This is a genomic window from Hymenobacter sp. YC55, assembly GCF_029433095.1.
Lineage (GTDB): Bacteria > Bacteroidota > Bacteroidia > Cytophagales > Hymenobacteraceae > Hymenobacter.
Genome location: NZ_JARNTX010000002.1, coordinates 230,687 through 461,372, shown reverse-complemented (window position 1 = coordinate 461,372; position 230,686 = coordinate 230,687). Strand labels below are relative to the sequence as shown.

The following is a 230,686-nucleotide window of genomic DNA, read 5'->3' as shown; positions in this document are numbered from 1 at the left end:
TTGGCCGCGCTGGTCGTGCATTATACGGCCATACATCGGAATGCCCACCTGACGCACCTCCTCGCCAATGCCCACGCCTTCCAAAGCCCGCCACCCACGGTCGGATAAGGCCAGATTGATGGACCGACCTTCCAGCGCCCCCGCCAACCGTGGATCAGCGCGGCGCTCAAATACATCTACCCGGTGGCCGTGTCTGGCCAAATAGAGCGCAAGCAGCGACCCCACCAAGCCCGCGCCCATAAGCGTGAGTTGTTCGGTAGAGGTTCCGGCAGGTAGGGCGGTAGGTGTGGTGGCGTCAGACATAGAGATGACCTATACGGTAAGAGCGGCGAAGCTAGTTGTTCAACATCGATTTTGGCATCTCCAGCGAAAAGCAGTTCATCGGATAAACCTAATGGTTCGACTTGATTTCGTACCGGGTCATCGTAATCCGCGGCTGCGCACGCATACGCCGTTTAGATTTGAATTATAAAACGAAGCAGTTGAACAATCCCTAAAGGCTGACCACACTCTTCTTCGTTAAGCTCAACAATCAAGCCCTTCATCTTATACTCTTGTTTCGTTGTGGCTGATTCACTCCCTCCAACTCAACCACCCACTACCATGCCTATTGTTGTATTCGACCTTCAAGATTGCAACTCGGCTTCTACCCATGCACCCGAATCAGCTGAGCAGGAATCGGGGGAAGTATTTCGCATCGGCGAATTTTTAATTGGCAACAGCGAATGCTCTAACCTAGGTGGACACCCTGATATCCGGTACTAATTCCAAAGGAAATACCCCTGCTCTTGATGCTTATTTAGCAACAACCGCCTTCAGGCGGTTTTTTATTGGCATCAATTATGCAAGAGCTCTAGAACAAGCAATTTATTGATATTATTATAAAATATATTCAGCTATTACACAATGCAATTGTTTTACCTTTTCTAATATACAACTTCCTTGCTTTTAAGCCGTAACGACTTTACTTTTACGAAATATTTGGATGCCGACCTATTATCAAACCTCACCTTTTGCTCATTTAATTAATGGCTAAATTTTACCATATTGCTGCTTTACAGGCTTTTACAGCTTTTGCAGCCACTACTGTTCAGGCACAAGACGCAGTTACTGTCAGCGGAATCGTTCAGAATGAAGCGGGCGAACCAATACCTGGCGCAACAGTATTTATCAAAGGCACTTTTATAGGAAGCAGCACAAATAACGAAGGCAAATTCATACTTAAAGCTGATTTCTCACAGCTTCCAGTGGTCCTGTCCGTTTCGTTTGTAGGCTACGAAAGCCGTGAGGTGTCTCTGTCGCAGCCAGACAACGCGGTGCAGGTGAAGCTGAAGCAAAACACCACCCTTACCAACGAAGTAATTGCTTCGGCTTCCCGGGTAGAGGAAGGCATTTTGCAAGCGCCCGTCACGGTTGAAAAACTGAATACGCAACAAGTAGAGCGTATTCCAACTGCCGATTTACAGGTGGGTCTCAACCAGTACAAGGGCATCGATGTAAACAGCAGTAGCCTGTTAATGAACTCGCTGAGCACCCGAGGCTTTAACTCGGGTAAGTCGGAGCGCTTGATTCAGTTGACAGATTATTTTGATACTCAGTCGCCTAGCCTTAACGTGAACACTGGCAACCTGACGGGTTTGTCGGAGCTAGACGTAGAAAGCATTGAAATTATCCACGGGCCAGCGTCAGCACTGTACGGAGCCAATGCCTTCAACGGCGTATTGCTACTCAACTCGAAAGACCCGTTTGTGAGTGAGGGCTTGAGCGTACGACTCCGTGGGGGCCAACGCAGTTATTTCGACGGCCAGGTACGCTACGCCAAAAAGCTAACCGAAAGACTCGCCTTCAAAGTAGTAGGGTCTTACCTGACAGCCGACGACTGGTTGGCCAGCAACTACGCTGCGACCAGCCAACTTGTGGAGCGTCGCAACAACGAACAAGGCTCTAATCTGAACTACGACGCCGTCAACCGCTACGGTGATGTGGGGGGCTTCACGTTCACCAACAACCCATCCGACCCAAGTTACGCTAGCACCCCGGCCGCATTGCGTGGTAAGACTGTGTTCATGCCCGGCTTTACCGAGCAAGAATTGCTAGGTAAAGACGATAAGGCCAAGTCATTGAAGATTCACCCCTCGCTTTCGTACCTGCTTACAAACAGCGTAAAAATGACGGTGGGCTTCAATTACAGCCGCGGCACGTCCAGCTATCAGAGCAGTAGCCGCTACCGCTTCCGTGATTTCGGCAGCAATCAGCTGCACGGCGAAATCAAAGGCACACGCTGGTTTTTGCGTGGTCAAACGGTGCAGGACTTCGGAGGCAAATCGTATGATTTAGGCTTCTTGGGCTCTTTCATCCAAACCTCTCCTACTGGCAACACGGCTCGTCCAACTGAGACGTATGCCAGCCGTTTCTATGAAACCTATATAGGCACCTTCCGTGCAACGGGCTCTTTAGACCGTGCTCAGCAGGCTGCCAACGCCACTCAGCTTAGCTCCACTGATCCTCGCTTTCAGGAGCTACGCACCCAAATCATCAACGATGCCACGCCAGGCCGTGGGGCTCGGCTCAACCCAAGCTCTTTGTTGAACGAAGGGAACGCGCAATACAACTTGCCAGTCGCCAAAAACACCGACTTGATTATGGGCGCAGCTTACCGCAAGTTCCGCCTAGGTTCAAATGGCAACCTGTATTCCGATGATAACAGGCGCATCCAAAACCACGAGCTGGGTGGCTATGCTCAACTGACGCACAAGCTGTTTGCTGAGCGCCTGAAGCTAGCCGCTGCTGGCCGCGTCGATGATTTCAAGAACTTCAAGCCTGCTTTCTCGCCGCGGGCCTCGGCCGTATATTCAGCTGGCGCCAACAAGCAGCACAACTTCCGCGCCTCCTACGGCCGCGCTTTCCGCTCCCCCACTCAGCTCGATCAGTATATCCGCCTCGACGTAGGCCAGGTAGTACTGCTCGGCAACGTAAACAATGGCTTCCAAGGCTATAGCACTACTAATGCGGCTGGTCAGCAGTTCGGTACACCTGGCGCGTCGTTGGCATCGTTTGAATTTGAGGCTGCCCCTTTAAAACTAGAGCGCCTAAGCACGTATGAAGTTGGCTACAAAGGCACTATAGGAGAGAAGCTAGCGCTTGATGTGAACTACTTCCAGTCTTACTACAATGACTTCATCGGCGCTCAGCGTTTCATTGGCAACCGCGACGGTAGCCGCCCAACAGACACACAGCTAGCCGCTGAGTTTGCCCGGCCGCGACTAACGCCAGCTGGTGTACCTTTCCAGGACCAAGGCTCCCAAACCCGCGTGCTGCAGGTTTGGACCAACGCCAGCCAGGAAGTGCGCACGAAGGGTGCTGCCGTGAGTGCAAGCTACAGCGTAATGGCGCCGCTCACGCTGACAGCAAACTACTCTCTCAACATATTAGATCGTAGCAACCTGCCCGCGAACTTTCAAACGTTCTTCAACACGCCCAAGCACAAGTACAATGTAGGTGCTAACGGTGTAGTAGCGCGGCATGTAACCTATGCGGTGAACTACCGCTGGGCGCAGGGCCACCTCTACGAGCAGCCTTTTGCAGTGGGTGAGCTGAAGGACTACAGTACTGTGGATGCGTACGTAGGCTACGAGGTACCAAAGCTGTTCACTACGTTCCAAGTAGGCGGCTCAAACCTCTTAGATAAGACGAACACGCAAGTGTATGGTGCTCCTAATATTGGACGCTTGGTATTTGCAGGTTTGCTTGTCAACCTCAAATAACTGATAAGTAGTCAGATACAAAAAGGGCCGCGCAACTTGCGCGGCCCTTTTTGTATCTAGTAATCTGCCGTAGTGCCTAATCTGATTTAGAGCATCCCTAGAATGCCTTGTGCTTGCTGGCTTAGTTGGCAAAAGTCAACCGTTCATCACTAACCGAAATGTAAGGTTTAGGCGCGGCGCGGTAGGACGAACCGTTTTGGGTACTGCATGTAGCCAATGCTGCTGAGTAGGGCCACGCATCAGCAGCAGGCTACCCGTGGGCAAATCCAAAGAAATAGGGCTATGAGAAGAATACTGCGGGTCGCGTGGCCGCAGGCGAAACCGGCGGGTGGCGCCCAAGCTTACAGACGCAATAATGGGCGCGGGTCCGAGTTCGGGTTCATTGTCGGCATGCCACCCCATACTGTCTTGACCGGTCCGGTACAGATTGAGCAGGACGCTATTGAAGTGGGCCTGCGTAGCAGCTTGTACTTGCTCCCGCAGCAGTTGCAAAGCAGGCGTCCAGGGCTGCGGATCCAGCGCTATACCAGAGTAGGAATAGCGGGCAGTTGGGTCGCCATGCCAAGCAGTTAAGCGGGGCTGCATTACTTCCTTCCCGAAAAGCTTGATCGGTTCGTGTCGCCAGGCAATGGTGTTAGTTAGCTCTTCTAGCAAGCTAGCTGCCACATCGGGGGCGAGAAAATTGGGGTCGAGCAGTACGTCGGCGTGCGGTAGTGGAATACGGGTGAGAGGCACAACTTCTAGCAGTAAGGCAAGCTACCGTTCCATCATCTTCTCCATTTTCGCCTGCACTTCCTTGGGCTGCTGCTTGACAATGTATGGCATTGCCAATTGCAGGCCCCATACAATCAAAAAGCAAATCAAAATGGGCGGTAAAATGCTCTTGCTACGGTAGTTGTCGGTATGTACATAGCGCGGCCAGAACCACAACAGGTAAGCTAGTACAGCAGGAACGTTGAAAAGCAAGCTACCCAGAAACGGGTTTAGTCCTTGCTGTAGAATAGCCCACGTCAGAATCTGAGAGCCAACCATCATGTACACGACAATGAACACGATCAAGCCCAGAAGGGCACGCATGCGCCGCAGCCGAAATAAGTTGATGCCTAACAGAACCCCGCCCCCTATCATCATCGATATGGGCAGAATTGAAAACAACACGATAGTGCCCGGTGAGTAGAGAGCTGGTGCTTCCTCTTCGTCTTGCGCCGAATCAGCATCGTCTCTTACACTTGGCTTAGCTATGACAGCTGCAGCCCTCTGCTGCCGTTGCTGCTCAACAATAGGTCCCAATTCGGACCGAAGAGTGGCCGCCTCAGCAGGATGTTCGCCGCGCCGTTCTAGTTCGTCGAGGGCCGCCAAGACAGCATCCTCGCGGTATTCAGCGCGGTTTTGCACGTAAAGCAACAGCTCAGAAAGAGGTTTGCGGGACATTTTCTCCGCGTATTCATCAGCCATGGCAGTATGCTTCAATAGAAAAACGACAGGAGTTAGGTAATAGAACGTAAAACACCACTGCTTGATGAATAATGCCCGAAATGTTGTACGCTGCCATCAATTATCTCTTGCTCTAACACTTGCGCTTGGCTACTCGTACGACTGTACAAGTAGCTGCAATGGGCATCAACGACTTGCGAATGATGCTTAACGTTGCGTTGCGGCCCATTCCGCAAGCGCGGCACCCACTCGCTGCACATCCTGAAATGAGTTGTAGAGCGGTACTGGGGCCAGCCGAATCACGTTGGGCTCACGCCAGTCGCCAATGATACCAGCCGCCATCAAGTGGTCAAATAGTTCACGCCCATTCCGATGCACCAGCAAGGAGAGCTGGCAGCCTCGCTCGGCCGGATTTGTGGGCGTGATGACTTCAAGCTGAGTTTCTGGCAATTCCAGACGCTTGATTAAGAACTCCAGATAGCCCGTAAGCAACTCACTCTTACTACGCAGGGCTGCCATTCCGCCGGCAGCATCATGCACCGCTAAAGCAGCTTCGTGTACGGCCATGGTCAAAATCGAACTGTTGGAAAGCTGCCAACCGGCCGCCCCGCGCATGGGTCGAAAGCCTTTGCGCATCTTGAATCGTTCTTCTTCGTCGTGGCCCCACCAACCGGCTAGGCGCAACAATTCTGGCTGATCCGCGAACCGCTCGTGTACAAAAGCGCCAGCTACCCCACCCGGTCCCGAATTCAAATACTTATAAGTGCACCAACAAGCAAAGTCCACGTCCCAATCGTGCAGATGCAGCGGGATGTTGCCAGCGGCGTGGGCCAAATCGAAACCAACCTTGGCCCCTACTGCGTGCCCAGCCTGCGTGATAGCTGCCATATCGTAGAATTGACCCGTGTAGTAGTTGAGCCCACCCATGATAACGGTAGCCAACGAACCACCTAACTCATTGATCTTGGCCACAACGTCTTCCGTACGCAAGGTATGCTCGCCGGGACGCGGCGCCAGTTCAACAATAGTATTGTCGGGGCTGAGGCCGTGCAGTTTCACCTGCGATTCTAGAGCGTATTGGTCAGAAGGAAACGCGCCACTTTCCATCAGCACCTTATACCGGGAGATGGTGGGCCGGTAAAAGGAAACAAGCAGCAGGTGTAAGTTGGTAGTCAGGTTATTCATCACCACCACTTCCAGCGGCTTGGCTCCCACTACACGCGCCGTAGCTTCGGCCAGCCGCGCGTGGAAGTTCATCCAGGGCGTATCGCCTCGAAAGTGGCCTTCCACGGCCATCTCCTCCCAGTTCATGAATTGACGCTCGGCAGCAGCACGAGCAGTACGTGGCTGTAATCCGAGAGAATTGCCGCACATATATACGCTTTCTTGCCCATCAGGTCCCGGCGGAATATGGAACTGGTTGCGAAATTCACGCAGCGTGTCCTGCGCATCTAGCTGAGCGGCGAAGTCGGGAGTAGGTTCAAAAGAGGTCATCAAAGGCAAAGGTACACCGATAGACTACTACCTTGCCGCCATAATTTCCATTAAATGCGAATCAGGCAGGCCTAGCCAATCAAGGGCATTTTGGCCGAGCATCCGAGCTTTTACAGCAGCCGGACAGGACATAGAATTTATCAACTCACCGGGTGTTAGTTCACCGAGCGGAAATGGGTAGTCGGTGCCAAGCACAATCTTGTCGGTTCCCAGCGTTTTTATCAGATAGGCCAGCATGAGTGGGTCATGCACCAAGGAGTCCACCCAGAAGCGCCCCAGGTAGTGGCGTGGGTTTACGTTGTTGTCGACCGCGCACAGATCGGGGCGCACTTTGAAGCCATGCTCAATGCGCCCGATGGTACTGGCAAAGGAGCCGCCTCCGTGCGCCACCGCCACCCGCAGGCGTGGCAACCGCTCTAGCACGCCTCCAAATACCAGTGAGCAAAGCGCCAACGTGCTTTCGGCAGGCATGCCCACCAGCCAAGGCAGCCAATACTTCGGCATTTTTTGCTGAGCCATCATATCCCAAGGATGCACGAATACACACGCACCCAGTTCTTCTGCCGCCGCAAACACCTCAAACAACTCCGGGGCATCCAGATTCCAATCGTTGACGTGGGTGCCAATTTGGATACCAGCCAACCCTATCTTCATACACCGCTCCAGTTCCTTTACGGCCAAATCAGGGGCCTGCATGGGCAGGGTACCAAGGCCCACAAACCGCGCTGGATAGCGCCGTACCACATCAGCAATATGATCATTGAGCAGTTGGCTCAGGTCTAGTGCATCCAGTGGTTTGGCCCAGTAGCTGAACATAACTGGTACCGTGCTGAGTACTTGCACCTGCACACCAAATCCGTCGTACTCGCGCAGACGCACGGCAGGGTCCCAGCAGTTGTCCTGAATTTCGCGGAAAAACTTGTCGTCTTGCATCATGCGGGCGCAACACGGTTTGTGATGCTCCAGCCGGATAAAGCCCCCGTAACCGTACCGCTCGCGCAGATCAGGCCACTGCTCGGGCAAAATGTGGGTGTGAATGTCGACAGTAAGCGACTTTGCAGGCAACAACGAAGGCGGGGCGGCGGAAGGAAGAGGTGAAGGCATTGCCGCGGCTACACGTAAGATAAAAGAGCAAACATCACTCAGCAGGAGCTGCTACCGGTGCAGGCGGTGCCATTACGGTACCGCACACCTGGCATGTGCGTTTGTGCTCGTCCTGCCAGAACCGATTCATGATGGGAGGCAGTTGGCTCACGATATCCGTGATTTCGGCAAATTCTTCGTAGAGCTTGTTGCCACAATTTTCGCAGTACCACTGAAAACCGTCTAGCTCACCAGCTGTGCGGTAGCGCTCTAGTACCAACCCTACCGTACCGGCTGGTCGCCGTGGTGAGTGCGGCACCCGCGGCGGTAGCAGAAACATTTCCCCGGCTTTGATTTCAATATCTACCGGTTTACCGTCTTCGATAATCTTCACCACAATGTCGCCCTCAATTTGCATAAAGAGTTCTTCGCCCTCGTCGAAGTGGTAATCTTTGCGGGCATTGGGGCCACCCACAACCATGACAATAAAATCCTGATTGTCTTTATACACCTGCTGATTGCCGACGGGCGGCTTAAGCAGGTGGCGGTGTTCATCGATCCACTTTTGGAAGTTAAAAGGCCGAGCAACAGGCATGGCATGGAATGATTAAGTAGGAAATGGTTGCTAGCGTATTTGGCTCCTGCAACATCATTGAACTTACGCAAAACTAGCTAACCAGTACGGCAGCTTCCACACAAGACAGCTAGGAAACGGCCGGACGAGTTTCACGAAAAGTGAACAGCAGCGTAACCCTTACTTCTGCACGCAACAGCTGAGCAGCAAAGCACAAACGAATTAGATGGGCTACCGCGACGCTCCCACCATAGCAAGTTAGGTCGATTCGCATTCACAAGACCCTCCTCTACCTCGTCGCGTTGTGCGCTTAAGGCAGTATTTGCCTAGTTTTAGCCCGTACTTAGGTATTCTTACCATGAATTTCGACTTTTCATCTCAACGAGCCTTAGTAGGTGGTAGCACCCAAGGCATCGGACGTGCCGTGGCCGAAGCTCTGGCAAACAATGGAGCGACAGTCACGCTGCTAGCACGCGACGAAGCTCGTCTGCGCGAGGTAGCCACCGCGCTACCCACCCCTACAGGGCAGTCTCACGACTACATAGTGGCCGATTTTTCGGAGCCTAATCTACTTGCTCAGCGGCTCGCTGAATACCTAGTCACGCACGCAGCAGGCTTCGACATACTCGTTAACAATACCGGTGGTCCGGCAGGTGGCCCCATCATAGAAGCGCCAGTCGATGCCTTTCGAGCAGCATTTGAGCAACACCTAATTTGCAATCACCTCTTAGCGCAGGCTCTAATGCCTGCTATGCGTGAGCGGAACTATGGCCGCATCGTCAACATAATCAGCACCTCTGTGAAACAGCCTCTACCGGGCTTGGGTGTGTCCAACACTATTCGCGGAGCAGTAGCTAACTGGGCGAAAACGCTGGCAAATGAAGTAGGCCCTTTTGGCATTACAGTGAACAACGTTTTGCCTGGTGCTACTGTCACACAACGCCATACTTCCCTCATCGATAAGAAGGTTGCTCAAACCGGGCAATCTGTAGAACAAGTAGAAGCAAGCATGCGCAAACTGATTCCAGCAAACCGGTTTGCACAGGCGGAAGAGGTAGCTGCTGCTGTGGTATTTCTTGCTTCAAAAGAGGCTGGCTACATCAACGGAACCAACGTTCCGGTAGATGGTGGACGAACGGGCAACTTGTGAGTTAGCAAGCGTACGAAAGGTCCAAAATAGTACTTATAAAAAGCTAACTATCAGTATTGATATTCATTATTTAATCTATTCTAATAGATATTTAAAGGATTCCTTTCTATTATTACTGCTTTCATTCTATTTTTCCTGACTTTCTTAATACTTCCTAAACACCTTGGTCACTTTCAACAAGCTATCGATCGTAATTCCAGTCTATAATGAGGGCCGTACAATCCATCAGATTTTGGATTTATTACGCGAGCTGAAACTGGTTAACAATATTCAGAAGGAGATTATTCTGGTGAATGACTGCTCCACCGACAATTCAGTGGAAGCTATCCAGAGATATGCAACCAATTACCCTGACATGGGATTGAGGCTGCTCCAACATACTGTAAACCAAGGAAAAGGCGCTGCCTTACACACTGGAATTCGCGAAGCCACTGGCGACTACATAATTATTCAGGATGCTGACCTAGAGTACGACCCTGAAGAATATAATTTGTTGCTTAAGCCTATTCTGAAAGGCTTTGCTGACGTGGTATTTGGTTCACGCTTCATGGGAGGCAAGCCCCACCGCATCCTCTTTTTCTGGCATAGCATCGGCAATGCAGTACTTACTTTCCTTTCGAACATGTTCACGGATTTGAACCTGACCGATATGGAAACCTGCTACAAACTTTTCCGACGCGACATTATCCAGGGCTTGAAGCTAGAGGAAAAACGCTTTGGCTTCGAACCCGAAGTAACGGCTAAAGTATCTCGGGTACCTGACGTGCGAATCTATGAAGTAGGCATCAGCTATTATGGTCGCACCTACGCAGAGGGGAAGAAGATAGGTTGGCGTGACGGGTTCCGTGCCATCTACTGTATCGTGAAGTACGGCTTGTTTGGCTAAGTTTACGTCGCCAGTCTCTCCTGCTACTTCTTATTAGGGAGCGTCTTTGGCGTCTCTTCACAACTGTTATATGTTGCTCCCTAAACATTATGCTACTCGTGGCCCGTTGCGCCTAGCTGTAGCAGTTATGCTCGTTTTATTGCTGTTTGCATGGCACTTTTACTTAGAACGGGCTGCCTACTCCGACCTAGCGTACCATCTGTTTTACTACTTAAAAGATAAAGCCTTATTTATCCAGAATCGGCGCTTTGTAGCCATTGCCACTCAATTGCCGACTTTGCTGGCCATTAAAGCAGGCTGGCCACTAGATGCTGTACTGCGTTTGTACTCAGTTGTTTTTATCGTCTATTATTTAACAGTATTGCTTATCTGCGCCTACTGGTTTCGCAATGAACAGGTAGCCTTGGTAGTAGCGCTGCTCTACGTGCTATTGGCTTCGCGCACGTTTTATTGGGCCCAATCTGAGCTACCGCAAGCACTTGCCGCCTTACTACTATTTTACGGAGGCGTTGCACGGCAAGCACCGCTTCAATGGCGGTTTAGTACGCTGGCGTTAGCTGCTTTAGTGCCTGTATTTGTGTTTGGGCACCCCCTTAGCATCATGCCTTTCCTTTTCATTTGGGCTTATGATTGGCTATTGAACCAGCGGTTCAGAGATTGGGGATATTATGGCCTACTACTACTGGCACTTGCCATGTATGAGCTACGGGCTATGCTGATTCCGCCGGGCTCGTACGAGGCCACCCACATGACCTTTTTGCCTAATCTAACGCAATACTTTCCACATTACTTCTCCCTAATTAGCTTCACCAATTTCTGGCGTCTTTGTAGTCAGAGCTTTATTGCGCTACCTTCTCTGCTACTTGCACTCACCGTATTTTATGCCCGGCAACGAAATGTGCTGGCGTGGTTGCGCTTGTTATTAGTATGGGTTTCAGTGATAGGCTACGCCTTTGTTATCAATGTATCCTACCCTGAATATGGCGATGACACGTATCTAGAAAACCTGTATTTGCCCCTTACGCTTTTTGTCGCTATTCCTTTTGCGCTAGAGCTATTGCCAGCCCTGGAAACTAAATGGAAGGGGCGGGGTGCAACGTGGGCAACTACTTTATTAGGGCTTGTTTTAGTTGCCCGACTCGGTTTGGTATGGCAACGGCATGTTCCACACACTGCGTACCGGGACTGGCTGATCCAACTGGTTACGTATACGCGCCAGTTTCCAGAGCACAAGTTTCTTATGTACGCCAACAATGTAGATCCGTATCAGCTGCGGACTGGCTGGCCTTCCTGGGCTTTGGCGTGCGAAACAATGATGGTCAGCGGCTGCCATGGTCCCGACTCGATACAAACGGTGCGTGCTGAACAGGATAGCAATCAATTGAGAAGGTTAGAAGCCGAGGGGGGGACAACTGTCTTACATGGTCCCTTCGAAATGCTAAGCCCGAGTAACTTTCCGACCAACTATTGTCGGTTCCCGGCGACTTCTTACCGCACCCTCAACACGCAGCCCCCTGCTGATACAGCAGCACTTGGCGCCTATATCACAGCTCATCAACGAGTTAGCCTTGCACTAGTGAATGAGTTGCCAAAGACTCTTCGAGCGAATCGGCAGCATACTGTGCAAATCAGAGTAAGCGTTCCAACGGAGCTACAACCTCTGCACTCAGGAATACAGGTAGAACACCCAACGTTGCTCCGCACAGCATTCTACAAGCCCCATGATTGGCCGACAGATGCTGCTCCTTTAGAAACCCCTTTAGAGCTCGACATATGGCAGCCCTGGATGCAAACAATTGCTTTGCAAACTCCCCAGCAACCAGGGCACTACACCTTCGAAATCTGTTTAATCAGTAAAAATTATCGGGATTGGCCAGTGCGCTTACGCATTCCCGTAGAGGTGTTGAATTAGCCTTGCATACTATTGGGCAAGAGAAATTTTCAAATCGTCTAGGTACACTGGCTGCCTAGTACTGGCCCCCCATAAGTAAACCTTCAACAAACTCGTGGGCTTGGCCGCCGCAGGCATCGTGATTGTAGACTCAACATATTGCCATTTGTTGAATGTAGTCACCGCCTTGGATAGGTCAACACCTTCCCACACCAATGGCGGACGATTATCGTTGCCTGGTTTCACCTCTATTACCATCTTCGCGCTCGTTTGCCCAGCCGACAGTATCCAGGCCCCAACGGTAATTTTGGAAGGCCAGTTAGGCGAAAGCTTACCAAGCTCATTGCTATAACCCAAACTATAGTCTTGCCCAGGCGCCACCACAGTACTGTACTTGCCAGAATGAGCTTGATCCTTTGTTAAAGCGCCAGCGGAATTCCCTAGCCAACCGTCGAAATGCTCGAAATCGCTGGATGTTAACTCATTGCTGGAAGCAGCATCTTGGCTTTGGGAACAGCCGGCCAGCATCAAGCTGGTAAGCACACAAATGGCAGAAGGGTTTCGCAACATACTATTCTGAGAGCAAAAGGTGTGGAGTAAGTCGAGAATACCAGTCTAAGCACTTTTCTTCTGCTATTGCTTGGCAAAAAGAAGTGTCTTTAATGACTGGTTCAATTAGTTGACAAGGTACTAGTGATGGTAAGAGTAGCGCTAAGCTGCCCTCTTGTTTGACTTTACAGTTGTGTGTTTGCCATGTCGGCTAAAGTCATGCAAACAATTAAAAATCCCTGTAATCTGGATTAAGCAGGCACTGATGCGCTAGACGATATGTGATAAGACAGAACACTTTCTTTACGTAGGCCAGGTTAGCCAAAAGAAACGCTCCCGATACATTTCCCAGGTGGTATCTGACCAATGCAGAATGCCTAAATGATACTGCCAAGTTTGTGTAAGGTTGAGAACGATACACAACAGCAAGATAAACGCAGCACTATGGAGCTTACCGTTAGAACGACGGCACCAATCGAAGAAGCTAGCTAACGGTAATGCCAACAGTGGGTAGATACCAATGAGTGGCCGGGCGCTGAATCCGCCTCCATACCACCACTCTTCCCAGCTGAATGTAACGTAGAGCACCAGTGGTATCATTACTAGCGCTACAGGCAATGCTTCTTTTACCTGCCGCCGCATAAAGAAAATGCCTAGGATAGCCAAAGCCATGACTGGCGTGTAAATCAACCAGCCCTTGCGGGGACTAAATAGGCCTAAGAGTATATGAGGATGACGGAAATCAAATCTTTCGCCTGGATAGGAGTCGATAAACCATGCCCCCCCTACGCTATGCCAAAACCAAGACTGCAGCGACAATACTGACAGAAACAGCAAAGCCATAACTATTACTTGGTTTCGATACTGCCACAAGTGCCGTCCACGTTCGTGCAGGGCGCTCCACGATGTAAGGCCCCATAAAGCCGGTACCAGCAACATCCATACTTCTGTAACCCGCACTAAGCCCACCAAACCTAATACAATACCTATTAGTATGGCATCGCGCCAACGGAATGTTGCCAACCATTTACGCGTGAGCAGTAGCAAGCCTGCGTTCAGCATAAATAGCGTGCCGTGCGACGTAGGTGACTCGTAGGTGGCGTAGTTGAGGAAATTGGTGGCCAAGCCAATAGCAAGAATTGTAAGCGCTACCGTAGTGTCTTCAAAGAACTGGCTTAAAACTTTTCGCAATATCCACAGCCCAAGCAAGGCATAGATTAAACAGACTATAGCAAGAGCCTCTTGGTACACAGAGGCGTAGCCATCAGCTGCCGATCCGTTGAGCAAGGCAATAGCATGTGCAACAAAGAAGCCTGGCGCGTAAAACAGCGATAAGCCCAGCGTATACTTTATTACGTTGCGGCCATTAGGCGCCGGTATCAAACCGTAGTGGCTGTCAATGGTGGGGCGATAGTATTCCCGCGTGACGGCTGTATACGATCCATCACCCATATCATCATAAATGAAATAACTAGACAGGTACTGATAGTAACCTGCCATATCCCAAATGATAACATCGTGGCCTTTCCACTTTTCGGCTTGAAAAATCGCTACTAATGCTATTGTGACAACCAGTAAATAACAAGCGAGTGACTTCATGCAGATAATTTCAGGATAAGCCAGAGGTCTGTATTGATGATAGGTGTTAGCGACTAGTAGTTGCGACTGGAGTCAATAATTCAAGTCGTAGGTCATCGACCTGTGCGGGAGAACCGTTACTGCTTAAGCCATACACTTTTAATTCATCAGCAGGGCGAACATCAGCCGGCAACGGCAAGTCAAACCACACGGCGTTCCAAGCCTTGTTTACTGAGTTTCGAGTAACGAGACTTACCCCATTCCACTGGATTACTTTGCCGTCGCGTTCCAAGGTCAGCACCAGTTTGTCGCTCCAGGCGCCCCAGTCGGAATATACTTGGCAAGAGGCTCGCACCCATTGTCCAGTTGTTAGACCAGCATCGCTCAGCTTTAAGATTAGAGCAGGGCTGTATGGATATTTTCCGCCAATATTAGCCGACTGATGGCTCTCGTACCCTCGGGCATTGGTGACGCCAGTAGTATCGGATGGTCGTTGATTTTCGAAGTCTAGCAATCCTATAGTACGGCGCTCGTAGTGCCGAGTCACTTGCTGAATGCGGGTGTCTACGTTCAGTAACGCATAATCATCTTGCGTGACTTCGGCCTTGTTGAAGATGGCCCAATAGAAGCTACGCGTCATTTCCTCGGGATGAATAATGCCCGTCATGTATTGCCAGTGCTGAAACATATTCAGGTCGATAAGCAATACCACCACGGGAGCCAACAACCAGGTTGTCAACGAACGGTGACTTGGTGCTAAAGCCCACGTTAGTGCGGCACCTAACGGTAGGCTCAACACTGCATAGGACTGTACTAAGGCACGTTGCCCTATACTACCCCCATACCACCAAATATCCCAAGCCGATACCACCCATAAATTCACTAGGAAGAAGACAACTACGGCAACAGCTACACCTCGATATTGACGCCATAACACCCAAAATCCAGCTAGTGGAATAAGCATTAAGGGCGTATAAATCAGCCAGCCCTTCCGGAAGCTGAACAGCACTTTCAACGTATGTGGCTTCAAGAAGCTAAACGTCTGCTCTTGGTAGCTGTAAAAGATAAACGAGCCAGTAGCCCACTTCCAGTACAGCAGTTGGGGCAATACGCCTACCAACAAAAATACCCCCAACAGCACTACATCGGGCCAGCGCTTAAGCAACAGTTGGATCTTCGCACGAGCAGTTTCCAAGGAACTCACTCCCCACAGTAGTGGCACCACTATCACTACAATGTCGGAGGGCCGCACAATGGCTGTCAAGCCTAGCGTAAGTCCCATAGCAGCAGCAAGCCAACGGCGGGGCTGTTCGTGCCATTTGCACGTAAGCCAAAGCAGTAGGGCAAACAACATGAAGTTGTAGGCGTGAGGCATGGCAGCGTCAAACACCCCAAACTGCAGGTAGTTGGTACCTAGCACCAAAACCACAAAAGAAAGAGCAACTACTACGTCAGAGAAAAAGCGCAGCAACACCCGACGTAGTAATCCTAGGCCTAGAAATCCGTATGTCAGCCCGCTAAACGCAATAGCTACCTGATACGGAGCCGAAAAGCCGTTTTGGAGGTAGCCTGTATAACCAGCAGCCCAGTGCCCTAACCAGAAAAAAGGAGACTCTAAAATGGCAATGCCTATCGGGTACTTCATTACCATAGTCCCGTCGGCGCCTCCCGGAACCGGAAAAGCTTGGTAAAAACTAGTGGTAGGAGCGTAATCCCGAATTATATCAGGTACAAAGCGCAGGTGCGATAAATCGTTATAGATAAATTTTGCTGGCAAGTACAGGTAATAGCCCATAGCGTCCCAGGTCAGAATAGCTAGCACATTGCGCGTATCCCAGTGCGAAGCCCATAACCGGGCCTGAACCATTAAAATACACAGTACAAGCAGAGTAACTAAAGAATAGGGATGCGTACTGCGTCGGATCATGAACCAGAAAATTTATTGTGAAAGAACTGCCAGCCTGAATTAGCAATTGAGCGGCTCTATGGTATAGCAAACACCTAACTCTAATAAGGCACTGCTTGATCCGGAACAAAAACCAGATTAGCAGTGCCTTATTATTCTAACAAGATGCGGTTAGTAAGCTACTCACAAGCGAAGCAACCTCACTACACTTCAGATGATATACTTATTTCACTTCCAAGCTTAAGTCCATTTCAGGTCTTAAAGCCGCCGTTAATTGACTTTTGCAATGCTTAAGTCGTCCAAAAATGCTGTCTCTGAGCCAGCAGGGCGCCATAAATACACTTGAATTCGGTTTGTGTACATGACGTTGGCAGGAAGCTCAATCTCTTTGTTTATCTCCACCCATTTGTTCTGAGTTTTTGCCTGCTCCGACAATTTCGTAGCATTCCACATGATGGGCGGTGTTCCAGGCTTAGCCGGATCTGTTATCTGTGTGATTAATAGCACATTTGAACCCGCAGTTGGCACGTTTACCCAAGCATGAAGCTTAAGCTTGCTTATTCTACTTGGACTGAGTTTACCTAATAGGTTGTTGTACCCCATGCTAAACTCGTTACTCGGATCTACCTTGATAGCATACAGCCCAGAATGAGCTTTTTCTCTGGTTAAAGAAGGTGGAGTATTGTCACCCATCCAACCTTCTACCGACTCGAAGTCGTTGCTTGCCAGTTGATTTGCAGGAACTTCCGTTGCTTTGTCGCCACAAGCAGTAAGAGCCAACACCAAGCTTGCGTAAAGCAGATTTTTCATGCTTAAAAATATCTAAAAGTTATTGTGTGCTCAAAACTAGCAGTTTTTTAGCACCAAGGGATTGGCTCAGCGAAGCAAATAACGCCATATTCCATCTTGGAACAGCAGGATTCTGACTTAAGCTTATCTATCAAGTGTACCCTGATTCCGAATATATTGGTACAGCTTGCTTTTTTGGAAGAATACCTTCTATGCCTTAGCTACAGCTATTGTCATCAGCAAAAAAGCATCTGGCATAGTGTTTACCACCGCCATTGAAACACAGAATGTATGCGCCGTCCATCGGCTCGGATCTGGTAAATTTCAGGGTATGGATATGGCTCAGGATGCCCGCGGTAACTGGTAATAAAGTAGTCTGCCAATTCAGGCCGATCTACTAATGTTAGTCTCTCTCTCTGACCATCAGGTAACATCATGCGGGCCAGGGGCGCTGGGGTAGGCTGTATACAAAATACAGTGATTGTCGACCTGGGATCATGCTCGGCGATGTATGCCAAATCTTGCTGATAGCCAAGGCCCCAATAGTCGAGTTCGAATCGCTCCATCACATTTGGGCCCACCAGCATGTTGAAGTATACATTCTGGAACGGGTGATCATAAATCATCTGACACGCTACGAACACCAAACTCAGGGCAGTAACGCTACGCCAAGCCCGAGACCAGAGTATTCGACGTTTCGTCCACTGCAGAACAGCCACCCATCCGCGTATGGCTAACAAAAGAAAGGTCGGGTAAACGAAATAGAGTTGACGCCAACCGTCGTAGAGAACAGAATGGAGAACAACTACCGCAACTAGAGGCCCTATGCTCAGCCCCAAAAAGAGCACATCCTGAAGTTGTTGCTCATTGCTCCAGAGTCGCCAGCGCTGGCGTACTATTTTCCAAACAACCAACAGAATGCCTAAGAGCCCAGCACCCAAATAGAGTATTGGTGTAGTAATACCAATCCATACTGGCGCATAGTGCCAAGGCAAATCGGTAGCAGGCACCATTTCACCTTGGTAGAGTACGGTGCCGGTCCAGCGAAAAGAGCTCATCTTTTCAAAGGCAGCTAGAAAATTCTCTAAAGGGCTAGGCCACAGATAAGGCCAAAACAACACCACTAAGCCGCTCAGCAACACCGCATACACAACCACAGTCTTAGCGACTTGAAACAAAGTCACTTCCTTCAGCACACCTCGCCAAACGAGCAGCGCTACCGTAGCCATAGGCAGCAACACTCCCATAATGCGGACGTCAATGGTGATTGCACAGGCCAGGGCGTGCCAACAAATGCGGCTAGTGGTGGGGCGCAGCAGCAACCGAACACCTGTGTTTGTAGCAATGGCAAACAAAGCCATAAACACCGCATCCTTATCGTTGTAAAAGGACTCGGCAAAGAGCCGTGGTGAGAGCACCAGCCAACCTGCTGCCAGCAAACCAATTCGCCAATCACGAAAGCGTCTTGTTGCCAGTTGGTATACCGCTATGATCCCCCCGAAACACACCAAAAACGTGCACAGGTGCCGAAATAAAAATTGCTGTCGAACGTCGTCAAGCTTCAGTAGGCGTTCCAGAAAAGTGACCGGAACTTCGAATGCGACGCCGTAATCACGGTCAAAATATTCAGCCAGCGGAATTGGGAAACGTTCGAATTCAGGGTTGGCCGCTACCCAATCTGGATTCAGTTGGAGGGCTAAGTGCTTGAGAGTGACCATTCCATTATTACGGCTTATCTCTTCATCCATTGAGAGACCATAATCCGGAAATATGAATAGCCCTAGTACCAGTATTACCACAAAGAACCCTGGTACCAGCCACCGCCGACTCGGGGAAGTAATAGAGAGGTCAATCATGGTAATAATGCTGCACGAAATAAAGCGGACGATTCTGGTTTTCGCGATAGATCCGGAATACGTATTCGCCTATAATTCCTAAAAAAAGCAGTTGAATAGAACCCAAGAAATACAAGCTCAACCCTAACGATGACCAGCCTAATAATGCAACTCCTGCGGCTTTACTTATCAACACATAAATACCTGCTGCCATAAACACCATCATTCCAAACAACCCGGAGTAAAGACAAACTTTGATGGGGAGGTCAGAAAAGGAAAATAGCGCGTCCAGGGCTAATGCAAACAACCGTTTGTACGACATTTTAGGCAGTGTGCCGTCTGGGCGGGCATCGCGCGAATAGGGCACGCTCACTTGCCGATAGCCAATGAATGAGCGAAGGCCAGGCAGGTACCTATTTTTTTCCTGTAACGACAAGAAAGCGGTTAGAGCCCGACGATTTAGCATCGAGAAATTACCGACGTTGTCGGCTTCTTTCAACTTTGAGAAATTCCGGAATATGCCATGAAAGCTTTTAATAAGCACTTGCCGACCCCAATCTTCCGCACGGTCGGTGCGCTGTCCGTAAGCAACATCATGGGCGTCATCGCGCAACAGATTCCACATCCGCGGCAAGAGTTCAGGCGGGTCCTGCAAGTCGCCATCCATCATAGCCACAAATTCGCCCTGGGCAGCATGTAAACCCGCCGTATAGGCTGCTTGGTGGCCAAAATTGCGGGAAAGCGAAAGTACTTTTAACCGTGGTTCTTGGATACGGGCTGCCAACAAACGGGGTAGCGTTTGGTCTCGGCTGCCGTCGTCGACGCAGATAATTTCGAAGCTAGGGCTGATAGTTGCCAAGGCAGCAACGCACCTAGCAACCAATGTATCAATCAAAGCTTCTTCGTTGTAAATCGGAATAACAACAGATACTAGCGGAGTAAGCATGACTGCAAAGGTATGATACGCTGGCTTATGGAACCTATATTGCAACCGGCAATCAATACCTTTGCCGCTCAGCCTTCATGTGTTGCGGGCGACAAGGCCAACCTTCATACATCTTATTTTATGCCTGCACCCACCAATGACGCCACTCATTACATAGGAGACGAGCTAGCCCTTTTTGAACATGCCACTCATTGGAAGGCATACTATGGAGCGCGCTTACGCCCATTCCTACGGGGCAAGGTATTGGAAGTAGGAGCGGGCATTGGAGGCACTACCCGTACCTTGTGCGACGGAAAACAGACCGATTGGCTTTGCTTAGAACCTGATGCTTCGCTCGCTAGCCGCATTGAAAGTATGATGGCGCAACGCGAACTACCAGCTTATTGCCGCTTGCATGTAGGCACGCTGGAGGATCTTCCGGCAACTGATAGTCAGTTTGACGCCATCCTCTACATTGATGTTATCGAACATATTGAAGACGATGCTGCTGAATTGCGAAGAGCTTATGAACGCCTAGCACCCGGAGGAGCCATCCTTATTATCGTGCCGGCTCATCAATGGCTTTTCAGTCCATTTGATGAGGCAATTGGTCATTTCCGCCGTTACTCACGCCCTATGTTGCGCCGTGTGCTGCCTGCTGGCAGCCAGATTCGCGAGTTGGTGTACCTAGATAGCGTAGGGCTTTTGGCCTCGGCAGCCAACAAGTTGATGCTACGGCAGAGCTACCCAACGCTAGCTCAAATAAAATTCTGGGATCGTACGATTGTGCCGGTTTCTAGGTTTGCTGATCGACTCACGGGTTTTTCTTTAGGTAAATCAGTGTTGGGGGTAGTACAAAAGCCTAAGTAGCAAAAGCCTTATAATCAGCAGTATATCATTGTTGGTTACTTAGTTCTACTCAGCGACAGGCGGAATCCACTTCCATGAATTTTCTGCGCTACTCTACTGTTTGTGCTACACAGCCGCAACTTTCTTAAAAAACCAGGGCCCTGACGTAAGAGTAGGTTTGCACCTTACCCAATTAGCGGGCAACTGCTTTCAAATTGTGGCTTTTTCTTTTAACACAACAGGTAATAGGCTAGCCTTGCCCCCCTATTGGTGTGCTTGGCAACTTGCAATGTCTCATGAACATTGAGTACGAAATAAAGTATCATCAAATCGAGGAAAACTACTGGTGGTTTCAGGCCCGGCGCGATATGGTGTTCCGGCTGGTTCAGGATTTACAGCTTCCTCGAAACGCTGCTATTCTAGAAATAGGTTGTTCTGGTGGTCCCCTGCTACAACGGTTGCGCAGTTCGGGGTATACCGATTTGACTGGTATTGATGTAAGCGAGGCTGGTATAGCCGTAGCTCAACAACGCGGGATACCAAATGTGTGGTGCATGGATGGCACCCACCTTACTTTCCCAGATGCTTCTTTTGATTTGGTAGTAGCCTCCGACGTGCTGGAGCATATCGAAGACGAAGGCCAAGCATTGCGCGAATGGGCGCGCGTATTACGTCCGGGTGGGCGGTTACTTGTCTTTGTACCTGCTTTTCAGTTCCTATGGGGGAAGCACGACGAAGTAAACCAGCATTTCCGGCGCTATACGGCAGCTCAATTAACTGCCCGAGTACGCGCTTCCGGGCTACAGATCAATCGTAGCTCTTATTGGAACGTATCCCTGTTCTTTCCAGCTACGATTGTGCGAATACTCAAGCGGCTTACTTCTACAAGCAACAGACCGGCCAAAGATGACCTTTTTGCTGCCCCCCCGTTAGTTAACACCTTGTTAACTGCTTTTCTTAAGGCTGAAAACCGTGTTTTGCAGGCTATTGATGCACCAGTAGGCGTAAGCGTATTCACGCTAGCGACCAAAGCTTAAGCTATTTTTTAACTTTTTCTTATCCTCCCCCTACCACTCAATGGGTTTTGTATCGAGGTTGGTAAATATGTCTGCAAAAGAGGACTAAGCTGCGGCCAATAGACTGTGCTCTCTAGTGTGTTACTGCTTGTTGATAGTTAGGCTATTATCGTCACTCTTGTATAAATATGCTTAGGGCGCAGTAAGATCTTTCGTTCTACGCAACCACTTTTCTTACCATGGATCTTTCCGTTGTCATTCCCATCTATAACGAGGAAGATAATATTGTAGCTCTGTATACTCGATTGCGAGAAGTCATTGATCCAATGGCTTTACGGTATGAGTTGCTATTCGTCAATGATGGCTCGTTGGATCGGTCACTGGCACTAATTCAGGAATTAGCAGTGCGCGACGAGCGGGTGCGCTACATCGATTTCAGTCGCAATTTTGGGCATCAGATAGCTGTAACAGCCGGACTAGACTTATCGGCCGGTGATGCGGTAGTTATTATTGATGCCGACCTACAAGATCCGCCAGAACTGATCGTACCGCTTTATCAGAAGCTACACCAAGGCTACGAAGTGGTATATGCAAAACGCCGTAGCCGCCAAGGCGAGAGTGCTGCTAAGAAGTTTACTGCTAAGCTATTCTACCGCATCCTAGCCAAAATCACGAACATTTCCATCCCGGTAGACACGGGTGACTTCCGCATTATTTCGCGCAAGGTAGTGGATGCCTTGAAGCTTATGCCCGAGCAGAGCAAGTTCATTCGGGGACAAATTTCCTGGATTGGTTACCGCCAAACGTACGTCGAATACGACCGGGCCGAACGGGCTGGCGGCGAAACCGGGTATACCTATAGCAAGATGATACGACTGGCGTTGGATGGCATCACCGCCTTTTCTGATGCGCCCCTTAAAGCTGCTACCATTAGTGGCTTTATCGTTTCAGGGGTGGCATTTGCAGTGCTGATTTATACACTTTACGCCCGCTTCGTAACCGGCGAATACGAGCCAGGCTGGCCATCCTTAATGACCAGCATCCTGTTCTTGGGTGGAGTTCAGTTGATTGCCGTTGGCATTATTGGCGAGTACATTTCCCGGCTGTCTGCCAATGTGCGGCAGCGCCCTCTGTATATCATTTCCGACACCAACATCACTAGGAAAGAACCGCACTCTACCCAGGAATTACGCTAGCAGTATGCTATTACTCTACTTAGTGGAAGGGGTAATTAGCACGTAGTCGCCCACCAGCTGCTCACGGTAGCCATAGGGCTGTAAGAGCTGCCGTAGATAAAGATGTACTGGCTTATCACGATAGATAGGGTCGATGACAAAGGCTGCAGGCTGGTATCTGCGCAAAAAGGCAGAAGCTTGGGTTGGGGTTGCTGGGGCCGGCGGTATTGTATCGGGGTGAGTTTGCAGCGTAATAAGCCGCTTGATTACTGTATCCTGCTGAAAGGCGGCGAAAATCTCGGGTTTAACGCGGGCGAAGTAGCCTATGGGCATCTTTTTGCGATGCCGCGCCTGATAAAAGAATTGCTCGGTCTGCACTTGCCCAATCATACGGTATCCGTCGCTGACACCAAAGGGAATCGGAAAAAGCGTAGTTCCAGGCAGCTTGGCCACCTCGTCGTACACAATTGGCACATCGGTCGTTGTGAAGTGCATGGTCTTCGGCCAGTACTCGAAGAGCATCAGACCCAGCAAAACTACACTCACCATGGCTTGCCGTGCGGGTGGCAGACGAAATTGCCATAGTGTTTCTAAGGCACTAAAAACGATTAGTGGCAGAAATAACCCGATCATCATTACCCAGCGCGTTGGGCAACGGATGTTGTTGAAGAAAGGAATGTAATGCAGCACACTAGTAGGCAGATTGAGGGTTTCATGGCCATTGATGCGTAGCGTAGGTAAGGTTAGCATCACGAAGAAGATTAACACCCAAACCAAAGGCCGCCCAGTAGGGTCGAGATGCCGCGCCGATGCTGGGCGATGTGGCCATACCATCATCAGCAATCCTAGTGCTGGCAGCAAGAAGCCTATAAACAGGATCATTTCCACTGACCCCGGCATATTGAATACCTGCTGATTCAGGTGTAGCTGCTGTGCCCACTCGAAATCCAGAAACCGGCTGGTGGGCGGCGGCATGAAATAGCTTACTGCATCGCCGGCCCACCACAGCCCGTCCATATCAGGCACTTGAAAGATGCGTAGTAACTTGATGAAGACGTGGCTAAGCAGCAACATTGATACTACGCGGACCCACGTTTGCCAACGGCGCCACTTCAATTCGCCTAGCCGTAGCTTATACCACAAGGCGTAAGCCACTGAAAAATAAAGCAACCCGAACGTAACATAATAGTCGCTGAGCAAGGTGACCAGGCCCAAAACGAGACACCAAACCACGGCTCGACGGCTACGCACTTGTGGTAATAGCTTTCCTAATCGAAAAGTGAAAGCGTCAAGAAAGGCCATGACGTAAAATGGCACGGTGGCCGTCAACACCAGCGTATAGTGTTCGGGTAGGCGGATTAGCTTGTAGGGTGAGTAGGCAAAAATAACTCCAGCCAGCAGGCACAATACCGGATTTCGTACCCAGCGGCGGCACAGCAGATAAGCACCGGTACCAGAAAGCGCGTAACTCAGCAGCAGCCCGATATTAATCGTGAGCGGAACATTGTTGAGCACTAAATTCAGTACCCCAAGCAACGGCATGTAGGCATGCATGATCAGCGACGCGCCCCACGGATATAGCAGCCAGTCGGTGTAAAACGGATTGTGGCCACTGACTACGGCTTCGCGGAAATACCAGAAATTCCAGGCGTAGAGAAGTGAGTCATGTCCTGCTACGGTAGGAAAAGCCGTGGTGAAATGGGTAGCGAGCGGCCAAGTAAACAGCACGAACAGTAGCGCGTAGAAGCCTGTGACCAGCATCAGGCGCAACCAATTTTTCATAGAAGACAATCGAAATCAAGCAAAAAGCAATTATACAAGGGGGTAGCTCTCAGCAAAAGTAACTATTCAATCAAGCCAGCTTTTCTACCTTGCCGTGGTCTCGCCTTCACTCCCGCCATGTTGCAACTCCAAAACTACATCAACGGTCAGCTTGTAGCACCAGTCGCTGGCACATACTTGCCTACTATTGAGCCAGCAACAGGCCAGGTTTACGCTGAAATTCCGGATTCTTCGCCCGCCGATGTAGCGCGGGCAGTTACCGCCGCAGAGGCTGCCTTGCCTACCTGGCGCATGTTGCCAGCTGAAGAGCGTGGCCGCCTGCTGGTACGAATAGCGGAACTGCTGGAACGAGACCTGGAACTATTGGCGCAGGCTGAAAGCCTGGACAATGGCAAACCCGTAAGCTTGGCGCGCACCGTTGATATTCCACGGGCTGCCAGCAACTTTGCCTTCTTTGGCACGGCAGCGCAACACTTTGCTTCCGAAACGCATTTTCAGGAAGGGGTAGCGCTTAACTACACTGTACGCCATCCGCTGGGTGTAGTAGGCTGCATTTCCCCCTGGAATCTGCCGCTCTACTTATTCACTTGGAAGATAGCCCCGGCTTTGGCTGCTGGCTGCTGCGTAGTAGCGAAACCTTCCGAGCTTACGCCGTACACTGCTTTTCTGCTGAGTAACTTATGCATAGAAGCCGGGCTGCCGGCAGGTGTGCTCAACATTGTGCATGGTACGGGACCAAGCGCGGGCCAGGCCATTGTCGAGCACCCTGCCATCAAGGCTATCAGCTTTACAGGGGGCACAGCTACCGGGGCGCATATTGCCCGCACGGCCGCGCCGTTGTTCAAGAAACTCTCCTTGGAGCTGGGCGGCAAAAACCCGAACATCATCTTTGCCGATTGCAACCTGGCCGAAGCCGTGCGTACCAGTTTGCGCAGTAGCTTTTCCAATCAAGGCCAAATTTGCTTGTGTGGCTCTCGTATTTTCATTGAGCGTCCAGTATATGAAGTATTCAAAACCGAATTTCTGCAAGGAGTAGCTGGCCTCACTATCGGCGACCCTCAGGAGGAAGGCACCCAGCAAGGAGCAGTAGTCAGTGAAGCGCACTTACGAAAAGTACTGGGCTATATAGAGCTGGCGCACCAAGAAGGCGGCACCTTATTAGCTGGCGGCCAACGCATAGAATTAAAAGGTCGCTGCGCTGGTGGCTACTTTCTGCAACCCACTGTATTTGAAGGCTTGCGGCCCGACTGTCGGGTAAACCAGGAAGAAATATTCGGTCCTGTCGTCACACTTACGCCATTTGACACCGAAGAGGAAGTGCTTGCTTGGGCGAATAGTACCGAATACGGCTTAGCCGCCACCGTCTGGACCAGCAATTTAACCCGAGCCCACCGCGTAGCGCACGCGCTGCACAGCGGCATCGTGTGGATAAATACGTGGATGCACCGCGACTTACGCACGCCTTTTGGCGGCATGAAGAACTCTGGTGTTGGACGCGAAGGCGGCTTGGAAGCCCTGCGCTTCTTCACGGAACCGCAGAGTATCACGCTGAAATTGTAAGCCCTTAGTGTTGCCTTGTTTATCTGGCACTTTCTGGCCTTAGAGCCGTTCTAGCCGCCGTTCCAGCTCTTCCAAAGTGGTTTCGCGGAACTCTAGGGGCGAACTAACTTCTTGCCCAGTAGTGGTTTCTTGCCAAGCCATGTATGGTACCCCTCCCTGATAACGCAGGCCAACTACTATGGCCCGGCGTCCAGCTGGCAGCTTACCGAACTGGTACCCTCCTTCCACTTCTTCGCCCGCCACCACAGTAGGAGTTGTGCCAAGCACTACTAAGCGCACTGTAGTAGCTTCGTCAGGAGCAGGAGCAGCCACGAGTGTGGTACTGCTGCCGCTCAAAGGACGGTCTACATTAAACCAACCCAGCTGCGAGCAGTGAAATACATACCGGTCGGTGGGAGTTGCTTCGGCGGGTTCCTCAGCGGTGGTTACTGGCTCAGAAGGCGCTGTACTGGCCGTTAGGCTAAGGCGGGTGGTATCGGTAGTGAGTTGGCCGGGCTGGAACGAGAATCGAATCGGCAGTACCATCTTCACTTTCACAAATTCGCCATTGCGCTGGCCAGGAGTCCAGTGGCCCGACGTTTGGCGCAGCACCCGCAGTACCTCTTCGTCGCAGCCATGCCCGAGGCCCCGCAAAATATGCGGCTTTTGCACCCGGCCGCTTTCGTCGACCACAAATGACGCAAATACCACTCCCTGCGTCTGACTGACCAGTGCTTCGTGCGGATACCGCACCAAGCGGTTGATGTCGGCTGGACCGCTGCCGTACGCGGGCATTGGCCGAGCATCGGTGTAAATGGTTTCGAGAGAAGCGGGAACTGCAGATTCGGGAGCCTCAATCCAACGTACAGGCGTAGCACCTTGGCCATAGTAGAGGCGCATGCCCGGGAGCGGTTGGCCTTGAGGCGCAGGCATTTCCAAGCGCATCGTGCGGCCAGTGGCTACCTGTAAGGGTTGTCCGGCGGCAGTGGCCCTCACCAGTACCATACCGGCAGTTTGCAGTGGTTCGGCATCAGTGGTAAGGGTGGTAAGATTAGTGAGTACCATCTCGGCGGGCGTATAGCACTCTTTTAGCTCCACCCACACTGGCCCCGTAGCCGGGTGCTGATTGGCATCTACCAGCGTGCCAGCCGCTAGCCGCAATACCGTGCCGGTACGCCCACGCACTTCCGCGGCTTTGGTGGGGTCTATCTGAAAATATTCGCTGGCTTTGCGCGTCAGGTCTAGCAACGTGGCTTCCCCAGGCGCGGGCGCAGTATTTAGTCCTGCCGGTGCTTGGCGCACGCTTCGGTACACAATAAGCGGAGCCTGTGGGCTGGTTCGCTTGTCGAGGCGGTGCCAATCGCGCCGAATAGGAGTGGTATCGACAGCCCCGACCGGATTTGCCAGCGAATCCAGATTAAGCGTGTCAGCAAGGGCAGGAGCAGCTTGCTCGGTGCGAGCGGGCTTATCGGGCTGGCAACCACTGACTGCGGCCAGCATATACGTACCTAAAAGATATAGACAAGGTGTCCGAAACGTGGGCATACCGCGAACTACGGGAAATTTTTACAAGAGCTGCTTACTTTTTGCATCTTTCTTATACCCATATGTAAAAAATAATTTCACCAACATATTTCAGTTAGGATTTCTACCGTTAGGATCTAGACCTATTGCTGCTTCACAATAAGCATTTGTTAGCCCTATACTTTGTTGTTGCTCTGTATTCAACGCTTGTAGCTCACTTTGTTGCAAGCAACAAAGTGAGCGTCACCCGCAAATTCCGACCTTTGCCGATACTATGCGTTTTCACCTGCTTCTGTTCCTGTGTGCTTCTGCCCTGCTAACGTCCTGTAGTCTCGATGATGAGTCGGGTCCGCGTGTTGACTTAGTTGGCGGGACCCGCTTTCTGTCCGCCAGCCGGACCGTTACCACTGCTGCTAACACGTCTGCCCTTGCCGATACATTCACGACCCGTGTTTTTGCCGAGAAACGAGATGATGGTGCCGAGCTAGATCGGCTAGTCATTACAGTAGAATACTCACCTAGCCCTTTTCCCTTTGTTTATCCGTCAACTGCTTTTAATTTAGATAGTCTATATAAGATTAAGTATCCAGTTGTATACCTCGATACGATGCTGACAGGGAAACAGCGTCAGTCTATAGCATTTCAATTTAAAGCAAACACCCGCACTACTTCTGGACGAGAGAAGTGGATTTTTGATGCTTATGATGCTGACAATAATAAAAACAGCCGCAGCTTCACCTTATCTTTACGCAACAGCGATTCACTCCGCGCTGCGACTTATCATAATTACACAGTCATATTGCCTGCCCCTACCACTCCTTATGCGCGCAACAGTATATCCTTATTGTCTGGCTTAACCCTACCACCCAATGCCTTGCGCAGGCGTATTGAAAATCAAGACCTTATTGATTTAGCGTATTTGCCGCTAGCTAATGGAGAGAGAGCCTTGGCATCTCCCAACGATCCTGAACTCATCCGCACCAACCGTCTGTTCAATCCAACCAACTGGTTGAGTCGCCGGACTACTTCAATGCGCAGCACCGACTTGGACTCCGCTCGCTTCGCTAGCACTGCTGACACCGCAGCATTCCGCTCTCTTTTTAGCAGCGGCGTAGTTCCAACAATTTCTACTCGCACTAATGCTTTAAGAGCTAGAGGTACTGGAAGAGTTTTAGCATTTCGAACTAGTGATAGTCCAGCTAGGTACGGACTCATCTTTATTCAATCCTTTCTCACTGCACCAACACCCGCCATCAAGATGCAGGTGCGCATCACGAAATAAAGAGGAAGCATCAGCACTTGACGCCTCCATAAGATAAAAGCCGACTTTCGTTTGAAAGTCGGCTTTTATCTTATGGAGGCAGTTATTGTCCCAAACTATTAGAACAGGAAGCCAGCCGTGATAGTGGTAGTGAAACGGTTAGCATCAACTACAACTTCGGGAGTATCCGCTAGGTTCGGCATAACATAGGGGTTGTAATAGCGCTTGGTTGTGTTATAAACTCCAGCTAGGTCCAAGAAGAAATTCTTCTGCCGTAAGCCTACTCCGCCGGTGTAGTAGTTCTGCGAACGGTCGCGGGTACTTGCTTTGTAAGGGTCACCGTAGCGCGCAAAGCCTGCTCGGAAACGGAATATATCGTAACGCAGTTCACCTCCTACCCGCAGGTTCACTGCCGATTGATACAAGTCCCTGACATCGTCGTTATCGGAGCTAAAGTCATAGACATTGTTTGCACCTTGGTCGCTGGTGTTGTCGTTGTTCAAGCGCGCTTGGCTATAATTCACGTACTCGACGTCGCCACTCAGAAAGCCATGCTTACCGATAACTACGGCAGCACCCCCTGATGCTCGGAAAGGAGAAGTCAACCTGTAGTCGAAGGCACCAGGGTCGGTAGCGGCATTACCAGAGGAATAGGTTTTGCCTTCTACTGTGATGGGGGTATCGTAAACCACATTCAAAGAAGAGGAATACGTTTCCGACAAGCTATGCAAGGTTGGTGTTTGCACCGAAGCCCCTACCCGCACAGCATCGTTGACCCGGTAAATAGCGCCGATTCGAGCATTGATTCCGCTTCCCCGAGTTTCCAATGCTTCGCGGTAAGTGAGGCTACCAAAGCTAGAGCCTCGTACGCTGGCATCAACCGGCGACGGATCAGTTGCCGTTAGTGTGCTTGTTGAGTTGAAGCGGGTACTTACAACACCAATAGCTCCTCCGATATAAAGCCGGTCGCGGTAGCTAGCACCGTACCCAATATCAAATTGAGTTTGAGAACCGGTAGTCAATACGGTTTCCTCCTGATTGAGCGCTCCATCCAGAGACCGGCCAAAATCAGTGCCTGGTACGTAACGTCCTTCTTGATCTTCATCGGTCAGAAACGCCTCATAAGCCAAGTCGTCAAAATCTGTAGACTGTCCCGCAGTTATTCCCCGATCGTAGTAGTTCAGAATATTGCTGCCGGCACCTGATGGCCCACCCGCAAAAGAACCCCGATATCGGAAGCTCTGATTGAAATCATTGATACGGTTCAGTCCTAAAGCGAGTGTACCACCTCTCCAAGGGTTACTATCACTGTCGGGGCGGCGGTTAGCGAAAGCAACGCCAAAGTTGGCGACGTGCACACTATTGCGACCATCAGAAGTAGTGGTACCAAACACTTGGCTATTGGCGTTTCCAATGCCAACTCCAGGCGTAAAGCTGACCTCGGAGCGTTGGAAAAGACCTAGGCCAGCAGGGTTCGTAACGAGGTTGCCTAAATCAGAACCGACGGCCACGTTAGCACCTCCGACTCCCAAAGAGCGAGCAGTACCAGAGGGTTGAGTTTGTGAAAAACGTAGTGCGTCCGTTGCGTATTGGGCAAAGCTGTGGCTAGCCGGGCTCAATAGAGCCACGGCAAGCCAATATTTCAAGTTTTTCATTTGAGGGAAGAGAAGGGGGCCGCTGTGGACCCATCACAAATCAGGTTCCGAACAAGGACTTATTAGTCGCGCCCACGGCCACGGCCACCACCGCCGCCGCCACTGTTACCGCCACCGCTATTGCTTCCGCCGCCACTCGAAGGGAATGACGAAGAACTGCGCGATGGTTCGGAGTAAGAACGCTGAGGCGCCTCATACGTGCGGGTAGGCTGCTGATAGGTTTGTTGAGGAGCCTCATACGTCCGCTGACGACGAACTGGCTGCTCAGCAGTCTGGCCACCACTGCTCTGGTTGGTATTCAGTTCGCTGAATCGAGTCCGGCGTGGCTGCGAGTACTGTGGCTGCGTGGACTGCTGGATAGAGCCGTCGTTCACGTTGCCAATAGCTTCGGTTGCCCGACGACGCCCCCGGCTCTCGTACGAAGGCTGCGCAATAGTGCCTCCGTTGTTGATCTGCTCGTTGGTATTTACGCTCTGATTGTATCTGCCAGCACGACCAGTGACTTGCGGATCCGTCGTAGTGCCAGCCGAACGCCCACCAGTAGTTACTTCCGATGGCACACCGCCTAGAGTACCAGCGTCAGCTGAGCGCGAACGGCCCCGACCTGATGGTTGAACCGTACCCCCGTTGTCTGGAACACCGCCCATAGAACTACGTCCGCCTGTAGGGGCAGCGACACCACCTTCGCTAATTGCGCGGCTGCGCGAGCCAGTAACATTGCCGGTTCCTACGCTAGTGCGGCCAGCGGTGCCTGCTTCTGCGCTACGACCATTGCGGGCCCCATAGCGCACATTACGCGACGAGCCTACACCAGTACCATAGTAGTTGTTAACGTTATAGTAGTTGTTGTACCCGCCGTAGCCACCGTAGCCATACCCATAACCGCCGCCATATCCATACCCGTAATAGTTGTCGAAGAGGCTGTAGCCACGGCCGTAGCGCCAGGGGTTGTAGCCCCAGCCCCATGGCCTGCCGAAGCCAATATTAATATTGACGTAGCTGCCAAGTCCACCATACCCATAACCATAGGGGCTATAGAAGGGGTCGTAAAAAGCACTGCCGTAGTAGGGTGAGCCGCCGTACCAGAAGGGGTCAGCGTACACGAAGTCGTTGTAGCCGTAGCCGAAGCCGCGGTAGTAAGGCTGGTGGAAACGACGGATGCGCGAGGAATACGCATAGTCGTCATCGTAGTATTCTGTCGACTCGGTTACAGTAGAACTTTGCCTACCGTCGGCGGCATAGTCCGGATTAGAAATTTCGTCGCCCGACTCGGCTTCTGTAGCAGGCGCGGTGTTAGCCACCGACGCCGTAGCATTTTGCGTAGTACGATCCTGAGACGAATAATAAACGCCATCGTTCTCCGTAGTGGAGAGGGCGCTAGTACCAGCACATCCACCCAACGTAAGCAGGGCCAAGGCGGGCAATAAAGATGGGAGGAGATTTTTCATGGCTGCTTGCTTGAATAGGAAGGCGGGCGAAGGAAAGAGCAAGTGAAGCGACGAAAGGTTGTTTGGGGTAGCAAACATTCCATCAGGTCAGGCTTCAGTTTATTTATTAACGTAATTTGGCAGCGAAACGGTGCCGTTTTGGATATGACAAATTTTAGGCCAAATCGGAACTTTTCTACTTGACCAAAGATACCCTAAAACATGAGCAAAGGTTTGCCCAAACGGAGTGAAGATTACTCGCTGTGGTACAATGAGTTGGTAAAGCGTGCAGGCCTTGCCGAAAACTCCGCAGTGCGAGGCTGCATGGTCATCAAACCCTATGGCTACGCCATCTGGGAAAAGATGCAGCGCACCCTCGACGATATGTTTAAGCGCACCGGCCATCAGAACGCATATTTTCCGCTTTTTGTCCCCAAAAGCTTATTTGAAGCGGAAGAGAAAAACGCCGAAGGATTTGCCAAAGAATGCGCCGTCGTAACGCACTACCGCCTCCAAACCGACCCCGACAATCCGGGTAAGCTGCGCGTCGACCCCAATGCCCGCCTAGAGGAAGAACTGATTGTGCGCCCTACCTCGGAAGCCATCATTTGGAGCACCTACAAAAACTGGATTCAAAGCTACCGCGACCTGCCGCTGCTCATCAATCAGTGGGCCAACGTGGTGCGCTGGGAAATGCGCACCCGCCTGTTCTTGCGTACCGCCGAGTTTTTGTGGCAGGAAGGCCATACAGCCCATGCCACCGCTGAGGAAGCCGTAGCCGAAACCCGCCAGATGCTGGAGGTGTATGCTCAGTTTGCCGAGGAGTGGATGGCGCTGCCCGTAGTAAAGGGGGTAAAAACCGAAAACGAACGATTTGCTGGCGCCTTGGACACCTACTGCATTGAAGGCTTGATGCAAGACGGCAAGGCCCTCCAGGCAGGCACTTCTCACTTCCTAGGACAGAACTTTGCTAAGGCATTTGATGTGCAGTTCACTAACAAGGAAGGCGCATTAGAGCACGTGTGGGGCACGAGCTGGGGCGTAAGTACCCGCCTGATGGGCGCCTTGGTTATGGCCCATTCCGATGACGAAGGTTTGGTGCTCCCGCCCAAGTTGGCTCCTATTCAGGTGGTGATTGTGCCCATCTATAAAACGGGCCAGCTTGATGAACTGCTCGAGCGCATTCGGCCCATGCAAATGGGCTTGATTGACCGTGGCATATCGGTGAAGGTAGATGACCGGGATACCGAACGCCCTGGCTTTAAATTCGCGGAGTGGGAATTGAAAGGTGTGCCGGTGCGCCTCGCCGTGGGCATGCGCGACTTAGAGAACGGTACGGTAGAGGTAGCTCGCCGCGACACCAAGGAAAAAATGAATATGCCGCTGGCCGACATCGTGAACAATGTGGCCTCGTTGCTCGATGATATTCAAACGAGCATCTACCAAAAGGCCTTGAAGTTCCGCGAAACGCATACCCACCGCGTCGATACATACGAGGAATTCAAGCAGGCTCTAGAAGGAGAAGGCGGCTTTGTGGTAGCGCATTGGGATGGCACCTCCGAAACCGAGGAACGCATCAAAGAGGAAACCAAAGCTACTATTCGTTGCGTGGCTCTCGCCGAACCCGACGAAGACGGGGTAGACATGCTAACGGGCAAACCTTCGAAGCGCCGCGTACACTTTGCACGCGCCTACTAAGCTTCTGCTGCTTGCAACTGTATCAGAAAGCCCCGCTACACCGTTTGTAGCGGGGCTTTCTACTGGTAGCTAGCCCAACACTATTGTGCAGCGGTTATGGCCGTAGCTAGCTCTTCATCCGATAAGTTGTCGAACCAGTCTTTCCCTAACTCAAGGCGCACCGTTTGGGCTCCTCCACTAGGTGTGCATACGACTGGCACGCCACCAGCATCTGTTTCGCTGAGTTTGGTGGCTTCTGCGGCCACACTACTATCTACTCCAGCATAGGCTTGCACGCAGGTCCAGGTGGTATTGTGTTGGTCGGTTACTTCGCGTTGGTTCATCATAGGCTTCCCTACGCACCGCGAGAGCGAAAGTCAGCAAGGCTGCTAGAATATTTCTCTCAGCAATAGCGACCCGCTTCGGTTCTTGCCATCCATTGTTGCCTGTGGCATAAGTCGTGAAGGCCAAAGCGTTTTGCCTCTGCTTACCAATACGTTCTGCGCAATCTTTCTGCGTATCTTTTCACCTCCAACCACTTACTGCTATGGAACTGCTTATGTGGACCCGCTTGCCATTGCCTATGGACTGGCTTACTATTGCCTTGCTGCTGCTGTTCGGCCTGCTGTTTCTGGTGGCTGAGGTTATCTTTATTCCGGGCACTACAGTGGTCGGCCTGATCGGTTTTGCACTGCTAGCGGCCGGTGTTTGGTTCGGCTACAGAGACTTAGGTTCGGACACCGGCCATATCCTGCTTATATCCTCGTTGGCTGCCACGGGTGTGCTCGTATACATTGGCTTGCGACCGAGAAACATAAGCCGCGTTGCCCTCAACGATGTTAACAATTCTCATGTGCGAGATGTGCGGCTACCAGATGTACTACCCGGAACCGTTGGTCGAGCGCTGTCGGCGTTGCGGCCAGCAGGCACGGTATTGTTTGAAGATAACCGGCGGGAGGTAACCACCCGCGGCGAATTTGTACCAGCAGGAACAGAGGTTCGTGTGCTGCGCATCGAGCAAAATCGAATTGTGGTGGAAAGTGTAGCATAAGCTTTAGCTTAGCCTCACTACACTTCAGCTGTAACGTCATAAAGGGTTTACCCCACTTAGGGAGCATACTCCAAAGCTTGCCAAACATCTTTCTTGCTCGGAACTAGCTGAGCAAGGCTACTCTATACCAGATGAACTTTCCCATTTTCCCGCTCATCATTGGGGCCATCGTTCTGTTGGTTTTCCTCTACTTCTTCCCCATCAGCCTCTGGATTACGGCGCTGTTTTCGGGGGTGAACGTAAGCTTATTTCAGCTGGCGTTCATGCGGGTTCGGAAAGTGCCGCCCTCCCTCATTGTCAATTCCATGATAACGAGCACCAAGGCGGGCTTGGCGCTGACGGCCAATGAACTAGAAACGCACTACCTGGCCGGCGGCAATGTACCTAGTGTTATAAAAGCGTTGATTTCAGCTGACAAAGCCAACATTCCGCTGACTTTCAAACAAGCCACGGCTATTGATTTGGCCGGGCGCGACGTATTCGAGGCCGTCACGACGAGCGTTAATCCTAAGGTGATAAATACGCCCAACGTGGCCGCTGTGGCGCAGGATGGCATCCAGCTCATTGCCAAAGCGCGCGTAACGGTGCGCGCCAACATCACGCAACTGGTAGGCGGCGCTGGCGAAGAAACCATCTTGGCCAGGGTAGGCGAAGGCATTGTGACCAGCATTGGCTCGTCGAAGTCGCACAAGGAGGTACTCGAAAACCCCGACAAGATTTCGAAGCTCGTACTCAGCAAAGGCCTTGATGCTGGCACTGCCTTCGAAATCCTCTCTATTGACATTGCCGATATCGACATCGGAGAAAACATTGGGGCCAAGCTCCAAATAGACCAAGCCACCGCCGACTTGAAGGTGGCCGAAGCGAAAGCCGAAGAACGCCGCGCCATGGCTGTGGCCATAGAGCAAGAGAACCGCGCCAAAACGCAGGATGCCAAAGCCCGTGTAGTAGAGGCCGAAGCTGAGATTCCGAAGGCCATGGCCGAAGCTTTCCGTTCCGGCAACCTCGGCATCATGGACTACTACAAGATGCGCAACATCCAGTCCGATACCGACATGCGCGACTCTATTGCCAACCCCGGCAACCAGAGTGGCAGCAGCAAGCCCGGCCGCGACGAGACGCGGCTGTCGTAACGTAGCTCAAGTTGCTAGCAGCACGACCCATTACAAAAACCAACACGAGGTAGCGCCGCAAAGCGGTATACAAGGCCGATTTATATTCGTCTCCAATAAGAAAAAGCCTCCTGAGCAATGCACAGGAGGCTTTTTCTTTTGAATTGCAACACCGAGGGGTGCCTTACTTCTTGGTAATTCGGAACTCAACGCGTCGGTTAAGCTTGCGGGTTTCCTCTTGCTCGTTGCTGGCAATTGGCTTGGTATCGCCGAAGCCTTCGGTTGTGATACGGCTGCTAGAAATGCCCTTTGAAACAAGATACTTCTTTACCTCATTTACACGGTCCTGGCTTAGCTTAAGATTGAGGGCCGGGTCGCCTTGGTTGTCGGTGTGGCCTTCAATCTTGATTTCGACAGTGGTATATTCCTTTAGCGTACGGATCAAGCGCTGCAGCTCCGGGTAAGAGTTCTCGCGCAGATAGTACTTGCTCTGAGAGAAGAAAATATTGTTCAGCTTGATGGTCTGGCCCACAGCAAAGGGCACCAGATACAAATCCTGCTTCACCTCGGAGTAGTTCTGGCGGTCCGTCACGTCGAGGTTGTCGGATTCGGCAAGGTAGTTCGGCGATTCGGCGCGGTAACCGTAGTGCACTCCCGAAGGCAGCACAATGGTATAGGAGCCATCGACGGGGCTAGTTTCGGCCACGCCTATTTCCTCGCCCGTAAGCAGGTTTTCGTAGCGAATAGTAGCAGTTACGGGCTTTTTGGTTGCCGCGTCAAGCACCTGCCCCCGCACCAGCGTTACCACCTCGGGCTTGAACTGAGGCGTCAGGTTGATGCGGAAGATGTCCTTGGAATTGCCGGTTCCGTTGCGCGCCGACACCAGGTAAGCCTCCTCCCCTGCTGCCGACACCACATAGTAAGCATCGAAGTCTGGTGAGTTTACGCTGGGGCCCAGGTTGCGAGGCTTGGTCCAATTGGTCCAGCTGTCGTCAAGGCGCTTGGAGTAGAAGATGTCACTCTTGCCGTAGCCGCCGTGGCCTTCCGACGCAAAATAAAGCGTCTTGCCATCGGCCGCCAGAAAAGGAGCAAACTCCGGTTTTTTGGTATTGATGCTGGCTCCAAGGTTGATGGGGCGGCCCCAGGTTTTGCCGTCGGGCTTACGGAGCGTCACGTAGATATCTTGCTCGCCTTGGCCATCCTTGCGTTGCACGGCCATGAGCAACACTTTGCCAGAAGTACCCAGGAAATAATCTACGTTTTCGGGGTCGTCGTTATAGAAGTCGTCGATTAATATCTTCTGTGGCTTGCTCCAGCCCGTTTTGGTTCGTCTAGACAAACTCAACCCTTTGGGGTCCAAAGAGCCATCCTCGTTGTAGACATTGATGAGCACGGCCGAATTTCCATCCGACGACACCGAAGCCAGACCGTTGGGGCCAGGGGTATTGATGGGGGCACCAATGTTTTTGGCTGGGTTCCAGGAATTGTTTTTGGAGTTAACCTGCGTCGAGTACCACACGTCCTGCACGTCGTTGGCGCCGCCTACGTTTTGCGGGCTTTCCTGCCGGGCAAAGAACAGTGTGCGACCATCGGGCGAAATTACGGGGTGCGTATCAACGTACTTGGAGTTAACGTTGGGGCCCAGGTTCACCATGGCCGAATCAAACTTCACGCTTTCGGCTTCTCCCTTAAACTCCTTTTTCACCATGGTTTCCGCCACGTCGGCAATGCCGATGGCGTCGATTTGGTTTACCCCATTCACGGCCTTGGTGTTCATGGTCACCACCACCCCGATAGTACGATAAGTACCCGGCGAAAATGTGATTTGCAAAGAACGGAACTGCTCCGGAATCGGGCCGGGGCTTTCGTTTTGGTAGACCTCGTGCTTCATGCCTCGGGTATCAACCAACTCGATTTTGGATACCGACCCCGGATTGAAGTTTTCCACTACCGTGACCTGCTTGGCAACAAGCGACTTACCGAAGCGCACCTCAATGAATTCGTTGTTACTTTCCTTTCTCGGAATCCAAGCTTCGTTGCTGACCTGACCTAATGGCTGCGCATTGGGCTCGCCCAATACTTTCTCTGGTGAGAAGTCTTCTTTCCCTTCTGCTTTCTGCGATGATACGGCTACCACTTTGCCCGCCCAAACAGCGTGCTGTGCCTGTACGCCCCCAGAAACTCCTCCTATTATCCCCACCAACAGCAATACATTCTTTATTCTCATAAGCTGACTGGCAAAACAATAGCCCGTGTCCACGTCTAGATCCTGAAGATAATTGGAGCTAAAAAGACGTTGGAGAGAGCCGCGAAGTTTCTATTATAAATTTAAGCGAGGACAAAGGTAGTGATAGAGGATGCTACACCATGTAAATTTTGACTAATATCCGATTCTACTCGACGGTTGCTGTACTAAGGGGGCTGAAGTAACTTGCTTGTCTTCACCTGATAGATATCTTCTGCACCGCACTGGCATTGATTTGCTATGCTAAGTTGGCAATTGTACCTTATGAAGGTAAACTCCACTGATGTAAGTGCACCTGCTGAAGCAGCAAAAGGGAGCAGACCATCTCGCGCTCTGCAAGTCTGTACCATGCTCGGCATCTCCCTAATTTTATACGTTTGCCGCCAGTAGCGTACGGGCGCAGCACCTTACGGATATTGGTAGTATGCAGCTGCTGGCGCACACCGCTATTACCCCTTTCGGCTTGCTATTACGGCTCTCGTTTCAGCTGGCTGGGTCGGGTGGGCGTAAGCAGCCGAACAACGCGCTTGGCTACCTGCCTCTATCCAACCAGCAACTCCGCTACCCGCTCCAGAGCAAGTATATAGTAGATGTAAGCAATACACGAGCGGAGCAGGTAACTTGGCTATAGCGCCTTTCGGGAAAGTCTCGCTTTGCTGCGACACTTATTGGTGTTGCCAGGCTAGGGTTTTCATTGCTAGCAGCTAAGCCCCGAAGCCGATACGCTTCCCAACTTAGGCTACCGCCAGCGCGAATAGACACTCGCCAAGAACTGCAGTTTGGTGGCAGGTAAGTGTAAGCGGTGCAATTATTCGAGTATTAGGAGTGTAGCTGTGCCTACGCTCCTAATTGTTTAGTTGCTAGGCAGCTGTGAATTGAAATGAGTGCGCATAATACCATCTACCTTCTCCTTGGTCAGAGGCTTATTGAGGAGGCCGGCAATAGGAAGCTTTTCCAGACGACTAACATCCTGCGGGTGCAAGGAGGTGGTTAGCATCACGATAATTATAGCTTGCTTCTGAAGCCGCGGCAATTGGTCGAAAGCTTCTAGAAACTCGAAGCCGTTCATGACGGGCATCTTGACATCCAGCAAGACCAATATGGGTTGCTCTTCGCTTGCATTTTCGCTGTGGAGCTGCAACTGTTGCAAGGCTTCCGCACCGTTGAGCGCTACTACTAGCTTATCCGTCACGTTTAGGCGCTTCAGGAGCAGTTGATTTAAATAGTTGGTCGTCTGGTCGTCGTCGACTAACAAGACACAGCTAAGTTTCGGCATGAGTGGATTTTCTCTATAAAATGATTCGCCTCGTTGCTAGTAGGGGCTATATGGGTGCTCTTGAATTCTTTGGCCAGAGCAGCGCAACCTCGAGAACAGCAAATCTCAGAGCTCCGCTTTTTAACTATTATGCTTCGTTCGCCTTCGTATCAACTGGTTTCCACTTCTTCTTGTTGCTCGTTTACCTTCGTAAGTAGACTTTGAATGTGGAGCCCACATCCACTTGGCTTTCTACCTCAATCCGGCCCCCGGCGTTTTCCACTATCTTCTTGACGATATAAAGCCCCATGCCGCTGCCCTCTACATGGTCGTGCAGCCGCTCGAACATGGCAAATAGCTTCTCTTTGTTGGTTAGCCGCATACCAAGGCCGTTGTCTTGTACTTGCAGGATGGCATACTCGCCGTCTGGCCGACACTGAATCCGCACGTTCGGCACCCGCTCCGGCGAGCGGTACTTTACCGCGTTGCTGAGCAAGTTGTAGATAATGCTGCGCAGGTTTTTTTCTGTAAAAGACAGCACAGGCAATTCTCGCACATCCACATGAAAATCAGCACCGGCATCGTTGATTTGTGGCAGCAAATCCAGGCGAACTTCCTCTATAAGTCGGTCTAGATTAACAGAATCCGCAGGTAAGCCGCTTTCCTTCTGTAGCTTGGTAATGGTTGTTAGGTGCTCAATGGTGCGCTTGAACCGATCCACCGATTCTTGCATCATATTCATGATGGGGCGCACCTCTTGCCCTTTGTCCGGCAGCTCCTGCAGCAACGCTTGCAGGAGCCCTTCGATATTTGTGATAGGCGCCTTCAAATCATGAGAGGCGGTATAGATGAAGTTGTCTAGGTCGGCGTTGGCGCGGGTGAGCTGCGTATTGTTTTCCTGCAACTGCCGCTGAGCCAAGTCGATACGTTCCAGATCCATCTTGTGCTGATGGATATCGGTACATGTACCAATCCACTCGATAATTTGGCCTTGCGGGTTAAGAGAAGGCAATGCTCGACTAAGCATCCAGCGGTAGGCACCATCACTGCCTCGCAGACGAAACTCTGCTTCAAACACTTCCCCGGTGCGTAAGCAGTGCTGCCAACGTTCATCGGCTATTACAGCATCGTGGGGGTGCTGGTATGGTTTCCACTGGTATTGCTCGGTATGGCTAGCTGCTTGCCCCGTGTAGTCAAACCAACGGCGGTTGAAATAAGTGGTTATTCCATCTGTATTAGCCGTCCAGGCAATCTGAGGAATACCTTCCAACATTCGGTTGGCCTCAGCCGCCGATTGCTCGACTATCAAGCGGGCGGCCTCTTGTAGCTTCAGCTCCTTGTTCTTACGGTCGATTACCGCATTCTGCTCGGTAACAAGCGCCTGAATAATTCGGATTTCTCGCTCCGCAGAAAGGTCGGTCAAGATAACGGCTACCACCGAGGCCTCGTTGAAAGTCAACACTTTCAACGACAACGAAAGGGGACGTAATGCGCCATCTTTGATTTGCAACGGCAGTTCGCCCTTACCATGACCCGTCCAGCTCTGTGCCAGCAGCGCACTCCAATAGGCTTGAAAGCTTGCCGGCACGAAGTTCGCAAACGAAGCTCCCATCACTTCTTCTAACCCGCGTTGCAGCCAACCCGCTAAGCAGGCATTACAGTACAAGATGGTACCGTCGTGGTTAAGCAGCATGGCTCCCTCATTCATCTGCTCGATGAGGGTGCGGTAGCCTTCGTCGGCGCCTTGCAGCGTGAAAATACGCGGACCGTCAGGGCTTTGAATAGCCAAGGCGTCGACAGCGCCCGTACGCACGGCATAGATAAGATCTTCGGCTTCTTGCAGCCGATGACGCAGGTCCTCGTTTTCACGAGCCAGGTCCAGCGAAGAAGACGAAGTAGAATCAGCCATTGGTAGGGTCAGGGTCGCTAGGCGGAAGCGGGGGCAGCCCCAAGGCCGTTAGTACCCGCGCCCGGTCCGACAGGTCGCCGACCAACCGCCGGACAAGGCCAGGACGTTTTTTTATGAGGGTTGGAATACCAATAAGCTGTTCTCCCTGTGCCAACTCGGGCTGCTGGTAGATGTCTACAATCAGCAGTTCGTGCCGGCCTTTCAGGTATAACTCGCAAATTTCTTTGATGTTGCGAACGGCTCGCGTTGAGTTGGGTGTAGCACCGGTAATGTAGAGATGCAGCACGTATTCAGCCCCACTTTCCGGTGGCTTTTCATTTTCCTCCATACTAATGCGCAACCTTGTCTCCCGCAGGCCTTATGTCAAGCCCTACCAGCACCCGTTCTTCGTTCGAGAGGTCACCAATAATTTTGCGAATAGGCACGGGGACTTTCCGCACCAGTGTTGGGATGGCCAAAATCTGGTCGCCTTCGGCCAACTGTGGGTTTACGAGCAAGTCGATTACCTCTAGTTGATAGCGACCTTGCAAGTGTTGTGCGCAGTACTTTTTCAGGTTGGCTATGGCCGCTACCGATTTCGCGGTTTGGCCGGCTACGTACAGGCGCAGTTGCCAATACTCTTCGTTTTGACCTTGCTCGGGGGTGGCTGATTCAGTATCCATAAGAAGGTCTAGGTAATAGGTTGTTGGCTAGCCGGCTTCTGCTCGCCAGCAGCGGATGAGGCAGAAGATGGCTTCGCTTTGGCAGTCGATTGCTGGCGGTCTTGCTCTTGACTGTTGATCTGCCGAAATTCTTCTTCTACCGATTCAAACTCGGTGCGCAGGTTGGCAATAGTGGCCTCCAGCACCCGCCGACGGCGCTCCAACTCACGGTCTTTGCGCTCCAGCTCCTGCTGCGCGGCCACAGCCTGTGCTTGCTCTTGCAATTGCCGCGCTAGGCGGCTGGCTCCCGTCACGATGCCGGTTGGCCCCACCACTACATCCAACAACTGAATGCCTTGGTCGGTGATGATGAACTCCCGCACTTGGTTGGAATGCGCCATTCCCCGCGACTTCAAAATGCTTAGCCCGCGGTTCCGTTCGCCTACCCCTTCCAAGTCCCGTACACTAATCCAGGTGTCTACCAACGAAGAAACTCCTTCCTCAGTGGTGTCCATTTGCAGGCTACCGCTAATCAGAGAAGTGAACAAGGCCGTAATTCCGTTGACTTTCAGAAAATCGATGAGGCGCGTGAGCATGCTCCGTACCTCTCCCACGTTGCCTACATTGATGAGGTTGCTGATCGGGTCGATGACGACGGCGGTGGGTTTGAACTCGGCCACCAACTTATGAATTGTGACCAGGTGCCGCTCCAACCCATTAAGCGTAGGCCGGGAAGCTTCGATTAGCAATCGGCCGGCCTCGATGTGCGACCACAGATCAATACTAACCGAGTGCATATTGCGCACCAGCTGCTGCGGCGACTCCTCGAAAGCAAAGTAGAGGCAACGCCCGTCATGACGGCAGATTTCCTGTGCAAATGCCGCCGCCAAAGTAGTTTTGGCGGTGCCAGCCGTACCCGTCAGCAGAATGCTGCTGCCTTCGTAGAACCCTTTGCGCCCGAACATCTCATCGAGTGCGGGAATGCCCGTTGATACAATTCGGTCGGAAACCGCGTGCTCGAGCTTGAGCGACGTGACCGGCAAAACAGAAATGCCACTCTCGGTAATTAAGTACGGATACTCGTTGGTGCCATGGGTGCTACCACGGTACTTCACGATGCGCAACCGGCGCGTAGTGATTTGGTCGATAACCCGGTTATCGAGTAGAATAACGCAGTCTGATACGTATTCTTCCAATCCTTGCCGGGTGAGAGAGCCTTCGCCGCGCTCAGCCGTAATGATGGTTGTCACGCCTTTGTCTTTCAGCCAACGAAACAACCGCCGAATCTCGGAACGCAGTATTGCTTGGTTGGGAAAGCCAGAGAAGAGCGACTCGATGGTATCGAGTACTACGCGCTTGGCGCCGATAGTGTCAATAGCATAGCCCAAACGGATAAACAACCCATCCAAGTCGTACTCGCCCGTTTCCTCTATCTCCGAGCGGTCGACGTGAACGTGGTCAACGCGCAATAGTTTTTGCGCTTGCAAAGCAGGCAAATCGAAGCCGAGCGAGGTTACGTTGGCGGCCAGTTCTTCGGCCGTCTCTTCGAACGCCATCAGCACGCCAGGCTCATTATAGTTGAGCGCACCGCGCACCAAAAACTCGATTCCCATAAGAGTTTTGCCGCAGCCAGCACTACCACAAATCAGAGTGGGGCGTCCTTTAGGCAGTCCTCCTTCTGTAATCTCATCAAGCCCTATAATACCCGTTGGGGCCTTCGGAAGCGTGACAATCGTAGAGGAAACAGCAGGATTTTCTTGCATAAAGAGAAAATATAGCGGCCCACAACAAGCGCTGTGAGTAACGGTAGTACGTAAGTTGGCGGGGTTCAGACAAGTTGTTCAACTCCCATTAGCATTATACCGCTCGTCTGGTACGCGAAGGTACAACCTTGTTGCGTACCTGTCCCCAGCCCATGCCTATCAGGCTAAGACAAAATAAGAACTAGCATCTGGCCCTCGGAGCCACCTACAGATAAAGAACTGGTATTAAGGCTGAAGTGAAAAACTACGCGTAACCGAGTTGTAAGGACCAGGAATCAGTTTGCCGCTGCTATCTACTAGCTCGAGCTTCACCGTGTTTTCACCCATGGGCAAACCTTCCATCATGTAAGGTGCCCATTGATCGAGCATAAACTCGTTGCCATTGATAGTAGCGCGCACTTGAGTGCCGCCTGGCTCTATGGTAGTATTAACGAGGTAGAAATCCAGCATCACCTTTTGGGTGTCTTTGCCGGTGTACACGTCTTTAGGACGGCTATAGAAAAGGTGCGGCGCTTTCAGGTCGAAGGCCGGGGTGCCAGGAGCAACATTGCCGACCGTAACGAGGCGCAAGTCGTACGCGCCGCGGTGCTTGAGGCTCTCGTGGTACGAGCGCGAGAGGAAGGACAGTACCACATGCTGCCCATCCACTATGTTTTTGGTGAAGCCCGTTTCGTAGTGGGCTGTATAAGGCTCGTTGTCAACGATGTTGTGGATGTGCTGTCCCTTCATGGAGTTAGCCATTTCCTCGGAGTGCATCCCGCCACTCATTTTGGTTAGGAGGAAGTTGGTTATCTCGTATTTGAAAGGTACTGCCCCGCTTGGTACTGTAGAGCCGGCAGCTGGTGTGCTCAGGCGCAGTTGCGCCGTTGGAAATTTAGGTGAGTCGAAGAAAGGCGTTAGGCGCAGCCCGTTTTTCTCGATGCTCCCGGTAGCACTAGAAGGCACCGAATTGGTGGTAGTAACCGAAGTCGCTTCGGTTACTTGCTTGGCCGCGTCGCAAGCAGCTAGTCCCAATAAAAGAAGAGAACTTACAAGTCGAGTAGAAATTTGCATAGAAAAGAATTTAAGAGAAGAATCAAGAATTGGCTTGTTAGGGTAAAGCTTGAAGAACTGACGGCATCCAAACGACGTTCGTTTTTTGAGTACCTTGCGCAACACGCATTCATTGTTCAAAAGTATAGTGATTTTCCAAGATGGCAGACAAATTGCTGGAAGAAATTCCCTCCCTCGACCTCGCGGACTTTCGCTCCGGTGACCCGGAGCGTAAAGCTCGCTTTGTACAGCAACTCGGCGAAGCCTACCAAAACATCGGCTTTGTGGCGCTCAAGAACCACGGCCTATCCGAAGAGCAGACCCAAGCGCTTTATGCTGACGTAAAAGCCTTTTTCTCACTACCTGACGAGCGTAAGCAGCGCTACGAGTACCCAGAACTGGCGGGCCAGCGTGGCTACATCAGCAAAGGCAAAGAGCACGCCAAAGGTCGCAATACCGGCGACCTGAAGGAGTTTTATCACGTCGGCCAGGAAGTGGAAGACACCGACGACCCCATCGGGAAAGAGTACCCGGCCAATATTTGGCCCGAGGAAGTGCCAACTTTCCAAAAAAGCACTTTTACCACTTACCGCACGCTGGAAGCAGCCGGTAAAGATGTGCTTCGTGCCATTGCCCTGTACCTGAACCTGCCCGAAAATTACTTCGACGACAAGGTGCGCAACGGCAACAGCATTCTGCGTCCGATTCACTACTTCCCCATCGAAAACCCGGATGCGGTACCGGCCGATGCCGTTCGGGCCGCCGAGCACGGCGACATCAACCTGATTACGCTGCTGATGGGTGCCAGCGCCGACGGCCTCCAAGTGAAGCGCCGCGACGACAAGTGGATTCCTATTACTGCTCTCCCCGACCAGATTGTGGTGAACGTGGGCGACATGTTGCAGCGCCTCACCAATGGCGTGTTGAAAAGCACCATTCACCGCGTAGTGAACCCACCTCGCGAGAAGATGAATTCTTCGCGCTTCTCGGTGCCGTTCTTCATGCACCCTCGCTCGGAGATGAGCCTTGCCGCTCTCGAAAGCTGCGTTACTCCCGATAACCCGAAAAAGGAAGCCGACATTACAGCTGGCGAATTCCTGAATGAGCGTTTGATTGAACTAGGCCTGAAGAAAAAGTAATCTTCAGCATTAAATCACTTGTTTGCTTTTAAAGCAGACTCGTACTGAAAAGAGTACCCGCTGACGTTATGCCGGCGGGTATTTCTTTTCAAGAGCAAATATGGCTTCAGCGGCTACTGTTTGGGAGGAATAGCCTAGGTGCTATTCAGCTTTATAACCTGGGAGTATGCATAGCTAACCCTTGCTCCCACATAGGCTAACTAAGCGCATTGGCTATGTCTTTTTAGACCTTGTTCTACCCTTGAGGTTAGATAAATAAGTGGATCTACTGTTGCTAGAAAACAAGTAGATCTTGGAAATAGACAGCACTTTTTTCGCGTACTTACCAATACTAACCCGGCTAAGCAACTCGAAACGACCACCCGAAACCGCCATTCCACTAGTGCTTTCCACGCCGCCCGCGCCGCCACCTGCCGAAGTAAAGCTTAGTCCGCCACCAGGACGTAAGCTACGCACTCGTCGGGTACGCGGCATTATTTTCCTGAAGGACGTCGCTGCCTTGGCCTGTACTGCTTTCGGTGGGCCACAGGCTCACACCGCCATGATGCTCCGCCTGCTCGTAGACAAGCGCCGGTACCTGACTTCGGCCGAGCTACTAGAAATTATGGCGCTTTGCCAACTTCTACCTGGCCCTACTTCCACCCAGACCATTACGGCCATTGGCTTCCGCTTGGGTGGCCCCAACCTGGCGTACCTCACGCTATTCGTCTGGATGCTGCCCGCCGTCACCATTATGACGGCGGCAGGCATGGCCATGAGCTACCTCGACAAAGAGCAGGTGGCCGGGCTAGTGCAGTACATTCAGCCTATTGCGGTGGGGTTTGTCGCTTACTCGGCTTATAAGATTGCCGAGAAGGTTATTCATACGAAGACCTCCGTGGCCTTGATGGTAGCTGCGGCCTTGCTGGCCTACCGTTTTCAACTCCCAACGGTGCTTCCCCTGCTGCTGTTAGGTGGTGGGTTAGTTACTACCTTCCGCTACCGCAAGCTCACGCCAGTGGTTGATAAACAGCCACTGCGTATTGAATGGGCCAATTTTATCTTGTGGATAGGCGTTTTGATCGGCGCAGCCGTACTGGGTCACTACACACGAGAGTTGCCAGTATTGCTCTTCGAAAACTTCTACCGCAACGGCTCCTTGGTGTTTGGAGGCGGACAAGTACTAGCGCCCTTGCTGTTTGCCGAATTTGTGGAGTTCAAGCATTACCTCACGCCACCCGAGTTTCTTTCTGGATACGGTTTAACCCAAGCATTGCCTGGGCCTAATTTTGCTTTTGCTTCCTATATCGGGGCGCTGTCCATGCGTGAATATGGGCTCGGCGGCCAAATACTCGGGGGGCTGGTAGCGGCGGCTGGCATCTTTATGCCGGGCACTCTTCTTATCTTCTTCCTGATTCGTTTCTGGGACCAGCTCAAGCAGTACCGCGTCGTGAAGGCGTCTTTGGAAGGCGTGAATGCCGTATCAGCTGGTTTGGTATGCGCAGCTGTATTTCTTCTCTACCATCCCCTTCCCGATACCCCTATCAATTTAGGGCTGATTGGTGCTACGTTTATGGTACTGCTTTGGGAAAAAGTACCTTCCTATTTGATAGTAGTAGCAGGTTTGCTGGCGGGCGCGGTATTCAATTAGCAAGAACCACGTAAAGCAAAGGCCCTCGCTGCAATTTTGTAGCGAGGGCCTTTGCTTTACGTGGTTTAGAAACCTACTCTTGCACCACCAGATGTTCTGGCAGCTGCATCAGGTAGTCGCCATAGCCGCTCTTACGTAGCGGCTCTGCTATCTTGCGAAGTTGCGCGGCATCAATAAACCCTTGACGGTAAGCAGCTTCCTCTATGGAGCCCACTTTTAGTCCTTGGCGCTGCTCTAGTACCCGCACAAATTCACCGGCTTGCATAAGGCTTTCAAACGTGCCCGTGTCGAGCCAAGCAGTGCCCCGGCCGAGAATACCTACTTTCAGTTTGCCACGGCGCAGATACTCTTGGTTCACGTCCGTGATTTCGTATTCACCGCGTGGGCTTGGCTTCAAGTCGCGGGCTATCTGAATAACGTCGTTGTCGTAGAAATAAAGGCCCGGAACCGCATAGTTGCTTTTGGGCTCCTTAGGCTTTTCTTCGATGCTAAGCGCTTTTCTGTCGGCGTCGAATTCTACTACGCCATACCGCTCAGGGTCGTGCACGTGGTAAGCGTACACAACACCTCCTTCTGGGTCGTTATTGGCTTTCAACAGTTCTTCCATGCCTTCGCCGTGAAAGATGTTGTCGCCAAGCACCAATGCTACCTTGTCGTCACCGATAAAATCAGCACCCAACACAAAGGCTTGCGCTAACCCATTAGGTACTTCTTGAATGGTGTATTGGAAATTGCACCCTAGATTCTTACCATCGCCAAGCAGCTTTTGGAACTGCGCCTGATCGTGGGGCGTGGTGATAATAAGAATGTCTTTGATGCCAGCCATCATCAGAATCGAAAGCGGATAATAAATCATCGGCTTATCGTACACGGGCATAAGTTGCTTGCTGACAGCAAGGGTAAGCGGGTGCAAACGAGTGCCGGAACCGCCGGCGAGGATGATACCTTTCATGTGGAATGGTTGAATTACCAACTAGTTTCTAACTGCAATAAACTCCTCATTGGCCTTGAACCACGCCAGCGTTTGCTGCAGCCCTTCCCGGATGCGGATTTGCGGATCGTAGCCAAGCAGCGTTTGGGCTTTGCTAATGTCAGCCAATGAATCCCGAATGTCGCCAGGCCGGTCGGGACCGTACTCGGGGTTGATAGTAGAACCAGCTTCTTCTTTCAGGATGTTAAACAGGTCGTTGAGGGAAGTACGGTCGGCTACCGCAATGTTGTAGACCTGGTTTACTGCTTCCGGATTCTGTACTAATGCGGCCTTGATGTTGGCTTGCACACAGTTTTCAACGAATGTGAAGTCGCGGGTTTGGCCGCCGTCACCGTTCATGCGTGGGGGCTTGCCTTCTAGTACCGCATCAATGAAAAGCGGAATAACTGCCGCGTAGGCCCCATTAGGGTCTTGGCGGGGGCCGAAGATATTGAAGTAGCGCAGCCCAATAATCTCCATACCATACGTTTTGCCAAATACGTCAGCGTATAATTCGTTGGCATACTTGGTCACGGCGTAGGGCGACAAGGGCTTGCCAATCCGGTCTTCTACTTTGGGCAGCGCTTTATGGTCGCCGTAAGTAGAGGAAGAAGCCGCGTATACAAACCGCTTAATTCCCGCTTCTTTAGCTCCGACCAGCATATTTACAAAACCACCCACGTTCACGTCGTTGGTAGTGATGGGGTCGTTGATGGAGCGCGGGACCGAGCCTAAGGCGGCCTGGTGCAAGACGATGTCAATGCCTTGGCATGCATCCACGCAGGTCTGCCGGTCCCGAATGTCGCCTTCAATAACCCGTAGCGCCGGGTTACCTTCAAACAGCGCCACGTTCTTGCGGAAGCCGTTGGAATAGTTGTCGAGCACGCGTACCTCTTTGGCACCGTACTTCAACAGATACTCAACCAGATTAGAACCGATAAACCCGGCTCCGCCCGTCACAAGAAAAGCTAGGTTGTCGAGCGGCTGGTCGTGAAAAGGAATGTCGTACACTAGGGTAACAGGCTAGTTAATGATGAGTAGATGTGCTGATGAGAAGTTTGACATATACTTGGAAGGCATCACATCAACTTACCATCAATCAGCACATTAACGGCTGGCGTATTGTGTGCGGTAATAGTCTTGGTAGGCACCGCTGGTCACGTTTTGTAGCCAAGCTTCGTTTTCCAAGTACCAATCAACCGTTTGAGATAAGCCTTCTTCGAACGTCACCGAGGGCTTCCAGCCTAGCTCGTTCATGATCTTGCTGCTGTCAATTGCGTAGCGCAAATCGTGGCCGGCACGGTCGGTTACGAAGGTAATGAGCTTGCGTGAGGTGCCTTTTTCTTTACCGGTTTTCTCGTCGAGCGTATCGCAGAGCAAGTGAATGAGTTCGATGTTGGCCCATTCGTTTACTCCTCCAATGTTGTAGGTCTCGCCCACTTTGCCTTTATGGAAAACGGCGTCGATGGCGGTAGCGTGGTCTTTCACAAACAGCCAGTCGCGGACGTTTTCGCCTTTACCGTACACTGGTACCGGCTGGCCGTGCTGTATGCGGTGGATAGCCAGCGGAATTAGCTTTTCAGGGAAATGGTTCGGGCCGTAGTTGTTGGAGCAGTTGCTTAGTTTGATGGGCAAGCCATAGGTATGATGCCAAGCCCGGACGAAGTGGTCAGAAGCAGCCTTTGAAGCCGAGTACGGAGAGCGTGGATCGTAGGAGGTTTCTTCGGTGAACATCTCGGGACCGAAGTCCAAAGAACCGTATACTTCATCGGTGCTGACGTGATAGAAGGTCTTGCCTTCATAACCTAGCGGCTTCCACAAGTTCTTGGCGGCCTGCAATAGGTTCACAGTGCCCAGAACGTTGGTTTTTACGAAGGCCAGCGGGTCGGTGATGCTCCGGTCGACGTGGCTTTCGGCAGCCAGATGAATAACCGCATCCGGCTCTTCGTTGGCAAAAAGCTGATCCACGAAGGCTTGGTCGGTGATGTCGCCTTTCACCAACCGGTAGTTGGGAGCATCTTCAATATCACGCAGGTTTTCCAGGTTGCCAGCATACGTGAGGGCGTCCAAGTTCAGAATTTGATACTCTGGATACTTGGTTACGAACAAGCGCACCACGTGCGACCCAATGAAGCCGGCCCCGCCGGTGATAATGATTTTCATTCTTTCAGGAGTAACTAAAGTAATTAAGTAACTGAGTAGAGCGCAGCAAAGTAGCTGAGCGAACATGTGCTGTACGCCTTTACCTGACTGCTTCTTGGCTTAGCTATTTTTCAACGACTGCTGCCACTTCCATGCGCTAGCTAATGCATCTTCCAGAGAAGAAGTGGTTTGGAAACCTAGCACCTCAGTAGCCTTCGTGACGTCAGCATAAATGGCTGGTACATCACCAGAGCGGGCTGGTCCAATAGTGTAATTCAGCTTAACCCCCGTAGCGCGCTCGAATGCGTGTACCACCTCCAGCACGCTGTTGCCGCGGCCGGTACCTACGTTGAACACTTCGAGCGTGTCGCCCTTTTGGTCGATCAGGCGCTGAACGGCTACTACGTGCGCTTTGGCAAGGTCAACCACATGCAGATAGTCTCGAATATTCGTGCCGTCGGGCGTATCATAAGTATCGCCGAAAATGGTAAGCTTCTCGCGGATACCAGCTGCGGTTTGCGTGATGAACGGCACCAGGTTTTGGGGAACCCCAAGTGGCAACTCTCCAATCTTGGCAGATGCGTGAGCCCCAATTGGGTTGAAATAGCGCAGCAGGATGGTGCGGAGCTTGTTGGTAGGCGCAGCGGCAATATCGGTAAGGATATCCTCGCACATTTGCTTGGTAGCGCCGTAGGGCGAATTGGCCTTTTTGGTAGGCGTCTGCTCGGTAACGGGCAAGGCATCTGGTACACCATATACGGTGCACGACGAGGAAAACACCAAGGCTTCTACCCCAAACTCGCGCATCACCGACACCAGCGTTAGCAACGAAACTAGGTTGTTGCGGTAGTATTCCAGTGGCTTCTGCACCGACTCGCCTACTGCTTTGTAAGCGGCAAAGTGAATCACCCCACGCAGGTTACCTTCTTCGGCAAACACGGCTCGTAGCGCTTCTTCATCGTTGCAGTCGATGTTGTGGCTTGGCACCCGCACGCCTAGAATAGACTCGATACCAGCCAGCACTGACTCCTGCGAATTGCTGAAGTTATCGACTATGACGGGCTGAAAACCAGCTTCATATAGTTCTACTACAGCATGAGAGCCAATGTACCCCGCTCCCCCTGTGACAAGTATCTTTGTGCGCTCCATTTTCTGAGGTGAAATAGTGAATGTCAAAACAGTGAATTGATGCGCTAGTGGCTTGACACAGTATCAAGCATACCAGCTCACTAAGTCACCTACAAACTCCAGTACTGCATTTGCTTGATCTTACCACGGAACAAACCTTTGATATCCACCAAAACGGCGTTGTCCGAGGTAATGGATTTAAAGTACGCTTCGTCCTTGGTGGTGTACGGCTGGTGACTAACAGCCACAATCACCCCATCGTAGTCATCACGAACTTCAGTAGCAGGCGTGAGACGGAAACCGTACTCGTGGTGCAACTCGTCGGAGCTGGCATGTGGGTCTACGATGTCGACATTCACGGAGAAGTTCCTAAGCTCCTGGATGACGTCGGCCACTTTCGAGTTCCGAATGTCTTCCACGTTTTCCTTGAAGGTCGCGCCCATCACTAACACGCGGCTGCGGGCTACGTCTTTGCCCTGCCGGATCATCATCTGCACCGTTTTGCGGGCTATGTAGGCGCCCATATTATCGTTGGTGGTGCGGCCGCTCAGTATTACCTTGGCGTCGTAGCCTAGCTCTTTCGCCTTGTAAGTGAGGTAGTAAGGGTCGACGCCGATGCAGTGCCCGCCCACCAAGCCAGGCGAAAACTTCAGGAAATTCCACTTGGTGCCGGCGGCTTCCAGCACCTCGTAGGTGTTGATGCTCATCCGGTCGAAAATCATCGACAGCTCATTCATCAGCGCAATGTTGACGTCGCGCTGGGTGTTTTCGATGATCTTGGCTGCCTCGGCCACTTTGATGCTGCTGGCGCGGTGTACACCGGCTTTCACCACCATTTCGTAGGTTTTGGCAATGTTGTCTAACGACTCGTCGTCGCAGCCTGCTACCACTTTCACAATGGTGGAGAGCGTGTGCTCTTTGTCGCCGGGGTTAATGCGCTCGGGCGAGTAGCCTACTTTGAAGTCCTCGTGAAATTTCAGGCCCGACAGCTTTTCCATCACGGGTATGCAGTCATCCTCGGTGCAGCCGGGGTACACAGTGCTTTCAAACACTACATAGTCGCCTTTCTTGAGCACCTTGCCCACAGAAGTGGAAGCACCAAGCAGAGGCTTGAGGTCGGGCTGCGCGTGCTCGTCGATGGGAGTAGGCACGGCTACAATGTAGAAAGTAGCTTCCCGCAGTACATCCAGCGAATCGGTGAAGGTGATGTCGCATCCCTCGAAGTCTTCAGACTCTAGCTCACCGCTTGGGTCGATGTGGTTGCGCATCATTTCCACGCGCTTGGCATTGATATCGAAACCAATTACCTGCACTTTACGGGCAAATTCGAGGGCAATGGGTAAGCCCACATACCCAAGACCAATAACGGCCAGTTTCGCTTGTTTCTGAATAAGTTGCTCGTACACAGAGTAGGGTCTTAGGATCTTAACTAATATTCTTTACCAGAAACTTCACGAATCGGAGCCGACACGACAAACCTGCCCGTCGGCTAGTACATACTGCTCCCCACTTTCAGGGCAAGTGGCCTGGCCAGCATCATTGAAGGTAAGTTGATGGCCATACGCACTCATCCATCCGCGCCGACGAGCGGGGTTGCCATACACCAAGGCGTAGGGCAGGACATCTTTTGTTACCACGGAGCCGGCACCTACAAAAGCATATTCGCCTAACTGCACCCCGCACACAATGGTGGCATTGGCGCCGATGCTTACTCCGCGCCCAAGTACCGTCCGCTGGTACTCGTGCCGACGCACCACAGCAGCGCGAGGGTTGAGGACGTTGGTAAACACAGCAGAAGGCCCAATAAACACATCATCGGCACATTCCACCCCACTGTATAAGCTCACGTTGTTTTGCACCTTCACATTACGCCCCAATCGTACGCCATCCGCCACAAATACATTCTGGCCTAAGCTGCACTCCTCGCCCACTTCAGCTCCAGGACTGAGGTGGCAAAAGTGCCAGATGCGGCTACCTGCCCCAATGCGGCATCCGTCGTCGAGGACGGCGGTGGGATGCGCAAAGTAGGACAACGTATCGGGCATAGATGGGCGTTGGTTTTCAGCCCGCAAAGGTAGGGCTTTTAGGAGTTTGCCACGGAAAACCAGTGAAACTCTTTCGGTTTTACCCTAATTTCTAGGCCTAGCCCCATTAAATTTTCGGCCTTCCAGTAAGCCACCTTTTTTAGAGGCAATTGGCCCTAGCTTAGATACCATTTCAATCAGGGCAGGTCTTGCCTCTGAACTACTTAGCCGAGCCAAGTGGCGCGCACCATCCGCTGCTTACCAAACATATCGGGGTGGGCCGCTACGGCAGTGTAGCCTAGCCCGGTCAGCAAGCTCACGGTTTGGGTAGCATACTGCTCGTTGATTTCGAAGTACACACCACCGCCAGGTTTCAGAAGAGTAGTGCCTAACGTAGCAATGCGGCGGTAAAACAGGAGCGGGTCATTGTCGGGCACGAATAGGGCGGTAGCTGGCTCGAAATCCAACACGTTAGGGCGCATTAAGGGCCGTTCGTTTTCCAGTACGTAAGGTGGGTTGCTGACCAGTATATCCAAAGTATGAGGGGCTATGCCCCGCGGACATTCGCTTAGAATATCGACTTGCTGAAAGTCGATTTCACACCCATAGCGCACGGCGTTGCGGCGCGCTACGGCTAGGGCCTCCGCCGAAATATCCACGGCCGTAACCTGAGTGGGCTGCAAGGCGCGGCAAAGTGCCAGGGGAATGCAGCCACTGCCCGTGCCTATGTCCAGCACCGATTGCACCTGCTTGCACTCCTGAATAATGAGTTGTACCAGTTCTTCGGTTTCGGGCCGCGGTATGAGCGTGGCAGGCGTCACTTCCAGGGCCATATCCATAAACCAGGCCTCTCCTAGCACATACTGAAGCGGCTCGTGGCGCAGCAGGCGAGCTTCTAGTGCGGGCAACTGCTCCTTTACATCTTCGGGCACCACCTCCTGTGCCTGCATCCGGCGCTGCAACGGCGTGATGCCAAGCAAATGCTCCAGCACCAAGCCAGCAATGCTGTCTGCTTCCGGCGCGGGATAGATGGCTTCCAGCGACGAAGCAAGAGCAAGAGAGAGTTGGCGGAGCGTAGACATCGGGCGAAAATAAGGCGGAAATAGGTTCTGCCTTGAGGAGTGGCAAGTTTCAACCTGGTAGCATCAGCTTAGGCAGCACCGGAAACTTCTGGAAACTAAAGGAATCCACGGGATACTCGCTTCGCTCGTACGCCAAGCCAACGCTTAGCGTTACTTTCGCTTGTCCTATCCCCGCCCTTGCCATGCCTACTTCTGCTTTTGATTCCCTGATGATGCGCCGCGCCCTCGACCTAGCTCGGCTCGGCACCGGCTACACCCGACCCAACCCGTTAGTAGGCTGCGTGGTAACGCACGAAGGCCGCATCATTGGGGAGGGCTGGCACCGGCAGTACGGCGGCCCTCATGCCGAAGTAAATGCGCTGGCCGCCGTGACCGATGAAAGTCTGTTAGCTCAGAGCCGTGTTTATGTAACGCTTGAGCCCTGCGCGCATCATGGCAAGACGCCACCCTGCGCCGACTTGCTGGTGGCTAAAGGCGTGGCCGAAGTAGTGGTGTGCAACCTCGACCCCAACCCGCTGGTATCTGGCCGCGGCCTCGAAAAACTGCGTGCTGCCGGTATTCGGGTTGAAACGGGCCTGCTGGAAACGGAAGGCCGGTGGCTGAACCGGCGCTTTTTCACTTCACAGGAGAAGAAGCGGCCTTACGTGGTGCTAAAGTGGGCCGAAACTGCGGATGGCTACCTGGCTGGCCCGTACTTCCAGCCGGTGCCTATCAGCGGAGAGCTAGCCCGGGTGGCAGTGCACCAGTGGCGGGCTGAAGAGCAAGCCATTCTGGTAGGCACCCGCACCGCTCTCCACGACAATCCCCACCTGAACGTGCGCGAATGGCCTGGCCCCAATCCTATCCGCGTCGTTATCGACAAAAACTTGAGCTTGCCGCCCACGCATCACCTCTTCGATGGCAAGCAGCCTACCGTGGTGTACACCTACCGCGAAAAAGCCAACAAAAACCACGTAGACTACGTGATGCTGTCGGAGGCCGAGGACTTGTTTCCGCAGATTCTAGGCAGTCTGCACCAGCGCAATGTACAGTCGGTACTAGTCGAAGGCGGGCCAACAGTGCTGAATTCGTTGTTGAAGGATGGATTGTGGGACGAAATACGGGTGCTGCGGAGCCCCCGCCGGCTAGGTGGCGGTGTAACGGCTCCAAAGCCCGGCCTAAGCGGTTTGCGCGAACACCGCAAGCTAGGCGACGACGAACTGTTTGTGTATGTGAATGGCAGCACTCGGTGAGGACCTGCTTAGCAATTCAAAACGGTAGCAGTGCACAAGCAAGAGAAGTACATTTGCGCGCACCTACTCCGCTTCTGTTAGGCAGGAAATCCTTCTTGCTGGTTGGCTGTTACTAGTCACTTCATCCCTACTTGCCACTTTACTTTCTGAATTATCATGGCCGAAGAACTCACGCTCGATACCACTTTAACCAAAGCCGAGCAGTATCGCCAGCTTTTGCCGCAGATTGAAGCCCTCACCACGGGTGAGCCCGACTTAGTTGCCAACCTAGCCAATACCGTAGCGGCGCTACGGCAAGCCTTCGGTTTTTTTTGGGTAGGCTTTTATTTGGTGAAAGACAATGAACTAGTGCTCGGTCCATTCCAGGGGCCTATTGCCTGCACCCGCATCCGGCATGGCAAAGGGGTGTGTGGCAGCAGCTGGGCACAGGCGCAAACACTATTGGTACCCGATGTAGAGCAGTTCCCCGGCCATATTGCGTGCAGTTCCGAATCGAAGTCGGAAATTGTGGTGCCCGTATTTAAAGACGGCACCGTGGTAGCCGTACTCGATGTAGACAGCGACCAACTAGACGACTTCGACCAGGACGACCAGCAGGCGCTAGAGCAATTGATGGTTCTAGCAGCGCGCTGGTTTTAACCTACACTGTCGGTGGCATGCGCAAAGTCGTGTTCTACATTGCGGCCAGCCTCGACGGCTATATTGCCTCGCCCGATGGCTCGGTAGATTGGTTGCCGGCTCCGCCTGCCGGCGAAGATTACGGTTACGCTGAGCTGTTAGCTACCGTTGATGCTACGCTTCTAGGCCGCACATCTTACGAACAGGTTCTCACTTTTGGCGAGTGGCCTTACCCGACGCTCACCAACTACGTCTTCACCCGCAACCCACCAACAGAAGCCGCGCATCCGTCCGTTGCGTTTGTGACAGAGGAGCCCGCTGAATTTGTTGGAAGGCTGCGGCAGGAAGCAGGTAAGACTATCTGGTTGATTGGCGGCAGCACACTGGCAGCTCCACTAATAGCCGCTGGCCTAGTAGATGAGTTAATGCTTTTTGTGGTGCCTCAGCTACTAGGCGCTGGCATACCGCTGTGGCGCCAGCAAACCCACTCGCAGCCTCTACGCCTACTCCGCAGCCATACGTGGCCCGATAGAATGACGCTACTTCATTACAGCCTCAATGGCCTAACGTGATGACGTGAGGCTGATGCGCAGACAGTAACTCACCTTTGCCTTCGGTTACTTACACAACACAGTTTCCAACGAAAAAGCGGAGTTGCTGCCCGAAATATTCGGCACAGCAACTCCGCTTTTTGGCGCTACTTACTACTATCCTTTGCAGTAGATTAAAGCGTTACCAACCTGAATTTTGCGTGATGCTAGGATTGGTATTCAGCTCGTTTTGTGGGATGGGGAAGTAGGCGTGCTTCGCCGTGAAAAACTGGCGGCCGACTTTGTCACTGTTCTTGATTTCCTGCTCCAATATTCCCCACCGCTTCAGGTCATAGAAGCGCTGACCTTCGCGGAAGAACTCTAGCATGCGTTGGTGACGAATTTCTTCCATCATCTGCGTGCTCGACAACCCAGCGGCCAGTGGTACCAGCTTAGCGCGCGTCCGAATGCGGTTCAACAACGGATATGCCTCTATCTGACGGTTTTGCATGGTCAATGCTTCAGCGTAGAGCAACAGAATGTCGGCGTAGCGTAAGGCTTTCTCGTTGATTTCCGAGATGTAGATGCCTTCGTTGTTTTCGCGCCAGTTCTGGTACTTCCTAACCATGGAACTGTAACCAAACACGAGCTTGAATTCTTTGAAAGGCTTGTTGTAATACATTGCGCCCGGGTAATCCCACACCAGCGTGGCATACATTCGGTCGTCGAAGTCTCCCCCAACCGCTTTTTCCTTCTGGAACTCGTTGAAAATCTTGTCGGTAGGCGAAACCTCGAACCAACCCGCCACTTCGGTTGGTGCAAATTCTTGAGCTGTTGTCACGCCGAGCGCTTCGTTGGCATTCTCGCCCGACCAGGGCTGTGAGCCTCCCACGTTTTGGTTCTGAATCTCAAATAAGGACTCCACATTATTGTCGGTTGCCTTGTTGAAGTTGTCTTCGAACTTGGGCACCAGATCATACGTGAACGGCGCTTTGGCCGTGCCATCGGGTTGGGCTAGCTGCCTGAACGCGGCTTCCGCATCAGCCCATTTCTTCTGATACACATACACTTTGCCTAAGTATCCTAAGGCAGCGCCCTTGGTGGCGCGACCTACCGAAGCAGCCGGATACGAAACAGGCAAGCCCGCAGCGGCCGCTTGCAAGTCGCTTACGGCTTGCGCCCACACATCAGCTTCCGGCGACTTCGTAACGAAGTACTCGCTCCGCGACACCGGCACCTTCGTGACGATAGGCGCCTCCCCGAAGTTGCTGGCGAGCAGGAAGTAATTGACGCCGCGGATGAACTGCGCTTCGGCCACGTACTGCTTTTTGGCCTCTTCGGAAAGCCCTGCGGACAGCGGTGCCTGCTCGATAATCTGATTGGCCCGGAAGATGCCCGTATAAAAACCCGTGAAAATCGACGAAGGCGTGCCCGTGGTTGGGTCGTTGGTGAAGGTAGAAAGCTGATACAAGTCCTTCACGTCGTTGCGAATAAAGAAATCGTCGCCCCGGCCATTGCTCAGCTCGATACCCCGCACGCCGTAGTAGCCGTTGTTCACATCGTGAAAAACCTTGTAAGTAGCCGCAAGACCCGACATAAAGTCGGCATCGGTTTTCCAGAAATTAGTTAATACAACCGAATTGGGGTTTACTTGATCTAGCTCTTCCGTGCAGGCGGTTAAACTCAACGCCACGAAGCAGGTATATAAAATTCTTTTCATTGTCGTAGGAGTTTAGTTTTTAGAAGGATAGCTGCACACCGAGCAAAGAAGTGCGCGACAGTGGGTAGGCGACGTGCGGGAAATCCACGCCCCGGTCCAGGATGCCGCCGCCCGCTACCTGCCGGCCATCTCGGTCGGTACCGTTGTAGCGGCCTAAGTCGGGGCTGAAGCCCGAATAGTTGGTGATGGTGAACAAGTTGTCGAAGCTGACATAAAAGCGGCAGCTATTAATTTTGGCCACCGACAGCACGCCTTTTGGCAGCGTATAGCCGAGCTGCAACGTCCGTAGGCGCAAGTAGGATCCGCTTTCCAGAAACCGATTGGAAGTGCGGCTATTCAGGTTGGGGTCGTTGATGACAGCGCGCGGGAAATCGGTGGGATTGTCCGGAGTCCAGGCGTTCAGGGTAGCTGGCGAATAGTTGAACTCCAGGTTCATGCCCTCCAGGTCCTCACGTAGACCATTGTAGATCTTGTTGCCGTAGGTGCCTTGGAAGAAGAAGCTAAAGTCGAAGTTCTTCCACGACGAATTAGACCCGAAACCGTAGCTAAACTTCGGGTTAGGACTACCGCAGTATTGCCGGTCGTCTTGGCTGATGGTACCGTCGCCGTTATAATCCACAAACCGAATGTCGCCAGGTTTGGCCGCGGGCTGAATGAGCCGACCTTCCACGCTGTGGGCATCAATTTCCTCCTGCGAGTTGAAGATGCCAGCCGTCTTGATCAGGTAAAACGCCCCCACCGGCCCGCCGGCTTTCGTGATGGTAGCTGACTGGCCGTGGTGCGTAGGCTGGCCGCCAGAAATTTGCTGTGTACCGGTTCCCAGGAAGTCGACATTGTTGTCGATGGCCGTAAACGTACCCGTCACTTGATAAGTGAACTCGCCCACCTTGTTGTTGTACGACAAAGCGGCCTCTACCCCCTTGTTGGTGATTTGCCCGGCATTAATGTAAGGAGCATTGGCACTAGCACCTGTGGTCAGTGGAATAGGCACCCGCAGTAGAATGTCCGAATTGCGCCGGATAAAGTAATCAGCCGATACTCCCAGCTTGTTCTCGAAGAAGCCTAAGTCGGTCCCAATGTTGAAGGTTTTCGATGTTTCCCACTTGATATTCGGCGTTGCGAAAGCCGTTTGAATGGCTCCAGGCCATAGTAGCTGGGTTTGCCCAATCACGTAGTTGGCATTCGACGTAATCGTCGGATCGAACTGGTAGTTATCAAACTCCTGATTACCTAGCACCCCGTAGCTAGACCGCAGCTTCAAGTTGCTCACCACGCCTTGCAGCGGCTGAAAGAAGGACTCGTTGACTACGTTCCAGGCTAGTGCCACGGCAGGAAAGTTACCGTAACGGTAGTCGGGGCTAAAGCGAGAAGAACCGTCGCGGCGGAACGTGCCCGTCAGTACGTACCGGTTGTCGTAGGAATAAACCAACCGCCCCAGGTAGGAAACGAGGGCACTTTCGTACGCATACCCGCCGCTGGCAATATTGGCGGTACCAGCGTCCAACACCTGAATGCCGGCGGGCATGCCGCTTTTCGAACCACTTTGCACATCAAACCGAGTGTTCTGGTACGTGAAGCCGACCAGCCCATTGAAGTTGTGCTTACCCAACTCTTTGTTGTAGCTCAACGTGTGCTCTTGCAGAAAGTATTCTTTCTGGCTTTTGCTCTGGTAAAGGTCCGCATCTGCGTTGTTGAACAACGCGCCTACTTTGTAAGGAAAGGTGTAGTCGTTGTGAGCACCAAACGTATTGGTATAGCCTAAGTTGAGCCGATATTTGAGGGCATCCACTAGTGAAACTTCGGCGTAGCCATTCAGAATAGCCGAAGTAGTTCTCGTCTCTGGCACCTCCAGATTCAGCTGTGCCACCGGGCTGGCAATATTCACTACCTGCCCATACGCGCCACCATAGCCACCCACTGCGGTCGGGTCGTACACCTGGAAAACCGGAATCATTTTCAGGGCCGACCCGACCGGGTTGCCACCCTGGCCGCCCCAACCACCAGCCATAGTGCGCCAGTATTCTCGAGTCAGAATTATCGTTTCTCCAATCCGAACCCGCCCCTTAGTAAAATCGGTTTTCAGACGCAGGTTGTAACGGTCATAATCAGTTTTCTTAACAATACCCTGCTGGTCTAAATAGCCGCCCGACAAGTTGTAGGTGAAGTTTTCGCTGCCCCCACTGGCTCCGAGCGTATAGTTTTGCATGGGCGCAGTCTGATAGATTTCCTTCTGCCAATCGGTACCTGCACCCAAAGACTCCGGGTTTTTGGCAATGTCGAGCCGGGGTAGGCCAGCGGCATCGTGTGCCGTGTTGCTGACGGTAGCCCATTCCGAAGCATTGAGCACGTCTATCTTTTTAGCTATCTGCTGCACGCCGTAGTAGGCGTTGAAGTCGATTCGGTTTTCGCCCTTCTTACCGCCCTTCGTAGTAATGAGTACCACTCCGTTGGCGGCGCGCGACCCATAGATAGCTGCCGCCGAAGCATCCTTCAATACATCAAACGAAGCAATATCAGTGGGCTGCAAGTTGTTGATGTTATCTACCTGCACCCCGTCCACGATGTAGAGTGGGTCGTTGTTGTTGAGCGAACCTGCTCCCCGAACTATCACCCGCACACCCGAACCCGGGTTTCCTCCCGACGATTCAATCTGCACCCCCGCCACGCGGCCCTGCAAAGACTTCTGCACCGTATTCGTTCCTTGGGTGCGTATGTCCTCTGCCTTCACGGTGGCAATAGCTCCTGTCACGTCTTGTCGGCGTTGCGTACCATACCCGACTACGACCACTTCATCGAGTGCTTTCGTATCGTTTTGGAGCGTGATGGAAATGTCGGTGCGGCCGTTGACGGCAACCTCTTGATTAGCAAATCCAATAGAGGAAATAACTAGCGTTGCGTTGCCATCGGGCAGGGTCAAGCTGAAGTTGCCGTCAGCATCGGTTGCAGTACCAACAGTGCTTCCTTTCACCACCACCGTAGCCCCCAGAATAGGTTCTTTGTTTGGGCCCGTCACGCGGCCACGTACAGGCAAAGGTGCTACCACCAAAGAACTGCTAGCCAACGAGGCTTCCCACGGCGCAAACGATTGCGCATAAGCGCAAAAGCTGTGTTCTGCTCTCAACCGGTCGGCATGGTTGCGGGCAAAAGCATTGGGCACGCTTCCGGCAGTCACCAAATCAGGTTTGGGAATGCAAGCTAGCGACAGCAAAATCAACTTAGAGAAAGTAGAGTTGGCCATAAAAAGATAGTTAAGCGTTAGGAATGAAAAAGCACTACACTGATTGACAGAACCTTATCTAGCAAGGCGCCTGGTTAAACGATTAAGCAGACTGACAGTAGTTTCAACATCAAGCTTCCCTTGAATGACTGTGTTTGTGCTTGCCGTTACACAGCAAGCAGACATGCCTGTTCCTTGTATCTACTTCTTTTATTCGCAACAAAAGTGAATCCGCTGCCTCTTTTTTCTAAGATGACTACCCTGTATGCAGCATCATACATGGATACAGGTTGCAATAATGTGCAAACGATTGATTAACCCTCAGGAGCTTTATGTTCCTGTTAGTTACCTACTTTCTTATTTGCCAGATATTAATCCTAAGCAATACCCGCCCACACAATGACAGCACGCTGCTACGGATACGCCAATGAAATAGCTTACTATAACAATATCCAAGCTCTTCAGTTAAAGATGCTATTTGTTGCGCTGTTTTTTCATTTAGCGTAAATCTGTTGGTTCAAGTAACTATACACAGGATCAGTATTTTCTACGAAAACCTATTACGCTGATTACATCTTTCTGAGTGCTATACAGATATAGCCAGTTGGTATGCTTGATTTACATCTACCAAGCGCACAACGACATAAAATCAATAAGGCCTAACAATTCATCATGTGATGAACAGTTAGGCCCTGAAGCATTATCTAAACGCTTGAAATAAGACTACACACAAAATGGATGTAGCCCTACTTTACTTTCCTTAAAACAGGCTTGGCGATTCGGTTTTCAGTTGTGCAATGACAGTTTGGCCGCCTTTCACCTTCTCGCCAAGTTGCACCTTCACCTCTGTGTCGACGGGCACGAAAATGTCAACGCGTGAGCCAAATTTGATGAAGCCGAATTCCTCGCCCTGGCTTACTTCGTCGCCTTCGTTCACGTACCACACGATGCGCCGGGCCATAGCTCCAGCAATCTGGCGGAACAATACCAAGGGTCCAGCTTCACTTTCCACTACTACCGTGGTCCGCTCGTTTTTAGTGCTGCTTTTGGGGTGCCAGGCCACTAAGTAGTTGCCAGGATGATACTTGAAGTAGCGTACGATGCCCGATATTGGGTTGCGCGTGATGTGCACATTGATCGGCGACATGAAAATGCTGATCTGCTTGCGCTCATCGTCGAAATACTCCGACTCGTGCACATTCTCTATCACCACTACTTTGCCATCAGCAGGAGCCGTAATCAGGTCTTCGTGGGTGAAAAGCCGGCGGGCCGGACTCCGGAAAAACTGCAGCAGCGTCAGGAATACTACCACCGAGATACCAGCAAAAATCTGGTTGAAGGTAGCATGACGGGCATTCACGCGAAACAAAACTAGATTAACAGCTAGCAGTCCTAGCAGCGTAAAGAGCAGGATACGTCGGCCTTCTTTGTGGATCTTCATAAATCACTGATTTGCGCTGGTTTTATTGACTTCGCTGATACAGACGCTCTTTTCAATCACTGATTTGCGCTGATTGGACTGATGTAGCTGATACAGCAGCTTTGTTGGAAACATGAACTAGCAAGCCTTAATTCCTTGGTTATCGAGCTCGGGCACACCACCTGCTAAACTATACAAAGATAGCCCGAGCCACCGGCCCGGGCTATCGGCAAGCAAATATAGTGGGTTCGCAGAAACGCTTGAGGTTAACTGCCAACAACACTGCAATTGAGGGAAACCGCCCGATTAGAAACCGCCGCGGAACTTATACGTCTGCGCCACTTTATCGATGGCCACCACATAGGCAGCAATACGCATAGGCACTTTATACTTCTGCGAAGTAGCGTACACTTTCTCGAAAGCATCCGACATAATCCGGTCGGCGCGCTCGGTTACCATTTCTTCGGTCCACTTGAAGCCCTGGCGGTTTTGTACCCATTCGAAGTAAGAAACCGTTACGCCACCGGAATTGGCCAAGATGTCGGGCACCACCATAATTCCCTTCTCGTTGATGATGGGGTCGGCCGAAGCAGCGGTTGGGCCGTTAGCACCTTCCACAATCAGCTTGGCTTTGATGTCGTGGGCATTGTGCTCGGTGATGACGTCTTCAACGGCAGCGGGCACCAACACATCTACGTCGGTGGTGAGCAGGTCGTCGGCATTTTCCATCAAGACGGCACCAGTGAAGCCATCGAGGCGGCCTTTGTGGGCATTCTTGTACGCTACAGCATCGTCGATGTTGATACCGGCTTCATTCCAGTAGGCACCACTCACGTCGGATATGCACTTGATGCGCAAACCCTGCTCGCTGAGCAGTTTAGCAGCCCAAGAGCCCACGTTGCCGAAGCCTTGTACGGCGGCCGACGCCTGCTTGGGGTCCATGCCGAGCTTCTTCATGGCAGCCAGCGCCGATACCATTACGCCACGGCCCGTAGCCTCGGTGCGGCCCAAGGAGCCCCCCATTACTAGTGGCTTACCTGTCACAACGGCTGGCGATGTAGCGCCTACCGTCTTCGAGAATTCGTCCATCAGCCACGCCATTTCGCGCGGGCCGGTACCCATATCAGGAGCTGGAATGTCTCTGTCGGGACCAAACACGTCTTTCATGGCCATGGTATAGCCGCGGGTCAGACGCTCGATTTCACCGGCGCTCATGGTAGTAGGGTCGCAAATGATGCCGCCCTTAGCGCCACCATAAGGCAAGTCTACTACGGCGCACTTCCAAGTCATCCAGGCGGCCAGGGCCTTTACCTCGTCGAGGTGTACGTTTTTGTCGTAGCGGATACCGCCTTTCGAGGGGCCCAAGATAGTGTTGTGTACGACGCGGTAGCCTTCAAAAACGCGCACTTTGCCGTTGTCCATTGTAACGGGAATGTGCACGATTACCTGCTTGTCGGGTGCTTTCAGCACTTCGTAGGTTTCATCATCAAGCCCTAGAATCTCGGTGGCCACGTTGAAGCGTGACATCATGGATTCGAGGGGGTTTTCGCGGTCCACTAAGGGAGCCGGTTCTTTGTACACCGTGGTGGCAGCCATACGTGTAAGGGTAAGGGGGTTGGGGGTGGGGAAGAAATAAAAAACGGCAGCTGTAAGCGGTGGGATGCAACAGCCGCGCGCGAGATTTAACGGGTCAAAGGTAACGGGATTAGCACATACGAGAGGAAGCCCGACGAGGTGCAAAAAACCCTTGTTAAGGTCCTATGAACTACGCTTGAAACGCAATAGCATGTCTGCATCTGTACGCTAACAGAAAGTAATTCAGCTGGCTGCGGCTACCAATAACCGTGCTGAAACTTCCTTGAGGCGCATTTTTATTTTGTTACCAGCTGCAGCAGCGCGAGTACTGGCAGGATAAAAAGGAAGGCATCGAACCGGTCGAGCAAACCGCCGTGCCCGGGCATGATGCGGCCCGAATCCTTCACATTGACGCTGCGCTTGAGCATGGACTCGGCCAAGTCGCCGAGGGGGCCAAAGACAGCTACTACACCGGCCACTACCAGGCGGTAGGTAATCGACAATTCGGGCAGTAAGTAGCCGAGCGCCCAGCCCATTCCGAGCGTAAGCAGAAATCCGCCAAGGGCGCCTTCCCAGGTTTTGCCAGGCGAAATCTTGGGGGCCAGCTTGTGTTTGCCGAACGTCTTGCCGGCCGCATAGGCGCCAATATCCGATGACCAAACGAGTAGCAGCAATGCCAAGATACGACGGTAGTCGTAGCTGGTAGGGCCGTAGGCAATCAAGCTTAGAAAGCTCATGGGTAAGCTTACGTATAGCAAACCGAGCAGATTGATACCGACGTTGGCAAACGGATTGATTTGCTGGTTGATACGCGGCCATGCATACATCTCGCGCGCAAGCAGCAGCACTGGTAGCAGAATAATGATGCCGATGAGTATAGAGCCCGCCAAGTGAAAATCGGCGGCGGCCACTGGAACAGCCTCTTCAGCTAAACGGGCAAACACAGTAAGTCCCAACACACCAGCAAAAATCAGGACGCTGATCCCCCCGCCTAGCAACGCTGCCGGCTTGTAGCCAGCAACCCGCATCATGCGGTAAAACTCCCACAGCATGCGCATCTGCACCAGCCCAAAAAATACCGCAAACGTCCAGACGCTGTACCACACGCAGAACAGCAGCATGGCGGCCCCAATCACCCCAAAGATTATGCGTTGGGCAAGGTTGGACATGGGCTTTTTGCCTGGCACGGTGGGTTCGGGAGAGGCAGTAGGGGCGGCAGTTTCGGACAAGGGAAGCAAGGTTGCTGGGTGAGTGAAATAACTCGTGAGGGGCCGCTAACTCGGTGCTAACGGCCAGATGAAGAGGGTTGGAAATCGGTGGCGGGGCAGCCGCCCCGATGAGCTAGCTCCTCACTAGCAAAAAACAGCCCGAAGCTAGCTTTTCGTTACGTCCACCCCCTCGTGGTTGATGGTACGGCCCATGATGGGAGTGGTATGAACAGCATGCGTAGCCACTCCTCCCCCACTGAGGGTGCGCAGTTGAGTGGGCAGCGGATCGGCGGTAGGGCGCAGAGTGTGCCGGTAGAGCTGCCAGAGCAAAGCCCCCGTCAGGAGCAGCGACAACAGTTGCAACCACCACGGCAAAGCTTCGTTGGAATCGGGGTCGAAGGTGTCGGTACTGAGGAGTTGGCGCTGCTGCATGTAGAGCAGCACAATCTGGAAGGCGTTTTGCGTGAAGTGGGCCGCCATGGGTACTAAGATGTTACCACTCCACTCATATAAGTACCCGAGCACCAAGCCCAACACAAACCGGGGCACAAAGCCAAAGAACTGGAAGTGAATAGCACTGAAAATGGCCGCCGCCAGCCATACGCCCACGTGCCGGGAGTTGAACCACTGCACAAGGTTACGCTGAATCACTCCCCGAAAAACTAGCTCCTCGCTGATGGCGGGCACTACCGCAATAACCACCAAGCCCACGATAAATCGGCCGAAGGTGGTGAACTGCGTTAGGTATTTGGTGAGCACCTGCGCCCGATCTTCCAGCTCGCGGGCATCTTTCTCAAAGCCCTGCAAGAAGCCGGGGAAATGCGCCTTCGAGTTCCACTCCACTATGCCCGACATAAACGGTATACTCAGCAAGATGATACCCGCGGCCAGCAGCAGCCACTGGGAAGGCACCGGACGGCGCGGCGCAAAATAATCTTGCCAGGAATAGCCAGTTATGAGTGGCAGCGCTAAGGCCGCCCCGCCAAAGCCAACAAACAGAAATACGCCCTGCGTGAGCATCGAAACGCCCCAGCCGTTGGCGTAGGTATCCGGCTTGTTGGTTACGTTTCCGATTTCCAGCAGCCCCACGCCGAACAGCAAATTGCTTAATACGGCCATCAGAAAGCCAGCCACGCACGCGGCCAGGATCATGAGCCCAACCAGCAGCAATAAGTTGGCAAAAGGGTGCAAACGGCTGGACACGAAACCTTTCATCTTTTTTAGTGCTTAGTGCGTTGTGTTCGGTACCTAACCGAATGTGCGTGGTGCGTAAGTCTGCTCTGGATACTGCTTGTGGAACGACCTAAGCGCTGCGCATTGTATATGTCGTAAATTTGCGCAAAATCCGCTAACCTTCTTTATCCGTGGTACACATCCGCGACCTTGCTCTGCCCGATTTCCCGCTGCTGCTCGCGCCCATGGAGGACGTGTCGGACCCGCCGTTCCGGGCCGTGTGCAAAGCCAACGGGGCCGATTTGATGTACACCGAGTTTATTTCCTCGGAAGGCCTGATCCGCGACGCCGCCAAGAGCCGCAAAAAGCTCGACGTGTTTGACTATGAGCGGCCAATTGGCATCCAACTGTTCGGCTCCGACGTGGCAACCATGGGCGAGTGCGCCCGCATCAGCACCTTGGCTGGCCCCGACCTTATCGACATCAACTACGGCTGCCCCGTGAAGCAAGTCGCCTGCCGCGGTGCTGGCGCTGCCTTGCTGCGCGACATTCCGAAGATGGTGGAAATGACTTCGGCCGTGGTGAAAGCCACCCACTTGCCCGTAACCGTGAAAACCCGCCTCGGCTGGGACGACTCGACCAAGAACGTGGAGGACGTAGCGGAGCGGCTGCAGGACATTGGCATCGAAGCGCTTACCGTACACGGCCGTACCCGCGTGCAGATGTACAAGGGCGACGCCGACTGGCGCTTGATCGCTAAAATCAAGGAAAACCCGCGCATCCGCATTCCTATTTTCGGCAACGGCGACATCGACTCGCCCCAAAAGGCGGTGGAGTATAAAAACCGCTACGGCGTGGACGGCGTCATGATTGGGCGGGCCAGCATTGGCTACCCCTGGATATTCCGGGAAGTAAAGCACTACGTGGCCACCGGCGAGCTGCTGGCGCCGCCCACGGTGGAGGAACGCGTAAACATGTGCCGCATGCACTTCGACAAGAGCATCGAGTGGAAAGGCCAGCGTGTGGGCATCTTCGAGATGCGCCGCCACTACGCTCAGTACTTCCGCGGCCTCGAAGGCGCCAAAAGCTGGCGCATGCGCCTCGTCGAAACCGATTCGGTGGAAGAAGTGCATGCCATTTTAGATGAAATTATTGCCGCCGAGCCCGTACTAGTAGGGTAATTTCATTTCGAGCACCTTTTTTGTCTGTCATCCCGAGGCGGTAGCCGAAGAACCTTTTACGGTAGCACAAGTCGCCGTTGTGGCGTTGTTGTTGCGCGCCAAGGTCGTTCGGTCACCGCCTTCGGATGACAGAGTTTTATTTTGCCCGCGCTATGCCCACCTCCCCCGCCCCGGCCGTTACCACGGCGCCTGCTTCGCCACCCGTTTCCCCTCCCCCACCCCACAAGATTCCTGCTTCGGCTTGGGGGCTGCTGGTGGTACTGGCTAGCATTTGGGGAACGTCCTTCATCCTGATGAAAAAGGGCTTGGTGGTGTTTTCGGCACTGGAACTAGGAGCGGCGCGCGTGAGTGTGGCGGCACTGCTGTTGCTACCCTTCGCGCTGAAGCACCTAAGCAAGGTAGACCGAAGCCGAATTAAGTGGCTATTGTTCAGCGGTGTAGTAGGCACACTCATTCCCGCTTTTCTATTTGCCTACGCCGAAACTCGGCTGGCCTCAGGGCTAGCGGGCGTGCTCAATGCCCTGACGGTGGTGTTTACGCTGGTGGTAGGCGCCGCCTTTTTCGGACAGAAACTAACGGGGCTGCGGGTGCTTGGTATTGTGCTCGGCTTGGTAGGCACAGTGGTGCTGATGCTGCTAGGCGGCAGCGGTGGGGAAGCCACGCCCACGGGGGAAGGCAACGCCTGGTACGGCCTCTACATCGTGCTGGCCACGTTCGGCTACGGGGTGAGCGTGAACATCATAAAAAACCATTTGCACAGCATTCCGGCAGTGGCCGTCACCAGTTTGTTGCTGCTCTTTATTGGCGGCCCGGCGCTGGCCTTCCTGCTGCTCGGCACCGACTTCCTGCCCAAGTTGGCTTCCGTACCGGGTGCATGGCCAGCTTTCGGCTACATTGCCCTGCTAGCCACCATGAGCACAGCCGTGGCGATGGTGCTCTTCAACAAACTCATCCAAAGCTCCACTGCTCTGTTTGCGTCTTCCAATACCTACCTGATTCCGATAGTAGCCCTGGGCTGGGGCCTGCTTGATGGCGAAGATTTCAACCTCTGGCACCTGCTCGGCATGGTAATTATCCTGGCAAGCGTAGCCATCATTCACCGGGCAAAGTGAGTTACACTCATCGATTATCAAAAAAGGGTCGTCATGCTGAGCATGACGACCCCTTTTTCATCTTTTACTGGTAGCTAGGCCGTTAAAGCAGTGCCATTTTTCTTGTGCAGGTAAGCATTTTGGTTGTGGTCCATAGCGCCTTTCGGTAGCCACTCCCACCAAATGCCCAAGTCGTTCTGAATGATCTGCTTGTAGAAGGCTGGCAACTCCTGCGACTCTCCCTCGAAGTACTGCCGGAAGCTTCGGTCGTGCAGCAGGTTCTGGCGCACCTGCTTGAAGAACCGCAGCCGGCCGTAGCCTTCCGACGAGATGGCCCGCATGGTGTTCATCCACTTGGAAGCACGAGAGGGCGAAGCCATGTAGCGGCGGTAGATGGCTTTCTTCGAGAATGTGTAGGCCGTGAGGTCGATGACTTTGTCGTAGAAGTCCACCCACTCGTAGTTGGCGGGCTTCACGTTCATGGCCAAGTGGTTGTTGAGGAAGTGGAAGGGGAAAGGCAGCACCCGATTGTTTTTCTGGTAATCGAGGTTGAGTGGGGCCGCCTCGCCGAAAGCACTGAGCAACGAGTAGCCCGGGAAAGCCGCTGGTGCTAGATCCACGAACCGCTTTGTTAGCTCGAACGGCTCGTCGCCAGAGTCGCTGTCGAGGCCGAGCACGAAATTGGTTTGCACGTACGGCACGTACTTGAACATTAGGTTGACGTGCTCGGCAATGCGCTTTACTTTCTCTTCGCCCGCCATGCGCGAAGTGCGCGACTTGTTGCCCAACTCGTACCACGATTCGATGCCCGGCAGCAGGGCCTCGAAGCCGTGGTTGTTCAGCACTTTCAAGTGGTCTTCGGTGAGAATAGATAAGCTGCTTTCCGCCAGGAAGCGGAAGCTCTTGAGTGGGGCAGCGGCCTCAATGGCGTCCATAGTTTCGTGGAACCGGACACCAAAGTTGGGGTCGTGCCAGCCCACCACGGGCTTCTTGAATTTGGTGAGCAGAAAGCGTAAATCTTCCTTGATTATGTCCACGCTCATGGGCTGGTAGTCCACGGTAGCATCAATGCAGAAGGCACAGGTGTAGGGGCAGCCAACGCTGCCAATCATGGGCACCATTTTTAGCACCGGTGCTTTCTTCAACGTTGGCTCGATGAACTTCCACCGCTCCCGCACACCCGGCAAGTGGCTCGGCTGCTTGCCCGCCGACAGGTGCTTACCCTCGGGGCGCTGCGGCTGGCAGTTGTGCAGCACTTCCTGGATGGTGCCTTGGTTGGTAAAGCCGAGCACAAAATCAAAGTACTGCACCGCGTCATCCGGGTAGCACCGGGCGTGGGGGCCACCGAGTACCGTTACGGCGCCTTGGCTGCGGAAGTAGTTGCTGAGCGCATATGCCAGCAAGGCCGATTCGGTGAAGGCGCTGATGAACACTAAGTCCACACCTTTGGGCAACTCCTTGCGCAAATCTTCGAGGCCGGTGTAGCAAATCAGCTTCACATCGTGGCCTTCTTCTTCGCACCACGTCGCCACCACCTGCGGCATAATGCTGGCTAGGTTCGCGTGCATGGCGCGGGCCCACAGGGTGGTGGTTGGTCCTTTACAAACTAAGTCGATAACTCCAATCTTCAGTCGTGCCATGTACCTAGGATGCAAACAGTATTTATTGAGATACAGCAAGCTAGGGTTTTAATTTAAAGTCGATAAGTATATATAAATTCTAATATAAAGTATGGGGTAGGCTCTCCAAGACAACATTCCCTAGCTACAAGCTATAATCAGGTTAAAAGGTGGCCTGCAGCCCTGCTATAGCCATTCGGACGGATGGCCGTCAGAGAAATTTGGTAACACGCATGCCGAAATTTTTCCTTTTAATTCAGTAGCCCTACGTCGCCGAAAGAGTGGCTGCAAGGTCAAAAGAGCACAGATGCTAGTTGCTACCCAACTGGCTTCAGCACTCCGTGCACGTCTTCTATCTCACTGCGTTCTATCAAGTCAGCCAGCACGGTGTCGAGTTGTTGGCGCATGTCGTCGCTGAGCCGGCTAAAGCCAAGCAGGCGCACAGTAGACAAGTAGGCCGCCTCGCGCGGCAGCGCGAAGCTTTGCTCCACCATAGTACGTAGGGCCCGGGCCAACTCTTCGGGAGATACAAAGGCAAGTTTGCGCGAAATGGCAGGCAGGTTGCTTCGGTCGCGGAGGGGCGGTTGCTGCATGGTATTTTCCCATAGGAAGTCGCCCTGTCGGCGTAAATGGCGCAGATTCAGGGCCAGCAGCGCCGCATCCTGACCAACCTTACGGATCCGGGCCCCTACTTGCGTGGCGCCGCTGGCCTGCGCCAACCGGCGGGTTGCCTCTTCGATATGGATAGGGCTTTCGATGCGCACGACGGAGGCCAACCAATTGGCTACCTGGCCTAGATTATGCTGGTGCAACTCCCGATGCCCTACCGCGGCCGGCAGCTGGGCCACCTGATAAGGCTCCGCCACGAGCATAGACTTGACCGGTGCTTCTTCCCGCACGATACCAATAGGTTTCGCATCCTTTTCCACTATTTCATCTTTCTCTGCACCAGCATCTTCACTTGCAGAAGCCTGCCGGGCCTCTTCAATGGCTTGCACGGTTCGTTCCAATTCGCGCGCCGGATCACGAAACCAGTCGGTGCTCCAGATGCGGTGCAGGCGCCAGCCTACGGCTTCTAGCACCTCTTGGCGCAGCCGGTCCCGGTCGCGGGCCGAGCGGGCAGCATGATACATGGCCCCATCGCACTCTATACCAAGCAGGTAGTGCGCAGGATGGGCAGGATCTACCACCGCCAAGTCGATGTAGAAACCTTGCGAGCCGACCTGTGGGCGGATAGTATAGCCGCGGGCGGTGAGGGCACGGTACACCACTTCCTCGAACGGCGACTCCACTTCACGGCTAAGTTCTTGAGGCTGGCTTAGGTGACCGTGCTGCGCGAACTCAAGGAATGTTTGCAGTGCCGCCACGCCCTTGGCAGTGGTGCGGGTCAGGTCGAGGTCGGCAGCGGTTAGGTTAGTGAAAATTTCGCAGCGCTGCTTGGCGCGGGTTATCAGCACGTTGAGACGCCGCTCACCTCCTTCCCCGTTGAGCGGTCCGAAACTCATGGTGAGGGAGCCCTCCATAGTGCGGCCGTAGCCGATGCTGACAAGGATAACGTCCCGCTCATCGCCCTGCACGTTTTCCAGATTTTTGATAAAGAACGGCTCGTGAGCATGGCGGTTGAAAAACACTTCGGTTTCGGGGTGCTGCTTGCGGCGAATTTCGAGCGCATCCTGAATGGCTTGGCGCTGCGGGGTACTGAAGGCTACTACCCCCAGCGTCAGATTGGGTGTGCTGCGGGCGTGCTGCAGCACGGCTTCGGCCACGGCCACGGCTTCCTGCGGGTTGGTGCGAGTGGTACCCCGCTCGTAGTAGGTGTCGGGCAAATGATGGTAAATTAACCCCAACCGCTCGTTGCCCTCCGGACTAGGAAAGACGACCAGCTTATCGTCATAGAACAGATGATTGGAGGCAGCAATCAAGGACTGGTGCCGGCTGCGGTAGTGCCAGCGCAGCATGCGCTCGGGCATTTGGCGGGCTTTGCACAGCTCCAAAATGCTCTGAATATCAGCCGTTACGTTTTCCTCATCCAGCGCTTTACCGAGGCCCGTCAGCGAATCAAAGAATGAGGTGGGTGGCAACTGTTTGGAGTCGCCGACCACGACTAGCTGCTTGCCTCTGGCAATGGCGCCTAGCGCATCCACGGGTTTCACTTGGCTAGCTTCGTCGAACACCACCAAGTCGAACCCTACGGCGCCGGGTGGCAGAAAACTGGCCACCGACAGCGGCGACATCATAAACACCGGCTTGATGGCTTGAATGGCCCGCCCAGCTTCCTGCATCAGGCGACGCAAGGGCTTATGCCTACTCTTTTTGGCAAACTCGTTTTTGAGAATCAGCATCTGCCCACCGGCCTGCTGATTCGGAAGACCTTCGTAGTGCTGGCGCATGGCCCGTACCCGGTTGTAGTGCAGCGAGTCCCGGTCGGCCTGGCGAAAACGAGTGGCCAATTCTTCGTGTCCCGCCCGCTCGAATTGGCGTAAGGCAGGATACTGCTCGTAGGCTTGTCTTTGCAAAAACTCCAGCCACGTTTGACGCACCGCGGCCACCAAAAATTCAGTTGCGGGCACCCAGCGCTCGGCTAGCAAGAGCAATTCCGGCAGACCCTCCGCCTGCACGGTGGCGGCCACATTATTCCACTCGATAACTAGTTGCAATGACGATAAGCTAGTAGCCCAAGCAGCCAAGATTTCGCGCTGCTGGGCAAAGCGCTGAAACTGCAACCGTCCATCGGGACCAAACCGGCGCACTTCGTTCAGCCGCAACCTGTCAACCAACGTCTGCACAGCAGCCCGCTGACGAGTTAGAGCAGTTTCGAGAGCCGCCAGAAGCTGCGGCAAAGCCTCCGGGATATGGTAGCCAGACGTAGCGTCTGTTTCATAGCTATCTGACTCTAAGGCGCTTGAAGGTAATGGAGCTAAGAATTCGGCGCCGGTATGATTGGTATCGCCTAGGGCCAGGGCTACTCCACGAGTGCGCGAATGGCTTGCAGCGCCGACGCGCGCCAAGTATTCTAGTAAGGCAGCGGGCAGTTCGCCCCAGCTGATGCGTTGGTGGGTTAGAGTGAGATACTCCTGCGCCTTGACCAGTGTTGGCCATTCGGAGCGCGTGCCCTGCCAAGCGGATCTAAACAATTGCTGGCCCAATGGCCCGGCGTCGGCTACTGTGGCCGCATGGCGCGCGGCCTCGTGAATGGCGTCGATAACTGGCACTATGTCCGTAGCCTCTTTGGGTAGAGCAGGGCGCCACAAGCGTTGCAGGCGCTTGCGGGCCTGGCGGTAGTCACCACTAAGAAAATTCCACCATTTGTCGCCGTAGGAAAGCAGGGCGGTACGCTCCGAGAGCAGCTGTTGGGTCCAGGCTTCGGGCAGTAGGGTGGCTTCGTATTGTTGGTAAAGGGCAGTGTAAGCCGCTCCGGCGCGCAAGGTTTCGGCAAGAGAACTGGCTTGCTGCAACCAAGCACCATCGGCCACGGCCATACCCACCAAGGGTGGAGCAAGTAGCGCATGACGAGCAGCCGGCACCAGCTTTTCGGCGGCGGCGCGGTCAACCGGGAGGGGAAGGCCCAGGTGGCGAGCCAAAGTCTCGGCGGCGGTTTGCAGCGCTGCCACGGCCTCTTGTGCCTCGCTTAGGCTCGTTGCCAGTGCTTGCTGGTCGGCGGGGAGCAGTACCGTCAGTTCGCTGCCCCAGAAGAGCAACTTTTCGGGCACCCCCGTTTTTTGCAGTACAGCTTGCAGACGGGCAGCTAGTTCCTGGGCGCGGGCGGCATCGGCATCCGTCCAGGCGGCCTGGTTTGAAAACGCGATGCGCGGCAGCTCCACCGTGCCCCGTTCTTCGGTCAGGCGCAATAGCTCGCCAGTTACTTGCTGGGCTGTGCGCCGGCTGCGCCCGAGTGGGGCATTTACGGCCAGCGCGTAGTCGTTGAGCGTCTGCCGGTAGCGGGGCAACTGCGCCATTTGGTCTTCTACCGCCCCCGCCGTGGCTGGGCGGCCCAAGCTCAACGTGGCTTTTAGCTCGTCGTGGAGGGCTTTTTTGTTGGCTTTGTGGCTGTGCAGCTCCAAGCAAGCCGCTCCTAAACCCAGGGTATCGAGGCGGCGCTTTACCACTTCAAGCGCCGCCATTTTCTCGGCCACAAACAACACCTTCTTCCCTGCTCCAATAGCCTCAGCCAGCAGGTTGGCAATGATCTGCGACTTGCCCGTACCGGGCGGCCCCTGCACCACTAGGTTGCGCCCCTCGTGCACTGCCAGCAGCGCCAGCAGCTGCGACGAATCGGCATCGAGCACTTGGTGCAGCTCAGCCGCCGGACTTTCGGTGTCCAGAAACGCGGTGTCGCCTATGGTTGGGGCAGCATCTTGAAACCCGGTATCGGTGCCGAGCAGGGCGGCAATGGCCGGATGGCCGAGCAGCGTAGCTTGGGTTGGCCAGGTAGCAGGGTCAAGGTCGCGGTAGAGCATGAACTTCCCGAAAGAGAAGAAGCTCAGCGCGATACTGTTGATTTCCACTCGCCAGCGTGGCTTACTGGCTACTGCTTCCCGCACGGCTGCGTAGTAATCGGCCAGAGGGCTTTCTTCGTCCAGTTCGGGTAGTGCCAACCCAAAGCTCGCCTTTAGCTTGGCCTCCAACGACAAATTGCCTTCCACTTCGGCGCCCGTGTGGCGCAGCTTGAACCGTTCGGCCGCCGTACCCCGCTCTAGCAGCACGGGCACCAGCACCAGCGGTGCCTGGCGAGCCTCTTCACTGCTGTCGGTTTCGTACCAGGTGAGGGTGCCCAACGCCAGATATAAGATGTTCACGCCTTGCTCTTCCAGGCTGGTACGCGCTGTGTAATAAGTATTTAGCAGACGGCTTTCCAGCTTGACTAGTGGCTCGGCAGTTTGCAGCTTGTTGTCGGCCAGCAAGGCTTGGCGCTCGGCTTCGGTGGGAAGCAGCGGTGGGGCTTCGGCCATGTAGGAAACCAATTCCGGCAACTCATGGCTAGATTCAGACCATTCGTTCGGTGTTGAATTCGCCTTTTTAACTGGTTCGGGCACCGCCTGAAAGTACATGGCTTTCCCTTGGCGGACCAGTACCTCATACACCGCCGCCGCTTCCTCTTGCACCACGGCCACACCTTGCGCTTTGGAGAGGCGAAAGTTGAGCAGCGGGTTGCGCATTCCTAAGTCCAGCAGCTCTTGGCGAGAGGCTTCGAGGCGAATAGCAAGCGTGGAATCAACGGGCATAGCAACTGGAATAGAGGCAATAAACTGAAATAGTGAAGCGGAAATACACAACAAACCCGCCACCTGAATCAGGCAGCGGGTTTGGCAATAAGGCAGCAACCATCAGGTAATTTAGCGGCCGGCCGGCATGTGCTTTAGCCCGAGCTTGCTGTGCTTGAAGCCGTAGTTGAAGTACAAGGCTAGCCCAATAATCAGCCAGCCGAAGAACAGCAGCCAGTTGTTCACACCGAGCTGCGTCATGAGGTACAGATTAGTCAGCAGGCCAAGGGTAGGTAGCAACGAGAGGCGCTTGCGAAACGAAAGCCAAGCTAGTGCCACGCAAAACAGCAGGAACACCAGCATCGGAATATAGTGGCGGGCTTCGTCGTAACCACTGCTCAAGGCTTTCTGAAATTCCTGCAAGCCGGCCTGATTGTAGGTGAATACCAGCACGATACCCACCAACATCAGGAGCGGCACCAGGAACTGTCCGTTGATGTAGGGCACCTTGAAACGAGCATCCGACTTGCCATACGGGTCGATAATGAGGATGCCGCCGCACACTAGCGCAAAGGCGAATAGCGTACCGATGCTGGTCAGGTCGATAACGAGGTCCATGTTGAGCAGCATAGCCGGCACGCCCACGAAGAAGCCCGTAACAATGGTGCTGAACGAGGGCGTGTGAAACTTGGGGTGCACCCGAGCAAATACCGGGGGCAGCAGTCCGTCGCGGCTCATGGTCATCCAGATGCGGGGTTGGCCAATCTGAAACACGAGCAGCACCGAAGCCATGGCAAAAATGGCACTCACCGCCACCACGCCGGCCAGCCAGTTCAGGCCTACTTTCTGAAACACAAACGCCAGCGGGTCGCCCACGCCTAGTTCGGTGTAGCTCACCATGCCTGTCAGCACCAGCGTGATAATCACGTAGAGCACCGTGCAGATAATGAGGGCATAAATCATGGCTCGGGGCAAGTCGCGCTGCGGATTGTTGCACTCCTCAGCCGTAGTGGAAATGGCATCGAAGCCGATGTAAGCAAAGAACACAGCCGACACACCTTTTAGCACCCCACCAATCCCGTTCGGGGCGAAGGGGCTCCAGTTGCTAGGATTCACATAGAACACGCCCACGCCAATAACTACGGCCACCACCGTCAGCTTGAGCAGCACCAGCAGGTTGGAAGCATTCTTCGACTCCTTGATGCCAACGTATACCACTGTTGTGATGAGCAGCGTAATGAGTCCGGCCGGCAAATCAATGACCAGCCGCAAACCGCCTGGCAATTGTGGAGCCGAGGCCCAAGCCTGATAGCCTGCTAGTTGCGTGGGCGTAGCATCAGCCAAGGGCTTGCCTGCCTGCATCAATTCCAGCACCTCGTTGTAGTGCTTATGGGCGCTCTGCAGGCCCATAGTCAGCCAGATGGGAATATGCACCCCAATGCCATCCATGAGGCCCGTGAAGTAGTCCGACCAGGATATAGCCACCACGATGTTGCCGACGGCATATTCCATGATCAGCGCCCAGCCGATTATCCAGGCGGCCAGCTCCCCGAACGAAGCGTAGGCGTAGGTGTAAGCCGAGCCGCTAACTGGGATGGTAGCCGCAAACTGCGCATAGCACAGCGCCGAAAACGCGCAGGCCACGGCCGTAAACACGAACAGCAACGACACGGCCGGCCCCCCGTCGTGGGAGGCATTGCCAATGGTGCTGAAGATACCCGCCCCGATAACGGCGGCAATACCCAACGCCGTCAGGTCGCGGACGGTGAGGTGCCGGGCCAGGCCACCACCGGGAGAGTGGCCGTCGGCGTCGGCGGGCGGGCTGAGCAATAGGTCGTCGAGATTTTTGCGGCGGAACAGGCCGGTCAGGCGACTAGGAGGAAGCGGTGTAGACAAAGCAGGATAATGGTTGAGAGGGCAAAAGATACAGAATAATGCGGCGGAGCTGCATATCAAGTCCTCGGATGACTAGTCTAGCGTGAGTTGGGTAAGAAGCGGCAGTAGCCCCGTGCCTTCCGATTCCGGCCTGATTTTTAGATAGATTCTTCTTACACTGGTGTGAATTTTAACCTGAGCTAGCATCTATCAGGTAATTCCATTTCCTAATTCTATACGCATGGCCATTTCTGTTCCGTTGCCCTGCCCGAAATCTTGGGCCGCCATGACGCCCACCACCGCCGGCCGCTTCTGCGGCAGTTGCCAGCATGAAGTTGTGGACTTCTCCCAAATGAGCGAGGCGGAAGTTATAGCTTGGCTAGCGCAGCCCACGGCCGGCAGTGTCTGCGGTTACTTTCGGGCTGGGCAATTTGCGGCACCACCTGCACCATGCTGGCGCCGCTGGCTGGTAGCCACCGTGGCATTGCTGGGCCTAAAGCCGCTATTAGCCGCCGACGAAGTGGCGGCCTTTTCACCGCTACGTCCCATACCGCGCCCCACCGAACAGGCCGACACGCACGCCACTGCTCCCAAAGGCCAAGTTGCCATCCGAGGCCGCGTCCTCGACGACTCCACTGGCCTGGGTGTGCCCGGTGCCGAGATATTCATCGGCGACACCAAATACGGCGCCGTCACGGATGAACAAGGCAACTTTAGCTTCACGATGCTGCAAAAATGGGCACCTGTGCAGAAGAACCGTGTGCAGTTGCGGGTCCAAGGCAGTCCTTTCGTGCACAAGCAGCAACTGGTATCCGTGAAAACTTCTCCTGCTGCTGCCCCACTCTTGGTGCGGCTAAAGTCGGTACCCGGCCGAGGACAAATTATGGGTAAGATTATGCGCCACAATCCGCCGGCAAAACCGCTATTAAAGTAGGCGTGGTCTTCTGATGGTGGAGCCATCAAAAATATTCTGTGGCCACGTGTGGAATCTAGTGTGGTCTGGCATCAACTAGTTGAACCCAATGACTAACCAATGCGCACCCGCACTACACTCACCGTCCCAACGCCCTGCCACGAGAACTGGGCCACCATGACTGCCACCACGCAGGGCCGCCATTGCGCCGCTTGCAACAAAGTAGTGGTGGACTTTACAGAGAAAACCGACGCCGAAATTCTAGCTCTGCTTAGCCAAGTCAGCTCAACCTGCGGCCGGTTTCGGGAAGACCAGTTGCAGCGGCCGTTGCTTCCACCACCGATGCCCACTCCCCGCTGGCGGACATGGGTGGCGGCTACGGCGGCAGTGCTAGGGCTGCGGGAGGTGGCTGCTGACACCAGTGTAGCGCAACATGCTCCCGACCAAGTTCATATTAGTACGGCTATCACCGAGCCGCTGGCGTCTCCACTTCCACCGCTTGGCACCAATGTAAGAGGTTGGATACGGCTACCAAACGGCATGGCGCTGCCCAGTGCTACAGTTAATGTTGAGGGCAGCACCATCCAAACTGTCACAGCAGTCGATGGCAGTTTTTCATTGTTACTACCATCAACAAATGAAAGTCAGCTACTCTTGACGCTAATTATTCAGGCGCAAGGCTATGCGCAGCAAAGGGTTACCGTCGCACTTGAACGCAACTCACTGGAGTCGTTGAATATCTACTTAGAACTATTAACTCCCACAGTACCAATGCCTATAATAATGGGTGGTCTTTCGGCAACATCCCGGCCAGTTCGGCGCCGTTAGTCACAGCTTCCGACCACCTATTTAATAGAATGCGACACTCCTGCCCAAGCTGAAATCCATACCTAGCAGGTGCACAATGCTGCTCGAATTCACAGCTCGACCAAACCTTTCCGCCCCTGAAATCCTTATTGCGGGGTATGAAGAACCTGCTCCTTACTATTTCCATCCTGCTATTCACCGCCACCGGTTGCTCCCTCAAACCCACTAATAAGTACGACGTTCAGGCCGAGCGAGCACAGTTGCCGCAGGAAGAAGCCGTGCACAAACAAAACTCCTTGGAGTGGTGGTACTTCACCGGCCACCTGCGCGACAAAGCCACCGGCGAGACGTTCGGGGTGGAATACGTGTTTTTCCACTTCAACGTCACGGGCAAGAAGGACTGGCAAATGGTCAACTTCGCCCTCACTGATCCGCAGCAGAAGCAGTTCCGCTACGACTACAAGGTGGAGCGCCTACCCCAGTTGCTGGCTGCCAACCTACCCCTCAACCTGGCCACCCAGAAAAAAGACCAACGCTGGACCCTAACCGGTCAGGAAGGCCGCTACCACTTGCAGGCCCGCATGGCCGCCCACCCCGACCAGGCCATCAACCTGACTACCACTCCCGCCAAACCGGTTCTGCTGCACAGCGGCACTGGCTACGAGAAGTACGGTCCCACTGCCACTGCGGGCTACTACAGCTACCCCCGCCTCGCGGCTAGTGGCACCTTAGAAATAGCCGGCAAAACGCGCCAAGTGGAAGGCGAACTATGGTACGACCGGCAGTGGAACTGCAACAGCGTCACGACCAAGGATTTGGGTTGGGACTGGTTCAGTATTCAGCTAAACGAGCCCCAAGAAGAAATCATGGCTTACCAGCTCTACAACAGAGGCACTGGCCAGCACATCGGGGGTGGTTCGCACTACGGCACGCAAGCCCAGAACACTCACCTCAACGAAGAGGATTTTCAGCTGGAAACCACCGATTACTGGACGAGTCCCCACTCGCGGCTGCGCTACCCCAGCAAGTGGCGTCTGCGCATCCCAAGCAAAGGCTACGACCTCACCATCACGCCCGTCATGCCCGACCAGGAGCTAACCCTAAAGCTGTTTGCGGGCATCAAGATGCACTATTGGGAAGGAATGTGCCGCGTGGAAGGCACGCACAACGGCAAGCCCGTCACCGGCAACAGCTACGTGGAAATCACCAATCGCAGCGAAGCCAAGAAAGCCCGCGAAGCTTCCGAGACGATAACCGCCAAGGAATAGTAGCAACGTCGGTATTATACTTTAAACAAACAGCCCGCTTCCCTTTGTGAAGAAGCGGGCTGTTTGCTTGTAATAATGAGCTATTGCACTACTAAGCGGCCACCGTATTGCAGACCCTTTGGGTCAGTAGCACGCAACAAGTATGTACCGGGGGCAAGACCAGCTATTGAAACCTGTGTGCTTGCAACGGAAGCAATAGTGACGCTTTTCCGAATGGAACGACCAAGAGCATCTGTTATCATCACTTGTGTTCCGACGGGCAACGAGGGCAGAAAAACAATTTCAGTGGCCGGATTCGGGTTGAAAGTCAAGCTCCGCAAGGTAGTAGCTGCGGCTGTGGCCAATGGCTGCATGCCAAGCTTGGCTACAAATGGCATCAGCGGACCACTGAGTATGTGGGTACCAAAAGTAACTGGCCCAGCAATCATACCACTCACATACACCTGTCCAGTTGCATCTACGCCCACGGATGTGCCTATATCAGAACTAGGTCCACCCGCCTGCTGAGCCCAACGCAAGTTCCCTTGTGTATTATAGCTAGCCACAAGAATATCCGAATTGCCTTGGCTATTCAGGGTGGTAGCCGCATCTAGCAGGGCAGAACCTGCAAATTGTCCGGTTACGTAGGTGTCTCCGGAAGGTGTTAGTGCCAACCCATTAATAGCGGTATATTGACTGCTACCAACGGTACGCGCCCACTGTGCTGATCCACTCGGGTCAAACTTTACCAAGTAGCCGTTGGTCTGTCCAGATGTTGTGAGGGCTAGCGAGCCAAATGCAGTAGCTCCCTCATACACTCCTGCCACATACGTATTACCTGCCGCATCTATGCCCACCGCATTAGGTTGAACTTTTGTGGAGCCAATGCTCTCCCGGGCCCATTGCAGGTTACCGGTTGCATCAAAGCGCGCTACAAACATCTGGCTTTGGGTACTAACAGTTTGCAGCGATACGCCCTCCAAGTTTAAACTTCCATTAAAAGATCCACAAAGGACAGCATTGCCTGTGGCATCAACAGCCACTGCGGAAGCACCACCGTATGGTGAAGTTAAAGCATTACCGACTAGCTGGCCTTGACGAACCCAGGCTACATTACCATCAGAAGTTAGCTTTAGCAGCACTGGCACGTGCTCTAGCGCAGTGTTATTCAAAGTAGTGGTGCCCACTGTAGCTTCACCTTTCAGGCCACCTGCTACATATACGTTGCCTGCCGCATCTACAGCAATTCCGTTACCTATCATAGAATCCACGTCGTCGGTAGGCCCACCGAAGCTACGGGCCCACAGCACAGTTCCATTTGCATCGTAACGCGCTACAAATAAGTCCCTACTAACAACGGATGCTCCTTGCAACATAGTCACGTCATCGAAAATAGCATCATGCTGCAGCGTACCGGCTATGCTTACATTACCAGCAGCATCCACTGCCACGCCGTTCACAGACTCCGAGCGGAAGCCTGTAATTTGTCGTGCCCATAGCACGGCACCTTGCGCATCTAGCTTTGCCAAGAAAGCGTCACCCTCGCTGCTATTTGCAGAAGGGCTAGTGAATGTCGAACTCCCAAATTGTGCTGTACCCAAAAAACCACCAACCACATACGTGTTGCCGTCAGCATCAGTAGCGGCAGCACGCGCACCTGCTGTTGCTAAACCCAAGCGTTGCACTCGCTGCCACGCTAGAGGTGCTTGTTGAGCAAAAGATGATGTACTAATTGTTAACAACCCCGCTAATACCGCCCCACTGAGAGTGGAATATACCTTCATAGGTAAAAGTGAAAATGATAGATAGAAACACGCAGAATAGCTCAACAATCGGACCGAATGAGCTTCGTCAGCCGATCTGAATTAAATGATGATTTCCACTTCGGAAATCTTTACTGTCCTGCTTTATTCCAAAGAGGGTAACACAGCTAGTTATGGTTGTATAAGACGTATAAAATATTTTTAAAGCTTAATAATATAGCTGCTATCTAAGTAGGCTTATCCCTTCAGTATCAAACGAAACGTAGTGCCGCGGCCTACTTCACTCCACTTCACAAAAAGCTTGCCTTGGTGATAATTCTCGATGATGCGCTTGGCCAAAGCAAGCCCGAGTCCCCAACCACGTTTTTTGGTAGTATAGCCCGGTAAGAACACTCGGTCGATTCGGCTTTTTGGGATGCCTTTGCCGGTGTCGGTGATGTCAATGGCAATGGATTTTTTGTCGCGCACGGGGCGGCGCAGATGCAGTGTGATACTGCCTCGGCCATCCATAGCATCCACTGCATTCTTGCAGATGTTCTCTATTACCCAATCAAAAAGCGGGATGTTGAGTAGCGCGGGGGTGTCGGTCGGCAGGTCGGTCTTTATTTCGAAGACCACCTTTTTTGATACGCGGCTTTGCAAGTAGGAAATAGCGTTTTGGGTGGTGCGCAAGATGTTTTCGGGTTTGAGCACTGGCACCGAGCCAATATTGGAGAAACGCTCCGTGATAATCTGCAACCGCCGGATGTCTTTCCCTAGCTCTTCTACAATCGGCTCATCCTTAAACCTTTCGCTTTCGCTCAAATACGTTTGCCAAGCCATCAAACTGCTAAGCGGGGTACCGAGTTGGTGTGCTGTTTCCTTAGCCAAGCCCACCCATACCCGGTTTTGCTCGGAGCGGCGTGAGTAACTAAACGCGAAGTAGGCAATAACCCCAAGGCAGGCAATAACGGCCAGCTGCACCAGCGGATACGTTCGGAGCTGGGCCAGTAGTGCCGAGTCCTTGTAGTAGATATAACTGCGCTTTGAAGCGCCCAACTCGATGATGATAGGCGGGTGGGCTAGCTGCATTGCCGAAATTTCCCGCTGCAAAAGAGCAGTAGTGGCCTGCTGGCTCAATCCCTTCGGAATAGCAACATTCTTAGCATCCACGATATTACCAGCATCGTCGGCCACAATAACCGGAATGGTCTTGTTGGCTTGGATAATCTCGTCCATCAGAAACGACACGTTGGACTGCTCCTCGGTGTTGGTGATGTAACGCAAGGTCTTGGAAAAGAGGGCAATTTGCTGTTGTTCCCGCTCTGATACGCGCTGCACCAGCACGTTGGTATAGATGACGGTGGCGGCCGCAATGAGCAGTGCTACTGCTATGATGAGCAGCTTAATGCGGGTTTTTTGGTCGTAAATGGCTATCAAGGACGTAAGGAAGGCAACGAAAGATGAGGCAGCTCGCAACGAAAGACCTAAGCAACCATTTGGTGTGCCAGTACGAGTAGTCTACCAGAACGGGTGCTTACACGAAGGTACAACTCCTGCTATTGCGGGATGCGGCACCGCATAAAGTAGCCTTACTGAGGAGTTTGGAGCGGCCAAAAACGTCGTTGCTGCGCGTCAAGCTGACGTTGCTTGCAACTATTTTCAGTGGCCTGATAACGCAAAATGTCGCTTACAAGTGTCTTACTGGTAATTTAAACTTTCGCTGAACCACACGGTCCTCCTCGCTGTTTTCATCATATCGATTTGTGCCGTAATTTTGCCGCCTGCAATTGCAGTTGCCATTCGCTATGCCTCACCCCTTCAAGGCCGTCAGCCTGTCCTTCAAGAAAGCTCCCCTGGAAATCCGGGAGTTGATTGCGCTGGACGAAGCCGCCTGCCGCCGCTTTCTGCATACTCTTCACCACGAGTTAGCCCTCACCGATTTGCTGGTGCTTAGCACATGCAACCGGACCGAGGTGTACTACGCTGCCGACCGTGACCAGAGCCCGGCCATCATTGAGGCCCTAGGTGAACTCAAGAACTTGGCCAACGTTAGCCAGTACTTCCCTTACTTCGATATCCTCGACTCTGCTGACGAGGCCGTGCAGCACCTCTTCGACGTGGCCATGGGCCTCGATGCGCAGGTGGTAGGCGACCTGCAAATCAGCAACCAAGTGAAGCAGGCCTACCAATGGTCGGCCGATGAAGATGCGGCCGGCCCGTTTTTGCACCGGTTGTTGCACACGGTGTTCTTCACCAACAAGCGCGTGCAGCAGGAAACCTCTTTCCGCGACGGTGCCGCCTCCACTTCCTACGCCGCACTGGAGCTGGTAGAAGAGCTAACTGCCGATGTAGCCAACCCCCGGGTGCTGATTGTAGGCTTAGGAGAAATCGGCGAAGACGTTTGCCGCCACTTCGGCGACAGCAAGTTCTTCACCGACGTCACGATCTGCAACCGTACCCGTTCGAAAGCTGCCATCTTGGCCGCCGAGTGTGGCCTCAAGATTCTGGATTTCGAAGACTTGGCGCAGGGCCTCAAGGAGGCCGACGTGATTATCTCGTCTATCAATGCGCCCACGCCTTTCTTCACCCGCGAGTTGGTAGCTAACCTAGACGTGCTGAGCTACAAGTTCTTCATCGACCTCTCGGTGCCGCGCAGCATAGAGAGTGATGTTGAAACCGTACCGGGCGTGCTGGTTTACAATATCGATTCCATCCAGAGCAAAGCTTCGGCCGCGCTTGAGCGGCGCTTGGCCGCCGTGCCGCAGGTACGCGCCATCATTGCTGAAAGCATTACGGGCCTTAACGACTGGAGCAAGGAAATGCTGGTGTCGCCAACCATCCAAAAGCTGAAGAATGCGCTAGAGCAAATTCGGCAGGAAGAGATGGACCGCTTCCAGAAGAAGATGAGCCCCGAGGAAGCTCGCCGCATGGATGAGGTAACGAAGTCGCTGATGCAGAAGATCCTCAAGCACCCGGTCATTCAGCTGAAAGCCGCCTGCAAGCGTGGCGAAGCCGACCAGCTCATCGACGTCCTCACCGACCTGTTCGACCTGGAAAATCAGCCAACAGTAGCTTAATTGCCCTTACCAATACAACAAGCCCCTGCCGCTAAGCTAGCGGCAGGGGCTTGTTGCTTTACTGGATCTACATTTGGCCCAATACGAAGTTGTCATTCCGACGCAGGAAGAATCTGAGTTCAAGTACTGAACTGCATATTCCTCCTACGTCGGAGTGACAGGCGCGTGTAGCGTGCTACAAGACAGAAAATGCTTGTAAGATCAATGAACCTACCACCAATGAAAAAAGACCGTCAAATGGCGGTCTTTTTCAGGTTTGCGCAAGCTTAACGCTTGTACTACATCGTGTCGCAGCACTCCTCGAGCGAGTCGATAACGTCGAGCAGCTTCGGAATGGAAAGCGAGTAATAGATTTTAGTGCCCACTTTGAACGAAGACAGAATGCCACGGTCTTTGAGGGTAATCAAGTGCTGAGAAGCAATTGCTTGAGGCAAATCGAGCGTACGGTAGATTTCCGTTACGGTCATTTTATCCTCTTTGCCAAGCAAATCTACTATGGCCAACCGCTTTGGGTGAGCCAGTACTTTAAGCATGGCAGCGGCCTTATCTACTTTTTTGGATTCTACGCGTGAGAGCAAGGGTTTCATACTGATGGACAACGGTGGCTGAAAAACGAAAAAGAGCAGTTCCGTCAGGAATATAACTAATACGATATTTCTGATGGAAAGAGTTCCTGTGAATGAAAATCCCCCACAAAAAATTTGGGCACCTCTTTAGTCTAACGCGCGAGGTTCCAAAATAAGTGCATTAGAGGCTCCGAGACCGGAGGCTCTACGTGAGCTACGTACCTTTGTTCCACTGAAACATACTTTTTCCTACCCCACCCCAAAATTTTTTACATGAAAGACCTACTAGCTAAATTCGAAAATAAGCGTCCGGAAATCGTTTTTGAGTGGAAGGATGCCGAAACCGAAGCAGAAGGCTGGGTGGTAATCAATTCGTTACGAGGTGGCGCGGCTGGCGGCGGCACCCGCATGCGCAAAGGCCTTGACAAGCGTGAAGTAGAAAGCCTGGCCAAAACGATGGAAGTGAAGTTCACGGTATCTGGACCGGCCATTGGCGGCGCTAAATCGGGAATCAACTTCGACCCGCAGGACCCGCGCAAACGGGGCGTACTGGAGCGGTGGTACCGCGCCGTTATTCCTCTACTCAAGGCGTACTATGGCACCGGCGGCGACCTGAACGTAGACGAAATTCACGACGTAATTCCCATCACCGAAGACTACGGCCTCTGGCACCCGCAGGAAGGCATCGTGAACGGGCACTACCGCGCCACCGAGCCCCAAAAGATTCAGAAGCTAGGCCAACTGCGCCAAGGCGTGGTGAAAGTGCTAGAAGACGCCAGCTTCACGCCTGACCTGCGCCGCAAGTACACCGTGGCCGACCTGATTACGGGCTACGGCGTAGCCGAAGCCGTACGGCACTACTACGAGCTTTGGGGTAGCCGGTCGGTGGTCGGTAAGCGCGCCATTGTGCAAGGCTGGGGCAACGTGGGCGCTGCCGCGGCTTACTACCTTGCCAGCCAAGGCGTGCGTATTACTGGCATCATCGACCGGGCCGGTGGCCTGTTGCGGCCCGAAGGCTTCACACTAGAAGAAATCCGGGCATTGTTTCTTAACCGCATCGGCAATGCCCTCACGGCCGATAACCTCTTATCGTTCGAGCAAATCAATCAGCAGATCTGGCAGTCCGGAGCGGAAATTTTTATTCCGGCCGCCTCGTCCCGACTGGTTTCGCGGGCGCAGGTAGAGCAGCTGATTGCGGGCGGACTGGAAGTTATTTCGTGCGGAGCCAACGTGCCATTTCAGGATTCGGAAATATTCTTCGGTCCGACTGGTGAGTTTGCCGACCAGCACACCTCCGTCATTCCCGACTTCATTGCCAACTGCGGCATGGCCCGCGTGTTTGCTTACTTGATGGAAACCAACGCCGAAATTACCGACCAGGCTATTTTCGGCGACACTTCCCGCGTAATCCGCCAAGCCTTGGCCCGTACTCGTCAGCAAGGCGATGCTACGACGGGTTTGGCGCAGAAGTCCTTTGAAATGGCTTTGCGGCAGCTTGTATAGCTTTAATGCAAGTGGTACGATTTTGGTAACGGGCAGCAGCTTGATAATTAAGGAAATTCAACTGTTAGCCTATTCGTTTTGTACTACTATTTGTTATTCATCAACTACTTTAAGATGACTTTGCACGAATTTCTGGACTATCGTTTCCTTGGCAACGATGTACGGTCTTATTTGTGGTGCGTAGGTATTCTGTTGTTTGGCTTCGCTTTCAAAACCTTGCTGTCGAGGCTACTGTCGAGGCTGTTGTTTCGCTTCATCCGCACCAAAACCGAGGGCGTAGCTGAGCACCACTTTCAGGCACTGCTTATTCAACCCTTATCGGTAGTTATCTTTTTGGTGACCACCTACTTTGCGTTCCAGGTGCTTGATTATCCAGTGCGTAGCAACGAAATAACGCACAACGAACCGGCCGTGAAGGTGTTCTTCTTCCGCCTGTTTCAATTGGCCGTTTTTTCGGGTATCGGCTGGATTATGCTCAGAGTCATCGACTTTGCCGTTATGGTGTTTCAGCGCCGTGCCGAAGCTACCCCGTCGCACCTCAACAACCAGCTAATTCCTTTCGCCAAAGACTTGTTGAAAGTGCTGGTTATCACCTTCACGTTCTTGGTGATGCTAAGCCGGGTGTTCGGCGTGAACGTGACGGCCCTGATTGGGGGCTTGGGTATCGGGGGCCTAGCCGTGGCCTTTGCTGCCAAAGAAAGCTTAGAGAACCTGATTGCCTCGTTCACCATCTTCCTCGACCGGCCGTTTGCAGTGGGCGAGTTGGTGACGGTTGGGGGCATCACGGGCACCGTAGAGAAAGTAGGCTTCCGCAGTACCCGGTTGCGCACGGCCGAGAAAAGCTACGTAACCGTACCCAACAAGAGCATGATCGACAAACCGCTCGACAACCTCTCGTTGCGCACCGCCCGGCGCGTAAGCTTCACGCTGAATCTGAGCCAGAGCACAACCAGCGAGCAGCTCCGAGCCATTGTGGAAAGCGCCCGTGCTGTTATCGAAGCTCACCCGTTAGTGGAGGACCCGGCCGAAGTGAAGTTCGCCGCCCTCACACCTACCGCCCGGGAAGTGACCGTACAGTACTTCGTGCACACGGATAGCTACATTGAATACCTCGACGTGAAAGAAGCGCTTAACTACAGTCTAATTGAGGTAGTAGAGCAGCACGGCGGGCAGTTTGCCAACGCAGGCACCACCATCGTGCAGTTAACTAACCCAGCGGATAGTCTCAATCCAGCCACTCCTACTCTATCCAGCTAGATGGTCTCCCTCACGGCAGAGCACATACTCTCGTCGTAAGAAATGCCAATTCATAAAACGGCAGGCGCACTTACTACGCAAGCTTCCAGACCACCAAAAAGCCGGCTGCTCCATCAGGAACAGCCGGCGTTTTGGTGTTGAATTGAATTGCTAAGCGTTATTAGCGGCCACCGAGTAGGCCGCCAAGTAGGCTGCCCATACCGCCACCGCCGCCAAGCAAGCTGCCGAGCCCTCCGCCGCCAGCACTACGCGGAGCAGAGTTTGGCTGGCCGCCAAGGCCCCCAAGAATAGACATCAGGGAACCAAGACCACCGCTGCCTACGTGCGAGCCTTGCTGCGGTATATTGCCATACGAGCTTTGGGCACCGCCTCCACCGAGTACCCCACTCAGCAAGCCACCGCCCAACAAGCCACCGAGCATGCCACCCATCGAGCTGCCGCCCATGGCGCTACCCATAGCACCACTGAGCAAGCCACCCATCGAGCCGCTGCCGCCGAGCATGCCACCGCCCATAGCACCACCACGGCCGCCCATCACCCGCGAAAGGACCATGGGAGCGGCAACGCCAAGCAGGCCCGCCATCAGGGCACCTTTGGGAATGCCTACATTGGAAAGTTTATCGGTAATGCCGCTCAGGAAGCCTTGCTTGGCCGGGTCGTTGGCATCGTGCGGTACGCTGGCCGCTTGGTCGACCACTTGCTCCAGAGCTTGGGTTTGCTGCTGATTAACGCCGAGGTAGCTGGCAATTTTATTTACCATAGCTTCCTCATCGTTGGCATACGCCCCATCGGCGCGAGCAAAACTAATCAGGTCCGTTATCAGAGAGAAGCGCAACTCACTGCCTCTCAGGGCATCTAAGTTGGCTTGTACGCTTTGATTGGTAGAGTCTTTGGCTGCTGCCAACACTTGCTGCGTGGCACCGCCCGAAAGACCCGCTTGGTGTGCTAGCTGTTGCAGAAACTCGATTTCGGCGGCGGAAGCCTCGCGGTCAGCAGAAGCTAGGCTGGCAATAACACTCAGATAGGCCGCTTTTTCTTGGTCGGAATAGTTCTGCAGGAGTTGGTTGTCATCCATGGTGTTTAAGAAGGAAAGGGTGGACATATAATTTGTGTCCTTAACGCACCCGCTCTGATTAGGTTGATTTTAGCGCTCTGCATTCAGGTAGTAGCACTCACTACCTCTTGCTGCTAGTACACGCTCATCCTTCTTAACTACTTGAAAACGCACAGCCACAGCGGGCTCGTTCATACCCTCGGCCTACTTACCGGCTTCACATGCCTTCTAATCTGTTGGGCTTCAGCTAACCAGTACTCGTGCTTGTTTTGCAAGACTGTATTCTCCCTTCGCTAGCCGAGGTTAGAACTCGAAATACTCGCCGGTTTGCGGTTGGGCTGGCTTCTTCTTTTCGGGCTTTTTCAACTCGAACGGCTTACGCGGCTCCGTGGGCGGCGCAGGCGCGGCTGTTGCAGCCGGCTTGGTAGCGGTGGGCTTCAACAACCCATCAAGCAAGCCAGGCTTGCGCGCAGCTGCCGGACTGCTGGCCGGGGTACGCCCTGCCTGGGCCCGCGCCCGGTCGTAGGTTACGCGGAAGTTGTTTTCGTCGCCCTGAATGGCCAAAAGCAAGCTCGGGCCCGCGGTGCTTCCATTTGGCACCACCTTCGACAGCAAGCCCGGCAAAATAGGAATACTCAGGTGGTAGTCCATCTGCTGATCGAAGGTGTGAGTGCCCGTAACCCGCACCAACGAAGCGGCTTTCACGTTGGAGCGAATTTCCATTTCCGGCAAATACACCGTTCGGCTTTGGATGTAGACGGGAGTCGTCAGTTGGGCAAAGCGCAGGTGCCGCAGCCGTTCGCGCCCGGCAATCATCGACAGCTTTTGCAGCGGCATGAAATTGTTAAGTTCTCCGTTGCGCACGGTCACTTTCACTTCGGCTTGCAGCTTGTCGGTGAGTGGGTCTAGGTTGCTGCTGAAGTACATATCCGATTCGGCGGAGGCAGTGAGCGTACCCCGCAGGTGACGCGCCGTAATAAACTGCTGCCCAAAGTCTTCGAACACATAAAACAAACTATCGAGAGGCAGCTGCTGACAACTGGTGCTTGAACTCAGGCGCAGCAAGTCGGGGTTGCGGGCATCGAGCGTCCCGCGGAAGCTAGCTCGGCCGCCAGCTGCCGCCACTGACAGAGAAGGCGCACTCAGCACTTGGTTTTGCAGTCGAATAGCACCCTGCAAATCCTGCCCCCGAAAGCGCCGAAACCGAGTTCGTTGCGCATACATGTTCACATCGAGCGCGAGATTAGCAGGGAACCGAAACCCGTAGCCATTCTTGGCTGAAGCTGCTGCAGCAGCTTTACCGGCTGAAGAGCGCAAGCTCAGCAGCTGATCGAAATTCAGTTGCTTGGATTTCAGATCAGCTTCTACCAGCAACCGCTGCCGCGGCAGCAGCAGCCAGCCAAGGCCATTTTTAAACACACCACTCATCTGAAAATCCGATGCTCCCACGCGCCCAGTGAAGCTGTTGATTGCTACATCGTTGCGGCGCAGCAGGAAAACCCCGCTCAGGCCCGTAAATGGCTGCGTGAAATCGCGCAGGCGCAGTTGCACCCCGCGCAGCGTAAGCTCCCCCGCCGACTGAACGGCTGCCGTAGCCGGATTGGCTTTGAACTCGCGCATACTGCCCGCAAACGACACCTTTAGTTGCGCCGTACCGCTGCCGCTTCGTACGGCCGCTACCGGATAAAACTGCAGAACCCGCGCCACATCCAAATCGGCACTCAGGTCCAGGACCACCCGCGGGTCCTGGAAATCACTGTAGCGCAAACTGCCATTGAACGGCCGCCCCTGCAAGGTGCCGCGCACACCACGCAAGTCTAGCTCCGAAGTACGCGCCGACCGTGACATGCCGTTGCTGAAAGTACCCGTCAGGAACACATGCTCCACGGCTTGCTTGTACTCGGGGTGGTAAAACGATGCATCGCGGCAGCCAAACCGGAAATCGAGGCGTGGATTGTCTTTGCCGGCCAGCGTGCCACGTACCGTTCCCCCAAAATATACGTCGCCCCGGCTGCGGTAGGCACTTAGGCGGTTGGCTATTCGGGGCGGCAGCAGCGCCAACACCGACTGCACATCCGTGTTGCGCCCATCGAGCTGCACGTCCAAATCAGTGGCCTGTTGGTAGCTTACGCGGCCCGCCACTCCGTACGCAGCGCGACCTATTTTCAGCTCCGAGGGCTGGATGGTAACAAGCCGCGCCGCCCGGTCGACCCGCAAGCGGGTAGTAACCCGTAACGCTTTATCGCGGAAATACGCATCCGAGCCTAGCTGCAGGGCTTCTACATGGGTGTCACCCTGCGCCGTTACGTCCACCAGCATGTCGTTCACGTCTAGCTCGGCTTGCATATTTTCAACGCGCACCGTGTAACGCTGCTGCCGCAGTTGGTCGTCATACGTAGTATGGATACGCTCTAAGTGCACATTCTCCAACCCAAAAGCCAGCGGCTTATCGGATGGAGCTGCGGTGGTGTCGTAGCGAATCACGTCGTAGTTGGGACGTCCCTGCGCATCATGCCCGACATAAACGCGGCCATCGGTGAGCGTGACGGCCCGAATCCGGTAGTGCCCTCGCCACAGATCCCAAGCATCGAAGGCACAGTACAGGCGCTGAGCCCGAGCTAGCGGTACCGTGTCCTGGGTAAGCGAACCACTGACGCGCACCTCATGCAGCGTAATAGACACCCGAGGAAACTGATCGAGCAACGACACCTCCATCTTCCCCACTTGCACGGGCGTGCGCAGGTAGCGGTTCGCCTCTTGCACAAACAGCGCAATGATATGATCTTGCCCTAGCCACACGCCCGCTACGGCCCCGCCAAGCAGCAACGCCAGAGTTAACAGAAAATAAAAAATGTATCGCCGCAGTTTTTTCAATCCTTTACTATTTCTTGACTCTAAAAGAGTTGGACGTTTTTCTCTGCTGTGCAAAGGAATTTCTGGACTCAAAGTTCGCACAAAGAGTTGCGTAATCGAAAATGGTCCTGCATATTTGCAATCCCAAACGGGAAACGCCCCTTGGGAGATTAGCTCAGCTGGTTCAGAGCATCTGCCTTACAAGCAGAGGGTCACTGGTTCGAACCCAGTATCTCCCACTTTCATAGTACGCTTACCTTTGGGAGATTAGCTCAGCTGGTTCAGAGCATCTGCCTTACAAGCAGAGGGTCACTGGTTCGAACCCAGTATCTCCCACATTTACAAAGGACAGCCGCATGCGGCTGTCCTTTTTTGTTTTTAAGCCTGCTTAGCTCGTCAAGAACGAGTTTTTCTTGTTTCTTCCCTGCAAACGCAGTCATACAGCAGGTTATCAGGGTCGTTCACCTTTTGGTACGAAGACCCACTCCAAGGTGGAAGCTATATACCTTGCGCGTTGAAACTTCACGCTTCCGACTATATACATGAGCTCCACGTGGCAATCTTGGTTAACACGGATTTTCTTTGGAGCGCTGATTGTATTGGGCTGCCTTTTAGTTGGCGACTACGGCGTTTCAATCGATGAACCAACCGACCACTACAATGGCGCCGTGAGTGGGAAGTATGTAGCTGAAGTCTTGTTTCCTACCTTCGGCCAGCACGATTCTACGGTAGCGCGGATCAGGTCTTTAGCTAGCCATAACAACAATGACCACGGGGTAGTATTCGAACTGCCGGTAGCAGGCTTGGGCCGACTCTTCACGCATGGGCAACCAGCCCGCTATTACTTGCTGCGCCATCTGCTTATCTTTTTAGTTTTTGTGCTGGGCACCTGGGCGTTGTACCGGCTGAGTTGGCTACGGTTTAACAGTCAGGTGGCTGGAATACTGACTGCGGCGCTGCTGGTACTTTCGCCGCGCATGTTTGGCGAAGCTTTCTTCAACGGCAAGGATATAGTGTTTCTGGCCTGCTTTACCCTGGCTATGTATACGCTGGCGTGTCTACTCCAACAGCCCACCTTTGGAAGGACAATCCTACATGGTGCAGCTACTGGCCTTGCTATTGCGATGCGCCTACCAGCCCTTATCCTAGTGTTTTTCACTGTTGGTGGCTTTGTTGTACTGGCCTTGTATCCGAGCTCTGCCGATTCTGTAGCTCGGCGACGCTACTCAGGCATTTTAGCCGTGTACTTGCTCGTGGCGACGCTTGGTGTAATTGGATGTTGGCCTTACTTGTGGGAAGCTCCACTTACTCGTTTCGCGCTGGCCTACCGCAGCCTAAGCCATTACAGTTGGCCATTCACTACGCTCTACCTAGGTCAATTTCATCTAGCCACGCAATTGCCGTGGCACTATATTCCAGTGTGGTTGCTTATCACTACGCCGCTGCCCTATGTACTGGCTGCCTTCGTAGGCCTAATAAGCAGTTTGTGGCAACTACTAGGTAGTCGAGGCCATCATCTGCGCACGTTCGCAGGGCGCCTTGATCTATTGCTAATCGGGTGGCTACTGTGTCCTGTTGTGTCAGTGATTGTCTTGAAGTCGACGCTTTACGATGGCTGGCGGCACCTATACTTTGTTTACCCGGCGTTGCTACTACTAGCTGTCCGAGGACTACTGCTAGTAGTAAAATCCTTGAAGCGGCCAACCGTACGTTGGCTGGGTGCTGGACTACTGGCTTTATTCGGTCTCGAAACCCTCCGGACTGCTGTCCGCATGATGCAGCTACATCCCTACGAGCATTTATATTTCAATCATTTATCAGCACCAGTAGTGGAACAGCAGTTTGAACGCGACTATTGGGGGCTGGCATTTCGGCAAGGGCTAGAATGGGTGCTAGCCCACGACCCTGCGGCCCCAGTTACGGTTAGCAGCGACGTGCAGGATATGCTATATGCCAACACCTTGCTGCTGCCTTCAACTGAACAAGCTCGGCTTCGTTTAGTACCGAAAGGGTCGCCTTTACCACCAGCGCGCTACTTTATAGCTAATTACCGCTGGCACCCGCAGCCCTACCCCGACAGCTTAGGCCCTGAAGTCTACGCAATACGAGCGGAAGGCATCCGAATTCTATCAGTGTTCCGGCGCTCCGGTAGCGTGCCTCCGAAATAAGAGGTTGCCTTCAGTATACCTTACAGGCGAATTTGAAGCCAGCTTAAGCAGGTAAAGGCCGCGCTGAATACCTTGTTGTTCGGTTACTAAACACTCCAGCCACCTAGCAAGCGGTTCACCTAATACTTGTTTGTTCTTCCTTCTGCGTGCCCTACTCCTGATGCCCGTTTCAACTAAAGCTTCTCGACTTATTGTGGGAGCATTTTTCGGGTTGTTGATTGCCTTGGGGCTTGTGCTAGTGCGCGACTATGGCGTGTCTTGGGATGAGCCTAACAACCACCTCAACGGGCTAGTCAACCTCAAATACATTGCTAGCTTGGTGCTACCGGCCGAGCAGATACAGCAAAATCCCACCTTCGCTACCACGCCCGACATCCGAAACTTCCCGGATGCGCACCATGGCCCGGTCTTCGAGATTTCAGCTATTGTACTAAGCTACCTCCTCACCGATCATGACTCCCGTTCTTATTACTTGGTGCGTCACGCGCTGGTTTTCAGCGTTTTTGTGGTTGGCGTTTGGGCGCTGTATCAGATAGGAAAGCACCGATTTCAAGACTGGCGCTGGGGATTGCTAGGAGCTGTGTTGCTGGTGCTCTCACCCCGATTTTTTGCCGAGGCTTTCTACAATGGCAAGGACATCGTGTATATGTCGTTTTTTGCGCTGGCTATGTTTACGCTGCTGCGCTTACTGGCCCAGCCCAGTGTGAGCCGGGCCATGCTGCATGGGCTGGCTACTGCACTGGTTGTGGATGTGCGCATTCATGGGGTACAATTGCTGCTGTTCACGGCAGTAGGTATGCTTTTAGAATCTCTCTTCAATGCCACCCGAACAGCTGCCATATCCAGCATTTGGAAAATAGCCGGTACTTATGTGGGCAGTGTAGCCGTAGGTGTCATAGCGGGGTGGCCTTATCTGTGGGCGTGGAGCGTACCTGAACTGCTTTCGGTGGCCTCTCACGCGGTGCGTTACCCTTGGGGCTTTACCAACTTCTATTTAGGCGAGCAAGTCCTTGCCAAGGACTTGCCGTGGCACTATATACCCGTGTGGATGCTCGTCACGATTCCACTGCCCTACTCGCTGGCGGCAAGTGGTGGACTGCTAAGCTGGTTGCGCCGCCTCTGGCAGCAAGGTATTGCCTCCGGCCTAAGCACCTTCGAAGGCCGTACCGACTTGCTATTGGCCCTGTGGTTACTCGCGCCGATAGTGGTTGTTATCAGCACGCACACTGTGGTGTATGAAGGTTGGCGGCATCTTTACTATATCTACCCGGCACTGCTATTGTGGGCTGTGCAAGGCTTTATGACGCTTGCCAGGCTGGCTTGGCAGCGTAGTAGCGTCCAGTTGGCTGCTCGCACAGCCTTGGGTCTAGCAACCCTCGAAACAGTGCATACCTCGGTGCGCATGGTGCAAATGCACCCGCATGCTAATGTGTACTTCAGCTTCCTGACTGGCCCAACTGCGGAAAAGCTTTTCGAACGTGACTACTGGTGTCTGGCTTACCGCCAAGGGTTGGAGTGGGTAGCCACCCATGACACAGCCTCTACCCTCACCGTCAATGCATTCTGGCACTACCCGCTCTACAACAACTCCTTGATTCTAAAGCCAGAGCAGCGACGGCGCCTGCGGTACACGCCCGGCAACACGGCACGCTACTACTTGGCTGGCTACCGTTGGCACCCCCAGTCCTACCTCGATTCGCTTGGGGCAGAAGTCTACGTTATCCGGGCTGGTGGTATCAAGGTGTTATCGGTTTTCAAACGGTTACCGCAAACCCCTAACTGGAAGATGAATCCACCCGCCAATAGTGTTGGTTCCCAACGCCTTCCGTCATCAGCTTACGACAGCCGTTAACTAGCCTAGTGCTGGCTAACGGCGTCTTTCTTGGAATTTGTTGATCATCGAAGGGCAGATAAGCTGCTTATCCGTAATCTTTGGGGCGCCTTTGCTTTTTGCTCGCCTGTTTTTCCGCTGCTTTTCATGCCTCTGCTCGAAGTCACGACCCCGGCGCAGATCCGTCAGTTTCTGGCGCTGCCCACCCGCATCTATCAAGCCCATCCCAACTGGATTTCGCCTCTCGACCACGAGATTGAAGCCGTTTTTGATGCCAAGCGCAACCCCAATTTAGCGCAAGGTGCCGTTATCCGCTGGATACTGACCGACACCACTGGCGAAACCATCGGACGAGTGGCGGCTTTCGTGAACCCCGCTACAGCTCACACCGATGCTACCTTACCCACTGGCGGCATGGGCTTCTTCGAGTGTATTGACGACCAAGCTGCTGCCAACGTTTTGTTTGATGCTTGTCGTACCTGGCTCGTTAGTCGGGGGATGCAGGCCATGGACGGCCCCATCAACTTTGGAGAGCGGGACCGGTTTTGGGGCTTACTGGTGTCAGGCTTCACCGAGCCGAACTACGGCATGTTCTATCACCCGCCGTACTATCAGCAACTGTTCGAGTCGTACGGTTTCCAAGTGTACTTCAAGCAATATACCTGCTACCGCGAGGTGGCCATGCAGCTGCATCAGAGTTTCAGCAATGCCGCGGTGCGCTACGCGCAGCAATATCCAACCTTCCAATTCCGGCACGCCAGCAAGCGCGACCCCGAAAAACTGGCGCGTGACTTTCACCATGTGTACAACTTGGCGTGGGCCAACCACAGTGGCGTAGCCGCTATGTCGTTGGAGAAAGCGCGCGATTTGGTGAAGCAGATGAAGCCTGTGCTAGATGAGCGCCTACTTTGGTTTGCTTACCACAACGAGGAGCCTGTTGCCTTTTTTGTGAGCTTACCCGAACTGAATCAGGTGTTCAAGCACGTGGGCCGCAATTTCAACCTATGGGGTAAGCTTCGCTTTCTGTGGGAAAAGCGCCGCTACGACCAACGTACTGATAAAAAACTGTTTGGGGTCATCTTCGGCGTGGTGCCGGAGTGGCAGGGCAAAGGAGTGGAAAGCGCCCTGATGGTACACGCCCGCGCAGAATTTATGCGGGCCGGCTACACCGATATCGAAATGAACTGGATTGGCGACTTCAACCCTCGTATGTTGGCCATAACCCGTTCTATTGGAGCCCGCATCTACAAAACGCACGTCACTTACCGCTACCTATTCGACCGGGAGAGGCCATTCGAGCGCAGCCCTATCATCCGGTGACGATAGAATAAGTAGCGCAGCCCAACAGCTAACTTACTTGCTAAACGCCTCGTGTAGAGCGAGTACCTGCGGAATCAGGAGTTGCTCGTCGTCGTTGTATACGACGTGCTCGGCGCGCTGCACTTTCTCTTCTTCGCTCATCTGCTTTCCGATGATAGCTAGTACATCATCGAGAGTTCGGTGCGGGTCGCGGCGCAGCACGCGGGCTTGGCGTACAGGCTGCGGCGCAAAAACCGTGATAATCTGGTCAAGTTGCTGGTAAGCCCCCGACTCGTATAGCAAGGCGGCTTCTTTGAGCAGATACCGGTAGCCTTCTACCTGGCGAGCATTCGACCAGGCTTCAAAATCGCGCCCAACGGCAGGATGAACCAGCGCATTGAGGCGGGCCAGCTGAGCGGGGTCGGCAAAGGCTACCCGCGCCAGATACACCCGGTCGAGTTGCCCGGTGGCATCGAAGGTAGCGGGTCCAAAGGCCGCCGTTAGCTCGTCGCGCAGCAGGGTGTCGTGCCCCATGAGCCACTTCGCCCGCGCATCCGAATCATAAACAGGTGCCCCCAATACCTGGAATAAGCGGCAAACGATGCTTTTTCCAGACCCAATTCCACCTGTTATTCCTATGCGCAGCATGTAGTTAAAAGAAAGAATGGTGGTTTCTAATTGGTTGGCTTGTACGCCATAAGCCAAGCAACCAGAAACTTATTTAAGGCTCACCCGGACGGCACGGGTAATGACCCGACTGCCCCGCGTAACGGCGGGGGTGCCAGTAAGCAAGGGCTGCAAGCTGGAATCGGGACCGGTGAATGAACTGAAGTGCAACTGCACATGCACTTGGCTTCGATCGAGGCGGGCAGTGTCTTCGGCAAAGCACTGCAGCTGCACCCGCACGGTAGCCGGTTGTAGCTCATACTCGCGGCCCGCCGGGAAGCCTGCCAGTTCGGGCACCACCTGCACGGGCACACTCACCAATGGACGCGCCTGCAAGCGTACCCGCACCTCGGGCACGCTGGTTTTAACTAATTCCGGTCCTCCAATGGGCACCCGCAATGTGCCATTGGTGCTGCTAGCGGGGGCACGTGGCAAGTGTACCGGATACGGATTGGCTAGCGCCTCCACTTGGCTGGCTGGCCCCTGAAACACAATAGCTTTCGGTTCGAAGCGCGCCGCGTAGGGCAGTGCCGAGCCATCGGCGGCCGGGCTAAGCGTAAGTGGTATTTCCCGGCTCACCAACCGGTCGAAGCTAACCCACAGCGTGTCGCTGACCAAGTAGTTGAATTGCAAGCCTTCCATAGCAGCTTGCAAGGCGGGGCGCACTGCGGCTCCCGTTACGTAGCGCGTAGCTGGCAACCCCCGTAGCAACGAAATTTCGGCCGGCTTTACGTCCAGCATCAACTCCTTACGCAGCAGCTTCCAGCCTCTGCCGGTCACGTTTACGGCTACTTCGGTGGGCAGCGGCTGTACTGGAATGTAGCGCGTAGCGTCGTAGCGCCAAGCCAGCGGATACACGATGCGCGTCGTGTAGGTTTTGCCTAAGGCATTGAGTAGCCAGAAGGTACTAGCGGCCAAGAAACATGCCGTCACCACCCGCCAGTAACTGCGGCGCTCTTTGTGGAGCGGGCTGACAAACCAGCGCAGTAAACTGACAGAGCGAATGAACGGCATAGTAGAACTTCATTTCCTGAATAAGAGACAAAGGAAAGCTAAGAGCAAGAACCTGAAATCAAAACCAACTTTCGTCTTGGCGTATTGTCTGTTCTGTACTCTAGCCTTTTACTTCACTACTCCTTTACTACTTCTTTTGCGGGCCTCACTTCCCGAGCTATGGCTGAGCGGTCGAACTTAAGCCGCGTACCACGGTCAACCTCAATGGTCACCGAGTCTTCGTTTAGGTCAACAACTTTACCGTGTAAGCCCCCAATAGTAACCACAGTGGAGCCCTTAGCAATAGACTCGCGAAACTTCTTGGCTTCGGCAGCTTTACGCTGCTGTGGTCGGATCATGAAGAAATACATGACCACGGCAATGCCAATCAGCGGCAGAAAAGAAGCCCAGCTCTCCCCGGCGGGGCGGGCTTGTAACAAAAGCGTAAGCAGCATAGGGTGTAGTGGTGAGATGGTGGGGTTTGAAGATGGAAGCTAATGAAACAAGGAGTTTGATGCCCTAGCTACGCCAAAGGCGCCAACTGAACATCAAACTCACTTATTTCACCAACTTATCGATTCACTTACTGCGCCAGCGGGCCTTGGGAACCGTCGGAGAGGATGTTGGCTTTGATACTAACCTTAGTGATGCTAGGGGCCGTGTTGGCCCGTACTGCTACCTCTTTGTTTTGGATGCCCGATTTGCCGTGGCTGTCGAACTGCACTTCTATAGTGCCTTTTGAACCGGGAGCAATAGGCTCCTTGGTCCAGTTAGGCGTGGTGCAACCGCAAGAGGCAGTAGCATTTTCGATAAGCAGCGGCGACTTGCCGGTGTTAGTAAACTCGAAGGTGTGCTTTACTACGTCGCCGGGTTTGATGTCACCGAAGTCGTGCTCGGCTTGGGCGAAGGTCATCACCGGCGCATTCGGGTTAGGCACTTCCGTATCCGACACCACATTGGGATTATCGACGGTAGGGTTGGCGGCGGCTTCGCTGGCATCAGTGGCAGCAGCGTTCATGCCTTCAGCGCCTACTTCAGTGGTTTTGTCTGTGTTGCAGGCACTTACTAGTAGGATGCCCGAAAGCAGTAAAGAGGAAAAAAAGGTGCGTTTCATATCAATTTCAGAAGCCACCAGCCCGGCGGCACGACGTAAAAGTTTCAGTAAAATTACAGTTTATTCGCGTCTGGTTAGCGCATTTATAAGCAAAGAAGGATTCCTCTATAGTAGAACGAGTGGTAGCTACCTCGTCGTTCCACGGTAGAAGAATCCTTTACGCTAGAGCTTACTGCTGCTGGTTAGCCTACTTGCCCAGGTTGCTGATAATGGCCTGCGCAAACTCGCTGGTCGAGGCCTTGCCGCCCAGGTCACCAGTGCATTTTTCTTTGTCTTTTAGAGTGGTTTCCAGTGCCTTCTCTATAGTATCGGCATACTGGTGCTCACCGAGGTGGTGCAGCATCATCAGGGCCGAACGGAGCAGTGCCGTTGGGTTGGCTTTGCCTTGGCCGGCAATATCCGGAGCCGAGCCGTGGACGGCCTCAAAAATGGCCATGTTGTCGCCGATGTTGGCGCCGGCTACGACGCCCAAGCCGCCCACCAAGCCCGCGCACAGGTCGGAGAGAAGGTCGCCAAACAGATTGGTGGTCACAATCACATCAAACTGTTCGGGCTTGTTCACGAGCTGCATGCACATGTTGTCGATGATTTTATCCTCGAACACAATTTGTGGAAACTCGGTAGCGGCTTCCTTGCAGGCGTTCAGCATGATGGTGCCGGCCATCTTAATGATATTGGCCTTATGGGCCAGGGTTACTTTTTTGCGGCCATGCTTGGCGGCGTAAGCAAAGGCGGCGCGGCATATTTTGCGGGAGCCCGCCACCGTGATGCGGGCAATGGAATCAGCAATGCCTAGGCGTTCGTCCCACACTTCCAACCCTGAGTATAGCCCCTCGGTGTTTTCACGGAACAGCACCAAATCAATGCCATCGTAGCGGGTTTCAATGCCTTCGGTGGTTTTAGAAGGCCGCACATTCTGGTACAGGTCGTACTTCTGGCGCAGCGTTACGTTGATGCTGCGGAAGCCTTTGCCCACGGGCGTGGTAATCGGGCCTTTCAGGGCCACCCGGTTTTTCTCCAGCGACGTGAGCAAGGCCTGCGGAATCAGTTCCCCCGACTGGTCGAAGGTGGTCTGGCCGGCGTTCTGCTCTTCCCACTGCACGGGCACCTGCGCCGCCGTGAAAATATCAGTTACCGCTTTCGTGATTTCGGGGCCAATGCCGTCGCCGGGTATGAGGGTGATAAGGTGCATCAAGTAGTGAGTGAAGTGAGGGGATGGGGAAGCGAGCCTGCTTGCCAAGCAACTCGCTCGCAAAGGTACCACACCAGGATGTGCTAATAATGAAAAAAGTGCTGATGAACTGATTTGCGACGGTGAAGCAACACCTCTGCAAATCAGTTCATCAGCACTTCTCGGCTACCGCGCGGATACCTAGATGGTCTTGCGCGAGTTGATTTGATTGATAAGCTGATCCACGTCGCCTAAGAGTTGCTCGGCTTTGCTCTTGGCATCCTGAATGACGCGTTGGCCTTCACTTTTAGCCGAAGACGGACCTATGTCCGAACGGCTCGTCACGAGGTTTTCGGTGAGGTCGGCGAGGTTTTCGCGGTACTTTTCCAGCTTGTAACTCAGCCAGCTACGGGTTTCGCGGCCCTTTTCGGGGGCGTACAATAGTCCGACGAGGGCACCGGTAAGGGCGCCGCCCGTGAAGCAGATAAGACCAGTTATGGTTTTGCTACCCATGGGATTAGGAGTGAGTATAAGGGATGGAGGGTGAGACAGGGAAAGTGAACCTTAGTACGCAGAAGTGACGGTTGAGTATAAACAGTTGGTAATCAGTAGTGGAAAAGAACACTTATGCCTTGCCACTCACAACTGGTTGCTTGCTACTCAGCGCCGGCTACTGGTTATCGAGCAACCCGCGGCCCGACTTGCGAATAGCACCGCTAGCCGTCAGATCCTGCGCCAATTTATCTAGAATCCCGTTCACAAACTGCTTGCTCTTGGGTGTGCTGTAGATCTTACTGATTTCAATGTACTCGTTGATGGTCACTTTCACCGGAATACCACGGAAGAGGTGCATCTCGCAAAGCGCCATCTTCAGCAGAATTTTGTCGGTTAGCGCGACGCGCTCCACATCCCAGTTCTGAGTTGATTCGGCAATCAGCTTCTCGTACTTTTCGTCTTCGGCCAAGGTCTGCTTATAGAGGCTCTCAGCAAATTCCTTGTCTTCCTGCCAGTTCGCTGACAACGACATGAGCTCCAGCGTTTCGTTGGCGGCTTCATCGAGCATCTTCACCGTTTTGAGTACGAGGTTCTTGACGATGGGCCGGTTTTCTTCCCAGTTCAAGTCGTCTTGCTCGAGGTAGCGGGGCAGACTTTCGCCCTTGAAGACGTAGGTTTTATAAAGATGCTTCAGCATCTCCTGGTCCTCAGTGTAATTGCCAACTGGCGCCGCCAGATAGCTCAGTAGCTCCGGGTCTTGCCGCATTTCGTTGCGCCACGCTAGGCGCAGCGCTTCCCGCTCGTCCTCCCCCTGCCACCGCTGCGAGCGGCGGATAGTAAGGTCGATGAGTTGCTGGTTGCTTATTAGCTTCGCAATAGCTTGGTTTTGCTCTAGCCGGGTGGTATCAAGCAGCGGCTCCTTAGACGCCAAGTGCTTACGGGCTTCCCGGCCTTTTTCCTCCTCAATAATTTGAAGAAGGGATTCCGGGATGTTGAGCAGGTGCAAGTACTGGTCGTGGATGCTTTCGGCGGCGTGTACCATCTGACCCGCGTAGAACGAAGCGTCCTTGGCGACGGCCTTTTGGTAGTACTTGATGGCATCCTCCACGGCGTCCTGCACGTCAGCGTCGTCGCTTTTCTCTGGCTCTTGGCCAGATTTGTGCCACTCCTTGAACGTGAGTTCGGCCATTTTCTGCTGCCCTTTCAGCAACCGGCGGTCCTGCGGTTCGGGCGAGGTAAGGTCGGGCGCGAAGGCATCCGCAATCCGGTCATTAGCCAGTAAAAAATCAGACCCTATGGCCTGATGGTAGGCGTACAGGGCCTGCATGACCTTGATGCGAAGCGTGCGACGATTGAGCATGAGTTGGTTATCGATTGTTGATTGCCAATTGTTAGTTGATGATTAGTAGGCATTTGACTTGAGCGCCGGATACGCTAACAAGCAACAACTAACAATCAGCAATCAACAACCAGCTATTAATAAGTTGACTTGACTTTGCCGATAGCGGCAATTCGCTCTTCGGCCTGCCGAATGGCGGCAGCTTGGGGGTGGGTGTGTTCTTGCTCGGCTTTGGTGAGCACTTGGGTGGTGTAGTCGTAGATCTTCTCGGTTTGCACGAGCGCCGATTGGCGGCTACCTCCAATTACCTCGGAGTAGACGTTGATCAGGCCACCGGCATTGATAAGGAAATCGGGTGCGTACACAATGCCACGTTCCACAAGGGCCGGGCCGTGTACATTCTCATCTTCCAACTGGTTGTTGGCGCAGCCAGCTATGACGCGGCACTTCAGCCGGTCAATGGTATCGTCGTTGATGGTGGCACCTAGTGCGCAAGGCGAATAAATGTCCACCTCTTGGTCGTAGATTTCGTCGAGGCTCACGGCCAGCGCGCCAAAACGAGCGGCAGCCTCCAACGCGCGGTCTTCGTAGTAGTCGGTCAGCACGAGTTTGGCGCCTTCCTTCTGTAGGTATTCAAGCAGGTAAGTGCCTACGTGGCCCACGCCTTGTACGGCAATGCGTTTGCCGGTCAGGCTGTCGGAGCCATAAGCCTTCTTAGCAGCAGCTTTCATGCCCATATAAGTTCCGTAAGCCGTCACCGGCGACGGGTCGCCGGAGCCCCCCATGCTTTCGGGCAGACCCGCCACGTGCTTGGTTTCCATCCGGATGTATTCCATGTCCTTGGTGGTCATGTTCACATCTTCAGCCGTGATGTACTTGCCGTTGAGGTTCTGTACGAAGCGGCCAAACTTGCGCAGCAAGCCTTCGGTCTTCATGGTGCGGGCATCGCCGATAATCACGGCTTTGCCACCGCCTAAGTTCAAGCCCGAAATAGCGGCTTTGTAGCTCATGCCGCGAGAGAGGCGCAGCACGTCGTGCAGTGCTTCGGCATCGGAGGCATAATGCCACATACGCGTGCCGCCGAGTGCCGGCCCGAGCACCGTGTTGTGAATGCCGATAATAGCACGCAGACCCGTTTCGTGGTCGTGGCAAAATACCACTTGCTCGTGCTGATGTTCGGCAATCTGACCGAAGACCGACGTATCGGTCGTTTCGTGAAATTCAACCATTGGGATGGGGATAGATTGGGTGGGAGTTTGGGAAGGAAAGAGCGGAACTTGGTTGTTGTATCTTTGAGGGCGGTAACGCGAAGCTATGTTGCTTATTAGTTGGCGTCTTTCGACTGATTGACGTTTAATAGGCGCAGCACTTCGTGGTGCCTCCCTCAATTCGGGTGCAAAAGTAACTCAATTTCCGGTTCCGGCCATTGGTTATGCTATCTACGCGGCCGGCCGGGTCGCTGTTTTCCTGCCTCTACTTACTACACTCGTGCGCGCACTTTCCGCTACCAACAAATACCTGTTTCGCTACAAATGGCACTTCCTTGGTGGGGTCTTATTTGTGGCACTGAGCACTCTGCTGGCTATTTTTCCGGCCCAGATTGTTCGCTACGCTTTCGACTTGGTAGGCGAAGGCATCGACTTGTACCACCTCTTTGCGGGCACTTCTTCGCAGGGCGAAGTGTACACGCTGTTCGGCCGCAACGTGCTGCTCTACGGCATTCTGATTATCGTGCTGGCTTTGCTGCGCGGGGTGTTCCTGTTCTTCATGCGCCAAACCCTCATTGTGATGAGCCGGCACGTGGAAAACGACCAGAAAAACGAAATCTACCAGCACTACCAGTCGCTGCCGCTGGCCTTCTACCGGCGCCACAGTACCGGCGACTTGATGTCGCGCATCTCGGAGGACGTAGGGCGGGTGCGCATGTACATCGGGCCGGCGCTGATGTACTTCATGCAGCTCGTTATTCTGTTTGTGCTCATCGTGCCGCTCATGTTTATGGTGAACGTGAAGCTAACCATCTACACGCTGTTGCCGCTACCCGTACTGAGTGTCAGCATCTTCTACGTCAACAACCTGATTGAAAAGAAGAGCGACGAAATCCAGCGCAGCTTGTCGGGCATGACGACGTTTGTGCAGGAGGCCTTTTCGGGCATTCGGGTGCTGAAGTCGTTTGTGCGGGAAGAAGATTCGCACCAGCAATTTAAGGTAGCCTCCAATGAATATAAGGAGAAGTCGCTGAGCTTAAACTTCGTGAACTCGCTGTTCTTCCCCCTAATCTTGTTTCTGGTGGGCTTGAGCACCATCGTCACGGTGTACGTTGGTGGTCAAGAGGTTATTCGGGGCACTATCACCACAGGTAGCATCGCAGAGTTCTTGATTTATGTGAACCTGCTTACCTGGCCCGTAACAGCGCTCGGCTGGACTAGTAGCCTTGTGCAGCGCGCCGAAGCTTCCCAAGCCCGCATCAACGAATTCATGGACCAGAAAACCGACATTATCTCGCAGAAGAATATCGAGCAGGAAATCGTCGGCGACATTGTTTTCGACCACGTCTCGTTCACCTATCCCGATACTGGCATTCAAGCCCTACACGACGTATCGTTCCGCATTCGACCGGGCCAGACCTTGGCTATTATTGGTAACACGGGCTCCGGTAAAAGCACGGTAGCTGTGCTGCTCTGCCGCCTCTTCGACGTCACATCGGGCACCATCCGGGTCGATGGTATTGATGTGCGTGACTTTTCATTGAACTCGTTGCGCGAGCAAATCGGCTACGTACCGCAGGATGTGTTTCTGTTTTCGGATTCCATCCGCAACAACATCAACTTCGGCCTCAGCAACCCCACCGAAGAACGGATGCAGCAAGCCGCCAAAGACGCCAACGTGTACGACAACATCATCAACTTCCCCGAGGGTTTCGAAACCAAGCTTGGCGAGCGGGGCATTACCCTTTCCGGTGGCCAGAAGCAGCGCGTCAGCATTGCCCGCGCCCTGGTAAAAGAACCTAAGATTTTGATCCTCGACGACTCTCTATCCGCCGTCGATACCAACACTGAAAACGCCATCCTCGATGCCCTCCAGCGCATCATGCATAATCGCACCAGCCTTATCATTTCGCACCGCGTAAGCTCGGTGAAGCTAGCCGATGAGATTCTAGTCCTCGATGACGGCGTTATTGTGCAGCACGGCACCCACGAGGCGCTAATGCAAGACGCAGATGGGTTGTATCGGGCGCTGTACGAGCGGCAGTTGCAAAGCGAGGATGCCGCGTAGGAAGCCAGTGAAAAGTGATAAGCAAGAATACTAAGTACCACTAAGCTGCCCTATGTCACTTTTCACCTATCCAGCCATCAGCTCTGCTACCCGTTTTCCGACGCCTGCGCCGAGGGCTACTCCCATGCCATTGCAGCGCAACGCACCAAACACGCCAGGGGCAAGCGCCTCTACTAGTGGTTCTAGCTCTGCGCCAAAAGCCATGACGCCGCTCCACCGATAGTCGATGCGTACAGAACGCCCGGGCAAAATCACTTCTCGTAGAAGCTGCTCTAAGTGCTGTTGCACCAGTGGAGTCAGTCCAGGTTCAGTGGTAGCTTCGGCAGCAAAATCAAGATTCCGCCCGCCGCCTAGCAGGATACGGTTGTCTACTTGGCGGAAATAATAGTATCCCTTGTCGTAGTGAAAAGTACCGGGCAAGTTCAGGCCTGCTATCGGCTTGGTGACGAGCACTTGGCCGCGGCCGGGCTGTAGGTCTAATTCAGGGAAGAACTGTTGGCTGAAAGCATTGGTAGCCAGCAGTACCTGAGCTGCTTCCAGCGGCCCTAATGGGGTTTGCACACAAACTGTAGCAGGGCCGGACTCTAGTGCTAGCGCGGGGCAGCCGTGCAATACAGTTACGCCCTCTTTCCACGCCTGCCGCAACAAAGCATCCATCATCTGTCCGGTATTCAGGGCACCTTCCGCCACGTTTTCCAACATCGCATCAACGCCCTGGAAACCTAATTTTGGCAGTAGGCTAGTAGCATCTCGGAATACCTCATCCCTGCCGATGATAGGGCCCAACAACTTGTTGTAGTAAGGAACAGCAGCGCGACAACGTGCGGCCAGTGCAGCCTCACCAGGCCGAAACAGTTCATACCATCCTACGGGCTGATACTGCAATACCTCGTCCGGCACCAAGCAGCGGAGTTCTGCCAGCCCCTCCCACCGGGCTTGCACCACCCGAAGTAACCTGGCGGTACCTCCACGCGCCTCCTGCTCCAGCAACTCCGAGATACTGCCAAAGCAGGCAAAGCCCGCATTCTTGGTACTAGCGCCGTTGGGCAGCACGTCGCGCTCCAGCACCAGCACCCGCGCTGTAGGCCGCAGCCGCCGAGTATGCAGTGCGGCGGTTAGTCCCACTAGGCCAGCCCTAACAATCACGACGTCATAGTCCCGTAGGAAGGTCTGGTGCTCCCAATAAGAAAGTAGTGCTGCCATGTACTTAGGTGATTGGAATGGTAGCATCGCTTGAACCTGCTTGCTACTGCTCGTAAGATAAGCGCCAGAAACCGACAACGTGGGCAGGACGCAAAAACGCCCACCCGGCGCGTGCCAGATGGGCGTTTGCAATTTGTAAAGGCGAACTATTGGCCGACCACGATGCGCTTCATGCCACGACGCTCACCCGAGGTGCATTGTACAATGTAGGCTCCGGGAGGCAGGTTGCTTACGTCCAGAACGGCTACATCATTGCTGCTGATCAAGTCGCGGGTGATAAGTGGCCGACCATCAGGGCCATTTATCTCGACGCGCGTGGGATTAGGCGAATTGGTGCGTACCGTGAGGCGCCGCGTTACGGGATTCGCATTGGCCAGCACCTTCAGCATCGTGGTATTGGCAACCGGCTCCGCCATCTTATCGGTGACTAAGGCTGGCGGCTCTACCTCGGCAACTGCGGGCTTGGCAGGAGCGGCAGCTGGCTTGGGTGTTGCAGCAGCCACAGGCTTAGTGGCTGGCGCAGGGGCAGCAGGTTTCTTTGCTGCTACGGGCACGGGGGTTTTAGCGGCCGTAACGGCGGCTTTCACCGGCGGCTTGGCAACTGGCTTTGGCGGAACCTTTGTTTGCGCCTCAGCCGATGTGAAGGATAGCAAGGCTGCTATCAAGCAAACAAGAGTAGAAGGAAGTCTCATATGCGCACTAAGGGTGAAATGAGCTTAACTGATTTCTTGTAAAATTAACTAAATACAAGGTGTTATCAGCCTATTTCCTCAGAATATTATAATAATGAAGATTTTCCTAATCTCTATTATAAATGGGTTCAAGCCGTAGGAATCTTCTGCCTAACTAGGCACGCTACCTGCATAGCAGCATGCGGTAGTAATACGAGTTGAAAACGATCTGCCTTTCAAGTAGCGCTGCTCTTACCAACCGGTTCTGAGAAAAGCGCCAGTGTATGTAGTGCGTGATGGTCTTTATTTCCGCTGCCAGCAGGACTAAACCCAACAAAGCGGCTTGCGGCTATAGCCCAAATGGATTTCTAGAGCATAATGGAAGACGGCGCACAGTCAGTTAGCAACAGTAAAAGGACACTGATACTAAGAACAATAAGCCTCAGGGAGGTACTGTTTATAGAATTTTATTGAGCAGAAGTTGCGCAGCTTCCGGATTCTAGCTTACCTTTGCATCATAATTCCTTCGGGGTGTAGCGTAGCCTGGTATCGCGCCAGCATGGGGTGCTGGAGGTCGTAGGTTCGAATCCTGCCACTCCGACTGAAGATTATTTTGCTCGAAAAGCCTCTGGGAACCCCACCCGGAGGCTTTTTTCGGCCATTTCCGTTCGATTGTTCCTGGTGCGCTCGGTGCGCAAGAGTACTCTCGGGGTGTAGCGCAGCCCGGTAGCGCGCGTCGTTCGGGACGACGAGGCCGTAGGTTCGAATCCTGCCACCCCGACTCTAGTATGTCACACAAAAAGCCCGCTGAGCTACTGTTCAGCGGGCTTTTCTTTTAGGAACCTAAAACTGCTCTTAACTTATCTGTAATAACCGCGGCGCTTTGGTTTGTACGATTTTTTGTTGCCAGAAGAGAGTAGAAACACAGTACCAATCGTCACGGCGGCAATAGTCGCCATTTTGGTAACGAAGGCGGAGCGGTTGTGCTTCCATTCCGCGGCGTAGCCTTTCTCGGCGAAAATGTTGGGCACTTTGCCGTGAGCAAGATCTTCAACAATGCCTTCAACTACATTCACCCGGTCGGCTAGCAATAGGGGTAGCCAGTGGCCGTAGTGTGATTCGCTGTACTTAAAGGCAAAACGCCGGATCATGCCACTCAACCCCACTGGGGGTGACGACTCACCGAAAACAGCTGATACATTCGGGCGCTCAATGGACTGTAGCACCTCAATATCTACTGGCTGTAGGGAGGCCGGACGGTGCTTGCTATCGGAGTCCTGCGACACGTTCAGGCGAGGGTCCCGCATGGGGTACGTTGGGTCGTTTTCGGGGTTTGCATCAATGCCCCAACCTGGTAGCTTCTGTGGATCTTTCAGAGTATTTTCCATCGGTAGGTAGTTGGCGTTAGATGTTGTCGGAGGGGAAAACGATCAAAGGCTTGATGCAGTTGTCGAGCTTAGCGGAGAACATGCGGTAGCCTTCAGCAACTTCTTCCAGCGGAATCCGGTGCGTAATCAATGCTTTCGGATTGATGACCCCATTCTGTACGTGTTCTATCAGGCGCGGCAGCAAGCGCTTTACGGAAGCTTGATTACCTCTGATTGTCAGGCCCTTGTTCAATACATTGCCCATTGGCACAAGGTTGTCGGTTGGGCCATATACGCCCACTATAGATACTACCCCTCCTTTTTTTACGGAGTTGACGGCCCAGTGCAGCGCCGTAGCCGAGCCAGCCTGCAACAGCAGCTTACGACCCGTGATGGTCTGCATAGCATTGCCAGCAGCCTCGGCGCCTACGGCGTCAATTACACAATCGGCCCCCATGAAATCGGTGGTTTTCTTGATAAACACCACCGGGTCATCCATGTCTTTCTCGAAGTTATAAGCTTCGCAATTGGCGTAGTTGCGGGCAAATTCCAGGCGGTAGTCTTCCTTATCAATGATGATCACACGACCTGCTCCAAACAGCCAGCTGCAGCGCGCCGCCATAATGCCTACTGGGCCAGCACCGAATACTACTACCGTATCGCCGGTCTGGATGCCAGCCATTTCGGCTGCTTGATAACCAGTGGGAACAACGTCGGTCAGTAGCACGGCGTCGTCGGGGTCCATGCCTTCGGGAATTACCGTAGGACCTACGTTAGCATAAGGCACACGCGCGTACTCGGCTTGGCCACCGTTGTAGCCACCTGCCGTGTGAGAGTAGCCAAAAATGCCACCTACGGCACTTGCCTGCGTGTTCGACTCGTGGCAGTTGCCGAACATACCTTGCTTACAGAAGTGGCATTCGCCGCAGGCAACGTTGAACGGCACCAACACATGATCACCAACTTTGATTTTGGTTACTTCCGGCCCCACTTCCTCTACTATGCCCGTAAACTCGTGTCCGAAGGTCATGCCTACGCGGGTATCGGGCACGTTGCCGTTGTATAGGTGCAGGTCGGAACCACAAATACAGGAGCGCGTTACCCGGACAATAGCATCCTGCGGGTGCTTAATCTCCGGCATTGGTTTTTGCGTGGCACGGACCCTTTTCGGGCCCCGATAATCCATTGCTAGCATAGGAATGAGGTTTTGGAGGTGGAAGTGAGGCGGCGGCAGCTCAGCGCTTTTTGAGAATGGTGGCAAACCTTACTGCCATGAAAAGCGCTTTTTAGAAGCTGATAAGCTGTACTTACCTCTGTGCTTAAGGTTCTTATAACGAGCCCAATCAGCTAGAAATACGCGTTAATACGGATAGGTTTCTCAACCCCACTTGTATTAATACTGATGAAGGAATTGCTCGAACCAAGCCGTTATTCTAAGTAGTCCCAACCAAAATCAGCTTTAGGTAATGACTACAGCTTGGCTATGGAGGTGCACAGCTTGATGCTTCTAAGCAAGCTGCGCTTCTCTACTAATGGGTGCATTCAGCAAGGGTAGAATAAGCTCAAGCCCTTAAGCCAGATGTAGGATTGGGATTGAATCGACGCAACTCCTAAGCCCTTATATTATTATACTTAGTTATAAAAATATTATTATCTAATAGCTACTAATAATACCATACTATATACCGTTGAGGGCATGTCTTCAACAATTTATTCAATTCTCTCCTCAATGAAAATTCAAAAATTAGCAATGAGTGCTTTGCTGATAGGAACGACTATAGGTGTGGCGCAAGCACAGACAGAAGCCGGCAAGATGTTAATCAGCGCTACTGTGAACTACTCTCGTTCTAACAATGAATCTAACTCAACTGGCTCTATTGATTATCCAGGCTATATAAATGCTACATATAGAGGATATAGCTTCAACTTCAGTCCTCAAGCTGGCCTTTTTGTGGCTGACAATCTAGCTCTTGGCTTTGATTTTGGGGTTGGCACGGGCAACCAGAAAGACAAAAGGACTGAATATAATAGTAGTAGTGATACTTTCTTATACTACAACTCTGAGGCGACTAACAAAAGAATAAATGTTGGAACTTTTGTGCGCTATTATAAAATGTTAGGCGAGAAAGCGGGGTTTTATGGCCAGTTGTCTGGAGGCTATCAGCGACAAACAGGAAAGCAAAACTTCGAATACACTGGCAATACTAATCGTAATGACAGCTATAATACAAAAACAAGAGGCGGTTACGCCATGCTTATGCCGGGCTTTGTTTACTTCCCAAGTCAAAAAGTTTGGGATAGACCTCGCCATGGGTGGCTTGTCTTACAATAACAGTAAAAGCAAATCCTATAGTGATTCTGCTGGACAAGGAAGCTCTAGAAGCACTATCAGCAGCCTTGGTGCGAGCTTTGGCATTCAATATTTAAGCGTAGGTGCCTCTCTTTATTTAGGCAACTAACAAGGAAGCAACAAGTGTTTGCTAAACGAGCCACTTCACGCATGCGCGAAGTGGCTCGTTTGCTTTATACCTACTTCACTACCGCCCAAACCTCTACCGGACCAGTATTCGGGAATCGCTCTAAGTACACATTCTGCAACGTCAGATTATTTTGCTTGGCCTGGCTTTTCACACCTGAATAAAGCTTGTCGGGGGCTACGAGGTAGCTAGCTTCAATAGTAGCGTGCAAGACCCGCTGCCCGGCCGGGAACGCCCGGTACCGGTAGCCGGCTGGTAGTTGTTGCGACAGGGTATCATCAACCACAAGACCGACAAACACTTTGGCTGCTTCGCTAGACGAAGCTGGGTCATTGTAGAAGATGTTGCCGAAAGTGCCACGCAACTTGCCGGAACTACGAATTTCATATGCCTTGCGCGTCAGGTCGCCGAAGGCTTCACTGTTGCCCGGTCCTTCATAATAGCTGCCGGCCAAGAAAATAGGTTGGGCTGTGGTTTCCAGCTTTACTTCCGCCTGCTTGAACCCACCAAGCACATAATACCCCACTCCAACCGCGACAATAAGAAGTAAGGAGAGAATCAGGAAAACGCGGTTCATCTAGTCGAGTTAAATTTGAAACGAAGGTTGGCTGACGGACCAATCATTGGCCTCTTCCGTCAGCAAAGAGTCGGTTTAGCTTTCGTCTTTTACCACCCCAAGCACGTCGCGGTACTGCATCTGGTAGAGCTGGGCATAGTAGCCGCTTTGGCGTAACAACTCCTCGTGGCGGCCCGACTCCTTGATTTCGCCGCGGTCCATGACGATGATGCGGTCGGCCTTTTGGATGGTGCTCAGGCGGTGGGCAATAACCAACGAGGTCCGGCCCTGCATCAGCTTCTCGATGGCGGATTGAATCAGTTCTTCGGTCTCGGAGTCAACCGACGAAGTGGCTTCGTCGAGTACGATAACGGCTGGTTGATACACCATAGCCCGCACGAAGCTGATGAGCTGGCGCTGACCCACCGACAGCGTGGCACCTCGTTCCATTACGGGGTAGTCGAGAGAGCCGGGCAGGCGCTCGATAAAACGGCGGGCACCTACCAGGTCGGCGGCTTCCCATATTTGCTCGTCGGTGATGTCTTTGCTGCCTAGCGTGATGTTGTCGCGGATGGTGCCCGCAAACAAGAATACGTCTTGCAGTACTACCCCAATCCGGCGACGTAAGGCGCTAAGGTCGTACTCCTGTAAGTCGTGGCCATCGACGCGGATGTGGCCGCGGTTGATGTCGTAGAAACGGCTGAGCAGGTTGATGATACTGGTTTTGCCGGCGCCAGTGGCTCCCACAAAGGCTACGGTTTGGCCGGGTTCCACCTTGAAGCTGATGTCGCGTAGCACCCACTCCTCGTCGTTGTAGGCAAACCAAACCTTATCGAACTCCACTTCGCCGCGCAGCGTGGCTGGAGCCAGCGTGCCGTTGTTGGGAATATACTCTTGGCTGTCGAGCAGCTTCAACAACCGCTCGGTGCTCACGAGACCTAGCTGCAGGGTGTTGAATCGGTCGGCAATCTGGCGTATCGGGCGGAAGAACAGAGCGTTGTACATGATGAAGGCAATGAGGGCTCCCTTGGAAATTGTGCCTTCAATCTGGCCTTGTGCCGCGTACCACACCAGCAACCCCACCCCGACGGCACCTAGCACCTCGGCTACTGGGAAGTAGATGGAATAGTAAAGCACCGACCGAATGTTGGCGCGGGTGTGCTCCTGGTTCAGCGCCTCGAACTTGCGGTATTCGCGCTGCTCGTTGTTGAAAATCTGCACCACGTTCATGCCCGTCAGGTGCTCTTGCACAAAGGCGTTCAGGTTGGCCACAGCCGTGCGCACTTCCTGAAACGACTTTTTCACCTTCTCCTTGAACACGTAGGTGCTAAAGAGCAGCGGCGGAATCACCGACAAGCTCACCAAAGTTAGGCGCCAGTCGATGTAGAACATGAAGGCCATGATGAAGACCAGCTGCAGGATGTCGCCGAGCATGGCCGCTAGTCCTTCGCTGAACACATCCGACAAGGTTTCCACGTCGGAGATGTTGCGGGTGGTCAGCACCCCGATAGGCGTCCGGTCGAAGAACTTAAGCCGCAGATTCAGAATGTGCTTGTATAAGTCCACCCGAATGTCGCGCACAATGTACTGCCCGAGCCAGCCGCCGAAATAGGTTTGCAAATAGCTCACCAGAGCATGCGCCACGAGCAGCACAAGCAGCAACGCAAACATCTTGTTCAGGCCGAGCCAGTCGTTGCTTTCGATGGTTACATCGACCATGCGCTGAATCAGGAAGGGGCGCAAGGTGCCGAGCACGGCCGAGGCCAGCGTCAGGAATACCAGTAAGTAGAAGATGCGCTGATAAGGCCGCACATACACCATGAGCCGGCGCAGCACCTGCCAGTCGAAGATGTTGCCGGATTTGGTTGCGGGAGTAGTCGGGTCCAAAGTAGATGGGTTTGAGAAGCTGTAACCAGCAGCGAAGGCACGAAGTTGCAGCCCTTATGTATTAAACCGTCATACTACACTTACTGAAGCATGGCCGTTAGGTTGGCAACTTCGCTCATGTACACAGGTAGCGCAACGAAGGATGCTCTTATCGCCCCACAAAGTACGGCAAACCGGGTGGCACAAGTTCTACCGGTACTACGTCGGGCATGTATTCCACGCGACTTAGGTAGAGTCCTTGCGCGGGCGCGGCGCCGCTGGCATCTACCCGATTTTGAGCATAAAGGATTTGCTTGAATTGCGCGGGCGAGCTTTTGCCGCGGCCCACGGTCAGGAGCGTACCCACTACCAGCCGGACCATGCCCCGCACAAACCGGTTAGCCCGAATCCGAAACACCAAGCCGCCAGGCATAGCGTGCCAGCCGGCCTCGTACACCACACAGACGTAATGGTTTTCGCCGCCTTTCACTTTCGAGAAAGCCGTGAAGTCGCGCGAGCCGAGTAGAAAAGCGGCGGCTTCGTTCATGGCTGCCACATCCGGCGCCCGGTCGAGGTAGAGCGCCCGCCCCACGCTGAACGGGTCGGGCACGAGGCGCACGTAATACTCGTAGGTGCGGGCATCAGCCGAAAAACGAGCATGCGCCTGGTCGGGCACGGGGTGCACGGCATAGGCTGCAATATCCGGCGGCAACGCCCGATTGAGGCGGTACAAAGCGGTGTCCAGGTCCAGCGTTTCCGGCAAGTCGGCCTCGAAGTGCGCTACTTGGTGGCTGGCGTGTACACCTGTATCGGTGCGGCCACTACCGAGCGAGTACACTGGCTGCCGCAACACCTGCGACAAGCAGCGGTCCAGTTCCTGCTGCACCGTGAGGGTGTTGGGTTGCACCTGCCAGCCGTGGTAGCGGGTACCGTCGTAGGCAAGGTGAAGAAAATAGCGCATAGCTGGAATGGAAAATTAAGAGGTGGGGCTACAGATTCGGTTGCTAGCCTTCTGATGCAAACTGCTTCAGCGGCCGACGCCTCACTCTTCCTTGATCTTTGCGTACAGCAAAGAATTGAGGGTTCGTCCGTCCTTCACCACGCTCTTGCGCATGACGGCCTCCAACTCGTACCCTGCTTTTTCCAGTACCCGCGCCGACGCCGGATTGGTTTCGAATACCACCGCGTAGAGGCGGCATACGTCGAAGTGCGCAAATACATAGTCTGACACCAACTGCAATGCGGCTGTGATTATTCCGCGGCCCCAATACGGCTGCCCCAGCCAATACCCCACTTCGGCAGACCGGCGGCGTACGTCTGTTTTGAAGTGTACTCCAACACTGCCAACTGCCTTGCCGTCGGCTTCAATCGCCAAGTGCAAGTCGCGCTGCTGATCGGCCATCAGGCTGAGGTAGAACTCGGCGTCCTGCATGGTGTACGGGTACGGAAACGTGTCGCGCAGATTCTGCGCAACGCGCTGATCGTTGGCATACTCCACCAAGGCTGGCGCATCGGCAAAAGACCACGGCCGCAGCCGCGCCTGCACTTGCGGCAGTTCTAAAGTGGGAGCAAGAAGTGGGTCGATCATGAGTAGGGGCGTATCTTATAACCAGAAAGCCCTCCAAAGCCGCAAGCACACTGTTCGTGGGAAACAGGTTGCCTACTACCTCGGAGGGCTTTCAAGTTATATCTTCTCGTAAATAGCAGCGGCTCCCTGGCCTACGCCCACGCACATCGTCACGAGGCCGTAGCGCACATCTTGGCGGCGCTGCATTTCGTGTAGCAGGGTGGCCGTGAGGCGCGAACCGCTGGTTCCGAGTGGGTGACCAATGGCAATGGCGCCCCCGTTCACGTTCACGATATCAGGGTTCAGTTCTAGGTCGCGGATACAAGCAATGCTTTGCGCCGCAAATGCTTCGTTCAACTCAATCAGCCCAATGTCGCTCAACGACAGGCCAGCCCGCTGCAGTACTTTGCGCGTTGCGGGTACTGGCCCCAAGCCCATGTAGGCCGGATCGACGCCTGCTACGGCCGAGGCAACTACCCGTGCCATTGGCTTAAGGTTGTAGCGCTTCACGGCTTCTTCGCTCACCACCATTACGGCGGCGGCACCATCGTTGATACCTGCTGAGTTGCCAGCCGTTACGGTACCGTCAACGGGCTGGAAGGCTGGCTTCAGCGTGCCTAGTTTTTCTAGGGTACTCAAGCGCGGGGGCTCATCGGTGTCGAACAAAGCGGCATCGCCTTTCGGAATAGCCACGAATACCGGCACTATCTCCTTGCGGAAACGTCCCTTTTCGGCGGCCCGGTGGTAGCGGCGTTGCGACTCGAAAGCAAACTCATCTTGCTCGCGGCGAGTGATGCCATATTTGCGCGCCACGTTTTCGGCCGTTTCGCCCATGGCGTACGGGTGGTGCATCTTGCTCAACTTGGGATTGGTGAAGCGCCAGCCCAACGTGGTGTCGTGGGCCGTTAGCTCCCGCCCGAAAGCCGTTTCCGACTTGGCCATCACGAAGGGGGCTCGGGTCATGCTTTCGGCGCCACCCGCCAAATACACGTCGCCTTCGCCGGCCATAATAGCGCGCGAGGCATCCATGATACTCTGTAGGCCGGAGGCGCACAAGCGGTTCACCGTTACGCCGGGCACCGTGACAGGCAGTCCGGCGAGCAAGGCAGCCATGCGGGCTACGTTGCGGTTGTCTTCGCCGGCCTGGTTGGCGGCGCCCATTATTACGTCTTCAATGGCCGCTTTATCCACACTTGGATTGCGGCGCAGCAGCTCGCGCAGGACGTGCGCGGCCAAATCATCGGGGCGGACGCTGCTCAGCGCACCCCCAAATTTGCCGATCGGGGTGCGGACGGCGTCAACTATATAAGCAGTGGGCATTGTCTATTTGAATGCAGTTATTCCAATTGTTGTTGGCTACTTTTGCCGGCCAACCCGCATAGGGTGGCTTAAACAGTCAAAACACAAAGATGATACAAAGAATCCAAAGCGTATTCCTGCTGCTGCTGGCGCTCTGCATGATTGCCGTACTTTTCCTTCCTCTTTGGCATAAAGCCGACCCTAATACAGGGCAAGAGTTGGTATTAACGGCTACCAGCTTCGCTTACAACAAGCCCGGCGCAGGCTTGGCAGCACCCGCAAACGTATGGCTTATTGCCGTGTTTGCCGTGGTATCCGCCGCAGTAGCATTGTTTGAAATTTTCCAATTCCGCAACCGCTTCCTGCAACTCAAGCTCGGCATGCTGAACCTGCTGCTCATCTTATGCACAATTGGGGCGGGTTTTTACTTCTCGAACTTAGGCGAGCAGATGCTGAACATTAAGATGCTCGGCACCTACCAAGCAGGTTTTTACCTCCCTACTTTGGCCTTGATGCTCAACCTGCTGGCCAACCGCTTCATTCGCCGCGACGAGCAACTGGTGCGCAGCATGGACCGTTTGCGGTAAGCGGCTGTTTCACCTTCCCCTTAACACACAAAAAAGGCTTCCGTTCGCACGGAAGCCTTTTTTATTGTAGCTGCTTGCTATTTAGTATTGCTGTTGTTGCTGAGCCAGAAACTCCTGTAGTCTGCTAACCGACGACGAGAACGTGAAGCTGTCGTTGAGGCGGTACAGGTTCTGGCGGTCCGTTACGCGACTGGCTCCGTATTTGGCTAGCTCTAGTTTAGAGTCTTCGAAGCTTAGCTCCTTCATCAACCGAGCCAAGTCTTCGGCCCGGATAGAGCTTTCGCTGAGGGCTTGCTGAGCTATGGGCATCCGGTCTTTGTCGAACGACTGCCGGTGCAAGGCATTCACCAAGCCGTCCACGTCTTGCGGACTGAGGGTGCGGTTGTAGCCACCGTGGCCGTTGCCATACCCTCCACCGTTGTTGCCATTAGAGTAGCCTCCGTTGCCGCCATTGCTATACCCACCATTATTATATCCCCCGTTGTTGTACCCGCCGTTGCCAGGGTTTGCTGGTGGCTGGTTGTCGTAGTCGTCTTGGTCGTACCTGTCGTTTTGGTGTTGGTAGCCGCCTTGGTTGCCACGGGGCCCGTTGTTGTTGGGGTAGCCGCCGTAGCCGGGGCCATAGCCACCGCGCATAGGCACTGCCGCCACTTTACGCAGCTCAGGAGCAAAGCCTGGGCGGGTCAGCAGGACGTAGCTGGTTTCCAAACCGGGGTCAAGGAAGACGCGGGTGCGGTAGTTGATTGAGCGGCCATAGCCGACCGGAATAGCGAATTCAGCCCAATGCACGCCAGGCGCAATCCGGTCGATGTGCACTTGGCGGGCGCCACCCCGGGTAAGGGCGCGGCCATCGAAGCGTAGGTTGAAGGGTACGCCGCGCTCAGAGGTAAAAGTCACGTTGGCCGGAGCGGCCTGGAGTTGCGCCGCAGCTAGCAGAACTAAGCTGAGGCAAAAAAGTAACGCCTTTTTCATGGCAGTAGTACGTTGCACGAGAGCAGTCCATTTGCCCTCGCGCTTACCATAAATTCAAGGATTGTGCCACATCTTGAACCAAGCCTTTGCCAGCACACAGGCACCCTTTTCAGCGAATAGCAAAGCGGAACCATGCGCTACTTTTCCCTTGTAAACTGCCGTAGCATAACTGCAACAAAAAGCCCCCGCACCATCTGGCTGCGGAGGCTTTTCAAAATGTGCTAGCCGTTGTTACTCGGCAATCTTGGTGACTTTAAATTCTGTGCGACGGTTGCGCTGGTAATCTTCTTCTGTTTTGGCATTCTTAAGCACCGGCTGCGTTTCGCCATACCCTCTGGCCGTGATGCGGCTCTTATCGATGCCCTTGGAAATGATGTAATCCACGGCCGACTGTGCCCGCTTCTGCGACAAGGCTTGGTTGTAGGCATCCTTACCGCGCGAGTCGGTGTGGGAGCTTAACTCGATGGTGATTTTGGGGTTGTCGTTCAGGGTCGACACCAGCTTATCGAGTTCAACGGCGGCATCGGGACGGATGTCCGCTTTGTCGTAATCGTAGAAGATGTTGTCGACGACAATGGCCTTGTTCTTCACAATCTTGGTCAGCGTCAGCGTTACGGGCACGGCAATTTCGTTTATCGGGTCCCGTAGCTGGTCTTGTGCTGGCTTGCGGCCAATGGTGCTAACCGAATTGCGCGCGGCGAAATAGCCTGGCCGATCAGCAATCAGCGAATAACTAGCCGCTGCCGAATCGAGCTTCATCGTGAATTTACCGTTGGGGTCGGTGGTTACCTCTTGCAGCTTCTGTCCATTCTTACCGAACAGCGTCACGGCCTCGCTGCTTACGGGCAGAGTCTCGCCGGTTTTATCGTTGCGCTCTACCAGCGTACCGTCCACAATGAAGGTAACAAGCTTGAGCGGCTTCTTGCGGAACATGTACAGGTCGTCGGAGCCTTTGCCACCGGCCCGGTTCGACGAGAACACGCCAATGTCCTTGCCCGTGAAATAAGGAGCAAAATCGTCGCCGGAGCTATTCACCGGCGCTCCTAGGTTGACAACTTTGCCTTTGTCCACCATGAAGATATCGAGCTTGCCAAGGCCCGGCTGCCCATCCGAAGAGAAGTACAGCGTGTTGTCGGGGGCTACGGCGGGGAAGTTGTCGTTGCCGGGCGTGTTTATTTGGTCGCCAAGGTTTTCGGCGGGCGAGAAGCGGCCATTTGGGCCGAGCGTTGCTTTGTAGAGGTCATTACCGCCCAAGCCACCGCGGCGGCTAGACGTGAAGTACAGCGTTTGTCCATCGGGGGCGAAAGCCGGGGCAAAGTCGTCGGTGGTACGGTCGTTGATGTTAGCCAGCACGGGCTCCGACCAAGCACCATTCTTGAAATACGAAATCCACAGGTCCACGCTCAGCAGGCCCTTTTTCGAGCCATCGTTGGAGCGGGCAAACACCATCACCTTACCATCGGGGGTATACGTGGCGCTGGCTTCGTGCTTGTTTTCGGTGTTGAAGATTGGATCTAGCTTGCGAACCGTACCGCCGGTCATTTTATCGGCGTCGTCGAACTTGACGGCGTACAGGTCGTTGAAGTTCTCGCCGTTGCCAAGGTACTTCTTGCCTTCGCGGCCGGAAGCAAAAACCAACTCCTTGGTATCGGGAATGAGCGTAGAGCCAAACTCGGCCGCAGGCGTATTCACCTGGTCGAGCGCCATTACCTCATTGTTAGTCTGCATGGCCACGATGGTGTTGGCCATCTTGGCGTTTTTCGATTCTATTTCGGCTAGCGGGGCTAGTTTGCGGCCGGCGCTATTCTGCATGTAGGCATCGAACTGCGCCGCTGCTTCGTCGAACTTCCCGTTGGCTTTCAGGGCCTGACCATAATAGAACACTACGTCGGGGGCCTTCACCTTGCCGTCGATGGCCGCTTTATAGAAACTCTCGGCTTGCTCTACCCGGTTGGAAAGGCGGTAGGATTCCCCGATACGATAATTGCTTAGGGGCGCGTTTTTACCGCGCGCAACATCCGCCTTGTAAAGCTGTATTGCCGTTTCGTACTCGCCACGGGCAAAGCGCTTGTCGGCCTTGCTTAGGCTGTCGGTGGTTGCGCAACCGCTCAGCAGACTGGCGGAGCTAGCGGCGGCACAGACTAGTAGAAATTTCCTCATTGGGGATGAAGGATGGAAGTGAAGACGAGCCATGATAACCAGAGGCTTCGTAAGCCTAATAATACTACGTTTAAAAAGGATTATAGTCGTAAAGCAAAACTTTTCCCCTTCTTAGTTAAAGTACCGGGAAAGCCAGGTTTGGTTGGCCGCTGCCGGGAAAGACGTTTGCAATTCTGCCTTCCGAGCCACCGTAGCATCGAAGTAAGGCGTACTCGACACTAAGCGGCCATCCGCCACAGCAGCTTTCAGCTCCCGCCGGTCAAGCAATTGCACTTGCCCATTCACCAAAAAAGCCATTCGCGACTTTTCCAGCAACGAAACGCCGAGAGCGTCTTCCACCCCACGCACAAACCGCACGGAAGCGTCGATTGAGCAGCCACTAGCGTCGGCCACGGCTTCATCGAGCCCGATGATAAGAAACTGTTGATGGAAAATTTCAGCCGAAGCCTGCAAGGTGCGGCCGTGGCTGGTCCATTCGTCGGCGAAGCGGTGTAGTGCAGGCTGCACTGCGGCCACCTCGGCAGCAGTCAGAGGCCGGTCGGCCTGGTAGATCCAAATGCGGGCCGAATCGGGTAAAAGGCTGAAAGGAACGTACATGGGAAAGAGTCGATGTCAGGTGGCCTGACGTTCTTATTAAACGACAAACTTCACTGATTTATTTTCTATAAAAGAACAACCCCGCCGGTAAGTTCCAGCGGGGTTGTTTTGAGTTGCTAGTGCCAACTATCAAGTCGTTGATCTGGCATTTGGTAAGCTCCAGCTAGCAACGGAATTATGCGTTCAGGCCTTCGGCGGAAGCCACTAGCTCGGCCAAGTCGAATACCTGGACGTTGTTTTCGCGCTCCTTGTTTTTCACACCGTCGCTCATCATGGTCATGCAGAAGGGGCAGCCTACCGCAATGATGCTGCCCTGGCCATTAGTCTTGGGCGCGGGCGTCGCACCAGCATTACCGCTTTCCACACCGTAGAGGTTATCGAGGGCCGCGGCATTGCCATCAAGAGTAGCTAAGGCTTCCTCGGTGCGCTCGATGTTGACGTCTTTTTTGCCGGGCTCTGGCTCTTTCCACATTTGGGCGCCGCCAGCACCGCAGCAGAGGCCGTTGGCTTTGCTGCGCTTCATTTCCACCAAGTCGGCATCCAGAGCTTCGAGCACCGCGCGGGGCGCTTCGTAGATGTTGTTGGCGCGGCCTAGGTAGCAAGAGTCGTGGAACGTGATGCGGCGGCCTTTGTACGACTCGCCCCCCTCCACTTTCACGCGGCCCTCGTTGATGAGTTGCTGCAGGAAGGTGCTGTGGTGTATCACTTCGTACTCGCCGCCGAGCGCCGGGTACTCGTTTTTGATGGTGTTGAAGCAGTGCGGGCAAGCCGTTACTACTTTCTTGATGCCGTAGCCATTGAGCGTAGTGATGTTCTGCATGGCCTGCATCTGAAACAGGAACTCGTTGCCAGCCCGTTTGGCGGGGTCACCGGTGCAGGACTCTTCCATGCCTAGCACAGCGTACTTCACCCCAACGTGTTCCAGAATACGCACAAAGGCCCGGGTTACGCGCTTGTATCGGTCGTCGAAAGCACCGGCACAGCCCACCCAAAACAGAATTTCGGGCGTTTCGCCTTGGGCGGCGAGGTCGGCCATGAGAGGCACATTTATTTGTCGTTTGGCAGTTAGTTCAGCCATTATAATCAGTGGTTTATATCGTGTCCTTATGATTCTGAACGTCATGCTGAGCTTGTCGAAGCATCTCGCGTGCTGACGTTGAGATTACTACACGAGCGAGATGCTTCGACAAGCTCAGCATGACGAACTGGTTTTAAGCCGTTACAGCTTCCTTTTCGGCCACGTACAGGTCATCGGCCCAGTTGAAACGGTCGGAAGGCGAGAAGGCCCACGGGGCACCGTTGTTCTCGATGTTGCTGAACATCACATTCAGCGAGTTCGGAGCTGCCGATTCTTCCAGCACCAGGAACCGCCGCATTTCCACGATGCTTTCCAGTGGGTTGATGTTCACGGGGCAGGCTTCCACACAAGCGTTGCAGGTGGTACAGGCCCACAGTTCTTCGGGTGTTACGTAGCCGCGCAGCAGCGTGTGGTTGTCTTTGTCCAGCACCTCTTGCGAGTCGTGTTTGGCTTCCTGCCCGTAGAGGTTGGGGCTGAAAATTAGCGGCGAGTTGTACTTCTCTTCCATCCGGTCGCGCGTATCCATGATGATTTTGCGCGGGGAGAGCAGCTTGCCGGTGATGTTAGCCGGGCATACCGAGGTGCAACGGCCGCACTCAGTGCAAGAATAGGCGTTCAGCAAGTTGGTCCAAGCCAAGTCGTTCACGTCCTTGGCACCAAACGGCGTAGGCGCCAGCGCCGAACCGTCGGGGGCCGTGGCAGGAGCCGGCACTTCGTAGCTTGGGTCCATCATGGCTTTCACCTCGTGGGTGATGCTTTCCACGTTCGAGAACTGCCCCTGCGGCACTAGCCGTGAGTAGTACACGTTCGGGAAGGCCATGATGATGTGGAAGTGCTTGGAACTAGGCAGGTAGTTGAGAAAGCACAGAATACCAACGATGTGCGCCCACCAGCCTACACGCTCTAGGACGTGTAGCGCTGCCTCGTTGCTCGGAAACAGCCCAACCAGCAGGCTGCTAATCGGGAAAGTGCCGGGCATCTCGGCCCCGCGTAGTTGGTGCAACTTGAGGTCGGCGGTGTTCATCGTGAACAAGGCCACCATCAGAATTACTTCTATGTACAGAATGATATTGGCATCGAGCTTGGGCCAAGCGCGCAGCTCAGGGCCTTGAAAGCGGCGCACGGGCGGCTTGCGGTTGCGGCGCCACCAAAAGGCTGCCACAGCAAGAATAACTAGCGCACCTAGTATCTCGTTGGTGGCCATGAGCACATCGTAGACGGGGCCGAGGAACTGCAGGAAACGGTGGGTACCGAAAATGCCGTCCACCATGATTTCAAGCACCTCGATGTTGATTACCAGAAAACCTACGTACACAATCAAGTGTAAGAAGGCTGGTGTGAGGCGCTTAAACATTTTAGACTGACCGAAAGCAACCAACAGCGTTTTGTTGAGCCGCTCGCTTACATTGCCGCTCATGTCCCGGTCGCGCCCTACCAAGATGTTGGCGCGGATTTTCCGGGCCTGCCACGCAAACAGGCCGAAGCCCGCTATTGCGACTAGCAGGAAGAGGAAGTTTTGAATGGAGAAATGCACGGGAGGGGAAATTGGGTTGGAATTCAGGTGGAAATATACTCGTTATGCATAACAATTTACGGCTTTTCCGCCGGAAAGATTTTTTTATGATAAGTGTTGCAGGTTCATTTTGGTTTACTACTTTTGTGCTCCCCAACGGCGAAAAGGGCCTCGGGGACACCAAGAGCTGGTAATGTAGCTCAGTTGGTAGAGCACAGCACTGAAAATGCTGGTGTCGTTGGTTCGATTCCAACCATTACCACTAAGACCCCGTTTCTCCACAGAGACGGGGTTTTTTGTTTGCGGTAAGCGAAGCAGAATAAGACGCAGGACAACCGGAAGTAGAGGCCAGAGCTTGTAATCAGGGACATAGCAACAACGATAGAACACACAGCCTCAACAAAACGATATATCGTCCGTGAACATGGGTAGGCGTGCCTCTAGCAAGTCACTAGCTGCTGAGTATTCGGGCTCCTAGCCTGTCTTCAATGGATTCGAGAAACAGAGGCTATCAGCCGTAGCACGAGTGTGGGCTATTTTAGACGAGTGCGCAAGTTCATAACGGGCACCTCAAAGTGTTTGTACATCAGGGTGGCCAGCGGCAAAGAAACCACCCACAGAATGCCAAGCCCCAACAGCGGCCTCAGCCCATGAGGTAGCGGCAGCGTGGTAGCGAGTGGTAAGGCGATATTGAAATTCACCACGGTGCCGTGCAGCAGATAGAGGCTATAAGAAATCAGGCTTATATGCGTCAGCGTATTGGCTACTAGCCCATTGGCTTGCTTCCACTCGCTGAGTACGGGGAGCATACAGGCAACGCCTAATGAAGCGCAGGAAAAAGAAAACACGCAAGTAAACAGCGTCAGATCGGTTGGGCTGACGGGGTTGGCAATCAAGCTTAGCCCTATGAAACCGACCATGAAAAGCGGCCACTTTGTGCGTAACCAAGCGGCTCGATGGTAATAGGCTACCCAAGCCGCCAGTACGCCATACATAAGTGAATCGAGGCGCAGCAACACGATTTTGCGGAAGTGGGCATCCCAATCTTGCCACGTGGTGGGCTGGTAGCCTTGCAAGTAATGGTAGCGGTAGGCCGTAGAGCCGACTAGAAACAGGCCAGCCGCCAGGAGCACCCCAAAACGGGGCTTGAGCAGGCTGGTAAGCAGGAAAGACATGGGAGCCGACAACAGGTAAAACCATTCCTCCACTGCTAACGACCACGCCTCTAAGAATGCCGGCGGATGCGTCCAATTGAAATTTTGCAGGAACACAAAGTAAGGCTCGTACGTGCTGGCGGAGAAGTCGCTATGGCGCAATTCCAAGGGCATCACCACAAGCAGCGCCAAGAAGTAGGGCGGTATGGTCCGAATCCAGCGCCGCACCCAAAAGTCCCACAGCTTGCTTGGTTTAGCGCCGTTAGTTTCTAGCGTCCGGATAAGAATGCCACCAATTAGAAAGCCCGATAGCACGAAGAAAATAGCTACGCCGTCGTAATGGCGCACAAACTCGTGAAAGAACGTGAAGCGCGGGGAAACCCACATGGAGCTGTGCTGAACCATCACCATCAGGATGGCGAAGGCGCGCAGCGCATCCAAGCCAAAAACTCTTTTACCTACAGTTAGGCGGAAAATAGCAGGTAGTGTCATACACTACAAATTTACCACATACCCTAAAAAAAGACCCAAACTAATCTTGGCAAGAACCCCTCTTAAGGTCTTCTCAGGAGCCTTTCACTTTTCTTGCTCGGTGGCCACTTATTACTTAACAGTCCACTTAAAGGCGTAAAGCTGGACTACAAGCCTTGGCGATAATCCCCTGTTTATCAAGTAAAAACGGAGCTTTTAGTTCTAGAAGTTGTGATTAATGCATGCTTCAGCTTGAGACATAAATTCCTTTACTGACTTGATTATCAACAACCCTAGCGACTTGCCCCGCGTTTGTTTATCTACATCACCATTGGTACTGACGTGAAGTATGTAGTAGTGGCAATACTTGGCGGCGGTTTGCTGCTACTGGCCTCACGCCTAGTGAGAGATGCAGGCCGCTTAACCTTACAATCCCAACCCTCTCCTACTCCTATGAACGACTCTTCAACTCCCGATAACTCGCAGCAAAGCGACGACACACAAGCCACCAACGCGCAACAGGCAGTGGAAGCCACAAACGAGCAATCCGGTGAAAACAATCCGCTCAAGCGGTTTCAAGACCTCGTGAACTCGCCTACCACACCCGACGGCCACAAAGTAGTAGCCGCCGTAGCGGCAGCGAGTACCGTGACCGTGGCTGCCGTAGCGAACTGGATCATGAAAGCCACCAAGAAATAAAGACTCTACTGGCTTGCCCAACGTGGTATCAGCAGCTTAAGCTGAGCACTCCGGCGAGACCATCTGTTTGTATTGCATCCTTATAGCAAAGGCGGACCGCAGAAATGCAGCCCGCCTTTCTTGTGTATTTACCCCTAATCGTAGACTAGCTACTCTTCCTCCTCGGAATTTTTCATTTTGGCGAGCAAGGAATAGGCGCCTTCTATCACCAAGCGTGCGGAGTCGGATGCAGTGGTGGCAGGGAGTTGAACGGCGGTGTAGCCGTCTTCGCTAAGGCCGGGCTGCACTTCCACCATGCGGTAGTGCCCGGCTTGCGGCATGGCTGTGTACACGTAATGTCGGCCTTCAAACTGCACCACTGCCTTCTCGGGTACAGCCGGCACGGTGGCGCGGTTGGTTTCGATGACGGCGCGCACAAAGGTGCCTGGCAACAGGGCATGATCTTCCTGGTCGAGGTGGGCATGAACGCGCACGGTACGTTCGTCGCTAATGGCGCGGCTGATTAGGTAGACACGGGCGGTGCGTTCAGTGCTCGGACGGTCGTTGCTGAGGCTGAAGCGTACCAGTTGGCCTTTGTGGACCTGGGGCACGTCTTTCTCGAAAACCGTTAGCTCAACGTGCAAATGCTCGGGGTCCACGATTTCAAACAGCACATCAGTGGGCGTTACGCTCTGCCCTACGGTGACATTGACCGTTTTCACGAAGCCACTCACGGGCGCGCGTAATGCCGCCGTCGTGACGATGGTACCGCCTACGGGTAGGCCGGAGGCGCGAAGGCGGGCGGCCTGTGCAGCGGCTTTGGCTTGCAGACCCTGGTATTCGGCTTGGGCCTTCTGAAAGTTTTTCTGGGGGGCTACTTCTTGGCGGTACAACTCGGCTTGGCGCTCGTACTCGGCTTTGGCATACGTGAGTTGACTCCGGGTTTCGAGGTAGTCCTGCTGAAGCTGCGCGAAGTCGGGGTTGCGGATGGTAGCCAGCACCTCCCCTTTGCGGACGCGCGTGCCTTGGAGCAGGGCGGTCCGGTCGACGAAGCCGCCGAGCGGGGCGCTGACGGAAGCTAGCTGATCGGGCGGCACGTCTAACACGCCGTTTACTTTCAGGCCCTGACCCAATGCCCGCCGGCTGATGCTACCTACCTGTATGCCGCCTAACTTTTGCTCTTCAGCCGACAAAACCACTTCATTGGGTGCGGCTTCGGGACCCTCCTGCTTTTTCGTTGTTTCTGCCAAAGCTTCCGGCGAATCTTTCGCCTCGGTTGCTGCTTCTTGCTTTTTTCCGCAACTGCCCACTGCCAGAAGCAGCAGGAGCATGGTTAAGTATTTCATGGATGACGTTTCAACGAATTGATGGGTACATAATGGGCCTAATAGGCGGGGTGCTACTTCCCTAGCAGATACTCCAGCTCCACTACAGTTTGGTTGTGCTGAAGCAGGAGGTCTAGGTGGTCGGTGCGCACGCGCTGGGCGCGCTCCAGGTTGAGAAGGTAATCGGAGTAGGTGGTTTCGCCGGCTTTGTAGGCGCGAGTAGCCAAGCGGGTAATGACGGCGGCCTGCGGCAAGCCAACCTGCTCGAAGAAAGCTAGTTGGCGCTGCTGCTCTGTTCGGCGGATTTGTAGCTCGTCGAGGCGGGCGGCTACTTCGGCGCGGTAGCGCTGATAGGTGACGGAGGCAGTTTGTGCTTGCAGGCGGGCAGCTTGCACCCGGGCCTTTTGGGGGCCGCGCAAGATGGGTACTGCCACGCCGGCGTGTACGCTATGAAACCGGTCGGCGGGGCCATAGGTGCGGGGAGTGCTGCTTTCGGTGTAAGTGCCTCGCAACGATTGGTTGGTGTAGCCTACCACTATATCGGGCAGGCCGCGCGCTTGCTCTACCCTCGTTTCTGCTTGGCGCTCTGCCACTTGCTGTTGTAGCACCCGACCTTCCGGCGTAGCGGCTAGGGCGGCAGTGTCGGCGGGGGGCGTTGTTAGGGGCAGAGGTTGTAAAACACTGTCGGCAATGACGATAGACTGAGTTGTTTGCAGCAGGGCCTGAAGCTGGCGTTTGGCTATGCGGAAGTCGGCGCGGGCTTGGGCGAGCTGGTTTTGGGTTTCGCCTTGCTGGATAAGGGCAGTAGCGGGCTCGATGCGGGCCGTTTCGCCGGTTTTGAACCGCAGCTGAGCGGCGCGCAGAAACTCGGTGTAAACGCTGTCTTGGCTGCGCAGTACCCGGAGGCGGTGCCGGGCGTGCAGAGCCGCTTGGTAGCTGAGGCGCACTTGCCGCCGCAGTTCGGCCTGCACTTGCGCAAGTTGCAGCTCCCGGTTTACAATCTGGGTTTCGGCGAGCTGCGCCTGGGAACGGTAGTAGCTCGGCAGCGCAACCGACTGGCTGACGCTGAACACATTGTCGCGGAGGGGCGAGTTGACTTGGCCGTAGCCAGCTTGGAAGGTGGTGCGTCCTATGTCGTAGGCGGTACGGCGCACGGCGCGTTGGGCTTCTAGGGCTCGTTCGGCGGCTTGCACGGTGCCGTTGGCTTGCAGCGCCTGCTGTACTGCCTGCCCCGCCGACAACCCCGGATTCTGCTGCGCCTGACTGATGGGAGCCAGTAGTACCACAAGCAGTAGGCTAGCGCCCAAGGTAGCTACTCGGCCGGGCGCTGGCAGGGTAGGCTTGACACGTTGCAGCCGTTTTTCGAGCAGATAGTACAGCACCGGCAGCACCAGCAGGGTGAGCAGCGTGGCCGATACCAGCCCGCCAATAACCACCGTGGCCAAAGGCCGCTGCACTTCCGCCCCGGCCGAGGTAGCCAAGGCCATTGGCAGGAAGCCTAACGACGCTACAGTAGCCGTCATCAGCACTGGCCGCAGCCGGGCTTCGGTGCCCAACTTGATTCGCTCCAGCAGGTCGATGACGCCATCGGCTTTGAGCTGGTTGAACTGGCCGAGCAGCACGATGCCGTTGAGCACAGCCACGCCAAACAAAGCAATGAACCCCACTCCGGCCGAAATACTAAACGGCATGCCGCGCAGCCACAGCGCTACCACCCCACCGATAGCCGATAACGGAATAGCCGTAAAAATGAGCAGCGCCTCGCTCACCGACCGGAACGTGAAATAGAGCAGCACCAAAATTAGGAGTAAGGCTACCGGCACCGCAATACCAAGGCGTTCAGTGGCTTGGCGCAGGTTTTCGAATTGGCCGCCGTAGGTGAGGTGGTAGCCAGGTGCCAGCTTCAATTGTTGGCCAAGCGTGTTTTGCAGCTCGCCCACTACCGTTTCCACGTCGCGGCCGCGCACGTTGAAGGCCACGGTGATGTAGCGCTTGGCATCGTCGCGCTGGATTTGATTGGGACCTTCACGTAGCTCCACAGTGGCTACTTGCTCCAGGGGCACCTGTTGCCCGCCGGGCGCAGCTATAAACAACCGGCGCACGCTGTTGATGTCGGCGCGTAGGTCGGCGCGTAGGCGCAGCACCAAGTCGAAGCGCCGCTCCTGCTCGAATACTTGCCCGGCCGTTTGGCCGGCGAAGGCCGTTTGCACGGTGCGGTTCACATCATCCACGTTGAGGCCAAACTGCGCGAGGCGGTTGCGGTTTAGCTCCACCACAATTTGGGGCAGCCCCGTTACCCGCTCCACGTACACATCTTCGGCTCCGGTCACGCGGCGCGCCAAGCGGCCGGCCTGTTGGGCATAGTCGGCCAGCAAGTCCAGGTCTTCGCCGTAAATCTTGACTACCACATCTTGCTTGGCGCCGCTGATTAACTCATTGAAACGCATCTGAATAGGCTGCTGAAAGCTAAACGACATGCCAGGAATATGGCTAACGGCCGTGGCCATCTTCTCGGCTAGCTCCTCCTGGTTGTCGGCGCTGGTCCATTCCGCTTTGTCTTTCAGGATTACCATTAGGTCGGCGCCTTCCACGGGCATGGGGTCGGTGGGAATTTCGGCGGCGCCAATCTTGGTTACCACTTCCTTCACCTCTGGAAACTGTTGCCGCAAAATGCCCGCCGCTTGCTGTACCTTCTCGATGGTGTAGCTCAGGGAACTGCCAGTAAGCGTGCGGGTTTCAACGGCAAAGTCGCCTTCCCAAAGCTGCGGAATAAACTCGCCGCCCAAGGTGCGAAACAGCAGCCCCGCCCCCACCAGCAGCGCCACCGCGGCCAGCAGCACCACGGCCCGGGCCCGCAAGGCCCACGCCAGCACTGGCTGGTAGAGGCGCTGGAAAAACGTCATCATGCGGTCGGAAAAAGTTGGGCGAGAATCAGTGTGCCGACTCAACATGAGGGCCGACATCATGGGCACGTAGGTTAAGGACAGGATGAAGGCGCCGAGGATGGCAAAGGCCACCGTTTCGGCCATGGGCCGGAACATTTTGCCCTCGATACCGCCAAGCGCCAGCAAGGGCAGGTACACAATCAGGATGATGATTTCGCCGAAGGCGGCCGACGAGCGAATACGCGAGGCAGCCTGGTACGTTTCTTCGTCCATGGCTTCGGCGGGCAGTTTGTCGGTGTCGGTGGCTAGCTTGTGCAAGGCCAGCCGGTGCACAATGGCTTCCACGATGATAACGGCCCCGTCTACAATCAGCCCGAAGTCGATGGCGCCCAAACTCATCAGGTTGCCCGTTACGCCAAACAGGCACATCATGCTGATGGCAAACAACATAGCAAGCGGAATAACCGACGCTACTACCAGGCCAGCCCGCCAGTTGCCGAGAAACAGCACCAATACAAACACCACAATAAGCGCCCCCTCGGCTAGGTTGCGGCTGACGGTGGCAATGGCCCGATTGACCAGCGTGGAGCGGTCCAGAAACGGCTCTACGGTGACGCCGGCGGGCAAGCTTTTTTCGATGGTCACCATGCGCTCTTTCACGGCCTTGATGACTTCGTTGGCGTTGGCCCCTTTTAGCATCAGCACCAACCCGCCAGTTACCTCACCTTCGTCGTTGCGGGTCATGGCGCCGTAGCGCACCGCCGACCCAAAGCCCACCTGCGCCACATCGCGCACCAATACCGGCAGGCCATTGCTGGTGCTACGCACCACGATGTTACCGATGTCGGTTGGATTGGTGACTAGGCCTTCCGTGCGAATGAAGTAAGAGGTGGGGTTACGGTCGAGGTAGGCGCCGCCGGTGTTTTGGTTGTTGCGGGCCACGGCCTGGTACACTTCCTCCACCGTGACGTTGAGCGAGCGGAGCCGCTCGGGGTCCAGGGCTACTTCGTACTGTTTGAGTTGGCCGCCGAAGCTACTGACGTCGGCCACGCCGGGTGTGCCGAGCAGTTGGCGCCGCACAATCCAGTCTTGGATGGTGCGCAGGTCACTGGCCGAGTACTTGTTCTGGTAGCCCGGCTTCACGTGCACGATGTACTGGTAGATTTCGCCGAGGCCAGTGCTGACGGGCGCCATTTCGGGGCGGCCGACGCCAGGAGGTATCTGGCTTTCTGCCTCGCGCAGCCGTTCGGTTACTTGCTGCCGGGCCCAATACACGTCCACATCATCGGCGAATACGATGGTGACCACCGAGAGGCCAAAGCGAGAGAACGAACGGACTTGCTCCCGCCCCGGAATAGTAGCCACGCTTTGTTCCACCGGAAACGACACCAGCCGCTCGATGTCGTTGGCGGCCAACGAAGGCGCCACCGTGTAAACGACTACTTGGTTGGTGGTAATGTCAGGCACAGCATCAATGGGCAGCCGCAGCAGCGAGTAGCCGCCCCAGACCACCAAGACCAGGGTTAGCAGCCCGATAACCAACTTGTTGTGAATGGAAAAATAAATCAGCCGGTCGAACATAAAGGCTGGAAGTTTAGAGTCTGGATAGTGGAAACAAGCTTCGCCATACTTCTCTTAGCCGCTTCCCATGCGGGCAAGCGGAAATACGTAAGCCTCGCCGCCGGCGAAGCTTGTCAAGAAGTATAGTACACTTCTGCCCCGCCGCACCTCAGGCGCAATTCCTTCAACAAAAGGAAGCCAAGCAGCTACAGCGCACTAGTTGGAGCGCGGCACTCTTAGCAGGGTGGGTAAGAATAGTTTAGCAGGTTGCCTGCGGGGGCTGCCAGGGGGAAGTTGGCAGGTGGGCCACTAAGCCAGGCACAGGCGCGGCCGCATAGGCACGCGCCATAACGGCAACCCGACTCTTAGTGGGTAGCAGCGGCGGTACAACAGGCAGCGCAAAGCCCGGACAGCAGTGGCACTGGCACAAGGGAGGGCACCAGTCGCCCACCGAATCGGTGGGACAATGCCCCGACTGGCTAGCTGAAATACAGGTTTGCTCGGTGCCCGGACGCACTGCTTCGTCAGCACAGGCTCGACACGAGAGTACCAGAAAGTAGAGCGAGAAAAACAGAGCCAACAACCGCATCGGGGCAAAAATACGCAGCAGTTTGCATACGGGTTGGGAGCACCTACAAGATCAGGCTGACGGGCAAGCGGCAATCAAAGCCAAGGCCCTAGCATGCCCTGCTTGAGAAGGGAGGTATATAGGGCGCTTGTTGCTCGGCTATAGGGGCCGGTTTGCGTGTGCCCTACACGCCCCACATCTGCAAACTCATCCAGCCGTAGGTGGCAAATGCGGTGGCCAGCCAGCCCAAGGCGCCGTAGGTGCACAGCAGGTACCAAGCCACCACGCGGCTCCGAAATTGGCGGAAATAACGAATAGTAAGGATCAGACCCGCGAGGGTGAACACGCAGAACGCCAGCGGACTAACGCCGAGTAGCACGGTCGCTACGTTGACGCTGCCGGCCCCGGTGATGTTGCTAGCCACGCCGACAAAAGCAACCACGGTGGTGATAAGAGCCGCGGTTGCCAGTAGGGGCAGCAGCCGGGGCAGCACCTGGACGCGGGGCAGTTTGCGGCGCAAGGCGAAGATTAGCCACACCAGCCCCGCCAGAATACCCGTGATAAGCAGCAGCAAGCTAACGGCAAACAGCGCCGGCCGCAGCCACCACAAAGAGCCTGCTTCCAGCGAAAAACCATCCGAGGAAATCAGCGCACGACGGCCGTCGTGGTCGTGGGTAAGCACGATGCTGGGCACTAGGTCCTTGGGGCGGCGAAACGTGAGCGGCCCCGTGGGCAGCAGCGTATCGGCCGCACCGGCAAGGGGCTGGAGCAGCAACAGCGACCCGCGCTGCACCAACTGCTTGTCACTGAGCAGATAGTCGCCGAGGCCGGCGAGTTGGTTGCGGGGCGCTACGTTTTGGTAATGGCCTAGGTAAGGTGCCACGGCGGCCACATCGAGCGGTACGGGGCGCGGAGTAGGCGGCGTGGGTAAGTGGCGCAGCAGAAACGTGCGCACCAGTTTGTCGATGGCGCCGGTGTCTTGTTCGCCGTTGTTGGAAAGAGCATAGCCCAAGCCTAGCTCTCGGTTGTAGGCAAAAGTGGAACGGAACCCGTAGATGCCCCCACCGTGCCCCCGGAACGAAGCATTGCCTCGCCGGTTCATCAGCTGGTTAGCCAGCCCGTAGCCGGTGGGCAAACCCGCCCGCGCTCCGAGGGGGCTATGCGAAGTTTCCATCTCGCGCAGGGAAGCAGGCTGAAGCAGGGCGGTTCCGTTGGGGGCGCGGAAGTCGTGCAGGAAGAACTGCACCCAGCGCGTCATGTCCGCGGCGGAAGCACTCATGGAGCCTGCCGGGCCAGCGTAGATGGGCAGGGGCTGCAGGCGATTGTAGTGGCCGTTGTCGTAGGAGTAGCCGCGGGCCAGTTTGGGGTTGGCGGCGGGGCGCAGCTCGGCGGTGGCGTCGGGCATGCCCAGGGGGCGCAGCAGGTGCTGGGCAAGGTACTGGTCGTAGGGTTGGCCACTCAGCTTTTCGAGCAGGTAGCCCGCCACTTCGTAGCCGGGGTTGGAGTACGACATCCGCTCGCCGGGCCGCCAACGGCAGCGCAGCTCGGGCTTGAATACTTGCACAGCCGCCGCGCCACGCGGGTCGGTATCTGTGGAATTATACACGTGATTGAGGCCCATGTCGTTGAAGCCGGCGGTGTGCTCCAGCACGTGCACCACCCGCACCGGGTCGGTAGCTTCCCAGGGGTTGTCGATGGGAATTTCGGGGGCTAGCTTGCGCACTTCATCGTTGAGGCTGAGCTTGCCTTGCTCCACGAGTTGGAGCAGCCCCACCGCCACAAAGGTTTTGGTAACGGAGCCTATCCGAAACAGCGTGTGCGCCGTGACCGGCTTTTTGTTTTCTAGATCGGCGTAGCCTAGTCCTCCTTCAAACAGCACCGTGTCGTGGGCGACGAGCGTGAGCAACAGACCCGGCATGTGCTCCCGGCGCATAATGCGCTGAATGGAATCGGTGAGTTGGGCTACGGTGGTAACAGGCTGAGACACCCGCTGGGCTTGCACAGAGAAATTAGCCAGAGCCGATAGCAGCGGCAGAAGCAGAAGTAGCTTTTTCACGATAAGCAACCGAAGTATAAACCAGTATGGACGCTGGAATATAGAGGTTTACTTATTGACAAACATAGACCCTAATCGATATAAGCTCTCTAGGCTGAAAGGTGGCTCGGCTGTAATAGGCCAACTTCAGGCGTTGTTTTATGTTTGCTGCCTATGGAAAACAACCTGGTTGACTTACAGTATCCTATCGGCCGGCCGGTGCTGCCCGAAGGCCCGTTGACACCCGCTGAGCGCGCCGTTTATATCGAGCAACTGGCGGCGCTGCCGGGGCAGCTAACCGTAGCGGCTCGCAAAGCCGGAGGTGTGCGCCTGGAAAACTCCTACCGTCCCGGCGGCTGGACGGGCCGGCAAGTGCTGCACCACGTAGCCGACGTGCACATGAACTTCGACATCCGCTTCCGGCTGGCCCTCACCGAAGACAATCCCACCATCCGGCCGTTCGACATGAACGCCTGGGCTGCTCTCCCCGACATCAACGCCTCGCCCGTTACGGTGTCGTTGATGCTGCTGGAGGCTTTGCACTCGCGCTGGGTAACGCTGCTCTGGCACCTCACTGACGAGCAATGGCAGCGCACTTTCTACCACCCGCTCTATCAGCAAACCTATACGCTCGACCAAGCCCTGGTGCAGTACAGCTGGCACGGGCGCCACCACTTGGCGCATATCGAGCTGCTAAGCCGGTAGCAAGTAAATTGCTTGAGGACAGAATTTTATGTGCCTGCAAATACTATAGCACGCTATATTGAAGTTAGTTATTATTTCCACTCACTACCAACGCCTTATGAAAAAGCATTTATTCGGTTTACTGCTGTTTGCGCCGTGCCTGGCCTACGCCCAAGCGCCTCTATCCTATACCATCAAAGGCACTATGGGCAAACAGAGTGCCCCCGCTAAAATCTATCTAACGAGTGCCGGCTTGCTAATGGACTCTACCGCGCTAAAAAACGGCGCTTTCGAGTTTAAAGGAACAACCGACTTTCCGAAACAGGCGACTTTGATTGTACATCGGAATGGGAAGCCAACACTTGATTTTTTCAATTCTTCGAACCGAACTGACCTCTTTCTGGAACCGGGGCCCATTGTAGTGACCAGCCCCGATTCGCTGCCCAATGCCAAACTTACGGGCACCCAGCTGACGGCAGATTACAACAAGCTACAAGCTTCGCTGAAGCCTATTACTGATAAGATGAACGCTTTAGGAGCCGAGTACGGGAAGGCTTCGGAAGCAGAGCGAAAAACCCCGGCGTTTCAGGAGCGCATACGCACAGCAGGTCAGAATGCCTTCAAAGACGTCGTCTTACGACAAAAGGAGTTCATTAAAGCCAATCCTACTTCCTGGGTAAGCCTAAGCCTGTTGCCACAGCTAGGAATGATGGAGCCACCTCAATACGCAGAGGTCGCACCACTTTATAATGCCTTGAGTCCAACGCTCAAAAACAGCGCGCCCGGCATTCAATACGGCAAGCTGGTTCAAAACCTCAAAGACGTGGCCATTGGGGTGCAGGCACCCAACTTCAGCCAGAAAACGCCCGAGGGCAAAGTGGTTTCCCTTGCCGACTACCGTGGCAAGTATGTGCTGGTCGACTTCTGGGCTTCTTGGTGCGGCCCCTGCCGTCAGGAAAACCCCGCCGTTACGAAAGTCTACAATGCCTTTAAGAGTAAGAACTTCGATGTACTAGGAGTGTCGCTCGACGACGAAAAGGGCCGAGCCAAATGGTTGAAAGCCATTCAGGACGACAAGTTGGCTTGGACGCAGGTATCGGACTTGCGTGGTTGGGAGAACGAGGTTGCTAGGAGCTACCACGTGCAAGCCATTCCGCAAAACTTTCTGATTGACCCTACCGGTAAAATCGTGGCCGCTAACCTGAAAGGCGAAGAGCTGCAAGCAACCCTGGCCCGGCTCATCAAGTGAAGCTGACTGAAAAATGTCATCCTGAGCGGAGCGAAAGACACGGTCACGTAAGAACGGCTTGCTCTGGCGTGACAAGGTCCTTCGCTCCGCTCAGGATGACAGGCGAACAACCGAAGTGGGTTTTCTTAAGCAGCTCCACTAGCTGAAGGAATAGCTCACCAGGGTTATAACAAGTAAAGCGCAAGGCCCCGGGAATTTCAGAATTTCCGGGGCCTTGCGCTTTACTGATCAAGCTTAACGGTTTTGTGAGTTTTGGCGCTCTTGCGGGCGGCTTCCAGAATTTCTACTACCACCATGTTGTTTTCCAACGACGACAAGTCATACGGCTTGAGGGTTATTTCCTGCCTGATTACGGCCGCTAGTAAGGCAAACGGGTCGTCGTAGGGGGCTTTGCGTTCTTCAAGCCGGTGCGCTTCTTCCCGGAACTGGTCGTAGCCCTCGGCGTGGCGCACGCGCAGATCATACTTGTTGTCGGCGTAGATGGCGCCAGTTTGGCCGTAAATTTCTAGGTCTTTTCTACCGATGGGCCAGTTCCAGGAAGCTTGAATGGTGGCTTTGGCGTGGTCGTAGGTGAGCAGGATGGTGGCTTCGTCGTCTACTTTGGGGTTGTTTTCGGGTTGGAACTGTTGCGTAACGGCCGTTACGCTGGTGGGCTTCTTGCCATCTTGCAGCCAAGTCATCAGGTTGGCGCCGTAGCAGCCGAAATCTATCAGGGCCCCGCCCCCATTCTGCACCGGGTCAGTCAGCCAGTCCAGAAACTCGGCGTTGACGCCTATCTTCTTCGGGCCCCGGTGCCCGTCCCGAATTACCACTTGGCTTAGCTGGCCCACGGCACCTTTTTTCAACAGCTCGTAGGCTTGGTGATTGGTGGGGTACCAAGTGGTTTCGTAGTTGGTAAGCAATTGAATGTGGTGCTTTTTGGCTAGGGCTTCCATCTTGCGGGCGTGGTCGAGGCTAACGGCCAAGGGTTTTTCCACCATCACATGAATACCCTTGGGGGCGCAGGTTTGCACCACCGCCAGATGCTCGTAAATGGTGCCAAACGCTGTAACGGCCTCGGGCTTGGTGGCCGCAATCATTTCGTCCATGGTATTGAACACGATGCTCATGGAGTAGCCGTGCTGCTGCGCGTAGCGCTGCGCCAAGTCGCGGTTCGGCTCCACTATCCCGACCACCTGGATGTCGTTGCGGTTTTTCAGGCTCAATATTCCGTGTACGTGGGTGTGGGTCAGGCCGACCACTCCCACACGCAAGGGAGCTTTTTGCGCGAAAGAGACAACTGAGCTTAGCAGCATCAGGCAGATAGACAGCAGGGATGTAAACGTCATGCTACCGGGAGTTGGGACGGGTTTCTAGAATCAACATTACGGGTTTTTATGGTCCCGCACCCGCGGAAGAACCAGCCGCCGCTCTGGGCAGTGGTGCTAAGACCAAATGGCTGCGAGCTATGGTTGTTCGGTCACTTACGCAGGACAGAAAATTGGGCTCTGGGCTTTTCTTGACAAAGGCCAATAAAGAAAGTCAGGAGAGTATACGATATGCTTAACCTAGTCTGGCATACGTCAAGCTTGCTCAGCTATACAGTTCAATTGCCTGAAAGTTAAAGTCCTACCACTAGCTGAACCGTCGTGCAATCCTCCTATAGAGTTAGGCTAACTAAAACGCAAAGGCCTCGTTTCATAAAAACTGAAACGCCCTTTACAACCCATGAAAGACGAAACCACACTTAGCCGCCGCCAAATAATTAGTGGCTTAGGAGCCAGCTTAGCAGTTGCCGCCGTAAGCCCCGTACTATCCGTCGATGCCGCCACTAACGCCGCTGATGCGGCCGCCGAACCTTTGAAAGACCCCAACACCGCCTACCCCAAGCCTCCGTTCAAAAGTCAGTCGCAGCCTTGGCCGGGGCTCGCCAGCAAAATGGAGCCTCTGCCCGACCACGGCGAGAAAAGCTACAAAGGCTCGGGCCGCCTGAAAGGCCGCAAAGCCCTCATTACGGGTGGCGACTCCGGCATGGGCCGCGCCGCCGCCATTGCCTACGCCCGCGAAGGCGCCGACGTGGCCATCAACTACCTGCCCGCCGAGGAAGCCGATGCCAAAGAAGTGGTAGCCCTCATCAAGGCCGCCGGCCAAAAAGCCGTAGCCATTCCCGGCGACCTGCGCGACGAAGCCTTCTGCAAGAAACTAGTCGACGAGGCCGTGCGCCAGCTCGGCGGCCTAGACATCCTGGTCAGCAACGCGGCGCGGCAACAGCAGCACCAGTCCATCATGGACCTGTCCAGCGAAGACTTCGACGCGACGATGAAAACCAACATCTACGCCCCGTTTTGGATTATCAAGGCGGCACTGCCCCACCTCCAGCCCGGCTCCACCATCATCGGTACCACTTCCGAGCAGGCCACCGACCCCTCCGCCGACCTCTACGACTACGCCCAAACCAAGGCAGCCACCACCAGTTACGTCCGCTCCCTGGCCAAGCAGCTTGCCCCAAAAGGCATCCGCGTGAACGGTGTAGCGCCCGGCCCCATCTGGACGCCTCTGCAAGTGAGCGGCGGCGCTACGCAAGAAAAGCTGCAGAAATTCGGTGGCGATACCCCCATGAAGCGGCCAGGACAGCCAGCCGAGCTAGCCTCTATCTACGTGCAGCTAGCCGACCCAATGGCGAGCTACGCTACCGGTCAGGTCTACGGAGCCACTGGCGGCGGCGGCCAGCCGTAATGATATCAACTCTGCCGTAGAAACGGCAAAGAGTAAGTATGCAAAACGCCCCAGCAGTTGCCGGGGCGTTTTTCTTGTTAGTCAGCTCCTAACACAAGCAAGGTACATCAGAACACTGCTTACAACCCCAGCGGCACTAAGCATCATCCCAGTGACAAACCAATCCTCGATAGGCAGAAAAAGCAGTATGTCCCGGCGGCGACACCGAAAGTCAGATAGATTTCGTGCTCACCCATAGGTAGAAGCTTGGGTATTCACTTACTCTCGGTAGCACGCGGCTGGCGCCTAGCTTGCGCAAGTTGTCGCGGAAGGCTTGCTTATTGCGCAGCCTGTATTGGTTGCGGGGAACAAGGTTCGTTTGCGCTGGGGTTATTGGCTTGTTTACTTATTGGCTACCGTCAGAATAGAGTTGATATTTCCTTTGCCGTCGTCTTGAGTGTTGGGATTGGCGGGGTCGGTTTGCCAGTTGCCATCCACCACAATCTTGTAGTGGTAGGTGCCTTTGGGCAATTGCAAAGTGCAGCGCCACTCGTTGCCTTCTTTTAGAAACAAGGTGTGCAGGGGCTGCCAGTTGTTGAAGTTGCCAGCCAGTGTAATCAGGCGGGCCGTTGGGAAGCCAGGCAGCCGGAGCGTTACGTTGCCTTTGGTGGGTTCGGTAAGTTGGGTAAGAATATGTTGGGCAGCTTGGTCGTCGGGTTTCATGGCTACATAGCGGCTTAAAGCAGTTTTGGCCTTAAGACGGTCGTTCTGTTTTAGGCGTGCGAAGGCATTAGCTTTCACCATATCAGCCGACTGCGGGTAGTACGTGCTACCTAGTTCCAGCAGTTCAACTGCCTGGGCAATTTGCGGGGTATTGCTTAGCTCATCGGCCATTCGAAGCAGATCTTCTTCCGACAATTGGGCCGTGCCGAGTCGGGTACTGCCACTGGCCTTGGTATCTAGAAAAGGCTTCGCTGAGGCTATAACGCCTTGTTTCAGAAGAGTGCGGCTAACCTGAACGAACGGACTCCGATAGGGCTCGTAGTAGAGGAAATCTGCTATATCGCGCACTGGCAGCCCCAACGCCCGGCTTGGCACGTCTGATACGATGCTTAGGCCATTGCGGCTGTTGGTGAAGTACACCACGCCCTCTTTGCGGGCCCGCGATACGTAGACGAAACAACGAAAGTCGCCGTTGTCGCCCCAGTGCCAGAACCCTTCGTTGCCGGCTTGTTGCGCCAGCCCAATACCTAGTCCCCACCGGATGGTGGGCGAGGCCTGAAGGGTGTCGTCGAGAGTGCGTTTGGGAGTAGATAGAGGGCGGAAGATAGCCTGCGCAGTGGCGGGTTTCAGGCCTTGGCCGGTAAGCAGGGCCACCATAAACCGTCCGTAGTCGGCGGCCGTAGTCATAAGCGAAAAGGCCGCGTTGGATTCGCTGTATCGACTGAGGGCGGTTGGTTGACCAAAGCGGTTGTGCGGCGTAGCGTGGTTGGCCTCAAATGCCGGTTGCCAGCGGTAGCTGCTGCGGCTCATACCCAAGGGGCGAAACACGTATTGTTGCGCCAGTTCGTCCAGCTCTTTGCCTGTGATGGTTGTCACCACGCCTTGCAAGTACACAAAGCCTTCGCCCGAGTAGCCAAACCGGGTGCCAGGGTCGAAGAGAAAATTAAGTTGTCCGCTGCGCCAATTGGGCAGGCCGGTTTGGTGGCTCAACACCATTCGCGCCGTAATGCGTTTGTGCCGTTCGTCGTGCTCGATGGCCCGAAATGGTACGTACTGATACAGGGGCTTGTCAAGGTTGATTTTGCCTTCGTCAGCCAGCTTCAGCACCAGATAAGCAAACAGGCACTTGCTGAGCGAGGCCGCCGAGAAAACAGTATTCTCATCAACGCGCTCCGGCTTTCCAGCTTCCCGCACCCCGACGCCCTTGGACCAGACCACGCCTTTTTGGTTGATAACGGCCACCGACAAGCCCGGTATCCCAGCACTATCGATAAGAGTTGTCAGTTCTGAATCGGGCAACGCCGCTTTTTGTGCTTGCAGGAGTTGAGGCAGGAAAAGCAGCAGGAAGGCAAGGAATTTCAGTTTCATTGCGGTTGGGTCGGCTTGTCGACAATTTCGAATTTAATTCGTGTAAGATGTCACTTAGCTCACCCGCATTAAAACCTCTGGTTTCGTGAGCACCTGGCCGGAGTATTCCTGAACTCTTCGCTTTCTTACAACAAGAAATCTAAGCCGGTAACAACAATAAAGGCTTCAGGAGCAGCTGGCAAAAACCGTACTTCCACTTTTTGTCCCTTCCTAAAACCGGGTCCTTTAGTATACTCCTGGCAGCGCAAAGTCACCTGACGCCCCTGCGGTGTCTTGAAGCGTACTATTGGATACTCATGGAAGAAGCTGGGCCATGCTGTTTCCACCGCTACAATAGTACCTTCTGCTACTACCCCGCGCTTCAATATGGTTATCCTGTTTTGAAAGGTAATTCGTGTGTCTTTTGTGTAATACAGATTTACCGAAACAACAATAACGCCTATAGCAATAATAAGCAGTAGGATAACAGTGAAGAGGATAGCAACCAAGTTGTCAAACATTTCATAAAGCCTACTCCCGCCTCAATACCTCCCGAATCCCGCTTAACCCACCGGCGATGCTTTCGAGCTTATCGAGCATCTGCAGGAGATGGCCGGCGCCAGAGTTGCACAGGTTGTCGCGGAAGATAGGTTTTCAGTTAGAGTATCGCATAGAGTAAGATTGTCACCAAACCAAGCAAGCCTGCGCCAAAGCCTAGCACTCGGTAGATCCATATTTCCGTTTCAGTAAATAGTGGAACCAGAAATTTTGTTGGATCAACAGGATCGTAAAGTATTTGCATCTGCTCGCCTACTCTATAGCCGTTTCGCCTTTTGCTATGGTAGTAGCAAGCCGTAATTGTTTCTTGCTTCCGCGTTTGAAAGCGAAAGACAGGATAATAGGTGCGCCTATCGGAGTGCGGGTTGTCTTCTAGCCAAACGATGGTAGCAGTGGCTTCAGTACCATTGATAAGTAGGGTTTGTCGTTTCTGACTCAGGCTGCCAGACCTGAATAGAAACAACCCGCCTATTAGCAACAAACACAACGCGGCTTGCAGGTCAGAAGGTATAGTTGGAATAGTCACAGAAGTGGATCATGGTGCTCTTTGAAGCTTTTGTGGGCTTCTTGCCTGCCGCAATACTGATAATTTCAAGACTGGAAGATTCCACCTACTATGAATACTACGCCCATAGTCATAAAGAGAAAGGGCAAGGTGCTGTGTTCATTAGTGTCAAGCACAAAATCCTGCGGATTATTAGGATTGTAGTACACAGCCGCTGACGTTTCCACCATAGCCTCAGTCCCAAAAGAGTACTAAGCAGCCGATAATAATTATGGGATACGCGCTCTACTGGTGCTTGCATAAGCAGACATAATTTCAGTTACTCCCGTTTCAGCACCTCCCGAACTCCCCTCAAGCCCCCTGCAATACACTCCAGCTTGTCAAGCCTCAAGAAGAACTGGCCGACAGCGGAGTTGCGGAAGTTAGAGAGCTAAGTAGATAGCTTAAGCATTGATGTACTGAACAACTCCATAGGCAGTGAGCCCAGTACCAATTAATGCGAATAGCCAAAGCAGGAAACTAGAACTATCGGAATTGATAATGAAGCAGGTAGGATTGGAGGGGTCAAACCGGAGTTGAACAGTATCACCTTCATTGAAGCTAGCTGGGTTAGTGCCTATATCATAACGAGCTGTTATCCATTCCTACTGCGGCGTTAGAAAGCGAACTACTGGGTAATAGCAGGGCTTGCGGTGACCTTCACGCTCTACCCGAATAACCACGCCCTCGGTGGCAACACCGCTTTTGTTGAGCCTAACTCTCTGCTGAAGCTTGGTTAGAGCAACAAACAAAAAGCTTAGTCCCACTACCATTACTGTAAGAAATTCATTGTCGGTATGATCTAGCCCAAACATAGTTACTCTCGTTTCAGCACTTCCCGAATACCACTCAAGCCCCCAGCAATGTTTTCCAGCTTATCCAGCATCTGCAGGAGCTGGCCGGCGCCGGAGTTGCGCAGGTTGTCGCGGAAGGTGGCCTTGATTTCCTGCCAGCGGGTGTCTTCGGCGGGGGTGAGCCAGCCGAGCAGCTCGCGTAGCTTGAGCAAGTTGGCTTCGGTGGCGCTGGTTAGGGTTTGGGCTTCGCTCTCGTAGTGGGCGGCTAGCAGGTCGGTTATTTCCTGGTCGTTCATGACGGGGCGCACTTTCTCGGCCAGCTTGTTCATGTTGCGGTACGAGCCCTGCAGCTTGAACGGCGGCTCGGTGCGGTAGGCGTCGGCTTGGGCGGCGCTGGCAATGTAGGCGGCATTCACGCGGGCCACCACGTCGCGCAGGCGCAGCAGCTTCTGGAGCACCGCCACGTACTCGTTCAGTTCCTCGGGCGTATGGTTACCCTCGAACGAGACGCCCTCCGACTGGCCGGTTTCGGCGAGGCGAATGAGGGCGGGCACGTCCTGCGGGCTCTGGGTGGCGAGGCGAGCCAGGGCAGTATTGCTGGTGAGGGCATTTTCGAGGTACGAGAGGCGGAAAGCTTCTTCGGAGCCGGCCGTGAGAATGTCGCCGAGGTTGTAGATGTCGGCGCGGTTGGCTAGCATGTCGGGCAGCTGGAATACGTCGCCGCTTTCGGTGTAGGGGTTGCCGGCCATTACCACGGCTACCTTGCGGCCGCGGAAGTCGTAGGTGCGGGTGCGGCCCTGGTACACACCCTCGATCTTGCGCTGCGCGTCGCAGAGCGAAATGAATTTCTGCAAAAACTCGGGGTGGCAGTGCTGGATGTCGTCGACGTAAATCATCACGTTGTCGCCCATTTCGAAGGCCAGGTTCAGCTTTTCCAGCTCCTGCCGCGCCCCGGCGTTCGGCGCCTGCGCTGGGTCCACGCTGGTTACGGCGTGCCCGATGGCCGGACCGTTGATCTTCATAAAGATGAGGCCGAGGCGGTTAGCCACGTACTCCATGAGGGTAGTTTTGCCGTAGCCGGGCGGCGAAATCAGCAGCAGCAAGCCCATCAGGTCGGTGCGCTTGCCTTCCCCGGCCGCGCCAATCTGTTTGGCTAGGTTGGCACCGATAAGAGGCAAGTACACCTTGTCGATGAGCTGGTTGCGCACAAACGAAGTCAGCACGCGAGGGCGGAAGTCTTCGAGCCGCAGTTCGTGGGTGGCCTGCGCGAGCAACTGCTTCTTGGTTTCCTGGAACGCCTCGAACTGCGGCACCGTGGTGCGGTCGTAGTGCAGCAGGCGGCGGCGGAAATTGGGGAAGTCGAGGTAGTAGGTGGGCGCGGCGGCCTTACCGTCTGGGATGTTGGGCGTGTCAGGGGTGATGATACGCGGGTGGGCGCCCTGGAAGCCAGCCAACGTTTCGCGCAGGGGTGTGCACCACGCGGGCCGGGTCGTAGGTGTCGGTGACCAGCAGTACGGCGGTTTCGGGGCAGAAATCGGTGAGCGAACCAGCCGCGGGTACCTGACGCAAATACGCCTGTAGCCACTGCCGAACCAAAGCCAGCTGCGCCGCCGGCTGGTCGCGCAAGCCCGTCGCCGACTGCTGAAACAGCTCGGTAGCCTGCCGCTCCTGCAACGACTTCTGGAACTGCTGGTACAGCTCGGCGGCTTCAGCGGCAATGATGAAGCTGCCGGTGTGCGTCAGCTCATGAAACAGGTAGTCGCCGGCTTCGGCCACTTGGTCGGGCGTGAAGAGGCTAGTTTGCTGGGCAAAGGCCTCGACGGCGGTTTGCAGCTCGGTTTTGAGCGTATCGAACTCTTGCGAATCGGGGAAGACTTGCAGCAGCACCCCAATGCCCTGTAACTGCCGCTCCCAATGGGCGCGCTGGTCGGGGTGGCAGAAGCGGAGCCAGAACAGGCTGGCTGCGGCGCGAGTCTCGGCCGGATAGCGCAGCAAGTCGGCGGTGCGGGTGAGGCGCACCAGGGCCGTGAGCAGCAGGGCGGCGTCGTGGTCATGCACGCCTTTGAGGTAGCCTTCGGCGTAGCGCGAGGCCATGAACTGTTGCACATAGGCTAGCAACTCCGGCTGGCTGAGGTGCGAGAGTTCGGCTACGGACAGCACGGCGGCACGGCCTGCTTCGGGGTTGGCTGGCGTGGGGTGCTGCGCGGCTTGCAGCAGGCGCCAGGCCAGAAACTCGGCCCGGTACACATCCTCATTTTCTGATACCACGGTTTGCTCCCACACCGGGCGGGCCGAGAGCAGCGCCGAGTCGGTTATCTTCTGGAAGAAGTTGGTGCCGGTAAGGTGGTAGTGCAGGTCGCCGTCGCGAAGCACCACTGTCAGGTCAAGCGGTTGGTTGTTCACGGTGAAGGCGTGGGAACCGAACTTCAAGGTCTGGCCGCCGTCGGCGTAGAGGTCGGCCCGGTCGCGGAGCTGGCGCACGGCATCTTCGCGCAGCGTTTTCAGGCGCGACTGCACATCGTCGGCCTTCACGGCGTCGCCGAGTTTACGCAGCTCTTCCATGGTGCCGCGCACTTTCTCCACCATCAAGTCGGCGGCGAAATAGCCATTGATGTCAGCCACCGATTCTAGACGACCGAGGCGAGTTTGCACGGCTTTCAATAGCCGCTCGGCGCTTTGCAGCAAAGCCGTAGCGCGCTGGTTGCGGGCTGCCACCAAGGCCACTTTCTTGCTCTCGAAGGCCTCGTACACTTGTTCGCGCTTGGTGGCGAGCTGGCTCAGGAACTGGTCGAAATCCGGGAATTTGCCTTCCAGCTCTTCTAGCTGCACCATGAGCTTGGTTAGGTACTCATCGCACTTGGTGGGGACGTCGGCTAGGTCGAGGTAGTTGGTGAGGGCTTGGTCGAGCAGCTTGAGCTGCGCCGTGAATTCGGCCTGTGCCTCGGTGCCCGCCAGCGCCTGCCGCCGCCGTTTCAGCGCCGCCCGAATCTGGTTGAAGCGCGCATATACCACCGAGATGTTGTCGATGATGGCCGTGGTCTGGGTCGGGTCCGGAATAGGCAGGTTGCCGACCACCTCAATCAGCAACTCTAGCTCCTGGGCAATGGCGGCCGTTTCCTGCTCGCGCTGGTCGGCCTCCACGGTTTTCTGCACCTGCGCCACGCCTTCTTCTATGGCCTGCACGCGGGTGGCATAGGGCGCCAGCGCGTCGGGCTTCAGCAGGAATTCTACGGTGTGGGTGGCTACCTCTTTGCTCAGCGTTTCGAGGGTGGCGGCGTGAGCTTCCACGGCGGGCAGCTCCACGTAGCGCAGCTCTTTCAAGGAAATCACCTCGCCGCGCACGGCCCGCAGCTCACCAAGCAGCTGTACAAACTCCGTTACGGTGTCGGGTGCGGCGCGGCGGATACGGCCGGCCAGGTCGTCGGCTTTTTGAAAGACGGTTTGGGTTTGCTGGCTGGTGTTTTTGCGGATGCTCTGCACCTTCTCGAACTCGGCCACCGCCGCCGAAGCCGTCTGCCGGATTTCCGTCAGCGGCTCGGCCAGGGCTTGGGCAGCGGTTTCGCGCAGCCAGTGGTAGGAGTCGGTGAGGGCCGTGGTCTGGCGGATTAGGTCGAGGTAGAGACCGGCGTAGCTGTCGTCTTTGCCGGTGAGGGTCAAGACTTCCTGCACCTCACTCATGGCCCGCACTATCTCCTTGTTACCGAGCTTGTAGAGGTATGAATCGGAGGTGACGGGTAGTTGGAAGTCGGGACCGGTGTAGGGCGTCTGCCAGATTTGTACGGCGTGGTGCTTCTTAGGCTCATCGTCGGCGCGGAAGTAGCACAGTTCCCCGTTCTCGAACAGCGCGTAGCCGTGGCACACAATCGGGTTGTCGACGCGCTGGGCAATGCGGTTGTAGCTGAGTAGCAAGTAGGCGCCACTCTCCCGGTTGTAGAACACGTACAGGAAATCCTCTCCGTTGGGTGAGGCCAGCCGCTTCTCGAACAGCATGTCGCGCAAGCCGTTGTCGAACAGCTTGTTGTCGCCGGTTTGCAGGTAGAAGCCGTGCGGAAAAATCAGCCCTTGCCCGTCAGGCAGCAGCACGCAGGCATCGGCCAAGGCATCGAGCCGCTGCGCCTGTTGCAGCCGGTGGTTGAAAATGAAGTAGCGGTACTGCTGCTCCTGGTACGGTCGAATCTTGAGCAGGATCAGGTTGCCAATTACCGCATAGTAGATTTCCGAGTCATCTAGCGTCTGGTCTTTGTTGTCGACTGGCTCGCTCAGGATGCCCTGCCCGGTGGCGGTATTGTCTTCCACCTTGATGGTCAGGTCGCCGCCGATGGTTTCCACAAACACCTTATCCTCGATGCTGACGTGCGGGTGTTTGCCGCCGCGCTGCATGTCCCGGGTGGCGCGCTTCCACTGAAACTCGTGTTGCGGCGGGAAGGTGTACTCGTGGTCGGAGCGGTTGTCGAGGTAGGTAAGCGTGTCGCCCTGCAGCAGCCACTTAAACGTCTTCACGTCGGTGGCACTCTTGCCGATGCGGAACACCATGAATAGGTGGGTCCCGATCTGCGCAAACTTTACGAACTGCGTGTTCTTGTAGTAGCGGTACAGGTTGCGAAACTCCTCTAGAAACTGCGGGGTCTGCAACAGCTCCAGCCCCTGCGGCCGGAAGTCGTGTTCGGCATACTCGTACACCCCAAACACATCAGCCAAATCCGGCTCCGCCTTCAGCCCCAACACCACGTTATACCCAAACAGGAAGCGGCGCCCCACCGGTACCATGTCCCACGGCACGCAATTGTTGTCGGTGGTGATGCGGCCCGTACCAAGCAAGCGCGTATCCACGGCCCCAAACACCTGCTTGCGCTCGGTGTTCAGCGCGTCCAGCCGCTGGCGCAGGTCCGCACTACTTTTCTGCAAGCGGTTGCGCAGGATTTCGTAGGTGCCGGTTTCGAGTTGGGTAGCTTGAGCTTCCATAGGAGGGCAAGGCACAAACCCTTGCCAGGAGAAAAGAACTGCTTATTACTTGGTTGAGGGCCGCAACGTGGCCTTCAGGATAGCACTGGACGGATCGGCTCTAGAATAGATGACAGCGGTAGTATCGCCTTTGGCGTGGGTGCGCAGAAAGCTTCTGGTCACCCTGGCTCTGAGAGAATATTCGGCGCTGCCAACGGTATACTGCACGGTTACGCGCCGGCCCTTGTGGGTTCTCACCCGGGTAATGATGCCCGTGACATACCCCGGGTTTTTCAGAATTAACGCCCGCTTTTCGGCCCTATCCTTTTTAACGAAGTAGACGACCCCCGCAAAGAAGGCAATACCGAGAACCAGCCCGAGGACGAGGCTTATTATTTGCCGGGTTGTAGTTGGCGGAGTGCTAGAATTGGGTGCTTGCATGAACGTACAACAAGGAGTGAAGCCTGGCTTTCCTTCTGAGCTGAGGCGGAGCTAGGGTGGTTGAATAGAGTAGAACTGAGGTAGGCGGTAAGACAGCTGTGGCTACTCAGTGGTATGCACGCTGTCGATGACGCAGCGGCCTTTTTCTTGTTTGACGTAGAAGATCCAGCTGAAATTTTCTTCTCCAAGTGAGGATAATTGCAGGCGGTAGGCTTGGGTGCCGGGTTTGAGGCCAGCAGGCTGGTACGCCGTCAGCTTACTGATGTCTTCGCGTTGATAGATGTCTTGCGTATGGATCACCTCGTCGGAGTCAAAGCCTTCGAGCAACCCTTCCGTCACTTTCTCGGCTTCCAGCTCCTGCCCGCGTTTCAGGATGGAGGCCTGTTTAGCAGCCAGGTAGCTGGCAGAGAAATAGCCGGAGCGCCGAAGCGTATCGATGTATACAGCCAACTTAGAGTGGTTTAGCTGCATGTAGTTCGTGGAACTGATATTACTGCGGGGAATTTTGGCCAACGTAGCGGCATCTTCGTCGCCGGTGAGCGGTATGTTGATGAAATCCGTGGTAGTGTCGAACTCTGCGGTATACCGTCGATGATACCAGCGCAGGAACCCTTGCATACGCTCCAAGCAAGGCGGCGCAGCGGCAGGAGCAGGTGGTTGGTCGGCCGCGCCTGGGCTAGTAGCCGCTTCCTCTTGGTGTGACTTGCTGGAATCAGGTGAGTTGCAGCTAGCCAACAGCACAGCTAATGGTATGTGCAGTAAGGAAAGTGTCGTAGGGCGTAAAAGCATGTAGAGTGACTCTGTTAGAACTGAAAACTAGCTCCCCTCCTCATCTGAGGGGAGCTAGTTACTAATCCTTGCTTGAAGGGTAGTCACCCCTTACTTCAGCTCCAACATCTTTACTGGCTTGTCGCCGATACCTAAAGCCTGCGCGGTGCTGGATAGTTGCGTGATGGTGCTGCGGGTGGCATCGTCGCCGGCTTTGTTCATCAGCTTCAGGAGCAGGGCCGAGACACTGAGGTTTTTCATATCCTCGGAGCTGAGGCCGAACTGGTCGATGAAGCGGCGGAGGTTGGACTTGAAGTCGCCGCCCCCGTCGAGGGAGAAGAAGGCGTCTTTCACGGTGCCGAGTACCTCGGAGTTGTGCACGGCGCGGTCCACCATCTTGCCTTTGGTTATCGAGCCGATAATCTGGTCGAAGAACATCGTCTCGCCACCCACGATGTCGATTTTGGCGGCTTTGAGGGCTTCGCCAATAACATCGGCCTGCGAGGCGGCAATGTCTTTCTGGATGCTGATTTGGGCCAGCTCCACCGACTTCTCTTTGTCGAGGCGCAGCTTGAATTCCTCGTGGTCTTTGCCCACCCCGTCGAGCTTCTTCATAGCGTCGGCCTTGGCTTCGATGCCTTTGGCTTCCACCGCAAACTTCTGCTCCGAAACGGCCGCTTCGGCGAGGCCTTTCTTCTGGTCGGCATCGGCGCGGGCCTGGATGATGTCGGCGTCGGCGAGGCCTTTTTCGCGGTTCACTTTGGCCGCTACCAGGCCAAGCTTTTCGTCGGCTTCGGCTTGAGCACCGGCTTTGGCCTGGATGGCTTGGGCTTCGGCGGAGGCAGTGAGTTGAAGCACGTTGGCTTCGGTTTCGCCTTCTTTCTGGCGGGCAGTGGCTTTGGCTTGCATCACCTGCGCTTCAGCCAGACCAACGGCCGTAGCCTTGCTGGCTTCGGCTTCGGCCAGTGTGCGAATGGCTTGGCCCTTGAACTCAGCGGCGGCTTTCTCGGCTTCGGCATCAATGAGGGCCTGCTTGGCGCGGAACTCAGCGGCCTGGCGCTCCATGTCGGCGTTGCCCACAAGGGCCACGGTAGCGGCTTCGGCTTGCTGCTTGGCGGCCGTAACGGCTACCAGTTTTTCACGGTCGGCTTGGGCTTGGGCGCGGGTGTCTTTGATTTTCTCTTCTTCCTGAACGGTGGCTTTTTCCACTACTATACGCTCGCGGATAATGGTCTGAATGTTCTTCTTCTCTTCTTCCAGCGCCTTTTCTTTTTCGATTTGGGCTAGGGCTACAATCCGTTCCCGCTCGTTGGCTTCCAGCGCTTTGGCTTGGGCTACTCGCTCGGTTTCCACAGCGTCGGTGCGCTGCTTGTTGCGCTCGGCTACCAGCACCTGCCGGTCGCGGTTCTGCTGCGCAATGCCCACCTCCTCTTCGGTAGCAATGCGGGCCTTTTCCGACTTCAGCTTTTCTTCCTGCTGCACTTTCTCGGTTTCGGCCAGCTCGCGGGCTTTGATGTTGGCTATTTCGCGCTTCTGCTTTTCCTGGTTTTCGATAAGCTGCTTGTCGAGCTGCAGGATGGTTTCTTGAGCCTCCACGTCCTGCTTCTTGATGGTTTTCTGCATCTCGCGAGCAATGGAATTGGCCTGAATCTTCTGCTCCGAGGTCAGGGCCACAATCTTCTTGATGCCTTCGGCGTCCAGAATGTTGTCTTGGTTGAGCGAGGACAGCGGGGTTTGTTCTAAGTAGTCGATGGCGCAGTCGTCGAGCACGTAGCCGTTGAGGTCGGTGCCGATGATGCGCAGGATTTCCTGTTTGAACTGCTCACGCGAGTTGTAGAGCTCGATAAAGTCGAACTGCTTGCCCACCGTTTTCAGAGCTTCCGAGAATTTGGCGTCGAAGAGGTTTTCCAGGGCCATAGGGTCGGAGGCGCGGCGGCAACCGATACTTTGGGCTACTTGCACCACGTCGTCGTGGGTTTTGTTGACGCGCACGAAGAAGTTCACTTTCACGTCGGCCCGCAGGTTGTCTTTGCAAACGAGGCCTTCGGAACCGGCCCGCGAAATAACCATGTTTTTGAGGGTGATGTCCATCACCTCTAGCTTGTGCAGCACCGGCACCACAAAGATGCCGCTAAACGACACCTTGGTATCACCAAGACCAGTGCGTACCATCGCCTCACCTTGCACAGCTTTCTGGTACATTTTCACCACAATGGCAATCAAGCCAAGCAGCAGCACGGCGACAATGACAATCACCGCCAGGGATAGTTGTTCTAACATGGAAGTAAGAAGTAAGAGTAAATTCAAACAGGAGAAAGTATAAAGCAAAAAAGAACAGGCCTAGAAAAGATACTATTTCGCATCCTACTACAAAGGAAGCTGAATAGTCGGGTTAAGTTGATGCAAGGCCTGTAAAAAGTTGAGCTTGTTGGCAAGACGAATTTCAAGTGAAAGCCGGTGAACAGAGTGGCGCTCTTATAGCAGCTTAGATGTAGAGACGCAACACTTCGTGTCTTGGCATTGAATAGTCAGCACGGTTACGTGTGAACCATACATAATTGCAGCTCAACTTAATCCAGGTCGTCATGCTGAGCTTGCCGAAGCATCTCGCGTGCTGATGTAGGAGTGGTATATACCACACTAGCGAGATGCTTCGACTGCGCTCAGCATGACGGTTTTCTTGGTTGTACTCATACAAAGTAGTCCCGCCTAACAACCTCAGCAACGAGCAGACGCGAAGTGTCGTGCCTCTACATCCGTGCTGCTGTTAGTTAGAACAGTTGCCTACTTTCATCGTCAAACCTGGCAGCTATACCGCGTCGTAGGGCTCAATCAGGTAGCAGCGGCGCTCTTTGTCGTAGTCGATGACCAGGGCGGAGTCGCCTTTGCACAGCTCGGATGTGATGGAAGCGGCGCGGACGTTGAGTACCAGCGGCGCGCCATTGAGCAACCGGACGCTGGCTTGACCGAGCCGCTCGTGGCTGGTAGGCAGCAGTACTAGGCAGACTTTACCCAGGGGCTGCGCACCGCTGTCGTGGCTTTTCTCGAGAGCGGCAAACAGATGCACGAAAGGCAGCGTGAGCACCTTGGCCAGCAGCAAGCTGCCGATGAACAACGGCACCAGCAGCAACAGTCCCGGCAGTAAGGCCTCATTGCCGAGATAGTAGTTGAGTAGGATGCTCGCCACCCACAGCGGTAAGGCCACGAAGCTTAGGAACACCATCAGCGGCACGCGTCCTAAGTTAAAGAAAGCTAGTGCGTTGTTCAGCCAGCTTACACCAACTCCCGCATGGTCGGCCGATACGTGGTCGCCGTGGGTGCCGTCGAAATCGTGGTTGGTGGAAATATCAAGGGTCTTAAAATCCAGCAAACCAACAATTACGGTTAGCCAATAGAGAAGCACAAACACCAGCAGCGCGGTGGGCAATAGGTTGGGCGGCGAAACGGCCGCATGCAGCAGCTCAGTCATATTAATAAGGGATAGTGCCGCGCAAGTAAAATTTCAGAAAACAGAAGCTTATTGCTTTACATGGGCTTCTGTCGTCCTGGCCGAGGCTAGTCGGGCTTTCGGTCTTCTAGTTGGCGCTCCAGTTCCTCGTTGTGGCGCCGGAGCCGCCGGGAGTAGCTACTATAAGAAAGCAGACCAAGCAGCAAGCCAAATGTCAGCATGGCATGTGCATCACTCACGCCCACGACGTGGGGAAGGCGTAGCGCTAGGCTACAAAGCACCAAGACCAAGGAGCAAATCCGCAATATCTTCTCCGTTAGGTTCATGCTGTTGTTCATGGCGCAGGGGGTAGGTTATTCGAGTCCGAGCTTTGCCTTCAAGGCCTTCAGGTCCTGGCTGGCTTGGCCAGACTGCGTAGAACCCAACGCCTTATCGATTTCTTGGTCGATGCTGCGGCTTTCCTGCGCAATCTGACCATACGATTCGGCTAGAGCTTCTTCGGTGGCTACTTTCTCCTTCATACGCTCCAGCAACGCCACCGTTCCCGACGAATCAAGTTGGGCTAGCTGTTGGTTGATGGTTTTGGTGGCCGTGCTTACCGTCACGCGGGCCTTGAGGGTTCTTAGCTCGTTGTCCCATTGGCTGATGGTGCTTTTGAGCTGTTGCACGTTTTGGTCGAGCTGTGCAGCAGAAGCCTCGAACTTCTGCTGGTCTTGCGTGGCGCGGGTGCCTTGCGCCTCGTGCTGCGTTTTCTTGAGCAACGCTTCCGTGGCTAGGCGGTCGGCTTCGCCGGCATCCATTTCCTGCCGGTGCGCTTTTTGGAGCAGAAGCACCGCCTTGTTTTCGTAATCGAGGGCGCGGCTGCGCTCTACCTCCACCTCGTTGCGGGCCCGTATGGCTAGGGCTTTCACTTCGGCCAGGGCGTGCAAGGCCTTGTCGAGGTCTTGGCGCAGGTCGCGTAGCCCCTGCTCGGTCATTTTGATAGGGTCTTCGAGCTGGTTGACAGCAGAGTGAGCTTCGGCCTGTCCGATTTTGAAGATGCGGTTAAATAAATTCATGGCTTCTAGAGATATAGCGCGAAGCTCCAGCTTCAGGCCTCGTTGAACGTTAGTCGCTGCAACGAGGAAGTGGGTCGTGCAACGAGGGGCGAAGCTGGAGCTTCGCGCAACTTACTGTCCTTTCGAAAACGCAATCAACTCGTCGCTGAACTCGCTCAGCAAGAGTGCCAGGGAATTGAACACGGCCTCTAGTTCTGGCCGGTCGAGGTGCTCTAGTTGGAGGGTGTCGCGGAAGATGACCTTGCGGCCCGACTCGTCGAGCACGAAGGCGCCGTGGATGATGTCGCGGTTTTTCTGAAGTAACCGCTGGTACACGTCGCAGTTGGGACCGGGCAGGTCGAGCAGATACTGCTCCATAATCAGCAGCAGCTCGCCACAGCCAAGCACCAGATGCTCGATACCCAACTCCGGCTTGCTTACCACCAGCAGGTTGTTGGCCTCGTCCAGATGGTGAATGTCGAAGCCAAGCTCCAACAGGTAAGTCTGGATTTTAGAGAAGTAGGAGTTGACCATGCCAGTGGAAACTAGGTACTGAGAAAGGAGTGCTACTGGATAAGTGAAGTTAGCTTACAAGTGGGTTGCTAGCATAATATACTAATGGCTCAAAAAAGTAGCCTCTTTGAAAGCCATCTATCAGATATGTGCTAGCTTTACCACACAAGAGTACTCAAAGTTTTAGATACGCTCAAGCTTTGAGCAAAATATATTTTCGCTAATGTCTTACGTTGGAAAGAACATCCGCAAGATAAGAACCGTCAAAAAGCTTAGTCAGGCGGCTTTTGCAGAGCTTTTTGGTTTAGCTCGACCTAGTGTGGGGGCTTACGAAGAAGGCCGCTCGGAGCCAAAAATGGAGACGCTAATCCAGATTGCTCAGTATTTTGGCTTATCGGTAGACTTGCTACTAACGAAAGAACTGACGGTAAATGAGCTTTATCATTTCGACATCTTTAAGCAGCAAGCTCCCCCCGCTCAAGCGCCCGTCGCCCCTACCACTGCCGCTGCCGACCTGCAGAAATCCATAACACCGTTCGTACCCGCCGACCGGCTGCTGGAGTATATTGTGCAGCATCATAATTCCAGCTTTCTGGATTCGCTGCCCCCGCTCACGTTCCCACACCAACTCGGGCCAGCTACGCGCGCGTTCGAAATAGTGGGCGCCGAAATGCAGCATCAGCAACAAGGACTGCGGCACCAAGATGTGGTGCTGTGCCGCCGGGTTGATTTGGCCGAGCCCAACTTGCGGGTGCATTGCATCTACGCTTTTGTCACGCAGAGCCGCTTGCTGGTACGACGCCTATCCGAGCGGCTGCCCAACAATGCGGTCAAGCTCCGGGCCGACAACCCCGACTACGGCGCCGAGGAATTTGCCTTAGACCAAGCGCTGGAAATCTGGGAAGTCAAGGCCGTATTCACCACCCACCTGCGGCCACCATCCACTATGGAAGAACGCGTAACGCGGCTGGAACGGCAAGTGGAAGAATTGCTGGCGCGGCTGGGGTAAGCTCGGCTACGTGCCGCTGCTTGTTTTGGTAGTACGCCTCTAGCCTGCGTGGGCAACCGTCTACAGTCAATCAAATTAGAAAAGGTGCTCGTGCTTCGGCAAACTCAGCATGAGCACCTTTTTACTTGCTGCCCACTGCCTGAAATTGCCTGTGAGTGCATGAAACCATGTTAGCTCTTCGTACTGACGAGTTGCTTACATGCACAAAACTTAATATTTTAAATGTATTCCTGATTATCAGGCAACTGTTGCTGGATATGCGGTATCTATTCGAGCGTTATCACCAACTAAAGGTCATGCAGGTAGGCTGTTTTAAAAATATATTCCTTTACAGTTGGATTTAAAACCGCTAAGCATCTACTTTGCATTACCTACTACCTGGCAAAACACACAAAGTAAAACCGCCCGCCGCCGCTCATGATTCAGCTGCAGAATATTCGGAAAAGCTATGAAGTTGGCACCAATCGGCTGGAGGTGCTCAAGGGCATAGACTTGCACATCCGGGAAGGCGAGTTAGTAAGCATCATGGGCTCGTCGGGGTCGGGGAAAAGTACGCTGCTCAACATCCTCGGCATCCTCGACGACTTCGACCAGGGCGACTACACCCTCGCTGGTACTCGCATCGACCGCAACCTCTCGCAGACGCGGGCCGCGCACTACCGCAATAAGTTTTTGGGCTTCGTTTTTCAGTCGTTCAACCTACTGAGCTTCAAGAACGCCCTCGAAAACGTAGCCTTGCCCCTCTACTACCAAAAGGTGAGCCGCCGTGAGCGAAACCGCATGGCCTTGGAATATCTCGACCGGGTAGGCCTCGCCGACCGCGCCGACCACTTGCCCAGCGAACTGTCGGGCGGTCAAAAGCAACGGGTGGCCATTGCTCGCGCCCTAATCAGCCAACCCAAACTAATTCTGGCCGACGAACCAACCGGCGCCCTCGATACCCAAACCACGCAGGAGGTGATGGACATCTTCAAGCAGGTACACCGCGAGGGCATGACGGTGGTCATAGTGACCCACGAAAACGACATTGCCGACCAAACTCAGCGCATGATTCGGGTGCGCGACGGCTTGATAGTGAACGAGTAAGCGGCCTTGCGGCCGTTGCCTATTTTTATACAGTTGCTTCCATTTCCTATGAAAACGCTCCTCACCACCCTTGCGCTGTTTGCAGCCGTTTGCGCTAGCACCACGGCCAGTGCCCAAGTGTCGTCCACCGAAACCCAGGCCCTGAGCAAGCAGCTAGCCCAGCTGATGCGCAACCCCAAGAAACCCAAGCAGGACGTGCATCTCAACTTAATCGGTTGCCGCGCCGAGCAGGTTATCCGCGACCGGGACGCCGATGTGCAAATGACCAAGCCTTTGGCCGTGAGCTACGGCGGTAATTCGGGTTGGGCGGTGAAGGTAGATAACGGCGTTTTCGAGATGAAAATGAACCTCCAGTGGGCAGACGTAACCTCCCTGACTTACGAACGCAGCTCCGACTCTGACGGCCAGAAGTACTTTGAAGTGAAAATTGTCAAAGCCAAGAAGGGCGACAACTCTAGCTTCGAGTTCCCACTGTACACCACCGACGAAGCCACGGTGAAAGATGTAGTGCGCCGCCTGGATAAGGTCCGGCGAAGCTGCGGCGGCAACTAACCCGCATCGACTCTACTTGCAGCACATCATCTGTTAAACCGGCCTATTCGCTTTACCCTAAAAGCTGACTTTTCATGTTCGACCTCGATAAATGGCAGGAAATCCTGGGGACCATGCGCCGCAATAAGCTGCGCACGTTTCTGACGGCTTTCGGCGTGTTTTGGGGCATCTTCATGCTGGTGCTCTTGCTGGGGGCGGGCAAGGGTATGGAGAACGGTATTTGGAAAGAGTTTGGGGGCGGGGCCATGAACAGCTTGTTTGTAGGCACCGGCAAAACGTCGTTGCCGTGGCAGGGCATGAAACCAGGCCGCGAAATCAAATTCGCTAACGACGACCTAGCCGCCATTCGCCAGCAGGTAGACGGCGTGGAGATATTGGCCTCGCGCAATCGGCTTTACGGCGAGTACACCATCGTCAATGGCACCAAAAACGGTTCCTATCAGGTATTTGGGGCCAATTCCGAATTCTTTCAGCTCAACGGCGAGAAGCTGGGGCGGGGCCGTTTGCTTAATCCCCTCGACGGCATAGAGCGCCGCAAGGTGATAATGCTGGGCGAGAAGGTGCACAAGGTGCTGTTCGGCGACAGCAGCGGGATTGGGAAGTTCGTGCAGGTGAAGGGCGTGTTTTTTAAGGTGGTGGGCACATTCACGAGCACCGGCAATAATGGGCGGAATGAAGAACGTGCCTACGTCCCGTTTACCACCTTTCAAACCACTTTCAACCAGTACAACCAAGTTCAGAACATCGTGATGAGCAGCCGCAAGGGCACGCCGGTGAAAGAACTAGAAGAACAAGTGCGGCTGCTGATGTCTGCCCGGCACAAGTTCGACCCCGCCGACAAGCAAGCTATTTATCTTGAAAACAACGAGGAAGAAGTGGCGCGCTTCGAGGGTCTTTTCACGGGTATCAAGCTGTTTGTGAGCGTGATTGGCGTGTTGACGCTGGTGGCTGGCGTAGTAGGTGTGAGCAACATCATGCTCATTATTGTGCAGGAACGAACCCGCGAAATTGGCGTCCGCAAAGCCCTCGGGGCCACTCCCCTGAGCATTATCAGCATGATTGTGCAGGAGTCGGTGGTCATTACCAGCGTCTCGGGCTACCTGGGGCTACTTGGCGGGGTAGCATTGCTCGATGCCATTCGCTACGCCCTCGAGCAAGCCGGCGGCACTAGCTCCTACTTCGACCACCCGGAAGTGAATATTGGGGTGGCGCTCAGCGCTACTGCCCTGCTGGTGGTGGCCGGCGCCATAGCCGGCCTAATCCCGGCCATGAAAGCAGCCAACGTGAAACCTATAGAAGCCCTACGAGCAGAATAAAGTCAGTCTCGCTACACCTAAGACCACAATTAGAGCACAAATCAACCTGATACCCTTAGTACCCTCGGCACCATGTTCGACATAGACAAATGGCAGGAAATCCTAGGCACCGTGCGGCGGCACAAGCTGCGCACGGCGCTTACGGCATTCGGGGTGTTTTGGGGCATTTTCATGCTGGTGGTGCTGCTAGGCGCGGGCAAGGGCTTCCGCAATGGTGTTGAAAACGAGTTTGATGTAGCCAAAAACGCAGTGTTTGTGTGGAGCCAACGGACCAGCGTACCCTATGCCGGACTCAAAGTAGGCCGCTTTATCCCGTTCAACAACGACGACGTAGCGGCCCTAAAGCGGGAGGTACCCGAAGCCGCCGTCATTCTGCCGCGCAGCTCCCTCGACGGTACGTTCACCGTGCAGTACGGCACCAAAAGCTCGTCGTTCTCGGTGAACGGGGAATACCCCGGCTATCCGGCCGTGCAAGCTGTAAACCTAACCGGTGGCCGCTTCATCAACGACATCGACATTGCAGAACGGCGCAAGGTGGCCGTCATCGGCGACCGGGTGGCAGAAGTCTTGTTTGGTACCGATGAGCCGCTGGGGCAGGAAATTCGCATCAAAGGCATTTACTTCCGGGTAGTGGGCAAATTCAAGGCCGAGGGCAAGCCCGAAAATGCGCAGGAAGAAGCGCAGAAGATTATTATCCCGCTCACGGCGCTGCAAGTCACCTTCAACCAAGTGAATCGGGTCGGTTACTTTGCTTTTATTCCGAGGGCCGGCATTCCGGCGGCCGTGGTGGAGACCAAAGCGAAGCAAGTGCTGGCCCGGCAACACAAAATAGCCCCTACCGACGACCGGGCGCTCGGCTCGGCCAACGTGGAAGAGGAATACGCGCGGGTGCAGGGCTTATTCACGGGTATTTCGGGGTTTAGCTGGCTGGTAAGCATCGGCACCATTATGGCCGGCATCATTGGGGTGAGCAACATCATGCTGATTGTGGTGAAAGAGCGAACCAAGGAAATTGGTATCCGCAAGGCGCTGGGCGCTACTCCCTGGAGCATTGTGAGCTTGATCGTACAGGAGAGCATTGTTATTACGGCGGTGGCGGGCATGCTTGGCTTGCTGTTCGGTACGGCCCTCATGGCGGGCATTAACTCCATGATTGCCGGCCAGGACGTGGGCTTTTTTGCCAACCCCCAGGTTGACGTTGGCGTGGCCGCTACGGCAGTAGCCCTACTGGTGGTGGCTGGTGCCGTGGCCGGGCTAGTGCCTGCCCTGAAAGCCGCGCAAGTGCAGCCCGTCGTCGCGCTGAAAGATGAATAGGCATATTGAAAAACACCAGCAATGGCTTTATCGAAAGTCTATTAGCCCATAGCGAACCGCCCGCCACCATTTCTAGCTGAATTTAACCTCGTCTGTGCTTCCAAGTAACGCAGTCACTTATTGCATCGACAAAACGCACCCCGTTGCGTCGTAACCACTCAAGCAAATTCTACGAAGCCACCTTTACTCTCTTATGAAACGCGTGTTCCTTTCGCTGCTCCTGTTGCTACTGCTTGCCGGATTTGGCTGGCTGGGTTATTACTTCTGGAAGCAGGCCCACACCGACCCTATCGTTTATAAGACCGAAACGCCCTTCGTGGCCGACATCGTGAAGAAGACCGTGGCAACGGGCAGCATTGTGCCGCGCCGCGAGGTGCTAATCAAGCCCCAGGTTTCGGGCATTGTGGAGGAACTGTACGTGGAAGCGGGCCAACCCGTAAAGGAAGGTCAGTTGCTGGCTCGTATCCGCACCGTAGCCAACGCCGGCAACGTCAACAACGCTCAGAACAACATTCAGGCGGCGCGGGTAGCCCTCGAAACCAGCCAGATAGAACTTGAGCGCCAACGGCCCCTATTCGAACAAAAAGTTATTGCCGCCCAGGAGTTCAACCGCCTACTCGCCGACTACAAAGCCAAGAAGCAAGCCCTCAACGCCGCCGAAAACGACTTGCAGATTGCCCAGCGGGGAGCTTCCCGCAACACCGGCGGCGCTTCCAACTTAGTGCGCTCCACTATTACCGGCCTGCTGCTCGACGTGCCCATCAAAGTAGGTTCGTCGGTGGTAGAGCGCAACAACTTCAACGAGGGTACCACTATTGCCACCATTGCCGACATGCAAAGCCTCGTGTTTGAGGGCAAGATTGATGAGAGCGAAGTAGGCAAAGTGCGCGAAGGCATGGACCTGAACCTGACCATTGGGGCCCTCGAAAACGAGTCGTTTCCGGCCACCCTCGAATACATTGCGCCCAAGGGCATTGCCGAGGAAGGCGCCATTAAGTTTCAGGTACGAGCCAAGCTAAAGCTCAAGCCGGGTCAGTTTCTGCGCGCCAACTATTCCGCCAACGGCGACATTGTGCTAGGCCGCCGCAGCCAGGTGCTGGCCATTCGGGAGAGCTTGCTTCAATTTGGCAAGAAGAACAAAGACAGCGTATTCGTGGAAGTGGAAACCGGCCCACAACAGTTCCAGAAACGCCTGGTCAAAACCGGCCTTTCCGACGGCATCAATGTGGAGGTAAGCTCCGGCCTAACCAAGTCAGACAAGGTGAAAGTGCTCGGACCACCAGCCGAGGGCGAGAAGAAAAGCTAGCACCAGCTCCTAAAGTAACGACAACAGCCCCGACACCATAACCATTGGTGTCGGGGCTGTTGTGTACACAGGCCTCCTACTTAGCTTGACTTAACTAGCTCAACGCTGCCATCCGAAGAAAGATAAACTGCCCGGTTAAGAGGCTGTGACGCTGCCCTATTATCTATTGCTACCCCTGTGTTGACGAGAGTACCAATTCTTTTCTTCAATAAGGTCAAGGAAAAAAGAATTCTACAAAACTATTTTGTACTTAATAAGTACATTATTTTATTAGTATATTGACACACTCTCAACCCCTACGCTTATGTCTACGCACCTGCTTTTCAACTCGCAAGAGGCTTCCTCCTTGGTCGAGAATTTTCAAAACCAAAACTATCATCAGTACTCTTACGCCATCATTCGTAAAGTACTGGAAACTAAGAGCTACCACGAGCATGAAGCTATTGTGGTAAATGGCTTAATGGAGGTGATGAGCAATGTGCTGGATAGATTTAAGCACGTAGAAGCCGATGAAGACGGTATTCTCCAGCTTTCAGATGGCTTGTACAACCTATTGCTCCGCGTAGAGTGTGTGGAAGCCGCTTAGTTACTACCGCTTCAGCTTGCAGCAACAAGTATCTTGTAATCTGGAAAAACAAAAGGCCGTTATCCACATTGGATAACGGCCTTTCTTAGGTAGCGGGGACTGGACTCGAACCAGTGACCTTTGGGTTATGAGCCCAACGAGCTACCAACTGCTCCACCCCGCACTGTTTGGTTCTGCAAATGTACGAGGCTTTTCGAGAAAAGTAACGTTTGCTCGTAAAATAGGCCTGTTTATAAGCTCCAGCCCTGATAATCAGGGGTATTAATTTTTTCTATCCGAGCACATAGCTCATTCGGTAGCCCTTGCTCTAGAACCGGCTGGTGATGCCAAAGTGAATTTTGCCGGAATTCAGAGCCAACTTTTGCTGGTTGTCTCGACCTAGAGCGTACACAAACTGAAACTGGCCAGCGCCAGTCCGGAAGCTTAGGCCCACTCCCATGCCGGTTGGTGCGTTGGTACTCGTTTCGGTTTCGATGTCGCGGCGCAGGTACCCTTGGTCAACGAAGGCGAATAGGTAGGCGTCGGCGCTGGTGAATTGGCGGTATTCGGCCGTGCCAACCAGGTATTGACTGGCGTAGAAGTTCAGTTCGTTGAAGCCCCGCAGGGTTGAGAGGCCACCCACCCGAAACAGGTCGTTGAGAAACAGGCGCTGGTTGAAGAGAGCTTCGCCGCGCAGGCGCGTCAGTAGCACGCCGCCCCGCCCGATACGCGTGTAGCGTTCTAGCCGGGTGCCCGCACTTACCTGGGTGCTACGGAGCGGCAGGCTGTCGTAAAGCGTTTCATTTAGCTTGGTGTTTTTGCTGATGATCTTGCTGCCTACAGAGGCCTGCCCACTAGCCAGCACGCCGCTTCGCGGGAAGTATGGGTCGTCGAGGGAGGTCCAGGTATAGTCGAGGCCGTAGGAGGTGAAGCGAGAGTCAACGTTTTCGGGCAGAGCCGTGAGGTTGGCATAGGCAGTATCGCCTAGCAAGCGGGAACTGCGCCACTCCGTGAAAAAGCCGATGCGCCCGGACCGCGCCGTGGGGTAAGTAATTTGTAAGCGGGGCCGCAGCGTCTGAAATCCGTTTTGGGGCGTAGACTGGCGGTACAGGTTGAACGTGCCACCGAGTTCGAGGGGAGTGCCAAAAAACGTAGGATGGGCATACTGCGCATCGAGCTGCTGAGAGTTGACATCGGTCTTGCGCCATTGCAGACCAAGCCCTTTGCCCCCACCCTTGATGTTGCGTAGCGCAATCGTGACGTCGCCGGTGAGCTGCACGCGTTTCTGGCCGAAGCCAGGCGTCGGATTGGGGAGGATGCCGACGATGGCGTCGAACTGGTTGGCCGTGCGGTCTTCGAGCAGCAAGTACACGCGGGCCCGGCCCCGCGCGAAGCGCACTTCGGGCTCGGCCTTGAGTTGCAGATACGGTAGCTGCCGCAAGCGGCGCGCGGCCTCTTCCACCCGCTGCTGACTGAAGGGCTGCTCAGGGTATATCTGCAGGTATTTGGTCAGAAACCGCTTGCGGATGTTGGTACTCCCAATAATCTGCAAAGAATCGAAGACGATAACCGGGCCGCGCTCCAGTAGCACGCGGCCTTCGATATCGGCACCGTGTAGCTGTGCCGAGTCCAGCCGTACCGTCGCGAATGGGTAACCCTGGTTTTCAGCTTCCCGCAGAATTCGCTCTTGCAAGCGGCTCCACTCCTGCGGCTGAAAAGGCTGGTTGCGGTAAAGCTTTTCGCGGTAGCCCGCCCGCGTGAGCAGACCGTCGCCGAGGTTGCCGTTGCGCAGCCGGGCCCACCGAAACTTCTCGCCCACATACAGCTTTACCCGCACGGTGTCGCGGCGCCAGCGCAGTTCGTCGGCCGAAGCCGTCAAGTATGATTCGCTCTGCAAGGCCAGTACCAGCTCCCGGACTTCGCGCAGAACGGCCAAGGAATCAGGCAAGCTATTTTTAAGGCGATAATGCCGGAGTGCGGCGCGGTCGGCTGCTTCGGCTTCCAACACCAGCACCCGGGGGCGCCGAACGGGCAATGGCTTACTTGGCGCGGGCGCTGGAGCCTGCGGGCGCGCGGGGGCCGCCACTCGCCTCGAATCAGGTGCCGACAGCCGCACCCGGCTAGTATCGGGCGGGGGCTGCGGGGTCAGTTGCGGCGGCGCATTCAGGTTCAGCGGCGGCGACGTTTGAGCCCGCACGGTGCCTGTGCTACCGCAGAGCAGCCCGAGCAACAACCACAAAACAACAAGGCGGGCGTACATTTGGGAACACAAACGCGGAAACACGCATTTAATTTCCTAAAGATACTTTCTGACTGGGCTCTTGCCTTTTCTACCGTCAGAAAGCTTCCGCACTTCTATTCGTTGTTACCGCATCATTGCACTACTTACTTGGCTGGCCTTTACCTCCATATTCCTTTCTGTAAGCAAGCCTGCCACTACTGCGACTTCCACTTCAGCACCTCTATGGCCCTGAAAAGCCGCTTGGTAGAGGCCTTAACGCAGGAGCTAGCCCTCCGGGCCGACTACCTGGGCCCGCAGCCGACTCTGGAAACCATCTACTTTGGTGGGGGAACTCCGTCGTTGCTGACTGCCACTGAACTCGACCAGATTTTCAGTGCCATTCACCGCCACTTCCGCGTGGCAGCAGACGCGGAAATCACGCTGGAAGCCAACCCCGACGACCTGACGGCGGCCAAGGTGCGCGAACTAGCAGCCTCGCCTGTCAACCGGCTAAGTATCGGGCTTCAAAGTTTCCACGAGCCCCATTTGCGCCTAATGAACCGGGCCCACTCCGCCACCGAATCGACGGCGGCCGTCCGGCTGGCGCAGGAAGCAGGCTTCGAGAATATTTCGGTGGATCTGATTTACGGCGTGCCAGCTCCCGACCACAGCATCTGGGCGCAGGATCTGGCGCAGGTATTTGCGTTGGGAGTACCTCATCTTTCTTGCTACGCCCTTACGGTAGAACCCGACACGGTATTTGGGCGGCAGCTCAAGAAGGGCGCGTTCCGTCCGCCACCCGACGAGTTTGTGGCCCGGCAGTTCGAGATGCTGCTTGAAGAACTTGCGCGGCACGGCTACCAGCAATACGAAATCAGCAACTTCTGCCAGCCGGGCCGAGAGTCGCGCCACAATTCGGCGTATTGGCGCGGCGTGCCGTACTTGGGGTTAGGGCCTAGCGCGCACTCGTTCAACGGGGTCAGCCGGCAGTACACCCTTGCCAACAATCCGCAGTACGTGACGTCGGTGCTGGAGCGCCACGAAGTACCTGCTACCGTGGAGCTGCTTTCCCCTATCGACCGGGCCAACGAATACCTGATGACCAGCTTGCGCACAGCTCGGGGCACCGACCTGCGTCATATGCACACCAGCTTAGGAGTGAATTTGCTGGCTGACCGGGCCGATTATTTACAGTATCTACAAGCAAACGGCTGGGCCACCCTCAGCACTGATGAAGTGCTGACTCTCACCGACAAAGGCAAGCTGCTGGCCGATCAGATAACCTTAGAACTGTTTCAGGAAGGTGAATAAATCGAGGTATTCGCTGCCACAAAGCAGATGCCCCTGATTTAAATCCGTTAAATTCCCTTTCCCATCCTGCTTGCTACGCCGAGCCACTTTTTAGGCACGGCATAGCGGGCTTGCTGACTGCTGCCGAAGCACCAGCACTTACTTAGTGAAATCTGTGATATGAGAAGACTGATTGATGCTCTGGCCGATGACACCGACTTTTTCATCGAGCAGGTTCAGATAACGGCCATCGTGTTCGACAACTCCGATGACGTAACCATCTGGGCGACTACGTTTTTCGACCAAGAGCTGCACTTCTTTCATTTGGGCCTGCAATTTCAAAGCCTCGACCTCATCCTGCGCCTGACCGACACCCGTGCTGCGGCTTTGCAGGAAGAAGTGGCCGAGGCACTGGCCACCGTCACGGAATGGCCTTGCCTGCTGGAGTATACCAGCGAAGAGAAACCACCTGTTCAGCTGCCCAATGTAGCCCTCAAACTCTCCTGCACTTACCCTGCTGATGAGGATTTTGAAGGCGAAGAAGACGAGGCCGACGAAACCTTTACCATCGGCATGGAAGCCGATAAAGAAGACGAGGAGGAGTATGAACCAGGCGCCCCACACAACATTTTCTATTTGGAAGGCGTCTTTCTGCGAGTAGAACCCTAAGTATGAGCTGGCAGACTAAGGACAGGCAACCTTAGCTTGCCATTTTTCTTGCTGCTAGCGTTTCGCAGAAGAATCTCTAAATACACCTTCTCACTATCTCACAGATTTACCGCATGATCTACCTCATTCCGGGTTTGGGGGCCGACGAGCGGGTATTTCAGAATTTGCGGCCGTTGTTGCAAGACGAGACGCAGATTCTATTGTGGCTTACCCCGGAGCCCGACGAGTCGTTGCCTGCTTACGCTGCCCGCATGGCCGCCACTATTCCCTTAGAGCAAGTGGGGTTGTTGGTGGGTGTTTCGTTTGGAGGCGTGGTAGGTCTGGAAATCAACCGAATACGCCCACGGCTGCGGACCGTACTTGTTTCCAGTATTCCAGATGCTAGCTGCATGCCGCCGCTACTGCGCCTGATCCGTTCTACGGGGGTGTATCGGCTGTTTCCGCCGCAATGGTTGAAACTGTTTCCGCGGGCAGGGCAGGTGTATTTCGGCGTGCATAACGGCGAAGAGTACCGCATGTTCAAGCGGATTTTGCGCGACATGGAGCCGACTTACACCCGTTGGGCTATTCATCGGCTTCTCCATTGGGACAGCACCAACGTCGGGCGTAGCATCCAAATCCTTGGCACCGCCGACCGGGTCTTCCCACCCGGTCCTACTCCTGTGGACTATCTTATTGAGGGCGGTGGGCACTTTATGGTGTTCAGCCATGCCCCACAAGTCAGCAAAATCCTGAACAAGCTAGCCGCCGAGGAAAAGGACAAGGTAAGTGATACCTCGGCTAGTGACGCTAGCCTATCCTCTTAAGCACACTTGAAGTCGTTAGTTCAGTAGAATTATAGTTCTACCTGCCATGCTAGTCCGGAGCCAAAGCCTCTAACTTACTCTTATCGTTTTTGCCCAAGCAACGGTCATGCTGAGCGCAGTCGAAGCATCTCGCCAGTGTGGTAAAATAAATAGCATCACAACGATTCGAGCGAGATGCTTCGGCTCCGCTCAGCATGACGTTGTTTGTAGGTTGTATTATTTAATTACTGCTCATCACTCCTTTCTTTCCACTTCATGCTTGCCACTTACCCGTATCAAGGCCGTGTGTTTTCTTTCAACCCCACTGTTCCACTTGATATTTCGCTGCCGTTAGCGCCTGGCAATAATCAAGTGAATTGCTTTTGGGCCGAACCGGTACAGTTTGATGTTATTCGGGTGGGCAACTTTGTGGGCAGCGTGGCCGAAGGCGGCAGTACCAACTACAAGCGGGTGCACGTTACGCCTCACGGCAATGGCACGCACACCGAGTGCTACGGCCATATAGCGCCCGAGCCAACGGCAACGCTCAACCGATGCTTGCGCCGTTTCCTGTTCGTGGCCCGGTTGGTATCGGTGCAGCCCCGCCCCCAACCCAACGGCGACCAGGTAGTACTGCTTGCCGATGTGCAACGTGAACTAGAAGGTGGCCCTGATGCCGCAATTCAACCCGAGGCCATTGTGCTCCGCACCTTACCCAACCACAAGGCAAAACGCACCCGCCAGTACTCTGGCACCAACCCAATCTACCTGGAGCCGGCTTTAGCGCAGTACCTAGCGTCAGCCCATATAGAACACCTGCTCCTCGACCTACCAAGCGTGGACCGGGAGGAAGATGGTGGCGCCTTGCTGGCGCATCACGCATTTTGGCAGTACCCGCATGCCACGCGTGAGCAGGCGACCATCACCGAATTAATTTTTGTGCCCGATGAATTGGAAGACGGCCTGTACCTGCTCAACCTGCAAATCACCAGCCTAGAGCTAGACGCTAGTCCAAGCAAGCCCGTGCTTTATCAGCTGCACCTTACTTCTTAGTAGCCAGCATACTCTTACTAGAAGCGGCAGCCGCTACTGTTCCTACATGCAGCAGTTAGAACCAACGCAAAAAGGCCATCCGTACGGATGGCCTTTTTCTCTGGAGTACCAGTTAGTTGTTTTGCGCTCAGTTACGCAGCAACGGTAGTAGTCTCAGTAGCAGTAGCTTCTACAGCATTAGGAACTACAGTCACGAACGAGCGGTCCTGACGGCCCTTGCGGAACTGTACGGTACCATCGACCATAGCGAACAAGGTGTGGTCTTTACCGATACCTACGTTCTGGCCGGGGTGGTGCTTGGTGCCACGCTGACGCACGATGATGTTGCCAGCAATGATGGACTGGCCACCGAAAATTTTCACGCCGAGACGCTTGGAATGCGATTCACGACCGTTGTTAGAGCTACCTACGCCTTTCTTGTGTGCCATGGTATTGTTTAGTTGAGAGTTATCAGTTGCCGGCTGCCAGTTAGTTGTTGCCGAATCCTACACAGACTGGCAATTGGCAACACAAAACAGGCAACTCAATTACCCGATGCTGTTGATCATTACTTTGGTAAACTGCTGACGGTGACCGTTCAGCTTTCTGTAGCCCTTGCGGCGCTTCTTCTTGAATACAAGAACTTTGTCGCCCTTTACGTGAGCGAGGATGGTACCCGTCACGGCTACGTCCAGCAGGGGCGAGCCAATGTTCAGGGTTCCGTTATCATCGGTGAGGAGGGCCTTGCCCAATTCCACCGTATCGCCGACGTTGCCAGCCAAGCGGTGGGCGTATACAAATTTATTGGCTTCGACTTTCGTCTGCTTCCCGGCTATATTGACAATTGCGTACATCGGCGTCTTCGCGGTTTCTGAAAAATGGAAGGCAAAAGTACAGGTATGATTTTATAAATCCAAACCCTAACTCATTAAACCTCATTGCTCCCAACTTTTTGTACGCTGAAAAAGTGAGCAAGAACCACCAGATAATAAACGCGCGAATACACATTTTGTGGACAACTACAATTATCCACACGCGAAATGTGGATAACATTCGCAAAAACTGTCTTTTCCTATGTTTTGACAGCCATTTTCCGTGATTTTACTCAAGGCCTTAGTCTAGGTACATGCAGAAAAATTAACAGAGAAAAAATGGTTTGGGTGGGGTAACCTTGCCGTAAGTCGGGTTTATATTTGGTGCACCAACACTTTTGGCCGCAAGGCCAAACAGCCTGAACAATCTGGTTTGCTGTCGGGTTTGCACAATGCTCGCCTGTTCGGCGGCCTGCCTTTTCATAGAAGTCAACCTACCTTTTTGCCCTCCCCTATGGAACCTCTGCTCATTGAGAATCCCAACCGCTTCGTCCTTTTTCCCATCCAGAACAATGACGTGTGGCAGATGTACAAGAAAGCCGAAGCCTCGTTCTGGACGGCCGAGGAAATTGATTTAGGTCAGGACCAGAAAGACTGGGACAACCTCAACGACAACGAGCGCCACTTCATCAGCCACGTACTAGCCTTCTTTGCGGCCTCCGACGGTATCGTGAACGAGAACTTGGCTGTCAACTTCATGCAGGAAGTACAGATGCCCGAAGCGCGCTGCTTCTATGGCTTCCAAATCATGATGGAAAACATTCACAGCGAAACCTATTCGCTGCTGATTGACACGTACATCAAGAACCCGCAGGAGAAAGACCGCCTCTTCAACGCTCTTGAAACGGTGCCGTGCGTGAAGAAGAAAGGTGAGTGGGCATTGCGCTGGATCAACTCCGAGGACTTTGCTGAGCGCATCATTGCGTTTGCGGCCGTTGAGGGTATCTTCTTCTCTGGTTCGTTCTGCTCGATTTTCTGGCTGAAAAAGCGTGGCCTGATGCCCGGCCTGACTTTCTCCAACGAACTCATCAGCCGCGACGAAGGTCTGCACTGCGACTTCGCCTGCCTGCTCTACAGCTACCTGCAAAACAAGCTGCCCGAGGAGCGGGTGCACAGCATCATCCGCGACGCGGTGACCATCGAACAGGAATTTGTGACTGATGCGCTGCCCGTGAACCTGATCGGTATGAACGCCACCAGCATGAGCCAGTACATCGAGTTTGTGGCCGACCGCCTGCTCGACTCGCTCGGCTACAGCAAGATCTACAATGCCACCAACCCCTTCGACTTCATGGAAATGATTTCGCTGCAAGGCAAAACCAACTTCTTCGAGAAGCGGGTGGCCGAGTACCAGAAGGCTGGCGTGATGAGCGAGCGGACCGAAAACGCCTTCTCACTGGACGAAGATTTTTAAGCTCACCCCTCGCACTTCTGGTCTTTCCAAGAGTACGTGCTGTTAAACTTCAAGCAAAACGGAGCAGCTTTGTAGCTGCTCCGTTTTCATTTACTCAAGGTCGAGTTGCCCAGCATCCTCTTTAGCAAAGCATTTATGTGTACTTGTTGTAGTGGCTGGTTGAGCTGCGCTAGCTGAACAGAATTACTATCTCCGTTACATTTGCGGCTTTTCTTGCCTATCTAGTTGCCACTAGCTACCTGATTCTGCGTATTCGCAAGCTCTACCCTCTGCTATGACTCCTGCAGTTTCGCTCGCTTGCGTCATCATCGACGACAACGAAATCAACCGCTTCACTCTAGAGCGTGCCGTGCAGCGCCACGACCAATTGACACTCGCGGCCTCGTTTCCCGACGCGGTGGAGGCATTGTCTTACCTGCGCGGCGGGGGCCAAGTTGATTTGCTGCTGCTCGACATCGAAATGCCGCACATCAGCGGGCTGGAACTGGTGAAGCTGCTACCTAACCCCAAGCCGGCCGTGATTCTGGTGACCACCCACGCCAGTTTCGCAGTGGATGCCTTCGAGTTGCGCGTGGTCGATTATTTGGTGAAACCTGTGAGCTATGCGCGGTTTTGCCAGGCTATTGCCCACGTCACGGAGCAGCATCAAGCCACAGCAGCCCCACCACCACCTGCACCGGTGGCGGCACCTAGCGCGGCCGTCCCAAACGATATTTCGGCCACCGGCACCGACTTGTTTGTGAAAACCAACGGCAAGCTGCTGCGGATCAATTTCGAATCGGTGCTTTTCATTGAGGCGCTATCCACCTACGTGGTGCTGGTTACCGACAAGCAAAAGCACGTGGTGGGGGGCACGCTCAAAAGCATCGAGGATCGGTTGCCCTTCCGCCATTTCGTGCGGGTACACCGCTCATATATAGTGAACCTGCACCGGGTGGAGGCTCTGGAAGACAACATGTTGAAGCTCGGCCAGCACGAAGTACCGGTGAGCCGGCCCTACCAGGAAGAGCTTACCCTGCGTCTGCGGGCACTGTAAGTCCGGGCTACGAGGCGGCCGAAAACTCCTCGGGCAGCACCCGCAGCACCCGCTCTACCTGCCGCACCAATTGCTGCACGGCGGCCGCTCTAACCTTGCTGGCCTTAGTACCTGGCCGCGGCTGATCCATCAGCAGTTGTAAGGGCTGCGTTATACCCGCCACGCCAAACTGTATGAGATTGGGCTTGATGTGGTGCACTAGCTTGGCCACCTGCGCCCACTGCCCGGCAGCGGCGGCCACTTGAATCTGCTGCAAAGTGGGCGGTATATGCAGTAAAAACGAACGTACGATGCGCTCAACAAAGGTGATTTCGCCGTCGGCTAGCTCGTGCACCTGCTGTAAGTTGTAGAGGGGTACCTCGGGGGCTTGCACCAACGCCACCAGCTTGCTGTAGAACTCTTCTTCCTTGAAAGGCTTGGTCAGGCAGTCGTTGATGCCGGCTTTCAGGTAGCGGTCCAGGTCGGAGCGGAAGGCGTTGGCGGTGAGGGCCAGCACGGGTACTAGGGCCCGTTCTAAGTCGGGGTGCAGGCGCATTTGTATCGTGGCCTCCACGCCGCTCATGCCCGGCATCTGAATATCCATCAGCACGGCGTCGTAGCGGTGCTCGGCGTGCAGCGCCAGCGCGGCCGGGCCGCTTTCGGCTTCGTCTACCAGCGCACCCCAGCTTTGCAGCAGCAAGCGCACCACCTCCCGGTTTATGCCGTTGTCTTCCACGACGAGCACCCGGCGGTTGCGTAATGCCCCCGTATCCAGCAGCACTGGGCGGGGTGCGATTTCACCTCCCTCAGCCCGGGGCAGCGTGACGGTAAACTGAAACGTGCTGCCGCTACTAAGTTGGCTTTCAACCACGATAGTACCACCCATCTGCTCGACCAGGGCGCGGGCAATACCTAGCCCCAGGCCAGTACCACCAAAGCGGCGGGCCGTGTCGGGGCTGGCTTGCACAAAGTCTTCGAAGATATGGTCGAGCTTATCGGCCGGAATGCCGATGCCGGTATCGGTAATCCGGAAGCCAGCTGTGAGGTGAGTTTCGGTTTGGCTGATTAAGTAGCCGCCTATGGAAATACTGCCTTCGGCGGCCGTGAACTTGATGGAATTGGATACCAGGTTGATTAGCACCTGATTGAGACGATACGCGTCCCCCATCACGCGCGGCAGCGGCTCGGCCTGCATGAACAGGGCTACGTGAAAAGACACGCCTTTTTCGGCAGCCTGCACGGCCAAGGGTTGCAGGGCTTCCTCCATCGACTCCCGCAGGTCGAACGACATCTGCTCTAGCTCTAGCCGGGCTGAGCTGATTTTGGTCATGTCCAGCACCTCGTTGAGCACCGACAGCAGATGCTCGCCCGAGGTTTGGATAATACGCAGCAACTCCCGCTGGTCTTGGTCGAGCTCGGTTTTGGTGAGCTGGCGGGCCATGCCGAGCACCCCGTTCATGGGCGTCCGGATTTCGTGACTGAGGTTGGCCAGGAATCCTTCTTTGGCTAGCGCCGAGGCTTCGGCTCTTTCTTTACCGCGCTTGAGTTCTGTTTCTGCCTGCACACGCTCCGTAATATCGAGGGCGCAGAGCAGCACGCAGGGCGCTTGCCCAGGCTGGTTGATGCAGTGCGCGTGGTAGAGTAGCTGCCGGGGCTGCCCGTTGCGGGGTAGCACGGGCAGCTGCCCCACGCTGGTTTCGACAGTTGAGTTGAACTGTGTTAGATACGCGGGCCAGCTCTGGGAATGGTCGGTGCTGGGCATCAGCTCACTCAGGTGAGTGCCTAGCAGTTGCGAAGCGGGCAGTTGCAGTAGCAGCGCGAAAGCTTGGTTGCAGGCCAGCACTACTCCGTTCAAATCGTGCACGGCCACTGGCGCCGGCAGATGGTAAAGTAAGTGGTCTGGCTGAAACTCCTTGGCTACGTTAGGAGCAGCCATTTCCGCCACGAGGCGGTAACTAAACAGCTCGGAACGAGCCGCGCTTCCAAATGGCAACACGTAATCCAGGGCCAGCACCCGACCGTCGCGCAGCGCTAGCTCATCGCTCAACACAGGCTCTTGAGCAGCCCGCAACTCACTGAGGCGCAAAGCATACTGAGCGGGCTGCATAGCCAAGCTTTGTAAACGCTCAAACACCAGATCGGCGGGCTGTCCTATCCAGGAGGCTGGGGCTTCGGCGCCGCCCAGCAACAAGCACATCGTTTCGTTGATACGCTCGATGGTTCCTTCGGGGCCGACCAAAAGCATGCCGGGGCCCGACTGCTCCAGCATGCCGGCTAGCCGACGTTCGGCAGCCGCGGCACGCTCGTTGGCTTGGTGCAAGGCCAGCTCCAACTCTGCTATACGCGTCTCAGCGCTGGAGCTATTAAGAGAACGAGCCGCGTTGGAAGACATGCAAAAGCAGTGGGAAAGTAACTCTAGTGCGGGGTGTACCGCCTAGCTAATACCAGCTGGGCGGCCCAAACGGGATGTTGCCTGTTAAAAACTACCGCCTCAGAATTATCCAGTCGCTGTAAAAATACGACCGGTCACATCAAAAAAGGACCAAACCAGCAAAAATTCCAGTAGCCCCCGCCGGGGCGCCCTAACATTGTATCATCAACGGCGCAGCAAGACGGGCTTAGCCAGGCAACTCAACTTCTTGGTTCCTCTCTTGAGTCGTTATTCCCTTTAACTACATCTCTTTCAAACTCTTCCCAACCACAATTACCTCTTACCACTATGGCTTACTCTACTTCTTCTCCTGCCGGTCAAGCTGTTCAAGAAATCATCAACCAGCTGCCAAGCCTCGTGGCCGTAGCCATTGTAGATGTTAATTCGGGCATGGCTCTGGCTTCGCACTCCAACAACCCCAACCTGAACCCTGAGACGGCTGCCGCTTACAACACCGAGGTGGTAAAGCAAAAGCAAAAGGCAATGGCCGCTCTGAAGCTCACCGGCGAAGTAATCGACGACATTCTGATCAGCCTCACCAACCAACTGCACCTGATCAACCTGACGCCCGACGGCAAGAAGTTCATCTACCTGGTAGTGAACACTCGCGACACCAACCTGGCTATTGCCCGCGAAGTGCTCCGTCAGTGCTCGGAGTTGCTGAAATAGTCTTTCTATATTAGTGACTATCAGCTATCTGACTTATTCCGGTGATTCAGAATTAGAAAAAGCCACCCCGCATTGGGGTGGCTTTTTCACGTTTGTACTATCTGCTGCCGCTAGGTAAGCCAGCGTATTACTATCAAAGGTTGGCTGTGGAAGTCCATGTACTAATAGCGGGCACCCTCCACGGTTACTAAACGGGAGGCCGGGCATTAAGCTTCACCCACCATTTTTCGCCCATGCTGTATGGAGCCTTCTTTTGTGTCGCCTTGCTTTGCGTGCCGCCGGCGTTTCCGCTGGAACGGCCAGCCGCTGTTCACCGACTGCTCTTGCGTTAACTATGGCCGCGGCACCACAGCAGTAGCGCTAGTAGCCGCCGCGACGCTGGTAGTAAGCGGGCTGTTGTACTTGAAGTTGAATAAGTAAGGCTGATACTTATTCATAGACTGTCTGTCATCCTGAGGCGGTAGCCGAAGGACCTTCTGGCCGTAGAACGAGCCGTTGGTATACTAGCCGTTCAAGTGGGAAAAGGTCCTTCGGCTACCGCCTCAGGATGACAGACCAAGTTAAAGCTACATACAATACATACTTCTGTTATGCCTTACTACGTCTACATTACTACCAATCCTGCTCGCACCGTCCTATATATCGGCATCACAAACAACCTCGTTGACCGGATAGCTCAACACTACGAAAACCGCGGCACCCCGCAGACTTTCGCCGGCTGCTACTTCTGCTATAATCTTATCCACTTCGAAGAATACACCGACAGCTTAGCTGCCATAGCCCGCGAGAAGGAGCTGAAAGGATGGACACGAGCGAAAAAGGAGAATCTAATAGCTATACAGAACCCTGGATGGGAGTTTCTAATAATAGGCTGAGGGCCACACACTATACACCCCGCCTGTCATTCTGAGCTGGCGAAGGACCTTATGCCTGCAGAACGAACCGTTTTATCCTAGCCGTTCAGGCGTTAAAAGGTCCTTCGCAAGCTCAGGATGACAGATGATGTGTTACCTAGCGGTGCTTAGTCGGTGGACTGATTGTTCTGCTACTTGCTGCTGGAACCGAAGACGCTTACTGTTCAGCTCTACCGCTCACAAGCAATACGATTTCCGCTGCAATTTGCCAACCTGAAATTCGGGCTGTTTACTAATTTATATAGCATTGCTTACATTTATAAAACCCGCTGAACAGCACTGTTTTGCGGCTATGTGGAAAACTTCTAAACTTTAGGTTTGTCCTACCCACTGGAAGGGAATATATTCCGCTATTCAACCGGCGCATGCGGACTGCGTGCTGGCGTCCGGAATCCTCTTCTGAACCCCCTGTTGCCTGCTCCTGCCCGGGGCGGGTGAACCCATACACCAACCCATCAACCGCAACGTCTATGCTGGTATTAAAACGCGACGGCCGCCGCGAATCCGTGAAATTCGACAAAGTCACGGCGCGTATTGAGAAGCTCTGCTACGGGCTCAATATGATGTATGTCTCCCCTATTGAAGTGGCCAAGAAGGTCATCGACGGGATTTACGACGGCGTCACGACCGTGGAGCTCGACAACCTGGCGGCCGAAACCGCTGCATCCCTCACCACCAAGCACCCCGACTACGCCATTCTGGCGGCTCGGATTGCGGTGAGCAATCTGCACAAGGTCACGGCGAAGTCGTTTAGCAGCACCATGAAGCGGCTCTACACCTACCAGGACCCCAAGACCGGCGAAAATGCTTCGTTGATAGCCAAGGACGTGTGGGAAACCATTCATAAGCACGCGGCTACCCTGGACTCGGCCATCATCTACGATCGGGACTACAACTACGACTACTTCGGCTTCAAGACGCTGGAGCGCAGCTACTTGCTTCGCCTCGACGGCAAAGTAGTGGAGCGTCCGCAGCACATGATTATGCGCGTGGCTATCGGTATTCACAAAGAGGATATCGACGCGGCTATTGCTACCTATGAGCTGATGAGCGAGCGGTGGTTTACGCACGCTACGCCTACCCTCTTCAACGCGGGCACCCCGAAGCCACAGCTCAGCTCGTGCTTCCTGCTCACAATGAAGGACGACTCCATCGAGGGTATCTACGACACGCTGAAGAACTGCGCTCTGATTTCGCAGTCGGCGGGCGGTATTGGCTTGGCTGTGCACAACGTGCGGGCTACGGGCTCTTACATCAAGGGTACCAATGGCACTTCCAACGGCTTGGTGCCGATGCTGAAGGTGTTCAACGACACGGCCCGCTACGTGGACCAAGGTGGTGGCAAGCGCAAAGGCGCCTTCGCCATCTACTTGGAGCCTTGGCACGCCGACATCATGGACTTCTTGGACCTCAAGAAAAACCACGGCAAAGAAGAGATGCGCGCCCGCGACCTGTTCTTCGCCCTCTGGACGCCCGACCTGTTCATGAAGCGTGTGGAAGCCAACGGCGACTGGACGCTGATGTGCCCCCACGAGTGCCCCGGCCTCGACACCACGCACGGCGAGGAGTTCGAGCGCCTCTACCACAAGTATGAGCGCGAAGGCAAAGGCCGCAAAACCATCAAGGCGCAGGAGCTGTGGTTTGCTATTCTGGAAAGCCAGACCGAGACCGGCACGCCCTACATGCTGTTTAAGGACGCCGCCAACGGCAAAAGCAACCAGCAAAACCTTGGCACCATCAAGAGCTCCAACCTCTGCACCGAGATTCTGGAGTACACCGACGAAAACGAAATTGCGGTCTGCAACCTGGCCTCGCTGGCGCTGCCCCGCTACGTCCGTCCTGATGCCAACGGCAACCTCATCTTCGACCACCAGAAGCTGTACGAGGTAACCTACCACGCCACGCTGAACCTGAACAAGGTTATCGACATCAACTACTACCCGGTAGTGGAAGCAGAGCGCAGCAACCGCCGTCACCGCCCCATCGGGTTGGGCGTGCAGGGCCTAGCCGATACGTTTATTGCGCTGCGCATGCCGTTCGAGAGCGACGAAGCCAGCGGCTTAAACAAGGACATCTTCGAGACCATCTACTTCGCGGCCATGACGGCCTCCAAGGACTTGGCCAAGAAGGATGGCGCCTATGAGACCTTCAAAGGTTCGCCGCTCAGCCAGGGCAAATTCCAGTTCGATCTGTGGGGCGTAACGCCCGAGTCGGGCCGGTGGGATTGGGAAAGCCTGCGCACCGAAGTGGTCGAGCACGGCGTGCGTAACTCGCTGCTAGTGGCGCCTATGCCAACGGCCAGCACCGCCCAGATTCTCGGCAACAACGAGTCGTTTGAGCCTTACACCTCCAACATCTACGTGCGGCGCGTGCTGAGCGGCGAGTTCATGGTGGTGAACAAGCACTTGCTGAAAGACCTCATCAAGCTCGGCATCTGGAACGAGCAGATGAAAAACGAAATCATTGCCGCCAACGGCTCGGTGCAGAACATCGACCGGATTCCGCAGCACATCAAGGACCTGTACAAGACGGTGTGGGAGATTTCGCAGCGCCGCATCATCGACATGTCGGCCGACCGGGGCGCGTACATCTGCCAGAGCCAGAGCCTGAACCTACACGTATTGAACGTGAATTTCGGCAAGCTCACCAGCATGCACTTCCACAGCTGGAAGAAAGGCTTGAAAACCGGCATGTACTACCTGCGCACCAAAGCCGCCGCCGACGCCATCAAGTTCACGGTGCAGAAGCAAGCCGCCGAGACCTTAGAGCCGCTAAACGTAGCCGCCCAAAATGCTTCGGACATGGCCTGCTCCCTGGATAACCCGGACGCTTGCGAGGCCTGCGGATCATAAGAAATATTCGATTTTCAAAAAAAGCCTAGAGAATTCTCTAGGCTTTTTTGCTTTTTCTTAACTCGGGAGACTTAATCTTCTAGTTGCATCCAAATGCTAGAGAGCTGCTCCGCGCTTCTTACCCTCGCGTTATGCTTCGCCCTTCTTGTTACTGGCTGCTGACTAGGTTGAGTATGACGGCCTTGCTCGGCAGTTGCCAGGGTAATGGCAATACGTCCGCTCAAGCTACCGAGCCGGGGCTGAGCATGCCGTCTGATACCACACAGTGGGTAGGCAAGGGGGAACAGCGCCTGCACGTGCAAGCGTATCACAGTTCTACGCGCACGGCCCGGCCCACGCTGGTTGTCGTGCTACACGGCGATGCGCCTTTTCGTCCGCCCGAATACCAGTACACCCTAGCGCGACAGGTGGCGGCCGCTTACCCGAATGTGGTGGCCGTGGGCTTGCTGCGACCGGGCTACACCGATCCGCAAGGCTACCGCTCGGCGGGCCTGCGTGGCGAAGCTACCGGCGACAACTACACACCAGAAGTAGTGGATGCGGTGGCCGCAGCGCTAACTGAGCTGCGGCAACGTTACCACGCGGGCCGGCTGGTAGTAGCCGGGCATTCGGGCGGGGCCGCCATAACGGCCAACGTGCTGGCCCGCTACCCCAACCACATAGATGCTGCTCTACTCGCTTCCTGCCCTTGTGATGTACCTCGCTGGCGCCAGCACATGCAGCAGCTAGATGACGGCGGGGCCATTTGGGAGACATCCGTACGCAGCCTTTCGCCCCTGGCCTTAGCTGACTCCGTAGACGTGACCCGGCCCATCACGCTGCTAGTTGGAACCGCTGACTCGGTAGCGCCGCCCCGCTTTAGTCGCGCTTACTGGCAAGCGCTGCACCAGCGTCGCAGCCCCGCCCGGCTGGTGCAACTTCCAGGTGAGGGGCACGAGATATTCCTGTCAGCAACGGTGCGCCGGGAAATCGGGGTGCTGCTGACGGGGCGGTAAACACTTTCGCCTGCTAACTCTGGCTTTTTCTTGTTGCCACCGCGCCGAGTCCGGGCTGAGCGTAGTTGTGATTATTAGTTAAGGTTGATGTGCATACATTTTCGTAACTCTATAGGTGCCACGGTGGCAGACGGGGTTAGGCCTACTAGCTTACAGTCAGTATAGTGCATAAAAAAGGCTTCCCATTAGGAGGAAGCCTTTCTTGTTGCTGCTTGCCGCTTCTTAGTGGCGCCCCCGGCCTCGGCCACGGCCGTTGTTGCCGCGAGGAGCGTAGTAGGCGGGGCCGGCCGGCACGAGCATAACCGCGCCGCTCTTGTACTTAGGGTGCCGATGCTTCACGGGATGAGCCTTTTCCACCACTACGTAGCGGGGCGCTGGCGTGCCAATGTTGATAGTGACCTGAGCGTGCGCCGAGGTACTGCCCAGGGCCAGAGCAGCTACCGTTAGAGCAGCCGTTGCGAGTAAAGATTTAATCATAAAAAGAAATGGGTAGAAGGTAAGTAGTAAGCCTATGGGCTGCTAGCAGGGGGACACTTAGCTTTCACAACGCAGCAGTGCTAGGTAAATGAAGCAGGCACCAGCACAAGAGCAAATAAATTAAGTGCAATAGAAACAGCCATTAGCAGACTAAAATAATGGAATTATCTTATACACTAGCAACCGGCAGGCGTTTTTCACCGAAACTCTACTTCGGCTTGACTTAAAGGCCGTATAGACAGGTACTACCGGGCCGTGAAGCCCGGCCATCAGCTTAGCAACCTTCCTATATGAAACCGCGCGTAATCTGCCACATGATGAGCTCCCTCGACGGGCGCATTATCCTTAGCCGCTGGGGCCAGAAGCCTAACACCAAAGAATACGAAACCACCGCCGCCACTTTCGAGGCGCAAGCTTGGCTGTGCGGCCGCGTAACCATGGAAAAAGACTTCACTGAGGGCCTGGCTCCCGACTTGCAACCCGTAGCCGAGCCCCTGCCCCGCACCGACTTTGTGGCCGAGCACGGCGCCGAGTCGTTTGCGGTGGCAGTAGATGCGCACGGCAAGCTCGGTTGGGAATCGGCCTTCATCGACGAAGATCATGTGGTGGCCGTGCTCACCGAGCAAGTCAGCGACGAGTACCTAGCGTATCTGCGGCGGCAGGGTGTGTCGTACATCTTTGGCGGCGCGCAGGAACTGGACTTTGCGCTGGTACTCGACAAGTTAGGCGAGCTATTTCCCATCCAGACGCTGTTGCTGGAAGGCGGCGGGCACTTAAACGGCTCGTTGCTCAAGGCCGGGCTAGTAGACGAGCTAAGCTTGCTGCACTACCCCGTGGTAGATGGCGCAGCCACCTCCCCTACCATTTTCGAGCAGGGCGAAGCGCCAGGTCCGCCTGTAGCGTTTAAGCTGCAAAGCGTGGAGCAGCGGCCAGAGGGTATTCTGTGGCTGCGGTATGAGGTAAGCGCAAGCTAGCCGCCAGGGGCAGCCATAACTGGCGCAGGGAAAACAACCGGGGAGACTATTGCACTAATAGCCAAACGCATATATTCGCCGCCTACACCTCTACTCTGTATGCGTCGACTACTATTCTCAGGTATTATTTCTCTGGTTAGCCTGTTTGGCTGCACCACCACCAAAACCCAATCTACAGGCAGCACGGCCAGCAACCAGGCTCCTATTGCCGTTATGATGGTGGGCGGCCCTCACTTAAACCAAGTCTACAAGCCCAACAACCCTAATACCGACGTTCTCACGCCCAAGCGCCAAGCAGAACTAGCCGCCGTCTGCGACCAACTCCAGCGGTACAAGCCCGATGCCATTATGGTGGAGGAACTACCCGCGCGGCAAGGCCGCATCGATAGTCTGTATGCCCTCTACCGGCAAGGTAAGCTCGACTTTGCTGCAATGCCTGACGGGCGCTCCGAAACCTATCAGCTAGGCTTTGTGCTTGGCAAGCGCCTCGGGTTGGAGCGTATTTATTGCGTGAATTCAGAGGGTGGTACTTCCCAAAGCATTCTGCACGAAGGCACCAACATCAAGCTCTACCAGGATGCCACAGCTGAGCACCGGGCGTACTATGCGCCCACCTTTCGGCGGTGGGAAAAAGACAGCGTGACCATGGCTGGCCTATTGAGTTTCGCCAACAGCCGCACGTTTCTTGAGCAGCTGCACACGCTTGTATACCGCACTGCCGCCCGCGTAACCAACGGCACCCTGAAGTCTGACCCGATGGTAGACTCCACCTTTATCAAGCCGCATTACGTGGGCGCCGAGTTCATTTCGGTTATCTACAACCGCGACCTGAAGATTTACTCGAACATGGTCACGACGCAGATGGCCACCGGCAGCAAGCGCATACTCACCATCATTGGGGCCCGCCACATTGGTTCGCTGCAAGGTATGTTCCGCACCGACCCGGCCTATCAGGTAGTAGAGGCTTCCAAGTACCTGAAGCCGTAAGCCCGCGGCACTGTACTACCGTAGCTCCTTACCGGCTATGTGCCAGCATCGCCGATTTGGGGGTGCGTCCTGCACGGCGGAGTTAGAACATCTAGCTTAGTTGACAAAATCACTATCAGCAATCTAGATGCTCTACTTTCGCTTCGCACGCAGAGGCTATCCTATTATCAGCTTATAGGTTTTAGCTTAGAACTGTTCGTAGCAAGGATAGCGCCGCTGCCGATAGATCTTACCGTCTTTGAACTCAAAAATCAGACAGAGCTGAGAACTTAAGCGCTGCCCCCGGACAACGGACCGTACGTCGCTTACAGTGGTGGCCTGCCACTCGCCTTCTACCAACACAGTACCGTCGGCGCTGATGTGGGTATGCTGTACTTCAAACGATGGGTCGCGCAGCAACTCCCGGCCTACCCGGAGGTTATCGAGAATGTCGTTGAAAGAACGACGCTGAATAGTTCGGTTAAGGAGATTAGGAAACTCGATCTGCTCTACCTCCGGATGCAACACCGCAGCGTAAGCAGCCGGGTCTACATTCAGCGACTGGACCAGATCAAAGTAAGCGTTGATAACGTCAAGCTGTTGGTTCATAACTCGGGAGTGGGATCAAATAGGTCGCAAGATACTAGAAAGAACAAGCGTTTACCGCTTGACTAACAGCTCGCAAATTAACTTTTCAGCCTTACTGTTCTCACCTATCGGCTAGCATGGTTGTGCAGGCTTGCTTGCAGAAATAGCACCCCTGCTACTTAGGGCTTTCCTCCTTGCGCGCTAAACCTGCATCAAGCCTATCAACTTACGGCGGCCTACGCCCCAACGACAGTATGCCAGCATTTATTTGAAGGCCACTAAACCCGTCAGCCCCGACGCCATAGCACCCAGAACGGGGCGTTGGTGTCGGGGCTGACGGGTTTAGTTGGCTGCTGGCCGCCACCTATCAGGGACGTCTGGTTTGCGGCCGGGCAGGCGTAGCGGGGTTGCGCTTGGCGGGCTGCACTTGGCCCGAATCGACGGGGCCAGCGGTTACGTCGCCCCGCGGAATGACCGGCTGGGGCAGCACACCATTGGGCCGTACTTGTGTAGGCGCGGGCACTGGTTCAATCTTGTTCTGGTTTACGCCTGCCGGGAGCGTAACTCCGGGCAAAGGGCTTACTCGCTCACCAACGTTGCGCTGGGTGGGCGTAAGGGGCGCACCACCACCTTGGGCTTGCGCCGAAGCAGAGGCCAAGCCAATCAACAATAAGGAAAAGAAGGGAAGGCGACACATAAGGCAGAAGACAAAACGAGTGAGAAAGTAGACAAGCATTACTTCGGGGTCGCGCGGTGTCTACCGGCGTGGTAGTGCGAAGGGCGGCTGCGAGCAAGCGTGCTACTAGCCCTACGACTACTCTTGCACGCAAGTTTAGGCCGCACGCAGGCCGTGCTAGCCAGCAGCTGGACCCTTGGTACTTGTTGAGCTCATTGCAGCTTAGGGCATACAGCAGAGAAGACTTAAAGACGCGCCCTTGCGTCCAACTATTCTCGGATTTCGGTTACCTTGAATGCGTGAAAACAATCGATAAAATTGCGTGGCTGCACCTACACGAAGGCAAACTTCTGAGCACCCGCAGCCGGGGCAAAGACCGGTTCTATCTGCCTGGAGGCAAGCGCGAAGCCGGCGAGACAGACGCCGAGGCCTTACGGCGCGAAATCAAAGAAGAGCTAACCGTTGACCTGGATGCAGCGAGCCTGCAGCACGTGGGCACGTTTGAAGCGCAGGCCCACGGGCACCCGGCCGGAGTATCGGTGGTGATGATCTGCTACAGTGGCCGCTACACGGGCACGCTACAACCCGCGGCCGAGATAGAGGAAATGGCCTGGCTTAGCTACCAGGACCGCCCCCGGGTGTCAGCCGTCGACCAAAAGATTTTCGATTGGCTCCGAGGCCAACAGCTACTAGCAGACTAGCCGTACCAGTTCCCGGCAACTCCATGATCAGGTATCGTGCTTAACCTGTAGCTTTTGTGTTTCAATCAAGAAGCCTAGCTAATCGCCTATTCTGCCGCCATGCCGCCGACCGGAAAGAAAGCCGCTGCCCCGTCTCCGGCCTTGCTAGCCTTCTACAACGCTGTGCCCAACGTATTCTGGTCGGTGCTGAGCTTGGTGCCCATTTGCATTTTCTGCTACCAGCACATGGCGCGGCCGTGGCTGTATGGGCTGCTGGCTGCTAGCCTACTGGCGTATGCGCTGCCCACGGCTTGGTTTCCATACTGGCAGCTTAGCAGTAGCTCCGCTGCTTACCGGAAGCTAGGTGTCCCTATCGTCAACCGCTTCACGCAGCACGGCGACCTTATCAATGGGCTGGTCCGGCGCCAGCATCCCAACTATCGGCACGTGCGCCACCGGGCTTCCGCTGCCGCGTTGCGGCGCACCAGCTACCACCAGGAGCGTTTCCATCTGGTGCTATTGCTGTTCTTTTTGTTCAGCAGTGTTTATGCCGCAGCGTACGGCCATTGGAAGTGGGCAGCAGCGCTTACGCTCATTAACGTGCTGTATAACCTCTACCCGATGTGGCTGCAACAGTACCTACGGGTGCGCCTGCGTTTGCACGCACCTACTTCCTAGGTTTGAGGCCCTTACTCCCAACTAATAGTAGTGGCGTGGCAGCTACGGGCTTGTAGCTGCTGGCTAGCGGTGCGGGCTTTGGCGGGTAGCGGCAACCTCCGCGAATCTCTGCCGGCCACAGACTGTAAACCCACATCCAAAAAGCTGGTTGTGTACGTAAGCTTTTCTACATTCATGACTATGCAAACATCCGACACCCACGCCCAAGTACAGGAGTATTATGGCTCGCAGCTAGAAACCAACCAGGACCTGCTCACCAATGCCTGCTGCACCGACGATATTCCGCTGGCTCACCGCCGCATTCTTTCTCAGCTAGCCCCCGAGGTTCTAGAAAAATACTACGGTTGCGGCGTGTGCGTACCCGATGCCATTGACGGCTGCACGGTGCTCGACCTGGGCAGCGGCTCGGGCCGCGACGTGTATTTGCTTTCCAAGCTGGTAGGCGAAACGGGGCGGGTTATTGGCGTAGACATGACGGAAGAGCAGCTCGACGTAGCCCGCCGCCACATCGACTATCATACCACGCAGTTCGGCTACCGCCAACCCAACGTGGAATTCCGCCACGGCTACATCGAAGACCTACGCACTGCCGACTTGCCCGACAACAGCGTGGACCTGGTGGTAAGCAACTGCGTGCTCAACCTTAGCACCGACAAAGAAGCCACCTACCGCGAAATATTCCGGGTGCTAAAGCCTGGCGGCGAACTGTTTATTGCCGACGTATTTGCTGACCGTCGCGTGCCCGAAGCGCTGCGCCAGGACCCGGTGCTGTACGGCGAATGCCTGAGTGGCGCCCTCTACACCGAGGACTTCCGCCGGCTGCTTATGCGCCTGGGCGTGTCGGATTATCGCCTTTTCGCCAGCCGCCGCCTTACCATCAACAACCCCGAAATCGAGGCCAAAGTCGGCAACATCGGGTTCTACTCGTTTACGGTCCGTGCCTTCAAGCTCGACTTGGAAGACCGTTGCGAAGATTACGGCCAAGTAGCCACTTACCTAGGCACGGTGCCCGGCCAGCCGCATCAGTTTGTGCTCGACGACCACCATACCTTTGAGACCGGCCGCCCCATGCTGGTGTGCGGCAACACAGCCGCTATGGTAGGCGAAACTCGTTACGCACCTTACTTCCAGGTAGTAGGCAACAAAAATCGCCATTTCGGTTTGTTCGACTGTGGACCAGCCCCAGCCACGGCCGCTGCGTCAGGCGAGGCAGCAGCGGGCTGTGGTTGCTAACATGTAGTTGAGCACCTTTTTTAGGCGCTAAAACACGGGGCCAGCGACGCGTATCCTGCGTCGCTGGCCCCGTGTTTTATTGTTTGAAGCCCCTACGTATGAAGTTTGTCCTTCGAGGTTGTTACTGGAAGCTGCGTTGCGACGGTGGCGAGCTAGGCTGTTGCAACAGCCACTTCAGCGCCTCAGCCTCGGTTTCGAAAGAACGATAAATCAGCGGCATGTTATTTACCTGCGTGGTGATGGAAGCCGTAGCCAGACGCACCATCACCTCCCCCGATACTATTACCGCTCCGTGACGGTAACCAGCCTGCACGGCCAAGGGCAGCCATTCCTTCGACACCCATTGCTGCTCTTCCTGCGAGAAAGGCCGCATTCCTACTTGATTAATCAGGATGCGGCTCCAGTTATAGCGCTGTAGCGCATATACCATGTGGGTGAACAATGCCCGTACTTCTTCGGGCCGGTAGGGGTTGCTGCTCCAATTGACCCGCAGAAATCCTGCGGCATCCTCCAACAACTGACCGGCAGCATTCCTAAAATATATAGCTGGCAGTAAGTTTCTCTTCATGGCATACAAAGGTATTGGGTACGTACACACAAACCGAAAATTGATAGCAGGCTTTTCGGTGTGGAAGGCAGTATAGCAGGGGTCAGTTCCAGTGGATTGCGAGTAGTTGTATAGCTATTAGCGCCCTAACTCCGTAGAAGGCGATACGCCTGCTTGACAGCTATTCGTCTCACTACACCTCTCGTGCCATGCATCGCTTCTTGTTTCTTCTGTTGCTGCTCTTATCAACTGAGCTGAGTGCGCCCGCAACTGTTGCTGCCCAATCCGAGTCGGCAACTTCAACGGCGGTGGAGGGACTGCCGGCTCGGCCTTCCCCCTTCCGCTTCGTGACCGATGAGGCCAAACTGCTGAGCGCCGCCGACGCCAAAACCTTGGAAAGCGGCTTGCGCCGCTACGCCGACAACACCGGTACTCAGATTGTAGTCGTGACGGTGCCTACGCTAGGCGGCCGCACCGTAGCCGATTATGGTCGGGCCCTTGGCCAAGCCTGGGGCGTAGGCCAACGCGAAAAAAACAACGGGATTGTGGTACTGCTATCCGGGCAAGAGCGCAAAGTCACGATTCAGGCCGGTTCGGGGCTGCAAAGCGCCATTACGCCCGAGCTAACGGCCCGCGTCATCAACGACCAGATGACGCCTAGCTTTAAACAAGGCAACTATTTTGCGGGCATACGCACCGGCTTGAATACGCTGATGCTAGCAGCTAACCCCGAGTCGAACCCCAATAAGAATCAGCCGGCTACGGCCAACAGCCCTGCCACTGCTTCTGGAGCAGCCGGTACGGGAGCAGCAGCGGGAAGTAGCTCCAACTTAAACTCCGACGGTTTAGCGTCTACCGATAATACCCCGGCTACCGAACCTTTCACGCCGCAGTCAACGGTACCGGCGCCGCAGCCTTCGGGCCTCGGTATCGGGACGCTAGCTATTGGCGCCTTGCTGATTGGCGGAGTGATATGGGGGCTGCTAAAGCTGTTTCGGCGCAAGTCGCAGCCCACGGCAGTTCCTGGCAATGCCCCCGACTTTTACGGTAACGGCAACCGCCCCACTGGTCCCACCGGCAACTACAACCGCGGCAATATGCCCCCGCAACAACCGGGTCCCGACTTCTATGGTAACCGCGGCCCGGGTATGGGTGGCAATGGCTACGGTGGCGGCATGGGCAGTGGTATGGGCGGCGGCATAGGTAGCGGAATGGGTGGTATTCTGGCAACGGGTGCTGCTGCTGCGGCCGGTGCTTACCTAGGCAACCGCATGGCCTCCGGAGGCCACGATGAATCCGGCAACGGCCTGACGGGCCATGATGCTACACCTTCGTCGCTCGACCCGGGGGCAGCAGGCTTGGCGGGGGCGGCTGGGGCAGCAGGTGGCACTTCGTCGGCCGATGAGTTTCCAGCATTTGGCGGGTCCAGTACCAATGAGGCAGCTCCTGATTATTTCTCGCAAGACGACTCCAGCTTCGACAATTCGTCGCCCGACTACTTCTCGTCCGATGATAATTCCTCGTATGACGATATGTCGTCGGATGATACGGGTGGCGGCGGCTTCGACAGCGACGATGATAACAGCGGCTCGTGGTAAACAGCCGCCCGCTTTACTGACAGCCGCCCCAAGAGGGCGGCTGTTTTTTTGTAAAACAGGTAGCTAATTAGCTTCCAGAAACGGCGCTGCTGATAGTGCCCTCTTACTGGCTTAAAAGCATTTGCCACCTATTGACCAAAGAAAGTTTTCAGTCCGGTGCACTCCATCGTGTTGGTGTATCCGTATGTGCACTGCATTGCCCTCCTCGCTGTTCCTATCCTACTTTTCCAGTCTATGCAAACTCTCTTAACTACATCTTCACCGCAACCCAAGGTTATCTTTTTTGACGTCAACGAGACCTTGCTCGATATGAGCAAGTTGAAGCGAGCTGTTGGCAAAGCTTTCGGCAACAAATTCGCGTTTCAGCAGTGGTTTGGCTTGCTGCTGCAGTACTCATTGGTTGATACCGTTACGGGCTCTTACCACCCGTTCAGTGTTATTGCCGAAGCAGCCCTCGATATGGCCGCCGACAAGCTGGAGGAGAAGCATTTGAAGCCTGCCAAAAAGCGCGAAATAGTACAGCTGTTAACCGAATTACCAGCTCATAAAGACGTTCCGAAAGGATTGGCAATGCTACTGGACATGGGTATCCGGCTGGTCGCCTTCACCAACTCCACGCGCGAGGTGCTCGACGAGCAATTGCGCTACGCAGGCATCATTCATTATTTCGAGCAAGGCCTGAGCATCGACATCGGTCAGCGCTACAAGCCCCACCTTGATACTTATCTAGCAGCCGTTCAAACGGCGGGTGTACAACCCGCTGAAGCCGCATTGATAGCCGCGCACGGCTGGGACGTGGCTGGTGCCCTCCAAGCTGGTTTGGCCGCCGGTTTCATTGCCCGGCCCGGGCAGGAACTGTACCCGCTAGCCCCGGCTCCTACTTACCAAGGCAAGACGCTAGTGGAGGTAGCCAAGCAGATTGCAAAGGCAACGCCTAGCGTATGATGAAAGCCGGAAAGCCCACTGCTAAAGCACTTGCAAGCAGAGCTTTATAGAACTAGAAGAGCCTTTTCAAAAAATTTTTGAAGCTCGAAAAAAATGTCGGTTTTAAGTGAAACCTACGTTTTTTTCGAATCGTACACGGCAGCGTTGTTGGTTACACCTAAACTCTCAACGCCATGTCTATTCAAAAATTTCAAGATTCCTTCTCTGATATGGCATCGTCGAACTTCAGCACGATGCTCGACCGGTTCTTCAACGATTCGCTGGCTTCGCGGGGGCGCGTCAACAGCTTTTCGCCTCACGTTGATGCCTACGAAACCGAGAAGAGTTATGAAATAGAAGCCGCTCTGCCTGGCATGAAGCGGGAAGACATTAAGGTGGACTTTCACCAAGGTCGCCTGACTATTGCCGGGGAGCGGCAGTTCCGCAACGAGCAGAATCAGCGGCGCTACCACATGGTGGAAAGTTCGTTTGGCTCGTTCCAACGCTCGTTCCAGCTACCCGACACGGTAGATGCTAGCGGCATCCAAGCCTCGTTCGAGGACGGGATGCTGCGGGTAAGCGTGCCGAAAGACGAACAGAAAACAATGCGCCACCAGATCCAAATCAAAGGCGGCCAGAGCTCTACCATTGGCAATGGCCAGCTTTCGGAGCGCACGGAGCAGCAAGCCACCGATGTAACTGTGCAGCAGCTTACCAACGAGCAAAGCAGCAACGGCAGCAATGGCAATGGCATTCGAAAGAAAAGCAACACCATGGAGCGTGTTGCTGAAATGAATGGCCGGCCCCAAAGCTCTGGTGTTGGCTCGTAAGCCACTGGCCTGCGTTCTAGCCATTACAAAAGCCTTTCCGCCTGCGGGAAGGCTTTTGTTTTGCAGCGCTGCTGTTTACTCGTGCGGACGGCGTCATGGTATTCACTGTATTGGAGGCAGCCGTGCAACGGAGTAAACAATTTCTTTATCTGCACTAGAGCCTCGTGTCAGGGCCATTGTTGCTGACACCTGTTACTTTAGCTCATCCGGAATCATCTACAGCCTCCTCCGGCTCTCTTGCACGTCCATGCTTAGCCAATCTGTACTTCAAGTTCCGGTCCTGGAAACCACCCGTCTGCTGTTGCGCGGTTACAAGCCCACCGACTTCCCCGAATACGTAACTATGTGGGCCGACCCCAAGGTGTACCGCTATTTAAGCCCCCGGCCCATGTTGGAAGAAGAAGTCTGGGCCACGTTGCTCCGCAGCGTTGGGCACTGGACCTTGATGGGCTATGGTTTCTGGGCCGTGGAAGACAAAGCGTCTGGCCGTTTTATTGGGGTAGTGGGCTTTGCTGACCCTAAGCGCAACATCGTGCCGGCCAGCAACGGCGCCCCCGAAATTGGGTGGGTGCTGGCATCAGCTGCGCACGGCAAAGGCTACGCTACCGAAGCCGTGGAAGCCGCCATTGCTTGGGCCGACGCGCATTTCGGACCGGTTCGTACCGTATGCGTTATTCACCCCAGAAACGAAGCATCCTTGCGAGTGGCCCGCAAATTTGGTTACCAAGAATACCACCGCACCACCTACCACGACCAGCCAACGGTTATGCTAGAGCGGGTGCAGTTGTAAAAGATGAAATGGGGAGGTAGTGGACTATCCGCCAACCATTTCACCTTTCACAACTGCACTCTTATTGAATGAAGTGAGGACGAATCAGGTTTTCAAACGTGAATATCTCGTCCCACTTGGCTTGTGAAAGCAGCTGACGCTCCGTTACGGCTATATCGTACACGTTCTTGCCTGTACGCAAGGCTTCCCTGGCAATTTCTGCGGCCGTCTCGTAGCCAAGCACCGGATTAAGTTGCGTAACAATACCAATGCTGTTGCGGACCAGCTTTTCCGCGTGTTGGGCATTGGCCGTGATGCCTACTACGCACTTTTCCCGCAGTGTATGGCACGCCCGCGTCAGGTAAGAAATGCTGGTGAACAAGGCGAATGAAATAACTGGCTCCATTACGTTGAGCTGCAATTGCCCGGCTTCGGCGGCCATGGTTACGGTCAGGTCGGCGCCTATCACGTAGAAAGCCGTTTGGTTGACCACCTCCGGTACTACCGGATTCACTTTACCCGGCATGATGCTGGAGCCCGGCTGCAACGGCGGCAGATTGATTTCAAACAAGCCCGCCCGAGGTCCGGAAGACAAGAGCCGTAAGTCGTTGCAAATCTTGGAGAGCTTCACAGCCGTGCGCTTTAGCACACCCGAGAGTTGCACGTAGGCTCCCGTATCGTAGGTAGCCTCTATCAGGTCGCCGGCTAGCACCAAGTCCAGCCCGGTGATGTCGCGCAGGTGCTCGGTAACTTTTTCGCCGTAGCCAGCGGGGGCATTGACGCGGGTGCCAATGGCAGTGGCCCCCATGTTGATTTCGCTGATTAGGTTGCGACTGTCTTTGATACGCAGCAGTTCCTCGCGCAAGTTGGTGGCAAAGGCATGAAACTCGTCGCCCATGCTCATAGGCACGGCATCTTGGAGCTGAGTGCGCCCCATTTTCAACACGTTCCGAAATTCTTCGCCCTTCTGGGCAAACGCATCGGCCAATTCGCCTAGGGCTTGGCTGTAACTTTCTAGCTTATTGTTGAGGGCGATGCGAAAAGCCGTCGGGTAGGCATCGTTGGTGGACTGCGAGCAGTTGACGTGGTTGTTGGGATGGCAGTACTCGTACTGGCCTTTGGCTTTGTCCATCAGTTCCAACGCTACGTTGGCAATTACCTCGTTGGCGTTCATATTCACGGAGGTACCGGCGCCGCCCTGAATCATGTCGGTCAGAAATTGCTCGTCCATTTCGCCAGCAATAACCCGGTCGCAGGCCCGAACAATGCAGTTAGCAATGTTAGGGTCCAGTACGCCCATATCACGGTTGGCCATGGCGGCCGCTTTCTTCACGTAGCCTAATGCCTGCACAAAGAGCGGCTCCGACTTCAGTGGAATGCCCGTAATGTTGAAATTTTCCAGCGCTCGTAGGGTCTGGATACCATAGTAGGCATTGGCCGGAATGGCTCGTTCGCCTAAGAAATCATGTTCAAGTCGGGAGGTATGCATGGGTGGGGGTTGGGGTGGTGGCTCTTCTACGCAAACTGTGGAGCTGGGATAAGCTTCTTGCATACAAGAAACCTACCTACTCTGTTTGTTTTGCTTGGCGTAGAAGCCACTCTCTCCTAGTAGGGTGTTGCGGCCCGGCTACAGCCCCAACAACAAGACCGGCAGGCATAACTAGCATCATGCCTAGTCCTGCCTGCCGGTTTCTATATTCTGCCTCTGCTTTAGCAGTGCATTCTACTTTTTGGGTGCTTCGGCTTTCTGGTCATTAAGTCTCCAATCGTACGCGTAATAGTCCATAGCAAACCAGGTGGGAACCCGCTTGTCGGCGCGGAATTGGTTGACATACGCCACGCCAGTTTTACCGCTGGTGCCAAAATCTGCCTCGTACCACTTGAAAATCTCGGGTAGCATCACGGTCTTGCCTTCAGCATCTACCTTCACGAAAGCAGGGTCTTGCAACACGCGGCGGGTCTGGTCGTTGAGTTGCGTGAACAGATCTTTACCCATGTAGGCCTCACGGCTTAAGCGAGGGCAGCTGGCAGTGCCGCACACCAAAGCAAAGTGCAGACGCGGGTCGTCGTAGAGTTTGCGCAGCTTGTTGTGCTCTAACTCGTCGAGCGTCATTTTTTCGCCGCCTACCAGCATTTGCTTCTTGTCGAAGAAGCCCGGCATCTCCCGTACCGACGTTAAGGGGTAATTGCTAACTATTTCCCCAATTACAAGCACGTTGTAGGCGTTCAAATAGAAGGCATACAAGTCGGCTTGCGAAGCTCCGCTCATGCTAAAGGAAGCAATGTCTTCAAGCAACGCATCGAGTTGCTTTGGGTCGCGCTGAATAGCTTTGTAGTTAACTTCTCCATCCTTGTTCACAAACCTTTTCAAAAAAGCTGTGGTCGAGGCCGTTATCTGGGCTGAGGAAGGAGGTGCCGCTTGCACCGAAAGACAACCAAATAATAGAACAAAAAACAGTGCCGCACGTACCCAAATCGCCAGAGAGTTGTAGGTGTGTTTCATGGATGAAAGTAAGCTAGTCGTATTATGGCACTGGTAATACAATTAAGTTGCCAATATTAAATAACCCGTTTTTTGCATTATAAAGGCCTGTAATTCAGCAGTTTTAATAAATATATAATATTATATATTTATCTTAATTCAGGAATCAGGGTTCATTATGAGATTATCTGTTTTTTATAACTTTACCAGTGTTACACATCCTTTATCTATTAAATAATAACGCTTACGTATTCTTGAACTCCGCCAGCAGGCAAGCACAACAGTAACAACGAATCGGGCAATGAACAAAAGCCCTGACAATCAACACTATATAATTTGCTGCTATTCTCACTTGGCACCTCTCCTGATTTAGGAAATCAAATGCCAAGCGAATCAATTTTGGAATAGGAGATTGAGCAATTTCACTGCTCCATTTGATATGGTATTAACACAGAGGTAAAGCTGAAACCCCTAAAAACACATCAGCCGCACTTGCTTTTTCAAGACAAATACGGCTGATGTTTTAGGCAGGATAGCAGGCTTTTGCCTGTCTGAGAAGCAATTAGTTTTTCGGCATTACACCTTTAGGTTCGTCTACCGAAATTACGCCTTTCCGTGGTGCTGGCTTAGCAACGCGGTTGCGGCGAGCTTTACGGCGAGCTGCTCGACGACGGAAGAAACCTAAGCGTTTGCGTCTGGTGCGGCTGTTGCCCCGGTAGCGCTTGTAGTTGGGGCGTGGCACTTTGGGGTAAGCGCTACTTTCCGTCTCGGTAGCAGCACTACTTGCCTCCCTCGCTTGACTAGGCTCTACATCCAACAAAAGGAAAAGAGCACAAAAAAACAGTAAGACTATTTTGTACATAAGCAATTTATAAGAAGATTTTTACCACTTTACTAGTTCACACGCAAGGCCGCATCATCCAAAGTCTCCTGCTTTCGAGAGCAAATTACTGATTATCATAAAGAAAAAGTATAAAATATTTCGATACAGCCGAAATAATACTGGATATCACATAAACATTTTTCGTTTGCTGTTGCAACTAGCATGCCATTCAAGAAATGTTCATGCCTTTTGCACTTCATGTTAGCTGAGGCCTGAACCCACTAGCTATTTCTTTCTGGCTCGATTAACGGCCTTCTTCAACCTCGTTTGCGAGTTAAGTTCATCTATTGGCAGACAATACCGCCTGCGCCAATTAAGCTTTTGTTGAAACAAAGCCAACTTGATGGCGTTCGTATGGCCGGGCGCAGCTAGCAAGCGCGCTATTTGGCATCAACAGTTTTCTTTATGACGCAGCGCTTTGATAGTGTGATTTTTGATCTTGATGGCACTCTTTGGAACGCCACAGAATCGGTGACTAAAGGTTTTCAAGCCGCCAGAAAGAGCGTCGATTACATAGAAAACGATATTACCGTAGCGGATGTACAGGCCGTAACAGGTCAGCCTTTTGAAATGGTGTACGACCGGCTTTTCCCGACTTTGCCAGTTGAGCGGCGGCAGGAGTTTAAAGCCCTTTGTGCTAAGCACGAACTAGGTGGGGTCGAGCAATACGGTGGTGATCTGTATACGGGCCTAGAAGACGCACTGCGCTACCTTACCCACAAAGGCTACCGGCTCTTCATTGTCAGCAATTGCCAACGGGGCTACATCGAGGCGTTCTTTCAGCACAGTCAGCTAGCACAGTATTTTGAAGGGCATCAGTGCTTCGGCACCAAAAGCCTGCCTAAGTTCCAGAACATACTAGAGGTTATTGAGCAGTACCAACTGCAGGCACCCGTGTACGTCGGCGACACCCGCAGCGACTTCGAGGCCAGCCAGAAGAGTGGTATTCCATTCATCTTTGCTACGTATGGCTTCGGGGAAGTACCAGCAGATGAGGCCCCCATGCGCATCGACTCGTTGGCTGATTTACAGAAATTACTGTAGTTGCGGGCGTCTTCCGTACTTCCTTTCTATTTCGCTACGCCATGGCAGCACGTCCTTATATTCTAGCTGAAACCAACTGGCAGCTTGTCAAAGACACTGGTTTTGACGTTGTGGTCTTGCCTTGGGGCGCAACAGAGGCGCATAACTACCACCTCCCCTACGCCACCGACAACTATCAGTGCGACTATGTAGCCGCTGAAGCGGCGCGCGTAGCGTGGGAGCAGGGAGCCAAGGTGGTTGTGCTGCCCACTATCCCGTTTGGCGTCAACACCGGTCAGTTGGATATCACGCTCGACATGAACCTGAATCCGAGCACGCAGCTGGCTATCCTGCGCGACTTAGTGCAGGTGTTGGCCCGGCAGGGCATTCCGAAGCTGGTGGTGCTCAACGGCCACGGCGGCAACGATTTCCGGCAGATTTTACGAGAACTGCAAGCAGAATTCCCGAGTGTGTTTCTCTGCACCCTGAACTGGTTTAAAGCAGCAGACCGCAGTCAGTTTTTCAGTGCTTCCGGCGACCACGCCGACGAGTTAGAAACCAGCGCCATGCTGCACATTGCCCCCGACCTAGTACGTCCGCTGGCGGAAGCCGGCAATGGCGCTGCCCGGCAGTTCCGCATCAAGGCGCTACGGGAATGGGCTTGGGCCCAACGGGAGTGGAGCAAAGTAACGGCCGACACCGGCGTAGGCGACCCAGCAGCAGCTACCGCCGAAAAAGGGGCTGCCTTTTTAGCTACTGTCACGGCCAACATTGGGCAATTTTTGGTGGAGCTAGCCGCCGCCGACCCACAGGATCTGTACGAGTAACCAGTACGCTGCACCCTATGCCACTTCCTGCACGGCGGGTCGGGCGCCCTGCGCCAACAGCCAATGCACAGCAGCGCCCTCATCCGTGAATTGACATAAAGAGCAATTATCGCCTTGATTACGAGGCAAGGGTGGCACGGGTGCGTCCTGGATGGGATAAAGCTGATAGGGCGCTGCTAAGAAAGCAAGGAAGACCACGTCGTGCATGTGCCGCCGTAATGTTGGGTAAAACACATCAGTAAGCCAGTGCACGTCACGGGCGTCCACTTCCAACCGTCGGCGTGAGTCAATTAGCCAGTAGCGACAGTCGCTGCAGTTGGCAGCGTAATGCAGGATGGATTGGTAGCCGGCCCGTAACTCGGGCGAAGAAACCGGACGCGTCCAACGGGCAGTTACGATGCCCAAATCGGAGCGGTAGTTCAGGTCTAAATAATCGAGAGGAGGAAAAGTAGCCATATGGAAACAGAACCGCCTAACGCGGAATGGGTGCCTCCCACTTACGCGTCAACGCCAGTTAACGTTCTGTTACAGACACATTTATATATAAATTCTAATTTATTGAAATGCTACAACTCGCTTCTTAACTGCTCGAATAGCGCGTATGCTTGAGCTTCATCCAGTATGTGGCCTCCTCGTGAAGCTCATCCGCACGCAGCACACAAGCCATTGATTAACAAACAGGTATCTAGCACCTTGTTTACTGACGGGTAACCCTTAGGCAAAGCAGTTTAACTCAGCGACTACGCTCCAGCTCCAGCCACGCTAAGGCTTCGCCTTCATTACCGAAAAACGCAATTACATACGGTTCATTCGCGTAAGCACTAGGCTCCTTATAGCCGGGCCCGTTCACGATGAGCTCCATAAGCATCGGGCTAGTAAGATAGGCTACTGCTAGGCGGCCTCTCAGTTGCTGAGCCATCTGTGGAAAATAGTCGCGTAGCAGCCACTGCGTGATTTGGGGGTCGTTGAGCGTACGGCTGCGAATATCCTGAAGCCACAGCCGACAGCCGCAGGCCAGCGCTTCTCGCGTGAGCAGCAAATACGCTTCAGGCAGTTCGGCTGGCTCTGGCTGATAGCCCCAACGTCCTACCAAGATGTCGAGGTCAGAACGGTGCGTTACGGAGAGAAGTACTTCGGGTAAAGCAGCAGAAGGCATAGTGCAAAGTAAACCGACAAGATAGCCAGACGAGAATATTTTTCCTTTACTTTTTTCGCCTTGCCCGCTGCTCTTTACAAGAAGTGCGCAACTGAGTCCAAAGAAATTTGGGCGCTGTAAACGAGTGAATTGCCTCATTGCCGCTTCCTGACCGGCATCTGCTTTCTTATTGGGAAGCCTATGGCACGGGTGGCGAGTGCAGTTGAGATGATAGTGCAGCCGCACCATGCAAGCCACTCGTTTGGACGCCGCCAGTTATTGGCTGGAATATGCGTAACTAGCAGAATGACAGAAAATTATTTGCAAAGCCTAGGCTTCGAGCCCTTTGCACGCGCCGAAGGAGGCAGCCGCGCTACTGCTGCCCATAGCACTGCCTGGCGCTACCGCCATGCTCACGCCGCACAAGATGGCACCCACCTCTATGCCGAGCACCCGCTGGGCGTAGCCCGTTGCCGCCTCAGCACCTTGCCGGCCCCCCTCGACCAGCACGACGTCCTTCTCGACACCGGTCTTGACGACCGTGCTGCCCTCGAAACAGCTATCAGCGGTTTCTTCACTACCCACGGCGGCATCGGCACACTTATCGCGCCAGCATCCGCCAACGCCTACCGCCCCTACCGCCGCCAGGAGTAGAGTGTCTGTTCCATAACCACTCAATAAAACGCCGCCCCTTGATAAGTCAAGGGGCGGCGTTTTGCTTTAGGTGTTGAGACTTAGCACCCTTTCTTCGTGATACCCATCACGCCATTGTGGTCATAGAGTTGATTAAGCATTCCGGTCCCTGCAGCGCCAGTGGTAATCTCTATCACCCCATTGCGACCTCGGATGCCATATTGCTTCTCTATTGCACCGCTTCCTGTCATCATACTCATTGACTTAACGTCAGATCCAGATAATTGCCTGAACTCTGCTTCTGTAGCTTCTTTGCCGTTAATCAAAATCAAGAACTCTGACAGCTTCATAGTTGTACCAGCATCCTTTTTGGAGTTTTCAAAAAATTCCGCTGGAGATTCCGGGCCATGATCGGACATTCTCACAGATGTATTGAACAGCTTATTAAAGGCTTTTACCCCCGGTGAATTTGCATTGGCTTTGGTGGTGACTACAATAGCGCCTGCGGCGGCCGCCTCTCCAAATAGTTTAAGCGCCTGTTCGTCTTTTATAACACTTACTGCAGCAATAGCCTTGACATCTTGCTCTAACTGCTCCATAGCCTCTCTCGTAGATTTTTCACCATCTATAAAGTAGAGGGCATTTTGCATGGTGTTCTGCGTTGTTTTGGCAGCCGGCTGCACGGCATCTTCCTGATCGGCTTTCGAGCAACTGCCCAAAAGCAAGGCGGCAACCAATGGCGCGACGAGTACATAGCGGGCCATATGGACAGCGGAGGTTTTCTGACTGTTCATCATCTTAATGCGACTTTTGAGGGTGTGAAATGTGAACGGGGTAACAAGCGCCGGGCCCAACGCCAGGGTGCTAAGCCGCACCAAGCTGTATTGATACACTTTGCTATCTACCTGACCAGCGCGCAGAACTGCTTGGTCGGCAATAAATTCCAGGTTTTCCTGCACGGCCCGCAGCAGTAGCCACGCCGCCGGATTGAACCAGCAGAACACGCGTTGCACTTGGCCGAGCAACACATCAATGGTATGCCACTGCTGCACATGCACCTGCTCGTGTTGCAGGATGGCCGGCAACTCAGCGGCTTGGTGCTGCTGGGGGTTGACGTAAATGGTTCGCCAAAAAGAGAACGGCGTGACAGCCTCCGAAATCTGGCGGAAAAGCAGGCTCTCGGTGGGCGTTGAAGCACGGTGCAGCCGTCCCAACGACAGGCCCTGCACCAGCAGCCGCGCACCTAACGCTACCACACCAGCCCAGTACACAATCAATACCCAGCTATAGTAATCGGGGGAGTTGGCTGCGGTGGCAGCCGGGCTTTGCCAACTTGACTGCCAGACGATTAACTCGCTGCTTAGGTCCACGGGGCGGGGCCATAGGGCTGCTACATCTACTAGGGGGTAGAGCGCCGAGAACAGAATGGCACCGAGCAGGTACCAGCGGTTCAGGGTATGGAAAGTGAGGCGGCGCAGCAGCGCGTAGTACACGGCCACGAAGAGCAGCAACGCCCCGTTCACCTTCAGCAAATACACGAGCAGGTCCGGCATCATGGCTTAGGCTTTTGGTTTTCTATCATGTCGAGGATTTCCTTCAACTCTTCGGCGCTGATGTTCTGCTCCTGCGCGAAAAACGAGACCAGGTCTTTGTAGGAGTTGCGGAAGTAGTTGCCCACCAAAGACTGCATGGACTGTTTGCGGTACTCCTCGGCGGCAATAGCAGGCGTGAAGCGGTAGGTGTTACCGAGCTTTTCGCTGTGGAGGTAGTTTTTACGCTCTAGGTTGCGGATGGTGGAGGCCAAGGTGGTGTAAGGCGGCCGCGGTTCGGGCAGTTGCTCTAGCACCTCCTTGATAAAGCCGCCGTTGAGTTGCCACAACACCTGCATGGCTTCTTCTTCGGGTCCGGTGAGTCGTTCCATGGTTTCTACGATGTTTTCGTAATACTACGAATATTTCGTAGAAAAGGATTAAACTCTTTGAATTTATTTTACACACCACCTCGTCGTAGCGTTTGTTGACCGCCACAGCTGTTTGCTAGCGCCACGCCGGAACCCATCCGCAATCGACAATAGGCAGCCTGATGCGGTTGTTATCCGTAGGAAAGGCTATACCCAGATCCATATGACCAAGACTGTCTTTATTGCATCCGCTGAACCCCATAGCGGCAAGTCATTGATTGCGTTAGGCTTAGTGGATATGCTCCTCGGCAAGGCCCAGAAGATCGGCTACTTCAAGCCCATCATCAACGCCACGGAGAGCAAGAAGAAGGACGTGCACATCGACACAGTGCTCAGCTACTTCAACCTCCCGATAACCTACGAGGAAACCTACGCTTACACCCGGCCCCAGGCCATGCGCCTGATGGAAGCCGACCGCCAGGGCGACATCATTGATACCGTTATCCACAAGTTCAAGACGCAAGAAGACCGCTACGACTTCACGGTGGTAGAAGGCAGCGACTTTGTGGGCGAAGGCACGGCATTCGAATTCGACGCTAACCTTTCCATTGCCAAAAACCTCGGCGCGCCGGTTATCATGGTGATATCGGGAGCCGGCAAAACCACGGCGCAGTTAGTGAACACAGCCCTTACGGTGTGGCGCAACGTGGAAGCCCGCGAGGTGCAGATGCTCGCCCTGATTGCCAATAAAATAAACCCGGAGCAGGTGGAAGACGTGCGCGGCTTGCTACGCGCGCAGCTACCCGAGGAAATCATTCTGACGGTAATTCCGGCCGATAAAGACTTGCAAAACCCGTCGATGAAGGAGATTCAGGAGCAGTTGGGTGGCAAGCTCTTGTTTGGGGAGCAGCACCTAACCAACCAGGTCGACCACTTCATTACGGGGGCCATGCAGGTGCCCAATTTCCTGACCCGCATTGCCGAAAACGTGCTGATTGTAACGCCCGGCGACCGGGCCGACATCTTGCTGATTGCGCTGCAAGCCAATGCCTCGGCCAACTACCCGCGGGTGGCCGGACTGGTGCTCACGGGTGGCCTGGAGCCCGACCCGCCCATTCTGCGGCTCATCGAGGGTCTGCAAACGGTGGTACCTGTTCTGGCCGTGCAAACCGGTACCTTCCTGACTACCACCACCATCGGGGCCATTCAGTCGCGCATCACGCCCGACAACCCCAAGAAGATTCGGCTAGCCATCGACACGTTTAATCGGTACGTGGACGTGGCGGCGTTGCAGGAGCGCATTGTGACCTTCGAGCCGGAGGGCCTTACGCCGCACATGTTCCAATACCGGCTGCTGCAATGGGCCAAAAGCCAGCGCAAGCACATTGTACTACCCGAAGGCGACGACGACCGGATTCTGCGGGCGGCGGCCCGGCTGCTCAGCGAAGATGTAGTGGACCTGACCATCCTTGGTGACCCTACCGCTATTGCGGCCTCTGTGAAGCGCCTCGGCCTGAACCTGGATCTGAACCGCGTGCAGCTTATCGACCCAGCCCACGCCGAGCACTACGACAACTACGTGGAGACGCTCTATGAGCTGCGCAAAACCAAGAACGTGAACTACGACATGGCCCGCGACATGATGCGCGACGTGTCGTACTTCGGGAGCATGATGGTGTACAAGGGCCACGCCGACGGCATGGTGTCAGGGGCGGTGCACACCACGCAGCACACCATTCGGCCGGCCTTGCAATTCATCAAAACCAAGCCGGGCGTGTCGGTGGTGTCGTCGGTGTTCTTTATGTGCTTGCCCGACCGGGTGGCGGTGTTCGGCGACTGCGCCGTGAACCCCAACCCAACGGCCGAGCAGCTCGCTGAAATTGCGGCTTCGTCGGCGGAAAGCAGCCAGCGGTTTGGCATCGAACCGCGCATTGCCATGCTCTCGTACTCGTCGGGCACGTCGGGCGAAGGCGCTGACGTAGAGAAGGTTAGACAGGCCACACAAATCGTGAAGCAGAGCCACCCTGAACTCAAAGTGGAAGGCCCAATTCAGTACGATGCCGCTGTTGACCCCATGGTAGGCCGGCAGAAACTACCCGGTTCGGAAGTGGCCGGCCAAGCCAGTGTGCTCATCTTCCCCGACCTGAACACCGGCAACAATACCTACAAAGCCGTGCAGCGCGAAACTGGCGCACTGGCAATTGGCCCGGTCTTGCAAGGCCTCAACAAACCTGTCAACGACCTAAGCCGCGGCTGCACCGTGGAAGATATCTTCAACACCGTCATCATCACCGCTATTCAAAGCCAGGGCTAGACTGACGCCCAACAAAGACCGTCATGCCAAGCCGAAGCACTTCACATATTGGTTTGCCAAAGTAACTGTCTTGCTGAGCGCAGCCGAAGCATCTTGGCAGTGTGGTAAATCCTAACGCTTGCCCTACGATTCGAGCGAGATGCTTCGACAAGCTCAGCATGACAGTAGTATTACAACGTCAGCACACCCAATACTTTGGCCCACTCAAACAGGACAGCCACACAGTTGAATAGTAGTCTTACTCTCTCCTCATGAATCTACTCGTCCTCAATTCCGGTAGCAGTTCTATCAAGTATCAGTTCTTTCGGTGGCCTACGGAAACGCCGGCTTGCAGCGGCTTAGTGGAGCGCATCGGGCTCGACAATGCCGTGGTGACGCACAAGGTGCTGACCGGCGAGCAGGAAACCACTACCGTGCTGAGCGTGGAGCTACCCGACCACGAGGCGGGTTTGCGCGAAGTGGCCCGGCTACTGGCCGATCCGCAGCTTGGTGTGCTACAAGACCCCGGCGAGGTAGAAGCGGTGGGGCACCGCGTGGTACACGGCGGGGAGGAGTTTGCCGCTACGGTGCTTATCATCCCGGCCGTGAAAGAAGCTATCCGTCAATTGTTTCCGCTGGCCCCGCTGCACAATCCGGCCAACTACCGGGGCATAGAAGTAGCCGAGAAGACGTTTCCGCACGCTAAACAAGTGGCAGTGTTCGACACGGCGTTTCACCAGACCATGCCCGAGCAAGCCTACCGCTACGCCATCCCGACAGAGCTGTATGCCGAGCAAGGCATTCGGGTGTACGGGTTTCACGGCACCAGCCACAAGTACGTAACCGAACAAGCGGCGCAATACCTCGGCAGCCCCAATGCGCGCTTAGTAAGCGTGCACTTAGGCAACGGCTGTAGCATTACGGCCGTGCGCGGCGGCGAATCGGTGGATACGAGTATGGGCTTCGGGCCGCTGGCAGGCCTGGTAATGGGCACCCGCTCCGGCGACATCGACCCGTCGGTGGTGTTTCACCTTATCAGCCAACTAAGCTACACGCCCGAGCAAGTAAGCGCCCTGCTCAACAAGCAAAGCGGCATGCTAGCCCTCACCGGCCTGAGTGACATGCGCGACATAACCGCCGCCATAGAAGCTGGCGACGCCAACGCCCGCCTCGCTTACAACCTCTACGCCTACCGCATCAAGAAGTACATCGGTGCCTACGCCGCTGCTCTCAACGGCCTCGACGCCATCATCTTCACGGCCGGCGTCGGCGAAAACGATGCCCTTGTGCGCAAGCTAGTCTGCCAGAACATGGACTACTTAGGAGTCCGCCTTGACGAGGAGAAGAACGCTGAGCGGGCGAAAGGGCTCCGAGAAATCAGCCAGCACAACAGCCCCGTGAAAGTGCTGATAGTGCCTACGAATGAGGAGCTGGAAATTGCCCGCCAGTGCGTGGAGTTGCTGGAGGCTAGTTGAGTGATTTACTGTCTTAATCCAGTCGAGAAAATCAGTCAGCCTCACTGCTAAAGACCTCCGGGAAAGCTGTTCCTATACTCTGTCATCCTGAGCTTGCGAAGGACCTTATTACGTCAGCGCAGGTCAAGTTCTAGCAACTTGTTCAAGTGTTATAAGGTCCTTCGCAAGCTCAGGATGACAGAGGTATGGAATTTATAGCTAGCTTCTTATCATACTAAAAAGGCGACCCGCGCAATGCAGGTCGCCTTTTTAGTAATTCAATAATCAGCAGTTCAGAAATCAGCTTCTACCAAATCTTGGCCCGCTGGTTTTCAGCGCGGACCATCTTGGCGTCTTCCTTGCAGCCGAAGGCTTCGTAGAACTCGGGCATGTTCATGAGCGGGCCGTTGGTACGGTACTGCGAGGGAGAGTGAGGGTCGGTTAGCACTTGCTGGCGCAGCGCCTCAGGACGGGCGCTAGTGCGCCAGATCTGCGCCCAACCGAGGAAGAAGCGCTGCTCGGGCTTGAGGCCGTCGTAGTTAGGGCGCGGGCCAGTGCCGTACTTTTTGGTGAGCTGCTTTTGCAGCGCCGAGTAAGCCAGGGCCAAACCACCGAAGTCGGCCAGGTTTTCACCCATGGTCAGCTTCCCGTTTACAAACACCGAATCAAGCGGCTGGAATGCGGAATACTGGGCCCCGACCATGTCGGCGCGCTTCGTGAACTCCGTGGCATCTTCCTTGGTCCACCAGTCGCGCAAGTTGCCTTCGGCGTCCGACTGCCGGCCTTGGTCGTCGAAGCCGTGGGTGATTTCGTGGCCAATTACGGCACCCATGCCGCCGTAGTTCACGGCATCGTCGGCCTTAGGGTCGAAGAACGGGGGCTGCATGATACCCGCCGGGAACACAATTTCGTTGAGCGAAGAGTTGTAGTAGGCGTTTACTGTGGGCGGCGTCATGCCCCACACCGTCCGGTCGACGGGCTTGCCGTAGCGGCTTAGCCGGTCGTTAGACTCCCATTCCCGCGCTGCAATTACGTTTTTCAGGTACGATTCGCGCGTGATAGTCAGTGCCGAATAGTCTTTCCACTTGTCGGGATACCCGATTTTGACGTTGAACGAATTCAGCTTTTTAAGGGCTTCTTTCTTGGTAACGTCACTCATCCAGGAAAGCTGCTGGATATGCTCCCCCATGGCTTCCTTGATATTGCCCACCATCTCCAGGGCTTTGGCCTTGGTTTCGGGGGTAAAAGCTTTTTCCACGTACAGTTGGCCGAAGGCTTCGCCCAACGCCGCATCAGTAGCCAGGTTCATGCGCTTCCAGCGGGGCTGCTGCTGCTTGGCGCCGCTCAGCACCTGCGTGAAACGAAACTCCTCATCGACGTAGGCCTTCGGTAGGGCCGACGCCATGGAGCCAACGAGGTGGGCACGCAGGTAAGTCTTCCAATCGGCAATGGGCTCTTGCTTGAGCGCGGCGTTAGCTTCCTTGAAGAAATCAGGCTGGCCCACAATCACTTCCTTGGCCGACGCCAGTCCCAGCTGCGGAAGCATGGCCGTAAGACCGAGGTTAGGGAACTGCGTATTGGCCTCCGCCACGGTCATTTTGTTGTAGTTGGCGTACGGGTCGCGGAGGGCAACCCGTTCTTTGCTGGCTTTCGCCAGCCGAGTTTCTAGGCGTACTACCGTTTCGGCGCCTTTCTTGGCCGTGGCCTCGTTGTCGCCGAGCAGCTTGAAGAGGTTGGTCAGGTAGGTGACGTAGGCCGCCCGAACGGCCTTAGAGCGGGCGTCATCCTTGAGGTAATAGTCCCGGTCGGGCATGGTGATGCCGCCTTGCGAGATGTAGAGTGCGTACTCCGTGCTCTTCTTGCGGTCTTGGTTGACGCCCAAGCCAAACACCGAGCGAGTTTGCAGCTTTTGCTGGCGCACCAAGGCGTTTTGCAAGCTTTTCAAATCTTTCACGGCCTGAATACGAGCCAGCTCGGGCTGCAAGTATTTCAAACCAGCCTTTTCAATGGCTACCGAGTCCATGGCGGACGCATAGAAGTCGCCGACCTTTTGGACGTTGGAGCCTTTAGGGGCTGACGTGTTGGCCGCGGCTTCTTGCAGAATGCTGCGCAGGGCGGCGTTGTTCTGGTCGCGGAGGATGTTGAACGAGCCCCACGACGTTTGGGCAGCCGGAATAGGCGTGTTCTTCAACCACGTGCCGCCTGCATAATGGAAAAAGTCGTCGCAGGGAGAAACCGATAGGTCCCGACCGGCTAGGTCGAGCCCAACCCCGGGCACGGCGGGTGCGGCGGCAGCGGTTTCGGTGGTGGCGGTGGCAGAGGCCGGCGCAGCATCAGCGCGGTCTGGAGCGGTAGTGGAGGTGGAAGAGGCGCAACCAGCTAATGCAAAGCCAGCGGCTGTGCCGAGCATGAGAAGTAAGTTTCTGTTCGAAATCATAGAGTGGAAAAAGGGTTTGGGAATTTGTTACTGTTACTAGGGAGCTGCCCCTCTTGCTGTAGCGTTTGCTGGCAAGAGGTTTCACTAGATCAAAATTAAGCTGGGTTAGGTTCCTTCTTTAGATGACAGGCATCCTGCGCAAGTATCTGTAAAACCACAGCTTACAAGTAGAATCATCTACCAAATCTTGGCCCGGTCGCTTTCTGTGCGGACCATCTTCTGGCCTTCTTTGCAGCCAAAGGCTTCGTAGAACTGGGGCATGTTCATGAGTGGCCCAATGGTGCGGTACTGGCCGGGCGAGTGCGGGTCGGTGAGGATTTGCTGGCGCAGGGCTTCGGGCCGAATGTTCTGGCGGCGCAGCTGGGCCCAGCTCAAAAAGAAGCGCTGCTCGGGTGTAAAACCGTCGATGACGGGGCGGGGCTTGTCGCCGTACTGTTTCTGGAGCTGCTTCTGGAGCGCGCCGTACACGATGGTGAGGCCCGCGAAGTCGGCCAGGTTTTCGCCCATCGTGAGCTTACCGTTGACGTGGACGGAGTCGAGGGGCGAGAAGGCATCATACTGGCGGCCCACCACGGCGGCACGCTTCGTGAATTCGGTGGCGTCGGTAGGCGTCCACCAGTCGCGGAGGTTGCCTTGCGAATCGTATTGGCGGCCTTGGTCGTCGAAGCCGTGCGTCATTTCGTGGCCCATCACGCCGCCAATGGCACCGTAGTTCACGGCGTCGTCGGCATTGGGGTCGAAGAACGGGGGTTGCAAGTAGCCAGCCGGAAACACGATTTCGTTCATCGGCGGGCTGTAGTAGGCATTGATGGTGGGCGGCGTCATGCTCCACTCGTTGCGGTCAATGGGGCCGCCGTACTTCTTCACGTTTTGGGTGTAGTTCCACTGCCGGGCCGCCAACACGTTTTTCAGGTACGATTCACGCGAAATGGTGAGTGCCGAATAGTCTTTCCACACATCAGGGTAACCGATTTTTACGCGCAGGGCGTTCAGCTTTTTTAGGGCTTCCGCTTTGGTGGCGTCGCTCATCCAGGTGTTGGTTTGGATGTGCTCGGTCATGGAGGCCCGAACGTTGGCTACCATTTCCAGTGCCTTCTGCTTGGCCGCTGGCGGAAACGCCTTGTCTACGTAGAGTTGCCCGAACGCCTCGCCGAGCGTAGCATCAGTGGCGGCCAGCATGCGCTTCCAACGCACCGGCTGCTGCTTGGTGCCGCTTTGTACCTGCTGGAACCGGAACGCTTCGTCGCTGTAGGCCTTGGGCAGTGCCGACGGCACCGAGCTAACCAGTTGCCAGGTTAGGTAGGTTTTGCTGTCAGCCAGCGGCGTGGCTTTCATCACGGTGCTTAGTTCTTGGAAGAAGGCCGGCTGCCCTACAATTACTTCCTTGGCCGCGCCTAACCCGTTGGCCGCCAGCAACACCGACAGCCCCACGTTGGGATACTGGCGCTGGAAGTCGGCCACGGTCATCTTGTTGTAGTTGGCTTGCGGGTCGCGCAGTTCCACGCGGGTTTTGCTGGCTTCGGCCAACTTCTTTTCCAGCGCCAACACCGCTTGGGCTTTCTGCTTGGCGGTGGCCTCCGAGTCGCCCATCAACCGGAAGGTATTGGTCATGTAGGTGACGTAGGCCGTCCGGATGGCGGTGGAGCGGGCATCGTCCTTGAGGTAGTAGTCCCGGTCAGGCATGCCGAGGCCCCCCTGGTTGAGGTTGACGGCGTACACGGAGCTGTTCTTCCGGTCGGGGCTGACGCCGGCCCGGAAGAAGGCACCAGTCCCGAGCATCTGCTGGCGGGCCAAGCTGGCGTGCAGGCTCTTCTGGTCGTTGATGGCCGCAATGCGCTTCAGCTCTGGCTGCAAAAAGGTTAGGCCAGCCTTTTCTAAAGCTACTGAATCCATACCGGACGCATAGAAGTCACCGACCTTTTGGAGGTTGGAGCCCTTGGTAGCCGACGTGTTGGCCGCGGCTTCTTCCAGGATCTGACGCAGCAGGGCCTGAGTCCGGTCGCCGAGCAGGTTGCGGGGTCCCCAACTAGAGGCGTAGGACGGCACAGGGTTGGCCTTCAACCAATTGCCACCCGAATACTGAAAAAAATCGTCGCAGGGCGATACAGAGGAGTCGATGTCGGCGGGATTGATGCCAACTCCTTTTATAGAGGGAACAGCAGTTGCCGTAGCGGTGGTGGAAGTAGTGGCCGGGGCCGTGGATGCCGTGGGAGCCGTGGGAGCCGTGGTTTTGCCGGTGGCACAGCCCGCCAAGGCAATAACGGAGGCGGCCGTCAGGGTACGTAGGTAGTACTGGTTTCGCATCAAGAAGTGAATCGGTGGAGAAGAAGGGAGCGGCTTAAGAGGGCAGTTTGGCAGCAAGATAAAGCGTGCAGAAAACCTGTTCTTCATCTTGCCTTAACGGCAAGGACACACGGTAGGAGCGTAGCGTTGCGGCGCTAGTGCTATTTCAGGTGCTAATCTTTATTGGAAACAGATAAACATCTTTGTGCCAAGTAGGCAGTCGCGCTTCCTGCTCTCATTGCCATCCTCCTTACCCTACCCTTATGAACAAAGCTCTTCTCTTGCTACTGCTGTGGTGCGGTGTCGTGAGTTGCTTCGCCCAATCGGCGCAGTCGCCGCAACGCTTCTTCCCCAAGGAAAAGCTCACGCAGATTGGCGTGTACTACTACCCCGAGCACTGGGACGAAAGCCAGTGGGACCGGGACATCAAAAAGATAGCCGACTTGGGGTTCGAGTACATCCACGTGGGTGAATTTGCCTGGGCGTTTATGGAGCCCAAAGAAGGCAAATACGATTTTCGGTGGCTCGATAAGGTGGTGGACCTGGCCGACAAAAACAAGATGCGCGTCATCATGTGCACCCCCACGCCCACGCCCCCGGTCTGGCTCACGCAGAAGCACCCCGAGATATTTCAGCGCAACAGCGAAGGCCAAGCGGCTGAGCACGGCTCGCGCAACAACTACTCCACTTCCAGCGACATATACCGCAAGTACACCGAGCAAATTGTGACGGAGCTCGGCAAGCGCTACGGCAAAGACAAGCGCATCATGGGCTGGCAGCTCGACAACGAACCCGCCCGCGGCGTAGACTTTAGTCCGGCCGCCCAACAGAAATTTCGGGAGTGGCTCAAGAAAAAGTACGGCACCATTGAGGCACTGAACAAAGCGTGGGGCGCGGCCTTCTGGAGCGTGATGTACAACGACTTCGACCAAATCAACATCCCGAACCAGCGCCTACTCTACGGCCCGAGCCCCCACGCGGTGCTGGATTCCAAGCGCTTCGTAGCCGACCAGATGGCGGGCTTCCTGGACTTCCAGGCGGCTACGCTACGCAAGCACCTGTCGCCGGATCAGTGGATTATGACCAACTACATGGTGATGGAAAACGCGCCCGGCTTCGACCCCACCCGCACCAAGAACTTGGACTTCACCTGCTACACCAAGTACCCCGTGCACGGCGCCGACGAAATGCTTGGCGACAAAGGGTTTCGGGTCGGCTCGATGTCGGGCTTAGCCTTTCTCAACGACTACCACCACGCCCTCAACAAAGGGGTATTTGGGGTGATGGAATTGCAGCCAGGCCAAGTGAACTGGGGCGCCATCAACCCGCAGCCCGAGCCGGGTTCGGTGCGCATGTGGCTGTGGCACACCTTTGCCGGCGGCACCGCCCTCAACTGCACCTACCGCTTCCGCCAGCCCCTCTACGGCTCCGAGATGTACCACTACGGCATTGTGGGTTCCGACGGCGTGACGACTACACCCGGCGGGCTGGAATTTGCCAAGTACATCACGGAAGTGAAAGCGCTGCGCAAGCAGTACAAGCCCGCCGCTACCCCACCCGCCGAGTTTACTACCCGACGCACGGCCATTCTGACCAGCATGGACAACCTCTGGGACCAGGATATCCAGAAGCAAACCACGCAGTGGGACCCGTTCGGGCACCAGATGAAGTACTTCCTAGCCGCCAAAGCCCTCGGCGCACCCGTTGATTTCGTGTCGGAGCAGATGGATTGGAGTGCTTATAAAATGCTGGTGGTGCCGGCGTATCAGTTGGTTGATGAAGCCCTGATTGCCAAGCTGCAAGCCTACGCCAACAACGGCGGCCAACTGGTAGTAACGTGCCGCACCGGCCAGAAAGACCGGGACAGCCACCTGTGGCAGGCCACCTGGGCGGCCCCCATCTACAAGCTAATCGGGGCCCAAGTACAATTCTTTGATATGATGATGCCCGACACCGACGGGCAAGTGAGCTTCGCGGGCAAAAACTACCGCTGGAACAATTGGGGCGACGTACTCAAGCCCCTGGCGGGCACCCAAACCCTGGGTACCTACGCCAACCAGTACTACGCCGGTCAAGCGGCCGTCACGCAGGTTAAGCAAGGCAAAGGCACCGTCACCTACATCGGCGTCGATACCGATGGTGGGGAGCTGGAAAAGAATGTTCTGCGCTCGGTGTACCAGCAAGCTGGTATCAAGACGGCCGACTACCCGGCTGGTGTAAACGTGGAGTATCGCGACGGTTTCTGGGTGGCTGTCAACTATTCCTCGAAGCCGTATACGCTGCCCCTGCCGGCTAGCAGCAAAATCGTGATAGGCGAGAAAGTATTGCCTTGCCCCGGCGTCACAGTCTGGACCGACAAGTAGATGCACACCGGCCCTCTGTAAGCACCGGGCATATAACAGTAGCGCCCTACAGTGAATCACGCTAAGCAGAAGGCATGACCATCGTAGGGCGCTACTGCGTTACTAGGACTTGCAAGCCCTAACCCTGCATCAGGTTTTGGAGTTTACCAACCTACTGAACTAGCCACCTCAACCCGCTTTCATGCGCACCATCAAGCAGCAGCACCAAGCCGTCAGCTCGCCCATAGCCGACTTGGTTACGTACCGGGCGTTGCCCACCAATTCGGTGGACCACCTCGACCCGTTCTTGTTTTTGAACCACCACGGCCCGCAGGTGTACCGGCCCAACAACCGGGGTCTTCCTTTCGGGCCGCACCCCCACCGCGGCTTCGAGACGGTGACCTTTATCCTGGAGGGCGACATCATGCACCAGGACACGGGCGGACACCAAAGCATCATCGGGGCGGGCGGCATCCAGTGGATGACGGCTGGCAGCGGCCTGATTCATGCGGAAGTATCGTCGCCGGAGTTTAAGCGCACCGGTGGGCCGCTGGAGATTTTGCAGCTCTGGGTGAACCTACCCGCCAAAGATAAGATGACGGCACCCGCGTACACCGGCTTGCAAGAACCTGAAATCCCGACCGTTACGCTAGACGAAGGCCGCGTAAACATCCATGCCGTATCGGGAGAGTGGGCTGGCACTGCGGGCGCCATGCAGCCGCTCACCGACATTCAGCTCGCCACCATCAACTTCCAGGCGGGCGGTAAATTGCAGCTACCCATTCCCGCCGAACGCACCATCTTCTTCTACACCATTCGGGGCAAGCTGCGCGTGAACGGACAGGAAACCGAAGCCCTTCGCCTCACCGAGTTCAACTACGACGGCGACGAACTGCACATCGAAGCACTATCCGACGCGGTGCTGCTGCTCGGCCACGCGTTGCCGTTCCAGGAGCCTATTGTGGCGGCTGGTCCCTTCGTGATGAACAGCGAAAATGAAATCCGCCAAGCCTACCAGGATTACCAGGCCGGCAAGTTCGGCCGCTGGCAATAGGTGAAGTAGCGAAGATATAAATCAACAAAAAGGGTTGTCATCCTGAGCTTGCGAAGGACCTTACGACAGTAGCACGAGCCGTTGTTACGGCTATCGTTCAAGTGTTATAAAGTCCTTCGCAAGCTCAGGATGACAACCCTTTTGTGGCATTCACCACCTTAATAATCTATTACTTATCTTCTTGGTTGGGCGCGCTCGTATTGAACGGGCCACGTCACCTCGGCCCCCAACTCATGAGCGGCGTGCAACGGGAAATACGGGTCACGCAGCAGTTCGCGGGCAAGCAGCACCAAATCAGCTTGGCCTTTGGCAACAATTTCCTCGGCTTGCGCGGCGGTGGTAATCATGCCCACGGCGCCGGTGGGCACGCCGGTTTCCTCCCGAACGCGGGTAGCAAAGGGCACTTGGTAGCCCGGGCCAACGGGGATGTCGGCTTTGGGTACGTTGCCACCAGTGGAGCAGTCGATTAAGTCAACACCCCGCTCTTTGAGTTGGTGGGCCAGGGCAATAGAATCGTCGATGGTCCAGCCGCCTTCGGTCCAGTCGGTAGCCGAGATGCGCACCAAGAGCGGCAGATGGTCGGGCAGAGCGGCGCGGGTGTCTTCGGTTACTTCCAGCAACAAGCGGCAGCGGTTCTCGAACGAGCCGCCGTATTCGTCGGTGCGGTGGTTGCTAAGCGGCGACAGGAACTCGTGAAACAAGTAGCCGTGGGCAGCGTGCAGCTCAATTACTTGGAAACCAGCTTGCAACGACCGTTGCGTGGCGGCCCGAAAATCAGCTCGCACCTTCTCGATGCCCGCTTTATCAAGCTCTAGCGGAGCTGGCTCGGCGCTCGTAAAGGGTTCGGCGCTAGGCGCTACCGTCAGCCAGCCACCGTCAGACTCGGGCACTACCGTACCTCCTTTCCAGGGACTAGCATGGCTGGCTTTGCGGCCCGCGTGGGCAAGTTGGATGCCAGCTACAGAACCCTGGCTAGCAATAAAATCGGTGATGCGGCGCAGGCCGGCAATGTGGTCGTCCTTCCAGATGCCAAGGTCGTCGGGGGTGATGCGGCCCTCGGGCGAAACGGCCGCGGCTTCACTTATTATCAGGCCGGCGCCACCCACGGCGCGGCTGCCGAGGTGCACAAGGTGCCAGTCGTTGGCGAAGCCGTCCTGGCTGCTGTATTCGCACATCGGCGACACAGTAATGCGGTTGCGAAACGTAACGCCACGCAACGTAAAAGGCGTAAAAAGAGCGGAAACAGACATATGTGCAGACTGAAAATGCGAATGAAATAGTCTGCATTAACTGTTCCGAACGCGCAAGGTTTTGCTTATTTCAAGCCTAACATAGCTTGATGCCGAGCTCTCTGACACCAACACAACTGATACTTAACGGGCTACTACCCGTTTGCGCGCCCCGTTCCGGTGCCCCCTGTGGGCTTCGATTTTTTCTGCTCGGTCTTGGGCTTGCTGGTCTTTAACTCAGGTTTCTGCTTGGTGGCTTTTCGAGAAGAAGCCTCTACATCCAACGTTACGGGGCGCACAGGGGTGCGCGGTTGCATGTCGGCCGGTAGAGGAGGCGTGGCCGGGGGAGGCATAACGGGGGTTCCTTGCGCCTGCGCAGCAGAGGCAATACCTAACCAACAACCGAGTACAACCAAGGAAAACAGCAGCTTTTTCATGGACGGGGAATTTAATTAAGTGTAGCGCCTACCCTTCCACTAACAGCAAGAAAGGCAACTCAGCTAAGAGCATAGCAAAGACTCTATAGCTGCTAGCCTGTTGCATCAATTGCTCGATTTTATATTATCTCAATCCTGATTATCAAGTAAATAAAGGAGCCGTAAGGTCAATTGCCAGTACTGCCTGCACAGCAACTTACAGCTGACCTTTGCTACCTCAACACTTACAAGTTGGTAGTGCACCGAACTGGGTACATTAGAGAATTCCCACATTAAATATTTTTAATTCTATGTATCTCTGTTGCTATCTTACTCCCGGTTCGTGCCTGACTCTGCTCCTCATGTTTGCTTTTTCCAGCGAAGTGCATCACATCATGACGGAAGCTGGCTGGTTTCCGGGGCGCAACGTCGATACGCAGTTGTATCGGCAGCAGGCTAGCCGATTGCAGTTACCCTGGCTGCCGGCCGCCGACAAGTTTCTGCGGGAATTCGGTGGCCTTTCATGCTATTTCACTCGCCACGACCATAGCACTAGTCAGGCTTTTTTCGAGGTAGAAAGAGGCGCCGCATTTCCTGATTTGCCACACCTGCTGCACGAGTACAGTCCGCGCGTCCCGCACCAGGCGTTGAGTGTAGTGGGCTTAGCTTATTCGGACCCGTTGTGCTTGCTTATGGACCAGCAAGGTGCCCTTTACGGTGCCTTCGCCGGCGGATTTTACTTCATTGCTCAAGAAGGTGCAGCTGGTATAGAATCTATTCTGTTGGATTGGCCTTTCAGAGAGATTCCGCCCTTGTTCGCCAACGAAAGGTAGTGGCGCTTGTTGTTGGCTGTATGCTAGCTGGCTGAGCGCCTTGCGTGGGCCGTTTAGTCGTAATTCCGTCAGTGGGTTAGCTAGTAACGGCACGCCTTACCTGCTACCTAGCCGGCTAGTACGCGTATATTCCGGCATGATTCCGCTCATTCATCAAACACCCCGGCTCACGCTGCTAGCGGCCAGCCGGGCTCTTCTTACCGCTGAACTACACAAACCGCGCTATTTCCCCGTCCTGCTCGGCGCGGCCCTACCTACCGACTGGCCACCCGGCGAGTACGACGAGGACGCCATGCGCTTTTTCCTCGACCAACTCACGGCCGGGGGCCGCACCGCCGCTGGCTGGTACGGCTGGTACGCCATCCGCAAAGCCACCCCTACCTCACCCAAAACGCTTGTTGGTGCCGGTGGCTTCATGGGCCCACCTGATGCCAGCGGAACTGCCGAAATCGGCTACTCCATAGCCGCCGATTGGCGCGGCCAAGGCCTAGCCACCGAACTGGTAACCGGCCTGATCGAGCAGGCGGAGCGTACGGGCATGGTGCGCCGTCTAGTAGCCCACACCCTCCCCGACAATCCGGCTTCGCAGCAGGTGTTACTCGGCAACGGTTTCCAGGCCATGGGACTTGATGCAGAAGGCCGTATGCGCTTCGAGCGAATCGTGGAGCCCGTCGTATTACCACTGTTATAGCCTATTAGCTTACCCTAAAATTCTGAGTAGGAGTGCAAGTAGAATCTGAACATGGTGATGCCAGCTTCTCAATTGCCTTCCGTTACAGTAGTTTCCTGTGCTCCACTCGTAATGCTCTCTGATGTACTTATCCGGGTGTGCTCCATCATCATATCCACAGCATTACTTCCCTCTATTAATTTAGCCTGCTGACGCGCTAGTTCTGTTACTAGTGCCACTTGAGCAGGCTCTTGGGATTTGCTAGGATCAAGTTGATCTAGCGCCTGTTGAATAGCTTCACTCTGCTGTATCAGTCGCTGTAGTCCCATTCTGGCAATATTGCCTTGCTCTCCAGATTTAGCAATCTGTTGCTGTTTAGCGAGTAATTGTTGGTGTTCTTGCCGAATATATGCAATCCGTGGATCTACCTTGGTGGCAAAGCCACACGATTCTAAACAAAGCAGGACAGCAAGAAAGAGAACAGGTTTCATAAAAAGACAGCAAAGTGTAAATAAAATAAGTTTGGGATCGATGCGCAGACAAAAAGTCAAATAAGTATTTGATTACAAGACAACAACTCTGTTACCAGTTATCCTACTGATTTGACAGACAGGTAGCATCTTGATGAAACTATAGCGTCACGCAATCATAGTGGGATATAAGATCTAGTAAGTGAAGCTTAAGGTAAGACATACTTAGTAGATTAATATTTAACAAGGTATTATTGAACAGTACACTTACTACCTATTTTTCACCTAGTGGCTTTGGCTTTTGGGCGCTCTTCCTTCGAGGATGGGTATTGCGGATCAAGCTGTACGAGGGTGTCGTGCAGTGTTTTGGCCACGGCGTAGGCTTTGTACCAGTTTTGGTCGGCAGGTATTAGTTGCCAAGGGCAGCTGCTTGGATTGCAGTGCTCGAATACGTCTTCATACACGGCTCGGTATTCAGGCCACTGCTTGGCTTTGTCTTCGTCACCAGCTTCGTATTTCCAGCGTTTTTCGGGGTCGGTCACACGTTCAAGCAGCCGTTCCCGCTGCTCCTTCTCCGATACATGCAGGTAAAACTTAAGTATTGTGGTGCCGGCTTGCTGTAAAAGCTTCTCGAAGTTATTGATGGCTACAAACCGACGCCGCGCATCTTCGGGGGTTATTAAACCCTGCACCCTGGTCACTAGCACATCTTCGTAGTGGGAGCGGTTGAACACATGAATCATGCCTTTAGGCGGCACTTGCTGATGCACGCGCCACAGGAAGTCATGGGACAGTTCTAGTTCGGTGGGTTCCTTAAACGAATGCACCCGTACACCTTGCGGATTGAGGCCACTAAATACCCGCCGGATCAGGCCGTCTTTGCCGCTGGCATCCATTCCCTGCAACACGACCAAAACGCTGCGTGTGTTCTCGGCATATAGGCGGTCCTGCAATGCAATCAATTCTTGCTTGATGCTCTTCATCTGCCGGAGGGTGGCAGTTTTGTGGAATTCGGCGGGGGCGTGGCTGGGCAGTTTGGCTAGGTTGAAGGCGTCAGCAGTTTTCATGGACAAAGGCAGAGGATATGAGCGAGATTACCTTTCAACGTAGCTTGACGCACGAAAGGTGGCTATAACTCAACTACTGCTTCTGCATACAACGTGAAATAGGCCGCTTAATCGTACCTGAGCGTCCTTAAAAGACCTTTACGAATGGCCTGACAAACCCGCCTAAGGTGTCTGCTCGCTCGCGAAAACACTTCTTTTTATCCGACACAATGGCCGATATACCCTAATTATCGGGCTTTAACACCTGCCTTTCTGTCCGAAACAGGTGCCTTACCTTACCCCCTCATTGTTGGTACACAGTTTGTATAATCCCTCGTGTAACTACGAAAGGAGACACAACCAATGAACCTGATAAGCAGAGAATTCATCCGCAACATGGCCCCGCAACTCGACCTGCTCAACACGTTGGGCGGTGGTATTGCACAAGCCCAGATGCGCGTTGATAAGCTAAAGAAAGGCGTGGTTATTCGGGTAGCAGCTCCCTCTGTTAGCCCCGAGAATATCCACGTCGTACTCAACAACAACCGGATGACGGTGTACGGCGAATTTCGCCACCAGCCAGAAGACCAGTTGGGCGCGCCGCTCTTCACGCGCATCCTCGACTTGCCCGCCAATTTGGACTTGTCGCGTATCGATGCCATTCACGAGAACAACGAATTGCAAGTGCGCATTCCCTACCTGGATCCTAGCAGCCAACAGCGCGAAATCGAAATCAAGCAGCGTTAATCTTTATTAACGCTTGCCTATAACGCCGGGACCGACCGGCACCTTTTCTCAACAGCCACTGCCTCCCGCGGTGGCTTTTTTTTGCCCCTTACTTTTCGAGCTAACCAGCCGTGCTGTACTGATGCCCACCAATCGGGGCTCTGCCTCAAGCTCTTTTAACTATCCTCGGTTAATCGAACAGCGGAATCAGCAGCAGAAACCCCATTACCAGCGACAAATAAAACCAGCCCATTACTTGTCCCCGATACCGCCGCGGCAATTGGTTGCTGAGCGTTAGCACGGCTACCACTACCAGGGCCAAGTGCAGCAGTAGAAATACCACCGTTTTCACCCAATTGGGTACAATGGTGTTTTCGGGCTGGAGCTGGTTGGACATTCCAAGCGGCGATGTTGCCCACCGGAGCAAGTAGTAAGCTGCCGTTTCAAAAACGACGAACAGCACGAAGCCTACCAGCAGCGCCAGCGGACCAGATTTCTCAGTAACATCGGCCATAGGTGGCGAACAAATAAATGAACGTGTATAGGCTTGGAATAAGCTGCGGGCTAAGCACTTGCATCTAGCAATTACTTCTGTCTGGCGTTTACTTCGGCAGTACGGGTATCAATGTACAACGCCTCCACTTTGGCGCGAGCCCAAGGCGTGCGGCGCAGAAAAGTGAGGGTTGATTTCACACTCGGGTTTTCCACAAAACAGTTCATGCGCAGCCGCTGATCCAAGCCCGACCAGCCGTAGTGCGCTTGCAAATACTCGACAATAGCTGCCAGCGTAACGCCGTGCAGCTCACGGATGAGGTGCCCGTTTTCGTCGCGGGCATCAGAAGCAGAAGAGGCAGGTACCGACATAGCAAACAAGGAAATAAAACGTGGGACAAGGTCGTAAAAAAGCAGGCACTAACTGGTAGTTTACGCTACGAAGACACTAGTTCAACGCGCGCCGTCGTTACTTTTGCCATGACCACTCTCATGAAACGCCGCCCTGCTCCTCCTGCGTCTCCCGCCCCGTGGCGTCCGGTGCTCCGCTGGATGGGCCTGCTACTGCTGGTGGCGTCGTTGGTGTTCTACGGGTACTATCGGCGCCAGCTGCACCGCCACGCGCGCCGGGCGTGGGCATCTTTCGTGAGTGGGCACCTAACTGGGCGCGAGAAAACGCCGTTGCTAGCCGGCTATGCCGTGCATGGCATTGATGTGTCGGCCTACCAGGGCCGCATCGATTGGAAAGAAGTATCGCGCAACCATGTAAAGTTCGCTTTCATCAAAGCCACGGAAGGTGTTACGATGCGCGACTCTCGCTTCCAGCGCAACTGGAACGCCGCTCACAAAGCCGGTATCTACCGCGGTGCCTACCATTACTTCCAACCCACTTACGATGGCGCACGGCAAGCCAACCTTTTCACCCGCACCGTGCCGCTAGCCCCCGGCGACCTGCCCCCGGTGCTCGATGTCGAGCACGCCGAGTTTCATGATGTGTCCGTCATGCGCCGCAACGTGGCGGTATGGCTGCGGCTAGTTGAGCGTCACTACGGGGTGCGCCCCATCCTGTACTCCAACTACAGCTTCTACAAGCGCTACCTCGCCGGCCACTTCGACAAGTACCCGCTCTGGCTGGCCCATTATGAGGTCGACCAACCCCGCTTGCCACGCGAAAAGTGGATCATCTGGCAGCACTCCGACGAATCCTACATTCCAGGTATTCGCGGCACCGTAGACTTCAACGTGTTTCAAGGCAGCTTCGAAAGCTTACTAGCCCTGCGCATTCCCAATAAGGCCGTTACCACGCAACCCGCCAAGTAAGCTACCTGCTTTGCTATTCCGGCCGGAGGTGATACTGGCAAAGCCGCACTATGTAGCTGGACTGTATATCTTTGGGCTACTACCTTATGAAGATTTTTCCCGTCTCTGCTCACCTACTGCGCCCGCAACGCCCCCGTGCCCGGCGCTTTTCTGCCTGCTCGTGGCTAGTCCTGTTTGTGCTAACCTGTTTGCTAGGAGCTTGCTCCGGCGGCAAATCCGCTTTTACGCAAAGCGGACAGGGCTCCTACTACGCCGACAAGTTTGAAGGACGCAAAACGGCTAGCGGCACCACTTACCGGGGCAGCAAGCGCACGGCAGCGCACAACACGCTGCCATTCGGCACTGTGATTCGCGTTACGAATCCTCGCAACCACCGCTCCGTAAAAGTTACCGTCACCGACCGGGGCCCGCACGCCAAGGGCCGCATAGTGGACCTCTCCCGAAAAGCCGCTCGTAAAATCGGTATTATCGACGCTGGCGTGGCGCCGGTGCAACTGCAAGTGGTGAAAAAGAAAAGGTAGCCTGCTTCGGCAAGTACCTGCTGACCGGCAATAACGCGTACGACATTCAGCCATCATTCAACAAACCCCCATGCGCATCCGCAAAAAAGTAGCTTGGCAGGTGCCGGTGAAGCCGGGCCGCTTCCTTGCGCTTGAAGCTTTTATAAAAGCTGCCGAGGCCCAAAGCTGGACCGAGGCCGAAGTACAATTCGTAATCAACGAGGTAGTGGAAGCCAAGGACGATGCCGAGGCTCTAGAAATTTTGCAGGACTATTCGCAACGCTAAAACGTTGGTAGCTACCCAGCAAAAGCGGCCCAGATTGTATAGTCCGGGCCGCTTTTGCTTGCGTGAAATAACAACGGGCTTACCGGCCCTTTTTCTTTTTTGATTTCGACTTGCTGTTGTCTCGGGTAGCCTGGATCAGGCTGTCTTGCTGCGCTTTGGCGGCGGCCGTAGTCAAACGCCCTGATAAAGACAGATAGTCGCCTTCCTTTAGGGTAGCCGTAGTGCCATCGGCCATGGTTACGGTGCCATCCGGCTTGATCTTGGTGCCGTTGACGAGAGCCGCTTCCTGGGTAACGGGGTTGGTGATGCCGCTCTGGGTCATCAGCAACTTGCCGTCTTTCATCGTCACCCCGTCCTTGATGCTAGCGCCTGTGCTAACAACTTTGGCCTTGGGCTGCACCGGCTTGCGGGGCGGTATCTTGGTTTGGGCCTGCGCGGCTACGCTGCCCAATCCGAGCAGCAAAGCCAAAGCGAAAGTGGAAGTTTTATTCATAGAAGCAGGGAAAGAAAACGAGATGGGGAAATAATAACAGCGTAACATACAAAAGAAGGGCCAGTTCCATTTCAGCAACCCAGCTCCACACTACTTCGTTTGCCTATCTACCACGGCTTGTTTGCTGGAGGATATTTCCCACTATTACAGCTTACTACGTATGAGTTCAGCACCCAAAACAGACGATACTATTTACGCTCAATTTAAAGCGGATGTCAACATGACGGCCAGCGAGCTAGAGAAATGGCTGAAAACCGAAGAGTCGAACTCGGTAGGTCAGGACAGCGGCGACGGCCAGAGCATCGGGCACAAATCCGGCGAGCATATCATCCGCATCCTACAGAAAAAGCAGGCCGACCTCACCCCCGATGACGAAGCCCACATGCACAAGGTGCACAGCTACGTTAGCCGCCACTCCGCCCAGAAGCCTGACTCCGATATCGAGCACTCCCGCTGGCGTTATTCGCTTATGAATTGGGGCCACGACCCAACAAAGAAGTAATACGCCTTACTACCATAAGATTGCTACGGCCCCGGTTTGTCTAACCCAGACGAGCTGGGGCCGTGTGTTTATTGGGATCAAGAAAGCTTTTTCACGGGTTGAAATGGCGCGGCGTAACATAAATCCGTAAAGTTGTCGTAGGCGGCATATCGTTTTTCGCTTCTGTCTTTACTGCCGCTATTTTGCCGCATGGAATACAAGGATTATTACAAGGCGCTGGGCGTAGATAAAAACGCCACCACCGACCAAATTAAGAAAGCCTACCGCAAGCTGGCCCGCCAATATCACCCCGACGTGAACCCCAACAATCCGGATGCGGAGCGTAAGTTCAAGGAAGTGAACGAGGCCAACGAAGTGCTTTCGGACGAAGAAAAGCGGCGTAAGTACGATGAACTAGGGGCCGATTGGCAACGGTATCAGCAGGCCGGCGCGGGCCGAGGCCAAGCACAAGGCGGCTTCGACTGGTCGCAGTACGCGCAGCAAGGCGGGTTCAGCAGCGCCGATTTCGGCGACGGAGCCGATTTCTCGGACTTCTTCGGCTCTATCTTCGGCAACATGGGCGGCCGCGCTGGCGGCTCCAAAGCGGGTGCTGGCTCCGACTATCAAGCCGAACTAGAACTGACGCTGGAAGACGCCTACCGCGGCGGCCCGCGCACACTCAACGTGAACGGCAAAAGCCTGCGCATCACTATTCATCCGGGCGTGGAAGACGGCCAAACCATCCGGCTGCGCGACCAAGGGGCTCCGGGCCGCAACGGCGGACCCAACGGCTCGCTCTACATCACGCTACGCGTGCTGCCCGACCCACGCTTTGCTCGCAACGGCAACGACCTCACGCAGGAAGTACAAGTACCGCTCTACCGCGCCTTGCTAGGCGGCGAGCAAGTGGTAGATACTTTATCGGGGCCAGTGAAAATCAACATCAAGCCCGAAACGCAAAACGGAACCCGCCTGCGGCTGCGGGGCAAAGGCTTTCCGGTGTACCGCAAAGAAGGCCAGTTTGGCGACTTGTACCTCCGCCTCACAGTACAGCTTCCGCAGCAGCTCACCGACAAAGAGAAAGAGCTGATTCGGCAGCTAGCCGCCCTGCGCAACGACTAACCCCGCGACCTAAACGCTATGAAAACCCACATCATCAGCATCACCTACCACGACTGTGCTCTGCGCTACGGTCTAAGTGAGAACGACTTGCGAGAATTCGCCGATCTAGGGCTGCTTGACACCGACTCCGCTACCGGCACCATCCACGACGAGCCGGAGCATCTGGCCCGGTTGGCCCGCTTGCGGCATGAGTTAGGCTTAAGCAAAGAAGGCATCGACATTGTGCTGGCTATGCGGCAGCGGCTGCTTTCCCTACAGCACGAGCTCATGCTCCAGCGCGCCCGCGCCCGACAGTTCGAGCACCTACTAGGCAGCACCGGCCCCACCCTCGACGCCGACGATTGGCTATAGAGTAGCGGAGTAAATAGGTAAGTCGTTCGCCTTATCAAACGGCATTACTCAACTACTCCGCTATTCCGTTGCCTTACAGGAGTTCCACCCCTAGCGCTAAAGCAGTGCCAGCCAGGGTAGCAACCAGTTTGGGCAAATTGAGGCGATGCTCAGGGCTGGTTTCGAAGAGGATAGTGGTGGAAACGTGAAGGAAGTTGCCGGCTACAAAGCCAAGTAGTGCCGCATACAAGCCCCCGGTTAAAAGCTGGTCCAATACCACGTAATTACTGACTACAATGCCCACGGGAGCTGCCAGCGCAAAAAGCACCAGAAACGGCAGTGCCCGCCGGAAGCTACCGAGCCGCAATACCAGGGCCGCTACCAGCGCAAAAGCCGCCGGGATATGGTGTAAGGCTACACCGGTCAGGATAGCGTAGAAGTTGTCACTTACGGTGCCTACTACGGGCGCTTTCACCAAGATGCTGCCCTCCAAGAAGGAGTGAATCAGCAGCGAAAACAACAACAGAAACGGTACGTGTCCGGCATGTGAGGTATGATGGTGAACATGCCCGTGCTCCACGCCTTGCGAAAATACTTCCAGTACCAACTGGCCGAAAAAGCCTGCTAACACAAAGTAGCCAATGCGGTGCATGTCGCCGGGCACCAGCAGCAGGGCCTCAGGCAGCAAATGGGTGATAGTAAGCGTAAACAGATAAGCGCCGCTAAAAGCTAGCAGTGGCTTCATCCAGGTAGTACTGGCCGTTGGTACCAATTGGGTGGCCCAACCGGCTCCCAACACAGTACAGAACAACAGCAGAACGGCAAACCACATAGAGGGACAGGAAACTTGATGTAAAATTTAGTGGCCGCTTCTGGTTCTTTACCTTATTAATCAGCCGTTTATTATCTCAGTCGTCTGCTTTATTTTGGCAGTGGGTTGCGCATGTCAGGCACACGAAAGTAAAGCCGTATGTACTGCGGCACCGCCGCAATGCTTCCTGCCGATAACTCCAACCTTCTTACTTGATAGTTTCGCTCACCTGATTGCAGCGCATGCTGCCCTTCGCTGCCCGCCAAGTCCAGTATGTGTGCGTCGGGCTTAGAGTGCAAGTGGTCTTGCAGCGCATCAATGAATATGCTGGCCTTGGTGAAGCTCCGGCTGTGGTACAGCGAATTAGACCAAGTGCTAAACCACTCGGGCTCAGGCGCGGCAATTTGTGACATAAGCAAACAGAAGCAGGCGCAGCACCCACAAGGCTAGCCTACATAACTCGTAGAGGTTCCTTGGTTATGAGCGCCAAAGAAGCGCTTATTCCAAATAGCTAAAGCTTTATATCACCACAAAGGCTAATAGGCTCCAGCTCGCTGTACGAACTTATTATGCAACAATGTTACAAAATAGTTGCAACATAGGTGCACTTGTGAAAGATGAAGAGGAACCCAGGTAGCGTATTCGCCACTCAGGTTCCTCTTTATCTTTCAGTTAATCAGCTACCTATTGCGCAGCGGGCTTATGGTCGGGATTAGGCTCCAAAGCCATATCGCACACGGGGCATTTGCCGGGCTCGTTGCTAGCACTGCCTTCACAGCCCATTGGGCAGATGTAAGCAGCCGCCAAAGCCGGCGCTTTTTCGGCGCTGTCTACTGCTGGCGCGGTAGTAGAGGTAGCAGGTTTGCTCTCACAGCCCACCGACAAGCCAATACCAGTTGTTAGCAGCACGGCCACGGCAGTACGCCTCAACGAGAATCCTCTCATGCTTTGCAACACTTATTCGTGGGGCTGAGCCTTGTTGACAGCCGGAGCTGGCTCGTCTTCAGGCTTCACTGGTTTGCCGCCCGCCTCGGCGCGGTCTTCGGCGCGCTTAGTTACTTCTGCCTTCTTAGCATCAGCCGATACGTTGGCGTCAGCGCTGGGCCGTTCCCGGCCTTCTAAGTCTACGTGCGAGCTAATTGGACGCTCAATGGCCCCGCCTTTGCTTTGGTCGGCGGCAGCCGCCGTATGCTGGTCGAAGTTGTCGGAAGAGCGGGAGCCGGGCTCTACCATATCCACCGACACTTTATTCTCGGGCCGCCAATCGGAAGGTTCGCTGCTGCAAGCGGCTAGGGAAAGTGTGGCTACGGCCAGGGCGGAAAGCACAAGTTGCTTGGTCATATTGTTGGGTTGTTGATTGTTAAGTAGTTGGCCTACGACGCTTTTTCTTCAACTGGCAGCAAGTTCTTGCGGCGCAACATCGATTCGAACAGCTTCTGGTCGTTAGGCGAGTTGAATACTTTAAACGGAACGTGCAGGAACATGGGGGTCTCGAAGGTACGGGCTACCCAGCCGCGCCAGCCAGTTATGTCGGCCGGTGGATCTTGGTTGCGGAACCAGAGCAAATAGCCGTCGGGCTCGCGCTTCACGCGCCCAATCATTTCCCAGTTCACGCCCATTCCGCGACCTTCTTTCTCGTTTTGCATCAAGCCGATTTGCCGCTGGTCGATAACGTAGCTCATCCGCTCGAACAGCGGTTTGGTCTGCTCCATCTGCGTGACGGCCGTAATCTGAGAAGAGCGCAGCAGCACGTAGAGCAGCGCCAGTACCAAGCCAGCCACCAGCCACCACCACGAGGGCCAGATAGCAGCAGGCAATACGCCCACCGCAAACGGGATTAAGGCAAACCACCACTCCTTGCGCCACACGTGGCCCATAGCCACACGGGTGTAAAGGTTGGAGTCGAGTTGATGCTTTTTAGTGCGAATGGCCAACGGCGAGCCGGCTTGCACCTGCTGTTGCTGCCGATAGCCTCCGCGTTGATTAGGTTGTTGCATTTTCTTGGCTGGTTGAATTGCTGTATAACAAATGGTTGGATGTTGTAATGGCTCGATGAACGGTCAACCATTTAACCATTCAGCAATTCAACCACTTAGTAAGCTTTTAAACTCAGGTCGAGACTTTTAGTTGAGTGGGTGAGGGCTCCCACGGAAATAAAATCGACCCCCGAGGCGGCTACCTCGGCAATGGTATGCTCGGTGATGCCGCCGCTGGCTTCGGTCGGGAAGCGGCCATTAATGAGTTGCACCGCCTCGCGCAGTTCGGTAGGTGACATATTGTCGAGCATAATGCGGGAAACGCCGCCAGTATCGAGTGCCTGCTGCACTTCTGCCAAGCTGCGCGTTTCGATTTCAATAGGCAACTGTCGGCCGGTTTGGCGGAGATACGCCTGGGTGGCCTCAATAGCCTGCCGAATACCACCTGCGTAATCGACGTGGTTGTCCTTGAGGATAATCATGTCGAAGAGGCCATAGCGGTGGTTGACGCCGCCCCCGATAAGTACCGCCCATTTCTCGCATAGCCGAAAGTTAGGCGTGGTTTTGCGGGTGTCGAGCAAGCGGGCTTTGGTTCCGGCCAGCAGCGTAGATATGTGCGCCGTCTTGGTAGCAATGCCGCTCATGCGCTGCATGCAGTTGAGTACCAGCCGCTCTGCCGTCAGGATGCTCTGGGCGCGGCCTTCCACCGTCAGTACCACGTCACCGTGCTTTACGCGGGCGCCGTCGGCAAGCAGTTGTTCTACCTGCAGAGTTGGATCTACTTCCCGGAATATTAAATGTGCTAGCTCTACTCCGGCCAGTACGCCCTCATCTTTCACCAGCAGCCGGGCCCGCTTCTGCGCGTCAGCCGGAATTGAGGCTAGAGAAGAATGGTCACCGTCGCCCACGTCTTCAGCAAGAGCTGTGCGGATGAAAGTAGATAACGCTTCGGGGGTGAGGTAGGAGGGTTTTTGCACGGCGCAAAAATAGTGAAAAGGGCTCATTACGCGGTTATCATACGCAAGTCCACCCCATAAGCTATTCCCTACCTATGCCGTATTCCTTTTACGCAAAGTCTCTAAACGCAATAAACCCCTGACAACTATAGCAGTTCCAGGGGCTTATTGAAAAGAAAATCTAATTGCGAGGTAAATCGACAAGCTGACTTGTCGATGTAGAGAAAGGGCTATTTAAATGAGCCTACCTATCATTCTTTGGTGAAGGCCATGTTTTCGATTTTCAAGGCACCACTGGCGTTTTGCATCTTCACAATCACACGATACATGGCGTCTTTGCTCTTATACTTCCCTACTGCATAAGGAATTCCGCCATCACTGCCACCTTGGTGAACTATCTCGAAGCTGGCAGGTGCCGTTTTGGCGAAAAAGTCTTTCATGACAAATTCGGCCTGCGTGGCACTATAGCTTTGCCGGTCGCCGTCGATGCTGATTTCAACTGTAGCGCCGAAGTATTGCGATAGTTCCTTGGAGGAAGCATTGCGCAAAGCTCCACTAATAGAGCCAAATACGTCGCCTTGCGCTTGCCCTACCGCCGACAGCAACAAGAGCCATCCGCACACGAGAGCCTGAAAAAGAATGCGTTTCATTTTAGAGTATAGAATGCATCATGCGGTACGCGAAAATTATGCCAACCCCTGCCTACGTACCTCTAACCCCTCAGGTTATTTCCACTAAGCGTAGGTTAAACAATAAAATACCGTTGGTACGGCGCTGACAGCCTATCTTTGTGCCATGAACAAGCAGGTATTGTTGGTGATTCTCGATGGCTGGGGTCTGGCCAAGAACAAAGAGGTTTCGGCAGTTGATAAAGCGCAAACCCCTTTTGTTGATTCGCTGTTTCAGCGGTTTCCGCACAGCAAGTTGCAAGCATCCGGCGAAGCCGTGGGCCTCCCTGATGGCCAAATGGGTAATTCCGAGGTCGGGCACATGAATATTGGCGCCGGCCGCGTGGTGTACCAAGAGCTGGTTCGCATCAACAAGGCTATCCGGGAGCGGAAGCTAGGCTCTATTCCAGCCCTAGAAAAAGCGTTTGAATATGCCCGTACCAGCGGCAAGACCCTGCACTTTATGGGCTTGCTTTCTGATGGCGGCGTGCACTCGCACATCGAACACCTGAAGGCCCTCTGCACCCTGGCCCATGATGCCGAAGTACACAAGGTCTTCATCCATGCCTTCACCGACGGCCGCGACACCGACCCCAAGGGCGGCGTAGGCTACGTCAACGACTTGGAGCAGCACTTGCAACACGGCGCTAGTGGCAAGATTGCCTCGATTGTGGGCCGCTACTACGCCATGGACCGCGACAACCGCTGGGAACGGGTGAAAGTAGCGTATGATCTGCTGGTGAACGGCAAAGGCACGCCTTCGCAGAACCTGATTCAGAGCATGCAGGATTCTTACAAGGAGGGCGTTACCGACGAGTTCCTGAAGCCGATTGTGAAGGTAGGCGCCGACGGGACCCCGCTGGCTACCATCCAGGAAGGCGACGTGGTCATCTGCTTCAACTTCCGCACCGACCGGGGCCGCGAAATCACGCAGGCGCTAACGCAGCAGGACTTCAATGCCTTCCAGATGCACCGGCTGAACCTGCACTACCTCACCATGACCAACTACGACGCCACGTTTACGGGCGTCACCCCTATTTTCGAGAAAGACAACCTCGAAAATACCTTGGGCGCGGTGCTCGAAGCCAACGGTAAAAAGCAGATCCGCATTGCCGAAACCGAGAAGTACCCGCACGTTACGTTCTTCTTTTCAGGAGGCCGCGAAACCGAATTTGTTGGCGAAAGCCGCCTTCTGCGCCCTTCGCCCAAAGTAGCTACGTACGACCTGCAACCCGAAATGAGTGCCGCCGACCTGCGCGACGCACTGGTGCCGGAGCTGCAAGCCAAGTCGGCTGACTTTGTGGTGCTCAACTTCGCCAACCCCGACATGGTGGGCCACACCGGCGTGTTTGATGCCGTGGTACGCGCCGTAGAAACGGTAGATGCTTGCGCCAAAGCAGTAATAGAAGCGGCCTTAGCTAGCAACTACGCCTGCATCGTTATTGCCGACCACGGCAATGCCGAATTCATGATTAACCCTGACGGCTCGCCTAACACGGCTCACACCACTAATCTGGTACCCTGCATCTTGGCCGACACCGACTACCACGGCACCCTCGCCGACGGCAAGCTCGGTGATATTGCCCCCACTGTATTGGCGTTGATGGGCTTACCCCAACCTGCCGACATGACCGGTGTGAGCTTGTTGCAGCCCCAAGGAACCGCAACTCGTGCGTAAAGGCAACTGGTTAGGCGTATTGTTACTACTCGCCACCTGTGGGCCGGGCGAGGATGCAACTGTGCGTCCTACCCCCGCCAACCGCAAGCCCAATTACTTCGATGTCAAAGGGTTTCTGGATAGCCAGGTGGCAATGCTCAACCGCCAGCAGCCAGTTGTGGAGAAGCAGGTGCGCCTGCGCGACGGAAAACTGGAAACCACGCGGGTCACCAAGACGGACTGGAGCAAGGAGCTGCAAATCTTCTATCAAGCTGACATCAACAAGCCGGCGCTGCGCGGCGCGTATGAGGTAGTGCCCGTTAATCAAGCCAATAGCTCAAGCACTACTTACAAGAAAAAGCCAGCTGTAGAGGCTTCGGTGCGAGAATTGGTTGTTGGTAAGGCCACGGACCATCCCGAAGCTATTACGGCCACTATAATTCAGGATAACCCGCTGTTCTACTCGGAAAAGAAGCTACAGCTTCAGGCAGATAGCAATGGCCTACGGAGCTACAGCGTAGAAGGTATCCAAAAGCTGGTAATGTTCGACACTGTGCGGTACACAGTGCGGACACGGGTAGTGCAGTAAGACAACTGTCATGGCGAGGCAGGAGGAATCTGAGACACCACTAGATTCCTCCTGCCTCGCCATGACAAGCTTAATCCAAGTACGGCTGCACGCGGGCTTGGCTGGGCTGCCCGGCAGTGAAGGTGGCAGAAACCATGTTGGCGTGGTCGGTGTCGCGGAGGCGGAGTTGCCCGCAAGGTCCGCCACTCTGCCGCGCCGACTCATTAAGCGTGAGGCGCAAACGCTGCCCATATGCGGGCTTGAAGTTGGTAATGACAGCCTGCCGTAGCAGGTCCTTTTCTGGCGAGTGGTAGAACTCGAAGGAGTTGCCTTGGTGCTGCAGCGTAAGAATAGTATCGGTCTGTCCGGCTTCGTGCAGGTTAGCAAAGGCTTTGCGGCTCACAATTTTAGCGCCGGAGCGCAGCAATTCCTCTACAGTTGGTTCCGCCCCAAAAGGCTGTCCCGCTAACGTGTCGTTGGTAAGAGTGCAGGATGCTTTAGGCGCCGCAGGTGGCGGCGGAGTAGTCGGCTGGCGACGCTCTTGTTTGGGCTTAGAGGCAACGGTTGCAGGCGGGTCCTTGGCCTCGCAGCTTGATAGCCCTAGCACCACATACAGTAGTAGAACCGGGTAATTGAGCTTACGGAAGGACAGCAGAGCAGACTCCATGGGATGCGAAAAGCAAGTGCATTTTCACTTCATACGAGAAACATCGACGGCCGGGCTTGATAATCGAAAAATTATACCGCCCAGCTAGAAGAATAATTTGCTTTCTGCACACTATTCAGTGCCCATCAAGGTAGCTACCACCCAGCGCCGACCGCCCTGGTTGCGGTGCTCTCCCAGGTATACCCCCTGCCAAGTACCTAGTGCCAATTCCCCGTTCGTGATTGGCATACTCACGGCATGACCCAGCATAGCTGCCTTCAGGTGGGCTGGCATATCGTCGGGGCCTTCTAGAGTATGACGGAAGTATGGGGCGTTTTCGGGTACCGCTTGGTTGAAGTAAGACTCGAAATCAACGCGCACAGTAGGATCAGCGTTTTCGTTGATGCTCAAGCTGGCGGAGGTGTGCTGAATGAAAAAATGAGCCGTACCCATGCGGATACGCTCCAACTCTGGCAGTTCCGCAACCAGCAAGTCCGTGACGAGATGAAAGCCGCGGCGCAGAGCCGGCAAGCGCAGACGCTTTTGAATGTAAATCATCAGCTTTAAGGGTTCACCCGTTCATACGCTCCTAGGTCGGGTGCTGTTATGCTGCGAGGCTTGTTGAGCAGGTCGCGGGGTATTGCCGAGTTGAATACGCCTTTGTTACTGGCAGGTGAAAGGGTGTCGAGGCGGTAGTCGAACTTGTTGCCGAAGCTCCGAAATGGAGTGCTTTTGAACTTAGGGAAG

General features: G+C 54.6%; 199 protein-coding genes and 6 tRNA genes (2 of these 205 cut by a window edge). 87 read left to right on the top strand and 118 right to left on the bottom strand.

Annotated features, from left to right (window positions below; translation table 11 throughout):
• Nucleotides 1-303, bottom strand: the start of a protein-coding gene (locus tag P1X16_RS15215; RefSeq protein ID WP_277230660.1) for an NAD(P)/FAD-dependent oxidoreductase. The gene continues 1,089 nt to the left of window position 1, outside the view; only the first 303 of its 1,392 coding nucleotides appear in the window; the start codon lies at nucleotides 301-303; its stop codon lies off the left edge, out of view.
• A gap of 300 nt (nucleotides 304-603) precedes the next feature.
• On the opposite strand from P1X16_RS15215, the gene P1X16_RS15210 reads away from it, so the two are divergent.
• Together P1X16_RS15210 and P1X16_RS15205 are read left to right on the top strand one after the other, a co-directional pair.
• A complete protein-coding gene (locus tag P1X16_RS15210; RefSeq protein ID WP_277230657.1) occupies nucleotides 604-765 on the top strand; it encodes a hypothetical protein in 162 nt (53 codons plus the stop codon).
• Between the two features lie 263 nt (nucleotides 766-1,028).
• Entirely contained in the window at nucleotides 1,029-3,764 is a 2,736-nt protein-coding gene (locus tag P1X16_RS15205; protein WP_277230654.1) for a carboxypeptidase-like regulatory domain-containing protein, read from the top strand.
• A gap of 135 nt (nucleotides 3,765-3,899) precedes the next feature.
• Here P1X16_RS15205 and P1X16_RS15200 read toward each other — a convergent pair whose 3' ends face one another.
• From P1X16_RS15200 to P1X16_RS15180, 5 genes are all read right to left on the bottom strand, one after another.
• A complete protein-coding gene (locus tag P1X16_RS15200; RefSeq protein ID WP_277230652.1) occupies nucleotides 3,900-4,499 on the bottom strand; it encodes an alpha-ketoglutarate-dependent dioxygenase AlkB in 600 nt (199 codons plus the stop codon).
• A 21-nt stretch (nucleotides 4,500-4,520) separates the two neighbouring features.
• Nucleotides 4,521-5,219 carry a hypothetical protein gene (locus P1X16_RS15195; protein WP_277230649.1) on the bottom strand — a complete coding sequence of 233 codons (699 nt, stop codon included), beginning with the start codon at nucleotides 5,217-5,219 and terminating at the stop codon, nucleotides 4,521-4,523.
• Between the two features lie 186 nt (nucleotides 5,220-5,405).
• Nucleotides 5,406-6,692: a kynureninase gene (kynU, locus tag P1X16_RS15190; RefSeq protein ID WP_277230646.1), complete on the bottom strand. Its 1,287-nt coding sequence runs from the start codon at nucleotides 6,690-6,692 to the stop codon at nucleotides 5,406-5,408.
• Nucleotides 6,693-6,719: 27 nt separating this feature from the next.
• Nucleotides 6,720-7,796: an amidohydrolase family protein gene (locus P1X16_RS15185; RefSeq protein WP_277230643.1), complete on the bottom strand. Its 1,077-nt coding sequence runs from the start codon at nucleotides 7,794-7,796 to the stop codon at nucleotides 6,720-6,722.
• Between the two features lie 34 nt (nucleotides 7,797-7,830).
• Nucleotides 7,831-8,370 carry a 3-hydroxyanthranilate 3,4-dioxygenase gene (locus P1X16_RS15180; RefSeq protein WP_277230640.1) on the bottom strand — a complete coding sequence of 180 codons (540 nt, stop codon included), beginning with the start codon at nucleotides 8,368-8,370 and terminating at the stop codon, nucleotides 7,831-7,833.
• A gap of 337 nt (nucleotides 8,371-8,707) precedes the next feature.
• On the opposite strand from P1X16_RS15180, the gene P1X16_RS15175 reads away from it, so the two are divergent.
• From P1X16_RS15175 to P1X16_RS15165, 3 genes are all read left to right on the top strand, one after another.
• Nucleotides 8,708-9,499, top strand: a complete 792-nt coding sequence (locus tag P1X16_RS15175; RefSeq protein WP_277230638.1) for an SDR family oxidoreductase — start codon at nucleotides 8,708-8,710, stop codon at nucleotides 9,497-9,499.
• Between the two features lie 163 nt (nucleotides 9,500-9,662).
• Entirely contained in the window at nucleotides 9,663-10,385 is a 723-nt protein-coding gene (locus tag P1X16_RS15170) for a glycosyltransferase family 2 protein (protein ID WP_277230635.1), read from the top strand.
• A 127-nt stretch (nucleotides 10,386-10,512) separates the two neighbouring features.
• Nucleotides 10,513-12,297 carry a hypothetical protein gene (locus P1X16_RS15165; protein ID WP_277230632.1) on the top strand — a complete coding sequence of 595 codons (1,785 nt, stop codon included), beginning with the start codon at nucleotides 10,513-10,515 and terminating at the stop codon, nucleotides 12,295-12,297.
• A 9-nt stretch (nucleotides 12,298-12,306) separates the two neighbouring features.
• On the opposite strand, the gene P1X16_RS15160 is transcribed toward P1X16_RS15165, so the two are convergent.
• From P1X16_RS15160 to P1X16_RS15135, 6 genes are all read right to left on the bottom strand, one after another.
• A complete protein-coding gene (locus P1X16_RS15160) occupies nucleotides 12,307-12,819 on the bottom strand; it encodes a hypothetical protein (RefSeq protein WP_277230629.1) in 513 nt (170 codons plus the stop codon).
• 309 nt (nucleotides 12,820-13,128) lie between these two features.
• On the bottom strand, nucleotides 13,129-14,424 hold the full coding sequence (locus P1X16_RS15155; protein ID WP_277230627.1) for a hypothetical protein: 1,296 nt from the start codon (nucleotides 14,422-14,424) through the stop codon (nucleotides 13,129-13,131).
• 46 nt (nucleotides 14,425-14,470) lie between these two features.
• A complete protein-coding gene (locus P1X16_RS15150; RefSeq protein ID WP_277230624.1) occupies nucleotides 14,471-16,270 on the bottom strand; it encodes a hypothetical protein in 1,800 nt (599 codons plus the stop codon).
• A gap of 309 nt (nucleotides 16,271-16,579) precedes the next feature.
• A complete protein-coding gene (locus P1X16_RS15145; protein WP_277230622.1) occupies nucleotides 16,580-17,119 on the bottom strand; it encodes a hypothetical protein in 540 nt (179 codons plus the stop codon).
• 242 nt (nucleotides 17,120-17,361) lie between these two features.
• A complete protein-coding gene (locus P1X16_RS15140; RefSeq protein WP_277230619.1) occupies nucleotides 17,362-18,954 on the bottom strand; it encodes a hypothetical protein in 1,593 nt (530 codons plus the stop codon).
• A complete protein-coding gene (locus P1X16_RS15135; protein ID WP_277230616.1) occupies nucleotides 18,947-19,879 on the bottom strand; it encodes a glycosyltransferase family 2 protein in 933 nt (310 codons plus the stop codon). The genes P1X16_RS15140 and P1X16_RS15135 overlap by 8 nt, the downstream gene beginning before the upstream one ends.
• A gap of 27 nt (nucleotides 19,880-19,906) precedes the next feature.
• On the opposite strand from P1X16_RS15135, the gene P1X16_RS15130 reads away from it, so the two are divergent.
• The 3 genes from P1X16_RS15130 to P1X16_RS15120 all read left to right on the top strand — a co-directional run bounded on the left by P1X16_RS15130 (nucleotide 19,907) and on the right by P1X16_RS15120 (nucleotide 22,919).
• Nucleotides 19,907-20,728, top strand: a complete 822-nt coding sequence (locus tag P1X16_RS15130) for a class I SAM-dependent methyltransferase (protein WP_277230613.1) — start codon at nucleotides 19,907-19,909, stop codon at nucleotides 20,726-20,728.
• 275 nt (nucleotides 20,729-21,003) lie between these two features.
• The gene (locus P1X16_RS15125) at nucleotides 21,004-21,744 is read left to right on the top strand and encodes a class I SAM-dependent methyltransferase (RefSeq protein WP_277230610.1); all 741 of its coding nucleotides are present in this window, start codon (nucleotides 21,004-21,006) and stop codon (nucleotides 21,742-21,744) included.
• A 218-nt stretch (nucleotides 21,745-21,962) separates the two neighbouring features.
• Nucleotides 21,963-22,919 (top strand): glycosyltransferase family 2 protein, encoded by a 957-nt coding sequence (locus tag P1X16_RS15120; protein WP_277230607.1) that lies wholly within the window; start codon nucleotides 21,963-21,965, stop codon nucleotides 22,917-22,919.
• Between the two features lie 15 nt (nucleotides 22,920-22,934).
• Here P1X16_RS15120 and P1X16_RS15115 read toward each other — a convergent pair whose 3' ends face one another.
• Nucleotides 22,935-24,680, bottom strand: coding sequence for a hypothetical protein (locus tag P1X16_RS15115; protein WP_277230604.1), 1,746 nt, complete (start codon nucleotides 24,678-24,680; stop codon nucleotides 22,935-22,937).
• A gap of 117 nt (nucleotides 24,681-24,797) precedes the next feature.
• Between P1X16_RS15115 and P1X16_RS15110 the strand changes: the two genes are divergently transcribed.
• Nucleotides 24,798-26,240, top strand: coding sequence for an aldehyde dehydrogenase (locus tag P1X16_RS15110; RefSeq protein WP_277230601.1), 1,443 nt, complete (start codon nucleotides 24,798-24,800; stop codon nucleotides 26,238-26,240).
• Nucleotides 26,241-26,279: 39 nt separating this feature from the next.
• Here the strand turns inward: P1X16_RS15110 and P1X16_RS15105 are convergent, their stop codons facing one another.
• Nucleotides 26,280-27,719 carry an energy transducer TonB gene (locus P1X16_RS15105; protein WP_277230598.1) on the bottom strand — a complete coding sequence of 480 codons (1,440 nt, stop codon included), beginning with the start codon at nucleotides 27,717-27,719 and terminating at the stop codon, nucleotides 26,280-26,282.
• A gap of 298 nt (nucleotides 27,720-28,017) precedes the next feature.
• Here P1X16_RS15105 and P1X16_RS15100 point away from each other — a divergent pair, with 298 nt between their 5' ends.
• Nucleotides 28,018-29,025, top strand: coding sequence for a hypothetical protein (locus P1X16_RS15100; RefSeq protein WP_277230596.1), 1,008 nt, complete (start codon nucleotides 28,018-28,020; stop codon nucleotides 29,023-29,025).
• A 98-nt stretch (nucleotides 29,026-29,123) separates the two neighbouring features.
• Here the strand turns inward: P1X16_RS15100 and P1X16_RS15095 are convergent, their stop codons facing one another.
• Together P1X16_RS15095 and P1X16_RS15090 are read right to left on the bottom strand one after the other, a co-directional pair.
• Nucleotides 29,124-30,659, bottom strand: a complete 1,536-nt coding sequence (locus tag P1X16_RS15095; protein WP_277230592.1) for a hypothetical protein — start codon at nucleotides 30,657-30,659, stop codon at nucleotides 29,124-29,126.
• Nucleotides 30,660-30,721: 62 nt separating this feature from the next.
• Nucleotides 30,722-32,107 carry a hypothetical protein gene (locus P1X16_RS15090; RefSeq protein ID WP_277230589.1) on the bottom strand — a complete coding sequence of 462 codons (1,386 nt, stop codon included), beginning with the start codon at nucleotides 32,105-32,107 and terminating at the stop codon, nucleotides 30,722-30,724.
• A gap of 201 nt (nucleotides 32,108-32,308) precedes the next feature.
• On the opposite strand from P1X16_RS15090, the gene proS reads away from it, so the two are divergent.
• Nucleotides 32,309-33,784, top strand: a complete 1,476-nt coding sequence (gene proS / locus P1X16_RS15085) for a proline--tRNA ligase (RefSeq protein WP_277230586.1) — start codon at nucleotides 32,309-32,311, stop codon at nucleotides 33,782-33,784.
• Nucleotides 33,785-33,864: 80 nt separating this feature from the next.
• Here the strand turns inward: proS and P1X16_RS15080 are convergent, their stop codons facing one another.
• Nucleotides 33,865-34,110, bottom strand: a complete 246-nt coding sequence (locus P1X16_RS15080) for a hypothetical protein (protein ID WP_277230584.1) — start codon at nucleotides 34,108-34,110, stop codon at nucleotides 33,865-33,867.
• 200 nt (nucleotides 34,111-34,310) lie between these two features.
• Here P1X16_RS15080 and P1X16_RS15075 point away from each other — a divergent pair, with 200 nt between their 5' ends.
• Nucleotides 34,311-34,814 (top strand): NfeD family protein, encoded by a 504-nt coding sequence (locus tag P1X16_RS15075; RefSeq protein WP_277230582.1) that lies wholly within the window; start codon nucleotides 34,311-34,313, stop codon nucleotides 34,812-34,814.
• A 131-nt stretch (nucleotides 34,815-34,945) separates the two neighbouring features.
• Nucleotides 34,946-35,947: a flotillin-like protein FloA gene (floA, locus tag P1X16_RS15070; RefSeq protein WP_277230578.1), complete on the top strand. Its 1,002-nt coding sequence runs from the start codon at nucleotides 34,946-34,948 to the stop codon at nucleotides 35,945-35,947.
• Between the two features lie 163 nt (nucleotides 35,948-36,110).
• Here the strand turns inward: floA and P1X16_RS15065 are convergent, their stop codons facing one another.
• A complete protein-coding gene (locus tag P1X16_RS15065; RefSeq protein WP_277230575.1) occupies nucleotides 36,111-38,153 on the bottom strand; it encodes an OmpA family protein in 2,043 nt (680 codons plus the stop codon).
• Nucleotides 38,154-38,595: 442 nt separating this feature from the next.
• Here P1X16_RS15065 and P1X16_RS15060 point away from each other — a divergent pair, with 442 nt between their 5' ends.
• Entirely contained in the window at nucleotides 38,596-38,802 is a 207-nt protein-coding gene (locus P1X16_RS15060; RefSeq protein ID WP_277230572.1) for a hypothetical protein, read from the top strand.
• 222 nt (nucleotides 38,803-39,024) lie between these two features.
• Here the strand turns inward: P1X16_RS15060 and P1X16_RS15055 are convergent, their stop codons facing one another.
• From P1X16_RS15055 to P1X16_RS15030, 6 genes are all read right to left on the bottom strand, one after another.
• Nucleotides 39,025-39,426, bottom strand: coding sequence for a response regulator (locus P1X16_RS15055; protein WP_277230569.1), 402 nt, complete (start codon nucleotides 39,424-39,426; stop codon nucleotides 39,025-39,027).
• Between the two features lie 202 nt (nucleotides 39,427-39,628).
• A complete protein-coding gene (locus P1X16_RS15050; RefSeq protein ID WP_277230566.1) occupies nucleotides 39,629-41,335 on the bottom strand; it encodes an ATP-binding protein in 1,707 nt (568 codons plus the stop codon).
• On the bottom strand, nucleotides 41,328-41,663 hold the full coding sequence (locus tag P1X16_RS15045; protein WP_277230563.1) for a circadian clock KaiB family protein: 336 nt from the start codon (nucleotides 41,661-41,663) through the stop codon (nucleotides 41,328-41,330). The genes P1X16_RS15050 and P1X16_RS15045 overlap by 8 nt, the downstream gene beginning before the upstream one ends.
• A 1-nt stretch (nucleotide 41,664) precedes the next feature.
• Nucleotides 41,665-41,997 carry a circadian clock KaiB family protein gene (locus P1X16_RS15040; RefSeq protein WP_277230561.1) on the bottom strand — a complete coding sequence of 111 codons (333 nt, stop codon included), beginning with the start codon at nucleotides 41,995-41,997 and terminating at the stop codon, nucleotides 41,665-41,667.
• An 8-nt stretch (nucleotides 41,998-42,005) separates the two neighbouring features.
• Nucleotides 42,006-43,739 (bottom strand): circadian clock protein KaiC, encoded by a 1,734-nt coding sequence (kaiC, locus tag P1X16_RS15035; RefSeq protein ID WP_277230559.1) that lies wholly within the window; start codon nucleotides 43,737-43,739, stop codon nucleotides 42,006-42,008.
• 225 nt (nucleotides 43,740-43,964) lie between these two features.
• Entirely contained in the window at nucleotides 43,965-44,792 is an 828-nt protein-coding gene (locus P1X16_RS15030) for a hypothetical protein (RefSeq protein ID WP_277230555.1), read from the bottom strand.
• Nucleotides 44,793-44,932: 140 nt separating this feature from the next.
• Here P1X16_RS15030 and P1X16_RS15025 point away from each other — a divergent pair, with 140 nt between their 5' ends.
• Nucleotides 44,933-45,910, top strand: a complete 978-nt coding sequence (locus P1X16_RS15025; RefSeq protein ID WP_277230552.1) for a 2-oxoglutarate and iron-dependent oxygenase domain-containing protein — start codon at nucleotides 44,933-44,935, stop codon at nucleotides 45,908-45,910.
• Nucleotides 45,911-46,382: 472 nt separating this feature from the next.
• The gene (chrA, locus tag P1X16_RS15020) at nucleotides 46,383-47,540 is read left to right on the top strand and encodes a chromate efflux transporter (protein WP_277232956.1); all 1,158 of its coding nucleotides are present in this window, start codon (nucleotides 46,383-46,385) and stop codon (nucleotides 47,538-47,540) included.
• Nucleotides 47,541-47,613: 73 nt separating this feature from the next.
• Here chrA and rfbA read toward each other — a convergent pair whose 3' ends face one another.
• From rfbA to prmC, 7 genes are all read right to left on the bottom strand, one after another.
• A complete protein-coding gene (gene rfbA, locus P1X16_RS15015; RefSeq protein WP_277230550.1) occupies nucleotides 47,614-48,492 on the bottom strand; it encodes a glucose-1-phosphate thymidylyltransferase RfbA in 879 nt (292 codons plus the stop codon).
• Nucleotides 48,493-48,513: 21 nt separating this feature from the next.
• Complete coding sequence (locus P1X16_RS15010; protein ID WP_277230547.1) at nucleotides 48,514-49,521, bottom strand: SDR family oxidoreductase; 1,008 nt, start codon at nucleotides 49,519-49,521, stop codon at nucleotides 48,514-48,516.
• A 96-nt stretch (nucleotides 49,522-49,617) separates the two neighbouring features.
• Nucleotides 49,618-50,673, bottom strand: coding sequence for a dTDP-glucose 4,6-dehydratase (rfbB, locus tag P1X16_RS15005; protein ID WP_277230545.1), 1,056 nt, complete (start codon nucleotides 50,671-50,673; stop codon nucleotides 49,618-49,620).
• Nucleotides 50,674-50,772: 99 nt separating this feature from the next.
• Nucleotides 50,773-51,801: a UDP-glucose 4-epimerase GalE gene (galE, locus tag P1X16_RS15000; protein WP_277230542.1), complete on the bottom strand. Its 1,029-nt coding sequence runs from the start codon at nucleotides 51,799-51,801 to the stop codon at nucleotides 50,773-50,775.
• Between the two features lie 89 nt (nucleotides 51,802-51,890).
• A complete protein-coding gene (locus P1X16_RS14995; RefSeq protein WP_277230539.1) occupies nucleotides 51,891-53,186 on the bottom strand; it encodes a nucleotide sugar dehydrogenase in 1,296 nt (431 codons plus the stop codon).
• Nucleotides 53,187-53,231: 45 nt separating this feature from the next.
• Nucleotides 53,232-53,825 (bottom strand): acyltransferase, encoded by a 594-nt coding sequence (locus P1X16_RS14990; protein WP_277230536.1) that lies wholly within the window; start codon nucleotides 53,823-53,825, stop codon nucleotides 53,232-53,234.
• Nucleotides 53,826-54,028: 203 nt separating this feature from the next.
• Nucleotides 54,029-54,886, bottom strand: a complete 858-nt coding sequence (gene prmC, locus P1X16_RS14985) for a peptide chain release factor N(5)-glutamine methyltransferase (RefSeq protein WP_277230533.1) — start codon at nucleotides 54,884-54,886, stop codon at nucleotides 54,029-54,031.
• A 182-nt stretch (nucleotides 54,887-55,068) separates the two neighbouring features.
• On the opposite strand from prmC, the gene ribD reads away from it, so the two are divergent.
• The 3 genes from ribD (at nucleotide 55,069) to P1X16_RS14970 (ending at nucleotide 57,308) form a co-directional block, all read left to right on the top strand.
• On the top strand, nucleotides 55,069-56,118 hold the full coding sequence (ribD, locus tag P1X16_RS14980; RefSeq protein WP_277230530.1) for a bifunctional diaminohydroxyphosphoribosylaminopyrimidine deaminase/5-amino-6-(5-phosphoribosylamino)uracil reductase RibD: 1,050 nt from the start codon (nucleotides 55,069-55,071) through the stop codon (nucleotides 56,116-56,118).
• Nucleotides 56,119-56,274: 156 nt separating this feature from the next.
• Nucleotides 56,275-56,757, top strand: a complete 483-nt coding sequence (locus P1X16_RS14975; protein ID WP_277230528.1) for a GAF domain-containing protein — start codon at nucleotides 56,275-56,277, stop codon at nucleotides 56,755-56,757.
• Between the two features lie 17 nt (nucleotides 56,758-56,774).
• Nucleotides 56,775-57,308: a dihydrofolate reductase family protein gene (locus P1X16_RS14970; protein WP_277230525.1), complete on the top strand. Its 534-nt coding sequence runs from the start codon at nucleotides 56,775-56,777 to the stop codon at nucleotides 57,306-57,308.
• A 160-nt stretch (nucleotides 57,309-57,468) separates the two neighbouring features.
• On the opposite strand, the gene P1X16_RS14965 is transcribed toward P1X16_RS14970, so the two are convergent.
• The 6 genes from P1X16_RS14965 to P1X16_RS14940 form a co-directional block, all read right to left on the bottom strand.
• Nucleotides 57,469-58,986 carry a RagB/SusD family nutrient uptake outer membrane protein gene (locus P1X16_RS14965; RefSeq protein ID WP_277230521.1) on the bottom strand — a complete coding sequence of 506 codons (1,518 nt, stop codon included), beginning with the start codon at nucleotides 58,984-58,986 and terminating at the stop codon, nucleotides 57,469-57,471.
• A 19-nt stretch (nucleotides 58,987-59,005) separates the two neighbouring features.
• Nucleotides 59,006-62,224 (bottom strand): TonB-dependent receptor, encoded by a 3,219-nt coding sequence (locus P1X16_RS14960; RefSeq protein WP_277230518.1) that lies wholly within the window; start codon nucleotides 62,222-62,224, stop codon nucleotides 59,006-59,008.
• 739 nt (nucleotides 62,225-62,963) lie between these two features.
• Nucleotides 62,964-63,644 carry a phosphatidylserine decarboxylase family protein gene (locus tag P1X16_RS14955; protein ID WP_277230515.1) on the bottom strand — a complete coding sequence of 227 codons (681 nt, stop codon included), beginning with the start codon at nucleotides 63,642-63,644 and terminating at the stop codon, nucleotides 62,964-62,966.
• A gap of 285 nt (nucleotides 63,645-63,929) precedes the next feature.
• Complete coding sequence (locus P1X16_RS14950) at nucleotides 63,930-65,219, bottom strand: Glu/Leu/Phe/Val dehydrogenase (RefSeq protein ID WP_277230513.1); 1,290 nt, start codon at nucleotides 65,217-65,219, stop codon at nucleotides 63,930-63,932.
• Between the two features lie 275 nt (nucleotides 65,220-65,494).
• Nucleotides 65,495-66,427, bottom strand: coding sequence for a phosphatidate cytidylyltransferase (locus P1X16_RS14945; protein ID WP_277230510.1), 933 nt, complete (start codon nucleotides 66,425-66,427; stop codon nucleotides 65,495-65,497).
• A gap of 144 nt (nucleotides 66,428-66,571) precedes the next feature.
• Nucleotides 66,572-67,621: a CPBP family intramembrane glutamic endopeptidase gene (locus P1X16_RS14940; protein WP_277230507.1), complete on the bottom strand. Its 1,050-nt coding sequence runs from the start codon at nucleotides 67,619-67,621 to the stop codon at nucleotides 66,572-66,574.
• Nucleotides 67,622-67,770: 149 nt separating this feature from the next.
• Between P1X16_RS14940 and dusB the strand changes: the two genes are divergently transcribed.
• Both dusB and P1X16_RS14930 read left to right on the top strand, forming a co-directional pair.
• Complete coding sequence (gene dusB, locus P1X16_RS14935; protein ID WP_277230503.1) at nucleotides 67,771-68,760, top strand: tRNA dihydrouridine synthase DusB; 990 nt, start codon at nucleotides 67,771-67,773, stop codon at nucleotides 68,758-68,760.
• 152 nt (nucleotides 68,761-68,912) lie between these two features.
• Nucleotides 68,913-69,872 carry a DMT family transporter gene (locus P1X16_RS14930; RefSeq protein WP_277230500.1) on the top strand — a complete coding sequence of 320 codons (960 nt, stop codon included), beginning with the start codon at nucleotides 68,913-68,915 and terminating at the stop codon, nucleotides 69,870-69,872.
• Between the two features lie 74 nt (nucleotides 69,873-69,946).
• Here the strand turns inward: P1X16_RS14930 and P1X16_RS14925 are convergent, their stop codons facing one another.
• From P1X16_RS14925 to P1X16_RS14915, 3 genes are all read right to left on the bottom strand, one after another.
• A complete protein-coding gene (locus P1X16_RS14925; RefSeq protein WP_277230497.1) occupies nucleotides 69,947-71,491 on the bottom strand; it encodes a radical SAM protein in 1,545 nt (514 codons plus the stop codon).
• A 296-nt stretch (nucleotides 71,492-71,787) separates the two neighbouring features.
• Complete coding sequence (locus tag P1X16_RS14920) at nucleotides 71,788-76,692, bottom strand: DUF3320 domain-containing protein (protein WP_277230494.1); 4,905 nt, start codon at nucleotides 76,690-76,692, stop codon at nucleotides 71,788-71,790.
• A 111-nt stretch (nucleotides 76,693-76,803) separates the two neighbouring features.
• Entirely contained in the window at nucleotides 76,804-78,567 is a 1,764-nt protein-coding gene (locus P1X16_RS14915) for an amino acid permease (RefSeq protein ID WP_277230491.1), read from the bottom strand.
• A 220-nt stretch (nucleotides 78,568-78,787) separates the two neighbouring features.
• Here P1X16_RS14915 and P1X16_RS14910 point away from each other — a divergent pair, with 220 nt between their 5' ends.
• The 3 genes from P1X16_RS14910 to P1X16_RS14900 all read left to right on the top strand — a co-directional run bounded on the left by P1X16_RS14910 (nucleotide 78,788) and on the right by P1X16_RS14900 (nucleotide 81,534).
• Complete coding sequence (locus P1X16_RS14910; RefSeq protein WP_277230489.1) at nucleotides 78,788-79,480, top strand: carboxypeptidase-like regulatory domain-containing protein; 693 nt, start codon at nucleotides 78,788-78,790, stop codon at nucleotides 79,478-79,480.
• Nucleotides 79,481-79,579: 99 nt separating this feature from the next.
• Entirely contained in the window at nucleotides 79,580-80,287 is a 708-nt protein-coding gene (locus P1X16_RS14905; RefSeq protein WP_277230486.1) for a carboxypeptidase-like regulatory domain-containing protein, read from the top strand.
• Nucleotides 80,288-80,424: 137 nt separating this feature from the next.
• Nucleotides 80,425-81,534 (top strand): lipocalin family protein, encoded by a 1,110-nt coding sequence (locus P1X16_RS14900; RefSeq protein WP_277230484.1) that lies wholly within the window; start codon nucleotides 80,425-80,427, stop codon nucleotides 81,532-81,534.
• An 80-nt stretch (nucleotides 81,535-81,614) separates the two neighbouring features.
• Here the strand turns inward: P1X16_RS14900 and P1X16_RS14895 are convergent, their stop codons facing one another.
• Nucleotides 81,615-83,042 carry an SBBP repeat-containing protein gene (locus tag P1X16_RS14895; RefSeq protein WP_277230481.1) on the bottom strand — a complete coding sequence of 476 codons (1,428 nt, stop codon included), beginning with the start codon at nucleotides 83,040-83,042 and terminating at the stop codon, nucleotides 81,615-81,617.
• A gap of 471 nt (nucleotides 83,043-83,513) precedes the next feature.
• Nucleotides 83,514-84,695 (bottom strand): HAMP domain-containing sensor histidine kinase, encoded by a 1,182-nt coding sequence (locus tag P1X16_RS14890; protein WP_277230478.1) that lies wholly within the window; start codon nucleotides 84,693-84,695, stop codon nucleotides 83,514-83,516.
• 368 nt (nucleotides 84,696-85,063) lie between these two features.
• Here P1X16_RS14890 and hemA point away from each other — a divergent pair, with 368 nt between their 5' ends.
• Nucleotides 85,064-86,335 carry a glutamyl-tRNA reductase gene (hemA, locus tag P1X16_RS14885; RefSeq protein WP_277230476.1) on the top strand — a complete coding sequence of 424 codons (1,272 nt, stop codon included), beginning with the start codon at nucleotides 85,064-85,066 and terminating at the stop codon, nucleotides 86,333-86,335.
• A gap of 278 nt (nucleotides 86,336-86,613) precedes the next feature.
• Here the strand turns inward: hemA and P1X16_RS14880 are convergent, their stop codons facing one another.
• The gene (locus P1X16_RS14880; RefSeq protein WP_243798306.1) at nucleotides 86,614-86,922 is read right to left on the bottom strand and encodes a metalloregulator ArsR/SmtB family transcription factor; all 309 of its coding nucleotides are present in this window, start codon (nucleotides 86,920-86,922) and stop codon (nucleotides 86,614-86,616) included.
• A gap of 252 nt (nucleotides 86,923-87,174) precedes the next feature.
• Between P1X16_RS14880 and P1X16_RS14875 the strand changes: the two genes are divergently transcribed.
• Together P1X16_RS14875 and P1X16_RS14870 are read left to right on the top strand one after the other, a co-directional pair.
• The gene (locus P1X16_RS14875) at nucleotides 87,175-88,404 is read left to right on the top strand and encodes a Glu/Leu/Phe/Val dehydrogenase dimerization domain-containing protein (RefSeq protein ID WP_277230471.1); all 1,230 of its coding nucleotides are present in this window, start codon (nucleotides 87,175-87,177) and stop codon (nucleotides 88,402-88,404) included.
• A gap of 114 nt (nucleotides 88,405-88,518) precedes the next feature.
• Nucleotides 88,519-89,661 (top strand): mechanosensitive ion channel family protein, encoded by a 1,143-nt coding sequence (locus tag P1X16_RS14870; RefSeq protein ID WP_277230468.1) that lies wholly within the window; start codon nucleotides 88,519-88,521, stop codon nucleotides 89,659-89,661.
• A gap of 160 nt (nucleotides 89,662-89,821) precedes the next feature.
• Here P1X16_RS14870 and P1X16_RS14865 read toward each other — a convergent pair whose 3' ends face one another.
• On the bottom strand, nucleotides 89,822-90,763 hold the full coding sequence (locus P1X16_RS14865; protein WP_277230465.1) for a TerB family tellurite resistance protein: 942 nt from the start codon (nucleotides 90,761-90,763) through the stop codon (nucleotides 89,822-89,824).
• A 255-nt stretch (nucleotides 90,764-91,018) separates the two neighbouring features.
• Nucleotides 91,019-93,589 carry an AsmA-like C-terminal region-containing protein gene (locus tag P1X16_RS14860; RefSeq protein ID WP_277230462.1) on the bottom strand — a complete coding sequence of 857 codons (2,571 nt, stop codon included), beginning with the start codon at nucleotides 93,587-93,589 and terminating at the stop codon, nucleotides 91,019-91,021.
• Nucleotides 93,590-93,732: 143 nt separating this feature from the next.
• Here P1X16_RS14860 and P1X16_RS14855 point away from each other — a divergent pair.
• The 5 genes from P1X16_RS14855 to P1X16_RS14835 all read left to right on the top strand — a co-directional run bounded on the left by P1X16_RS14855 (nucleotide 93,733) and on the right by P1X16_RS14835 (nucleotide 98,887).
• Nucleotides 93,733-93,807: transfer RNA gene (locus P1X16_RS14855), tRNA-Val, on the top strand.
• A 22-nt stretch (nucleotides 93,808-93,829) separates the two neighbouring features.
• A tRNA-Val gene (locus P1X16_RS14850) sits at nucleotides 93,830-93,904 on the top strand.
• Between the two features lie 206 nt (nucleotides 93,905-94,110).
• Entirely contained in the window at nucleotides 94,111-95,736 is a 1,626-nt protein-coding gene (locus P1X16_RS14845; RefSeq protein ID WP_277230459.1) for a glycosyltransferase family 39 protein, read from the top strand.
• A gap of 130 nt (nucleotides 95,737-95,866) precedes the next feature.
• On the top strand, nucleotides 95,867-97,588 hold the full coding sequence (locus P1X16_RS14840) for a hypothetical protein (protein ID WP_277230456.1): 1,722 nt from the start codon (nucleotides 95,867-95,869) through the stop codon (nucleotides 97,586-97,588).
• Between the two features lie 126 nt (nucleotides 97,589-97,714).
• Nucleotides 97,715-98,887, top strand: a complete 1,173-nt coding sequence (locus P1X16_RS14835; RefSeq protein ID WP_277230453.1) for a hypothetical protein — start codon at nucleotides 97,715-97,717, stop codon at nucleotides 98,885-98,887.
• 33 nt (nucleotides 98,888-98,920) lie between these two features.
• On the opposite strand, the gene coaE is transcribed toward P1X16_RS14835, so the two are convergent.
• The 8 genes from coaE to P1X16_RS14795 form a co-directional block, all read right to left on the bottom strand.
• Complete coding sequence (gene coaE / locus P1X16_RS14830) at nucleotides 98,921-99,571, bottom strand: dephospho-CoA kinase (RefSeq protein ID WP_346771251.1); 651 nt, start codon at nucleotides 99,569-99,571, stop codon at nucleotides 98,921-98,923.
• Between the two features lie 12 nt (nucleotides 99,572-99,583).
• A complete protein-coding gene (locus tag P1X16_RS14825; RefSeq protein ID WP_277230450.1) occupies nucleotides 99,584-100,546 on the bottom strand; it encodes a hypothetical protein in 963 nt (320 codons plus the stop codon).
• 116 nt (nucleotides 100,547-100,662) lie between these two features.
• Nucleotides 100,663-100,980: a preprotein translocase subunit YajC gene (gene yajC, locus P1X16_RS14820; protein ID WP_277230447.1), complete on the bottom strand. Its 318-nt coding sequence runs from the start codon at nucleotides 100,978-100,980 to the stop codon at nucleotides 100,663-100,665.
• Nucleotides 100,981-101,108: 128 nt separating this feature from the next.
• On the bottom strand, nucleotides 101,109-101,639 hold the full coding sequence (locus P1X16_RS14815; protein ID WP_277230444.1) for a DUF1573 domain-containing protein: 531 nt from the start codon (nucleotides 101,637-101,639) through the stop codon (nucleotides 101,109-101,111).
• Nucleotides 101,640-101,826: 187 nt separating this feature from the next.
• Nucleotides 101,827-102,831: an isocitrate/isopropylmalate family dehydrogenase gene (locus P1X16_RS14810; protein ID WP_277230441.1), complete on the bottom strand. Its 1,005-nt coding sequence runs from the start codon at nucleotides 102,829-102,831 to the stop codon at nucleotides 101,827-101,829.
• Nucleotides 102,832-103,011: 180 nt separating this feature from the next.
• Complete coding sequence (locus tag P1X16_RS14805; RefSeq protein WP_277230438.1) at nucleotides 103,012-103,323, bottom strand: YtxH domain-containing protein; 312 nt, start codon at nucleotides 103,321-103,323, stop codon at nucleotides 103,012-103,014.
• A gap of 157 nt (nucleotides 103,324-103,480) precedes the next feature.
• Nucleotides 103,481-104,665 (bottom strand): transcription antitermination factor NusB, encoded by a 1,185-nt coding sequence (gene nusB, locus P1X16_RS14800; RefSeq protein ID WP_277230435.1) that lies wholly within the window; start codon nucleotides 104,663-104,665, stop codon nucleotides 103,481-103,483.
• A gap of 116 nt (nucleotides 104,666-104,781) precedes the next feature.
• A complete protein-coding gene (locus P1X16_RS14795) occupies nucleotides 104,782-105,873 on the bottom strand; it encodes a Glu/Leu/Phe/Val dehydrogenase dimerization domain-containing protein (protein ID WP_277230431.1) in 1,092 nt (363 codons plus the stop codon).
• A gap of 259 nt (nucleotides 105,874-106,132) precedes the next feature.
• Between P1X16_RS14795 and P1X16_RS14790 the strand changes: the two genes are divergently transcribed.
• The gene (locus P1X16_RS14790) at nucleotides 106,133-107,920 is read left to right on the top strand and encodes an ABC transporter ATP-binding protein (protein WP_277230429.1); all 1,788 of its coding nucleotides are present in this window, start codon (nucleotides 106,133-106,135) and stop codon (nucleotides 107,918-107,920) included.
• 66 nt (nucleotides 107,921-107,986) lie between these two features.
• On the opposite strand, the gene P1X16_RS14785 is transcribed toward P1X16_RS14790, so the two are convergent.
• On the bottom strand, nucleotides 107,987-109,123 hold the full coding sequence (locus P1X16_RS14785) for an FAD-binding oxidoreductase (RefSeq protein WP_277230426.1): 1,137 nt from the start codon (nucleotides 109,121-109,123) through the stop codon (nucleotides 107,987-107,989).
• 146 nt (nucleotides 109,124-109,269) lie between these two features.
• The gene (locus tag P1X16_RS14780) at nucleotides 109,270-109,815 is read right to left on the bottom strand and encodes a T9SS type A sorting domain-containing protein (protein WP_277230423.1); all 546 of its coding nucleotides are present in this window, start codon (nucleotides 109,813-109,815) and stop codon (nucleotides 109,270-109,272) included.
• A gap of 506 nt (nucleotides 109,816-110,321) precedes the next feature.
• Here P1X16_RS14780 and P1X16_RS14775 point away from each other — a divergent pair.
• Nucleotides 110,322-110,395: transfer RNA gene (locus P1X16_RS14775), tRNA-Pro, on the top strand.
• Between the two features lie 106 nt (nucleotides 110,396-110,501).
• Nucleotides 110,502-110,575 (top strand) — tRNA-Pro (locus P1X16_RS14770).
• Between the two features lie 79 nt (nucleotides 110,576-110,654).
• On the opposite strand, the gene P1X16_RS14765 is transcribed toward P1X16_RS14770, so the two are convergent.
• Complete coding sequence (locus P1X16_RS14765) at nucleotides 110,655-111,182, bottom strand: hypothetical protein (protein WP_277230420.1); 528 nt, start codon at nucleotides 111,180-111,182, stop codon at nucleotides 110,655-110,657.
• Nucleotides 111,183-111,198: 16 nt separating this feature from the next.
• Nucleotides 111,199-112,356: a zinc-dependent alcohol dehydrogenase gene (locus tag P1X16_RS14760; protein ID WP_277230417.1), complete on the bottom strand. Its 1,158-nt coding sequence runs from the start codon at nucleotides 112,354-112,356 to the stop codon at nucleotides 111,199-111,201.
• Nucleotides 112,357-112,857: 501 nt separating this feature from the next.
• On the opposite strand from P1X16_RS14760, the gene P1X16_RS14755 reads away from it, so the two are divergent.
• On the top strand, nucleotides 112,858-113,493 hold the full coding sequence (locus tag P1X16_RS14755; RefSeq protein WP_277230414.1) for a hypothetical protein: 636 nt from the start codon (nucleotides 112,858-112,860) through the stop codon (nucleotides 113,491-113,493).
• A gap of 197 nt (nucleotides 113,494-113,690) precedes the next feature.
• On the opposite strand, the gene P1X16_RS14750 is transcribed toward P1X16_RS14755, so the two are convergent.
• From P1X16_RS14750 to P1X16_RS14730, 5 genes are all read right to left on the bottom strand, one after another.
• The gene (locus P1X16_RS14750) at nucleotides 113,691-114,215 is read right to left on the bottom strand and encodes a hypothetical protein (protein WP_277230411.1); all 525 of its coding nucleotides are present in this window, start codon (nucleotides 114,213-114,215) and stop codon (nucleotides 113,691-113,693) included.
• Nucleotides 114,216-114,290: 75 nt separating this feature from the next.
• Nucleotides 114,291-116,015: an ABC transporter ATP-binding protein gene (locus tag P1X16_RS14745; RefSeq protein WP_277232950.1), complete on the bottom strand. Its 1,725-nt coding sequence runs from the start codon at nucleotides 116,013-116,015 to the stop codon at nucleotides 114,291-114,293.
• Nucleotides 116,016-116,229: 214 nt separating this feature from the next.
• Nucleotides 116,230-117,021, bottom strand: a complete 792-nt coding sequence (gene truA, locus P1X16_RS14740) for a tRNA pseudouridine(38-40) synthase TruA (protein WP_277230409.1) — start codon at nucleotides 117,019-117,021, stop codon at nucleotides 116,230-116,232.
• 81 nt (nucleotides 117,022-117,102) lie between these two features.
• Nucleotides 117,103-117,648 (bottom strand): GNAT family N-acetyltransferase, encoded by a 546-nt coding sequence (locus P1X16_RS14735; protein WP_277230406.1) that lies wholly within the window; start codon nucleotides 117,646-117,648, stop codon nucleotides 117,103-117,105.
• A 96-nt stretch (nucleotides 117,649-117,744) separates the two neighbouring features.
• On the bottom strand, nucleotides 117,745-118,947 hold the full coding sequence (locus P1X16_RS14730) for a thiolase family protein (RefSeq protein ID WP_277230403.1): 1,203 nt from the start codon (nucleotides 118,945-118,947) through the stop codon (nucleotides 117,745-117,747).
• Between the two features lie 89 nt (nucleotides 118,948-119,036).
• Between P1X16_RS14730 and P1X16_RS14725 the strand changes: the two genes are divergently transcribed.
• Complete coding sequence (locus P1X16_RS14725) at nucleotides 119,037-119,513, top strand: DUF4293 domain-containing protein (protein WP_277230400.1); 477 nt, start codon at nucleotides 119,037-119,039, stop codon at nucleotides 119,511-119,513.
• A gap of 81 nt (nucleotides 119,514-119,594) precedes the next feature.
• Here P1X16_RS14725 and P1X16_RS14720 read toward each other — a convergent pair whose 3' ends face one another.
• The 5 genes from P1X16_RS14720 to P1X16_RS14700 form a co-directional block, all read right to left on the bottom strand.
• A complete protein-coding gene (locus tag P1X16_RS14720; protein ID WP_277230396.1) occupies nucleotides 119,595-120,485 on the bottom strand; it encodes a DUF4476 domain-containing protein in 891 nt (296 codons plus the stop codon).
• 231 nt (nucleotides 120,486-120,716) lie between these two features.
• A complete protein-coding gene (locus tag P1X16_RS14715) occupies nucleotides 120,717-122,645 on the bottom strand; it encodes an OmpA family protein (RefSeq protein WP_277230393.1) in 1,929 nt (642 codons plus the stop codon).
• A gap of 111 nt (nucleotides 122,646-122,756) precedes the next feature.
• Nucleotides 122,757-123,242 carry a hypothetical protein gene (locus P1X16_RS14710; protein WP_277230391.1) on the bottom strand — a complete coding sequence of 162 codons (486 nt, stop codon included), beginning with the start codon at nucleotides 123,240-123,242 and terminating at the stop codon, nucleotides 122,757-122,759.
• A gap of 175 nt (nucleotides 123,243-123,417) precedes the next feature.
• The gene (locus P1X16_RS14705) at nucleotides 123,418-124,278 is read right to left on the bottom strand and encodes a (Fe-S)-binding protein (RefSeq protein ID WP_277232947.1); all 861 of its coding nucleotides are present in this window, start codon (nucleotides 124,276-124,278) and stop codon (nucleotides 123,418-123,420) included.
• A 175-nt stretch (nucleotides 124,279-124,453) separates the two neighbouring features.
• Nucleotides 124,454-125,854, bottom strand: a complete 1,401-nt coding sequence (locus tag P1X16_RS14700; RefSeq protein ID WP_277230389.1) for a (Fe-S)-binding protein — start codon at nucleotides 125,852-125,854, stop codon at nucleotides 124,454-124,456.
• Nucleotides 125,855-126,022: 168 nt separating this feature from the next.
• Between P1X16_RS14700 and P1X16_RS14695 the strand changes: the two genes are divergently transcribed.
• Nucleotides 126,023-126,095 (top strand) — tRNA-Phe (locus P1X16_RS14695).
• Between the two features lie 271 nt (nucleotides 126,096-126,366).
• Here P1X16_RS14695 and P1X16_RS14690 read toward each other — a convergent pair.
• The gene (locus tag P1X16_RS14690; protein WP_277230386.1) at nucleotides 126,367-127,479 is read right to left on the bottom strand and encodes an acyltransferase; all 1,113 of its coding nucleotides are present in this window, start codon (nucleotides 127,477-127,479) and stop codon (nucleotides 126,367-126,369) included.
• A 432-nt stretch (nucleotides 127,480-127,911) separates the two neighbouring features.
• On the opposite strand from P1X16_RS14690, the gene P1X16_RS14685 reads away from it, so the two are divergent.
• Complete coding sequence (locus P1X16_RS14685; RefSeq protein ID WP_277230384.1) at nucleotides 127,912-128,157, top strand: hypothetical protein; 246 nt, start codon at nucleotides 127,912-127,914, stop codon at nucleotides 128,155-128,157.
• 149 nt (nucleotides 128,158-128,306) lie between these two features.
• Here P1X16_RS14685 and P1X16_RS14680 read toward each other — a convergent pair whose 3' ends face one another.
• The 4 genes from P1X16_RS14680 to P1X16_RS14665 form a co-directional block, all read right to left on the bottom strand.
• Nucleotides 128,307-129,467, bottom strand: coding sequence for an efflux RND transporter periplasmic adaptor subunit (locus P1X16_RS14680; protein ID WP_277230380.1), 1,161 nt, complete (start codon nucleotides 129,465-129,467; stop codon nucleotides 128,307-128,309).
• Nucleotides 129,468-129,535: 68 nt separating this feature from the next.
• Nucleotides 129,536-133,927 carry a CusA/CzcA family heavy metal efflux RND transporter gene (locus P1X16_RS14675; RefSeq protein WP_277230378.1) on the bottom strand — a complete coding sequence of 1,464 codons (4,392 nt, stop codon included), beginning with the start codon at nucleotides 133,925-133,927 and terminating at the stop codon, nucleotides 129,536-129,538.
• 238 nt (nucleotides 133,928-134,165) lie between these two features.
• Nucleotides 134,166-134,495 (bottom strand): DUF6660 family protein, encoded by a 330-nt coding sequence (locus tag P1X16_RS14670; RefSeq protein WP_277230375.1) that lies wholly within the window; start codon nucleotides 134,493-134,495, stop codon nucleotides 134,166-134,168.
• 163 nt (nucleotides 134,496-134,658) lie between these two features.
• Nucleotides 134,659-136,530: a serine hydrolase domain-containing protein gene (locus P1X16_RS14665; RefSeq protein ID WP_277230372.1), complete on the bottom strand. Its 1,872-nt coding sequence runs from the start codon at nucleotides 136,528-136,530 to the stop codon at nucleotides 134,659-134,661.
• Nucleotides 136,531-136,683: 153 nt separating this feature from the next.
• On the opposite strand from P1X16_RS14665, the gene P1X16_RS14660 reads away from it, so the two are divergent.
• A complete protein-coding gene (locus P1X16_RS14660) occupies nucleotides 136,684-137,214 on the top strand; it encodes a YfiT family bacillithiol transferase (protein WP_277230369.1) in 531 nt (176 codons plus the stop codon).
• A gap of 97 nt (nucleotides 137,215-137,311) precedes the next feature.
• On the top strand, nucleotides 137,312-138,442 hold the full coding sequence (locus P1X16_RS14655; RefSeq protein ID WP_277230366.1) for a TlpA disulfide reductase family protein: 1,131 nt from the start codon (nucleotides 137,312-137,314) through the stop codon (nucleotides 138,440-138,442).
• 221 nt (nucleotides 138,443-138,663) lie between these two features.
• Here P1X16_RS14655 and P1X16_RS14650 read toward each other — a convergent pair whose 3' ends face one another.
• On the bottom strand, nucleotides 138,664-139,770 hold the full coding sequence (locus P1X16_RS14650; RefSeq protein ID WP_277230362.1) for a Gfo/Idh/MocA family oxidoreductase: 1,107 nt from the start codon (nucleotides 139,768-139,770) through the stop codon (nucleotides 138,664-138,666).
• Nucleotides 139,771-140,149: 379 nt separating this feature from the next.
• Here P1X16_RS14650 and P1X16_RS14645 point away from each other — a divergent pair, with 379 nt between their 5' ends.
• Nucleotides 140,150-141,157, top strand: coding sequence for an SDR family oxidoreductase (locus tag P1X16_RS14645; RefSeq protein WP_277230359.1), 1,008 nt, complete (start codon nucleotides 140,150-140,152; stop codon nucleotides 141,155-141,157).
• A gap of 381 nt (nucleotides 141,158-141,538) precedes the next feature.
• Here P1X16_RS14645 and P1X16_RS14640 read toward each other — a convergent pair whose 3' ends face one another.
• The 11 genes from P1X16_RS14640 to P1X16_RS14590 form a co-directional block, all read right to left on the bottom strand.
• On the bottom strand, nucleotides 141,539-143,227 hold the full coding sequence (locus P1X16_RS14640; RefSeq protein WP_277230356.1) for a serine hydrolase: 1,689 nt from the start codon (nucleotides 143,225-143,227) through the stop codon (nucleotides 141,539-141,541).
• A 125-nt stretch (nucleotides 143,228-143,352) separates the two neighbouring features.
• The gene (locus P1X16_RS14635) at nucleotides 143,353-143,727 is read right to left on the bottom strand and encodes a DUF3592 domain-containing protein (RefSeq protein ID WP_277230354.1); all 375 of its coding nucleotides are present in this window, start codon (nucleotides 143,725-143,727) and stop codon (nucleotides 143,353-143,355) included.
• A 1,398-nt stretch (nucleotides 143,728-145,125) separates the two neighbouring features.
• Nucleotides 145,126-146,556: an AAA family ATPase gene (locus P1X16_RS14630; protein WP_277230351.1), complete on the bottom strand. Its 1,431-nt coding sequence runs from the start codon at nucleotides 146,554-146,556 to the stop codon at nucleotides 145,126-145,128.
• On the bottom strand, nucleotides 146,513-150,064 hold the full coding sequence (locus P1X16_RS14625; protein WP_277230349.1) for a DNA repair ATPase: 3,552 nt from the start codon (nucleotides 150,062-150,064) through the stop codon (nucleotides 146,513-146,515). The genes P1X16_RS14630 and P1X16_RS14625 overlap by 44 nt, the downstream gene beginning before the upstream one ends.
• A gap of 45 nt (nucleotides 150,065-150,109) precedes the next feature.
• Nucleotides 150,110-150,484 (bottom strand): hypothetical protein, encoded by a 375-nt coding sequence (locus P1X16_RS14620; RefSeq protein WP_277230346.1) that lies wholly within the window; start codon nucleotides 150,482-150,484, stop codon nucleotides 150,110-150,112.
• Between the two features lie 102 nt (nucleotides 150,485-150,586).
• Nucleotides 150,587-151,273 (bottom strand): hypothetical protein, encoded by a 687-nt coding sequence (locus P1X16_RS14615; RefSeq protein ID WP_277230344.1) that lies wholly within the window; start codon nucleotides 151,271-151,273, stop codon nucleotides 150,587-150,589.
• A 90-nt stretch (nucleotides 151,274-151,363) separates the two neighbouring features.
• Nucleotides 151,364-153,532 carry a flotillin family protein gene (locus tag P1X16_RS14610; protein WP_277230341.1) on the bottom strand — a complete coding sequence of 723 codons (2,169 nt, stop codon included), beginning with the start codon at nucleotides 153,530-153,532 and terminating at the stop codon, nucleotides 151,364-151,366.
• Between the two features lie 529 nt (nucleotides 153,533-154,061).
• Nucleotides 154,062-154,721, bottom strand: coding sequence for a hypothetical protein (locus P1X16_RS14605; RefSeq protein WP_277230338.1), 660 nt, complete (start codon nucleotides 154,719-154,721; stop codon nucleotides 154,062-154,064).
• An 86-nt stretch (nucleotides 154,722-154,807) separates the two neighbouring features.
• A complete protein-coding gene (locus P1X16_RS14600) occupies nucleotides 154,808-155,038 on the bottom strand; it encodes a hypothetical protein (protein WP_277230335.1) in 231 nt (76 codons plus the stop codon).
• 15 nt (nucleotides 155,039-155,053) lie between these two features.
• Nucleotides 155,054-155,758 carry a PspA/IM30 family protein gene (locus P1X16_RS14595; protein WP_277230333.1) on the bottom strand — a complete coding sequence of 235 codons (705 nt, stop codon included), beginning with the start codon at nucleotides 155,756-155,758 and terminating at the stop codon, nucleotides 155,054-155,056.
• A 111-nt stretch (nucleotides 155,759-155,869) separates the two neighbouring features.
• Complete coding sequence (locus P1X16_RS14590; protein ID WP_277230330.1) at nucleotides 155,870-156,271, bottom strand: CesT family type III secretion system chaperone; 402 nt, start codon at nucleotides 156,269-156,271, stop codon at nucleotides 155,870-155,872.
• A 202-nt stretch (nucleotides 156,272-156,473) separates the two neighbouring features.
• Here P1X16_RS14590 and P1X16_RS14585 point away from each other — a divergent pair, with 202 nt between their 5' ends.
• The 7 genes from P1X16_RS14585 (at nucleotide 156,474) to P1X16_RS14555 (ending at nucleotide 163,419) form a co-directional block, all read left to right on the top strand.
• Entirely contained in the window at nucleotides 156,474-157,259 is a 786-nt protein-coding gene (locus P1X16_RS14585; RefSeq protein WP_277230328.1) for a LexA family transcriptional regulator, read from the top strand.
• Nucleotides 157,260-157,676: 417 nt separating this feature from the next.
• Nucleotides 157,677-158,345, top strand: a complete 669-nt coding sequence (locus P1X16_RS14580; protein ID WP_277230325.1) for an ABC transporter ATP-binding protein — start codon at nucleotides 157,677-157,679, stop codon at nucleotides 158,343-158,345.
• 48 nt (nucleotides 158,346-158,393) lie between these two features.
• The gene (locus tag P1X16_RS14575; protein WP_277230323.1) at nucleotides 158,394-158,897 is read left to right on the top strand and encodes a hypothetical protein; all 504 of its coding nucleotides are present in this window, start codon (nucleotides 158,394-158,396) and stop codon (nucleotides 158,895-158,897) included.
• Between the two features lie 74 nt (nucleotides 158,898-158,971).
• Nucleotides 158,972-160,213, top strand: coding sequence for an ABC transporter permease (locus tag P1X16_RS14570; protein WP_277230321.1), 1,242 nt, complete (start codon nucleotides 158,972-158,974; stop codon nucleotides 160,211-160,213).
• A 72-nt stretch (nucleotides 160,214-160,285) separates the two neighbouring features.
• The gene (locus P1X16_RS14565; protein WP_277230318.1) at nucleotides 160,286-161,527 is read left to right on the top strand and encodes an ABC transporter permease; all 1,242 of its coding nucleotides are present in this window, start codon (nucleotides 160,286-160,288) and stop codon (nucleotides 161,525-161,527) included.
• Nucleotides 161,528-161,720: 193 nt separating this feature from the next.
• A complete protein-coding gene (locus P1X16_RS14560; RefSeq protein WP_277230315.1) occupies nucleotides 161,721-162,833 on the top strand; it encodes an efflux RND transporter periplasmic adaptor subunit in 1,113 nt (370 codons plus the stop codon).
• Between the two features lie 304 nt (nucleotides 162,834-163,137).
• Nucleotides 163,138-163,419 carry a hypothetical protein gene (locus P1X16_RS14555; protein WP_277230312.1) on the top strand — a complete coding sequence of 94 codons (282 nt, stop codon included), beginning with the start codon at nucleotides 163,138-163,140 and terminating at the stop codon, nucleotides 163,417-163,419.
• Nucleotides 163,420-163,509: 90 nt separating this feature from the next.
• Here the strand turns inward: P1X16_RS14555 and P1X16_RS14550 are convergent.
• Together P1X16_RS14550 and P1X16_RS14545 are read right to left on the bottom strand one after the other, a co-directional pair.
• Nucleotides 163,510-163,582: transfer RNA gene (locus P1X16_RS14550), tRNA-Met, on the bottom strand.
• A 144-nt stretch (nucleotides 163,583-163,726) separates the two neighbouring features.
• A complete protein-coding gene (locus P1X16_RS14545) occupies nucleotides 163,727-165,658 on the bottom strand; it encodes a BamA/TamA family outer membrane protein (RefSeq protein ID WP_277230309.1) in 1,932 nt (643 codons plus the stop codon).
• Between the two features lie 129 nt (nucleotides 165,659-165,787).
• On the opposite strand from P1X16_RS14545, the gene hemW reads away from it, so the two are divergent.
• From hemW to P1X16_RS14525, 4 genes are all read left to right on the top strand, one after another.
• Complete coding sequence (hemW, locus tag P1X16_RS14540; RefSeq protein ID WP_277230306.1) at nucleotides 165,788-166,930, top strand: radical SAM family heme chaperone HemW; 1,143 nt, start codon at nucleotides 165,788-165,790, stop codon at nucleotides 166,928-166,930.
• 159 nt (nucleotides 166,931-167,089) lie between these two features.
• A complete protein-coding gene (locus tag P1X16_RS14535; RefSeq protein WP_277230303.1) occupies nucleotides 167,090-167,578 on the top strand; it encodes a hypothetical protein in 489 nt (162 codons plus the stop codon).
• Between the two features lie 113 nt (nucleotides 167,579-167,691).
• Complete coding sequence (locus P1X16_RS14530) at nucleotides 167,692-168,384, top strand: alpha/beta fold hydrolase (RefSeq protein ID WP_277230300.1); 693 nt, start codon at nucleotides 167,692-167,694, stop codon at nucleotides 168,382-168,384.
• 255 nt (nucleotides 168,385-168,639) lie between these two features.
• Complete coding sequence (locus P1X16_RS14525) at nucleotides 168,640-169,416, top strand: cyclase family protein (protein WP_277230297.1); 777 nt, start codon at nucleotides 168,640-168,642, stop codon at nucleotides 169,414-169,416.
• A 131-nt stretch (nucleotides 169,417-169,547) separates the two neighbouring features.
• Here the strand turns inward: P1X16_RS14525 and rpmA are convergent, their stop codons facing one another.
• Nucleotides 169,548-169,844 (bottom strand): 50S ribosomal protein L27, encoded by a 297-nt coding sequence (gene rpmA / locus P1X16_RS14520; protein WP_277230295.1) that lies wholly within the window; start codon nucleotides 169,842-169,844, stop codon nucleotides 169,548-169,550.
• 99 nt (nucleotides 169,845-169,943) lie between these two features.
• Nucleotides 169,944-170,249 (bottom strand): 50S ribosomal protein L21, encoded by a 306-nt coding sequence (gene rplU / locus P1X16_RS14515; RefSeq protein ID WP_022825780.1) that lies wholly within the window; start codon nucleotides 170,247-170,249, stop codon nucleotides 169,944-169,946.
• 472 nt (nucleotides 170,250-170,721) lie between these two features.
• On the opposite strand from rplU, the gene P1X16_RS14510 reads away from it, so the two are divergent.
• Together P1X16_RS14510 and P1X16_RS14505 are read left to right on the top strand one after the other, a co-directional pair.
• Entirely contained in the window at nucleotides 170,722-171,681 is a 960-nt protein-coding gene (locus P1X16_RS14510) for a ribonucleoside-diphosphate reductase small subunit (RefSeq protein ID WP_277230291.1), read from the top strand.
• 274 nt (nucleotides 171,682-171,955) lie between these two features.
• Complete coding sequence (locus P1X16_RS14505) at nucleotides 171,956-172,717, top strand: LytTR family DNA-binding domain-containing protein (RefSeq protein WP_277230288.1); 762 nt, start codon at nucleotides 171,956-171,958, stop codon at nucleotides 172,715-172,717.
• A 7-nt stretch (nucleotides 172,718-172,724) separates the two neighbouring features.
• Here the strand turns inward: P1X16_RS14505 and P1X16_RS14500 are convergent, their stop codons facing one another.
• On the bottom strand, nucleotides 172,725-175,088 hold the full coding sequence (locus P1X16_RS14500) for a PAS domain-containing hybrid sensor histidine kinase/response regulator (protein ID WP_277230285.1): 2,364 nt from the start codon (nucleotides 175,086-175,088) through the stop codon (nucleotides 172,725-172,727).
• A 327-nt stretch (nucleotides 175,089-175,415) separates the two neighbouring features.
• Here P1X16_RS14500 and P1X16_RS14495 point away from each other — a divergent pair, with 327 nt between their 5' ends.
• The 5 genes from P1X16_RS14495 (at nucleotide 175,416) to P1X16_RS14475 (ending at nucleotide 180,557) form a co-directional block, all read left to right on the top strand.
• The gene (locus P1X16_RS14495) at nucleotides 175,416-175,796 is read left to right on the top strand and encodes a hypothetical protein (RefSeq protein ID WP_277230282.1); all 381 of its coding nucleotides are present in this window, start codon (nucleotides 175,416-175,418) and stop codon (nucleotides 175,794-175,796) included.
• Nucleotides 175,797-176,036: 240 nt separating this feature from the next.
• Nucleotides 176,037-176,216, top strand: coding sequence for a hypothetical protein (locus tag P1X16_RS14490; protein ID WP_277230279.1), 180 nt, complete (start codon nucleotides 176,037-176,039; stop codon nucleotides 176,214-176,216).
• 170 nt (nucleotides 176,217-176,386) lie between these two features.
• On the top strand, nucleotides 176,387-176,671 hold the full coding sequence (locus P1X16_RS14485) for a GIY-YIG nuclease family protein (RefSeq protein WP_277230276.1): 285 nt from the start codon (nucleotides 176,387-176,389) through the stop codon (nucleotides 176,669-176,671).
• A 509-nt stretch (nucleotides 176,672-177,180) separates the two neighbouring features.
• Nucleotides 177,181-179,562 carry a ribonucleoside-diphosphate reductase subunit alpha gene (locus tag P1X16_RS14480; protein ID WP_277230274.1) on the top strand — a complete coding sequence of 794 codons (2,382 nt, stop codon included), beginning with the start codon at nucleotides 177,181-177,183 and terminating at the stop codon, nucleotides 179,560-179,562.
• Between the two features lie 131 nt (nucleotides 179,563-179,693).
• Nucleotides 179,694-180,557, top strand: coding sequence for an alpha/beta hydrolase (locus P1X16_RS14475; protein ID WP_277230271.1), 864 nt, complete (start codon nucleotides 179,694-179,696; stop codon nucleotides 180,555-180,557).
• Nucleotides 180,558-180,779: 222 nt separating this feature from the next.
• On the opposite strand, the gene P1X16_RS14470 is transcribed toward P1X16_RS14475, so the two are convergent.
• Nucleotides 180,780-181,034 (bottom strand): hypothetical protein, encoded by a 255-nt coding sequence (locus P1X16_RS14470; protein WP_277230268.1) that lies wholly within the window; start codon nucleotides 181,032-181,034, stop codon nucleotides 180,780-180,782.
• A 290-nt stretch (nucleotides 181,035-181,324) separates the two neighbouring features.
• Between P1X16_RS14470 and P1X16_RS14465 the strand changes: the two genes are divergently transcribed.
• Nucleotides 181,325-182,008, top strand: coding sequence for a RibD family protein (locus tag P1X16_RS14465; RefSeq protein WP_277230265.1), 684 nt, complete (start codon nucleotides 181,325-181,327; stop codon nucleotides 182,006-182,008).
• Between the two features lie 99 nt (nucleotides 182,009-182,107).
• Complete coding sequence (locus P1X16_RS14460; protein ID WP_277230262.1) at nucleotides 182,108-182,995, top strand: DUF5694 domain-containing protein; 888 nt, start codon at nucleotides 182,108-182,110, stop codon at nucleotides 182,993-182,995.
• A 186-nt stretch (nucleotides 182,996-183,181) separates the two neighbouring features.
• On the opposite strand, the gene P1X16_RS14455 is transcribed toward P1X16_RS14460, so the two are convergent.
• Nucleotides 183,182-183,583 carry a nuclear transport factor 2 family protein gene (locus P1X16_RS14455; RefSeq protein ID WP_277230259.1) on the bottom strand — a complete coding sequence of 134 codons (402 nt, stop codon included), beginning with the start codon at nucleotides 183,581-183,583 and terminating at the stop codon, nucleotides 183,182-183,184.
• A 346-nt stretch (nucleotides 183,584-183,929) separates the two neighbouring features.
• The gene (locus P1X16_RS14450) at nucleotides 183,930-184,259 is read right to left on the bottom strand and encodes a hypothetical protein (protein WP_277230256.1); all 330 of its coding nucleotides are present in this window, start codon (nucleotides 184,257-184,259) and stop codon (nucleotides 183,930-183,932) included.
• A 278-nt stretch (nucleotides 184,260-184,537) separates the two neighbouring features.
• Here P1X16_RS14450 and P1X16_RS14445 point away from each other — a divergent pair, with 278 nt between their 5' ends.
• The 3 genes from P1X16_RS14445 (at nucleotide 184,538) to P1X16_RS14435 (ending at nucleotide 186,829) form a co-directional block, all read left to right on the top strand.
• Nucleotides 184,538-184,939 (top strand): NUDIX domain-containing protein, encoded by a 402-nt coding sequence (locus P1X16_RS14445; RefSeq protein ID WP_277230253.1) that lies wholly within the window; start codon nucleotides 184,538-184,540, stop codon nucleotides 184,937-184,939.
• Nucleotides 184,940-185,038: 99 nt separating this feature from the next.
• Nucleotides 185,039-185,596, top strand: coding sequence for a hypothetical protein (locus tag P1X16_RS14440; protein WP_277230250.1), 558 nt, complete (start codon nucleotides 185,039-185,041; stop codon nucleotides 185,594-185,596).
• Nucleotides 185,597-185,776: 180 nt separating this feature from the next.
• Complete coding sequence (locus P1X16_RS14435) at nucleotides 185,777-186,829, top strand: methyltransferase domain-containing protein (RefSeq protein ID WP_277230247.1); 1,053 nt, start codon at nucleotides 185,777-185,779, stop codon at nucleotides 186,827-186,829.
• Nucleotides 186,830-186,950: 121 nt separating this feature from the next.
• Here the strand turns inward: P1X16_RS14435 and P1X16_RS14430 are convergent, their stop codons facing one another.
• On the bottom strand, nucleotides 186,951-187,397 hold the full coding sequence (locus P1X16_RS14430; protein WP_277230244.1) for a hypothetical protein: 447 nt from the start codon (nucleotides 187,395-187,397) through the stop codon (nucleotides 186,951-186,953).
• A 188-nt stretch (nucleotides 187,398-187,585) separates the two neighbouring features.
• Between P1X16_RS14430 and P1X16_RS14425 the strand changes: the two genes are divergently transcribed.
• The 4 genes from P1X16_RS14425 (at nucleotide 187,586) to P1X16_RS14410 (ending at nucleotide 191,518) form a co-directional block, all read left to right on the top strand.
• Nucleotides 187,586-188,974: a TPM domain-containing protein gene (locus P1X16_RS14425; RefSeq protein ID WP_277230241.1), complete on the top strand. Its 1,389-nt coding sequence runs from the start codon at nucleotides 187,586-187,588 to the stop codon at nucleotides 188,972-188,974.
• 234 nt (nucleotides 188,975-189,208) lie between these two features.
• Entirely contained in the window at nucleotides 189,209-189,919 is a 711-nt protein-coding gene (locus P1X16_RS14420) for a haloacid dehalogenase type II (protein WP_277230238.1), read from the top strand.
• A 173-nt stretch (nucleotides 189,920-190,092) separates the two neighbouring features.
• On the top strand, nucleotides 190,093-190,728 hold the full coding sequence (locus P1X16_RS14415) for an Hsp20/alpha crystallin family protein (RefSeq protein WP_277230236.1): 636 nt from the start codon (nucleotides 190,093-190,095) through the stop codon (nucleotides 190,726-190,728).
• A 247-nt stretch (nucleotides 190,729-190,975) separates the two neighbouring features.
• Nucleotides 190,976-191,518 carry a GNAT family N-acetyltransferase gene (locus P1X16_RS14410; protein ID WP_277230232.1) on the top strand — a complete coding sequence of 181 codons (543 nt, stop codon included), beginning with the start codon at nucleotides 190,976-190,978 and terminating at the stop codon, nucleotides 191,516-191,518.
• 61 nt (nucleotides 191,519-191,579) lie between these two features.
• Here the strand turns inward: P1X16_RS14410 and aspA are convergent, their stop codons facing one another.
• The gene (gene aspA / locus P1X16_RS14405; protein WP_277230228.1) at nucleotides 191,580-192,986 is read right to left on the bottom strand and encodes an aspartate ammonia-lyase; all 1,407 of its coding nucleotides are present in this window, start codon (nucleotides 192,984-192,986) and stop codon (nucleotides 191,580-191,582) included.
• 234 nt (nucleotides 192,987-193,220) lie between these two features.
• Nucleotides 193,221-194,000, bottom strand: coding sequence for a DUF547 domain-containing protein (locus P1X16_RS14400; RefSeq protein ID WP_277230225.1), 780 nt, complete (start codon nucleotides 193,998-194,000; stop codon nucleotides 193,221-193,223).
• A 1,267-nt stretch (nucleotides 194,001-195,267) separates the two neighbouring features.
• Between P1X16_RS14400 and P1X16_RS14395 the strand changes: the two genes are divergently transcribed.
• Both P1X16_RS14395 and P1X16_RS14390 read left to right on the top strand, forming a co-directional pair.
• Nucleotides 195,268-195,906 carry an HAD family hydrolase gene (locus P1X16_RS14395; RefSeq protein WP_277230222.1) on the top strand — a complete coding sequence of 213 codons (639 nt, stop codon included), beginning with the start codon at nucleotides 195,268-195,270 and terminating at the stop codon, nucleotides 195,904-195,906.
• A gap of 41 nt (nucleotides 195,907-195,947) precedes the next feature.
• Nucleotides 195,948-196,712 (top strand): creatininase family protein, encoded by a 765-nt coding sequence (locus P1X16_RS14390; RefSeq protein ID WP_277230219.1) that lies wholly within the window; start codon nucleotides 195,948-195,950, stop codon nucleotides 196,710-196,712.
• 15 nt (nucleotides 196,713-196,727) lie between these two features.
• On the opposite strand, the gene P1X16_RS14385 is transcribed toward P1X16_RS14390, so the two are convergent.
• Together P1X16_RS14385 and P1X16_RS14380 are read right to left on the bottom strand one after the other, a co-directional pair.
• The gene (locus tag P1X16_RS14385) at nucleotides 196,728-197,168 is read right to left on the bottom strand and encodes a hypothetical protein (protein ID WP_277230216.1); all 441 of its coding nucleotides are present in this window, start codon (nucleotides 197,166-197,168) and stop codon (nucleotides 196,728-196,730) included.
• A 277-nt stretch (nucleotides 197,169-197,445) separates the two neighbouring features.
• Nucleotides 197,446-197,868 carry a hypothetical protein gene (locus P1X16_RS14380; RefSeq protein WP_277230213.1) on the bottom strand — a complete coding sequence of 141 codons (423 nt, stop codon included), beginning with the start codon at nucleotides 197,866-197,868 and terminating at the stop codon, nucleotides 197,446-197,448.
• A 285-nt stretch (nucleotides 197,869-198,153) separates the two neighbouring features.
• On the opposite strand from P1X16_RS14380, the gene P1X16_RS14375 reads away from it, so the two are divergent.
• Complete coding sequence (locus P1X16_RS14375) at nucleotides 198,154-198,501, top strand: hypothetical protein (RefSeq protein WP_277230212.1); 348 nt, start codon at nucleotides 198,154-198,156, stop codon at nucleotides 198,499-198,501.
• An 80-nt stretch (nucleotides 198,502-198,581) separates the two neighbouring features.
• Here P1X16_RS14375 and P1X16_RS14370 read toward each other — a convergent pair whose 3' ends face one another.
• Both P1X16_RS14370 and P1X16_RS14365 read right to left on the bottom strand, forming a co-directional pair.
• Nucleotides 198,582-200,036, bottom strand: coding sequence for a M56 family metallopeptidase (locus P1X16_RS14370; RefSeq protein ID WP_277230209.1), 1,455 nt, complete (start codon nucleotides 200,034-200,036; stop codon nucleotides 198,582-198,584).
• Complete coding sequence (locus P1X16_RS14365; RefSeq protein ID WP_277230207.1) at nucleotides 200,033-200,401, bottom strand: BlaI/MecI/CopY family transcriptional regulator; 369 nt, start codon at nucleotides 200,399-200,401, stop codon at nucleotides 200,033-200,035. Before P1X16_RS14365 ends, P1X16_RS14370 begins: the two co-directional genes overlap by 4 nt.
• A gap of 202 nt (nucleotides 200,402-200,603) precedes the next feature.
• Here P1X16_RS14365 and pta point away from each other — a divergent pair, with 202 nt between their 5' ends.
• Both pta and P1X16_RS14355 read left to right on the top strand, forming a co-directional pair.
• Nucleotides 200,604-202,694: a phosphate acetyltransferase gene (pta, locus tag P1X16_RS14360; protein ID WP_277230204.1), complete on the top strand. Its 2,091-nt coding sequence runs from the start codon at nucleotides 200,604-200,606 to the stop codon at nucleotides 202,692-202,694.
• Nucleotides 202,695-202,945: 251 nt separating this feature from the next.
• A complete protein-coding gene (locus tag P1X16_RS14355; RefSeq protein WP_277230202.1) occupies nucleotides 202,946-204,148 on the top strand; it encodes an acetate kinase in 1,203 nt (400 codons plus the stop codon).
• Between the two features lie 286 nt (nucleotides 204,149-204,434).
• Here the strand turns inward: P1X16_RS14355 and P1X16_RS14350 are convergent, their stop codons facing one another.
• Both P1X16_RS14350 and P1X16_RS14345 read right to left on the bottom strand, forming a co-directional pair.
• Nucleotides 204,435-206,537 carry a M13 family metallopeptidase gene (locus tag P1X16_RS14350; RefSeq protein ID WP_277230199.1) on the bottom strand — a complete coding sequence of 701 codons (2,103 nt, stop codon included), beginning with the start codon at nucleotides 206,535-206,537 and terminating at the stop codon, nucleotides 204,435-204,437.
• Between the two features lie 204 nt (nucleotides 206,538-206,741).
• Nucleotides 206,742-208,868 (bottom strand): M13 family metallopeptidase, encoded by a 2,127-nt coding sequence (locus P1X16_RS14345; protein ID WP_277230197.1) that lies wholly within the window; start codon nucleotides 208,866-208,868, stop codon nucleotides 206,742-206,744.
• A 242-nt stretch (nucleotides 208,869-209,110) separates the two neighbouring features.
• Between P1X16_RS14345 and P1X16_RS14340 the strand changes: the two genes are divergently transcribed.
• Together P1X16_RS14340 and P1X16_RS14335 are read left to right on the top strand one after the other, a co-directional pair.
• Complete coding sequence (locus P1X16_RS14340) at nucleotides 209,111-211,210, top strand: beta-galactosidase (protein WP_277230193.1); 2,100 nt, start codon at nucleotides 209,111-209,113, stop codon at nucleotides 211,208-211,210.
• 181 nt (nucleotides 211,211-211,391) lie between these two features.
• Complete coding sequence (locus P1X16_RS14335) at nucleotides 211,392-212,243, top strand: pirin family protein (RefSeq protein WP_277230191.1); 852 nt, start codon at nucleotides 211,392-211,394, stop codon at nucleotides 212,241-212,243.
• A gap of 173 nt (nucleotides 212,244-212,416) precedes the next feature.
• On the opposite strand, the gene P1X16_RS14330 is transcribed toward P1X16_RS14335, so the two are convergent.
• Both P1X16_RS14330 and P1X16_RS14325 read right to left on the bottom strand, forming a co-directional pair.
• Nucleotides 212,417-213,493, bottom strand: coding sequence for an NADH:flavin oxidoreductase/NADH oxidase (locus tag P1X16_RS14330; protein ID WP_277230188.1), 1,077 nt, complete (start codon nucleotides 213,491-213,493; stop codon nucleotides 212,417-212,419).
• A 134-nt stretch (nucleotides 213,494-213,627) separates the two neighbouring features.
• Complete coding sequence (locus P1X16_RS14325) at nucleotides 213,628-213,909, bottom strand: hypothetical protein (RefSeq protein ID WP_277230187.1); 282 nt, start codon at nucleotides 213,907-213,909, stop codon at nucleotides 213,628-213,630.
• Between the two features lie 341 nt (nucleotides 213,910-214,250).
• Here P1X16_RS14325 and P1X16_RS14320 point away from each other — a divergent pair, with 341 nt between their 5' ends.
• Both P1X16_RS14320 and P1X16_RS14315 read left to right on the top strand, forming a co-directional pair.
• Nucleotides 214,251-214,721 carry an SUKH-3 domain-containing protein gene (locus tag P1X16_RS14320; protein WP_277230182.1) on the top strand — a complete coding sequence of 157 codons (471 nt, stop codon included), beginning with the start codon at nucleotides 214,251-214,253 and terminating at the stop codon, nucleotides 214,719-214,721.
• A gap of 136 nt (nucleotides 214,722-214,857) precedes the next feature.
• A complete protein-coding gene (locus tag P1X16_RS14315; RefSeq protein WP_277230179.1) occupies nucleotides 214,858-215,412 on the top strand; it encodes a GNAT family N-acetyltransferase in 555 nt (184 codons plus the stop codon).
• A gap of 68 nt (nucleotides 215,413-215,480) precedes the next feature.
• Here P1X16_RS14315 and P1X16_RS14310 read toward each other — a convergent pair whose 3' ends face one another.
• Nucleotides 215,481-215,882 (bottom strand): hypothetical protein, encoded by a 402-nt coding sequence (locus P1X16_RS14310; RefSeq protein WP_277230176.1) that lies wholly within the window; start codon nucleotides 215,880-215,882, stop codon nucleotides 215,481-215,483.
• A 260-nt stretch (nucleotides 215,883-216,142) separates the two neighbouring features.
• The gene (locus P1X16_RS14305; protein WP_277230173.1) at nucleotides 216,143-216,928 is read right to left on the bottom strand and encodes a PPK2 family polyphosphate kinase; all 786 of its coding nucleotides are present in this window, start codon (nucleotides 216,926-216,928) and stop codon (nucleotides 216,143-216,145) included.
• Between the two features lie 342 nt (nucleotides 216,929-217,270).
• On the opposite strand from P1X16_RS14305, the gene P1X16_RS14300 reads away from it, so the two are divergent.
• Nucleotides 217,271-217,654 carry an Hsp20/alpha crystallin family protein gene (locus P1X16_RS14300; RefSeq protein ID WP_277230170.1) on the top strand — a complete coding sequence of 128 codons (384 nt, stop codon included), beginning with the start codon at nucleotides 217,271-217,273 and terminating at the stop codon, nucleotides 217,652-217,654.
• A gap of 169 nt (nucleotides 217,655-217,823) precedes the next feature.
• Here the strand turns inward: P1X16_RS14300 and P1X16_RS14295 are convergent, their stop codons facing one another.
• Both P1X16_RS14295 and P1X16_RS14290 read right to left on the bottom strand, forming a co-directional pair.
• Nucleotides 217,824-218,147, bottom strand: a complete 324-nt coding sequence (locus P1X16_RS14295) for a hypothetical protein (protein WP_277230167.1) — start codon at nucleotides 218,145-218,147, stop codon at nucleotides 217,824-217,826.
• 71 nt (nucleotides 218,148-218,218) lie between these two features.
• Entirely contained in the window at nucleotides 218,219-218,497 is a 279-nt protein-coding gene (locus P1X16_RS14290) for a VF530 family protein (RefSeq protein ID WP_277230165.1), read from the bottom strand.
• Between the two features lie 108 nt (nucleotides 218,498-218,605).
• Here P1X16_RS14290 and P1X16_RS14285 point away from each other — a divergent pair, with 108 nt between their 5' ends.
• The 3 genes from P1X16_RS14285 (at nucleotide 218,606) to P1X16_RS14275 (ending at nucleotide 220,231) form a co-directional block, all read left to right on the top strand.
• Nucleotides 218,606-219,445, top strand: coding sequence for a glycoside hydrolase family 25 protein (locus tag P1X16_RS14285; RefSeq protein ID WP_277230163.1), 840 nt, complete (start codon nucleotides 218,606-218,608; stop codon nucleotides 219,443-219,445).
• 86 nt (nucleotides 219,446-219,531) lie between these two features.
• Nucleotides 219,532-219,966 carry a septal ring lytic transglycosylase RlpA family protein gene (locus P1X16_RS14280; protein ID WP_277230160.1) on the top strand — a complete coding sequence of 145 codons (435 nt, stop codon included), beginning with the start codon at nucleotides 219,532-219,534 and terminating at the stop codon, nucleotides 219,964-219,966.
• Between the two features lie 70 nt (nucleotides 219,967-220,036).
• Nucleotides 220,037-220,231, top strand: coding sequence for a hypothetical protein (locus P1X16_RS14275; protein WP_277230158.1), 195 nt, complete (start codon nucleotides 220,037-220,039; stop codon nucleotides 220,229-220,231).
• Nucleotides 220,232-220,310: 79 nt separating this feature from the next.
• Here the strand turns inward: P1X16_RS14275 and P1X16_RS14270 are convergent, their stop codons facing one another.
• Complete coding sequence (locus P1X16_RS14270; protein ID WP_277230155.1) at nucleotides 220,311-220,724, bottom strand: DUF6799 domain-containing protein; 414 nt, start codon at nucleotides 220,722-220,724, stop codon at nucleotides 220,311-220,313.
• A gap of 160 nt (nucleotides 220,725-220,884) precedes the next feature.
• Between P1X16_RS14270 and P1X16_RS14265 the strand changes: the two genes are divergently transcribed.
• The 3 genes from P1X16_RS14265 to P1X16_RS14255 all read left to right on the top strand — a co-directional run bounded on the left by P1X16_RS14265 (nucleotide 220,885) and on the right by P1X16_RS14255 (nucleotide 222,678).
• Entirely contained in the window at nucleotides 220,885-221,226 is a 342-nt protein-coding gene (locus P1X16_RS14265) for a DUF3140 domain-containing protein (protein WP_277230150.1), read from the top strand.
• Nucleotides 221,227-221,415: 189 nt separating this feature from the next.
• Entirely contained in the window at nucleotides 221,416-222,327 is a 912-nt protein-coding gene (locus P1X16_RS14260; RefSeq protein WP_277230147.1) for a J domain-containing protein, read from the top strand.
• 18 nt (nucleotides 222,328-222,345) lie between these two features.
• The gene (locus P1X16_RS14255) at nucleotides 222,346-222,678 is read left to right on the top strand and encodes a hypothetical protein (RefSeq protein ID WP_277230145.1); all 333 of its coding nucleotides are present in this window, start codon (nucleotides 222,346-222,348) and stop codon (nucleotides 222,676-222,678) included.
• A gap of 73 nt (nucleotides 222,679-222,751) precedes the next feature.
• Here the strand turns inward: P1X16_RS14255 and P1X16_RS14250 are convergent, their stop codons facing one another.
• The 7 genes from P1X16_RS14250 to P1X16_RS14220 all read right to left on the bottom strand — a co-directional run bounded on the left by P1X16_RS14250 (nucleotide 222,752) and on the right by P1X16_RS14220 (nucleotide 227,050).
• Nucleotides 222,752-223,489, bottom strand: coding sequence for a ZIP family metal transporter (locus tag P1X16_RS14250; RefSeq protein ID WP_277230142.1), 738 nt, complete (start codon nucleotides 223,487-223,489; stop codon nucleotides 222,752-222,754).
• 89 nt (nucleotides 223,490-223,578) lie between these two features.
• On the bottom strand, nucleotides 223,579-223,881 hold the full coding sequence (locus tag P1X16_RS14245; RefSeq protein ID WP_277230140.1) for a hypothetical protein: 303 nt from the start codon (nucleotides 223,879-223,881) through the stop codon (nucleotides 223,579-223,581).
• A gap of 271 nt (nucleotides 223,882-224,152) precedes the next feature.
• Complete coding sequence (locus tag P1X16_RS14240; RefSeq protein WP_277230137.1) at nucleotides 224,153-224,413, bottom strand: heavy metal-binding domain-containing protein; 261 nt, start codon at nucleotides 224,411-224,413, stop codon at nucleotides 224,153-224,155.
• Nucleotides 224,414-224,425: 12 nt separating this feature from the next.
• Nucleotides 224,426-224,809: a hypothetical protein gene (locus P1X16_RS14235; protein WP_277230134.1), complete on the bottom strand. Its 384-nt coding sequence runs from the start codon at nucleotides 224,807-224,809 to the stop codon at nucleotides 224,426-224,428.
• A gap of 32 nt (nucleotides 224,810-224,841) precedes the next feature.
• Nucleotides 224,842-225,465, bottom strand: coding sequence for a hypothetical protein (locus P1X16_RS14230; RefSeq protein WP_277230131.1), 624 nt, complete (start codon nucleotides 225,463-225,465; stop codon nucleotides 224,842-224,844).
• Between the two features lie 95 nt (nucleotides 225,466-225,560).
• On the bottom strand, nucleotides 225,561-226,448 hold the full coding sequence (nadC, locus tag P1X16_RS14225) for a carboxylating nicotinate-nucleotide diphosphorylase (RefSeq protein WP_277230128.1): 888 nt from the start codon (nucleotides 226,446-226,448) through the stop codon (nucleotides 225,561-225,563).
• Between the two features lie 203 nt (nucleotides 226,449-226,651).
• Nucleotides 226,652-227,050 carry a DUF4783 domain-containing protein gene (locus P1X16_RS14220; RefSeq protein WP_277230125.1) on the bottom strand — a complete coding sequence of 133 codons (399 nt, stop codon included), beginning with the start codon at nucleotides 227,048-227,050 and terminating at the stop codon, nucleotides 226,652-226,654.
• Nucleotides 227,051-227,195: 145 nt separating this feature from the next.
• On the opposite strand from P1X16_RS14220, the gene gpmI reads away from it, so the two are divergent.
• Nucleotides 227,196-228,746: a 2,3-bisphosphoglycerate-independent phosphoglycerate mutase gene (gene gpmI / locus P1X16_RS14215; protein ID WP_277230122.1), complete on the top strand. Its 1,551-nt coding sequence runs from the start codon at nucleotides 227,196-227,198 to the stop codon at nucleotides 228,744-228,746.
• Nucleotides 228,739-229,314, top strand: coding sequence for a hypothetical protein (locus P1X16_RS14210; RefSeq protein WP_277230120.1), 576 nt, complete (start codon nucleotides 228,739-228,741; stop codon nucleotides 229,312-229,314). The genes gpmI and P1X16_RS14210 overlap by 8 nt, the downstream gene beginning before the upstream one ends.
• A 70-nt stretch (nucleotides 229,315-229,384) precedes the next feature.
• Here P1X16_RS14210 and P1X16_RS14205 read toward each other — a convergent pair whose 3' ends face one another.
• The 3 genes from P1X16_RS14205 to P1X16_RS14195 all read right to left on the bottom strand — a co-directional run.
• Entirely contained in the window at nucleotides 229,385-229,960 is a 576-nt protein-coding gene (locus tag P1X16_RS14205; protein ID WP_277230116.1) for a hypothetical protein, read from the bottom strand.
• A gap of 111 nt (nucleotides 229,961-230,071) precedes the next feature.
• Entirely contained in the window at nucleotides 230,072-230,497 is a 426-nt protein-coding gene (locus P1X16_RS14200) for a secondary thiamine-phosphate synthase enzyme YjbQ (RefSeq protein ID WP_245120181.1), read from the bottom strand.
• A gap of 5 nt (nucleotides 230,498-230,502) precedes the next feature.
• Nucleotides 230,503-230,686, bottom strand: partial view of a hypothetical protein gene (locus tag P1X16_RS14195; protein ID WP_277230114.1) — the 3' end only. Its footprint extends 1,355 nt past the window's final position; the window shows 184 of its 1,539 coding nt (coding positions 1,356-1,539); the start codon falls outside the window, past its right edge — the gene reads right to left on this strand; it ends in the stop codon at nucleotides 230,503-230,505.

Bases quoted from the DNA above. Each gene is read 5' to 3' on its own strand.
- P1X16_RS15210 (WP_277230657.1), top strand. From the start codon at position 604: ATGCCTATTGTTGTATTCGACCTTCAAGATTGCAACTCGGCTTCTACC.
- P1X16_RS15205 (WP_277230654.1), top strand. From the start codon at position 1,029: ATGGCTAAATTTTACCATATTGCTGCTTTACAGGCTTTTACAGCTTTT.
- P1X16_RS15195 (WP_277230649.1), bottom strand. From the start codon at position 5,219: ATGGCTGATGAATACGCGGAGAAAATGTCCCGCAAACCTCTTTCTGAG.
- kynU (WP_277230646.1), bottom strand. From the start codon at position 6,692: ATGACCTCTTTTGAACCTACTCCCGACTTCGCCGCTCAGCTAGATGCG.
- P1X16_RS15185 (WP_277230643.1), bottom strand. From the start codon at position 7,796: ATGCCTTCACCTCTTCCTTCCGCCGCCCCGCCTTCGTTGTTGCCTGCA.
- P1X16_RS15180 (WP_277230640.1), bottom strand. From the start codon at position 8,370: ATGCCTGTTGCTCGGCCTTTTAACTTCCAAAAGTGGATCGATGAACAC.
- P1X16_RS15175 (WP_277230638.1), top strand. From the start codon at position 8,708: ATGAATTTCGACTTTTCATCTCAACGAGCCTTAGTAGGTGGTAGCACC.
- P1X16_RS15165 (WP_277230632.1), top strand. From the start codon at position 10,513: ATGCTCGTTTTATTGCTGTTTGCATGGCACTTTTACTTAGAACGGGCT.
- P1X16_RS15155 (WP_277230627.1), bottom strand. From the start codon at position 14,424: ATGAAGTCACTCGCTTGTTATTTACTGGTTGTCACAATAGCATTAGTA.
- P1X16_RS15150 (WP_277230624.1), bottom strand. From the start codon at position 16,270: ATGGTTCAGGCCCGGTTATGGGCTTCGCACTGGGATACGCGCAATGTG.
- P1X16_RS15145 (WP_277230622.1), bottom strand. From the start codon at position 17,119: ATGAAAAATCTGCTTTACGCAAGCTTGGTGTTGGCTCTTACTGCTTGT.
- P1X16_RS15140 (WP_277230619.1), bottom strand. From the start codon at position 18,954: ATGATTGACCTCTCTATTACTTCCCCGAGTCGGCGGTGGCTGGTACCA.
- P1X16_RS15135 (WP_277230616.1), bottom strand. From the start codon at position 19,879: ATGCTTACTCCGCTAGTATCTGTTGTTATTCCGATTTACAACGAAGAA.
- P1X16_RS15130 (WP_277230613.1), top strand. From the start codon at position 19,907: ATGGAACCTATATTGCAACCGGCAATCAATACCTTTGCCGCTCAGCCT.
- P1X16_RS15125 (WP_277230610.1), top strand. From the start codon at position 21,004: ATGAACATTGAGTACGAAATAAAGTATCATCAAATCGAGGAAAACTAC.
- P1X16_RS15120 (WP_277230607.1), top strand. From the start codon at position 21,963: ATGGATCTTTCCGTTGTCATTCCCATCTATAACGAGGAAGATAATATT.
- P1X16_RS15115 (WP_277230604.1), bottom strand. From the start codon at position 24,680: ATGAAAAATTGGTTGCGCCTGATGCTGGTCACAGGCTTCTACGCGCTA.
- P1X16_RS15110 (WP_277230601.1), top strand. From the start codon at position 24,798: ATGTTGCAACTCCAAAACTACATCAACGGTCAGCTTGTAGCACCAGTC.
- P1X16_RS15105 (WP_277230598.1), bottom strand. From the start codon at position 27,719: ATGCTGGCCGCAGTCAGTGGTTGCCAGCCCGATAAGCCCGCTCGCACC.
- P1X16_RS15100 (WP_277230596.1), top strand. From the start codon at position 28,018: ATGCGTTTTCACCTGCTTCTGTTCCTGTGTGCTTCTGCCCTGCTAACG.
- P1X16_RS15095 (WP_277230592.1), bottom strand. From the start codon at position 30,659: ATGAAAAACTTGAAATATTGGCTTGCCGTGGCTCTATTGAGCCCGGCT.
- P1X16_RS15090 (WP_277230589.1), bottom strand. From the start codon at position 32,107: ATGAAAAATCTCCTCCCATCTTTATTGCCCGCCTTGGCCCTGCTTACG.
- proS (WP_277230586.1), top strand. From the start codon at position 32,309: ATGAGCAAAGGTTTGCCCAAACGGAGTGAAGATTACTCGCTGTGGTAC.
- P1X16_RS15080 (WP_277230584.1), bottom strand. From the start codon at position 34,110: ATGATGAACCAACGCGAAGTAACCGACCAACACAATACCACCTGGACC.
- P1X16_RS15075 (WP_277230582.1), top strand. From the start codon at position 34,311: ATGGAACTGCTTATGTGGACCCGCTTGCCATTGCCTATGGACTGGCTT.
- floA (WP_277230578.1), top strand. From the start codon at position 34,946: ATGAACTTTCCCATTTTCCCGCTCATCATTGGGGCCATCGTTCTGTTG.
- P1X16_RS15065 (WP_277230575.1), bottom strand. From the start codon at position 38,153: ATGAGAATAAAGAATGTATTGCTGTTGGTGGGGATAATAGGAGGAGTT.
- P1X16_RS15060 (WP_277230572.1), top strand. From the start codon at position 38,596: ATGCAGCTGCTGGCGCACACCGCTATTACCCCTTTCGGCTTGCTATTA.
- P1X16_RS15050 (WP_277230566.1), bottom strand. From the start codon at position 41,335: ATGGCTGATTCTACTTCGTCTTCTTCGCTGGACCTGGCTCGTGAAAAC.
- P1X16_RS15045 (WP_277230563.1), bottom strand. From the start codon at position 41,663: ATGGAGGAAAATGAAAAGCCACCGGAAAGTGGGGCTGAATACGTGCTG.
- P1X16_RS15040 (WP_277230561.1), bottom strand. From the start codon at position 41,997: ATGGATACTGAATCAGCCACCCCCGAGCAAGGTCAAAACGAAGAGTAT.
- kaiC (WP_277230559.1), bottom strand. From the start codon at position 43,739: ATGCAAGAAAATCCTGCTGTTTCCTCTACGATTGTCACGCTTCCGAAG.
- P1X16_RS15030 (WP_277230555.1), bottom strand. From the start codon at position 44,792: ATGCAAATTTCTACTCGACTTGTAAGTTCTCTTCTTTTATTGGGACTA.
- P1X16_RS15025 (WP_277230552.1), top strand. From the start codon at position 44,933: ATGGCAGACAAATTGCTGGAAGAAATTCCCTCCCTCGACCTCGCGGAC.
- rfbA (WP_277230550.1), bottom strand. From the start codon at position 48,492: ATGAAAGGTATCATCCTCGCCGGCGGTTCCGGCACTCGTTTGCACCCG.
- rfbB (WP_277230545.1), bottom strand. From the start codon at position 50,673: ATGAAAATCATTATCACCGGCGGGGCCGGCTTCATTGGGTCGCACGTG.
- galE (WP_277230542.1), bottom strand. From the start codon at position 51,801: ATGGAGCGCACAAAGATACTTGTCACAGGGGGAGCGGGGTACATTGGC.
- P1X16_RS14990 (WP_277230536.1), bottom strand. From the start codon at position 53,825: ATGCCCGATACGTTGTCCTACTTTGCGCATCCCACCGCCGTCCTCGAC.
- prmC (WP_277230533.1), bottom strand. From the start codon at position 54,886: ATGTCTACGCTCCGCCAACTCTCTCTTGCTCTTGCTTCGTCGCTGGAA.
- ribD (WP_277230530.1), top strand. From the start codon at position 55,069: ATGCCTACTTCTGCTTTTGATTCCCTGATGATGCGCCGCGCCCTCGAC.
- P1X16_RS14975 (WP_277230528.1), top strand. From the start codon at position 56,275: ATGGCCGAAGAACTCACGCTCGATACCACTTTAACCAAAGCCGAGCAG.
- P1X16_RS14970 (WP_277230525.1), top strand. From the start codon at position 56,775: ATGCGCAAAGTCGTGTTCTACATTGCGGCCAGCCTCGACGGCTATATT.
- P1X16_RS14965 (WP_277230521.1), bottom strand. From the start codon at position 58,986: ATGAAAAGAATTTTATATACCTGCTTCGTGGCGTTGAGTTTAACCGCC.
- P1X16_RS14960 (WP_277230518.1), bottom strand. From the start codon at position 62,224: ATGGCCAACTCTACTTTCTCTAAGTTGATTTTGCTGTCGCTAGCTTGC.
- P1X16_RS14955 (WP_277230515.1), bottom strand. From the start codon at position 63,644: ATGAAGATCCACAAAGAAGGCCGACGTATCCTGCTCTTTACGCTGCTA.
- P1X16_RS14950 (WP_277230513.1), bottom strand. From the start codon at position 65,219: ATGGCTGCCACCACGGTGTACAAAGAACCGGCTCCCTTAGTGGACCGC.
- P1X16_RS14940 (WP_277230507.1), bottom strand. From the start codon at position 67,621: ATGAAAGGTTTCGTGTCCAGCCGTTTGCACCCTTTTGCCAACTTATTG.
- P1X16_RS14930 (WP_277230500.1), top strand. From the start codon at position 68,913: ATGCCCACCTCCCCCGCCCCGGCCGTTACCACGGCGCCTGCTTCGCCA.
- P1X16_RS14925 (WP_277230497.1), bottom strand. From the start codon at position 71,491: ATGGCACGACTGAAGATTGGAGTTATCGACTTAGTTTGTAAAGGACCA.
- P1X16_RS14920 (WP_277230494.1), bottom strand. From the start codon at position 76,692: ATGCCCGTTGATTCCACGCTTGCTATTCGCCTCGAAGCCTCTCGCCAA.
- P1X16_RS14910 (WP_277230489.1), top strand. From the start codon at position 78,788: ATGGCCATTTCTGTTCCGTTGCCCTGCCCGAAATCTTGGGCCGCCATG.
- P1X16_RS14905 (WP_277230486.1), top strand. From the start codon at position 79,580: ATGCGCACCCGCACTACACTCACCGTCCCAACGCCCTGCCACGAGAAC.
- P1X16_RS14900 (WP_277230484.1), top strand. From the start codon at position 80,425: ATGAAGAACCTGCTCCTTACTATTTCCATCCTGCTATTCACCGCCACC.
- hemA (WP_277230476.1), top strand. From the start codon at position 85,064: ATGCCTCACCCCTTCAAGGCCGTCAGCCTGTCCTTCAAGAAAGCTCCC.
- P1X16_RS14880 (WP_243798306.1), bottom strand. From the start codon at position 86,922: ATGAAACCCTTGCTCTCACGCGTAGAATCCAAAAAAGTAGATAAGGCC.
- P1X16_RS14875 (WP_277230471.1), top strand. From the start codon at position 87,175: ATGAAAGACCTACTAGCTAAATTCGAAAATAAGCGTCCGGAAATCGTT.
- P1X16_RS14870 (WP_277230468.1), top strand. From the start codon at position 88,519: ATGACTTTGCACGAATTTCTGGACTATCGTTTCCTTGGCAACGATGTA.
- P1X16_RS14865 (WP_277230465.1), bottom strand. From the start codon at position 90,763: ATGTCCACCCTTTCCTTCTTAAACACCATGGATGACAACCAACTCCTG.
- P1X16_RS14845 (WP_277230459.1), top strand. From the start codon at position 94,111: ATGAGCTCCACGTGGCAATCTTGGTTAACACGGATTTTCTTTGGAGCG.
- P1X16_RS14835 (WP_277230453.1), top strand. From the start codon at position 97,715: ATGCCTCTGCTCGAAGTCACGACCCCGGCGCAGATCCGTCAGTTTCTG.
- P1X16_RS14825 (WP_277230450.1), bottom strand. From the start codon at position 100,546: ATGCCGTTCATTCGCTCTGTCAGTTTACTGCGCTGGTTTGTCAGCCCG.
- yajC (WP_277230447.1), bottom strand. From the start codon at position 100,980: ATGCTGCTTACGCTTTTGTTACAAGCCCGCCCCGCCGGGGAGAGCTGG.
- P1X16_RS14815 (WP_277230444.1), bottom strand. From the start codon at position 101,639: ATGAAACGCACCTTTTTTTCCTCTTTACTGCTTTCGGGCATCCTACTA.
- P1X16_RS14810 (WP_277230441.1), bottom strand. From the start codon at position 102,831: ATGCACCTTATCACCCTCATACCCGGCGACGGCATTGGCCCCGAAATC.
- P1X16_RS14805 (WP_277230438.1), bottom strand. From the start codon at position 103,323: ATGGGTAGCAAAACCATAACTGGTCTTATCTGCTTCACGGGCGGCGCC.
- nusB (WP_277230435.1), bottom strand. From the start codon at position 104,665: ATGCTCAATCGTCGCACGCTTCGCATCAAGGTCATGCAGGCCCTGTAC.
- P1X16_RS14795 (WP_277230431.1), bottom strand. From the start codon at position 105,873: ATGGTTGAATTTCACGAAACGACCGATACGTCGGTCTTCGGTCAGATT.
- P1X16_RS14785 (WP_277230426.1), bottom strand. From the start codon at position 109,123: ATGGCAGCACTACTTTCTTATTGGGAGCACCAGACCTTCCTACGGGAC.
- P1X16_RS14780 (WP_277230423.1), bottom strand. From the start codon at position 109,815: ATGAGACTTCCTTCTACTCTTGTTTGCTTGATAGCAGCCTTGCTATCC.
- P1X16_RS14765 (WP_277230420.1), bottom strand. From the start codon at position 111,182: ATGGAAAATACTCTGAAAGATCCACAGAAGCTACCAGGTTGGGGCATT.
- P1X16_RS14760 (WP_277230417.1), bottom strand. From the start codon at position 112,356: ATGCTAGCAATGGATTATCGGGGCCCGAAAAGGGTCCGTGCCACGCAA.
- P1X16_RS14755 (WP_277230414.1), top strand. From the start codon at position 112,858: ATGTCTTCAACAATTTATTCAATTCTCTCCTCAATGAAAATTCAAAAA.
- P1X16_RS14750 (WP_277230411.1), bottom strand. From the start codon at position 114,215: ATGAACCGCGTTTTCCTGATTCTCTCCTTACTTCTTATTGTCGCGGTT.
- P1X16_RS14745 (WP_277232950.1), bottom strand. From the start codon at position 116,015: ATGGTGTATGTGCGGCCTTATCAGCGCATCTTCTACTTACTGGTATTC.
- truA (WP_277230409.1), bottom strand. From the start codon at position 117,021: ATGCGCTATTTTCTTCACCTTGCCTACGACGGTACCCGCTACCACGGC.
- P1X16_RS14735 (WP_277230406.1), bottom strand. From the start codon at position 117,648: ATGATCGACCCACTTCTTGCTCCCACTTTAGAACTGCCGCAAGTGCAG.
- P1X16_RS14730 (WP_277230403.1), bottom strand. From the start codon at position 118,947: ATGCCCACTGCTTATATAGTTGACGCCGTCCGCACCCCGATCGGCAAA.
- P1X16_RS14725 (WP_277230400.1), top strand. From the start codon at position 119,037: ATGATACAAAGAATCCAAAGCGTATTCCTGCTGCTGCTGGCGCTCTGC.
- P1X16_RS14720 (WP_277230396.1), bottom strand. From the start codon at position 120,485: ATGAAAAAGGCGTTACTTTTTTGCCTCAGCTTAGTTCTGCTAGCTGCG.
- P1X16_RS14715 (WP_277230393.1), bottom strand. From the start codon at position 122,645: ATGAGGAAATTTCTACTAGTCTGTGCCGCCGCTAGCTCCGCCAGTCTG.
- P1X16_RS14710 (WP_277230391.1), bottom strand. From the start codon at position 123,242: ATGTACGTTCCTTTCAGCCTTTTACCCGATTCGGCCCGCATTTGGATC.
- P1X16_RS14705 (WP_277232947.1), bottom strand. From the start codon at position 124,278: ATGGCCGACCTCGCCGCCCAAGGCGAAACGCCCGAAATTCTGTTTTGG.
- P1X16_RS14690 (WP_277230386.1), bottom strand. From the start codon at position 127,479: ATGACACTACCTGCTATTTTCCGCCTAACTGTAGGTAAAAGAGTTTTT.
- P1X16_RS14685 (WP_277230384.1), top strand. From the start codon at position 127,912: ATGAACGACTCTTCAACTCCCGATAACTCGCAGCAAAGCGACGACACA.
- P1X16_RS14680 (WP_277230380.1), bottom strand. From the start codon at position 129,467: ATGCTCCTGCTGCTTCTGGCAGTGGGCAGTTGCGGAAAAAAGCAAGAA.
- P1X16_RS14675 (WP_277230378.1), bottom strand. From the start codon at position 133,927: ATGTTCGACCGGCTGATTTATTTTTCCATTCACAACAAGTTGGTTATC.
- P1X16_RS14670 (WP_277230375.1), bottom strand. From the start codon at position 134,495: ATGCGGTTGTTGGCTCTGTTTTTCTCGCTCTACTTTCTGGTACTCTCG.
- P1X16_RS14660 (WP_277230369.1), top strand. From the start codon at position 136,684: ATGGAAAACAACCTGGTTGACTTACAGTATCCTATCGGCCGGCCGGTG.
- P1X16_RS14655 (WP_277230366.1), top strand. From the start codon at position 137,312: ATGAAAAAGCATTTATTCGGTTTACTGCTGTTTGCGCCGTGCCTGGCC.
- P1X16_RS14650 (WP_277230362.1), bottom strand. From the start codon at position 139,770: ATGACGTTTACATCCCTGCTGTCTATCTGCCTGATGCTGCTAAGCTCA.
- P1X16_RS14645 (WP_277230359.1), top strand. From the start codon at position 140,150: ATGAAAGACGAAACCACACTTAGCCGCCGCCAAATAATTAGTGGCTTA.
- P1X16_RS14640 (WP_277230356.1), bottom strand. From the start codon at position 143,227: ATGAAACTGAAATTCCTTGCCTTCCTGCTGCTTTTCCTGCCTCAACTC.
- P1X16_RS14635 (WP_277230354.1), bottom strand. From the start codon at position 143,727: ATGTTTGACAACTTGGTTGCTATCCTCTTCACTGTTATCCTACTGCTT.
- P1X16_RS14625 (WP_277230349.1), bottom strand. From the start codon at position 150,064: ATGGAAGCTCAAGCTACCCAACTCGAAACCGGCACCTACGAAATCCTG.
- P1X16_RS14620 (WP_277230346.1), bottom strand. From the start codon at position 150,484: ATGCAAGCACCCAATTCTAGCACTCCGCCAACTACAACCCGGCAAATA.
- P1X16_RS14615 (WP_277230344.1), bottom strand. From the start codon at position 151,273: ATGCTTTTACGCCCTACGACACTTTCCTTACTGCACATACCATTAGCT.
- P1X16_RS14610 (WP_277230341.1), bottom strand. From the start codon at position 153,532: ATGTTAGAACAACTATCCCTGGCGGTGATTGTCATTGTCGCCGTGCTG.
- P1X16_RS14605 (WP_277230338.1), bottom strand. From the start codon at position 154,721: ATGACTGAGCTGCTGCATGCGGCCGTTTCGCCGCCCAACCTATTGCCC.
- P1X16_RS14600 (WP_277230335.1), bottom strand. From the start codon at position 155,038: ATGAACAACAGCATGAACCTAACGGAGAAGATATTGCGGATTTGCTCC.
- P1X16_RS14595 (WP_277230333.1), bottom strand. From the start codon at position 155,758: ATGAATTTATTTAACCGCATCTTCAAAATCGGACAGGCCGAAGCTCAC.
- P1X16_RS14590 (WP_277230330.1), bottom strand. From the start codon at position 156,271: ATGGTCAACTCCTACTTCTCTAAAATCCAGACTTACCTGTTGGAGCTT.
- P1X16_RS14585 (WP_277230328.1), top strand. From the start codon at position 156,474: ATGTCTTACGTTGGAAAGAACATCCGCAAGATAAGAACCGTCAAAAAG.
- P1X16_RS14580 (WP_277230325.1), top strand. From the start codon at position 157,677: ATGATTCAGCTGCAGAATATTCGGAAAAGCTATGAAGTTGGCACCAAT.
- P1X16_RS14575 (WP_277230323.1), top strand. From the start codon at position 158,394: ATGAAAACGCTCCTCACCACCCTTGCGCTGTTTGCAGCCGTTTGCGCT.
- P1X16_RS14570 (WP_277230321.1), top strand. From the start codon at position 158,972: ATGTTCGACCTCGATAAATGGCAGGAAATCCTGGGGACCATGCGCCGC.
- P1X16_RS14565 (WP_277230318.1), top strand. From the start codon at position 160,286: ATGTTCGACATAGACAAATGGCAGGAAATCCTAGGCACCGTGCGGCGG.
- P1X16_RS14560 (WP_277230315.1), top strand. From the start codon at position 161,721: ATGAAACGCGTGTTCCTTTCGCTGCTCCTGTTGCTACTGCTTGCCGGA.
- P1X16_RS14555 (WP_277230312.1), top strand. From the start codon at position 163,138: ATGTCTACGCACCTGCTTTTCAACTCGCAAGAGGCTTCCTCCTTGGTC.
- P1X16_RS14545 (WP_277230309.1), bottom strand. From the start codon at position 165,658: ATGTACGCCCGCCTTGTTGTTTTGTGGTTGTTGCTCGGGCTGCTCTGC.
- P1X16_RS14535 (WP_277230303.1), top strand. From the start codon at position 167,090: ATGAGAAGACTGATTGATGCTCTGGCCGATGACACCGACTTTTTCATC.
- P1X16_RS14530 (WP_277230300.1), top strand. From the start codon at position 167,692: ATGATCTACCTCATTCCGGGTTTGGGGGCCGACGAGCGGGTATTTCAG.
- P1X16_RS14525 (WP_277230297.1), top strand. From the start codon at position 168,640: ATGCTTGCCACTTACCCGTATCAAGGCCGTGTGTTTTCTTTCAACCCC.
- rpmA (WP_277230295.1), bottom strand. From the start codon at position 169,844: ATGGCACACAAGAAAGGCGTAGGTAGCTCTAACAACGGTCGTGAATCG.
- rplU (WP_022825780.1), bottom strand. From the start codon at position 170,249: ATGTACGCAATTGTCAATATAGCCGGGAAGCAGACGAAAGTCGAAGCC.
- P1X16_RS14510 (WP_277230291.1), top strand. From the start codon at position 170,722: ATGGAACCTCTGCTCATTGAGAATCCCAACCGCTTCGTCCTTTTTCCC.
- P1X16_RS14505 (WP_277230288.1), top strand. From the start codon at position 171,956: ATGACTCCTGCAGTTTCGCTCGCTTGCGTCATCATCGACGACAACGAA.
- P1X16_RS14500 (WP_277230285.1), bottom strand. From the start codon at position 175,088: ATGTCTTCCAACGCGGCTCGTTCTCTTAATAGCTCCAGCGCTGAGACG.
- P1X16_RS14495 (WP_277230282.1), top strand. From the start codon at position 175,416: ATGGCTTACTCTACTTCTTCTCCTGCCGGTCAAGCTGTTCAAGAAATC.
- P1X16_RS14490 (WP_277230279.1), top strand. From the start codon at position 176,037: ATGGAGCCTTCTTTTGTGTCGCCTTGCTTTGCGTGCCGCCGGCGTTTC.
- P1X16_RS14485 (WP_277230276.1), top strand. From the start codon at position 176,387: ATGCCTTACTACGTCTACATTACTACCAATCCTGCTCGCACCGTCCTA.
- P1X16_RS14480 (WP_277230274.1), top strand. From the start codon at position 177,181: ATGCTGGTATTAAAACGCGACGGCCGCCGCGAATCCGTGAAATTCGAC.
- P1X16_RS14475 (WP_277230271.1), top strand. From the start codon at position 179,694: ATGCTTCGCCCTTCTTGTTACTGGCTGCTGACTAGGTTGAGTATGACG.
- P1X16_RS14470 (WP_277230268.1), bottom strand. From the start codon at position 181,034: ATGATTAAATCTTTACTCGCAACGGCTGCTCTAACGGTAGCTGCTCTG.
- P1X16_RS14465 (WP_277230265.1), top strand. From the start codon at position 181,325: ATGAAACCGCGCGTAATCTGCCACATGATGAGCTCCCTCGACGGGCGC.
- P1X16_RS14460 (WP_277230262.1), top strand. From the start codon at position 182,108: ATGCGTCGACTACTATTCTCAGGTATTATTTCTCTGGTTAGCCTGTTT.
- P1X16_RS14455 (WP_277230259.1), bottom strand. From the start codon at position 183,583: ATGAACCAACAGCTTGACGTTATCAACGCTTACTTTGATCTGGTCCAG.
- P1X16_RS14450 (WP_277230256.1), bottom strand. From the start codon at position 184,259: ATGTGTCGCCTTCCCTTCTTTTCCTTATTGTTGATTGGCTTGGCCTCT.
- P1X16_RS14440 (WP_277230250.1), top strand. From the start codon at position 185,039: ATGCCGCCGACCGGAAAGAAAGCCGCTGCCCCGTCTCCGGCCTTGCTA.
- P1X16_RS14435 (WP_277230247.1), top strand. From the start codon at position 185,777: ATGCAAACATCCGACACCCACGCCCAAGTACAGGAGTATTATGGCTCG.
- P1X16_RS14430 (WP_277230244.1), bottom strand. From the start codon at position 187,397: ATGAAGAGAAACTTACTGCCAGCTATATATTTTAGGAATGCTGCCGGT.
- P1X16_RS14425 (WP_277230241.1), top strand. From the start codon at position 187,586: ATGCATCGCTTCTTGTTTCTTCTGTTGCTGCTCTTATCAACTGAGCTG.
- P1X16_RS14420 (WP_277230238.1), top strand. From the start codon at position 189,209: ATGCAAACTCTCTTAACTACATCTTCACCGCAACCCAAGGTTATCTTT.
- P1X16_RS14415 (WP_277230236.1), top strand. From the start codon at position 190,093: ATGTCTATTCAAAAATTTCAAGATTCCTTCTCTGATATGGCATCGTCG.
- P1X16_RS14410 (WP_277230232.1), top strand. From the start codon at position 190,976: ATGCTTAGCCAATCTGTACTTCAAGTTCCGGTCCTGGAAACCACCCGT.
- aspA (WP_277230228.1), bottom strand. From the start codon at position 192,986: ATGCATACCTCCCGACTTGAACATGATTTCTTAGGCGAACGAGCCATT.
- P1X16_RS14400 (WP_277230225.1), bottom strand. From the start codon at position 194,000: ATGAAACACACCTACAACTCTCTGGCGATTTGGGTACGTGCGGCACTG.
- P1X16_RS14395 (WP_277230222.1), top strand. From the start codon at position 195,268: ATGACGCAGCGCTTTGATAGTGTGATTTTTGATCTTGATGGCACTCTT.
- P1X16_RS14390 (WP_277230219.1), top strand. From the start codon at position 195,948: ATGGCAGCACGTCCTTATATTCTAGCTGAAACCAACTGGCAGCTTGTC.
- P1X16_RS14385 (WP_277230216.1), bottom strand. From the start codon at position 197,168: ATGGCTACTTTTCCTCCTCTCGATTATTTAGACCTGAACTACCGCTCC.
- P1X16_RS14380 (WP_277230213.1), bottom strand. From the start codon at position 197,868: ATGCCTTCTGCTGCTTTACCCGAAGTACTTCTCTCCGTAACGCACCGT.
- P1X16_RS14375 (WP_277230212.1), top strand. From the start codon at position 198,154: ATGACAGAAAATTATTTGCAAAGCCTAGGCTTCGAGCCCTTTGCACGC.
- P1X16_RS14370 (WP_277230209.1), bottom strand. From the start codon at position 200,036: ATGATGCCGGACCTGCTCGTGTATTTGCTGAAGGTGAACGGGGCGTTG.
- P1X16_RS14365 (WP_277230207.1), bottom strand. From the start codon at position 200,401: ATGGAACGACTCACCGGACCCGAAGAAGAAGCCATGCAGGTGTTGTGG.
- pta (WP_277230204.1), top strand. From the start codon at position 200,604: ATGACCAAGACTGTCTTTATTGCATCCGCTGAACCCCATAGCGGCAAG.
- P1X16_RS14355 (WP_277230202.1), top strand. From the start codon at position 202,946: ATGAATCTACTCGTCCTCAATTCCGGTAGCAGTTCTATCAAGTATCAG.
- P1X16_RS14350 (WP_277230199.1), bottom strand. From the start codon at position 206,537: ATGCTCGGCACAGCCGCTGGCTTTGCATTAGCTGGTTGCGCCTCTTCC.
- P1X16_RS14345 (WP_277230197.1), bottom strand. From the start codon at position 208,868: ATGCGAAACCAGTACTACCTACGTACCCTGACGGCCGCCTCCGTTATT.
- P1X16_RS14340 (WP_277230193.1), top strand. From the start codon at position 209,111: ATGAACAAAGCTCTTCTCTTGCTACTGCTGTGGTGCGGTGTCGTGAGT.
- P1X16_RS14335 (WP_277230191.1), top strand. From the start codon at position 211,392: ATGCGCACCATCAAGCAGCAGCACCAAGCCGTCAGCTCGCCCATAGCC.
- P1X16_RS14330 (WP_277230188.1), bottom strand. From the start codon at position 213,493: ATGTCTGTTTCCGCTCTTTTTACGCCTTTTACGTTGCGTGGCGTTACG.
- P1X16_RS14325 (WP_277230187.1), bottom strand. From the start codon at position 213,909: ATGAAAAAGCTGCTGTTTTCCTTGGTTGTACTCGGTTGTTGGTTAGGT.
- P1X16_RS14320 (WP_277230182.1), top strand. From the start codon at position 214,251: ATGTTTGCTTTTTCCAGCGAAGTGCATCACATCATGACGGAAGCTGGC.
- P1X16_RS14315 (WP_277230179.1), top strand. From the start codon at position 214,858: ATGATTCCGCTCATTCATCAAACACCCCGGCTCACGCTGCTAGCGGCC.
- P1X16_RS14310 (WP_277230176.1), bottom strand. From the start codon at position 215,882: ATGAAACCTGTTCTCTTTCTTGCTGTCCTGCTTTGTTTAGAATCGTGT.
- P1X16_RS14305 (WP_277230173.1), bottom strand. From the start codon at position 216,928: ATGAAAACTGCTGACGCCTTCAACCTAGCCAAACTGCCCAGCCACGCC.
- P1X16_RS14300 (WP_277230170.1), top strand. From the start codon at position 217,271: ATGAACCTGATAAGCAGAGAATTCATCCGCAACATGGCCCCGCAACTC.
- P1X16_RS14295 (WP_277230167.1), bottom strand. From the start codon at position 218,147: ATGGCCGATGTTACTGAGAAATCTGGTCCGCTGGCGCTGCTGGTAGGC.
- P1X16_RS14290 (WP_277230165.1), bottom strand. From the start codon at position 218,497: ATGTCGGTACCTGCCTCTTCTGCTTCTGATGCCCGCGACGAAAACGGG.
- P1X16_RS14285 (WP_277230163.1), top strand. From the start codon at position 218,606: ATGACCACTCTCATGAAACGCCGCCCTGCTCCTCCTGCGTCTCCCGCC.
- P1X16_RS14280 (WP_277230160.1), top strand. From the start codon at position 219,532: ATGAAGATTTTTCCCGTCTCTGCTCACCTACTGCGCCCGCAACGCCCC.
- P1X16_RS14275 (WP_277230158.1), top strand. From the start codon at position 220,037: ATGCGCATCCGCAAAAAAGTAGCTTGGCAGGTGCCGGTGAAGCCGGGC.
- P1X16_RS14270 (WP_277230155.1), bottom strand. From the start codon at position 220,724: ATGAATAAAACTTCCACTTTCGCTTTGGCTTTGCTGCTCGGATTGGGC.
- P1X16_RS14265 (WP_277230150.1), top strand. From the start codon at position 220,885: ATGAGTTCAGCACCCAAAACAGACGATACTATTTACGCTCAATTTAAA.
- P1X16_RS14260 (WP_277230147.1), top strand. From the start codon at position 221,416: ATGGAATACAAGGATTATTACAAGGCGCTGGGCGTAGATAAAAACGCC.
- P1X16_RS14255 (WP_277230145.1), top strand. From the start codon at position 222,346: ATGAAAACCCACATCATCAGCATCACCTACCACGACTGTGCTCTGCGC.
- P1X16_RS14250 (WP_277230142.1), bottom strand. From the start codon at position 223,489: ATGTGGTTTGCCGTTCTGCTGTTGTTCTGTACTGTGTTGGGAGCCGGT.
- P1X16_RS14245 (WP_277230140.1), bottom strand. From the start codon at position 223,881: ATGTCACAAATTGCCGCGCCTGAGCCCGAGTGGTTTAGCACTTGGTCT.
- P1X16_RS14240 (WP_277230137.1), bottom strand. From the start codon at position 224,413: ATGAGAGGATTCTCGTTGAGGCGTACTGCCGTGGCCGTGCTGCTAACA.
- P1X16_RS14235 (WP_277230134.1), bottom strand. From the start codon at position 224,809: ATGACCAAGCAACTTGTGCTTTCCGCCCTGGCCGTAGCCACACTTTCC.
- P1X16_RS14230 (WP_277230131.1), bottom strand. From the start codon at position 225,465: ATGCAACAACCTAATCAACGCGGAGGCTATCGGCAGCAACAGCAGGTG.
- nadC (WP_277230128.1), bottom strand. From the start codon at position 226,448: ATGAGCCCTTTTCACTATTTTTGCGCCGTGCAAAAACCCTCCTACCTC.
- P1X16_RS14220 (WP_277230125.1), bottom strand. From the start codon at position 227,050: ATGAAACGCATTCTTTTTCAGGCTCTCGTGTGCGGATGGCTCTTGTTG.
- gpmI (WP_277230122.1), top strand. From the start codon at position 227,196: ATGAACAAGCAGGTATTGTTGGTGATTCTCGATGGCTGGGGTCTGGCC.
- P1X16_RS14205 (WP_277230116.1), bottom strand. From the start codon at position 229,960: ATGGAGTCTGCTCTGCTGTCCTTCCGTAAGCTCAATTACCCGGTTCTA.
- P1X16_RS14200 (WP_245120181.1), bottom strand. From the start codon at position 230,497: ATGATTTACATTCAAAAGCGTCTGCGCTTGCCGGCTCTGCGCCGCGGC.